This is a genomic window from Cyclobacterium jeungdonense, from assembly GCF_010994275.1.
GTDB classification, from domain to species: Bacteria; Bacteroidota; Bacteroidia; order Cytophagales; family Cyclobacteriaceae; genus Cyclobacterium; species Cyclobacterium jeungdonense.
This window is the reverse complement of record NZ_WMCD01000001.1, coordinates 57672-288357: the sequence shown is the minus strand read 5'-3', so window position 1 is coordinate 288357 and position 230686 is coordinate 57672. Positions and strand designations below refer to the sequence as shown.

At 44.0% G+C, this 230686-nt stretch carries 182 protein-coding genes and 1 pseudogene (2 of these 183 only partly in view); 65 read left to right on the top strand and 118 right to left on the bottom strand.

The genetic code is table 11. The annotated features are described in order from the left end of the window. The 10 genes and pseudogenes from GKS34_RS01135 to GKS34_RS01095 all read right to left on the bottom strand — a co-directional run. Nucleotides 1–616 carry the 5' end (the start) of an MptA/MptB family glycosyltransferase gene (locus GKS34_RS01135; RefSeq protein WP_163382978.1) on the bottom strand. It extends 749 nt beyond the left edge of the window, so only the first 616 of its 1365 coding nucleotides appear in the window; its start codon is at nt 614–616; the stop codon falls past the left edge of the window. A 12-nt stretch (nt 617–628) separates the two neighbouring features. Further along, a complete protein-coding gene (locus GKS34_RS01130) occupies nt 629–1516 on the bottom strand; it encodes a hypothetical protein (protein WP_163382977.1) in 888 nt (295 codons plus the stop codon). A 77-nt stretch (nt 1517–1593) separates the two neighbouring features. Beyond that, nucleotides 1594–2298 (bottom strand): glycosyltransferase family 2 protein, encoded by a 705-nt coding sequence (locus GKS34_RS01125; RefSeq protein ID WP_163382976.1) that lies wholly within the window; start codon nt 2296–2298, stop codon nt 1594–1596. A 98-nt stretch (nt 2299–2396) separates the two neighbouring features. After that, on the bottom strand, nt 2397–2504 hold the full coding sequence (locus GKS34_RS23835; protein ID WP_494337708.1) for a hypothetical protein: 108 nt from the start codon (nt 2502–2504) through the stop codon (nt 2397–2399). A 332-nt stretch (nt 2505–2836) separates the two neighbouring features. Next, nucleotides 2837–3856, bottom strand: a pseudogene (locus GKS34_RS01120) (cellulose synthase family protein); the annotation flags it as partial. A 41-nt stretch (nt 3857–3897) separates the two neighbouring features. Then, a complete protein-coding gene (locus tag GKS34_RS01115) occupies nt 3898–5442 on the bottom strand; it encodes a 4Fe-4S binding protein (protein ID WP_163382974.1) in 1545 nt (514 codons plus the stop codon). Continuing rightward, complete coding sequence (locus GKS34_RS01110; protein ID WP_240459145.1) at nt 5439–6839, bottom strand: NAD(P)/FAD-dependent oxidoreductase; 1401 nt, start codon at nt 6837–6839, stop codon at nt 5439–5441. Before GKS34_RS01110 ends, GKS34_RS01115 begins: the two co-directional genes overlap by 4 nt. A 98-nt stretch (nt 6840–6937) precedes the next feature. Continuing rightward, nucleotides 6938–8038 carry a PAS domain-containing sensor histidine kinase gene (locus GKS34_RS01105; protein ID WP_163382973.1) on the bottom strand — a complete coding sequence of 367 codons (1101 nt, stop codon included), beginning with the start codon at nt 8036–8038 and terminating at the stop codon, nt 6938–6940. A gap of 228 nt (nt 8039–8266) precedes the next feature. Continuing rightward, the gene (locus tag GKS34_RS01100; protein ID WP_163382972.1) at nt 8267–9805 is read right to left on the bottom strand and encodes a sialidase family protein; all 1539 of its coding nucleotides are present in this window, start codon (nt 9803–9805) and stop codon (nt 8267–8269) included. A gap of 273 nt (nt 9806–10078) precedes the next feature. Then, nucleotides 10079–10522, bottom strand: coding sequence for a hypothetical protein (locus tag GKS34_RS01095; RefSeq protein ID WP_163382971.1), 444 nt, complete (start codon nt 10520–10522; stop codon nt 10079–10081). A gap of 279 nt (nt 10523–10801) precedes the next feature. Between GKS34_RS01095 and GKS34_RS01090 the strand changes: the two genes are divergently transcribed. Together GKS34_RS01090 and msrB are read left to right on the top strand one after the other, a co-directional pair. Beyond that, on the top strand, nt 10802–11002 hold the full coding sequence (locus tag GKS34_RS01090) for a PspC domain-containing protein (RefSeq protein ID WP_163382970.1): 201 nt from the start codon (nt 10802–10804) through the stop codon (nt 11000–11002). Between the two features lie 91 nt (nt 11003–11093). Further along, a complete protein-coding gene (gene msrB, locus GKS34_RS01085) occupies nt 11094–12188 on the top strand; it encodes a peptide-methionine (R)-S-oxide reductase MsrB (protein WP_163382969.1) in 1095 nt (364 codons plus the stop codon). Nucleotides 12189–12215: 27 nt separating this feature from the next. Here msrB and GKS34_RS01080 read toward each other — a convergent pair whose 3' ends face one another. Together GKS34_RS01080 and GKS34_RS01075 are read right to left on the bottom strand one after the other, a co-directional pair. Next, entirely contained in the window at nt 12216–12941 is a 726-nt protein-coding gene (locus GKS34_RS01080) for a LytR/AlgR family response regulator transcription factor (protein ID WP_163382968.1), read from the bottom strand. Beyond that, nucleotides 12938–14005, bottom strand: coding sequence for a sensor histidine kinase (locus GKS34_RS01075; RefSeq protein ID WP_163382967.1), 1068 nt, complete (start codon nt 14003–14005; stop codon nt 12938–12940). Before GKS34_RS01075 ends, GKS34_RS01080 begins: the two co-directional genes overlap by 4 nt. Nucleotides 14006–14297: 292 nt before the next feature. On the opposite strand from GKS34_RS01075, the gene GKS34_RS01070 reads away from it, so the two are divergent. Beyond that, nucleotides 14298–16823: a TonB-dependent receptor gene (locus GKS34_RS01070; RefSeq protein WP_163382966.1), complete on the top strand. Its 2526-nt coding sequence runs from the start codon at nt 14298–14300 to the stop codon at nt 16821–16823. A gap of 94 nt (nt 16824–16917) precedes the next feature. On the opposite strand, the gene GKS34_RS01065 is transcribed toward GKS34_RS01070, so the two are convergent. The 7 genes from GKS34_RS01065 to GKS34_RS01035 form a co-directional block, all read right to left on the bottom strand. After that, entirely contained in the window at nt 16918–18066 is a 1149-nt protein-coding gene (locus GKS34_RS01065; protein ID WP_163382965.1) for a glycoside hydrolase family 130 protein, read from the bottom strand. Between the two features lie 13 nt (nt 18067–18079). Continuing rightward, the gene (locus GKS34_RS01060; protein WP_163382964.1) at nt 18080–19453 is read right to left on the bottom strand and encodes an OmpA family protein; all 1374 of its coding nucleotides are present in this window, start codon (nt 19451–19453) and stop codon (nt 18080–18082) included. A gap of 11 nt (nt 19454–19464) precedes the next feature. Next, entirely contained in the window at nt 19465–20436 is a 972-nt protein-coding gene (locus GKS34_RS01055; RefSeq protein WP_163382963.1) for a deoxyhypusine synthase family protein, read from the bottom strand. A 148-nt stretch (nt 20437–20584) separates the two neighbouring features. Continuing rightward, on the bottom strand, nt 20585–21220 hold the full coding sequence (locus GKS34_RS01050; RefSeq protein WP_240459144.1) for an OmpH/Skp family outer membrane protein: 636 nt from the start codon (nt 21218–21220) through the stop codon (nt 20585–20587). A 99-nt stretch (nt 21221–21319) separates the two neighbouring features. Continuing rightward, nucleotides 21320–21559 (bottom strand): hypothetical protein, encoded by a 240-nt coding sequence (locus GKS34_RS01045; protein ID WP_163382962.1) that lies wholly within the window; start codon nt 21557–21559, stop codon nt 21320–21322. A 17-nt stretch (nt 21560–21576) separates the two neighbouring features. Then, nucleotides 21577–22479 carry a histone deacetylase family protein gene (locus tag GKS34_RS01040; RefSeq protein ID WP_163382961.1) on the bottom strand — a complete coding sequence of 301 codons (903 nt, stop codon included), beginning with the start codon at nt 22477–22479 and terminating at the stop codon, nt 21577–21579. A 60-nt stretch (nt 22480–22539) separates the two neighbouring features. After that, nucleotides 22540–23100, bottom strand: a complete 561-nt coding sequence (locus GKS34_RS01035; protein WP_163382960.1) for a hypothetical protein — start codon at nt 23098–23100, stop codon at nt 22540–22542. Between the two features lie 117 nt (nt 23101–23217). Here GKS34_RS01035 and GKS34_RS01030 point away from each other — a divergent pair, with 117 nt between their 5' ends. After that, entirely contained in the window at nt 23218–23664 is a 447-nt protein-coding gene (locus GKS34_RS01030) for an AlbA family DNA-binding domain-containing protein (protein ID WP_163382959.1), read from the top strand. A gap of 32 nt (nt 23665–23696) precedes the next feature. Here GKS34_RS01030 and GKS34_RS01025 read toward each other — a convergent pair whose 3' ends face one another. From GKS34_RS01025 to GKS34_RS00875, 31 genes are all read right to left on the bottom strand, one after another. Further along, on the bottom strand, nt 23697–24068 hold the full coding sequence (locus GKS34_RS01025; protein ID WP_163382958.1) for a phage holin family protein: 372 nt from the start codon (nt 24066–24068) through the stop codon (nt 23697–23699). A 90-nt stretch (nt 24069–24158) separates the two neighbouring features. Continuing rightward, complete coding sequence (locus GKS34_RS01020) at nt 24159–25625, bottom strand: mandelate racemase/muconate lactonizing enzyme family protein (RefSeq protein WP_163382957.1); 1467 nt, start codon at nt 25623–25625, stop codon at nt 24159–24161. 355 nt (nt 25626–25980) lie between these two features. Continuing rightward, nucleotides 25981–26973 carry a 6-phosphofructokinase gene (gene pfkA / locus GKS34_RS01015; RefSeq protein WP_163382956.1) on the bottom strand — a complete coding sequence of 331 codons (993 nt, stop codon included), beginning with the start codon at nt 26971–26973 and terminating at the stop codon, nt 25981–25983. Between the two features lie 27 nt (nt 26974–27000). After that, nucleotides 27001–27360: a methylglyoxal synthase gene (locus GKS34_RS01010; protein ID WP_163382955.1), complete on the bottom strand. Its 360-nt coding sequence runs from the start codon at nt 27358–27360 to the stop codon at nt 27001–27003. 114 nt (nt 27361–27474) lie between these two features. Then, the gene (locus GKS34_RS01005) at nt 27475–27765 is read right to left on the bottom strand and encodes a hypothetical protein (protein ID WP_163382954.1); all 291 of its coding nucleotides are present in this window, start codon (nt 27763–27765) and stop codon (nt 27475–27477) included. Nucleotides 27766–28030: 265 nt separating this feature from the next. Further along, on the bottom strand, nt 28031–29011 hold the full coding sequence (locus tag GKS34_RS01000) for a polysaccharide deacetylase family protein (protein ID WP_163382953.1): 981 nt from the start codon (nt 29009–29011) through the stop codon (nt 28031–28033). Then, on the bottom strand, nt 29008–30174 hold the full coding sequence (locus GKS34_RS00995; RefSeq protein ID WP_163382952.1) for a hypothetical protein: 1167 nt from the start codon (nt 30172–30174) through the stop codon (nt 29008–29010). The genes GKS34_RS01000 and GKS34_RS00995 overlap by 4 nt, the downstream gene beginning before the upstream one ends. A 6-nt stretch (nt 30175–30180) precedes the next feature. Then, entirely contained in the window at nt 30181–31365 is a 1185-nt protein-coding gene (locus GKS34_RS00990; protein WP_163382951.1) for a glycosyltransferase family protein, read from the bottom strand. 54 nt (nt 31366–31419) lie between these two features. Then, complete coding sequence (locus GKS34_RS00985; protein WP_163382950.1) at nt 31420–32499, bottom strand: glycosyltransferase; 1080 nt, start codon at nt 32497–32499, stop codon at nt 31420–31422. A 9-nt stretch (nt 32500–32508) separates the two neighbouring features. Then, on the bottom strand, nt 32509–33612 hold the full coding sequence (locus GKS34_RS00980; RefSeq protein WP_240459143.1) for a hypothetical protein: 1104 nt from the start codon (nt 33610–33612) through the stop codon (nt 32509–32511). 585 nt (nt 33613–34197) lie between these two features. Further along, on the bottom strand, nt 34198–35469 hold the full coding sequence (locus GKS34_RS00975; protein ID WP_240459142.1) for a glycosyltransferase family 4 protein: 1272 nt from the start codon (nt 35467–35469) through the stop codon (nt 34198–34200). Continuing rightward, complete coding sequence (locus GKS34_RS00970; protein WP_163382948.1) at nt 35357–36490, bottom strand: glycosyltransferase; 1134 nt, start codon at nt 36488–36490, stop codon at nt 35357–35359. The genes GKS34_RS00975 and GKS34_RS00970 overlap by 113 nt, the downstream gene beginning before the upstream one ends. 1 nt (nt 36491) lies before the next feature. Then, on the bottom strand, nt 36492–37418 hold the full coding sequence (locus GKS34_RS00965; RefSeq protein WP_163382947.1) for a glycosyltransferase family 2 protein: 927 nt from the start codon (nt 37416–37418) through the stop codon (nt 36492–36494). Between the two features lie 19 nt (nt 37419–37437). Beyond that, nucleotides 37438–38412: a glycosyltransferase family 2 protein gene (locus GKS34_RS00960; RefSeq protein ID WP_163382946.1), complete on the bottom strand. Its 975-nt coding sequence runs from the start codon at nt 38410–38412 to the stop codon at nt 37438–37440. Then, nucleotides 38413–39294: a glycosyltransferase family 2 protein gene (locus tag GKS34_RS00955; protein WP_163382945.1), complete on the bottom strand. Its 882-nt coding sequence runs from the start codon at nt 39292–39294 to the stop codon at nt 38413–38415. Between the two features lie 4 nt (nt 39295–39298). Further along, on the bottom strand, nt 39299–40525 hold the full coding sequence (locus GKS34_RS00950; RefSeq protein ID WP_163382944.1) for a glycosyltransferase family 4 protein: 1227 nt from the start codon (nt 40523–40525) through the stop codon (nt 39299–39301). Further along, nucleotides 40522–41421, bottom strand: a complete 900-nt coding sequence (locus GKS34_RS00945; RefSeq protein WP_163382943.1) for a glycosyltransferase — start codon at nt 41419–41421, stop codon at nt 40522–40524. The genes GKS34_RS00950 and GKS34_RS00945 overlap by 4 nt, the downstream gene beginning before the upstream one ends. 39 nt (nt 41422–41460) lie before the next feature. After that, nucleotides 41461–42279 carry a hypothetical protein gene (locus GKS34_RS00940; protein ID WP_163382942.1) on the bottom strand — a complete coding sequence of 273 codons (819 nt, stop codon included), beginning with the start codon at nt 42277–42279 and terminating at the stop codon, nt 41461–41463. A 145-nt stretch (nt 42280–42424) separates the two neighbouring features. After that, entirely contained in the window at nt 42425–43333 is a 909-nt protein-coding gene (locus GKS34_RS00935) for a glycosyltransferase family 2 protein (RefSeq protein ID WP_163382941.1), read from the bottom strand. A gap of 4 nt (nt 43334–43337) precedes the next feature. Further along, entirely contained in the window at nt 43338–44528 is a 1191-nt protein-coding gene (locus tag GKS34_RS00930) for a TDP-N-acetylfucosamine:lipid II N-acetylfucosaminyltransferase family protein (RefSeq protein WP_163382940.1), read from the bottom strand. After that, entirely contained in the window at nt 44512–45309 is a 798-nt protein-coding gene (locus tag GKS34_RS00925; protein ID WP_163382939.1) for a class I SAM-dependent methyltransferase, read from the bottom strand. Before GKS34_RS00925 ends, GKS34_RS00930 begins: the two co-directional genes overlap by 17 nt. 7 nt (nt 45310–45316) lie before the next feature. After that, entirely contained in the window at nt 45317–46555 is a 1239-nt protein-coding gene (locus GKS34_RS00920; RefSeq protein ID WP_163382938.1) for an ABC transporter ATP-binding protein, read from the bottom strand. Nucleotides 46556–46599: 44 nt separating this feature from the next. Further along, nucleotides 46600–47415, bottom strand: coding sequence for an ABC transporter permease (locus GKS34_RS00915; protein WP_163382937.1), 816 nt, complete (start codon nt 47413–47415; stop codon nt 46600–46602). Next, nucleotides 47408–48028, bottom strand: coding sequence for an acetyltransferase (locus GKS34_RS00910; protein WP_163382936.1), 621 nt, complete (start codon nt 48026–48028; stop codon nt 47408–47410). Before GKS34_RS00910 ends, GKS34_RS00915 begins: the two co-directional genes overlap by 8 nt. 3 nt (nt 48029–48031) lie before the next feature. Then, nucleotides 48032–49108, bottom strand: a complete 1077-nt coding sequence (locus tag GKS34_RS00905; RefSeq protein WP_163382935.1) for a DegT/DnrJ/EryC1/StrS family aminotransferase — start codon at nt 49106–49108, stop codon at nt 48032–48034. 136 nt (nt 49109–49244) lie between these two features. Beyond that, nucleotides 49245–50513, bottom strand: a complete 1269-nt coding sequence (locus GKS34_RS00900; RefSeq protein ID WP_163382934.1) for a hypothetical protein — start codon at nt 50511–50513, stop codon at nt 49245–49247. Between the two features lie 3 nt (nt 50514–50516). After that, complete coding sequence (locus GKS34_RS00895; protein WP_163382933.1) at nt 50517–51434, bottom strand: O-fucosyltransferase family protein; 918 nt, start codon at nt 51432–51434, stop codon at nt 50517–50519. Next, nucleotides 51427–52437: a GNAT family N-acetyltransferase gene (locus tag GKS34_RS00890; protein WP_163382932.1), complete on the bottom strand. Its 1011-nt coding sequence runs from the start codon at nt 52435–52437 to the stop codon at nt 51427–51429. Before GKS34_RS00890 ends, GKS34_RS00895 begins: the two co-directional genes overlap by 8 nt. A 14-nt stretch (nt 52438–52451) precedes the next feature. Further along, nucleotides 52452–53171 carry a GNAT family N-acetyltransferase gene (locus GKS34_RS00885; RefSeq protein WP_163382931.1) on the bottom strand — a complete coding sequence of 240 codons (720 nt, stop codon included), beginning with the start codon at nt 53169–53171 and terminating at the stop codon, nt 52452–52454. Nucleotide 53172: 1 nt separating this feature from the next. Further along, nucleotides 53173–54105: a glycosyltransferase family 2 protein gene (locus GKS34_RS00880; protein ID WP_163382930.1), complete on the bottom strand. Its 933-nt coding sequence runs from the start codon at nt 54103–54105 to the stop codon at nt 53173–53175. Then, nucleotides 54102–54713, bottom strand: coding sequence for an ArsR family transcriptional regulator (locus GKS34_RS00875; RefSeq protein WP_317167950.1), 612 nt, complete (start codon nt 54711–54713; stop codon nt 54102–54104). Before GKS34_RS00875 ends, GKS34_RS00880 begins: the two co-directional genes overlap by 4 nt. An 852-nt stretch (nt 54714–55565) precedes the next feature. Between GKS34_RS00875 and GKS34_RS00870 the strand changes: the two genes are divergently transcribed. The 4 genes from GKS34_RS00870 (at nt 55566) to hmpA (ending at nt 61415) form a co-directional block, all read left to right on the top strand. Continuing rightward, complete coding sequence (locus tag GKS34_RS00870) at nt 55566–56711, top strand: Gfo/Idh/MocA family protein (protein ID WP_163382929.1); 1146 nt, start codon at nt 55566–55568, stop codon at nt 56709–56711. A gap of 71 nt (nt 56712–56782) precedes the next feature. Then, nucleotides 56783–57292: a DUF2911 domain-containing protein gene (locus GKS34_RS00865; protein WP_163382928.1), complete on the top strand. Its 510-nt coding sequence runs from the start codon at nt 56783–56785 to the stop codon at nt 57290–57292. A 78-nt stretch (nt 57293–57370) separates the two neighbouring features. Then, nucleotides 57371–59845: an ATP-dependent helicase HrpB gene (gene hrpB / locus GKS34_RS00860; RefSeq protein WP_163382927.1), complete on the top strand. Its 2475-nt coding sequence runs from the start codon at nt 57371–57373 to the stop codon at nt 59843–59845. Nucleotides 59846–60209: 364 nt separating this feature from the next. Further along, nucleotides 60210–61415, top strand: a complete 1206-nt coding sequence (hmpA, locus tag GKS34_RS00855; RefSeq protein WP_163382926.1) for an NO-inducible flavohemoprotein — start codon at nt 60210–60212, stop codon at nt 61413–61415. 43 nt (nt 61416–61458) lie between these two features. Here the strand turns inward: hmpA and GKS34_RS00850 are convergent, their stop codons facing one another. Continuing rightward, nucleotides 61459–62787 carry a Gfo/Idh/MocA family protein gene (locus GKS34_RS00850; RefSeq protein WP_163382925.1) on the bottom strand — a complete coding sequence of 443 codons (1329 nt, stop codon included), beginning with the start codon at nt 62785–62787 and terminating at the stop codon, nt 61459–61461. 88 nt (nt 62788–62875) lie between these two features. Continuing rightward, on the bottom strand, nt 62876–64930 hold the full coding sequence (locus GKS34_RS00845; RefSeq protein WP_163382924.1) for a right-handed parallel beta-helix repeat-containing protein: 2055 nt from the start codon (nt 64928–64930) through the stop codon (nt 62876–62878). Nucleotides 64931–65366: 436 nt separating this feature from the next. On the opposite strand from GKS34_RS00845, the gene GKS34_RS00840 reads away from it, so the two are divergent. Continuing rightward, the gene (locus GKS34_RS00840; RefSeq protein ID WP_163382923.1) at nt 65367–65612 is read left to right on the top strand and encodes a hypothetical protein; all 246 of its coding nucleotides are present in this window, start codon (nt 65367–65369) and stop codon (nt 65610–65612) included. Between the two features lie 54 nt (nt 65613–65666). On the opposite strand, the gene GKS34_RS00835 is transcribed toward GKS34_RS00840, so the two are convergent. Together GKS34_RS00835 and GKS34_RS00830 are read right to left on the bottom strand one after the other, a co-directional pair. Further along, complete coding sequence (locus GKS34_RS00835; RefSeq protein WP_163382922.1) at nt 65667–66806, bottom strand: BamA/TamA family outer membrane protein; 1140 nt, start codon at nt 66804–66806, stop codon at nt 65667–65669. 42 nt (nt 66807–66848) lie between these two features. Next, nucleotides 66849–67709: an arylamine N-acetyltransferase family protein gene (locus GKS34_RS00830; protein ID WP_163382921.1), complete on the bottom strand. Its 861-nt coding sequence runs from the start codon at nt 67707–67709 to the stop codon at nt 66849–66851. Nucleotides 67710–67945: 236 nt separating this feature from the next. On the opposite strand from GKS34_RS00830, the gene GKS34_RS00825 reads away from it, so the two are divergent. Both GKS34_RS00825 and GKS34_RS00820 read left to right on the top strand, forming a co-directional pair. After that, nucleotides 67946–69544, top strand: a complete 1599-nt coding sequence (locus tag GKS34_RS00825) for a hypothetical protein (RefSeq protein WP_163382920.1) — start codon at nt 67946–67948, stop codon at nt 69542–69544. Between the two features lie 60 nt (nt 69545–69604). Next, complete coding sequence (locus GKS34_RS00820) at nt 69605–72592, top strand: PVC-type heme-binding CxxCH protein (protein ID WP_163382919.1); 2988 nt, start codon at nt 69605–69607, stop codon at nt 72590–72592. On the opposite strand, the gene GKS34_RS00815 is transcribed toward GKS34_RS00820, so the two are convergent. Continuing rightward, nucleotides 72593–73597: a S41 family peptidase gene (locus GKS34_RS00815; protein WP_163382918.1), complete on the bottom strand. Its 1005-nt coding sequence runs from the start codon at nt 73595–73597 to the stop codon at nt 72593–72595. After that, on the bottom strand, nt 73591–74379 hold the full coding sequence (locus GKS34_RS00810) for a hypothetical protein (protein ID WP_163382917.1): 789 nt from the start codon (nt 74377–74379) through the stop codon (nt 73591–73593). Before GKS34_RS00810 ends, GKS34_RS00815 begins: the two co-directional genes overlap by 7 nt. 132 nt (nt 74380–74511) lie before the next feature. Here GKS34_RS00810 and GKS34_RS00805 point away from each other — a divergent pair, with 132 nt between their 5' ends. After that, on the top strand, nt 74512–75846 hold the full coding sequence (locus GKS34_RS00805) for a DUF5723 family protein (protein WP_163382916.1): 1335 nt from the start codon (nt 74512–74514) through the stop codon (nt 75844–75846). On the opposite strand, the gene GKS34_RS00800 is transcribed toward GKS34_RS00805, so the two are convergent. Then, a complete protein-coding gene (locus GKS34_RS00800) occupies nt 75829–75969 on the bottom strand; it encodes a DUF2256 domain-containing protein (protein WP_163382915.1) in 141 nt (46 codons plus the stop codon). The genes GKS34_RS00805 and GKS34_RS00800 overlap by 18 nt on opposite strands. Before the next feature lie 298 nt (nt 75970–76267). Between GKS34_RS00800 and GKS34_RS00795 the strand changes: the two genes are divergently transcribed. From GKS34_RS00795 to GKS34_RS00765, 6 genes are all read left to right on the top strand, one after another. After that, nucleotides 76268–77785, top strand: coding sequence for a DUF4301 family protein (locus GKS34_RS00795; RefSeq protein WP_163382914.1), 1518 nt, complete (start codon nt 76268–76270; stop codon nt 77783–77785). A 31-nt stretch (nt 77786–77816) separates the two neighbouring features. Next, the gene (locus tag GKS34_RS00790) at nt 77817–78614 is read left to right on the top strand and encodes a 3-keto-disaccharide hydrolase (protein WP_163382913.1); all 798 of its coding nucleotides are present in this window, start codon (nt 77817–77819) and stop codon (nt 78612–78614) included. A gap of 406 nt (nt 78615–79020) precedes the next feature. After that, nucleotides 79021–82107: a PVC-type heme-binding CxxCH protein gene (locus GKS34_RS00780; protein WP_163382911.1), complete on the top strand. Its 3087-nt coding sequence runs from the start codon at nt 79021–79023 to the stop codon at nt 82105–82107. Nucleotide 82108: 1 nt separating this feature from the next. Next, nucleotides 82109–83305 carry an FG-GAP repeat domain-containing protein gene (locus GKS34_RS00775; RefSeq protein ID WP_163382910.1) on the top strand — a complete coding sequence of 399 codons (1197 nt, stop codon included), beginning with the start codon at nt 82109–82111 and terminating at the stop codon, nt 83303–83305. 226 nt (nt 83306–83531) lie between these two features. Further along, nucleotides 83532–83741: a hypothetical protein gene (locus tag GKS34_RS00770; RefSeq protein WP_163382909.1), complete on the top strand. Its 210-nt coding sequence runs from the start codon at nt 83532–83534 to the stop codon at nt 83739–83741. Further along, on the top strand, nt 83731–84063 hold the full coding sequence (locus GKS34_RS00765) for a type II toxin-antitoxin system RelE family toxin (protein WP_163382908.1): 333 nt from the start codon (nt 83731–83733) through the stop codon (nt 84061–84063). The genes GKS34_RS00770 and GKS34_RS00765 overlap by 11 nt, the downstream gene beginning before the upstream one ends. A 761-nt stretch (nt 84064–84824) precedes the next feature. On the opposite strand, the gene GKS34_RS00760 is transcribed toward GKS34_RS00765, so the two are convergent. From GKS34_RS00760 to GKS34_RS00745, 4 genes are all read right to left on the bottom strand, one after another. Then, complete coding sequence (locus tag GKS34_RS00760; RefSeq protein ID WP_163382907.1) at nt 84825–85154, bottom strand: hypothetical protein; 330 nt, start codon at nt 85152–85154, stop codon at nt 84825–84827. A gap of 411 nt (nt 85155–85565) precedes the next feature. Continuing rightward, a complete protein-coding gene (locus tag GKS34_RS00755; RefSeq protein WP_163382906.1) occupies nt 85566–87113 on the bottom strand; it encodes a sulfatase family protein in 1548 nt (515 codons plus the stop codon). Between the two features lie 6 nt (nt 87114–87119). Further along, complete coding sequence (locus tag GKS34_RS00750) at nt 87120–88172, bottom strand: glycoside hydrolase family protein (RefSeq protein WP_240459140.1); 1053 nt, start codon at nt 88170–88172, stop codon at nt 87120–87122. An 11-nt stretch (nt 88173–88183) separates the two neighbouring features. Further along, complete coding sequence (locus GKS34_RS00745) at nt 88184–89596, bottom strand: Gfo/Idh/MocA family protein (RefSeq protein ID WP_163382905.1); 1413 nt, start codon at nt 89594–89596, stop codon at nt 88184–88186. Nucleotides 89597–89753: 157 nt separating this feature from the next. On the opposite strand from GKS34_RS00745, the gene GKS34_RS00740 reads away from it, so the two are divergent. Both GKS34_RS00740 and GKS34_RS00735 read left to right on the top strand, forming a co-directional pair. After that, nucleotides 89754–90866, top strand: a complete 1113-nt coding sequence (locus GKS34_RS00740; protein ID WP_163382904.1) for a hypothetical protein — start codon at nt 89754–89756, stop codon at nt 90864–90866. A gap of 78 nt (nt 90867–90944) precedes the next feature. Further along, nucleotides 90945–91757 (top strand): 3-keto-disaccharide hydrolase, encoded by an 813-nt coding sequence (locus tag GKS34_RS00735; RefSeq protein WP_240459139.1) that lies wholly within the window; start codon nt 90945–90947, stop codon nt 91755–91757. Between the two features lie 36 nt (nt 91758–91793). Here the strand turns inward: GKS34_RS00735 and GKS34_RS00730 are convergent, their stop codons facing one another. From GKS34_RS00730 to GKS34_RS00695, 8 genes are all read right to left on the bottom strand, one after another. Then, entirely contained in the window at nt 91794–93161 is a 1368-nt protein-coding gene (locus tag GKS34_RS00730) for a D-arabinono-1,4-lactone oxidase (protein WP_163382902.1), read from the bottom strand. 13 nt (nt 93162–93174) lie between these two features. Then, nucleotides 93175–94593, bottom strand: a complete 1419-nt coding sequence (locus tag GKS34_RS00725; protein WP_163382901.1) for a Glu/Leu/Phe/Val family dehydrogenase — start codon at nt 94591–94593, stop codon at nt 93175–93177. A gap of 94 nt (nt 94594–94687) precedes the next feature. Then, nucleotides 94688–96157 carry a sulfatase family protein gene (locus GKS34_RS00720; RefSeq protein ID WP_163382900.1) on the bottom strand — a complete coding sequence of 490 codons (1470 nt, stop codon included), beginning with the start codon at nt 96155–96157 and terminating at the stop codon, nt 94688–94690. A gap of 90 nt (nt 96158–96247) precedes the next feature. Then, nucleotides 96248–96676 (bottom strand): response regulator, encoded by a 429-nt coding sequence (locus GKS34_RS00715; protein WP_163382899.1) that lies wholly within the window; start codon nt 96674–96676, stop codon nt 96248–96250. Between the two features lie 191 nt (nt 96677–96867). After that, nucleotides 96868–97827: an aldo/keto reductase gene (locus tag GKS34_RS00710; protein ID WP_163382898.1), complete on the bottom strand. Its 960-nt coding sequence runs from the start codon at nt 97825–97827 to the stop codon at nt 96868–96870. 27 nt (nt 97828–97854) lie between these two features. After that, a complete protein-coding gene (locus GKS34_RS00705; protein ID WP_163382897.1) occupies nt 97855–98814 on the bottom strand; it encodes an aldo/keto reductase in 960 nt (319 codons plus the stop codon). A 156-nt stretch (nt 98815–98970) separates the two neighbouring features. Continuing rightward, on the bottom strand, nt 98971–100428 hold the full coding sequence (locus GKS34_RS00700; protein WP_163382896.1) for a DUF1501 domain-containing protein: 1458 nt from the start codon (nt 100426–100428) through the stop codon (nt 98971–98973). A 3-nt stretch (nt 100429–100431) separates the two neighbouring features. Then, nucleotides 100432–102807 carry a PSD1 and planctomycete cytochrome C domain-containing protein gene (locus tag GKS34_RS00695; RefSeq protein ID WP_163382895.1) on the bottom strand — a complete coding sequence of 792 codons (2376 nt, stop codon included), beginning with the start codon at nt 102805–102807 and terminating at the stop codon, nt 100432–100434. 620 nt (nt 102808–103427) lie between these two features. Here GKS34_RS00695 and GKS34_RS00690 point away from each other — a divergent pair. Together GKS34_RS00690 and GKS34_RS00685 are read left to right on the top strand one after the other, a co-directional pair. Further along, nucleotides 103428–104003 (top strand): DUF3244 domain-containing protein, encoded by a 576-nt coding sequence (locus GKS34_RS00690; protein ID WP_163382894.1) that lies wholly within the window; start codon nt 103428–103430, stop codon nt 104001–104003. Between the two features lie 203 nt (nt 104004–104206). Then, nucleotides 104207–104404 (top strand): hypothetical protein, encoded by a 198-nt coding sequence (locus tag GKS34_RS00685; protein ID WP_163382893.1) that lies wholly within the window; start codon nt 104207–104209, stop codon nt 104402–104404. A gap of 74 nt (nt 104405–104478) precedes the next feature. Here GKS34_RS00685 and GKS34_RS00680 read toward each other — a convergent pair whose 3' ends face one another. Further along, nucleotides 104479–105438, bottom strand: a complete 960-nt coding sequence (locus GKS34_RS00680; protein ID WP_163382892.1) for a calcium/sodium antiporter — start codon at nt 105436–105438, stop codon at nt 104479–104481. A 145-nt stretch (nt 105439–105583) separates the two neighbouring features. Here GKS34_RS00680 and GKS34_RS00675 point away from each other — a divergent pair, with 145 nt between their 5' ends. The 6 genes from GKS34_RS00675 to GKS34_RS00650 all read left to right on the top strand — a co-directional run bounded on the left by GKS34_RS00675 (nt 105584) and on the right by GKS34_RS00650 (nt 111560). Next, nucleotides 105584–105937 carry a hypothetical protein gene (locus GKS34_RS00675; RefSeq protein ID WP_163382891.1) on the top strand — a complete coding sequence of 118 codons (354 nt, stop codon included), beginning with the start codon at nt 105584–105586 and terminating at the stop codon, nt 105935–105937. 120 nt (nt 105938–106057) lie between these two features. Further along, nucleotides 106058–106564, top strand: a complete 507-nt coding sequence (locus GKS34_RS00670; protein WP_163382890.1) for a hypothetical protein — start codon at nt 106058–106060, stop codon at nt 106562–106564. A 286-nt stretch (nt 106565–106850) separates the two neighbouring features. Continuing rightward, nucleotides 106851–107375: a hypothetical protein gene (locus tag GKS34_RS00665; RefSeq protein ID WP_163382889.1), complete on the top strand. Its 525-nt coding sequence runs from the start codon at nt 106851–106853 to the stop codon at nt 107373–107375. A 116-nt stretch (nt 107376–107491) separates the two neighbouring features. Then, nucleotides 107492–109159, top strand: a complete 1668-nt coding sequence (locus GKS34_RS00660) for a ribulokinase (RefSeq protein WP_163382888.1) — start codon at nt 107492–107494, stop codon at nt 109157–109159. Nucleotides 109160–109485: 326 nt separating this feature from the next. Continuing rightward, nucleotides 109486–110067: a DUF4136 domain-containing protein gene (locus GKS34_RS00655; protein WP_163382887.1), complete on the top strand. Its 582-nt coding sequence runs from the start codon at nt 109486–109488 to the stop codon at nt 110065–110067. A gap of 167 nt (nt 110068–110234) precedes the next feature. Next, nucleotides 110235–111560, top strand: a complete 1326-nt coding sequence (locus tag GKS34_RS00650) for a DEAD/DEAH box helicase (RefSeq protein WP_163382886.1) — start codon at nt 110235–110237, stop codon at nt 111558–111560. On the opposite strand, the gene GKS34_RS00645 is transcribed toward GKS34_RS00650, so the two are convergent. Next, nucleotides 111557–111778, bottom strand: a complete 222-nt coding sequence (locus GKS34_RS00645) for a hypothetical protein (RefSeq protein WP_163382885.1) — start codon at nt 111776–111778, stop codon at nt 111557–111559. The two genes, GKS34_RS00650 and GKS34_RS00645, sit on opposite strands and share 4 nt — an antisense overlap. 47 nt (nt 111779–111825) lie before the next feature. Continuing rightward, nucleotides 111826–112686: a phytanoyl-CoA dioxygenase family protein gene (locus tag GKS34_RS00640; RefSeq protein WP_163382884.1), complete on the bottom strand. Its 861-nt coding sequence runs from the start codon at nt 112684–112686 to the stop codon at nt 111826–111828. Between the two features lie 302 nt (nt 112687–112988). On the opposite strand from GKS34_RS00640, the gene GKS34_RS00635 reads away from it, so the two are divergent. Together GKS34_RS00635 and GKS34_RS00630 are read left to right on the top strand one after the other, a co-directional pair. Then, the gene (locus tag GKS34_RS00635; protein ID WP_163382883.1) at nt 112989–114992 is read left to right on the top strand and encodes an alpha/beta hydrolase; all 2004 of its coding nucleotides are present in this window, start codon (nt 112989–112991) and stop codon (nt 114990–114992) included. Between the two features lie 73 nt (nt 114993–115065). Then, nucleotides 115066–115320, top strand: a complete 255-nt coding sequence (locus tag GKS34_RS00630; protein ID WP_163382882.1) for a hypothetical protein — start codon at nt 115066–115068, stop codon at nt 115318–115320. Nucleotides 115321–115343: 23 nt separating this feature from the next. On the opposite strand, the gene GKS34_RS00625 is transcribed toward GKS34_RS00630, so the two are convergent. Then, nucleotides 115344–115850: an acyl-CoA thioesterase gene (locus GKS34_RS00625; RefSeq protein WP_163382881.1), complete on the bottom strand. Its 507-nt coding sequence runs from the start codon at nt 115848–115850 to the stop codon at nt 115344–115346. Between the two features lie 96 nt (nt 115851–115946). On the opposite strand from GKS34_RS00625, the gene GKS34_RS00620 reads away from it, so the two are divergent. The 7 genes from GKS34_RS00620 to GKS34_RS00590 all read left to right on the top strand — a co-directional run bounded on the left by GKS34_RS00620 (nt 115947) and on the right by GKS34_RS00590 (nt 124104). Further along, on the top strand, nt 115947–116747 hold the full coding sequence (locus tag GKS34_RS00620) for a universal stress protein (RefSeq protein WP_163382880.1): 801 nt from the start codon (nt 115947–115949) through the stop codon (nt 116745–116747). Nucleotides 116748–116981: 234 nt separating this feature from the next. After that, nucleotides 116982–117983, top strand: coding sequence for an NAD(P)H-quinone oxidoreductase (locus GKS34_RS00615; protein ID WP_163382879.1), 1002 nt, complete (start codon nt 116982–116984; stop codon nt 117981–117983). A gap of 22 nt (nt 117984–118005) precedes the next feature. Then, nucleotides 118006–119391, top strand: a complete 1386-nt coding sequence (locus GKS34_RS00610; RefSeq protein WP_163382878.1) for an amidohydrolase family protein — start codon at nt 118006–118008, stop codon at nt 119389–119391. A gap of 183 nt (nt 119392–119574) precedes the next feature. Continuing rightward, nucleotides 119575–120336 carry a creatininase family protein gene (locus GKS34_RS00605; RefSeq protein ID WP_163382877.1) on the top strand — a complete coding sequence of 254 codons (762 nt, stop codon included), beginning with the start codon at nt 119575–119577 and terminating at the stop codon, nt 120334–120336. Between the two features lie 15 nt (nt 120337–120351). After that, the gene (locus tag GKS34_RS00600) at nt 120352–122031 is read left to right on the top strand and encodes a M1 family metallopeptidase (RefSeq protein WP_163382876.1); all 1680 of its coding nucleotides are present in this window, start codon (nt 120352–120354) and stop codon (nt 122029–122031) included. Between the two features lie 66 nt (nt 122032–122097). Next, nucleotides 122098–122898 carry a pyrroline-5-carboxylate reductase gene (gene proC, locus GKS34_RS00595; RefSeq protein WP_163382875.1) on the top strand — a complete coding sequence of 267 codons (801 nt, stop codon included), beginning with the start codon at nt 122098–122100 and terminating at the stop codon, nt 122896–122898. Nucleotides 122899–123084: 186 nt separating this feature from the next. Next, nucleotides 123085–124104: an alpha/beta hydrolase gene (locus GKS34_RS00590; RefSeq protein WP_163382874.1), complete on the top strand. Its 1020-nt coding sequence runs from the start codon at nt 123085–123087 to the stop codon at nt 124102–124104. 70 nt (nt 124105–124174) lie between these two features. Here GKS34_RS00590 and GKS34_RS00585 read toward each other — a convergent pair whose 3' ends face one another. From GKS34_RS00585 to GKS34_RS00550, 8 genes are all read right to left on the bottom strand, one after another. Then, on the bottom strand, nt 124175–124339 hold the full coding sequence (locus GKS34_RS00585; RefSeq protein ID WP_163382873.1) for a DUF1328 domain-containing protein: 165 nt from the start codon (nt 124337–124339) through the stop codon (nt 124175–124177). Between the two features lie 124 nt (nt 124340–124463). Next, nucleotides 124464–126536 (bottom strand): alpha-L-fucosidase, encoded by a 2073-nt coding sequence (locus tag GKS34_RS00580; protein WP_163382872.1) that lies wholly within the window; start codon nt 126534–126536, stop codon nt 124464–124466. Then, on the bottom strand, nt 126529–130665 hold the full coding sequence (locus GKS34_RS00575) for a two-component regulator propeller domain-containing protein (protein ID WP_163382871.1): 4137 nt from the start codon (nt 130663–130665) through the stop codon (nt 126529–126531). Before GKS34_RS00575 ends, GKS34_RS00580 begins: the two co-directional genes overlap by 8 nt. A 112-nt stretch (nt 130666–130777) precedes the next feature. After that, entirely contained in the window at nt 130778–131434 is a 657-nt protein-coding gene (locus GKS34_RS00570; RefSeq protein WP_163383695.1) for a Crp/Fnr family transcriptional regulator, read from the bottom strand. Between the two features lie 9 nt (nt 131435–131443). Beyond that, complete coding sequence (locus GKS34_RS00565) at nt 131444–131842, bottom strand: DoxX family membrane protein (RefSeq protein WP_163382870.1); 399 nt, start codon at nt 131840–131842, stop codon at nt 131444–131446. A gap of 73 nt (nt 131843–131915) precedes the next feature. Beyond that, nucleotides 131916–134279, bottom strand: coding sequence for a phosphoenolpyruvate synthase (ppsA, locus tag GKS34_RS00560; protein ID WP_163382869.1), 2364 nt, complete (start codon nt 134277–134279; stop codon nt 131916–131918). A 175-nt stretch (nt 134280–134454) separates the two neighbouring features. Further along, nucleotides 134455–135774 carry an adenosylhomocysteinase gene (gene ahcY, locus GKS34_RS00555; protein ID WP_163382868.1) on the bottom strand — a complete coding sequence of 440 codons (1320 nt, stop codon included), beginning with the start codon at nt 135772–135774 and terminating at the stop codon, nt 134455–134457. A 76-nt stretch (nt 135775–135850) separates the two neighbouring features. Further along, a complete protein-coding gene (locus GKS34_RS00550; protein WP_163382867.1) occupies nt 135851–136606 on the bottom strand; it encodes a biotin--[acetyl-CoA-carboxylase] ligase in 756 nt (251 codons plus the stop codon). A gap of 98 nt (nt 136607–136704) precedes the next feature. Here GKS34_RS00550 and rsfS point away from each other — a divergent pair, with 98 nt between their 5' ends. The 5 genes from rsfS to GKS34_RS00525 all read left to right on the top strand — a co-directional run bounded on the left by rsfS (nt 136705) and on the right by GKS34_RS00525 (nt 141664). Further along, complete coding sequence (rsfS, locus tag GKS34_RS00545; protein WP_163382866.1) at nt 136705–137058, top strand: ribosome silencing factor; 354 nt, start codon at nt 136705–136707, stop codon at nt 137056–137058. Between the two features lie 70 nt (nt 137059–137128). Further along, complete coding sequence (gene ftsH, locus GKS34_RS00540) at nt 137129–139177, top strand: ATP-dependent zinc metalloprotease FtsH (RefSeq protein WP_163382865.1); 2049 nt, start codon at nt 137129–137131, stop codon at nt 139175–139177. A 293-nt stretch (nt 139178–139470) separates the two neighbouring features. After that, nucleotides 139471–140256 (top strand): UDP-2,3-diacylglucosamine diphosphatase, encoded by a 786-nt coding sequence (locus GKS34_RS00535; protein ID WP_163383694.1) that lies wholly within the window; start codon nt 139471–139473, stop codon nt 140254–140256. Continuing rightward, nucleotides 140237–141070, top strand: coding sequence for a hypothetical protein (locus GKS34_RS00530; protein WP_163382864.1), 834 nt, complete (start codon nt 140237–140239; stop codon nt 141068–141070). Before GKS34_RS00535 ends, GKS34_RS00530 begins: the two co-directional genes overlap by 20 nt. A 159-nt stretch (nt 141071–141229) precedes the next feature. After that, entirely contained in the window at nt 141230–141664 is a 435-nt protein-coding gene (locus GKS34_RS00525) for a T9SS type A sorting domain-containing protein (RefSeq protein ID WP_163382863.1), read from the top strand. 52 nt (nt 141665–141716) lie between these two features. Here GKS34_RS00525 and GKS34_RS00520 read toward each other — a convergent pair whose 3' ends face one another. Continuing rightward, on the bottom strand, nt 141717–142145 hold the full coding sequence (locus GKS34_RS00520) for an FKBP-type peptidyl-prolyl cis-trans isomerase (protein WP_162418674.1): 429 nt from the start codon (nt 142143–142145) through the stop codon (nt 141717–141719). A gap of 200 nt (nt 142146–142345) precedes the next feature. Between GKS34_RS00520 and GKS34_RS00515 the strand changes: the two genes are divergently transcribed. The 7 genes from GKS34_RS00515 (at nt 142346) to GKS34_RS00485 (ending at nt 151865) form a co-directional block, all read left to right on the top strand. After that, a complete protein-coding gene (locus tag GKS34_RS00515; protein ID WP_163382862.1) occupies nt 142346–143725 on the top strand; it encodes a sigma-54-dependent transcriptional regulator in 1380 nt (459 codons plus the stop codon). Beyond that, a complete protein-coding gene (locus GKS34_RS00510; protein WP_163382861.1) occupies nt 143715–145058 on the top strand; it encodes a sensor histidine kinase in 1344 nt (447 codons plus the stop codon). The genes GKS34_RS00515 and GKS34_RS00510 overlap by 11 nt, the downstream gene beginning before the upstream one ends. Nucleotides 145059–145200: 142 nt before the next feature. Further along, entirely contained in the window at nt 145201–146019 is an 819-nt protein-coding gene (locus GKS34_RS00505) for a UDP-2,3-diacylglucosamine diphosphatase (protein ID WP_163382860.1), read from the top strand. A gap of 6 nt (nt 146020–146025) precedes the next feature. Further along, the gene (locus GKS34_RS00500; RefSeq protein WP_163382859.1) at nt 146026–147144 is read left to right on the top strand and encodes a glycosyltransferase family protein; all 1119 of its coding nucleotides are present in this window, start codon (nt 146026–146028) and stop codon (nt 147142–147144) included. 225 nt (nt 147145–147369) lie between these two features. After that, complete coding sequence (locus GKS34_RS00495) at nt 147370–150042, top strand: MGH1-like glycoside hydrolase domain-containing protein (RefSeq protein ID WP_163382858.1); 2673 nt, start codon at nt 147370–147372, stop codon at nt 150040–150042. Next, nucleotides 150017–150616 (top strand): ribonuclease HII, encoded by a 600-nt coding sequence (gene rnhB / locus GKS34_RS00490; RefSeq protein ID WP_163382857.1) that lies wholly within the window; start codon nt 150017–150019, stop codon nt 150614–150616. Before GKS34_RS00495 ends, rnhB begins: the two co-directional genes overlap by 26 nt. Nucleotides 150617–150689: 73 nt before the next feature. Further along, entirely contained in the window at nt 150690–151865 is a 1176-nt protein-coding gene (locus GKS34_RS00485; RefSeq protein ID WP_163382856.1) for a PQQ-dependent sugar dehydrogenase, read from the top strand. A 3-nt stretch (nt 151866–151868) separates the two neighbouring features. Here GKS34_RS00485 and GKS34_RS00480 read toward each other — a convergent pair whose 3' ends face one another. From GKS34_RS00480 to GKS34_RS00460, 5 genes are all read right to left on the bottom strand, one after another. Then, the gene (locus GKS34_RS00480) at nt 151869–153353 is read right to left on the bottom strand and encodes an NAD(P)H-hydrate dehydratase (RefSeq protein ID WP_163382855.1); all 1485 of its coding nucleotides are present in this window, start codon (nt 153351–153353) and stop codon (nt 151869–151871) included. Nucleotides 153354–153661: 308 nt separating this feature from the next. Continuing rightward, on the bottom strand, nt 153662–155056 hold the full coding sequence (locus tag GKS34_RS00475) for an aminopeptidase P family protein (RefSeq protein WP_163382854.1): 1395 nt from the start codon (nt 155054–155056) through the stop codon (nt 153662–153664). A gap of 90 nt (nt 155057–155146) precedes the next feature. Continuing rightward, nucleotides 155147–156064 carry a dihydrodipicolinate synthase family protein gene (locus GKS34_RS00470; protein WP_163382853.1) on the bottom strand — a complete coding sequence of 306 codons (918 nt, stop codon included), beginning with the start codon at nt 156062–156064 and terminating at the stop codon, nt 155147–155149. Between the two features lie 201 nt (nt 156065–156265). Next, nucleotides 156266–158494 (bottom strand): S9 family peptidase, encoded by a 2229-nt coding sequence (locus tag GKS34_RS00465; protein WP_163382852.1) that lies wholly within the window; start codon nt 158492–158494, stop codon nt 156266–156268. A gap of 245 nt (nt 158495–158739) precedes the next feature. Next, a complete protein-coding gene (locus GKS34_RS00460; RefSeq protein ID WP_163382851.1) occupies nt 158740–159615 on the bottom strand; it encodes an AraC family transcriptional regulator in 876 nt (291 codons plus the stop codon). 177 nt (nt 159616–159792) lie between these two features. On the opposite strand from GKS34_RS00460, the gene GKS34_RS00455 reads away from it, so the two are divergent. Then, nucleotides 159793–161361 carry an L-serine ammonia-lyase, iron-sulfur-dependent, subunit alpha gene (locus GKS34_RS00455; protein ID WP_163382850.1) on the top strand — a complete coding sequence of 523 codons (1569 nt, stop codon included), beginning with the start codon at nt 159793–159795 and terminating at the stop codon, nt 161359–161361. A 158-nt stretch (nt 161362–161519) separates the two neighbouring features. Further along, the gene (locus GKS34_RS00450; protein WP_205601993.1) at nt 161520–161762 is read left to right on the top strand and encodes a hypothetical protein; all 243 of its coding nucleotides are present in this window, start codon (nt 161520–161522) and stop codon (nt 161760–161762) included. A gap of 8 nt (nt 161763–161770) precedes the next feature. Here GKS34_RS00450 and GKS34_RS00445 read toward each other — a convergent pair whose 3' ends face one another. Continuing rightward, nucleotides 161771–162025: a DUF7218 family protein gene (locus GKS34_RS00445; RefSeq protein ID WP_163382849.1), complete on the bottom strand. Its 255-nt coding sequence runs from the start codon at nt 162023–162025 to the stop codon at nt 161771–161773. Between the two features lie 12 nt (nt 162026–162037). After that, on the bottom strand, nt 162038–162259 hold the full coding sequence (locus GKS34_RS00440; RefSeq protein WP_163382848.1) for a hypothetical protein: 222 nt from the start codon (nt 162257–162259) through the stop codon (nt 162038–162040). 170 nt (nt 162260–162429) lie between these two features. Between GKS34_RS00440 and GKS34_RS00435 the strand changes: the two genes are divergently transcribed. The 6 genes from GKS34_RS00435 to GKS34_RS00410 all read left to right on the top strand — a co-directional run bounded on the left by GKS34_RS00435 (nt 162430) and on the right by GKS34_RS00410 (nt 172053). After that, nucleotides 162430–163695 carry a Gfo/Idh/MocA family oxidoreductase gene (locus GKS34_RS00435; protein WP_163382847.1) on the top strand — a complete coding sequence of 422 codons (1266 nt, stop codon included), beginning with the start codon at nt 162430–162432 and terminating at the stop codon, nt 163693–163695. A gap of 29 nt (nt 163696–163724) precedes the next feature. Beyond that, nucleotides 163725–167138 carry a 3-keto-alpha-glucoside-1,2-lyase-like domain-containing protein gene (locus GKS34_RS00430; protein WP_240459138.1) on the top strand — a complete coding sequence of 1138 codons (3414 nt, stop codon included), beginning with the start codon at nt 163725–163727 and terminating at the stop codon, nt 167136–167138. A gap of 467 nt (nt 167139–167605) precedes the next feature. Further along, a complete protein-coding gene (locus GKS34_RS00425) occupies nt 167606–168763 on the top strand; it encodes a hypothetical protein (protein WP_163382846.1) in 1158 nt (385 codons plus the stop codon). Between the two features lie 6 nt (nt 168764–168769). Next, a complete protein-coding gene (locus tag GKS34_RS00420) occupies nt 168770–170656 on the top strand; it encodes an OmpA family protein (protein WP_163382845.1) in 1887 nt (628 codons plus the stop codon). 19 nt (nt 170657–170675) lie between these two features. Then, nucleotides 170676–171389 (top strand): SIR2 family NAD-dependent protein deacylase, encoded by a 714-nt coding sequence (locus GKS34_RS00415; protein ID WP_163383691.1) that lies wholly within the window; start codon nt 170676–170678, stop codon nt 171387–171389. A 37-nt stretch (nt 171390–171426) separates the two neighbouring features. Next, complete coding sequence (locus GKS34_RS00410; RefSeq protein ID WP_163382844.1) at nt 171427–172053, top strand: hypothetical protein; 627 nt, start codon at nt 171427–171429, stop codon at nt 172051–172053. A gap of 3 nt (nt 172054–172056) precedes the next feature. Here GKS34_RS00410 and GKS34_RS00405 read toward each other — a convergent pair whose 3' ends face one another. From GKS34_RS00405 to GKS34_RS00395, 3 genes are all read right to left on the bottom strand, one after another. Further along, nucleotides 172057–172854 (bottom strand): hypothetical protein, encoded by a 798-nt coding sequence (locus tag GKS34_RS00405; protein ID WP_163382843.1) that lies wholly within the window; start codon nt 172852–172854, stop codon nt 172057–172059. 202 nt (nt 172855–173056) lie between these two features. Further along, nucleotides 173057–174076, bottom strand: coding sequence for an L-glyceraldehyde 3-phosphate reductase (gene mgrA, locus GKS34_RS00400; protein ID WP_290229087.1), 1020 nt, complete (start codon nt 174074–174076; stop codon nt 173057–173059). A 45-nt stretch (nt 174077–174121) separates the two neighbouring features. Continuing rightward, nucleotides 174122–175495: an exonuclease domain-containing protein gene (locus GKS34_RS00395; RefSeq protein ID WP_163382842.1), complete on the bottom strand. Its 1374-nt coding sequence runs from the start codon at nt 175493–175495 to the stop codon at nt 174122–174124. A gap of 172 nt (nt 175496–175667) precedes the next feature. On the opposite strand from GKS34_RS00395, the gene GKS34_RS00390 reads away from it, so the two are divergent. Both GKS34_RS00390 and GKS34_RS00385 read left to right on the top strand, forming a co-directional pair. After that, nucleotides 175668–176207, top strand: a complete 540-nt coding sequence (locus GKS34_RS00390) for a DinB family protein (RefSeq protein ID WP_163382841.1) — start codon at nt 175668–175670, stop codon at nt 176205–176207. Next, complete coding sequence (locus GKS34_RS00385; protein ID WP_163382840.1) at nt 176208–176783, top strand: sugar O-acetyltransferase; 576 nt, start codon at nt 176208–176210, stop codon at nt 176781–176783. It abuts the gene before it with no gap. Here GKS34_RS00385 and GKS34_RS00380 read toward each other — a convergent pair. After that, complete coding sequence (locus tag GKS34_RS00380; protein ID WP_163382839.1) at nt 176780–178462, bottom strand: AMP-binding protein; 1683 nt, start codon at nt 178460–178462, stop codon at nt 176780–176782. The genes GKS34_RS00385 and GKS34_RS00380 overlap by 4 nt on opposite strands. Before the next feature lie 205 nt (nt 178463–178667). On the opposite strand from GKS34_RS00380, the gene GKS34_RS00375 reads away from it, so the two are divergent. Then, nucleotides 178668–179282 (top strand): DUF4230 domain-containing protein, encoded by a 615-nt coding sequence (locus tag GKS34_RS00375; RefSeq protein ID WP_163382838.1) that lies wholly within the window; start codon nt 178668–178670, stop codon nt 179280–179282. Between the two features lie 384 nt (nt 179283–179666). Here GKS34_RS00375 and GKS34_RS00370 read toward each other — a convergent pair whose 3' ends face one another. From GKS34_RS00370 to GKS34_RS00325, 10 genes are all read right to left on the bottom strand, one after another. Further along, complete coding sequence (locus tag GKS34_RS00370; protein ID WP_163382837.1) at nt 179667–180584, bottom strand: DUF4249 domain-containing protein; 918 nt, start codon at nt 180582–180584, stop codon at nt 179667–179669. Between the two features lie 6 nt (nt 180585–180590). Continuing rightward, complete coding sequence (locus GKS34_RS00365; RefSeq protein ID WP_163382836.1) at nt 180591–182939, bottom strand: TonB-dependent receptor; 2349 nt, start codon at nt 182937–182939, stop codon at nt 180591–180593. Between the two features lie 335 nt (nt 182940–183274). Beyond that, nucleotides 183275–185053, bottom strand: coding sequence for a sodium:solute symporter family protein (locus tag GKS34_RS00360; RefSeq protein ID WP_163382835.1), 1779 nt, complete (start codon nt 185051–185053; stop codon nt 183275–183277). Nucleotides 185054–185278: 225 nt separating this feature from the next. Next, nucleotides 185279–186379, bottom strand: coding sequence for a PAS domain-containing sensor histidine kinase (locus tag GKS34_RS00355; RefSeq protein ID WP_240459137.1), 1101 nt, complete (start codon nt 186377–186379; stop codon nt 185279–185281). Between the two features lie 313 nt (nt 186380–186692). Next, on the bottom strand, nt 186693–188609 hold the full coding sequence (locus tag GKS34_RS00350) for a sulfatase family protein (protein WP_240459136.1): 1917 nt from the start codon (nt 188607–188609) through the stop codon (nt 186693–186695). A gap of 132 nt (nt 188610–188741) precedes the next feature. Beyond that, nucleotides 188742–190148 carry a putative collagen-binding domain-containing protein gene (locus GKS34_RS00345; protein ID WP_163382834.1) on the bottom strand — a complete coding sequence of 469 codons (1407 nt, stop codon included), beginning with the start codon at nt 190146–190148 and terminating at the stop codon, nt 188742–188744. Continuing rightward, nucleotides 190145–191494 carry a DUF1593 domain-containing protein gene (locus GKS34_RS00340; protein ID WP_163382833.1) on the bottom strand — a complete coding sequence of 450 codons (1350 nt, stop codon included), beginning with the start codon at nt 191492–191494 and terminating at the stop codon, nt 190145–190147. Before GKS34_RS00340 ends, GKS34_RS00345 begins: the two co-directional genes overlap by 4 nt. 84 nt (nt 191495–191578) lie before the next feature. Then, the gene (locus tag GKS34_RS00335) at nt 191579–193135 is read right to left on the bottom strand and encodes a sulfatase family protein (RefSeq protein WP_163382832.1); all 1557 of its coding nucleotides are present in this window, start codon (nt 193133–193135) and stop codon (nt 191579–191581) included. 457 nt (nt 193136–193592) lie between these two features. Beyond that, nucleotides 193593–195173 carry a SusD/RagB family nutrient-binding outer membrane lipoprotein gene (locus GKS34_RS00330; protein ID WP_163382831.1) on the bottom strand — a complete coding sequence of 527 codons (1581 nt, stop codon included), beginning with the start codon at nt 195171–195173 and terminating at the stop codon, nt 193593–193595. A 116-nt stretch (nt 195174–195289) separates the two neighbouring features. Continuing rightward, the gene (locus GKS34_RS00325) at nt 195290–198676 is read right to left on the bottom strand and encodes a SusC/RagA family TonB-linked outer membrane protein (protein WP_240459135.1); all 3387 of its coding nucleotides are present in this window, start codon (nt 198674–198676) and stop codon (nt 195290–195292) included. Nucleotides 198677–199149: 473 nt separating this feature from the next. Between GKS34_RS00325 and GKS34_RS00320 the strand changes: the two genes are divergently transcribed. Further along, nucleotides 199150–200562, top strand: coding sequence for a sulfatase (locus GKS34_RS00320; RefSeq protein ID WP_163382830.1), 1413 nt, complete (start codon nt 199150–199152; stop codon nt 200560–200562). An 85-nt stretch (nt 200563–200647) separates the two neighbouring features. On the opposite strand, the gene GKS34_RS00315 is transcribed toward GKS34_RS00320, so the two are convergent. After that, entirely contained in the window at nt 200648–202492 is a 1845-nt protein-coding gene (locus GKS34_RS00315) for a DUF885 domain-containing protein (protein ID WP_163382829.1), read from the bottom strand. Between the two features lie 217 nt (nt 202493–202709). Between GKS34_RS00315 and GKS34_RS00310 the strand changes: the two genes are divergently transcribed. The 3 genes from GKS34_RS00310 (at nt 202710) to GKS34_RS23355 (ending at nt 203772) form a co-directional block, all read left to right on the top strand. Beyond that, nucleotides 202710–203141, top strand: a complete 432-nt coding sequence (locus GKS34_RS00310; RefSeq protein ID WP_163382828.1) for a VOC family protein — start codon at nt 202710–202712, stop codon at nt 203139–203141. A 77-nt stretch (nt 203142–203218) separates the two neighbouring features. Continuing rightward, nucleotides 203219–203494: a DUF4287 domain-containing protein gene (locus GKS34_RS23360; RefSeq protein ID WP_240459134.1), complete on the top strand. Its 276-nt coding sequence runs from the start codon at nt 203219–203221 to the stop codon at nt 203492–203494. Further along, nucleotides 203479–203772: a DUF5655 domain-containing protein gene (locus tag GKS34_RS23355; protein ID WP_317167956.1), complete on the top strand. Its 294-nt coding sequence runs from the start codon at nt 203479–203481 to the stop codon at nt 203770–203772. Before GKS34_RS23360 ends, GKS34_RS23355 begins: the two co-directional genes overlap by 16 nt. 39 nt (nt 203773–203811) lie before the next feature. Here the strand turns inward: GKS34_RS23355 and GKS34_RS00300 are convergent, their stop codons facing one another. The 14 genes from GKS34_RS00300 to GKS34_RS00235 form a co-directional block, all read right to left on the bottom strand. Continuing rightward, on the bottom strand, nt 203812–205350 hold the full coding sequence (locus GKS34_RS00300) for a glycoside hydrolase (protein WP_163382827.1): 1539 nt from the start codon (nt 205348–205350) through the stop codon (nt 203812–203814). 392 nt (nt 205351–205742) lie between these two features. After that, a complete protein-coding gene (locus tag GKS34_RS00295) occupies nt 205743–207767 on the bottom strand; it encodes an FAD-dependent oxidoreductase (RefSeq protein WP_163382826.1) in 2025 nt (674 codons plus the stop codon). Between the two features lie 12 nt (nt 207768–207779). Then, complete coding sequence (locus GKS34_RS00290; RefSeq protein ID WP_163382825.1) at nt 207780–209555, bottom strand: arylsulfatase; 1776 nt, start codon at nt 209553–209555, stop codon at nt 207780–207782. A gap of 12 nt (nt 209556–209567) precedes the next feature. Next, complete coding sequence (locus GKS34_RS00285) at nt 209568–211250, bottom strand: FAD-dependent oxidoreductase (protein WP_163382824.1); 1683 nt, start codon at nt 211248–211250, stop codon at nt 209568–209570. Nucleotides 211251–211289: 39 nt separating this feature from the next. Beyond that, nucleotides 211290–212693 (bottom strand): Gfo/Idh/MocA family protein, encoded by a 1404-nt coding sequence (locus tag GKS34_RS00280; RefSeq protein ID WP_163382823.1) that lies wholly within the window; start codon nt 212691–212693, stop codon nt 211290–211292. A gap of 80 nt (nt 212694–212773) precedes the next feature. Continuing rightward, nucleotides 212774–214483, bottom strand: a complete 1710-nt coding sequence (locus GKS34_RS00275) for an FAD-dependent oxidoreductase (protein WP_163382822.1) — start codon at nt 214481–214483, stop codon at nt 212774–212776. 38 nt (nt 214484–214521) lie between these two features. Further along, complete coding sequence (locus tag GKS34_RS00270) at nt 214522–216189, bottom strand: FAD-dependent oxidoreductase (protein ID WP_163383686.1); 1668 nt, start codon at nt 216187–216189, stop codon at nt 214522–214524. 125 nt (nt 216190–216314) lie between these two features. After that, nucleotides 216315–217994: a RagB/SusD family nutrient uptake outer membrane protein gene (locus GKS34_RS00265; protein ID WP_163382821.1), complete on the bottom strand. Its 1680-nt coding sequence runs from the start codon at nt 217992–217994 to the stop codon at nt 216315–216317. A gap of 13 nt (nt 217995–218007) precedes the next feature. Beyond that, nucleotides 218008–221331: a SusC/RagA family TonB-linked outer membrane protein gene (locus tag GKS34_RS00260; RefSeq protein ID WP_163382820.1), complete on the bottom strand. Its 3324-nt coding sequence runs from the start codon at nt 221329–221331 to the stop codon at nt 218008–218010. 91 nt (nt 221332–221422) lie between these two features. Next, on the bottom strand, nt 221423–222418 hold the full coding sequence (locus GKS34_RS00255) for a FecR family protein (protein ID WP_163382819.1): 996 nt from the start codon (nt 222416–222418) through the stop codon (nt 221423–221425). 137 nt (nt 222419–222555) lie between these two features. Then, nucleotides 222556–223152: an RNA polymerase sigma factor gene (locus GKS34_RS00250; protein ID WP_163382818.1), complete on the bottom strand. Its 597-nt coding sequence runs from the start codon at nt 223150–223152 to the stop codon at nt 222556–222558. Nucleotides 223153–223295: 143 nt separating this feature from the next. Next, entirely contained in the window at nt 223296–224072 is a 777-nt protein-coding gene (locus GKS34_RS00245) for a cupin domain-containing protein (RefSeq protein ID WP_163382817.1), read from the bottom strand. A gap of 112 nt (nt 224073–224184) precedes the next feature. Next, entirely contained in the window at nt 224185–226635 is a 2451-nt protein-coding gene (locus GKS34_RS00240) for a hypothetical protein (protein ID WP_163382816.1), read from the bottom strand. Nucleotides 226636–226807: 172 nt separating this feature from the next. Then, a complete protein-coding gene (locus GKS34_RS00235; protein WP_205601992.1) occupies nt 226808–227977 on the bottom strand; it encodes a glycosyltransferase family 2 protein in 1170 nt (389 codons plus the stop codon). Nucleotides 227978–228185: 208 nt separating this feature from the next. Between GKS34_RS00235 and GKS34_RS00230 the strand changes: the two genes are divergently transcribed. Next, a protein-coding gene (locus tag GKS34_RS00230) for a response regulator (protein WP_205601991.1) crosses the window boundary here: on the top strand, nt 228186–230686 show its 5' portion. Its footprint extends 1630 nt past the window's final position; only the first 2501 of its 4131 coding nucleotides appear in the window; its start codon is at nt 228186–228188; its stop codon lies beyond the right edge, outside the window.

The following is a 230686-nucleotide window of genomic DNA, read 5'->3' as shown; positions in this document are numbered from 1 at the left end:
TAAGCTCCATGATTACCAAAGGATTGAAGGCATACCAGGAAAGGTGGTAAGCGGGTTTGCGCCAAAGAAAAAGTATTTTTTGAATCAACCATAAATTGACTCCTTCTATAAGTAAAATACTTATTCTTAGTACCAGCATGTTGAGAAATAGATTTTCTCCCGCGAGCGCGGCGATCCAGAAAAAAAACTGATGTAATGGCGGATAAAGGGAATAGTATTCAGAAGAATTCATCCTTTCCAACAATGTTTGCCAATACCTGTTATCTGGTAAAATACCCGAATCAAACAGGTCTGCAGGCATCTGCAAGTAGGGATTGACCCCTTTTACAAGTAGCTGCCCATCAAAAAGGTATCGGTAAAAATCGTCCGACAGTTCCGGCCAGGCTCCCAACAAAAGCAAGCGCAATACCATGGCCATGATGATCACTACCAAGGATGAAAATGCCTTATTCTTATGAACGGATACCAGGGTGAGATAACTTATAAACGCGATTCCATAAAGGCCCATCAACTCCGGAAAGGCTGTTCTGGGAAACCAATACCCCATTCCCAGCAACCCAATTGCTACTCCCAGCAACCCAATTGCTACTCCCACATAACCTAAAAATGCTTTCAATAGGAGTCGGGTTTAGTGGTTAAGATTCAATTCATCACGTAGGTATTCATCTTCCAGCGAATTCCTGGTCCAGTAATCAACAACCTTCATTCCCTTTCGGGTAGCCTTGGTAATTTCCGTTTCGCCGTTTTCTTTAGTATGCAATTCTTCCCATCCCAGAATGGTATAAGGAAACTCTTTTTCAAAATCTATTCTCAATTCCCTCTGCCCCGTACTATAGGTCACCTCTACCTGTCTTCGCGAATCGCTGATATCCTTTATCCGGATAAACGCTTCTTCGGCCGCAAAATCCCGATGGGTTAGCCTTTGGTAGATGAGGGAGGGCCACATTTGTACGCTTCCTGTAGGGATCTGATTGGGGTGTATCCGGATCAGGTTCCATAAATCATCTTCTGCCATTCCGGTGATGGAAAAGCTCTTATCCCCTTCTTCTTCAAAATAGGAAAACAGTTCTCCGGAATACGATTCCCCGCTATTTAAATTTATCTGGGCAAACGCCTGTCCACACCATTCCTGAGAAGAAACTGCAAACTTAACTCCCCGGGAGTCCTCCTTGGTGGGTGTAAAAGCAGAAAGCATCATGTGGTAGGGGTAAATTCCAGTAATAAAGTCCCTGGTTTGGTTCATTTTGATCACCGAAATCTTATCCCTTCCGGCAGAAGCTGGGTCATCCAGTTTCACCTGTTTGCTCCTTGAAAAATCTTCCGTCACGAAAATCAACACGGCCTCCCCTTCCCGGGGTTCTCCATAGCGGTATTGGGTCAGGTCAAAACTACTGATCTCGGCAGTTCCCTGGAACCAATATTCTCCCCAGGCCTCAAAATCTACTGACTCCCTCTCGGGTCGCGAACAGGATAAGCTAAACAAGATTCCTGCAAATAAGAGTAATTGATTCTTCATGATAGGTTTTATTTAGTGGTAATTTAACGAAAAATACGTACTTCCACAGCTAGAAGCCTGAAAGGTATGACCTAAATTTATCGGTATTTCCAAAGCGTCCATAGGATTTTGTATCCTGCTCCAATGACTCCCTTCAGGGTTCCGCTGACCTTGGACTTTCCTATACGCCGCCGGTAATTTACCGGCACTTCCGTATACGCCAAGCCACCTTTAACCGCCTTTACCTGCATTTCTATGGTCCAACCGTAGTTTTCATCCTCCATTTGCAACGTCTGCAACTTATCCCAGCGAATGGCCCGGAAAGGCCCAAGATCGGAAAAATTGGCTGAAAATAGCTGCCGCATCAATCGGGTGGCCAGCCAATTACCAAAGACTTGCGGTAACGTCATAGATCCCCTTTCCCGTTTGCCCAAGGATCGGGACCCTATTACCAGGTCAAATCCATCCATGATTATCGGAGCAATGAGTGTTTTCATTTCTTCCGGATAGTCACTGTAATCTGCATCCAGAAAGACCACCACATCGGGAGAAATCTCCTGCTGAGACAAAAATGCCATGCCCTTCAAACAGGCCTTTCCGTATCCCTTGACCGGCTCATCCAATACCACTGCACCGGCCCTAGCCGCTACTTTTCGGGTATTGTCATTGGAGTTGTTGTTGACTACCACTACATGTCTGATAATGGAAGGAATATCCTGAATCACCTTACCTACAGCATTCTCTTCGTTAAAGGCAGGTATGATTACATCGATAAGGACAGGTGTTCCGTTTTTAGCGTTCATTCATGGATTTTTCAGTGATAAAGCTTGCTTTTGGTAGTGACCTACTTGGGATATTTCAGGCATGTCCTCAGGCTTGAGACAAATGCAAGGAAAAGGGTTTAATTCGGATTCAAACTCTGGTGGTTAAGCTGGAAGCAGTCTTGCCAGGACCTCTGAACGAGGCCAGGCTTACTGTTCCAAAACCCATCGCAAGCATCGCATGGAATAGGATCATTTCGTAAGTAGCCGTATACACAGACAAAACAACGACCAACAGAAAGATCAGGGCCAGCCCTCCCTCTACATAAACCGTAGCAGGAACATTTTTGAGATGGTAAACATTACCGGACCAGCCTTCATTTTTATTTTCCAGGTTGTATTTCGGTGTGCGTATAAAGGGAGATTTAATTCCAGTGAGTCCCTCCCATACTGCTTGTCCATTATGGACCGAAAGCCCCATGGATACCGAAAGAAAAACCGGCAATTCCCACAAATAACGTAACAGTCCCTTCCGGGAATAGCCGGCTAAACTCAAATTGGCAACAAAATATACGGCTGCTATCAGCACAAACCCTACCAAAAACAAAGCTGCTGCCTTGAAGAAATGCGGCGAAATCAATCCCTGATAAAAGCCCCACCAAACCGGCAGGCTACTGAGACTGACCACCAATATGGCAATAAACAGCAGGGAATTTAACAAATGGGCTGCCGCATGGATTTTAACGCTGAAAGGAAATGGTCCCCGCAGCACCTGTTTTAAATGTTTGACCGCACACTCTGCCCCACCTTTTGTCCAGCGGAATTGCTGGGATTTGATTGCAGACATTACCGGCGGAAGTTCGGCAGGAGATACCACGTCCGGCCGGTATAGAAATTTCCATCCTTTTTGCTGGGCACGGTAACTCAGATCCAGATCTTCTGTGAGGGTATCGTCTGCCCAGTTTCCCGCATCCAGGATACAGGTTTTTCTCCAAATTCCACCAGTACCATTAAAGTTAATAAAGGCATGTTGGGCATTTCTACCCATTTGCTCCACCATAAAATGCGCATCCAGGGCAAAAGCCTGTAGACGCGTAAACAAGGAATAATTTTCATTCAGATGTCCCCACCTGGACTGGACCATGCCTATTTCCTGGGTTTTGAAATGGGGAACGGTTTTCAGCAAGAATTGGGAATCCGGAACAAAATCAGCATCGAATATGGCGATGAGTTCGCCGGAAGCCTCAGCTAATCCCTCCTTCAGGGCACCTGCCTTAAAACCGGTTCGCACTTTTCGCTGAATGTGTTTTATATTCGTTTCGGTGTGTTTTTTTATCGATTCGCGGACCAGCGAGACCGTTTCATCGGTGCTGTCGTCCAGTACCTGAATTTCAAGTTTATCCGAGGGGTACTCCAGGTTACAGACCGCTTCAATTAGTCTTTGTACCACGTATTTTTCGTTAAAAACAGGTAATTGGATGGTTACCTTGGGTAGATCAGGATCATCCAAAGTAGCCATAGGTTCTCTATTTCTTTTGAATCGGAAAAAGTGCCATAGGAGATTTGCCTGTGCAAAACTGTACAGCAAAATAAATGTCATGGCCAAACCATACATTCCCAAAAACAAATAAATCCACATGTTTATGATTTCAAATTGATGGAATTATTGCCGATAATGATCGGCATGTCATTAATCCTCCCGGATTCTTCCCCATTTTCAAGTTTCAGTACGCCCCTTGGGCAGACTGCCGAGCAGACGCCGCAGCCCACACAAGAAGACCGGACGATATTTTGCCCGCGCTGAGCATACCAGCGCACATCGATACCCATTTCGCAATAGGTGGAGCAGTTTCCGCAGGAGATGCATTGCCCTCCATTGGTAGTGATCCGGAACCGGGACTTGAATCGCTGTACGATACCCAGATAGGCTGCTAATGGACAACCAAACCGACACCACACCCGGTTCCCCATAAAGGGATAAAATCCGGTTCCTATTACTCCCGCAAATGCCGAACCAATTGCGAAGCCATAAATGGAGTGGAGCTGATTCGTTGCCTCACCCAGCAGGCCAAACTCCATAAAATAATTGGCCAGGGTAACTCCCGTCATTACCACTGCAAAAACCAACACTCCATGTACCAGGTAGCGTTCAATTTTCCAGGATTTTAAGGACTTATCTGAAAGCTGCCGGTAAGGATCGCCCAGCGTTTCTGCCAGTCCTCCACAACCACATACCCAGCTGCAATACCAGCGTTTGCCGTAAAAATAAGTAAAAATCGGCACCCCAATGATAATTAACAAAATACCCCATACGAGCATAAACATGCCCAACGCTCCTGAATTCAACATTCCTTCCAGGCGGTATTCATAGAAAAACGAATAGTCAAGGGGCCAGATATTTTTGAAGTCATGCCAGGGCATGTTAAATAAAACCAGTATTTCCGGAATCAGAAAGGCAAAAGATAACTGGAAAAACATAACTGAAACAGTCCGAATGGTTTGGTAACTGTTCCCCCGGTATTTTCGAAACATACGAATGCCCATTACCAGAATAGCCAGGGTGTATACCAATCCGTATAGAAACCACTGGCTTGCCGGCCCGCCTGAGAGGAATTGACTCAAGGGATCTACCATAATGACCAGATTTGTCAGGTATTCGGGATACCAGTAGAGGATGATGTAAAAGCCAATCAAATAAGTACCGGTCACTATCCCCAGCCATCCTCTGGCTTTCATGGAAGAAAAATAAATCCCGTCGTTTTTAATACCTGCTGTTTCGTTTCTATACAGAGGCAGTATATAGAGCAATCCACCCAAAACCGCCAATCCAATGGAAAGAAACAAGAATAGCAACGGAGAAGAGGGCACGGGACCCACGGAGGCTCTTTTAGTGAGGGGAAATGCGTAATCATCCCAAATCACCTGATCCCATTTTTCTTCTGCTTTCAAGGAATCATTATAGGCATTAAAATGGCTGTAAAAATCACTGATAAAAGCAAAATGGGAATGATAGGTTTTGTCATACATAGGGTCCAGTATTTCTACCATTACTTCCCGGTGCATCTCTTTCGTGTTCTCGGCTACCATGGAAGATTCTAATTTCCAGGTTCCCAATAAGGGAATCACCGTGAAGATGACTAATCCTATCACAAAAAGTGTCAGACCTGTGTTTTGTAGAAATTTCATGCCCTTGAACCGATTAGTTTTTGAATGAATGACCTTTTGGGAACCCTGATGGACTTTCCCTTTTCCTTGTTGTAAGCCACAATAAGGAGCTTGTGCAAATCCTTGTAAAATTCCGGGTTGAAGCTTGCCTGATGTAGTCGACTGACCACCTTATCCGCCTCCCAACCCTCTGTGATAGCCCGGTCAAAAAAGGCATGACGCATTCGCCACCCAAATGCATTGATGCCCAGCAGCTGATCCTGTTGATTAAAAAGTAACCGCAAAGCTATTTTACCGGAACTGTCTTCCCAATAAAAAGTCCAATCGCCTTCCCTTAATTTAGGGGGAACGTGACCATATGTTTGGTACTCAATATCAAAAAATTTAGCTGAATTAAACCAGATACCAGGTTGGTAGCTGACCTGATTTTTGTTCATCAAATTAAAGGCCAGGGTTTCTCCATGCATTCTGCCAGTGTACCAGACTTGTTCGATGTTTTTTCGGTCCGGTCCCGGGGGGATTTTGAATTCAGCGCAATCACCAATAGCATACACATCCGGAATGTTTGTCTGAAACGTTTCATCCACCAGAATGCCACGGCTGGTTTCCAGTTCCGTCCCCTTGAAAACCGAAATATTGGGGCTAACCCCAACTGTCAATCCGACAAAACCGCAATCGATGATCTCTCCATTTGCTAGTTGGACTCCCTTTACCCTACCCTTGCCATCATCGAGGATGGCAGCCAGTTCGGTTTCCATTCGCAGGTCCACGTGATGTTCCCGAATATGTCTGCTAACCAAATTTGCTTCTTCATCCGGAAGCACGTTATCCCAAAACCCCTTTTCCCTGACTATAAATGTAACCGGAATATTCCTGGAACAAAGCATCTCCACCATTTCTATGCCGATCAATCCTCCACCCACTACTACGGCCCGGCTGATAGATTGGGTGTGTTTTTCCATGGATAGCAGATCGGGGTAACTGTAAAGGCCCTGAACCCCTTCCAGATTTTCTCCCGGCCAGCCAAATTTATTAGGAATGGAACCGGTGGCCAAAATCAATTGCCCATAACCCATCTCTTCCCCATTTTGAAAAACCAATCTTTTATTGGCAAAATCCACAGAGCTAACCCAGGCTTGGTGCAATCGAAGGCCATTCTTTTTCCAAAAATCGTCTGCGTACGGCTTGGTATGCTCGTACTTCATGTGGCCCATGTAAATATACATCAGGGCGGTTCTGGAAAAGAAATGGGCTGTTTCTCCAGAGATAATGGTAATTGGAACCTTTTGGTCCCGCTTTCGGATATTCCGTGCACAGGTTACTCCTGAGATGCCATTACCAATAATTACGATGTTCTTGCTTATTTCATTCATTGGGAAAATCCTGCCTGATTCAATTTTTTCAATCAAAAATAGCATACTGGATAAGACGATTAACTGTCCAATTCCTGACAAGTTGATGAAAAAAAATTAGTATTTAAAAAAAGAAACAAACGGATAGTAAAAAATCAAATTCTTCAATCCAGATTCGGAAATGAAATGATAAATTCCGTTCCCTGTCTGGGTTTGCTTTTTACATCTATCTTTCCTCCCAGAGCTGTGACATGGGCATGTACCAGGTATAACCCGATCCCCTGACTTTCTTTATGGCTGTGAAACTTTTGATCGAAGCCAAATAACTTCATTTTAACCTGTTCCATATCGAAACCTAAACCGTTATCGGTAAAGGAAACTTTTACCGTGCCATTTTTTACAAAAGACTTAATTTCAATCAGAGGTTTGACATTGGGTTTGCTGTATTTGATGGAATTGGTAATCAAGTTCAGAAATATACTTTCCAGATACATTCGGTTGAATTCAATATCCGGAACTTCGGTAAAATTAGGCAACAGCACCGCACCCGAATTTTCTATAAGAGATTGAATGGTGATTGTGGTTTGGTAGTAAATATCTTTAAGCGAAAGCGTTTCCACTTTCAATTGCTCGCTGCTCTCCTGCTTCAGGGTAGTTAAAAAATTGTCCAGCTTCTGTTTCAAGCCCTCCGTAGATTGTTGCAGCAACTCAACCAATTCAAACGTCTCCTTATCTTCAATCTTTTGGATGTCTATAAGCTGAAAAACCGCCAAGAGGTTGTTTACCGGAGCCCTGAGGTCATGAGATGTTGTGAATGTCAGTTGCTTTAATTTATCATTGGTTTGGGTCAGATACCGAATCCATTCGTTCTTTTTACCCTCGATTTCCTTTCGTGGGGTAACATTTCTGGCGATAGCATATACCAACTTCTCCTCAGGAACTGGAAAGGAAGTCCATGAAAGCCATACTACCTCTCCATTTTTTGTCTGGTACCGATTCTCAAAATTCTTCAACACAGTCCCTCCAATTATATTTTCTCGGATTTCTGCAGTGGAAGCGATATCTTCTCCATACAAAAAAGAATTGATAGGGGTACCATACAATTCATCTGAAGTATAGCCTAATAATTTTTGAAAAGAGGGACTGATTTTTTTAAAATACCCATCGTAACCTGCGATGCAAAACAAATCTGGTGAAAATTTAAAAAACAAATCCAAATCATAATCGGTATTGCTTAACAAATTTAAACTTTCTGAATCTCCCATAACGTAAACTCATGTCAAATTGAAAAAATGCGAAAGGGCCTGCCACGGACTCTAGATTTTCAAATTGAGGACCGGTGGTGTATTTTCAATTTTTTATTTTTATATGCTTATTAAACAATTTCCAAGCCAAAAACATCGCTTTTCTTTGCGATGCCATTTTCAATTTTTTCAGACCCTAAAAAATGATTTATACAAACATAAATAACTTTTTTAAGAATAGTAATTTAATTATTTTTTTTGTGAGAATAACAGGTCCTGTATGGGAATAAGCTGGAATGTCATGTGTGCCTGACTACTTTCATACAAAATACCTACATTCTCTTCATCTACTTTGCTGAGACAGGAATATCCCCAGCTTTTTTCCTCGTCTAATAAAATGTGTCTGTCCTCTGGCCAGGATTGACCATCATCCAAACTGGCTTTAAGGGTAAGGTTATACCGATCATCAGGAACAGCAGGATTGGAAAATAATAGCAATTCATCCGAAAAACGGTACAGGCTAGCCATGCACACTGGTTCTATCAGGCTCTTCCTGCTGGTCGGGTGGGTTTCCCATGTTTCCCCTAAGTCCCTAGTGACCGCCACAGATCGTGCTCCCCCCCTATTATCCCGCATATTAAGCATCAGGCTTCCATCGTTTAATTCAATTACCTGGGCTTCGGTAGTATTGGGTTTGGCCCCGTTACTAACTTGCCACGAAAGGCCCTTATCTTGGCTGTATATCAGCGCGCTATGAGGAATTTTATTCTCATCTTTAAACTGTCCGGCAAAAACCAGGGTACCGTCTTTCATGGAAATCCCTTTTCCCGGCCCATTGAAAAATAGTTGCCAGGAAGGGTCTTTCATTGGCCGGGTGATGTTGACTGGTTCGGACCAGGAAATTCCGTCATCTTCTGATTTGGTAAGCATTACCTGGCCGGTTTGCTCTGGTGAGAGACCAGGTTCCGAACTATGCCATGCTGCCGTTCCCGGTTTACCGTGCAACCAGAGTGCTATTACCCAAATCGTTCCCGTTTCCTGATCTACCAAAATGGCAGGGTCACCAATACCATTCTCCGCCTCAGGCAAGTCTCCCCAGGTTCCCATATCCATAATGATTTTCATGGGTTCCCAATGCTGTCCTCCATCTACACTTCTGCTCAACCCCACATCAATATCACCTTGAAGATCGGATGAATCATCGTGACGAACGTCGTACACGGCCAGCAATGTGCCTTTGGTGCTTGTAGCTAATCCCGGAATCCGAAAAGCTGCCACGCCGTCGTCCCCTGCATTACGTAAGGCCTTACCTACCCTGTAAGGAATAAACGGATTGGATAAGGGCAGAAAACGCTCTCCGGAAAGAGCGACAAAGGGAACACCCAGGGAAAACCTGCTTTTCAGATCGGCATCTGCAGGTAATTTCAATTTAATATCCAGTTGTTGGAAACCGGCCTTTAACGTTTCGCTCCCATTAAATTCCCATTTTTTGCTTTCACTTGAATACCTACCGGTTACTATTTTCCCTCCGAATTCATTCTGTTTCAGGGATACCTCAAGGTCCTCCGCGTTCAAATCTCCATCCAAGGTGATTTTTAGCCCGGTAAGCTGCTCTTCGTTAGAAAGGTCTAGATTGATGCGCGCTACCGTCGTAAGCTGGCCTTGAATGACAGGTACATACACTTGCTCTAGCCGGACATGTTCCGCTTCGGGGTAGCTGCTTTTAGAGGCGCATGAAAAAAAGATAACAGATCCCAGAATCAGGAGATAGTTTAATTTTTTAACCATGAAAATAGAAAGGTGTAGTGAAAGGTTAGTATGGTTGAACGTTTGGGTAAAGGATTACTTGCTATTCATTTTTTTATTGACTAGGCCCATAACAGTACTTTTTAGGCATTCGGAATAAACGAAAGCTAAAATACGCTAAAAACAGGTTAGATACCAACCTTGTACACATGGCCTGTAAACTTAAGTTAATTGGTGACTGGAGTCTTCACACAAAAAAGCATTTTCTGATCTCTCAGAAAATGCCTCAGGTATAGTGGTAGCTTAAATCGGTATTTAGCCCTCCTGCAATTCGTTTTTTAGCCTTTCCAGACTTGTTTCCACTTCTACTACCAGTTTATCAAACTCTGTTTTTATTTGTTCTTTTCTTTTTTCAGCGGCATTTTCGAATTCTCTTACCTTTGTTTCCAAATTCTGTATACCTTCATCCAGGCGGGTCACATACTGATTAATGACAGAGTCTGCCGGCTGCAGTTGGTTTTCTTCCAATTCCTCTTTCAAATTTTTGGCCTCTTCTTTGAGTTCGGCCGTTTCTTCTGATATTTCCTTCCTGGTTTCTGTAAAGGCCTCATTAACCTCTCGTTTGGCTTCGGAAGTCATTTCCTTAAGCTCGTTTTCAGCTTCATTTAAGTTCTTCCTGTTTGAATCGTTACCCTCACAAGCGGCAAACAACGTAGTGCAGGCAATTCCTAGGCTTAAATAAATTACATTCAATTTCATGGTGTAAGTTGGTTTCGTTATAAATTCAATAACTAAGAGCCAATGAAGAAGTCTTTTCAATCACCGGCCTTTGTTATCAAAAGAGCTCAAAAAAAATGCCAATTTTAAATAAAAAGCATTGTAACACCGATCATTTACCCTACCCGTTTTTTTCCAGACGATATGCATTAATTGACAAATTCTTGAAATTGGCCACCTAATTGCTTACTTTAGATAGGCCGATCTATTACAGGCTTTTAGTAACAAAAGCACCTTTTAAAAAAATTAAAACACTGATTCATGACTAAAAAATTTTATCGATCAACGCAGGATAAATTGATTGCAGGCGTATGCGGTGGGCTTGCCAATTACCTCGGTTGGAAAGCGGATACTGTCAGAATAGTTTATGTAGTTGCTTCTTTGCTAAGTGCTGCCTTTCCAGGATTACTGGTTTATTTGATTCTATGGTTTATTATTCCTGAGGATAGTGTCCCATCTTAATACTTATTGCATAAATCCACGCTTTCTTAAAAATTCTAAACATAAGCGCTTATTTTGTCGTTCTTAATAAGAAATAAATGCAAGAATTTTCATGAGCTATTCCACTAAGAGCCTGTTTGGGCTTACCGTTATTTTCTCCATTATCTTCTTTTCCTGCAATGCATCCAATAAATCCGGAGATGATTCACAAGAGAAGGAGTTAGTCAGTTATCAAGGGAGGACCGAAAAAGCTACGTTTGCGGGAGGTTGCTTTTGGTGTGTTGAAGCTCCCTACGAAGGTATTGATGGTGTTTTGTCAGTAGTTTCAGGATATGCTGGTGGCAAGGAAAAAAACCCAACCTATTCTCAGGTTTCTTCCGGTCAAACCAGTCACAAAGAGGCCGTTCAGGTGACTTTTGATCCGGACGTTATAAGTTTCAGTGAAATTATCGATATTTATTGGAAGCTTTTTGATCCTACCGATGCAGGTGGAAGTTTTTATGATAGGGGAAGCCAATACGAATCTGTTTTGTATTATCACGATCAAAGTCAGAAAAAAGTGGCTGAATCCAGCAAGAAAATGTTGGAGGAATCGAATGTTTTTGAAAAGCCCATTGTCACTCCAATTGTTAAGTTCACCAATTTTTACCCTGCTGAAGAATACCATCAGGATTATTATAAAAAACAACCTAAAGAGTATAAAGCATATCGCACAGGTTCCGGAAGGGATCGGTTTATCCAACAACATTGGGAAGTACCTTCTTCTGAAAACTACAAGAAACCGTCTAATAATGAATTAAAAGCCAGCTTAACCAACTTACAATATCAGGTAACGATGGAAGAAGCTACGGAGCGGGCTTTTGACAATACTTACAACGACAATAAAGAAAAAGGTTTGTATGTATGTATCGTTTCCGGAGCGCCCTTATTTAGTTCCCGTGATAAATACGAGTCCGGTTCCGGTTGGCCGAGTTTTACCAAACCTATTGATGCCCGATATCTGGAGAAGCCGATTGACAGAAGTATGGGAATGGTGCGTGTGGAGGTTCGAAGCAAGTTTGGGGATTCGCATGTGGGTCATGTTTTTAACGATGGGCCGGAACCTACGGGCTTGAGGTATTGTATGAATTCCGCTGCGATGAAGTTTATTCCCCTTTCAGACATGGAAGCCGAAGGCTACGGAAGTTTCCTTTATGCAGTAGAATGATTCCAGGGAAGTAAAACGTTTCTCACCTCATTGTATCCATTTATTGATAAACTGCAGAAAATTTTCCTTATATCCTTCACTGACGGTAATGGTGATAATGCCCATATTTACCGTGCTTTTACTGATTGATTGAATATGATCCAACGATATAATATAGGATCGGTGTACTCGCATAAATTGGTTTTTTGGAAGCATTTCTTCCATGCTTTTGAGCGTAGTAAGAGATAATAGTGGGGAGCTCTTTCCTTCGAGATGCACTTTTACGTAATCCTTATACCCTTCCACCAAAATAATTTCCTTGAGTTTCACTTTTACCAATTGGTATTCTACTTTTAAAAAAATATAATCCTGAGCAGGTTCAGCTTCAGCGGACTGCGAATTCTCAAAATGGCGCAGGGCCTTTTGGCTGGCTGTTAAAAAATCTTCGTAACTAAAGGGTTTCAGCAGGTAATCCAGTGCGTCTACCTTGTATCCTTCTATAGCAAATTGGTTGTACGCAGTAGTGAAAATGATTTTAGGAGATGCGTTGCCTTTCCTCCCTTCAAGCACCCGGGCCAGTTCCATGCCGGTCAAATCAGGCATCTGAATATCCAGGAACATTAGGTCTACCTGGTGGGAATTGATATAGGCCAGGGCTTCCAGGGCGCTATCAAATTTCGCCTCCAAATGGAGGAAGCCTGTTTTCTCCACAAACTTACTGACCATCTCCAGGGCAAGGGGTTCATCATCCACTACGATACACCTGATTTTCATGCCAAATCCAAGGTTAAATCTACTCGATATATTTCATTCGTTTGATCAATGGTAAGTTGGTGTTTTTTCCCGTATATCAATGCCAATCTTCTTTTGGTGTTGTTCAGACCAATACCACTTCCTTCTTTTTCTTTACTATTGGGATTTGCCGGAAAGATCGCATTTCGGGTCTGTAGTTTCACAATTTTCCCCTTTTGAGAAATAGAAATGTCGATTTTGCTTTCATTCTTGGCACTAATACCGTGTTTAAAACAGTTTTCAAGAAAAGGAAGTAATAACATGGGGGCAATCGGCAAATCCTCTACTTTCTCCTGTATGTCAATGTTCAGAATCACCTTATCTGAGAGTCTCAGACGCATCAGTTCGATGTAGTCTATTATAAAATCCAGTTCTTTACTAAAATGCGTCAAGTCCTTATCTGTTTCATAAAGGACATAACGCATCATTCGGGACAGCTTCAGCAGGGCTTGCTGGGCCCTTTCCACGTCAATGGTGGTCAGCGCATAAATATTATTTAGGGTATTAAAGAAAAAGTGGGGATTTATTTGGGCTTTCAGGTAGGACAATTCGGAGGACACTTTTTCCTGCTCCATCTCTTTCCTTAATGCCAAATCAGCCTGCCACTTTTGTACGGCCACAACACTGGTGCTTATTCCAAATCCAAATAGCAACAACAATATGGTAAACATGTCGTAGCTGAAATTTCTGGGCCTGGGTTCGTAGGGAACATTGGGTCGGAAGGCATAATGCATCAATTCAGGAAGGTTGACCAAATTCTCATATTGAATAATCAAAAATAAACTTACTAAGGTGGACCCTATGGCTACCAGCAGAAAGGTCCAGTTTTTTCCCCTGAATAGTAATTTGGGAACAAACACCTTCATATTGAGATAAAATAGCAAGATAAGAAAGAGTAAAACGAAACCCTGCTTGAACCAATATTCAACTGGTAAATCTACTTTCCATGAAAGGGGACTGACTACAAATATCACCGTAGCGATGAATATCCACGCCAAAATGTGAATAAGCAAAGTGATCCTTTGAGATTGATTGGAATACGTCATAAGCTTAGATTGGGAGACAGATCTTCCGAAGAAATACCTTTTCTCAACATAAACATAAAATAAAGAAAACGAAAGAACCAAAATAATCTACCAAAACACCGGATTAACCGTCTAACCAGGTAATCTTATCCACCAAAACCAAAACTCAGAGACACCGAATCGTTGGTCTGATATTTTCCGGCTTTTGTCGATAGTTGACGGCTACCTATCTATTGTGCTTTTTTTACTCCATAGAATAGATTTCTTTTGTTGAAGGTATTGAAACAAACATTATATAAAACAATCTACTCCAATGAAAAGGCTATTCGAATTATTAGTTGTATCCACCCTCTTCTTGTTTGCAGGAACCCTTCCTAGCTATGCACAGGGAACTGCAGACAAGAAAGAATTTAAAATTTCCGGCAAGGTGGTGGACAAAGAGACCGGTGAACCGGTTCCTTATGCGACCGCCATGTTGAAAGAGGTTGGTTCTGACGAGGGAGTTGCTGGAGGTGTCGCGGATGACAGCGGAGAGTTCTTTTTTAACGTAAAAACAGCCGGAAGGTACAAGGTAGAGCTTAGTTATGTTGGCTATGACCCTCTAATCCGGGAAGATATCGAAGTAGGGCCCAATACCCCCAATGTTTTTCTGGGAAACCTTACCATGGCCGAATCTGCTGTATCATTGGAAGAAATAACCGTACAAGGACAGCGAAGCCTGATCGAAGAAAAAGTAGACCGAACGATATACAATGCCGAAAATGATAAAACCACTATCGGAGGAGATGCTTCCGATGTATTGCGTAGGGTACCTATGCTTACTGTAGATTTGGATGGAAACGTATCCATGAGGGGTAGCAGCAATATTCTGGTTTTGATAGACAACAAGCAATCAGCGATCGTGGCTAACAATATTGCCGATGCACTGAAGCAAATTCCCGCGGAAGAAATCAAGTCGGTAGAGGTAATCACCTCCCCATCAGCGAAATACGATGCTGAGGGTACTGGAGGAGTAATCAATATTGTAACAAAGAAAAACAAGCTCCAGGGTGCTTCTTTAAATATTAATACCAGCGCAGGAATCAGAGGGTCCAATGTAGGGTTAAACGCGGCCCTAAAAAGGGGTAAAATGGGATTTAGTTTGGGCGGATTTGGTCGTGCAGGATACAACATCCTGGGCGGTTTTGAAAATGAACAAACCCTGCTATCTCCCGATGGTCCTGACAGACGGATTTTACAGTCCGCCGATACCCGTAACAACATGATGTTCGGAAGGTATAATTTTGGATGGGATTACGAGATCAACCAATTTAACTTCATGACTACATCTGTAAGTTTTGGCTTGAGAAACATGAAAATGAATCAGGACGACCTGACTACCGAAACCTATGTAGAAGATGTATTGGTAAGCGAATTACTAAGAAATGTACGTACGGAGAATCTCTCCAACAGCGTGGATGTAAGCTATAACTACACGAAAAGTTTTGAGAAAAAAGGGAAGGAATTTAGTGTATCTGGTTTGTATAGCCGAAACGACCGAACCAATGATTTTATCAACAGTTTGTACAACGAGTCCTTTGATCAGGTAGTAAGTCGCTTGAAGAATGACAATGATAATCTTAATGAAGAATTTACGGTTCAATTAGACTATGTCAGTCCGCTGGGTTCCGGTGAAAACCAGATTCTGGAATACGGTGCGAAAAACATCCTTCGGAAAGCGGTAAGTGATTTCGCGTATTACCGGGCTGAAGGAGCCGAAGGGGAATTTGAAGAAATCGAGGACATTAGCCTTTCGAATAAGTTTAACTACGATCAAAATGTAACGGCAGGATACCTATCGTATACGCTGGGTTTCCTTGAAAACTATACCGTAAAAGCAGGAATGCGCTATGAATACACCAATATCGAAGCTGATTTTCTCGCTTCTGATTTGCCTGCAGACATACCTTCTTATGGGACCTTTGTTCCAAACATGAATTTCGGGAGAAAGTTGGAAAATGGAAATATGGTAAAAGCAGCGTATAACCGAAGGATACAAAGACCTTCACTGAACTACCTGAATCCGAACATTGAAGCGGCTAATCCCCAACAAATCACGCAAGGAAATCCGCTGCTTGACCCAGAATTCACAGATAATTACGAATTGTCATACAGTACCTTTATTAAAGGAACCTCGCTTAATTTCACTACCTATCTGAGAAATACCACCGGATCCATCCAGCCGGTAAGAACTATACAGGATGACGATGTGATCTTTACCACCTACGAAAATATAGGAAATGAAAGAGCGTATGGTCTGAGTGTGTTCTCCAACATCAACATTTCAGGCAAGTTTTCTCTAAATGGATCTATAGACAGTTATTTCGCTCAATTGGATAATGGCTTAGATGACCCCGCTTTTGCTGCACAAAACGAAGGCTTGGTTTTAAGTGGAAGGCTTTTTGGAAATTACAGCCTGCCCAATGACTGGCAAATCCAGGCCTTTAGCTTCTACCGAGGCCGACGGGTTCAATTGCAGGGTTCATCCGGAGGATTTGGTATCTACAGCTTAAGCATTAATAAGCAATTTGCCGAAAAACGTGGAAGTATCGGATTCGGAGCTGAAAACTTCTTTACCAGTGAATTTAAAATCAGAAATGAGTTGGTGACTCCTACGATCATGCAGGAAAGTGTCAACAGCATGCGAAACATGAATTTCAAAATAAACTTCTCTTACCGAATCGGAAAACTAAGTGTGGATGGTGGAAGAAGGAAGAAAAGAGGCGTGACCAATGAAGATTTAAAAGAGGGCGATGGTGGTGCCGGTGGTGCCATCATGGGAGGCGGTGCTCCCAATTGATCCTGCCCTCTTAAAGACTGTTAATTCTCTCAATTAACAGAACCCCGGTAAACACCTGAAAAGGTAACTGCCGGGGTTCCTTTTTTTTGTCCCATTAGCGCATGTCTGCTTCCTCATAAACAGCTACGGCAATCTTTGAGTCTGCAGTCCCATAATAGAGAAACCAGTTGCCCTTATAAGGCACCATCCCTTCAATAAAACAAACCAAATTAACCTGTCCTTCGATTTCATAAGGTTCTTCTGGTGTCATGAAATAGGTTTCAGAGCGGTCTATTAATTTGGAAGGATTCTCCCTATCAAACAGGGCTTGGCCAGCAGAATAAGCTCCTGGCGGCAAGGAAGGATCCAGTTCCTGTCCCTCTTCCAGGTTCATCCCATTATAAAGAAGTACAATGCCTTCTTTTCGGAGTAGTGCATAAGGACCCGATTCTACCAGACGGCTGTCAAAATAGCCTGGTCTGGGTTTCATCACCGGTTTCAGTAAACCATTCATTTCCAAAGGGACCCAATTTATAAGGTCCTCAGAATGGGCCAAAAATAGGTCTGTATCCCCAAAATACATCCAATAGCGCCCATCGATTTTCTTTGCAAGGATACGCTCTCCTTCACGAATTGCCACGATTGCCCCTGCTTTGCTCCAGGTATCCTGAAACTCCCCCTTCAGCACCCTTCCATGTTTTGTCCATTCCTTCAGGTCAGGTGAAGTGGCCAGCATCAGCCGGGCTACTTCGCCGTCATAACTGGTATAAGTCATGATATACTTTCCTTCTTCACTTTCCACAATGCGGGGATCCTCCACTCCCCCATCCCATTCCAGATGCTTCAAGCTATCGTTTTCCGGGTAAAACACGGGTTCGGGAAGCTTATCGAAATTCAACCCATCTTCACTTAAGGCCAAGCCAATACGGGAGGTACCATTGTTACTCCCCAGAAAATCTTCCGCCCGGTATAATAAGTTGATTTTGCCCTCCCTTACCAAAGCTGCCGGATTAAATACATCTTTTTCCTCCCATTTGACGGATTGTTCCAAAATGGGGCAGACAAATTCCAAGTCTCCGGGCAAAAGTACTGGATTGGCTGCATTCTGTTTGACAAAAGGCCCCATTTCCCAGGACTTATGAGCGGGCCAGGTAGAGGACGCTTCCTGGTTTACTACTTCCTTCTGACCGCAGGCAGCTGTCAGCGCAAAAAAGAATGAGATTATAAACCAAAAGTTATGCGAGCCTTTTTTTACCGTATTCATGATGTAATTGAGGTTAATTCAAAAGAATAATTTCCACACGTCTGTTTTTTTGCCTTCCCTCGGCCGTTGAATTGGTAGCAATGGGCTTTTTCCCTCCCCAGCCATTCACCCTGACTTGCTTAAAGGCAACACCATTTTCTAACAGAATATCTCTCACTTTCCGGGCGCGGTTCAGGGATAGCCTTTCATTCAAGCGGGAACTGCCATAATTATCCGTATGGCCCTCCACTGAAATAACATGCTCCGGGTTCTCCTTCAAATAGTTGGCCAACTTATTCAACTCCACCAAGGATTCTTCGTTTGCCAGGTCTACTGAAGCTCTCTGAAACAGCAGTTTTTCCAGAACCAGTGTTTCTCCAGGTTGTAGATTTTTCAATTGACCGGTAAGATCCAGTTCAGGTTCTGAGGGCGCCGGTAAGGTTTCTTCTGCCGGGCTGGAAGTGGACGTATCCGGAACTGAAATAGCTACTTCTGGGACGATACTTTCCTTTGGAGCTACCACCTCGGATGATTCTACCAAGGCTTCACCCACCCAAATGATATTTCCATATCCATCGCTGGTCCGTGTATTGGTGAAAAAATACCGATCCCGGTAAGGATCCTGGTAAAAATAAAGGTCCCACCCCTCCATCTCCGGCAAGCCCAATGGGCGCGGCTCAGACCATTCTGTCCACCCCTCACCCATTCGCCTACTGGTATAGACACCGATGGATTTTTCACCTTCGTAGGCATTAGTCGAAAAATAGAGAGTTTTCTCATCGGGACTCAGGTAGGGACTTAATTCCTGCCGGTAGGTATTAATCGTGCCTCCAAGGTTTTGAGGCCTGGACCAGGTGGTATCCTTTCGGAAGGACAGGTAAATGTCTTCATTCCCATACGAACCGAAGGATTCCATGGACAGGATCATCAGGCTGCCTTCGGCATCAAGTCTGGCACTAAAGTGGTTTCCAGTAGACCTAAATCCAGGAATCAGATGTTCAGCTCCCCTTTCCCAACGATCTCCGGATCGATAATACCCCTGCATTACCTGCCGGTTATTTAGATTTTGATGGTACACTAGTACCGTATCCGGGTGAAGAAAACCGACCAACAAATCATACTGAGGGGTATTCAAAGAAGCCAATGGCGCAGATACGCCAAAACCTTCCTCCTCCTGCGGTGCAATCCAGATGTCTCCCGGATCCTGGCTCCCACCGTTATTTTGGGGGTGAAAGGCCACGGAAAAATACAAATTCCCATCCACTCCGACCAGGGGTAATTGTTCGTCATAGGCCATGGAAACAGCATACCGAACCGAATCCTCCTGGGCCTTGACGGACAGGGTGATCAAAACAGCAAGCACCGACAAGGCAATCGCCTTAGAAATTATGATGGATAATCCATACACCAGTTATTGGATTAATAGCCTAAAACAATGGCAAATACCAAAGGAGCGACTATGGTAGCGTCCGATTCGATGATAAACTTCGGCGTGTCCAATCCCAATTTTCCCCAGGTAATTTTTTCATTGGGCACGGCCCCGGAATAGGACCCAAAAGAGGTGGTACTGTCCGAAATCTGGCAAAAATACCCCCATAACGGCACTCCGTCTCGTTGCAAGTCCTGATGCAACATGGGCACTACGCAAATAGGGAAATCACCGGCTATGCCTCCACCGATCTGGAAAAAACCAACTTTGCTTTCTTCCTTGGCATTTTCGGTGTACCAATCTGCCAAATACATCATGTATTGAATGCCTCCTTTGACAGTGTGCACATCCTGAATATCCCCCGCAATGCAATGTCCGGCAAACATATTGCCGAGAGTAGAATCTTCCCATCCAGGTACGATTATGGGAAGGTTCTTCTTCGCTGCTTCCAATAACCAACTGTTTTTCGGGTCTATCTGATATTCCTTTTCCAACTTCCCGGAAAGCAATACCTTGTAGAAAAATTCATGGGGAAAATATTGTTCACCGGCCTGGTCTGCCTTTTGCCACTCTTGCAATATCACCTTTTCGATTCTTCTCATGGCTTCCATTTCCGGAATACAGGTGTCCGTAACTCGGTTTAGGTGCCGATCCAATAGTTCCTGTTCCTGTTCAGGAGAGAGATCCCGGTAATGGGGAATTCTTTCGTAATAATCGTGTGCCACCAGGTTAAAAATATCCTCTTCCAGATTGGCTCCGGTACAGGTTATGATCTGCACCTTGTCCTGTCGAATCATTTCTGCTAGCGAAATACCCAATTCCGCCGTTGACATGGCCCCGGCAAGTGTGATCATCATCTTGCCATTTTCATCCAAATGAGTTTTATAGGCATCTGCGGCATCAATCAAGGCTGCAGCATTGAAATGTCTGTAATGGTGTTTCAGAAAATTGGTTATTTCCATGATCCAAATTTTAAATTTACTCGTTGATTAGAAACTAATAATAAAAAGCATACGGAAGATAGTAAACTAGGCTATGATTACCAACCTTAGTTGGTGGAAACAAAAAAGCCCGGAAAAACCGGGCCATTTTTACCTTAAATTATTCCCTCTACTCTTCCTCCGATTCAGTCGATTCAGCAGCAGTAGGTTCGGCAGCAGCCGGTTCTTCACTATTTCGGTAATCTTCGTTGATTCCTTTGACCACCGAATCGGTGATGTCCAGGGATTTATTGGCATACCATACCCCACCACCTCTGGTATAGGAAAGGATCATTTCCAGGTCGTTTTCTGCAGCATAGGAGTCGAGGTATTCCTGAATCATGTCGTATACATCATTGTACAGTTTGGTCTCATCTGCAGACAGCTCTTGCATGATATTTTCACGGAAGGCTACCAAATTTCTTTCCTTGGTTACCAACTCTTCTTCTTTCGCCCTCGCCTGATTGATGGTCATAGAGGAGGCAGAGCTTTGAAAATTCTGAACTTCCTGCTCAAATCCCCTGGCCCTATTGGTCAATTCACCTTCATATTTTTTCCCTTTTTCAGCGATTTCGGCGGATTTTTCTTTGAAATAAACAAAGTTATTGATAACGCTATCCGTGACGATATACGCCACTTTCAAATCAGAAATGTCCACCTCATCTGCTACATTACTCACTTCATCTCCAGGGGTGGTAGAATTGCAGGCTACTGCAAACATTCCAACAATCGCTATTGCACTGATAATCGTTGTTATTTTTCTCACTTCTTACGGATTTTTATAGTATTCGGGGCAAATATAAGGATTCTAAACCTTTTACAAATTCTGCCCACTTAATTAATGTTAAATATCCGAGAATGATAATTAATTCCTATCAGGCGGATTATCCATTTTCACTCTGAACATTACTGCCTGACCAACCAGGGAAATACCTGTATTGAAAACCAACAGGGCCAGGGTGCCCCATAACGCCCAGTCCCAAAAGTCCGCGTTTTCCCACTTCCTTATCAGTGCTTCTCCAAAAAGGCTGAGCCCAAATCCAGTTAGCAATAATCCTCCCACAGCATGCATCAACCAGTATTTTCTCAATTTTTCTTTGCACATCGCATTTATTTATTTGATTAAAAAAACAGTTCTTGTGCCAATCGGTAGGTATTGGCATGAGCCTCTATGATGTCGTTGATTCTTTCTGAATAGCCTCCTCCCATGCAGCACATGATTGGAACCCGATTTTTTTTGGCAGTTTCCAGTACCATCCTGTCACGTTCCCTACAGCCTCCAAGTGTCAGGCCCAACCTCCCCAGCTTATCCGAAGCTAAAACATCCACCCCAGACTGGTAAATTAAAAACTGAGGAGCTACCTGATTCATTAATACTGGTAGCTGCCTTCCCAAAATATCCAAATAGGTCTTATCATCGGTATGATCTTTTAAGGGAATGTCCAGGTCTGATTTTTCCTTGTGCATGGGATAGTTATGCTCCCCGTGCATACTAAAGGTAAATACCTCCGGGATATCGGCAAACAAGGAGGCAGTGCCGTTTCCCTGGTGTACGTCTAAATCGACCACCAGCACCCTTTTTAATCCTCTGTCCTCCATGAGGTAGTGAGCCGCAATAGCGATATCGTTTAGTAAACAAAAACCTTCTCCTCTATCCGCAAAGGCATGGTGGGTTCCTCCTGCGCTATTCATAGCGATGCCATATTCCAACGCAAAATCGGCAGCCATCACCGAACCCTGCATGATATGCAGTTCGCGTTCCACCAGGGCTTTACTAAGCGGAAATCCTGTACGCCTGATCTCTGAAGGACTCAACCGCTGATTTTTTAATTTTTCCAGGTAATGATGGTCATGAACGGCCTTAACCCAGCGTTCATCCGCTTTATGAGGTTTAAAAAAATTAGCTTCGGAAAGTGTTCCTTCGTAACGTAACTGTTCGGGAAGTAACTCGTATTTTTCCATTGGAAATCGGTGCCCTTCAGGTAAAGGATGGGCATAAAGCGAAGACCAGGCAACTTTTAACATACATCCAAAACTTATCGCGACAAAAATTGTTGGCTCAAATCAAAAAAACAAGGCCTGCACTCAGCTATCTTCCTCTTCTTCCGACTCAAACGTGTAAAAAGTTTCGTCCAGAGTCAGGGAATCGTTGTTGAATTCGGTAATAAACTTCTTGATTACCTGTTCGTCTATCGTTTCAATGTTTAAGGAAGCATCCAGGCCAATTCCATAGTCGTGATGGGTATCTATATCTACAAACTCCTGAACTTTCACCTTGCCTTCCTCCTCCATGTCCATTATAAGTTCAGTAATGAACCAGCCCACCTCTTCCTCTTCTGTTTTCAATGGTTTGAGGTTTCCGTTTTCATCTTCCTCATAGCTTATACCATGGTAATCAGGAAATTTCTTTGCTGCCTCGTGCTCTGCCAATTCGTAAATCTCACTCTGGTAATGCAGCTTAAGCGTAAACAATACGGCATCATAGATGACATCCTTACCTTCGAATTTTCCGATAAAATAAAAATTCACATATTCATCGGTATTATCCTCCCCAGCCACGATTTTAAAATTCTTTCCAGTGGCTTTAAGTTCTTCGCGTAATTTTGCTACGGTTTCAGGCAAAAACCCTTCATTTGGATAGTTCATTGGAGTATAAGCTGGATTTGTGAAATGATTATTGCTGGTTTTGGTTACATTAAATAATAAATTAATATTGCTCATATTAACTCTTCAATAATTTACAATCTTTTACCTTTTAAAAAAATGTTTTCTCCTAAAAAGAATAATGAATGGATAAAAAGTTTACTCGCTAAACCGGAAGGTTTGCACCTGGATTATAAGCAGAGTCTAAGCAGCCAGCGAAAAATTGCTAAAACACTTTTGTCTTTTGCCAACACCGAAGGAGGAACGGTGGTGGTAGGAGTCTCCGACCGAAAACAGATTTTAGGAATAGACCCTGAGGAGGAAATGTTTATGGCCAATGAGGCCATAACTAAGTATTGCGCTCCTTCTTTTCCCGTGACATTTGAGGTATATGAGGTACAGTTACATACTGAACCTGTATCCACAGAGGAGAAATACCTGCTCCTTATCCATGTTCCAAAAAGCGATCGTGGTCCGCATGCCCTAGCCGAAGAAAACCAGGAGCCGGTTTATTACCGGCGAAAACATGACCGATCCGTACCGTTTCAGCTCTCAGATTTGCATTGACCCATCCAACTATTCACCAGAAGTTAGGTTGTTTACCTCCTGAGCCCATTCCCCAGAGAAATACCCAAGATCGAATTGACCAGAGACAATACAAGGCTAAAAAGAAGCGCCCACCAAAAATTGTCCACTGTAAATCCCTGAATCAACGCCGCTGCCAACATCACCAGAAGGGCATTGATTACCAATAAAAACAGGCCCAGGGTTAGAATAGTAATGGGAATGGTGAGAAATATCAAAATAGGCTTTATGGTAAGGTTTAACAACGCCAACAACGCCGCTATAATGACTCCGGTGATCCAGTCATCGACTACAATTCCCGGAAGCAGGTATCCGGTAAAAATAATTACCAATCCCGCAACGGCCAGTTGAATAAGAATGGAAAAGATGTCTTTTGATCTGCTCATAATGTTTTAAAGATGGTGAAACAAGATTAAATTTTGGCTCGCAAGGTAAAAGAAAACCCCGGATAAATCTCCCGGGGCTTTCTTTAAAAATCAACTCCAGGTTCGGTCCCAGGATCGAATTTCATTCCAGTCATCGGTAGGAGCGAAAAACTGCTCACCTTCCCGAAGTCGTTTCTTCACTTCCTCTTCATTTAATTCAAGTCCTATTCCCGGAGATTCGGGTACCTGTACGTATCCATCTTTCACAAAGGGTTTATCAATGCCAGTTACAAGATCTTCCCACCAGGGATTATCTACCGAATGGTGTTCCAGCCCGATAAAATTATAGGTAGCTGCTGCTGCATGGACGGTACCCATAAAGGTGATGGGAGAGGCGGCATGATGCAACGCCATACCAATACCGTATTCCTCGGCATAATCCCCTATTTTTTTGGTTTGCAGATATCCCCCAGCACTTCCGGGATCCGGGTGTACCAGGTCAACTGCCCTTGTTTCAATCAGGTCTTTAAAATTCTTTTTGTGGTAGGCATCTTCTCCGGTAAGGGTAGGCGTGGTAATGGCTTCGGTAATTCGCTTCCATTGTTCGGTATTTTGCCAGGGAATCAAATCTTCCAACCAGGCAATGTTGTACGGTTCGAAAGCATTGGCCAATTTGATCATTTCGTTGTAGCCCATGTGTCCAAAATGGTCGATCGCCAGCGGAATCTCATAGCCCACCTTTTCCCTTGCCCTTGCCGCATATTCCACCATTTTTTCAAGACCCTTTTGCGTGATCTGCACGTGGGTAAACTGATGTGGCGTTTGGGTATAGCTCATTACATCCTGATCGGACCACCCCCGCAATTGTCCCCAGGGAGATTTATTGGTAAGTGTGTCCTCCTGGTCTTTGATTAGTCCAATCCCTATATCCATTTTCAACATGGTAAACCCCATATCCACCCGCTCTTTCATCTTGTTGGCAAATTCTTCTGGGTCCTGAACGGTCGGGGTATCCACATAGATGCGAACCTTATCCCTAAATTTACCCCCCATCAACTGGTACAAAGGCACTCCATAAGCTTTGCCTGCCAGGTCCCACAGTGCCATTTCCACTCCTGATACGCCACCACCTTGCCGTCCGTGCCATCCAAATTGTTCTATTCGCTTAAAAATCCGCTCCACGTTACAGGGGTTTTCACCCAATATCCTGCTTTTTAGCAGGAGTGCATACCGCTTGTCCGCTCCATCCCGGACATCACCCAGCCCATGAATGCCTTGATTGGTGTAAATTTTCAATATCGGAACGTTACCATATTGCGCGATGCGCATATCGGTAATTTTCAAATCAGAGGGGTTGGAAAGGCGATTGACTTTGGAAGTGGTATGGGCTATCGTGTCTTCTGTGGATAGCATCATCATACCCCCCAGACTCAGTCCTCCCAATGCTGCTTTCTTAAAAAAAGACCTTCGTCCATTTTCTGAATCCTGTGCCAAAGAGAGCGGAGACTCGGTTTTGATACTGTTTTCCCGGGCTTGGTCTAAATAATTTTGTTGCAGGCGTTCAATGTTTTTTTTCATGTGTTTCTAATGGTTTTTTAATGGGCACATGGAATCTCGCATGATTGATAATCATCCCACTGTGTGACGTTTTCGTCATGCTCGATTTCATGTTATTAAATAGGTTTGTTTTAGGTATTGGAAAAAAGATAATTGACAATCAAACTACAATATGTCCAAAAATAGTAGTAAATGGAAATTTTTTATAGCCAAAAGACAATGAAAATACCCGCTATTTGAATATACGCAAAATATTAATGAGAAATTAACGAGAATCTCACATAAAAAAATCCAAATCCAATTTGAGCGGGAAGGAAGATATCCGACCCGGGGTTTTGGGGCTTGCTATGCTATCAAAATAGTCACTAGTATGCGATCAAGTAGATAGAATCCCGGCAATCCGTAAATCCTCCTCATCCACAGTCTTGTCATCGATAATGGCCCTTTTAATGGGAGTAAACACAATTTTGTTATTGATAATACCCACCATCACATCGTATTTACCATGGAGCAGGCCTTCCACAGCGGATACCCCTAATTTACTGGCAAGGATACGATCAAAGGAAGAGGGCGCTCCGCCCCGTTGCAAATGGCCTAAAATGGTCACCTTGATATCGTAACTGGGAAGGATTTTTTTTACTTTTAAGGAAATTTCCTGGGCGCCCCCACTTTTACCCCCTTCAGCAACGATAACTATGTTGCTTTCTTTTTTTGCTTTTTCCCTGAATTTAAGACGGTCGATCAATTTCTCTACCGGAAATTTTTTCTCAGGGATTAGAATGGCGGCAGCAGCGCTTCCAATACCCGCATTAATCGCAATAAACCCGGCATCCCGACCCATCACTTCCACAAAAAAGAGTCGATCATGAGAAGTGGCCGTATCCCGAATTTTATCAATGGCTTCAATAGCCGTATTGCAGGCCGTATCGAATCCAATGGTGAGATCCGTGCCAAAGAGGTCGTTATCAATGGTTCCAGGTAAGCCAACCGCCGGTATGCCAAATTCTTTGTAAAAAAGGTGTGCACCAGTCAGAGATCCGTCCCCACCGATCACCACCAGGGCATCAATTCCGTGACTTTTCAGGTTTTCGTAGGCCTTTTTTCTTCCTTCTGCTGTCTTAAACTCTTCACTCCGGGCCGATTTCAGGAAAGTACCTCCCCTTTCCAGCACATGGGCAATCGAATGGCTGTCCAGTTTTCGGATATCGTTATAAATCATTCCCTCGTATCCCCGATAAATACCGAAAACCTCCAACTTGTAATAAAAACCAGCACGTACCACGGCCCGGATGGCTGCGTTCATTCCCGGTGCATCGCCTCCGGAAGTAAGTACGCCGATTTTCTTAATAGATATAGGTTGGTCTAGCATGTAGTTGGTAGTCTGTGTGGTAATTTCTTATTTCAAATGTTGGAACATTAATTCGGCTGCAGCCAAATTGGTCGCCAGAGGAACGTTATGCACATCGCAGATCCGCATAAGCATTTGCACATCCGGTTCATGGGGATGTTTGCCCAGCGGATCTCTGAAAAAGATAACCATATCCAATTCCTTTTGCGCCACCATCGCCCCAATTTGAGCATCTCCACCCAATGGCCCGGATAACAATTTCTCCACCTCAAACCCCGCTTTTTCTATATGAGTTCCGGTGGTACCCGTAGCCACCAGAATAATGCCTTCAAGTTCCTTCCTGGATCCGCTAAGAAAGTGAACCATGTCTGCTTTTTTCCCATCGTGGGCTATCAATGCTACCTTCATGTCTCTTTAACGTTGAAACGAATAATGTATATAGTTAATCAAAAACTCCCGGGGATTGGTCTCCTTACGGGAAACAACTATTTCAGTTGGAAAGATGAAATAGGGATTCCCTTATTATTTCTTTAAAAAATAAGTGACCAATTGTTCCCACTCTTCCTCAAGGCTGTTGGAAGCCGGGTTTTTGCCCGCCCGACGATACCAATAACCGGCATTGGAAAGGTCACCTTCCTTGCGATGCAGATAGGCATGCAGTGAAGCCGCATCTTCGCCCCCCAGGGAATCGATCAATCCGTGGGCACGGTCCCAATCTCCTTTCTTATCTAACCACAGAGATTGCAAATATACAGATAAACCCGATGGAGGGGTATCCATTTGAATGCTATTTTTAAAATCGGACAGGTTCATTGGTGAAGTTAATTTAAGCAAAGGCAAAATAAACACATAAACACCAAGCCGGCAACTATTCAGGTTTATTTATCCTTCTAAAGTTTTTCCATTTACCCGCCAATACTTAATATAAAAAACGCGTCAAAAAACACTCCTGCGTTTTCTATAGGCTGGAGTAATAATAGGTCCACCAGCTTTTGGTAACAACGCTAACTATGAATGGAATTTTATCCCCGGGAAGGAATAGGGGAAAGAAAGAAGCGCGGATCGCGGAAGGAAAGGGTTAGGGATAAACCGGACCCGGAGGAAGCTGTTTTTCAGCAAAGCTGCCAATGGAATAGCTTTTCATACCATACAAATCCCTGCATTTTAAAAAATGATCCAGAATAATTTTTACTTCATGCAGGCTTTGGTCGGGATACTGCCCGTGGTTGTGCGGATGCCACCAAAGATGGTACACTTTTCCTTTTTGCGCAGCTTCCTCCATTTCCTGCCTGATCCGGTCAAGCTTTAAGCGATTCATCCAGCCCAACCTTTCCTGATAGGGTCTGAAAAACCGGGAAGCAGGAAGGAGACAGGGGAAATCTTTCCTGGCAGCTTCAGGAAAATAGGAGGTTTTATTTCCCAGCGACCAATAGGAATCCGCTGCCCGGAAACCCTTTTTTACCCAGCCCTCTTTTTCTGGAGACCTCCAAAACCAATCGGAAGGGTTGGTACGGACGGCCAGGAAATCCAATTCCCGGGCAGTTTGGAGGACTTGGGCGTTGTATTGGTTACGGGGAAGCACCAGGGAACGCATGTCCATACCAAATTTCTCTTGGGCAATGCGCCTGGCAGCCAGCAGGTCCTCCCTGAATCCTCCGACCGGCTGTCCCATTACCCGGGTATAGTAGTGGGCAAAAGTATGGCTTCCCAGCTCCTGCCCGGGGGTTTGGAGAAGCTCCCTAATAAGGTCCGGGGCAAAAAGGCAAGCCTGATCCGGCCGGTTGGCCTTAAACCACTGATAGGCAGAATACCGCTGATTTTGAAAGGTGGGTTTCACAGGCGGACTAAAATGTTCCCATTCTTCCGCATCCTGGGCCATCAGCATCCCCACGGTAGCCCAGGTTACTTCCATTTTATAGGCAGCAAAAAGAGCAAGTAACTTTGGGATTACCTCCCTCGTCTTGTGGTAATAAGCCTCGTTACCTTTTAAAGGTGATTTATCAAACCGACCCCAGTGGAGTTCGAAATCAAGCGAAATGATTAAGCCTCCCTTATTCACAGAAGCCTGGAATTATAACGAACCATGCACTCGTAAAAATAACAACTAATAAAAACAGTGTATACACTTTTCATGCGCATGATTACCCCCAGGTTATTCAGCGCAAATGCAAATAAGAGGGAAAGTAAAATTCCGTACACAAAGGCTATGCGATAAAAAAATGGTACCGATCGCTTCACTTTACCTAGAAGCAATGCCAACCCACCTATTGCAACAATCAGAAAAAAAAGGCTGTTTTCCAGGGAAGCTGCTAAGGACCAAAATCCCTTAACTTCCCAGGGATAGGGTCTGAAAAAAACCGCAGCTAATTTTTCGACCATTGAATAGTCAGCCATCGGAAGGCTGCTGTTTCCCCCAAAGGAATTGAGGTACCGATGTTGCCAATCCAGCAAGTCCCCAATCCATCTGAAATGAAAGCCATATTCCAGCGAACCCTGAATCCAGCGATAGGCCAGAATCCCAACTATTAAGGATCCTGCCAGGGGAATGAGCAATCTTCGATAATTTCGCAGCTTAGGATGAAACGGTAGTATTCCAGCAACGGATAAAGTAAGTATAAGTCCTTGAATCGGTCGAACCATTAATGATAAAAATAAACCTAAAAGCAAGTAGCCCCATTTTTCGGGGAAATTTTGCGTCCCCGTCATGACAAGTACCAGGCCCAGCCATAAAAAAGCCTCCTTGCCAACACCGGCAGTCCAGAAATGGACATTTGGCAGAAAAACCAGTAAGAAGCCTCCCATAATGACCAGGGAAGAATCAAGCGGCTGAAGCCGCCTCCCCATCCACTCCATCAGGGGCACAAATCCAAAAAAGGAAAGCGTTGCATAGCCCATCGTTCCCGACAGGAAATGGAACCCTAACCAATGGGAAAAAGGGAAATTAACCCATTGAATAAAAGCCGTCCCTACCCCCCAGTGGGCCATCCAACTCTCGGATTCCCCAATAGGGATACTTTGCAAGTTCCAGTACCGCAGGCTATCCCCGCCATGGTGGAGCAAGTAGCGGTAAAACAGGTATCCCATTCCCAGGTGATACACCCACAGGGCATAGAGAAAATTACGTTGCCGTTGCGAATATCCTTTATTTTTTGAACGCTTGCCGATCCAGAGGAAAACCAGGCTTATCAGAAGCAATATAAAGATGAAATCCTTTAGGGTCATGAAGTTTTAGAGATTTTGCAGTGCCTGGATATAACCTACCACGCTTTGCTCCAGACCAAAATGCCTTTCTCCCAATTTCCGAATAGCAGTTTTTGGCAGGTGTTTACTGCTTTCCAGCCAATCCATCAATTCCCCGGGATTTTCCCTGTAAATAAAACAGGCTGACTCGGCTGCCAACTTATCCGAAAGATCGCCTATCTCAGGCGAAAGTACTACCGGCAAACCGGAGAGCAGGTATTCCCCGATCTTGATCGGAGCCAGGCCTGCCAGGCTGGGAGCCGGTTTTCGCAGGCTGAGGCCCAAATCTGCAGCAGCATAATAATCGGGAATTCGATCAAAAGGAACGGTTTCTATGAAAACCAGTTTTTGTAGGTACTCCGGGATTTGCTCCTGCAAGGACTGCTTGTTACGGACCAGAAACAAAAACCGGCTATCGGGATTTTTTTGGTAACCGGACCAAAAGAGCTGAAGCATTTCGGGGACCAGGTACTGCGGCCCCAGACTTCCCGAGTACAACCAGAGGCAGGTACTTTCCGAAATCCCCAACTTTTTCCGAATGGTGGTTCTCCCTGCAGTATCCGGCCTAAATATTCCAGGATCTCTCCCATTAATTACCGGATAAAATTTTTCCCGCTGTTGAATGCCCGTATTATCTAAATGGATATCGATTGCTCTTTCAGAGCGTGTCAGGACCCGGTCGGCTTTTTGTACCATTCGCCTTTCCACCTGACGGAGCCAGCGATAATGAAAACTTCCGGGGTTTAATCCGGCAAAATCTACCCGCTCCTGAATGGGAAAGCCATCCGCATCAAATACGACGGGAATGGATCTGGATTTTAGCCAGCTTCCCAGCCTTAGCACCATCCATCCTGGCAGGGTGGATCGGGGCATCAGGCAAGTAATTTCGTTGTTTCTAAGGTGGTTTTTGATTTTCCTGCTGCCTCGTATCAGGGACCAAAGGGAGCCCAGGGCAGCGTTTGGCTTGTGTGAAACCGGAATATGCAAGTAGCCTATTCCAGCTTTTTCAGCCAGCAGGCAGATGCGGGCTACCTCTTGCGGTCGTGCCCAGGAAAACTGCATGATTTGAAAACGGTGACTTGTTTTTTTTTGTATTCCTTCGAAAATGGGGATAAACAGGTTTTCCAGGTAGTTGGTCTGATCGGAATCCCAGGAGATAAAAAGGATATTCATAGGAAGGAGCAGCTAGACTCCGACTGGTATTCTGAAGTATAGGAATTCAAAGTATCAGCCATTTTTTGAGGTTTCGTTTCCAAGGGTATTCACCAGGGTCTGCATTTTTTCAAAATTCTGGTGCAGGGTATAATTCTCCATGACCAGTTGGTGCCCCTTTTCCCCAAAGGCCTTTCGAAGGGTCCAGTCTCGAATTAGCTGGCTAAGTGCGGCGATCCATTCGGCATCGGTTTGGGCCAGAAAGCCATTCACCCCATGACTCACCACTTCCTTATTCATGCCGACTGGGGAGGCAACTACTGGCAGTCCACAGGCCATGTATTGGATCAGCTTATAGGCACATTTACCCTTTTCCCAGGGGTTGTCCGGCAGCGGCATCATACCAATGTCCATTTGAAGCAGGGCCTCGGCTTCTCCTTCCTCGGTCCAGGGAATGATTTGTACCTTTCCCAAATAGGCAGGTTTTTTTTTTCCATTAATAAGGAGCAAGGTAATATCCAATTCCTGGCTTAATCGTTCCAATACCGGGAGCAGGGCATCCAGGTATTTAAGCGTACTGGGAGAACCAATCCAGCCGATGGTCACCGGGTCTGATGCCTGGTGAATTTTCTTTTTATACCGTCCCGGATCAATTACGGTAGGGAGACGGATTACCTTTTGTGCCCCGGCTAGACGGGCCCGTTCCATCAGGTAGTCGTTACCTACGGAAACGGCTTTAGCCCATTGCATCACCCGGTCAATTTTCTTAGGTATCAAGCGGGAGGCCAGCCCGTATTTCCCCAGGTCGTAATTATGAAAGACCGCATCGTCATAATCCACCCAATAGCCTTTAAACCTAGAAAGCATCCATTCCGGAAAAGCCGGAAGGTAGGGAAACAATTCCTTTTCAATACAGATTAAATCGTAACGCCCCACCGTCATCAAGACACTACATCGTCGCCAATAGCAGGCCAGCACATGCAGGTATTGAGGTCTTTTATCAGCATAGATGGAATCAAGATAAGCCCCGGTAAAAAAAGGGGATACGGTAACATCCATACCGGCCGCCTTCCAGAAAGGCAAAAACTGATAGGTTCTTAAGCGGCTACTGGCTCCTTTCCTTGGATATTTGGGAAGGAAAAGGATTTTTTTCATAGAACTAGCTCAGTCATTTTGGGACAGTGCCTTTTTCTGCTCAATAATGGCCTGCCTTTTTTGATAGTAGCGTTTCCGATCCATGGCTCGCACATACCGTTGCTTTTTATTGTGAACGATCAAGAAAAGACAAAACAACAAAAAATAGATCATGGTCATGTTTTTCATGCGCATGACAATTCCTAAGTTACTGAGTGAATTCATAAATGCAACAGTAACAGGTATAAAGGTAATCATCCCTGCCTTGATAAATAGCGGCATATCCCGGATAGCCTCAGGAGTCCAATTCCGGTAAATAAAGAAACTTAACCAGAGGTACAGGGCATTCTCAAAGGATGAAAAGAAAGCTACAAAATTATGTGCATCGAAAAACAGGGGTCTGAACATATAAGTAAAAAGCTTCATAGGTAATGAATAAGAACTCAAATTAACTCCAGAACCTACATTATTTGTATTTAGATCATTGACTTTGGTACCTGTAAATTCCTCTAACGTTTCGAATGAAAAATCATCTAGCTTCAAAGATTCCAATGTACTTGAACTCAGATAAACAGCAGCAACAAGCGCTATTGAACCTAAAACTGTCTTTACTGCTGGCTTGATTTCCGAACCCATTAGAATTGCTATCCCCGAACCAGACAATAGGGCTAGCCCCATATGAGGTCTTGTCATATACACAAAAAACAAGGCTATCAATCCCTGCCACCATCTTGACCTATAATGTTGAATGGCAAATAAAAACCATGCTATTCCCCAAAAACTGATTGCATCCTTTCCAACCCCTGCGGACCAAAAATGTAGGTTCAAAAAATAGAAAACCGATGGAAACAACGGGACATTTAAAACAGAATGGTTGGTAGGAAAAAGATCAGCCACCATTACGAAAATATACCTGATGCCAATAAAACCTAAAAAGCCAAAAAGGATATTTCCGGTAAGATAACTTAAGCCCAAAACCCGGCTTGGAAAGTAACATAGCCACAGGATAAATTTGGTGCTTTCTCCCCAATATTTCATCCAACTTGGATCTCTTATAATTACTTGCTCCATCCCAAACCTCCAGTAACCATAAGAATCTCCACCAAAATTGAGAATATACCAAGTGAAGAACATACTGAAAAAAACATGGTAAAATAGCAGATAATGCAGATGCATCTCATACTTGAAAGGAATCCTGAATTTCCTAGCCATCGATGAATTGGAGTTCACTAAGGCAATAATTCCTAAAACAATGAAAATAATATCTAACAATTGATCTCTATTTTATTTATCGCCCATCGTTTTAATCAGTCCAAAAAAATCTCCTTGAACTATTGGTTCACCATTTTTCCAGAATCAAATTTAATCCCCTTGGATGTCAAGAGGCTAAGGTATAAGTTTTCGATTTCCAAAAAACAGCTTTCACATGTGTAATTTTCTCTGTTCCATTTTTACCTTGCTTCCTCCATTTTCCACTTTGCGTGTTTTACGGTATTTAGTATTTCTATCTTCACTGAGGTAGACAATGGACATGAAGCAAAAAAGTCAAATCTCTCATTTAACACCACAATGGGGACTACCATTAATTTGGAGTAATCATTTGAATTTTAAGAGAGATTAGTTTTAAACGATTATATTATGAAATTTCATTTCGATTTGACTTGTTTTTTAATAGGGATTATTATTGAAAATTACTCAGGGAAAATAATAGTTTCAATTTCATTTTTTTTTGGTTTTTAAAAAGGTTAAAGTATTTAGCTTCAATAAAAGACTTTGATACATATGCTCTACTTCTCGCACATACCTTTCTGAAGAATATTTCTTGAAAGCCCTTTGATACCCCATATTACCCATCTCTTTTCTCAATTTTGGAGAGAAGTAGAGTACTTGGATTTTTTCAGAAATCTCCCTCGGTGAATTGGATGAAATTATAAATCCCGTTTCATCATTTACCACTACTTTCTGCAATCCCCCAACTTTGGTAGCGATTATTGGTAACCTATGAAGCATTCCTTCTACAGCAACCAATCCAAATCCTTCGCGAGAAGATGGAACACAAAGTATATCCATTAAATCATAAAAAAGATGAGGATCTGGCTGATAGCCAACAAAAATAACTTTGTCGCTTATTCCAAATTCAGTTATTATATCCAAAAGAAGGGCTTTATCCTTTCCTTCTCCTACTATGAGAAGTCTTAAATTAGGGATTTCCAACATTGAAACTGCTTCAACTAAATCAGAAACTCTTTTCTGGTCATTAAACAACCTCCCCACAAACCCAACCACAAAATCTTTCTTTTTAATTCCGTATTGCTTCTTCGCTTCTAATATTAGTCTATGATCTGATAATTTGGGTAAAGGAACTCCATTTGCGATAACTTCAATCTTTTCTTGACTGATTTTTGTGATTTCTGCTAAATATTGTCCCACTTCAGGCGATATTGCCTGAACCTTATCAGCAAATATTGAATAGATTTTCAACAAAAAATTAGCTTTTCGAGACCTGTTCTGAGGATCTGAGGTTTCTTCAAGAATAACAATTGGAACCCTTCCAAAAATTCCCCCAATTGTGGCCATGGTCATGCCTTCAAACACCCCCCCATGGATGATATGAGGCCTGAATTTCCTGATTACTTGAAGTAAGGTAAAATGTTTATCCATTTCAAATGGATGCTGGAATGATCCTACTTGAGTAATTTCAACGCCCTCATTTTCGATGGCTATAGCCATTGGACCACCTGCCCAAGTACAAACCACCCTATTCTCATACTTCTCCTTGTCTAATCCTCTGAAAAGGGTGAGACGAGTCTGTTCCACCCCTCCCGAAGATATGGTTTCTATACAATGTAATACCCGAATTTTATCCCCTGATGCCAATTTACCCTTTATAGACTTCCAATAAATCTTCGATATATGTTTCAATTGAAAACCTTTGGGAAGCTTTTTTGGCCATTTTTCCCATCTCTTTTCTTTCTTCCTCAGATAATTCAAACATGTTTAGCATAGCCGATAAAATAGAATCCGTACTGAAAGGATCAACAAGAAAACCAGAATGGCTTTCTCCCAATACTTCTCTTGCACCACCAATTTGCGTGACTATAGAAGGCAAACCATTAGACATGGCTTCAGCAAGTGCCACAGAAGAACCTTCCCTCAAGGATGGTAATACAAACACATCCGCATGTGCCAAAAATTGAAAAACATTTTCCTGAAAACCGGAAAATTTAACGCTATCCTGAATCCCAAACTGTTTGACTAGCTGCATCAATGATTCTTTCGATGGCCCATCCCCCACAATCCATAACTCCATATTCTTATTATTATGAACTTTTAGCAATATTGAAAATGCCTTAATCAATCTCTCCAAATTCTTGATCGGCACCAACCTACAAGTAGTTACATAAACAAAAGAGTTATTATTTTTTTGCTTGCCAGACATATCAACTGTGCAATTTCCTTTGTCTTTTCGAAAGTAAGGAATACGAGAGAAATCTACTCTCTTCTCATCAATAGAAACGGGATTATACAATACACTCACCTTATCCCCTTTTACTTCCCGCAATTCAACAATACAATTTTTAACTGCCTCCGAAATACCTATTACCCGATTAGCTTTTCGGTATATCCATTTAAATACCCATTTCCAATACGAGTGATGATCGGGCAATCCGATCTCCTCTCCGATTTTGATTTTTACATCGGCCATAGTTGCTGCCCACAGTCCATGAAAATTGGCCTCTGAACCCTGACAGTGTACCACATCTGGTTTCTCATTTCTAATGAGATTTTTTAATTGGAAAACAAGCTTGATATTCGGGATTTTTGTTGCTTGGTTCAAAACAATGACCGAAAAACCATTCTGAATCATTCTTTCTGAAACCCTACCTCCCTTGCCCAGTACAACTATCAGTACTTCAATCCTTTTGGAATGGACCAAATATGGAACTGATATGGCCAGTACCTGCTCTACACCTCCAAAATCTAACTCAGAAACTACCCTTAAAATTTTCATATTACTTGTAGATGTACCTAAAACAAAATTTAAGATAGTTTAGGACTAGTTTCTTTAATCGGCGATTGCGGAGAATATATCTAGAAAATGAAAAAGGCAATAAATAGGGAAGCTGACTTAACGTATAGGGATTATTCCTTTGTCGAAGCAATTTTTTTGCAATAGGATAATTTACTTTTCTGTCAAAATATTGAAAAAGATTAAGCATCAAATATTTATCTCGAAAAGTCTGCCAAGAGGGGAAGTAATCCGAAATGATAAAATCCTCATTGTAAATTTCACAAAATATAGTCTGATGAAGATTTGGGTTACATTTCAAGCTTTCAGAAGCCTTCAAATCATAAAACACCAAAGGGGCACGGACATAATAGGCTTTCTTGAACCAATCAAAAGCCCGTAACCAGACATCTATGTCCTCCCCCTTTGTCAAATGAGTTTTAAAACCTTCTCTATATTGGAAAAAACCTTGATGGATGACCGTCGAAGATGAAGTAAACAAAGTATTGTAATCAGCCTGTGCAAAATAATCCTCAATCTCAGAAATTATGGGATTTTCAAATTTTTCGGGCAAAGCCACATTGGAATAAGAACTTCCAAGCATTTTCACCTCAGGAAATTTTTCCATTACATGGTGCATCCAATACAAAAAATACGGGTGCCACATATCGTCGGCATCCAAAAAAGCTATATACTCAAATTCCGCATTTTGTATTCCTTTATTTCTGGCAACCGAAACACCTTGATTGTCTTGATAAATCAACTTGACTTTTGATCCATATTGAGCAGCTACAAATTCCCCACCTCCATCCGTAGACCCATCATCTACCACAATGATCTCAAAATCAGAAAAATATTGGTTCAAAACCGAATCAATTGACCTAGAGATAAATTGCCTTTTATTGTATAAGGGGATAATAACTGAGAACAAAATAGTTAATCCTTTTAGGTTATTGTAAAATCCGTTTCAGACGGAGGGCATTTTCAAATCCAATAAACCTGGAAAGTTTTTGAAATTTGGGACCGGCGATAAATACTTTTTCATTTATATCCAATTTCCACATCAAATCCTTGGCTTTTTTGATCAAATTCGGATACATCGGATAGACATCGTAAATGAATTTCATATATACACGCTTCAATGCCAGCCTGACTCTTTTGGAATCTTCTACATTCAAAATCTCATTTTGATACTTTCTGAAAGAATCCAATAAAGACTGTGCGGCCAAATAAGATTGTTGCTTACTTACGCTGGTTTCATTCAATGTCCTATAATAGGCTTTTGATTTGGGGTCAAAGATCACTTTTTCACTCTTCAATAATACCCGCATAAAAAATTCACCATCCTGATTGATTGATAAGGATTCATCCCATTGCCCGGCTAAATTTAATAAAGCCTTTGAAGTAAGCCAGGAAGAATCTGCCATCATTTCCTGCTTATTCCAAGAATACAACAACCAATCCAAGCCTGTCTCATAATTCTGAAATACTCCATAGGGTAATCTAATAAATTGCGAGATATCATTCTTAAAATTTACCCATTCGCAGGAGGCCAGTGCAAAAGGGGAATTACCTTCCAATATCCTGACCTGATTTTCAATCTTGTCTGGAGACAACAAATCATCCGCATCCAAAAATTGTATAAACGCTCCCTTACTTGCCCGAATTCCTACATTAGTAGCCTTGGAAACTCCTCCGTTTTCCTGATCGATCAACATAATCTTTTCTGGAAATTTCGATCGGTATTCTTCTAAAATAGCCAATGAAGAATCCGTTGAACCATCATTGACCAAGACCAATTCAATATTCGGATAAGTCTGTGCCAATGCCGATTCCAAGGATTCCCTAACAAAATCAGCTTTATTATAAACTGGTATAATGATAGATACCAAAGGTTCTCTTCTCTCATTTCTCGCTTCTCGCATTTACCTTTTGGTTTTCCCTCCTTTGATCAAGTTAAAATATTCTTGAATCGAACCTAAATTAATGGCATGACAAACCCTTAAGATCGGAAGAGACTCTTTCGGAGAAAGTGTAAATAAACGCTTGATCGCAAACCGATACCTCGCCCACAAAAACTTGAATAGATGAATTCGAAATGCAGCATGATTTTCTTGAAACTTTCGAGTATAAGCCCCTCCCAAAAGTCGCTTATATTTGTTTACCAATTCATTCGTATGATACCTGGCCGGATGCCGGACAATCAGGTTGGGGGAATAGACAATCCTGTATTTTTTGGAAATCCTGCCTGACAATTCGGAATCTCCGTTAGATTTAAGTTTGGCATTGAATCCCCCGAATTCCTTAATGATCGAAGCTGGACTAAACCAATTTGCAGTGATGGCATGACCTTCCTTGGCATAAGATTCAGTAGTAAATCCAGTGTATTTTTCATACAGCTCCGCATCGGATAGACAGTTTGGGTTTTGATAAAACAAAGGAACCGGCCCAGTTAGTATTCCTATCGCCTGATTTTTATCTTTTGAAAATTGATTGAAAGCCACAGCTAGCCAATCATCGGTTGGAAGACAATCTGAATCAGTAAATCCGAAAATCTTCCCTTCAGATTCCTGAATACCTTTATTTCTTGCGGCATATGATCCAGGAATAGGTTCATAAATTTCTTTCAGAGAATAAGGGTATTGGTTTGGATCCAAATCGAGAACCGGATTTCCAGGATCATTGTTAACCACAATGACTTCAAATTCAAAACCGGTATCGGAAAATTTTCCAATCTTATCCAAGCATAATTTTAACCTTGATTTATCACGGTAAACAGGAATGATAATAGAAAAATATGGACTCACAGATTCAGTTTTTAGGAAGGATTTCCGTGTAAACTGACATCAATTGATCGCCTATTACTTTTGAATCAAAGTGCTTTTTGACAAAATCTCTACCCGATTTTCCCATCTTCAGCCTTAACTCAGGTTGGTCAATCAACAACTGTATTTTACCAACAAATCCATCGACATCCCCTTCTTCCACCAAAAACCCGGTTTCACCATTTACCATCCCATACTTAATCCCTCCAATATCAGAACAAACCACAGGCAATTCCATCGCCTGGGCTTCCTGCACGACAAGGCCTTGGGTATCTCCTGCTTTGAAAAAAGAATCAAAAAGTCCCGGATAAACATAAATTGAGGATGACTTAAATTCACTTATTACTTGGTCATGTGAAAGTTCGCCTTTCAAAAAAACTGAATCCCCTAAACCATATTCTATTATTTTATCTTCTATCTCTTTTCTTTTTTTACCTTCCCCTATCATGACCAATTCCAATTCCGGATTTTTTTGTGAAAGTCGATGGAAAACCTCAATCATTAAAAGTCCTCCTTTAAGATGGACCAACCTCCCCAAAAACACCAGCCTCACTTTTGGGGTAAGATAGCCTTCAGGTTTGAAATATTCCAAGCTCAACCCAACAGAAATAATCCTTACCTGAGAAAATGGGAAAATGTCCTGAAGAAGTGATTTGCTGTAAGAAGAATTAACCAACAAAGCGTCAGCAAAATCTTTAAAAATCTTGTATTCCTCTTTGTAAATATCTCTTTTGTAAGGGAAGATATCATGGCCGTGAAAGGAAACTACCAAGTTGGTTTTTGGTAATAACCCACAAGCCTTCATTTTGGCTGCAATAACTCCTATTTCTCCAAAATGGGCATGAAGAACATCCAAATTAGATAAAGCAGGCATAGTTAAATAATTGTATAAAAACAGTCGTTCTATAGACTTGTTTCTTAAGGGTTTAATCAATCTTTTTAGCGTTTGAAAATTGAGTTTATTCAAGTGCCTTAAAAAATGCAAAAAAGTTTGAATTATTTTTTTCCAAACAGTTCCTTTTGGATAGTAAAAATAATTGGTCAATTCTAATAAATTCCATTCCAACACTTTTTCATGAATTATCGAATCAGTATTTGGATAAATTGAAAAAATTCTGACATCTATTCCTTTTTCAAGTAAATCAATTATTTGATTACTCAACCAGGCCTCGGAGATTTTAGGGAATGATTCAACTAAAATTCCGACTCTCATAAGTTAAATTTATTTTTAAAATAATAAGAGATAAAGTATTTATTTGTCAATAAATCAAGAATCAAAATAAATCTCATTTTGAAAGTTTGGTTTTTACCAAAATTTTTGAAAAATTTGTACTTTAATCTCATTCTGGAAATATTAATCTGCTTTAAAATCTGATCATTTTCAAAAAATTTAACTTCTCCTTTTAATTCAGTTATCCTATTATTAAGATATTTCTCTGATGAAAAGTGAAAACTAATGCCTCCTAGGTGTTTTCTGTAAACCGCCATTACCTCATTCAAATAATAGGCTTTACCCAATTCTAAAAGTTTGCAAAAAAGCAAAAAATCACCATGGGAATTTTTAATTTTTTTAAATGACCTAAGATTAGTCTTTCTGAAAAAAACCGAACAGGTAGGGATTGAATCTAATAAAAAAAAATCATTTACATTCAAACGTTCTTTGAAAAAAAATGTAGGGTAGGTAACCTGCTCAAATTGTCCGTTTTTAAGAACTTTGGCCTTATGAAAGCAAAAACTACAATCGGCATTTTTCTCTAAAATCTCAATTTGCTTTATCAGTTTTGTACTATCTATCCAATAATCATCTCCCTCACAAATTGCAATGTATTCACCACTTGCTCTATTTAACGTTTTGAAGAAATTTCTGGTTGCTCCTTGATTTTTATGATGTGAAATTACTTCAACTTTAATGTTTGGTTTGGTTTCCTCTTTTAAAAATATATTAATCGTACTTAGAGTATTATCAGTAGAACAATCATCAGAGATAATTAACTCGGTATTAAAATTACCCTTTTGATCAAAAATTCCTTTTAGTGTATCAAGTATGTAAGCTTCCTGATTATAAGTGATCACACAAATTGAAACATCTATTTTAGAACTTTCTTCCATATTCATGGATTTTAAGATTCTTGTAAGAAGGTTTGTTTTTTATTTATGAATCAAATAGGCTTCAGACACACCTTTTTTTTCATATTTCCCGACAACACTTACAAAAGGAAAACCAGCATATATCAAATTATTAGTGCAAATGCTTTCTTCCGAAGATACCACATCATATTTGTGTGCTTTATATCCCTTTTCAAGCTTCCGGGAAATTCTATAAACTACATAATAATACCAATTTGCTAACCAAAAAGGAATAATACCATCCCAAATAGACCTTTGTGGATAATAGTACTCTTTCATAAGGTAATTGAATACCTGCATATCGTAATTTCCGTCATCTCCAAGCTCGGAAAAAAGAGATGTCATTTGTTGATATATTTTTTGCATCAATTCTTTATTTCCTCCAATAGTACCGGGGGTAAATACGGGGTAATTAAAAAAACTAACTGGTAATTTCTTATTGAATTTTCTGCTAAAAGATCTTAAAGCATATAGCACCCATATCCCATCTTTCCAGGTCTTTCTAATTCCTCTTCCAATTAACAATTTTTCAGGATTAGATTCAAATAATTTTAAAGGGTTCTTGTTTATGATCACATCATTGATATCAGTAGAGACAACATAGGCTTCTGACTTCAAACTTTGTACAAATTCATTAAAAATAAAAAATCGCTCATCATTCAACGAATGAGGTCCCAATTCACACCTGACAAATAAAATTTTATCCGTTTGATATTTCAACTTAAACTCTTCTGAAATCGAATCACAAAAAATTATACCCCATAAGCCTAATTCATCAACGCTTTCATACCAATTCTTAAAATAGTCGAAGTTATCTTCAGCTTGCTGAAGTGCTCTCATAGGGTCCCTCTTGGAAGTGAAATAATTCGATAATAAAATCAATTTATCATTTGAGGAATTAAAAGCAGAAATTATATGCTCATAATTTGATTTTATCCTAATCATTTCTATAAATCAATTCTGTTGTTAAATTAATAAAAAAAAATCACTTATTGTAAAAAACACCACGAAAAACCCACTTAATCTTTGAAAGCACGAAAAACAAGTGAGGGAAATAAAATAAAATATATTCCTGAAATAAAAATGTATACCCTTCCTTGTTCAAAATCTTTTTAAAGTAGGCTGCTATGTAATATTGGGAAGATTCTCTGATCGATGAAGACGTAATTCTAACAATATATTTATATCTTATCGCTTTGTTGGCACTCTTCTCCCAATGCTTTTCATAAAAAGGTATACAATTATAATAATTAATTTTTTTTAAATCAGCTCTAGTCCAATTGACTCGAACATCATAATTTTCAAAATATTTCCAAGGACTAACCATATGAGCTCTTATAAAAAAATCATAATCTTGATGTCTCATCAAATTCTCATCAAACATAACCTTTTTAGCTAGCTCACTTTTCATTACTAGGGAGGGAGTTGGACAAAACACACCATCACTTAAAATAAAGTCAAAGACTGATTCGCCATCTCTAATATCCCTTGATGGTAATTTTTCAATCAAATTGGGTCTCACAACAATGGCTCCGCTATATATTGATTTAAAATTATGGGATCTTAAAAAACTAATAGCTAGTTCAAGTCTTTTTGGTTGCCATATATCATCTGAATCCAGAAAGGCTACAAATTCTCCTTTTGCCCATTCAATTGAACAATTTCTTGCCGCATTTCCTCCCTGTATCCTATTCTTCGGTCTTCTAAAAATTCTAAACCTAGAGTCATTTGAAACATACTCCTCTAAAATCTCCCAGGAATTATCCGTACTATGGTCATCTACAATGATACATTCCCATTTGGCATAAGTCTGGGCAAGTACCGAATCTAAAGTTTTCTTGAGATAGGGTGACTTGTTGTAGTTAGGGATAAGAATGGAGACTAATGGAGTCATTAACTTAGCCTATCAATTCTATTAATTGTTTGGTTTTGGATCTGATTGCATCCTTTCCCCATATTCTTATCAAATTGAATCTCGTCTTGTCGAGGTCGATATTCTCATGTCTTTCAGACTTTGCCTCTTGAACACTGAAAACACGAATTTCATTCTTTATAAAAAAGTTGAAAACAGGATTAGATTCATCCAAAATCACTTTTGATCCCAAATAAAGCAATAATAGTAGATTACCAAGTCCTAGCTGTCTAAGACTATTTATAAAAACATATGAACAGGAAAGCAATTGTTTGACATAATCTGGGTACGCCAAAAAATTATTCATGGCTACAAATTTTTCGCCGAAAATAAATTCTCCTTCCAGTTGTATTAGTTTTCGATAATTTTGATCACCATAACTCAAAGGACAGATCACTCTATCAAAATCAATTTGGAATTCCTTAAGATCATCAAAAGCATCCAAATGATTGTTCCAGAAATTACCACTGTTTCCGAGCAACAAATTATTTCCAAATACGACCTTGTCTTCAAATCCCTTGATCACATCCTGTTCCATAGTAAAATAATTCCACGGAATCCATTTTGGAGTTATTGGAAATTGTTCTAAATCAATGATTTTCTTTTCCTCTTCTATGACAGTAGTGATGAAATTAATCCTACACACCATAGAAGTGATGTTGGGCAAATTTTTGAACGCTTGAAAATAGGGAGAGACTATATTTTTTTTTGAAAAATTAATTTTTTTTGCCGGTAAAATTTTTTTTGTCTTTGGCTTTAAATAGTTATTGATATCTCCAAAAACATCAATCAAATCAAAGCCCCAACTTATCCAAAAAATGGGGATTCCACTAGGTATTCTAAGTACAATATTTTTATAAAATTTGCTTGGTAGACTATGGAAAAAAATACTTTTCACATGTCCTTTAGCAAAAGGAACTAAATACCAAAATAACCTAGGATGAAGTATAAGTACCTTAGATGATTTAATAAATTGTAGTTTTTGATCTGCACCTACAATTAAAAATAAATGGCTTTCCTCATCTGCTTCGTTAAATTCCCTAATAGCAAAATCAATAAATTTTTCATCTTCTACCAAATGGATATTTTTTCTTCCATTTAAAAATAACTCGTTGGCAAGACGAAAAAAGGAAATAATTATGAAAAAAATTGATCTCAAATTATTTTTTTGTCGCAATGTATAAAACACTAGATTTAGAAATTGCAGAAATCCTAAATCTCTTTTCACCAAAAAAGTCAATACCTAACTGATTTACACTAAATCCAGCTTGTTGAATATTTTTTAAAAAGTCAACTTTTCCAAATAACCTCAAGTGATCATTTTGGAAATAATACTTCCACCTTTCTTCATCAGTATTATACGAAGGATCCTCTTGGGTTTTATTCAAACCTATAACCATTGGAACCATGATAATACCCCACCCACCCTTCGATGTAATCCTATATAATTCATCGAGAGCTTTTTTAGGATCAATAACATGTTCCAGAATATGAGAACAGATAAATATATCGAATTGACCCTCTCGATACAATTTCATGTCAGAAATATCCACTTTATCATCTACATCTTCCTTAAATAAATCTGCTGATCTATAGTCAATATTTTTTTGGTCTTTTAACCATTTTGAAAATCCCATTGAAGGGCCGAAATCCACAAGTTTAAATACTCTATTTCCAAACGATTTAAAAAAACGCTTTAAATAAAGTGTATACATTCTATCTCTATCATTACAATAACATATAGGACATCTGTATTTAGAATGATTGAGTGTTTCTAGTTGATCCAACTTATACCTGAAATTGTATTTAACTTCTTTTTCGTAGTATTCTTTAGGTAAAGGAATAAAATATCTAATATAATTTTCACAAACTGGGCATTGATAATTATAAAAAAGCTTTTTTGAAAACCTTAAGAGCTTATAATTTAATATTGATTTTATTTTATTTTTGATTCTCATGTTACTTTTAGTTAAATATTTTCCACTCAAGATTGGGTCTAATTATACCTAACCATTCTCCAAACCAGTCTATATTTCTCTGCCCATCTACAATTTCAAAATTCATAACCTCTGAAATATCTAATAGAGGTGTACGAAGATCTTTAACAACTAAAAGTCTTAAAGTATAGATTTGATTGTTAAGAAGGTTGCTGGGTACCTGACATTTGAATTTTGCTTTACCTTCACTTAACAAAACTGAGTTAGAAATTGAATTAAAAACAACAATATCATCTTGAGTAGAAATCACTAAACTTAAATTTATCATAGAGTCAGAACAGATATTTACGAATTCAAAACAGATATTGAATGGATCGTTAACCGTTATTATATCTTCTTCACTTTCTAAAAATAATTTCAGTGGCTGAATAAAGTCATTCATGTAAGCATCTGAAAAAATTATTTCCCGAGTAGTTTTCCTATATTCGTTTAAATACTTTTTAACAACATGATTAGTTATCCCATTTTCATTTAATAATCCATTTTTAAGAATTAATGCATTAGTACATAATTTTTTTACCGCACTCATATTATGGCTAACAAATAAAACCGTCCTACCGTCCTTCTGACTCACATCCTCCATTTTACCTAAACATTTCTGCTGGAATTCATAATCACCTACCGCCAACACTTCGTCAATAATCAATATCTCCGGTTCTAAATGGGCGGCAACTGAAAACCCCAACCTCACTCTCATCCCAGAAGAATAGAATTTGACGGGCGTATCCACATACTTCTCCACCCCAGAGAAGTCTATAATTTCATCCAATTTGCGGTCAATCTCCTTTTTGGTCATCCCGAGAATGGTACCGTTCATATAGATGTTTTCGCGGCCAGTTAATTCAGGATGAAACCCAGTACCCACTTCCAAAAGTGCCGCTACTCTGCCATTCAGTTCTATTCGACCAGAAGTAGGTTCGGTGATTTTTGATAGGATTTTAAGCAAAGTAGATTTACCCGCCCCATTCTTACCAATAATCCCCAATACTTCTCCCTGCTTGACCTCAAAACTAACATCTTTTAATGCCCAATGGATAGATTCACTTTCATCTTCAAATTTACCCAAACTCTTAATGCGCTTAAAGTTCTCTATTGGTGCTTTGAAATTATTCCAGAGCTGCTGGGCAAAGGTATCCGCCTTTTTTTCTTGCAGGCCAATTCGATAGCGCTTGGAGAGATTTTCTACTTTGATAATCGTATTTGACATTAATTAAAAAGATGAAGTTAGAAGGCTGAATAATAAATTGTGTTTTATGCGACGTCGGCAAAGACTTTCTCCATTCGGCGGAAGTAAAAAAGACCAAAAACAAACACTGTCACAGCCACAATCGCCCCAGGCCAAATCCACTCCCAAGGCATGGGCCGGTCAAGGAACATCGCACGAATGCCTTCTATCACCCCCACCATGGGATTGAGTGAATAGACAAACTGCCAGTGTTCGGGAACCGCGGTGGTACTGTACACCACAGGTGCCAGATAAAGTAACAACTGCACCAAAAACGTCAGGGCATATTTCACATCCCTGTATTGAACCGCCATTGCCGAAAGTATCATTCCAATTCCTAAGGAAGCCATCAGCAGTTGCACCAAGAGTAAGGGCAAAAAAGCCAGGTTCCATCCCGGCATGACTTTAAAATAGATCAATAGTCCCAGAAGCACAATAAAGGATATGATGAAATCCAAGAGCTTGGAAAAGATGGCAGCCAAAGGCAAAATCAATCGGGGAAAATAGACTTTGGTAATCATCCCCGCATTAGCGACAAGGCTATTAGCAGATTCCGACAGGGTACCCGAAAAATAATTCCAAGGCCATAAGGCCAAATAGGAAAATAAAATATAAGGCATACCATCAGAATCCACTTTGGCCAAACCGCCAAAAACCACTGTAAATACTAAAGTGGTAAATAAAGGTTGAATAATGGCCCAACCCACCCCCAATACAGATTGCGCATACCTTGCTTTAATTCCTCTAACAGTCAGAAAATATAACAGATCTTTGTATCTCCATAATTCACCAACATCAACCACCTTCCAGCCTTTTGAAGGTTCAATTATTATCTTATTCACTGAATTTAATTATTTTTCCGGGAACCCCTGCAATAGTAACGTTATCAGGAACATCTTTATGGATAACTGCTCCGGCTCCAATAAATACATGATTGCCTATTTTTACATTTGGAAGAATAGTCGCATTCGAACCGACCATAACAAAATCGCCCAGCTTCACTTTGCCAAGCAATACTGCCCTAGGAGCGATCTCACAAAACTCACCAACACTCACTTCATGATGGACCAGAGCCCCGCAATTGATCAATGTGCCTCTCCCTATTTGGACTTTGGGACCAACGAAACATAAATTCATAATGTCTGCTGTTTCAATGCTCGCTGTATCACTACATAAATTTCCATTACCTCTTAAAACAATGGTATTTCCTCCTAAATCACTAAACCTTTCATAAAACTTTTTCCTTGTTTTTGGATTTCCAGTGCCAAGAATAAATCTTGGATCCTGTAAAAAGTGGTGCTTCAATTCTTTTTCCGTTTTTAAAATTGGATACTTGCCTTCAAAATACCTTTGGTTTCTGAATTCATCAAAAAACACAATTTCACCCGCCTGATTTTTGGAAATTAAAATATCCAAAACCTCCATTGCATGTCCACCCGCGCCTGCTATTACCACCTTTTAATTATTTTGTACCCTTAGCAAAATTCTCGCAATCATTCTTTGTTCCTCTATGGTCAGCGTATGGTATAAAGGCAAACAAAGGATCCTTTCGGAAATACCATCAGAAACCGGGCAGTTGCCTTGGGTATAATCCAAATTGTTCAGCCCAGGATAAAAATACCTCCTTGAACCTATGCTATTATCCACAAGCATCTGCATGGATTTTTTGAGCTGTACTTCATTCGGGAAGACAATCGGAAAGTACGCGTAATTGTATTGTTCAATTTGATCCACTTTTGGAAAGTCTACCTTGAGCCCTGTAAGAATCTCATAATAAAAATGAAACTGTTTCTTTTTCTTTTCCTGAATAGCCTCCAGATGTGGAAAAAGGGCTAAACCCATAGCTGCATGAAATTCTGAATTCTTGCCGTTCACTCCGATGCCATTGAAATTGTCAAAACCGTCATGACCAAAGTTTCTTAAAAATGCCATTTTTTTCAAAAGTTCAGAATTTTTAGTGAATACAGCTCCTCCTTCAATAGTATGGAAGAGCTTGGTCGCGTGAAAACTACAGGTGGAAATATCCCCGTATTCAAAAACGGATTTTCCTTTGACTTGTACACCAAACGCATGTGCCCCATCGTAGATTACTTTCAGTCCATGCGCATCTGCTATTTGCTGTATCCGTTCAACCTCGCACGGAATCCCGTATACATGAGTCGCCAAAATCGCCGATGTGTTGGGAGTAATCGCCGCTTCGATCAAATCGGGATCAATGGTCAATCTGTCAGCCAGAATATCAACAAATACCGGAGTGCACCCCTCCCAGATAATTGAGGTGGTTGTGGCCACATAGGAAAAAGGAGTGGTAATAATTTCACCTCTAAGGCCAAGGGCTTTAATTGCCAACTGAAGGGCAATGGTACCATTCGAAACAAAAAGCAAATGATCAAGACCAAGATGTTCTTTAAGCTGGAGTTCCAGTTCGTTTACAAGAGGCCCATTATTGGTTAGCCAGTTCCTTTCCCAGATGCCATCCAAGAAGCGATTGTATTCCTCCCGGGGAGGTAAAAAAGGTTTGGTTACTGGGATCATTTTTTATGATTGAGTTTCTTTGAATTAAAAATAGGTACTATTCATCATCCACAAGTTATTCAGCCAAAATCGCTATCTGAAAGTGGTAATTCTAATTACCCGTCAGTACGGCCAAAAATACCGCTTTCTAAAATATTCAACTTTCAACTCCTAAAATTTTTTCACTCTTAGGAATTTCTTCATCAAGCCCCTTATAAACCCGTCCAAAGCCCTTCACCATACTGACCACATGCCTTGCAACTAAATCGGGGGAGGAAAATTCGTCTACAAAGCGCCCCAGGAAATGTCCCATCCTCCCCCTATGGTGCCGGCCAATGTCCTCAGTAAGATGAGGTACCTTGTGCCGGGGCAGGATTTCTACAAATCCCGCCGACAGGGCCGTGGGAATCAGCATGTGGGAGCCGTGTACGCCCAGCACCAGCTGACTATGCCGGTAAATCTCATTCCATGTTCGTTCTACGGCTTCGTCAATCGCCTCCACTCGCTCGTCCTGACATCTCCAATGAAGCCTTCCCTCCTTTCCCAGTCCAGTCACCACCAAACGCGCTTCCGGCAGGGATTTCCGAAGCTTTCGAGCCAACTGGCCCAGTAAACTGGCCTGCCGGTAGCAGAATAGCCTCCGCACCGGGTCCTGAAACCCGAATTTAATGGATGCCTTGTGCAGGAAATCCAGCAGGCGGCTGTTCAGCCAAAACCGATCGGAACGCCAGATAAAAGTTACTTGCAGCGGTTGATGGTCAAAATCCTCCAGGGCAAAAGGACGGGCACGCAATATTTCTTCAAAATCCAGTCCCTCCAGTGGGGGATGTACCGGCACTTCACTCAGTGCCACGGAAGCAAACCTTCTAAACTGTTCCTTCACCCAGGCATCCAAGCCTAGCATGCACTTGCCCATCTCCTCCAAAGGCAGGTCCACCGACCAGATCTCTACCTCCCCATCGGTGATCAACCAACGGCAGCGAGCCGGTACCAGTACCGCCAGGGTTTTGGATGGAAACTGTTTTTTCAGCAAATACACATTCCATAGCTTGGTAAAAACATGCCCGAAACAACTGTCCAGGCAATTGACCAGGATCAGGTCACCTCCGGGATTTGGCTGCAAAAGCTTTATTTCTGCCTGCGCGTCAGATTCATTCTGAAAAGACTCTATCAGGGGCCGCACCATCCAGGATCCTTCCTCTCGGTTGTACCGGAAATGGTTTCCGTTCCGGCTAAAGGCAACCGGAAAAAGGGCAGCATGCCCAATTGGCAGCGTCGCGTAAAAATCAAGCCCGCAATCCCTACAGTTCTGTTCGGATAAAACATGCGTTCCCTGGAAAAACAGTTCGCCGATATCCTTACTTTCCGCACCACATCGGGGGCAGTTGGCAGGAATGGATTCGTTATAGGGATAGATTTCAATCACAAATTACCATTTTCGGATTCCCCATTGGTTTAACCGGTATGCTAGCAAGGTTTTTCTTCGGGACCAGGCGGCCCCGCTGCTTTCGGCCAGGGTGTAAGGAGTTTCCGGTTGAAACACCAGAGCGGCATAGGATAAGTTAGATGGCGATAGGATCAATTCCTGGCAAAAGGAAAGCGACAGGCAATCTAACAAGGCTTGTTCCCCAAGTAGTATTCCATTTTCCCTGCCTCCATGATCGTGAATGGCTCTATCGGTTTCAGAGCGAATAAAATCATGAGCAAGGACTTTTTGCGGAAACCTGGTTCTCAGCGTTTCTAAAAAGGCTGTATCATCCGTTGCCACAAATAACCGGTCAAAAGCTGTTATTCTTTTTTCAATTTTATTTATTAATACCCAATCGCTAACGGGCGGCACTTCCGTAGGATGGTCGGTACGCCTCGCATGCAAACCTAGTATTTTAAAAGCCTTGAACCTTTCCTTTATGGCATTTGCTTTGTTAAGCAACTTATCCTGAAGTCGGATTTCCGATTGAAGCGTTTGATGTAGGGAGCGTATAAAATGGCGGCTCCATATTCTCAACGGATGCGTTTCATACCGGAGATTTACTATAGGAATATATCCTGGAGAAGGACTACTCTGTACCATTAACGCTTCCCAAAAACTGATCTGGTCGCTGCCTTGATTCCCGCTATAGGCATACTTCACATTAGTAAAATCTACCTTGTAAGGCAAGTCGTATTTTTTTGCAAAAGCCATTCCATACACTACTTGCAGAAAAAGGGAGAAAAAACCCCGCTCACAACGACCATTAGGATGGTCCTTGCATAGAAATTCGTCTTTATAACACGTAATGACATAGCATGCATTTTTGAGCTGCAATTCCTGCCTTCTCTCCGGGCTGATGGCTGACCTTTTAGGCATTCTTTAGCCGACTTTTCCAGTCATACACTTGATCCAGCTGTCGCCAGGCTTCTGGGGCCAGGCTATAGTGGGCATGTACAAAGGTTTGGGCACCAAAACTTTCCTTCCAGCGAAAAAGCTCCCGGTTGATTTTTTTTCCCGCACATTCATTGGAATGACCAAAATCCAGGTACTTCCTTCCCTTCGCCTGCGTGGTGCACAGGTAATGGATCAGCCAATCCAGGGCATGTGCCTTCCTGCCTTCCTCATTGGTAGCCAGGTATTGGGTATGCAAACAATTGGGTGTAAAATAAACCGTGGCACCTGCCAGCGGAACCCCCTCCTTGAAGACCGTAAATTGCCTGATATTTTCAGGATGCCTGGCTTTTAAATAACGCATTTGATCCTTGCTGTGAGTGGGCTTTTTTTGATAGCGGTTTTGCAAATTAGGTTCCAGCAGTTTGTCCCAAAATAAACCCACATCAGCCTCCTCCCGAATTTCCAATCCTGATTTTGACGCCTGGCGAATCGTTGCCTTCCGACCTTTGTGTCTGACCTTAAGGGGCAAGGGTATGGCTAGAGACAATTCCAATTGGCTGGTTTCCGCCTGAACCAAATGCATGATATAGGAGAGGGATTCCTGATACCCGGATCCATAAAAAGAAGGAGTTGCCTTGATCCTGAGCCGGCTGACTCCCTGCTCCTCGTAGTACCGAAGTAGTTGAAGATACAATTGCAATTCCTGGTCTAATGAACATGGTTTATGAATCAAACCGGCATAACTCAGTCCCTGATGGGAATACACCTCGTTTCCTTCCTTATGCGCCGCAAAAACCGCTACCGGCCGGTTTTTGGAATAAATAAGCACCGAAGCGTCCTGAAATCGATTACCATGGTAGGCCAAAAAAGACCTTTGATGCATAAGCGTAGCATTCGGTGCCCCTTGCAAAACTTCCTGCCAGTTGGCCAGAAATTCCGGAGTAAAGGCTTTCACCTCAAACGTAGCGTCCTTATTTGGTATCAAAAATAATGGTTATCTCAATGAGAATTTCCGGGGCGCCAATGAGCAATCAACGTTTCTTTCATAGGCTGAAAGCCTGCTCGCCCGTAAAAGTCCATGGCACGTTCATTGGCCTTTTGGGTGGAGAGTCCCACCTGTACCAGGCCCTTTGCGTACACTTCTTGAAAAACCCGGCTCATCAAATTTCGACCAATTCCTTTTCCCTGGGATTTTCCTTCAACGGCAAAAAGATCTACATATGCCCTTCCGCGAAGCAATCGAAACGTAATGAATCCAAGCAAACGCTTGCCTCTTCTGGCCACCATCACCCGGTGATTTTGGCTGGTGATGGTTTCCCACCAGGTGGTGTAAAGTTTTTCGTATTCCTGATTAGCCATAAGGGGGTCTTGCCGGAATCGGGACCACTGCCCGCTGGTAAGTACCAGTTCACGCAATTGACGCTGATCGGAGGCAGAAAGGGATACGGACAGATCCTGTTCACTAATGAAAACTTCATCCATTTCATTGGATTCTGGATCCAGATCCGTTTTTCGAATGGCCTTTACAAGGTCTACACGGGTGCTTATGGGCGGCCAGCCTCCCATTTTAACCAGTCCCGGTTTTCCCATCACATAAATCAATTCAAAGCCCTGGGCCTGAGTTTGAACCCCTTCCAAATCAGGAAGAGACCTTCCAAGTACTAATTTACCTACTCGGTAGCCGAAAAGAGCGGAGTCAAAGGGTAGAAATTGTATCATATCAGGTTCTTTGGTCTACGACATATAAAGGCCGGTTTTTAACACCTTCAAAGATTTTCCCCACATACAAACCTACCATGCCCATGGTCATCAGGATAAGACCTGCCAATAACCAAAGAGATACGATCAGGCTGGCATATCCCGGCACCACAATACTTCCGGAGAGATACCGAATCAAGGTGATAATAGCAAATATAAACCCAATAGAAGCAATAAAAAAACCTAATTTCACAGTAAGTCGAAGGGGTTTATCAGAAAAAGCCAATAAGGTATTCAATCCCAAATGAAATTTTGACCGGAAGACATAATTTGAATGCCTGTTGGCAGACTTGCCATGTGCTACGTCAAAGGTACTCTGACTAAAACCCAGCCAATGTACCATGGCAGGAAAATACCGGAAGGACTCCCTCATCTGTATAAGTTCACGAATCACTTTCTTATGGTAAATACCGAAGTTTCCTACGGCCGGATCGTGCGATAAGCCACTCATATAGCGAAAAATCCAGTAGAATAATTTCGATCCCCATTTTTTTTCCCAAGAATCCTTTCTCCTGACTCTTCTTGCCAAAACCACGTCGTAACCATGCAGGGCTTTGCTCAACAGGTGGGGAATTTCCTCGGGCAAGTCCTGCAGGTCTGCATCCATAACCACGGTCCATTCACCAGTTGCCACATCCAAACCGGCAGCAATGGCCTGGTGTTGGCCGAAATTTCTGCTTAGCCGAATGCCTTTGATAAACCCTTCATTGGCAGCAGCTTCCTGAATTACCTCCCAACTGCTGTCCATACTGCGATCATCCACCAGAATCAATTCTACATGAGGACTAATTCCAAACATTACCCCGCGAAGTCTCTGAATCAATTCGTCCAAACTGGAAGCAGATTGAAATACCGGAACGACTACCGAGAGGAAAACTCCTGAATCTTCTTTCACTGGCTTTCTTTTTCAAAAACCACCAAACCAGATAGACCTTCGGCAGGAATTGTATCCCTTACCTCTACCTTTAATTTTCTCTGAATCTTTTCCTCGGTCTTTTGAATTAAAAACGCCAGGTATTCCGAATTAATAGCTTCTCCTACAAGAAGCAATTCAATCGTTCCACTGTCTTTTCCTTCGGCATAATCGCCCAGAATGATGGCTTTTTTTACGTTACCTAAATTATTAACCACCTGCTCAATCAAGTCGTCGAAACCCAGGTACTTGCTGACAATGCTGCGTATTTCCTGATACAGCGGGTGGGATACGTTGGCCTGGTAACTTTTCGTTTTACCGTTGTTTTGCCAGTGCAAAAGACCCGCCTCTGAAAGCCGGTTCAGTTCCACCCTAACCGAATTGGTAGATTCTTTAAATTCATCGGCCAGGCCTCTGAGATATCCCCGGTTGCCAGTATTCGAAAAGAATTTAACCAGTAATTTAATCCTGGTCTTAGATGTAATTAATGAATCCAGCAAAGGAAGAAGCAGTAAGTAAGATGGTGATAATTGAGTAAAAAACAAATAACTGGACACCAAATCCAATAAAGTAGCAACGGATCGAAACAAGCCCTAAGCGCTTTTACAGCTTCGCCAGGTGAGCCACAGGGATAGAGTAACAAATTTACTCGTTCGAAATAAAATAACAACTTTTCTTCTTTTTTTATTTAACAACTGGGATCAGTCCTCGCCCCTTTTTAGCCTTCAAGACTCGGGTAGGCTACCGATGTAATGAGCCGGGCAGAGAAAGCCAAAGACGCGCTGCTTCTGGACGAAACCGGAAATTCGTAGAATGGTAGTAAAAAAACGCAATGCGGAGACATCTTCCGACAGACTGCCACGGGTGCTGGGGCGGAAATCGAAATCCGAATGGGGCTAGGTCAGCACCCTACCATTGACATATTACTTAAAGTCTAATCATTTATTGGTTAAGTGCTATTTTTTAAAATAATTCTTAGTTTATCATTTTACCGATTTAGAATGTCATTACCTTTCTGTAAATGCCAATTTTTAATACTCGCAGTGACGATCCTTTTCCTGGTAACGAAGGAATTCGTCATTGCGAGCCCAGCGAAGCAATCTGATCCGGAGCGGAAACGCAAGTGCTCTGTAGAAAGGAAATAGAAAACGGGCGTTAGAAACGTATTCCGACAGACTGCCACGGGTGCTGGGGCGGAAATCGAAATCCGAATGGGGCTAGGTCAGCAGTGACGCATTGACGGTACCATCATCACATCATCAATAACCGTCATGGGGCTTTGAGCCTGTCGAAGGGAGCACCAGGTCCTGAAAAAGAATCCCGAATCCAACAGGTTCTCCTTTCTCCTTGCAGGCACAGCAGGCAGAAAAGGAAATTACCATTGAAAAATACAAAAGTACCTTCTATCTTTAAGGCTAATCTTTTAAAATAAACCTAACATCATGGAAAAAATTAAAGTAGCGGTGGTCGGCACCGGATTCATTGGCCCTGCCCATATTGAAGCCTTGAGAAGAAACCCTAACATTGAAGTTGCTGCCCTTTGCGAAGTCAACGAGGAGCTGGCCAAGGCCAAGGCGGCCCAATTGGGTATTGAGAAAGCCATGGTATTTGAGGACATGCTCAAAGATTCCTCGATTAAGGCGGTCCATATTTGTACACCAAATTTCCTCCACTATGCCCAATCCAAAGCAGTGCTGGAGGCGGGCAAACATGTAGTCTGCGAAAAACCCCTCGCTACCAAAATAGACGAGGCGGAGGAACTCGTTGCGCTTGCAAAAAAGACAGGCTTGGTAAATGCCGTTCATTTTAACCTGCGCTATTATCCCATGGTCCGTCAGATGAAAACCATGAGGGAAAGTGGAGAACTGGGAGACATTTACACCATCATGGGATCCTATTTACAAGATTGGCTATTTTTACAAACCGATTACAATTGGAGGCTGGAACCAGACAAGTCCGGTGATTCCCGTGCCATCGCAGACATCGGATCCCACCTGTTGGACCTGACCGAATACGTAACCGGATTGAAGGTAACAGAGGTCATGGCAGATTTTTCTACCGTGCATAAAACTCGTCTTAAGCCACTAAAGGCCATTGAAACCTACAGCGGTAAAATGCTGAAAGAATCGGATTACGAAGAGGTACCCATCAATACCGAAGACCATGCTACCGTAATGCTGCGTTTTGATAATGGTAACAAGGGCTCTGTAACGGTCAGTCAGGTAAATGCAGGAAGAAAAAACAGACTAAACATCGAAATTGCCGGATCCAAGTCTAATTTCGAATGGTGCAGTGAAAAGCCCAATGAACTCTGGATCGGTAAAAGAGAAACCGCTAATCAGCACTTGATGAAAGATCCTTCCCTATTCACTCCAGAAGCAGCTAAATTGATTGGATTCCCGGGAGGTCATAACGAAGGATTTCCGGATACGTCCAAGCAAATGTTTAAAGAGGTATATGCAGCCATCGGGGAAGGCAAGCAACCCGATAACCCAAGTTACCCCACTTTTGAAGATGGATACCGGGAATTGCTAATTTGCGAACGGATCATCGAAAGTCATAAAAAACAGGCCTGGGTGAAAATTTAAAGGTAGAATTCTAACCATTGCTACCCCTAAACCGTTATTTTTAACGAATCGTAACCAAAACCAAAACCAAAATGAAAACATCAACTATGAAAATGCTCGGACTGTCAGGAATGCTGATGATGGCTGTCGTCTTTTTATCCCATAGCCAGGAACGGGCCAGCCCCCCTAAAACCGCAGAAGGAACCATTAACGGAGCCAAAATTACCGTTAATTACAGCAGCCCAGGAGTAAAAGGACGTGAAATTTTTGGCGGCCTGGTAGAATTAGGTAAAGTCTGGAGAGCAGGCGCAAACGAAGCCACTATCTTTGAAACCAGCAAAGATATTAAGGTGGAAGGCGAAACACTACCTGCCGGAAAATACAGTTTCTTTATCATCCCGGGAGAAGACAACAGCACGTTTATCTTCAATAAGCAAACCGGTCAGTGGGGAACACAATATGACGAAAGTCAGGACGCCCTTCGGGTAAGCGTCCCCTCTGGTGAAACGCAATCCCTGGTAGAAAACCTGACTTACGAAATCCAGGATGACGGAATGGTTGTCATGTGGGAGTACGGACAGGCCAAAGCTTACATAGAATAATTTCCCTATCATACAGTCGGCCGTTAAAAGTCGACTGTATGATTATTTTTTAACCTATACTATCTTTCTCTGATTACTTTGAAGTCTTTTCCCCAATTACCCATACTGGAAGTCATTCCGCGGCTGAAGCAATTGCTGAAACAGAATGAATTCCTGATGCTGCATGCTCCTCCCGGAGCAGGAAAAAGCACCCTCCTACCTTTAACTTTACTCGATGAAGCCTGGCTTGGAAACAGTAAGCTATTGCTGCTGGAACCCCGCAAACTGGCCGCAAAAAGCATTGCCCAACGCATGGCTCAATTGCTTGGTGAACCTCTCGGAGAAAGGGTAGGTTATCGAGTCCGCTTTGATACCTGCGTAGGACCAAATACCCGCATAGAAGTCATTACCGAAGGTATCCTAACCCGCATGATGCAACAGGACAATGCCTTGACGGGGGTTGGTCTGATCATTTTTGACGAATTTCACGAAAGGAGCATTCATGCCGATCTCGGCCTGGCTTTGGGAATGGAGGTTCGGAAGTTTCTCCGGCAAGACCTCAGGCTGTTGATCATGTCAGCTACGTTGGACAGCCGCCTTTTAGCTGACCAATTGCACATCCCACTGCTGGAAAGCCAGGGAAAGCAATACCCGGTGGACCTTCGTTACGGTCCCGGCACCGACCTGTATTCTTTACCTGAAATCATCAGTTCCGTTATTGGAGAGGCCCTTATTGCGCATTCAGGAGATGTGCTAGCCTTTCTTCCCGGTCAGGGAGAAATTAGAAAAACGGAAAAAATACTCCAGGACCGACACCCGGAAATGGCTGTTTACAGCCTCTATGGGCAAATGCCCTTTGGCAAGCAACAGGCTGTCTTGCTGCCGCATCCGAAGGGTAAAAGAAAAATTGTATTGGCAACGGCCATTGCAGAGACAAGCCTCACCATCGAAGGCATTCGCATCGTGGTGGATGGTGGTTTCATGCGTAGTTCCCTATATAATCCCAATACCGGACTCAATCGGCTCGTAACCCTTCCTGTTACCCTGGACACGGCCACCCAAAGGGCTGGAAGAGCAGGTAGACTGAGTCCGGGTGTTTGCTACCGGCTCTGGACGAAAGCCAGCCAGGACAAACTGCTTCCCTTTCGGGAACCTGAAATACTGCAGACCGACCTGGCCTCGCTGGCCCTGGAACTGCATAAATGGGGCATTTCCGATCCCAGGGATTTAACCTGGGTTACCCCACCGCCCCAGGGTCATTGGGAAGAAGCAGTTACTACCCTGGAACATTTGGGCGCTCTGGACTCAGGTAAAATCACGACTCATGGCCTTGCCGTGCATACCTTTCCCTGCCACCCCAGAATCGCGCACCTGTTGGTTTACAGTAAAGAACTGAAATTGGAATCCCTCGCTACCGACCTGGCAGCAGTGCTGGAAGAGAAAGATCCCCTACCCGCTTCCATGGGATTGGATATCAACCTGCGAATTGAGGAATTGCGGAGATACCGACTAGCGAGTAAGGGACAAAAAGAATTTAAGAAGATTGAAAAAGCAGCCCAATCGTTCCGCCAACTGGTAGCCATCCAGCCCGCAAATGGTCCCGTGGATCCGTACCAGACAGGATTGTTGCTCGCACAGGCTTTTCCCGAAAGAATCGCCTCCGCCAGACCTGGAAACCAGGCGCTTTTTCAATTAGCCAATGGGCGTCTCGCCACCATGGACAGAAGAGATGATTTGGCACGTGAACCCTGGATCGCCATTGCGCATGTGAATGAAGGAGAAAAAACAGGTAGAATATTTTTAGCGGCTCCTCTTTCTCCTGCAGATCTACGGCCCATGGTCCGGATTAAGCCGAGAATATACTGGGATGCACAAGAAGAATCGGTGCTGGCAGTCGAAGAATGGAAAATTGGTCAGATACTATTACAAAAAAAGGCGCTCCAATCTCCCGATTCCGAAGAGGTTTTGAAAGTGCTATTAGAAACTATTGCCGCCAATGGAGAAAGGTGGTTGCCATTTGATAAGACGATTAGCCAATGGCAAAACAGGATTCTAAGTCTAAGAAACTGGAACCCGGATGCGGGCTGGCCAGATGTCCGAACCGAACAGCTTCTTTCCAAACCCGAACCCTGGCTTGCTCCTTACCTGAAGGGAGTCAAATCGGGGGACGACCTGAAAAAGCTACCCCTGCTGGAAATCCTCCAACACAGCCTGAGTTTTGAGCAACAGCGGGAACTGAATCAACTGGCACCCGAACGCCTCCAGCTCCCTAGCGGATCCCAGGTCAAAATCGAATATGCTTCTTCAGGAGAACCACCAGTATTGGCAGCCAGATTACAAGAGTTGTTTGGCTGGAGTCAAACTCCCTACATCAACCAAGGAAAAATACCGGTGTTAATCCACCTGCTATCTCCGGGCTATAAGCCGGTTCAGGTGACCCAGGACCTGGAAAATTTCTGGAATAAGACGTACCATGAAGTAAAAAAGGAACTTAAACGCCGCTACCCCAAACACCACTGGCCGGACGACCCCTGGAATGCCCTAGCTATTAGAGGGGTCCCTCGGAAAAAGTAAATCCAAGAAAAAGAAGAACAAGAAGGATTCCTTGCACCGGCGCGAACGGTAGATAAACACTATTTTTGCTAAATACCGCTGCCCACCTGACTTACCTATCCATTTTTCTTACCCGGATCTTTTCGTAAATCAATAGCCCATGGATAGAAGTGATTCTTAAGGAATATTTCTGGTCACCCTAATTAAGTGCAGATACGCTTGCTTTCCTCCTATATAATCCCTAAAAAAACAAGTATTTATTAAAGAATAAACAAATAAAGATATTTTTACCTTTTATTCTTTTTTACTACCTTTGCGCACTTATAAATAAGTTACAGAATTTCAGCCTGCTCTATATTTATTGGCTGATCAATAACCCTACAAAATGAACGAAAACCAACGTAACATCATTTCATCCACGGTCCCTGTATTGAGAGAGGGTGGCCTTGCGCTAACCAGCCACTTTTACAAGCGCCTTTTTCTACACCATCCAGAGTTAAAAAATAGCTTTAACATGGGTAATCAAAAATCCGGCAAACAACAGCAAGCCCTGGCAATGGCTGTATTGGCATATGCCGAACACATAGCCAACCCAGGCGTTTTGCTTCCCGAGTTGGAAAGAATCGGGCATAAGCACGTCAGCCTGGACATTCGCCCCGAACACTATCCCATTGTGGGTAACCACCTCCTGGCCTCCATTAAAGAAGTCCTAGGGGATGCGGCGACACCGGAAATTTTGGAAGCCTGGGAATTGGCTTACCAAGAGCTGGCGGACCTGATGATAAAGCTGGAGGCAAAGATGTACCAGGATCAAAGTTCCCTACCCGGTGGATGGACCGGCTGGCGTCCCTTCGTGGTATCGAAAAAGGTGGATGAGTCGGAAGAAATTACCTCTTTTTACCTAAAACCTTCCGATGGCGGCAAGGTTGTTCGTCACATTCCCGGCCAATTTATCAGTTTAAAGGTTTTTCTGCCGGACCTGGGATTAAATCAGGCCAGGCAGTACAGCCTTTCCAACGTTCCCAACGATAATGAATATCGGATATCTGTAAAAAGAGAAAATGATTCCCGTCTAAATATCAACGGGATGATAAGCAACCACCTGCACGACCGCATCGAAGAAGGAGGTATCGTTAACCTCAGTGCACCAGCAGGTAGCTTTACCTTGGTTGAACCACTTAATCGCCCCCTGACTCTTATCAGCGGCGGTGTAGGGGTCACCCCTTTATTGAGCATGCTGGAGACCATGGCGGCATCTACTTTAACCCATCCCCTTACCTGGGTACATGCTTGCAGAAACAAATCTGTCCACGCTTTCAGGAAGCCGGTACAACAACTTGCATCCAGCCATACCCTAATCGAACAACACGTTTTTTACGATGCTGTTGACGCGCAAGACAAAAAGGAGGGCATAAAAGAAGGTCCAATGGACCTGGAAAAATTACCTCCGCTTCGGGAAGACAGCAGGTTCTATATTTGCGGCCCAGCTGGGTTCATAAAGGCACAGCATGCTGCCCTACTTGAGATGGGCTTTCCTCAGGAATCCATCTTTTTTGAAGAGTTTGGCCCCCAGACAATCCATTTGAACTAGCGTATAAAAAAAGTGGCATCTGAATGATGCCGCTTTTTTTTTATTACAACCTGTAACCGGCTCTGTAGGGCCGGTGCAGGTGTTTTTCCGCTTCAGGATCATTGACAAACTGTTCCTTTTCTGGATCCCAGTTTAAGGGCCTTCCCAAATCATAGGCAATATTTCCCAAGGTGCAGGTGACACAGGTGCTGTGCCCTATTTCTACCGGGGCGATGGGGTCTTTCCTTCGCCGTACGGATTCAATGAAATCAATATGATGAGCTCTTCCACCACCACCCTGAAGGCTTTCACCTTCCTCCAAGACAGGGTACAAGGAAGGGTCGGAAGCTTCATAATGGGATCGCGATACCTCTACCCAGCCATCCCTGCCAAAAAACTTGCAGCCCCTGGTTTCTTTTTCATCAAAAGGCTGTTCCGTTACCGTTACGCCATTGGCATATTTAAAGGTAAGGTATTGGGTGTCTTGATACCCTGCAGGTATAATCTCCAGGGGTCCCTTCCGGTCCATTCCTATGGCCCACTGGGCGATGTCAAACATATGTGCTCCCCAGTCAGTTGTCAGTCCTCCACCGGTTTCTTTGTACCAGCGCCAGCCTCCCCACATTTTCTCATTTTCAGGGGGATTTAGGGATATGGGAGGGTTCAACTCGTTATTAAAATGGATGGGAGCATCCAACGGGCCTAACCAAAGATCCCAGTTCAAGTCCGCAGGTACATTTTCTTCGGGCAGATCAAAGGGCTTTGGGGGTCCTCCAACGCAGGCAAAAACCTTACTGACCGGTCCAATGCGTCCTTTTTGAACCATGGTTACAGCATGTTGGAAGTTAGCGTAGGATCGCTGCATGCTGCCCGTTGCCAGGACAGTATTATTGGAGCGGACAGCTTCGACGAGTTCCTGTCCCTCCTTAATCGTAAAGGTAAGCGGCTTTTCAAGGTATATATCCTTCCCAGCTTTGCAGGCATCGATGGCAATCAGCGCATGCCAATGATCCGGTGTAGCGATGACTACCGCATCCACGTCTTTTCGGGCTAGCAGATCGTGGTAGTTTTCGTACACTTTCACGTCCACCTGCTGATTATGCTCTTGGTAATAAGCTGCGGTACGGTTTAAAAATCGTTGTCTCTTTGCCCCATAGACATCACATCCTGCGATTACTTCTATATCTGGCATGGAAATGAAGCTGTTTAACAAGCCATTGGCCTGTCTGCCCAGCCCGATAAACCCCAGACGAAGGGTCCCTGCCGCCGGTTTTCTGATTTGAGGCGCCTTCCCAAATCCACTTTGGGGCAATACCCCAATTCCGGCAGCTCCCAATAGGCCCGTCCCCATAAACTTCCGTCTGGACAGTAAGTTCTTTTTTTTCTTGTTCATTTTTTTGAGTTTCCGAATTCACCTTTCTTTGAAGCAGGTACAAATAACAAAAAAAAACCGAAACTCCCAGCTTCCAGACAAAACATTATCAATCCCTTGATTGGCTTTTCGAAAGTTCCTCTACCAGGTTATCAAATTTCTTCTCCAACTCAGGATCAAAGGCAGCCAGATTTACCCAGTCTTTTTCTCCATAAACCCCTGCCCTTGATGGATCAAAGGGCTCAAAGCCTATCAATTCCACTGCCGAAAGATCGGTAAAGGTAAAATCAAAATTCCGGGCATCCCTGAAACCAGGATTTTGGACTACTCCATACTGATCGTTCCCTTTTTGTTGCCATTCCTTCCAGTCCATATCCCCGAATTTCGGCTCTCTACTCCGCTCATCCCAATACAAATTATAGTCGGAAATCAGGTTGATTTTGTCCCAATTACTGGAAAGCAAAGTGCCCTGGTCGTACAATACGATGTTGTTTGTGAAGGTAAACGAGGTATGGGGTTCCACCCGGGTGGCTTGAAGCTGTGAAAGCCGGTTGTAAGCAAAAATATTGTTATGAATCCGGTTTTCCCTTCCATAATGTTGATGAAAACCGGCGTTTTTACAAGCGTAAACCAGATTGTTTTCCATAAGTATTCCGGTAGAACCTTCGTCTGTATACAAGCCCCATCCCCCATAGGTCATTGAGTAAACATGGTGAATGTGATTGTGGCTTACTTCCGTTCCTTCGGACTTACCTAGCGTGTAGATCCCGCCCATATCACTCAAATCCCCCCAACCCAAATGGTGGATGTGGTTAAATTTGACGCTGTTCCTTTTGGAAAAACTTTGCCCATATCCCCATACCCAACCCACCGAAACGCCAGAATACCTGAAATTGGCAATTTCATTGTGGGTCAGTTCGTTGTCATGCGCATGAAACAGCATTGCTCCCACCGCACAGGGAAAAACCCAGCCACCATCGCGAATAATGTTGTTGTCCACCCGGTTAAACCCAGCTAATCTTTCCTCCAGTTCCTCCGAATCGCCGGCAGCCAGAGGACCGATCTTTACTCCTCCTGCGCCCAGATCGTGCAGGTAGTTTTGCTGTAGCGTACTATTAGTTACCCCATTTCTTAACCAGATCGCCCCTATTCCGGTATGGGCAATTTCGCATTTTCGAAAGCTCACCCGATCTGCCCAGTCTACCATGACTACAGCGGGTATTGGAGCGGCTGCCTGAGCCGGTTCATTGCCGGAAATCGGAGTACGGTATCCCGTATATAAAAAACGCAATCCCTCAAAATGCACGTTACGGACCTTTTCATTCTGAGAATTACCCGAAATTACCAGTAATTGTTCCGTCACGGGAGCAAAAACCAGGGCAGTCTCCATCGTTTCTCCTTTTTCAGGAATATAATATAAGGACCCGTCGGGATCCAAAAACCACTCCCCGGGAGCATCCAACGCTGATTTCATATTTTCCACATAGTATCTCGCTGCCTCATTAATAGGATTCCAGGGCTTCATTCCTCCACCGCTTATCCAGAAACGGTGGGTATCCGAACTGTAATGCTGTATGTATTTCCGGGTATTGTCCCATTTGTGATAAAAAACAGCCAGCGCATTTGGCAAACCCTCCCTAAGCTTCAGTTGGGTGGCATCAAGGGAATCAATTTCGATTTCCTGAATGGCAAAAGCCGGAACCCGCTCCTCTTCTCCGTCTAAGAGTGTTTCTTTTACGGATCTAACTTCAAAAAACGCTCCCTTGTTTGGAGTTCTTGCCCGGATCGCCCGCTTCCCGTTGACATACAGCTGCTCAAAATCCCGTCCGCTCACATCGGCCCGGTAAACACTCATTCCCATAGACTCAAAATTGGTGACCTGCCTGGACCCAATGAAATTCACTTCTGCTCCTTCCGCGGCCCGGTAGGTAATGGAATGTTCCTCCGTGCCGCTATCCGCTATCTCGAAATGTACCGGCGCGGAAACAAAATAATCGCCCTCGTGAAAAATTACTTCTATGTTTTGGGAGAATCTCCCCTCCGATTTCAGTTTTCGAACAAATAGCTTAGCTCCCTCCATGGATTTCAACGGTTGTGTCAGACTACCTGGGCCGGTGTCCTCTCCACTGGGAGAAACATGAATTTCCTGCGCAAAACAGTTCATAGATTGCGTCAGGAGGAAAATAAAAAAAATAGTACATGAAAACCGATTCAAACCAAACATAAAATTGGAATTAGTAAAATATATAAATAATCCTATTGATTAAAAGTAATCAGAAAACATCCCCAGCCCAAGAGAATCACAGATAAAAATAAGCGTATAATACAAAAAAAGTCCCTTTATCCATCCATTTATAGGATTTAACAGCTACCAATTTTAGTACAATCATAGCACAAGACACGAAATACAAAAATAATACAACAAAATACTATTTTATATTTACAAAAATTTGCTCATAAAAACAAGTATTTTTTATTAAAATTTGTAATTAAATTTTATTAATTTTGAAATGTTAATTAATAATTCGGAACCTAAAAAATTAAAAAGAGGCTAAAACCTAGTGTTCTTTTGAAAAATGCTTTTTTAATGATCGGAAACTATGGAAACGTACATTCTAATATCTGTGGCAGTAGGAATCAGTTTGGGACTTTTATTTATCATCAAGGCCGTTAGGTCAGCGGAAGATGATCCCGAAACATTTGAGGAATTTAAAAATCAAGGGAAATTCCAAAAACCGGCAAACTGGAAAGTGGGAAAATTACCGGAAACGGATGAAAAAAAAAACGCTCCGAGAATTCATCGGATCGACTTCAGGCCTGATTACAATCTACAGAACCAAAATTAATTGTATTGACTGTATAAGCTATACTCGTTAGTTAAGGAGAATTGGTAATGGGATTTAGAAAGACTCCCCGATAAAAAGATAAAAACCGTTCCCTTCCTCGGTAAATGCAAAATCGAGGCGGGTATAAATATCTTTTTTAGGAAAAAGAAGAAACCGCAATCCACCACCTGCTGACCATACGGTATTATCCCATTTTAGGGCCTTGACTTCTGGAAAAACCTGACTCGCTCCTGCAAATACCGCCGCACCGATTCTTTTGCTAAATCCTAACGGAAGGGGTAAGAATCGCATTTCAACCTGTCCCGCCAATTGATTGCGATCTCGGTACCTTCCGGTATAATAGCCTCTCATCAGGCTTTCGCCACCCATCAAAGACAGTTGATTGAAAGGAACTTCGCCGGTTTGGAACTGCCCAAACACCTGAGCGGCGAATACATTGCTTTTACCCACAGGATGGTAAAAACGGGTATCTGACAAAAAACTGGTGAAATTAAACTCGCTTTTCCAAAAGGGGTTGTACCTCATAACGGCCAATTCGGAAAAAAAACCATCTCTTACATTCAGCACATTGTGCCGGTCATCGTAGACCAGTCCCAAACCTAATCCCAGATTAGAACTTCCCCGAAAACCTGCAGGAAGCTCCAATGATTCCACTGATTCGGAAGGCACAAAGCGAACCTGGCTTAATCGCTGCCAATCCATTTCGATACCGAAAAACAAATTTTTCCGAACTTTTTTCAAGACCCGTTCCTTGATCCAAATTTGATTGGCATCTACCCTCGCCATAAAATCCGAAGGACTATCGCTCCCTATTCCATAGTAAAGAAGCGGAAAACTTTGAAGCCGTATACGGCCCAAAAAAAACCATTTGTCGCCCTGGGCATAATTGGCATGATCTAGCCACAAACCATACTGATTTTCAAGGGTAAAAAAGGTAAACCCGTTTATTTCACTTAATCGATGGGTGGTGTCTCTTTTTGCATAATAAACATACAGGGCACTGAACCCAATCTCCCAGCTAGTTTCAGGTGAATAAGCCAGGGTAGGGTACATTAGAAACTGAGGCCGGGAAATATCGCTTGTGTCGTTCAGAATGGAATTCAGGTACCGCTTGACAAAGCCCTGTGCATTTAATTCCGTAGATAAAAGAAAGCCTCCCAAAAGGAAAGCCGTAATCCAGCATTTATTGATCATGATAGTGCATCTTCGTAAAAATACCAAACCAGTAAGGTATCCTCAATCTTCCGAGACCAATTGCTTTAGCTTTTCCATCATGTTTTCATGTAATGGTAACTGAATCAAAAATAGTTCTTCCAATAGTTCTTTTAACTCCTTCGGATTGGTTAAGGTTCGTTTCTGGCTCTCTTCATTTTTACGATGAATCGTAAAGCGGTTATTGTGCAAGGCATACCTTCCCCAAGGCATGCAGCGTGCCGCCATCAACTCCTGCACAAATAAGGATTGGGGGTGGGTGCACAAGTACCAGCTTACTACCTCGTAATCCGGAAGCAGTTGGGATTCCATACCAAATCGGTAAAGCAATCGCCACTGTTCTTTGACCCAGATTTCCAGGTAATGAAAATCACCCTTTTTTTGAAGGCGGTAGCGTTCCAGCGGCGTCTCCTGCTCTTCCTCCTGATCCAGGGATAAGGGCGCAGTGAACGATGCTCCCCCGAAGCCAACATCCGCTATGTACTTCCTTCCATCCACCTGCACCAAAAGTAACATGTGATCCCTGGGCTTGATCTCGCCATCCGGTACCTCCCAAAATACCCGTGCGGAAAGCCCCTTTACCAGGAAGCCCATGGAATGCAAAACGTGCCCAAACAACAGGTTTTGTTCAAAACAATACCCGCCCCTTCCTTCCAAAACTAACTTTTGAAGTAAATCCGGTAGTTTCATAGCCAGGGGAATCCCCAAAAACGGATTGATGTTTTCGAATGGAATGGCTTGAGGATGCAGGTAATGCAATTCCTTTAGTGCCTCCAGAGTGGGCTCGCCCTCTCCTCTATACCCGACCCGGCTCCAATAGGCCTGCAACGATCGCTCGTCCAGCCGGTCATTAAAAAGTTGTAAATCATTTAGATTATCGGACATCCTTTGCTGATTTTTTCAAATAAAAATACGCTTTCCGATCCAATTCAAATAATTTCATCCAATAAAATTATCCCCAAACTGACGATAGAAAGCTCGCTTGATGTAAAATTTAAATCTAGAAAATGGGATTACCAATCATTTAATGTATCTTAAAAACATAAAATACAGGTGAAAAGCGAGTGCAACCATCCAGAATCCACAAGAAATATTTTCCAAATCCCAAGCCTTTGTAATACATGGAAAAGAAACCTGATCATTCCCGGAGGAAATTTTTAATAAATACAACGCTGGCGGCCACGTCGATGGGGCTGACCAGCACCCTAAGTACGCCGCTATGGGCAAGCGGACAACCCAAGCCTATGAACCATCCGGCAGATTTCGATGAAGGGCCCGTAAAAGCTGCCTTTGCGGAAGGAGACATTTCTCCGGAAATCGGCATGGAGCAACCCGGCAACTACGGCAAGCAGTACCACCAGTCCTTTCACGATCCCTGCAAGGTTCGCATTGCCGCCTTTCAATCCGGCGCCGGTAAAGCCTTGATTATTTCCATGGATGCCCTGGCCGTATACCAGCCTTGGGTAGATGAAATCAAAAACCACATCCAGAAAAGGGCAAACATTGGGGTCGATGAAATCCTGATCGCTGCTTCTCACTCCCATTCATCAGGCCCCACCGCCATGGTCCAACCGGGACAATACGATCATGCCCCTGCCTTTATACAGGAGTTGGCCTATGAGAAATCTTCTTGTGCCGATCCGGTCTATCTGGAAGTCGTAAAGAAAGTGACTCTTAACACTGCCCTCCGCGCCTTGGAAAACCTTACGGAAGTCAAGGTAGGAATTGGAAGTGGAGTAGAAGAAAAAGTAGCCTTTAATAGGAGGTTTGTGATGAAAAATGGCAGGACCTTTACCCATCCCGGGCAATTGAATCCAGACATCTTACGGGTAGCCGGCCCCATAGATCCGGATGTTGGGGTTATCGGAACCTGGGATTCCGAGGGTAAACTACTCGGCTGCCTGGTAAGTTACGCCTGCCATACCACCACCAATCCCGGTGGGATTTCGGCTAATTGGGTGTATTATATGGAGCAAACTATTCGCGGAGCCTTTGGGCAGGATTGCGTCGTCGTATTTTTGCAGGGGGCCAGTGGAGACGTGACGCAAGTAAATAACCGGAACCCGGACATTAATCCTTCCGGCGAAGATTGGGCCCGGCTGGTGGGAGCCAGCGTGGGGGCAGAAGCTGTTAAAACCCTGCTGCAAATTCCCAAATCGGAACGTATGAAAATCCGTTCCCATTCTACCGTATTGCCATTAAAAAGAAGGATGCCCACCGAGGCAAAGGTTCGCGAATCCATGAAAATGGTGAGAAATACCCCGGAACAAGTTGGCAGGACTGACTGGATTTTTGCCAAGGAAACCGTTTTGCTCGACAGTTGGGGAAAACAAAACCCCGTACATGCTGTCCCCTTACAGGTAATTCAAATCGGGCCAGCTGTTCTTACGGCCAATCCTGCAGAATTTTTCTGCGAATCCGGTCTCGAGATAAAGTCAAAAAGTACCTTTCCATTCACTTTTCCGGTGACCATGGCAAACGATTGCGTGGGATACGTACCAACCGCTGAAGCCTTTGCGCCGGATGGCGGAGGATATGAAACCCGCCTGACTTCCTATAGTAACCTGGAAGTGGATGCCGGAACCAAAATAGTTGCTTCCAGCCTGGAATTAATCCGTAAATTGGATCCCGACCCGCTTCCTCAGCATCCAAAAGCGCCACCTTTTAGAGGAGATCCTTGGAACTATGGCAATGTGCCCCCGGAAACCGGAAGGCAATAATAATACTCTCTTCTACTTATTTCGATGATTTTACGCTGCTTTTATTCCCTTCTTTTTGGTATGATTATACCAATACTCTTTTCTTCCTGCCAAAAGCACAGCGATGAAAAGGAAAGTCAGCCTGCTTTCGAACGGCAGGAAAACCCCGTTAATTCGTTTCTTTACACTTACCCCGATTCTGCCGAACTCAAAGCTGCCCTGGCGGCCTTCCAATTGGAACCTGGCTTACAAATTGACCTGATAGCGGCAGAACCGTTGGTTGCAGACCCGGCTGCATTCGCCTTTGACGAGAAGGGCGTCATGTATGTTGCCGAGAACACAGGTTACCCGGATCCTATGAATGGATCCGCAGCCGAAAACCTGGGAAAAATCGCCCGGCTGGAAGATAGGGACGGGGACGGAAAATACGATTACCGGACCGTATTTGCCGATGACCTCGGTTATCCCAACGGTATCCTGCCCTGGAAAGGCGGGGTGTTTGTTACCTGCGCCCCGCACCTGTATTACCTAAAAGACACCAATGGAAACGGCAAGGCGGATATTCGTGAAATCGTCCTGACAGGTTTTGATACCAGCAGAACAGCGCAGATTCGCGTTAGCCACCCCATTTTGGGATTGGACGGATGGATTTACCTTACCTCAGGTCTGACGGGAGGGGAGGTTTATGCGCCCTCCCGACCTGATAAGGACCCACTGATCTTCACTTCCTCAGACAGCCGCTTTCATCCTGAAACAATGGACTTTGAACTTACCGGGGGAAAGAGCCAGTTTGGGTTGGCTTTTGATGCGTTTGGCCGAAGATTTGGAACCAGCAACCGCCATCCCCTGCAGCACATTGTGCTGGAAACCGAACAACTGGATCAGAATCCCCATCTTTTACGTACTTCCACTATTCAGAACGTTTCTCCGGTAGAGTCGGAGGCACTGGTTTTCCCCATTAGTTCTTCGGTGACCACGGCAGCCTATATTCCAAAGCTTATGGGCCGTTCTCATGAAGGCACCTTTACCTCTGCCTGCGGTACCTTGATTTACCAAAGCCTTGGCCTTTCAAAACTGCATCTAGGAGATGCCTTTATCTGTGAACCGGCCCAAAACCTGGTTCAGCGACAAAAGCTGGAAAAAAAAGGAGCCAGTTTTACTTCCACAAGAGTTCATGACGGTTGGGAATTTTTATCCTCTACGGACACCTGGTTTAATCCTGTTTTTCTTGCGCATGGGCCGGGCGGTGCTTTGTATCTTGCCGATATGTACCGGAAAATCATAGACCATCCCTCCTATGTGCCGGAGGAGGCCAGGGCGAAATTGGATTTTTCCAGCGGCAAAAACAAAGGGAGGATTTACCGGATTAGCAACAATCAATTCAACTTCCAGGAAATCGATTTCGTTTTTCCCAAAAAGGATCCCGTAAGCCTATCTGAAACGCTACACGCGTTAAACGCCACGGATGCCTGGGCCAGGGAAACCGCTTTCAGACTACTACTGGAATCCAGACCTTTTGAAATTGCCCCTGAGTTAAAATCGCTGGTTACTGACGCTTCTTTGCCAGAAACCCGTGTCAGGGCAATGTGGCTGTTGCAACATTTGAATACCTTGGAGGAAGAGACGCTGATAGCGGCGTTACAAGATCCTTATCCAGGCGTACGGGAGCAGGCTCTTTGGATAACCCAACTCCAGAAAACCCAAGGGTCACCCCTTCAAAATCAAATATTAAAGCTGGCTGAAGATTCGGACGCAAGAGTCCGCTTTGTTGCTGCCTTGGTAATCGGTCGCCAAAACGGCGCCTCAAAATTACTTCCGCTAGCCAAGGTTGCCGTCCAGGATGCCGCCGACCCTTGGTTACGAACCGCCGTGCTTTCAGGCCTGGGGGAACATTCGCTGGAATTCTTACCTATTCTGGACAGTCTGGCAGAAAATCCCTCCACTAACGGTTTAAACAGGCTTTTTGGTGACCTTGGAGAGCTCCTGGGCGCTTCCCTTAACTTAACCGATTCAAAAAAGCTGGTTTCCTTGTATTTGGAAAGAAAAAACACCGCAGGTGGTTTATTCTTTTTGGCAGGAATGTTTCAAGGTCTGGATGAAAATCCGAAATCTCCGGAGGTCTATTTAAATTCGCTGCAATTAGATGAACAGGAACAGGAGGAATGGATTTCAGAACTTTCCGAAACGGCGATGCAGGTAACGCTACCTATCGATGAGCGGGTTCAGGCTACCAGTTTGCTGGGGTATTTTACACAAGGTAAATCCGAAACGATATCGGCTGATCTGCTCGTACCCCATCAGCCAGTTGAAATCCAACTGGCAGCCGTAAAGGCCCTTTCGCGACGAAACCCAGCTCAGGCGGGTAAGGTACTTACTCAGGCTGAAAGATGGAAAACTTACACCCCACAGGTAAAGGCTGCGGTTTTGAATCGGCTGCTTCAGCATCCTGTATTATTAGAGGAACTCATTGTAGCATTGGAAGCAGGGCAAATAGCCCCCACAGCCATCCCTTCTACCGCCCGGCAAAACCTGATGAACTCCAAGAATGAGCGGGTAAAAATAGCGGCTAACAAACTATTCGATACCATGGAAGAAGGAGGCAGGATGGAAGTCTATGAACAATACAGCGAGGTATTGGATATGAAAGGAAACGGCCTGAACGGGAAATCGGTATTTGTGACCCATTGCTCAGTTTGCCACAGCCATTCGGGTGAAGGAGGCCAGGTAGGACCGGATTTAACAGGAATCAACAATCAACCCGCTTCTGCCTTGTTATTACACACACTGGTTCCCAATTATGAAATACTACCCGACTACCAAACAGTACGGGTGGAAACGGGAGACGGCAAGCAGCTTACCGGCAGGATCACAGCCGAATCCGCCCATTCTTTGAGCATAAAAACAACTTTTGGAACCGATGAAACCCTGCCTCGGACCCGGATTGCCAAAATAGAAACACCCGGGACTTCCCTGATGCCAGACGGACTGGAACAAAGCATGAGTAAACAGGATCTTGCTGATTTAATCGCCTTCCTTAAGCAGAACCAAGCGAAACCAACAACTCCTTAATCACTGCCGAAGCAGGGAAATGGCAGCTTCTATCAGGTTATCTTCTCCTCTTTGAACAGCCGCCGGATCCAGGTCCAGCCGCACATCCGTCAAAACGCCATCTTCCAATTGACGACCCTCAAGGTCCACGGTTTGGGTTGCCGAAAACCGGTAAGTCCAGCCATTTGGCAGTTCTCCAAAAACCGGTGTTCCCCCTCCCCCACCTGTTTGATCACCCAAAAGGAGGACATTGGGTAAGGTCTTCATCATCTGAGCAAAAAAACTGGTGGCACTGTAGGACCTTCGATTGGTTAGGACAATTACCAAACCTGTAAAGGTCCCTTCATCCCAGGGGCTGACGACCATCGGCTCCCAGGGGCCAAACTCCTCCCTTCCTGGGCCTGATTTAATACGTTGGCGGGCATATTCCAGTTCTTCTTCCGCAAAGGCAGATGCCAATAACTCCGCATTACTCAGATTACCTCCTCCATTGTTTCTAACATCAATAATCACTCCCCGGCTTCTCCTGGCTCTTTCTACCACTACCTGAAGGTTGGCTTCGGAAATCCGCTGACCAAAGGAACGGTAATTAACATAAAGCACCTCATCCACCATCTGATGAAGCAGGGGACCGCTAATCCAGTAGTCCCTACCTAAATATTCCTGTTGGATCAGGTTTTCATCGTAATTGACCGGAAACTCCTGATACCACTCCCAGTTTCGGCTTCGGTTAAAACCGGTACTTAAATTGACATGTCCATCCCTGAGCTCGAATAGCATGTCAGCCAATAGCTCGTACAAATCGAGTTGGCCCATGTTTTCCGTTACCTTAGCCCGATAAGTCTCCCTTACACGGTCCCAATCGATGTCCTTGTGGGAAAAGAAAGAATACCTATCGTTTACATCCTCCCAGAGACTATCAAACACCTCCATAGCCCCTGGAGAAGGGTCCGTGGGAAGCACCCATTGTTCGCATGAAAGCAGAAAAAAGAACAAAATCCAGAAATAGCGTCCTTGCTTTACCATAAACGTACATTTACCATCACCAAAATCGCTTGTCCTATCCGGTGGACGGGCTGACCTCTTCCAAGGGTAGAAATTTCAGGCCGGTACCTTATTCCGAGGCTATTCCCAGTGGGCAACGTCCAAAGCAAGCTGGATTCCAGTCCCATACTCCAGTCTCGACCTGCAAAAAACGGATCTACAGCACGTAGAAAATTTCTAAATCCCGAATCACCTTCAGAAATGCCTTCGGGGTCAGCACCTATATAGCCGGATTTAATTTGAAACCCTACCAGCTGCCAATGAGCCACTGTTTGCCATTTGAAAGATTGACCTTTCCACTCAAATGGATATACATAGCGCAATGCAGGTCCAACTGTAGTAAAATAATCGTACCGCAGGCTATAGTTAGAAAAGCCATTGTGCCTTCTGATATTAAAAACATTTTGATTGGACCATCCCCAATGAAGTCCCCTTTCTGCCCGTGACTCTTTATGATAAAATGTATAATTCAATAAACCCAGAGATAGTGAATTCAAGGAGTTTCCAAAGCGGTTAGTCAAAGGGCCATAGCCAAATTCGAATTGGAAAACCTCTGACTTATTAGTGGATTCAAGATCAAAGGTAGCCAAGCTGAAAGTTCGGTTGCCACTGTATATCATAGGCGAAAAACCCCGATCCCTACTGGAATGCAGCTGTAAACCGGTGGCTAACCAAAGGTTTCCTTTCGATTGAGAATAGGCATCTGTTTCGGCCAAAAAGGCCATTAAAAATATGAGAATAAGATTGGTGGAGAAAAATCGCATTATTCTTTTTTTCCTTCGTTTGCTATAGCAATTTCTAAAAGTACAAAAATCTGTAAATATTCCTGTTTGAGCGATGGATTTCAATGGATATTTTTCTAACTTTATTCCCGTAAATTTTTAAATCATTAAGTTATGAGGTACGTTTTATTGTTTTGGTTAGTTCTTTTTTTTACCTGCAACCTAAGCCTTGGGCAGGAAAGTTTTTTAGGCATACAAAACAGCCAACGCAAAGGCATGATCAATGCATTGATGAATCCCGCGGAGTTAAACAACCTTAATAAAAAAGTGGAGGTATCCTTTTTTGCAGTTGGAGAAGCTCTGGATAACAACATATTGTCTTTTCAGGATATCATCTCAGACCCTGGTCAATGGGAAACCCTGTTTCAATCCGTTTCGGAACCGGTAAATCTACGTACTGATTTCGCTGTTTTAGGTCCTTCCGTAGGTATTCGATTTGATAAGTGGTCATTGGGTTTTACTTCCCAGCTCAAGGGTAAGGTAGATGTTATTGATTTTAATCCCGATTTGGGTGACGCCATTGTAAGTGAAAGTACCTCTGGTTCATCCGATCAGATCCAGCTGGATATTCCCTATAATCAACGCATTAATGCGGTGGGATGGATGGAATTGGGGGTAATGGCTGGCACATCGATCTGGAAAACCGAAAGCCAGTCGTTGTCCTTGGGAAGCCATTTTAAACTACTCTTCCCAGGCACTTATGCCAATTTAGGCATGGATGAAATTCAAGCTACCTTGCTGACTGGATCGGACCAAATTCGCCTGACAGACGCACGGGGAAACTTAAACCTTTCTTACGATGATCGCTGGGATTCTGGAAACGGACTAGGCTTCGATACGGATTTATGGAGGGGCTTTACTCCAAAAGGATTTGCATTGGATCTAGGGGTAAATTACCTGTTGAAGCGTGGAGATAAACCGTTTGTTAACCTTGGTTTGTCGATGAAAAATATGGGAGGAATGACCACTACCGAAAATCAAACCACCCGGAATTATACCATGAATATTCCACAAAACGAATCTTTTCGGATCGATAACCTGGAGGGTTCGGCCGAGGAAATCGAACAGCAATTGGTAGACAGTGGCTATTTTACCATCGCAAGGGATATTTCGCAAAACCGAATCCATCTGCCGCAACTATTAGCTGCATACGTGGAGTTTAGTCCGGTTCGGCAATTCCAGGTTTCCCTTTACGCTCAAAAGCGAATACAAGATGAAAACAGAAATAGTCAGCTAAGCACTTCTGATTTGCTGGTACTTACGCCCCGGTTCATCGCAGGCAAACTGGAGCTATATTCACCCTGGATGCAGCACCAGGTGTCCGGATTGACAGGTGGGTTAGGCATACAGTATGGAGGGTTTTTTCTCGGCAGCCAGTCCATCCTTACCGGTTTGCTGACAGACAGTAACCGACTAGATGTCCATATGGGATTATCCTGGGGATTTTAAGCGGTTGCTGCTACAGCGCTCGGAACAATACCGAACTTCTTTCCAGTTTTTTTCCCATTTTTTTCTCCACGTAAACGGCCGTCCACAAACCGGGCAAATTTTTTGTGAAAGCGGTCTTTTCATAAGATTATAACTTGCTTTTAAATGGCTATATGGAATCTTGCCTGCTTTTTAACCATCCCACTGTGTGACGTTCTCGTCATGCTCGATTTCATCGGTTCAGGACTAAGTTGAATTCATTTAATTAATTCCCGGTTATTTTGTTTAAATAAATCGGTGATAGGAATGATTTTAACCTTTAAAGGAAAAAAGTGTCGGTAGTAAACGCCCGGAGCCACATTTCCGGAAATAATTGAGCCTTTCACGATTGGATTTACTATATTGGATTGTCAAAAAAAACCGTTTAACCCAACCCATATTCATGTTATCCAACGAGCAAAAGAATCAAATCAAAACTCAGGGAATGCCGCTTGATACCGTAGAAGAACAGCTAAAAAACTTTGAACAAGGCTTCCCATTTTTAGAAATCCAGAATGCCGCAAAAATCGGGGAAGGAATTCGGGTATTGGATAAGCAGAAGTTGCAAAAAGCAATTGAAGACTACGAAGCCGCTGCTCCTTCCAAGGTACTGGTGAAGTTTGTTCCGGCTAGTGGTGCTGCTAGTCGCATGTTTAAAAACCTTTTTGGATTTTTGGAGGAAGATAACCCATCGCTGGAAAAAGATTCCTTTGTCCGGCAATTTTTTGATTCCATCAAATCTTTTGCGTTTTACGAGGATTTGGATAAGGAATTGAAAAAAACAGGCAGTAGCCTGGATGACGCATTAAAAGCGAAAAATTATACGGGCATCCTGCGCGTTCTTCTCGAAGATGAAGGACTCGGATACGGTAATTTACCGAAAGGGCTCCTGAAATTTCATGCCTATGGCGATGAAAACAGAACGCCTGTGGAGGAGCATTTTGTAGAGGGTGCCCAATATGGAACCGGAAAAGACAATACCGTTCGGCTGCATTTTACTGTTTCTCCCGAGCACCAAAAGAAATTTGAGGAGAAGGTGGCGGAAGTAAAACCTGCCATGGAAAAGAAGTTTGGCGTGAAATTTAAAATCGATTTTTCCCAGCAACAAAAGGCTACAGACACCATTGCCGTAGACATGGAAAACCAGCCTTTTACAGAAGAAGGTGGGGAAATTCTTTTTCGTCCTGCTGGTCACGGAGCCTTGCTGGCAAACCTGAATGAAATTGAAGCCGATTTGGTCTTCATTAAAAATATTGATAACGTGGTCCCCGACCGGTTAAAAGATACCACCACCCGGTATAAAAAAGCCATTGGTGGGGTCTTGCTCCAAGCTCAATCCAGCACATTTAAGGCATTGGAAGAACTGGACGAGGGCATCAGCGAATCATCTGTAGAAAATGCACGAAAAGTATTTACAGAAACGATCGGAGGCAAACTACCCCAATCTTTTTCATCAATGGGCTTGGAAGAAAAAGCAAGCTTTCTTCGTGAAAAACTGAATCGCCCTATCCGTGTATGCGGAATGGTCGAAAACACCGGCGAGCCAGGTGGAGGACCTTTTTGGGTTAAAGAAGCGGATGGGTCGCTTTCCTTGCAAATTGGGGAAACCGCCCAGCTAAATCTGGACGATCCGGATCAGCAAGCGAAATTCAATTCAGCTACTCATTTTAATCCAACCGACCTGGTCTGTGGCATTCGGGACTACAAGGGAAAGGCATTTGACCTGATGGCTTTCAGAGATCCAAAAACCGGGTTTATAACCCAGAAATCCAAAAGCGGAAGGGACCTAAAAGCACAAGAGCTTCCCGGCCTCTGGAACGGCTCCATGGCTCACTGGAATTCGATATTCGTAGAAGTACCGCTGATTACCTTCAATCCGGTCAAAACTATTAATGATTTATTACGTGATGTACATCAATAACCCGATAACCTATCCAACCAACTATTAACTCATGATCCACTTACATTTTATTTTCAGGCCATTCCTTGCTAGTGTTTTCGTTAGCTTTTTATCGGTAGTATTGATTCAGTTGCCAGCAGAGGCGCAGACAGGTGTGGGCGCAGAAGCACCTAAAGAGGCCGAATTGCTTTTTAATGGTAAGAAACGTTCGCTGCATAAAAACTGGACTTATTGGGAGGGGCCCAGGCTTGCGGCCGAATTACCTATAAAATGGGAAATTGTACCGGATCCTGTAGATAAAGGCAACGCGGTTAGTGCCAATGACCCAGCAGGAGCAGGTGGGAAATACGGTGCTGCCGATATCGTCACTAAACAAAAATTTACGGATTTTCGATTGCATGTGGAATTTCTCATAAAAGAAGAAGGCGGAAACAGCGGTGTCTACCTGCAAAACCGGTACGAAATACAGATTCTGGATGGGGATAGTACCGACCATGGCATGGCCGCGGTTATCAACGAAAAGGCAGCACCCTATGATGTATACCGAGGGGTGGGCAAATGGAACGCTTATGATATCCAATTCCGCGCGGCCAGGTTTGATGAAAACGGAAAACTCTCGGAAAAGCCGATGACCACTATTTATTTTAATGGTGAAAAGATCCACGAAAACGTATCCATTCAACAGGTATGGGGAGGAGCAAATTCAGGTCTGGATGGCGGCAGAGATGGAGGAAAAGGCATCACTGACCGACCCGGAGGAATTAAACTTCAGGCCGAGGGTCACGAGGTATTGTTCCGGAATATATGGATTCAAAGGCTAAGACTGGATGAACCAGACACGGACTTTTAATTCAGTATGCAATACCTGGAGCCACCGGTATCTGTTTTTTTTTAGGAGGGTGTATTTCATTCTGGCAAAATTTTTGATTGTTCCCTTTTTAAAATACTATGAACTTTAAACGCATATTTGGCCCCTTGCTTACATTGATAGGATTGGGAGCGCTCATTTATGGGGCTTATCTTTTTCTGGTTCCTGAAGGTGGGGATTGGAAAACGATACTCGTCCTTTTGGTTTTGGGCTTAATTTTTTTTAGTTCTGGATTAGGCTTATTAAAAACCACCAAAGACAGGAGCTAGCGACTGCAATTCCTAAAATATCGACTCCATTCGTAAAATGGAAACAGGGCAAGGTTGTAAGTTTCGGGAATAAAGATTATGTTAAGGGGTGGATTGTCACCATTATCCTAACTAAATTAATGAGAACCCAAAACATTACCGCAGGATTGGCACTGCTGATTCTCAATTCCTGTCAGCAACCTAAGCAGGTTACCACCGCTGTTGATCTTCCCAATCCCCGGGCCTCTACCTATGTGGAAGAGGATCCTGATCCCATTTATGCTGCTCACGTCCGAACGACACCCTTTCAAACTCCAGAAGAAGAAATGGCAGATTTCGTTCTTCCCCCCGGCTTTGAGGTGACCCTGTTTGCTTCCGAACCGGACATTACCAAACCCATCAACATGGCCTTTGACGAAAAAGGAAGGCTATGGGTAAGCCAGTCTTCGGAGTATCCTATCAAGGCCGGTGAAGGGCAGGGAAGGGATCGAATTAGCATTCTGACAGATACTGATAAGGATGGGAAAGCTGATAAAATCACGCATTTTGCAGAGGATCTGAATATTCCCATAGGAATTCAACCCGTAAAGGGTGGCGCTGTGGGCTTTAGCATTCCCAACCTTTACCGTTTTTACGATACGGACGGAGATGACAAGGCAGATAAGCGAGAGGTTTTGCTGGGACCCTTTGAAACAAGGGACACTCACGGAATGGTCAACAACCTTTTCCGGGGTTTTGATGGATGGATTCACGCATCCCATGGGTTTAGTAACATTTCGACGGTGGCAGGAAATGATGGGGATTCCATCAAAATGGTCTCGGGCAATACTTTTCGCTTCAAATTGGATGGAAGCCGTGCAGAAAAAACCAGTGATGGCAGAATCAATCCCTTTGGATCAGACCTGGATGAATTGGGATACCATTACTCCGCCGATTGCCACACTCTCCCCATTTACCAGCTAATTCGTAATGGAAATTACACCCAATGGGGAAAAAAAGAACCCAACAGGGGATTTGCGCCCACCATGATGGATTACGGCCTCAATTCTACGGCACTCTCAGGCCTGGTTTATTACACAGACACCCAATTTCCCGAATCGTATCAAAATAGTTTTTATTCTGGCGATGTGGTTACCTGCCGCATCAGTAGAAGCACCATGACCTTTACCGGTTCCACGCCACAGGCAACCCGGCAGGCAGATTTTCTGGTTAGCAAAGACCCCTGGTTCCGCCCTGTAGACATCAAAGTAGGCCCAGATGGTGCGCTGTACGTGGCTGATTTCTACAACCCCATTATTGGACACTATGAGGTGCCGTTGGATCATCCGGAAAGGGACCGTACCAGCGGCCGCATTTGGAAAATCACGTATAAGGGTCGGGAGAGACCCGTAACGGACTGGTCCAGAGCAAGCATGGCACGCTTGATAGAGGCCCTTGAAGATCCGGTACTACAGACCCGTTTGCTGGCAACCGATGAATTAGTGGACCGGTATCAGACGGAGGCCGTTCCTTCACTGGAGAAAGTCGTAAACCATAAACGCAGCCCCTCCCGGCAACTGGTTCACGCAATGTGGGCACTTTATCGCATGGACGCCTTATCTGATACGACACTGGAAAAAATGTTGATTCATCCGGATCCTTTGGTAAGGGTACATGCTCACCGGGTTTTAGGGGAACAAGTGGCATTCAATGAAACGCAATTTCAGTGGACGCTGGAAGGATTGAAGGACAGCAGCCCCCATATCCGCCGTGTAGCGGCAGAAAACCTCATCTTACACCAAGATGTGGAATTGATTCGCCCTCTGATGGAAACCTATATGGAAACGCCAGAAGCAGACAGCCACCTTCGGTATGCGCTGGAACATGCGTTTTTCAACCATGCCAAAAAACCAGAAATAGCGATGGCCATTGCCAATGGAAACTGGAATGAACAAGAGGCCGAACAAGTAGCCTTGGTCTTTTCAGACGTCGATTCTCGCGTAGCCGGAGAATATTTACTTGCCTATCTACAAAACAACTCAACTCCGGAAAACCGATTTTTACCCTATTTGACATCCGTTGCAAGAACCCTTCCGGCATCCAGGATGAATGTCCTGATGCAAGTAGCTAATCAAAAAGGAATCGGACTACCCATGCATCGAAAAGCCATGGCCATCAATGAGGGCATGGCACAGCAGGGCATGGAATGGCCCCAGGAAATTAAAAACTGGAACCTATCACTTAGCAAACAAATTCTGGATCAACTCTCAGCCAAATCCCCCCTTAGTGAGGAAGAGATCGGGCGCTTGCAGTTTGCTGCCGAAATTTCGGGAATTCTGAAAGTCCGCGAGCACGTCCCCCAGCTAAGACAGATGGTAGGCAATCCATACCTAAAGGAAGATCTTCGGGTAATCGCGGCAAATGCCCTGGTGGAAACAGACCCTGTTGCACAAGTGAATTATTTGCAGGAATGGTTGATTAATCCAGACCACACACTAAGTTTTCGACGCAAAATAGCCGGGGCTATGGCCAGATTTAACGCGAGTCAGACTTTAAACTTACTGGCAGCCGGCATGCGCAATGCTCCCCTAGAACTACAGGAAACCATCGCCGCCTTACTGGCTTCTGAAAAAGCAGGAAAAGACCGGCTGATAGCGTTGATCCGGGAAGGGCAGGCACCAGCAAGATTATTAAAAAACCGAACTGTGGAAGAAAACTTCCTGGCAGGAGCTCAAGAAAACCAAAAAGAGGCATTTACCTCCCTGACTGAAAACCTCCTACCCATCAGCGAAGAACGTGAAAAATTAATTGCAGAACGTGTAGACAATTTTGAACAGAGCGAAGCACAAGTGCTTGCCGGCAGGACCTTGTACGAGCAACATTGCAGCATGTGCCACCGAATTGAAGAAGGGGGAGGCATGATTGGTCCACAACTGGACGGTATTGGCAATTGGGGGCTCGATGCGCTGGCAACCAAAGTATTGGATCCCAACCGAAACATTTCCGAGAATTTCCGGACCTATACCCTCAAACTCAAAAATGGGCAAACCCGCTCCGGGCTTTTTCGAAGGGAAGAAGGGAAGGTAGTCGTGATGGCAGACCAGAACGGACAGGAATTTTCCGTTCCCAAAAACGACATCGCAGAGCAAACCGCCTCTACCATTACCCTGATGCCCGATTATTTCAGCACCACAATGAATCAGGAACAGTTCAATGATTTAATGAATTACCTACTTAGCCTTCGATAAAATGTTATCCCGAATCGCAATCGACACCAGATTTCCGGCCGCCTTTATCGTACTGATGGGGAGCCTTTGTTCAGAACCCTGCTTTGCCCGCCAAAACACCCCAGGTGCTCCTGCTACTACCATTTCTTTTAAGAAACACACCCTTAGCCGTACCTTTCTGGCAGAAGGAGCCGCCATCGGTGATGTCAATCAGGATGGATTGATGGACGTAATGTCCGGAGCCTATTGGTTCGAAGCACCGGATTGGACCACCCACGAACTGGAGGAACCGCAGGAATTTTACTACGACAAAGGGTACAGCAATGCGTTTATTAGCCACGGCATGGATGTCAATCAGGACGGCTGGGTTGATTTTGTAAGGATTGGTTTTCCGGGAAAAGAGGTCCAATGGTTTGAAAATCCTAAAAACCAAGCCGGCCATTGGCCGGTACACCTGATTTCTGAATCCCTGGGCAACGAGTCGGCCGGCTTTTTCGATGTGGACAAGGATGGCATCAAAGACCTTGTTGGCAGCATTCCGGAGACGGGAGAAATGGTCTGGTTTAAGGCCCCGACCCGCCCGGATGATCTGGAATGGAAAAAATATCCGATTAGTGAAAAGGAAAGTCCGGGAACTGCCCAATTTTCCCATGGTATGGGATTGGGAGATATCAACGGGGATGGAAGAAAGGACCTAATCATCATCGAAGGATGGTGGGAAGGCCCTGAAGACCCTACCGAGGGGCCATGGAAATTTCAAACCGCCAACCTGGGCGAGCCGGCGGCTCAGATGTACGTGTACGATTTTAATGAAGACGGCCTTCCGGACGTGGTTTCCTCATCCGCCCATAAATTGGGTATCTGGTGGCATGAACAGAAAAAATCCGGGCAATGGGAAACCCACCTGATCGACGATTCTTTTACCCAAACCCATGGACTGGAACTGGTGGATATCAATGGCGACGGGCATCCGGACCTGGTAACTGGCAAACGGTACTTTGCCCATATGGGCAACGACCCCGGCGAATACGATACGCCTTATCTGTCCTGGTACGAATTTGTTCCGGGAACAGCACCCCAATGGATCCCGCATGTAATCGATACAGATTCCGGTGTGGGAGTCCATGTGATTACAGAAGATTTTAATGGCAACGGGTTGGTGGATATCGTGGTAGCCAACAAGAAAGGGGTATTTGTATTTGAACAAATCAGGGAGTAAACGGAAGGAGCGCATAAGAGCTGGCAGGCTTCAAATTAATCTTTCAGAGGTTGCTTCTGAAGGGCAGCACATCAAACTGGAACACGATTTCTTTAAAGAGTCCTTGAAAGGCTGACAATTTTTTATTTATTTTTACTTATTGGTGATTATAGTCAATTTTGTAACTTTGGTCGATTTTTCAATGTTTCTAAAAGTATGGATATCGAAATGCAAAAAAATAAGGAATATGAAAGTAATAGTCGAAATCCCCGATGACCAGGCAGCTTTTGGCATAAAGGTCCTAAAAAGCCTTGACTTCATAAAAAAGGCAAAACCCATGTCGATTGCCGCCGCCGAGCTTTGGGAAGACCTCAGGGAGTCTGCCGAACAGGTGCGCCTACATAAGCAGGGAAAACTTGAACTGAAATCAGCCCAGGACCTTTTGGATGAGTTATAATATTATCCCCACCCATCGATTTGAGAAAGAACTGAAGAGGCTGTCCAAAAAATTCCCGTCGCTGAAAAGTGAATTTGCTGGAATGATAGCTGACATTTCCCAAAATCCCGAAAGGGGTACTTTTATCGGAAATGGTTGCTATAAAATTCGCCTGGCTATTTCTTCCAAAGGTAAAGGTAAAAGAGGCGGCGCAAGAGTGGTTACTCATTTGTACATAGCTACCGAAACGGTTTACCTCCTTACCATTTACGACAAAGGCGAAAAAACTGACCTAAAACCCAATGAACTAAAAGAGATGATTGAAAGTTTGGAACTAGATTAGTAAAATGCCAGAGCTTGTCGGACTTTTCTTTTAAATAATTGCTCAAACTTTTAGAATGTCAACCATACAAACAGCTCCCTCATTACCGTTATAAACCCTACTAAAAATAGAGCATAAATAAACAGGTTTCTACCAATCTTATGACCCGCATTAAATTTATGGACACCTACTTTATCTCTCCGGATAATCCGAAAGAAGAGATATACGCTCCACCTCACTAAAAAATCATGCCCCCTATTATATTTCGTAATTCCATAATTTTTTATATTGAAGATCCACTATAGGGTTTATACTTTCTAAATTCTTTCTCGATTTCTATCATTAAATTACTATTCCAAAAACCTACAGAAAATTGCTTAAGGACAATCTGATCCCCTTTTTTAAATATTATTCTCGGGCTGGAAATAGAGGTAAACCCTATACCATTTCCTATATACTCAATATTTATCTCAGAAACCCTATATTCAAAAGTTGATAAATGACTATCCTTGTATGAGTAACACACCTTGACAATATCTGACTCTATTTCAATAACTTCTATATAGTTGATAGACTCTTTAAAGGAAATAATTATATTTAAGCAAATAATAGATACCGAAAAAAGAATAAAAAACAAGATATAAGTACTAAAGAATACGTATATTGATAAAAAAATAAAGAACAAAAGCCAATTAAACATTCTCCTTGTAAACCTCCTTCTGAAACCCATTGTTTTAATCTTTTTTCTCATCTTCATTTACTTTATCAATAAAATTTATCGCTTAAATGGAAATATCTTTACCTACGATTACGGTGTTTAATTTTTGAAAATTAGTCGCATCAATAACTCTAAACGAGGTAAAACCTTCTACTACACTCAAACCTACTTCAACATATTCAGAAACTTCGATGTCGTTTACTACACTTGAAAAAGTAATTCCAACTGGTGCATTCAAAATTCCTTCTGGAATTCTATTAGCTATTTCTTTATTGTCAGTTAAACTAATCTTAAAATCTGCTATTCCTTTAGCAATTGAATAGAATCCAGCTGCAATACCGAAGCCTGCTCCTAATGCTCCGAGTAATGAAGCTTCGCTGGGTGTATTTTGCAACTACACCCTTCTATCAGTACCAATTTGTAATGGCAGATCGGACGGAATCACCAACAATCTACAGCTATCAAACCTACCAATCCAGCATCATTCTTTGCACTTGAACACCTACAAGCTTCTGATTTCTCTACGACTCCTGCTCTTACCCGATTCTCATGAATGTAAACCATTCTACTTTCGATCATTTCAGTTCGATTAAGTTCAATGGCATGGTTTTCATGTGTACATTTTCAAACCCCAGCCAGACACTGTTCAAAATTTTGGACATCTGTTTACGAAGACGTTCTTTAGTGAGCCATTGCAAATGGCTTATAATGGAATACGATTTTAAAGGAGGTTAGGAATAATAGGGGCTAAAGGTTCTACACCCAGTCGGGGGCCGAAATCCTAATGTTTTAATAAAAAAACAAGTTACCGATTAATTATCCCTTCCATCTGTGATTTAAGCTGTTCTACCACCTGTGGATAATCGGCATACCGGTTCTCTCTTTCATAGGGGTCTTCCCGGATTCGGTACAACTGCCCTTGGGGGCCCCCTTTCTCGGGATCCAGTCTACCCGGATAGCTAAAGCCTCCCGAACCCAGCCCATCGATGTATTTCCATTCCTGCGTCCGAATGGCAAACATGCCGGAAGAGGAGTGGTGTACCATTTCGGTACGGGATACGAAACCCGTATCTCCCTGCAATACCGGTAAAAAACTGTAGCTATCCATCGCCGCACCTTCAGGTATTTCTTGATTCAACAGACCGCCAAAAGTGGCGAAAAGATCGGTCAGACTGACCAGGCCCGGGTAAGTTGCCTTTTCCTTTATGCCTTGCGGCCAGGATATCAGCAGCGGAACCCGGTGGCCTCCATCCCAGACATCGCCTTTCTGGCCGCGCACTCCCCTATTAGAATCGTGCCCATACAATAAAATCTCTTCTTCAGGCCAATAGGCCCCATTGTCACTGGAAAAAATCAACAGGGTGTTTTCCAGCAATCCCTGACGCTCGAGCTGCTTCTTCACTTTGGCTACCACCTGATCGATATCCATGACAAAATCTCCGTACAGCCCCGCTCCCGATTTACCCTTATGTTCCTCCGAGGGAAGCCAAGGGGTATGGGGGCCGGTCAGCGGAAGGTATAGAAAAAACGGGGAATCTGCCGATTGGCGTTCGATAAAGGCAAGGCCCTTTCCGGTGATTTCATCCAGGCAATCCTCCACCCGAAAGGAAGGGGACATCTCTCCCTGTCTCCACCACACGCCTTTTTCCCAATACACGGCCTGGTCGTTGCTGTGTTTCTTATCCCAGGAAAATTCCGTGTTTTCCTTTCGGGTGGGGTACACCTCCGTAGTCAGGATCACCCCGGGATCCAACACCCGGTGATTTTCCAGAAAAACATAGGGTGGAATATCCAGCGATGCCGGGTGGATAAAGGAATAATCAAAGCCAAAATCATTCGGTCCCGCACCAACCGGCTGGCTATAATCCACATTGGAATGGCCACTTTCCGCATCCAATACGGCGGGTTTGCCATCCTTCGTGACCCAATCCAGACCCAGGTGCCACTTTCCTACGATACCGGTGCGATAACCCGCGTTTTTAAGGAATTTGGCCATTGTATGGCGGTTTTCCTGCATCACCAAAGGAGCAAATCCACTGATGCCCCGCGCCGCTTCTGGCGTCCGGAAAGCGTATTCTCCCGTAAGTAAGCCAAACCTGGAAGGCGTACACACCGAAGCACTGGCGTGGGCATTGGAAAAGGTAATGCCTTCCGCAACCAGTGCATCCAGGGCCGAGGTTTCAATTTTGGACAAGGGATTCAGGGCCTTGATATCCCCGTATCCCATATCGTCGGCAAAGATGATGACAATATTGGGGGGATTCGCTTTCGCATCCAGACCCTGGGCAAGGACATCTGTTCCACGGAAAAGGATCAGGTACAGGAAAAAGCTAAAATTCAACCAACTTTTCATGGATTCTCAATTTAAAGGAACGGAGGTGGCCAGCGCAATCACCCGGCCCTGGTCTCCGACTGCATTGTAAAAATGATAGGTAACTCCCTCCCAACGAATCACCCAGGGCTTATGGGCATACACGGCGTCGTAAGGTTCGGAGGGAGCCACCAGGTCCTCCCCTTGCCAATCGGTCCAATGGACAAGATCGTAGGAGCAGGCAAAGCGCTCAAAAGCCCCGGGTTTCCAGAAAGCGCCAAAATAAAACATGACATACACGTCGTCTATCTTGACTATCTGCGCATCTCCGCAAATACCCTCTCCACGGGTGATAACGGGTTCTTCGCCTATCCGGGTCCAGTTTATCATGTCCTCCGACCCCGCCATGCCGATACTTTCATAGGTGGCGGTGTCTCCTTTGGCATTGTAATACATGACAAAAGGATAACCGGTGAGTTGATCCCTATCGCGTATGATGTGGGACTTATAGATTTTATCCGTTTCAAACCATCGGGCAGCCGAATCTCCGGGCAACAAAACCGGGGCATCTATCCGCTCCCATTCTTCGGCAAGGGCCAGGTGCTGTGATTTTGCCATTCCAACACCCAGGGTACCTGCTTCGTACCCTTCCGTAGCCCCTCCCAGATATGACATCCAGTACCTGCCTTCGTGGGTTGCTACCTCGTTTCCGGCACCCCAATCGGTGTCAACGAGCGCCAGGTAACCTGCCTTCTGATTCGCATCCCAGGTACCAGGGGTAAACGAGAGCAACCTGCCCTGCTCTTCCCAATCCAACAGATTGCTGCTTTTGGCCAGCCAGGTTTCGTACCCCTTTCCATCAAAGACGATGTAGGTCATGTACCAAAAACCTTCGTGTCGGAAAATAGTGGGACTATCCACCAGTTTGGTAGTATCGCTGTGCTGAAATACCACGCCATGCTTATAGGGGGTTTTGATCTGCTCGTAAACTTCCTGCATGCGTTCCACCGAAACCTCCACGGGAAGCTGGGGGGAAGGCTTGCAGCAAACCCCTCCCCAGCAGCATAGCGTAACCAGCAGGAATTGCTGAAAACGATTCATCAACAAGCCATTTAAAGCTTGTAATATTCTTCCCAGCCTTTTCGTGGCGGAACGCCTGCCAGCAATTGATTGGCAAGTGCGTGATTGGTAATTTGCTTGGACTCCCGGTCAAACTTCAAATGGGCCTTGAGTCGCTGGGAAAGGACTCCAAGGGTGAATACCTGGCTCAGTGGGCCGGCGATATCAAAGGAAGACCTGCACTTTTCCTCGCCTTTACAGGCTTTCAGGAAATTGGCAAAGTGATTGGAAGGGCTTTCCATGACTTCGGGGAGCTGAGAAGCCATGTCTTTGGCCTTTTCTTCCGGTATGATGGATAGCGTGCTGCCATGCGATCCGCCCTTAAAGGTTAGGTCTTTCCCATAAATGATTTTTCCAGGATTGAGCTTTGCCGGCTGCAATTGCCCGTCGCTTGGAGGTGGAATGTTCGGGTCCAATTCGGAGACTCCGTATCCTGCCGGAACGGGTGGAATATTGTTTTGCCCATCATACCAGGTAATGGTCATGGCAGGCATGTCAGCTCTTTTGGGGAATTTAAATTCAAGGGTGGTTTCCATGGGGAAGAAGAAGGTATTGTGCCCATCCAATCGGGTAGGAATCACTTCTTCCGGAAGCCCTAAATCGAGAAATTCATGGGCCGTATCCATGATATGCGCTCCCCAGTCGCCCAGAGCCCCCATTCCAAAATCATACCAGCATCTCCATTGTCCGTTTACAAAATCTTCATTGTAATCGTGCCAATGCGCCGTGGTGTGCCAGGTATTCCAGTCCAGCGTGTCAGGTATTGGTTGCTTATCAGGGTAAGAAATAATATTCGTGTCCCAGCCATGCCACCTTCTGCGACCGTTCATATGGGCAGTCATATTGGTGACATCTTTTATTATTCCTGCCTCTTTCCAGGCTTTAAATTGAAAATAATTGGCTTCCGAATGCCCTTGATTTCCCATTTGGGTGGCAACCTTGTATTTTTTTGCCCCATCCATCATCAACTGCACCTCCTGAAAGGTTCGGGCCATGGGCTTTTCTACATAAACATGCTTGCCCAAAGACATGGCCAGCATGGTTATGGGAAAATGAGAAAAATCAGGGGTACCTACACTGACCGCTTCTATATCCTTCCCCATCTTGTCAAACATTTCCCGAAAATCTTTGAATCTGGGTACGTCTGGAAACATTTTCATGACTTCTTCAGTATGTGGTGCTCCCATGTCCACATCGCAAAGGGCCACGATATTGGCCAACCCGGTCTCATGCAGCGATTTGGTGATGCTGCCGCCCCGGTGGCCAATCCCACAACAAGCAAGATTGACTTTCTCACTTGGCGGCACGTGCCCCAATGGTTTGCCGAATACAAAAGAGGGCAAAATCGAAATACCGGCTGCACCAACCAGGCCGGATTTGATAAATTGTCTACGTTTATCGTTCATTTTATTTTATGGTTATTTTGTTCGTTTCTATCATTTTGCGTACCGGTTCAGAAAAAACCAGAAAACCGGAAGGAAGCCATGAAGATATATGAAATGTGGAGAATTTCATTAATAAAGCAGAAATTACTTTCTCTAAAATGTTTGAAAAGGCTAAAAAATGCCCTTAACTTTCGACATGAATTCTACCTATTATTCCTTCCTGGCTTTGATTGCTACCCTCTTGATCAGCTCCTGTGGCTCGGGGAATACCAATCAGCATGACGGATACGAGATAGTCGTATTGGATACCTTATCCATTCCTTTTGAGGGGGAAGTGCATGCGGCAGATTTTTCAGGAAACCGCGGTTTAATCTATAATTACCGGTCCGGGAAATACCTTGCTTTCGATAGTACCGGCTCCATTTTGGTCAGCAATTCCCTCCCGGCTGAGGGTGAAAATGGGTTATTCTATGTCAATGGATTGAAAATATTGCCCGACGGCGAGGTTTTGGCGCATTCCATTAAGGGAGAAATAGGCCTGCTGAACCAAAACCTTCAGCTCAAGGAGAAAATGTTCATGCCCTTTCCCAATGGCGCCATGGACCTGAAACGCAATGTACAGATCATGGCCAGGTGGCAGGATGACCTGTTACTTTTCTACCCGGGAAGGGACAACAAAAGCCCTTACGACAAGGGCTACTTCCGTGATAATCACCTGTTGGAAAAAGTGAACATGAAAACCGGTGAAACTGCCCCTTTTTTGCAGCTCTCTCCCGAAAGTAAATACCAACAGGACCTTCATTTTGAACAACCGACACCATTGATTAGCGTGAGGGATAATCAGTTGTACCTTGCCTTTAACAAGGAGCCCCTTGTTCATCGCTATGACTTATCCAAAGAAGGAAATTGGGAAGAAAGTATCTCTCTGGAAACCCCAGATTTCGTACAAATAAAAGGGCAGTCCATCCCTCTTGGAAACGATGGTTCAGTACTGGCTGAAGGAGAAATCACTGGTCTGTATGCCTTGGATAACGGATTTGCTGTCAGCTATTTTGAAGGCCTGCTACAGGAACCCAATCGTACCCCTACTTCTCTTCCGGGACAGCAACTTAAATGGTTTATCCCTGAGCAAGGCTGGTCTGATCCACTATCTCTGCCGTTTGAACTCTTATTTCTTCTTAACTTTGAGGGCATTGAAAATCCTTTTTATGCCATACTTAACCCTTTGTACTTGAAGGGAGGGTCAAATGAAGTAAAAATTCTTAAATTGCAGGTAAAATCCAGCTTATAAAAAGCCTTATTTAAGACAACAACTATGAAGAAATTCAATCCTAGCCAAGTATTCACGCTTCTATTGGCCTGCCTAACCATGCTAGCGTGTTCCCAGGGTAACGAAAACGAAACAATAGATGTAAAATCCGAATGGCGTTCGCTTTTTAATGGGGAAGACCTTGAAAATTGGCGGATTAAGATTTCCAAGCACGAACTGGACGAAAACTATGAAAATACTTTTCGGGTAGAGGATGGTTTACTAAAGGTTCGCTATGACGGATACGAAGCTTTTGACCGGCAATACGGACACATTTTTTACGACGAATCCTTTTCACATTACCTGTATCGGGTGGAATACCGCTTTGTAGGCGAACAAGCTCCTGAAGGGGAAGGATGGGCATTGCGGAATTCAGGTGTGATGCTTCATGGACAGGATCCCGAAACGATGACCAAAGACCAGGATTTCCCCATTTCCATCGAAGGCCAATTATTGGGCGGAGATGGCGAAAACCCGCGAACTACCAGCAACTTGTGTACCCCCGGAACCAATGTGGTAATGGATGGAAAACTATTTACACCCCATTGCACCAGTTCCTCATCCGAAACCTATCACGGTGAGCAATGGGTTACGGCTGATTTTCTGGTTCTGGGTGACTCCATTATTCACCACATCGTAGAAGGAGATACCGTGCTCACGTATCACCAACCGCAGATGGGAGGAGGAAATGTAAGTAACCACAACCCCGATATTAAAAAGGACGGCCAATTAATTTCCGAAGGATTTATTTCCCTTCAAAGCGAAAGTCACCCCATTGACTTCAGAAAAGTAGCCATTTTTGATTTATCCCCCTACAAAGATGATCCTGCTAAACTGGAAGAAGTATTAGGACTCCTTAAGACTTCTGAATAGCAAAAAAAGGGCTTTCCATAATCAGAAAGCCCTTTTTTATGCTTTATTCAGTAGATTTCTTTTCAGAAAATCATTAACAAATTTCTCTTGGGGATCCATTTTTTTCATCAGACTGGTAAAATCCTCCATGCGCTCGTACTGATCACGAAGGTAGGTAGGTTCAAGGGCAAAAAGTTTACCCCAATGAGGCCTGACTCCAAAAGGCATTAGCTCCTTTTCAATTTCCGGCAGCAATTTCTGCACGTTTTCCCAATCCTGCTTCCAGGTAAAGTGGATAGCAATACTTTCTCGCTCATAGGCCGTACTTAGCCATAAGGAGTCCTTCCGGATGGATCGAATTTCTGAAATCAACAAATAGGGGAAAATGGCTTCTCCCAAAGAAAAAATAGCGGCAAGGGCCTCAACTGCATGTTCCCTTGGAACGAAGTATTCTGATTGGAGTTCTTCGCCGCTGCTAGGCGTGAAGTCCATCTTAAAGTGGGGAAGTCGCTCGTGCCAGGGACCTGGGATGCCCATTTGCTCCGTACAATTAACTGCAGAAATTTCCTTAATTGGATGCAAATGCGTTTTCGCAGCGCTTGCTCCAAAAATTTCCTCGGGCATCTCTTCTACATCCCCTCCGTCATCTTGCTGTTTTATCCACAATTGATTAAAGCGCTTTTCCTGCCAATCGGTAAACAGGCTTACACTATAACCCGAAGAAAAGACCGGATCGAAATTCGCACCTAATTGCTTTAGCGACAGGTTTTCATATACATACTGCCTGACGTTAAAAGTGGGCTGAATTTTCAGGCTAATCCGGGTTACAATTCCCAAGGCTCCCAGATGTACTACCGCAGCCTTAAATTCCTCCGGATTTTGAACTTCGTTAAGAACAAGGAGTTCCCCGTCTGCCATCACCATTTCCATAGCGGTAACGGTGGTGGACAGATTTCCGTTTTTGTCACCTGATCCATGGGTAGCCGTTGCGCAGGCACCTGCTACCGAAATATGGGGAAGAGAAGCAAGATTGTGCAGGGCAAATCCCTGCTCGTGAAGTTTCCTTGCTAACACCCCATATTGCACACCACCACTAACGGTAACCGTGCGCCCCGCTGTATCCAGCTGGATATCTGGATCCAAATCTTCCAGGGAGACTTGCTGATGCTCACTGTCTGCGATCGTATTAAAGGAATGCATGGTTCCTAAAACCTTTACATTATCCGTTTTTTTGATTACTTGCCGAAGTGAATTTCTATCCGCAGGTATATCCAGATTAGGGGTACTGTATCGAAGATTTCCCGCCCAGTTAACCCTTGCTGGTCCCGATTGTACTTGTTTTCCTGATTCACAGCCCACCATAGGTAAAATAAGGTTGGTTCCGATTACTATTGAAGTTTTTTTTAAAAACTGTCTTTTCTTCATGGCAGAAGGTATTTTATGGGAAAATACCTAAATCCATATACGAAATGGCAATTCTTTCCAGCGCCACAATAAAGCCGGCTGTTCGCAGGTCCTTAATATTCTTTTCTTTACGCACCCCGTTCATGTGGTGGTAAGCGGTGACCATTGTTTCTTCCAGGCCAGAATTGACCAGGTCTCGCTCACTCGCCCCCCGGACGATTATGTCTTTTTGTTCTTCGCTAAAGGTGTCTCCCGTAGCCTTTTCGATACTTTCCAAAAGCAGGTCGTATTTTTTCATATCGTATCTTTTTTCCAGTTTTCCGAAAGATACCCTGGACAGGTTTTTCAACCACTCAAAATAAGAAACGGTTACACCACCTGCATTCAGGTACATGTCCGGAATGATCATGATTCCCTTCTCCAAAAGAATTTTGTCAGCATCCTGAGTAACTGGCCCATTGGCTGCCTCTCCGATAATTTTAGCCTGAACCTTAGCTGCATTTTTAAGGGTTATCTGGTTTTCCAGGGCTGCAGGAATCAATATATCACAAGGGTATAGCAGTAAGGACATACTATCTTCTATAAACGTACCCTTACCATATCCTTTGAATCCTTTATTGGCTACCTGATGCCTTTTTATATCATCGACATCGATTCCATCCTCGTTCCAGATGCCTCCGTTGTATTCTGCAATTCCAATGATTTTGGCTCCTGCCTCCTGTAAAAATTTTGCCGAATAGTAACCAACATTTCCCAGACCCTGTACGATAATTTTCTTTCCAGCCAATCCAACATTTAAACCCAGGGCATCCATGTCCTCTTTGACACTTACCGCTTCCCGTATTCCAATAAATACCCCCATACCCGTCGCCTCGGTTCGTCCTTCAATTCCGTGTTGTGATAGCGGTTTGCCCGTGACGCAACCTTTGGCGTTAATTACCTCGGGATTGAAGGCTTCAAAAGTATCCACTATCCATGCCATTTCCCTACTTCCTGTGCCATAATCAGGAGCCGGAACATCGATGGCCGGACCGATAAATTTCTTTTTTATCAATTCTGAGGTATATCTACGTGTAATCCTTTCCAGTTGATCGGTATTGTATTTGGTAGGATCAATGGTGACGCCACCTTTTGCCCCTCCGTAGGGAATGTTTACTAGTGCGCATTTGTAGGTCATCAATGCAGCAAGGCCTTTTACTTCCTCTTCATTCACAAAACTACTAAAACGGATCCCTCCTTTTACAGGTAACTTATGGTGGGAATGCTGCACCCGGAAACCTTCAATTACCTGGTACGTGCCGTCCCCGTTTCTAAGAGGAAAATTAAATTTGTAAACGCTATTGCACTGTTTGATCTGATCTAAAAGTCCGGGATGGATGTCCATGTGACTAGCGGCATGATCTACCACCTTGGATACATCATCAAACAAACTGTATTCCTCCAAATTTTTCATAAATTGTCTTATTGTTTATGTTTTTAAAAATTTCTTCTTATTCCAAGTAGCAATGGGTATGCCTAAAATGCTGAAATGAATTCTTCGAATTAGATTAGTTATCTGTTTCGGAAAGTTTTCCCGGGGCCCGAAGATTTCTACCAGGTATATTTTGTAGGGCATCTCCCATGTCTTCCCTGGCAAGATCCCCCAAGGCCATCATTTCCTTCACCACTTCAGGATATTGCTCCCGAACATTATTACTTTCTTCCCTGTCCACAGAAAGATCATATAGTGCCGGCTCCTCCAAAATAAGCATCTCATAGGCGATCGGATTTCCATCGGTAGGAAGCTTACTCCCCTCAGGAAGGGATCGGTAACGATGCGGGAAAACAAGTTTCCATTTACCCATGATCATAGCCTGGAGCTCATTTTGGTTGTAGTAGATATAATAAGCTTCCTGGGGCGAGACGGCCCCTTCTTCTTGAGTAATAAGGGGCCAAATATTTTTTCCGTCAATCTGTTTTTCAGGAAGGGAAGCTCCGGTAATATGTGTCAGGGTGGGTAACAAATCGATGGTCATGGCTGCCTGATCCTGGGTTTTGCCAGCCGGAATTTTTCCCGGCCATTTCATAATCGTTGGTACCCGAACCCCGCCTTCCCAAGAAGTCCCTTTTCCTTCTTTCAAAGCCCCTGAACTGCCCGCATGGGAACCATAGGAAAGCCAGGGACCATTATCCGAAGTGAAAATCACCAGGGTATTATCCTCCAATCCATTTTGACGGAGTGCCTTCATTACCTCACCCACCGACCAGTCTATTTCCATTATTACGTCTCCGTACAATCCATTTTCGGATTTACCCTTAAATTTATCGGACACGAACAAGGGCACGTGAGGCATGCTGTGCGCCAGGTAAAGAAAAAATGGCTGCTCTTTCCTCCGCTGGATAAAATCGACCGCTTTTTCTGTATACCAGGTGGTCAACATACTTTGATTCTCCAGGGTATCAATGACCGTTTCGTTTTCGTACAAAGGAAGGGGTGGATAAAACCCGGGCCTTTCCGGATGGTAAGGCCACATATCATTAGAATAGGGCAAGCCAAAAAACTCATCAAAGCCTTGCTTGGTGGGCAAAAAGGGATCTTTATGTCCAAGATGCCACTTTCCAACAATGGCAGTGGCATATCCCAGCGGTTTGAGGACTTCCGCTATCGTCTCTTCCTCTGGGTTCAGTCCATGTTCGCTCTGATGGGATAAGGCTCCAAAAATCCCCAATCGATTGGAATAACAACCGGTCAATAAAGAAGCCCTGGAAGCAGAGCAAACGGCATTTGAGACATGAAAATTGGTGAATTGAGTTCCCTCCCGGGCCATTCGATCCAGGTGGGGTGTTTGATACCCTCGGGCGCCAAATACCCCCAAGTCCCCGTACCCCTGGTCATCTGTGAAAATTAGTACTATATTGGGTAATTCATTCTTAGAATTACGACCTTCTTTCTCCGAGTTGCCTGCACATGCAACCGACAAAACAGCTAAAAATATCAGGAAGGAACGGATTGCATTTTTGGTTAGGAAATGGGTCATGACTTGTTTGGGACAATTTGATAGCAAAATTTAGCAATCTCCACCGACTTAACAAAACCAAATTCCTCCCTTTCCAGGACTACAGCCAAATTATACGTAGGGCAAGCTGGCGGTGTTCATCCAAAATTGCTCAATGGTCGACATCGCTTCCAAAAAACCGGTAACTTCTACAGGCTTGGTTATATAGCAGTTGGCATGATTTTCATAAGACAAATCAATATCCCTACTGGAAGATGATGTCGTCAACATGATCACTGGTATTCGCTTATAAATCGCATGCGCTTTGAGTTCAGCAAGTACTTCATGACCACTTTTTTTCGGAAGGTTAACATCTAATAGTATCAAATCAGGAGTATTTTTATCCTCAAACCCATTGGTTTTAAATACATAATCCAAGGCCTCCTGTCCATCCCGGGCGATACTGATCTCTTCCACAAATTTACTATCCTCCAAGGCCTCCGTCGTTAGGAAAACATCTCCTTCGTTATCTTCTACCAATAAAACGTGTACTGACTTCATGATCGGATCTCGCTGCAATGAATAATTTTTACAATCAAAACTTTCCCAATTTACATTGAAAAAGAAATTTTTTACATTTTTCCATTACAAATGTATCACAATAAAAAAATAAATTCACTTGATAGACTGAAAAACAATCCAGAAGTAAAATAAACCAGCCAGGTTTTAAAAACAGGGCTGGTCTATTCAACTCAAACAGAATCCCAAAGGTCAGATTGGCTATACGGGCTTCCGGGTACTTCTGTGAAAAAGGTACCATCAATGTACCGATGTTGCTGCGAAATTCCCTGGATTGCCTGCATATCTGCAGCATCCAGGCTAACATCAGCCGCCTCCAGATTTTGTTTGATCCTTTCTTTATTTACCGATTTTGGAATCACAGCAATATCCCGGTGCAGGGACCAGGCAATTAACACCTGCGCCACTGATACGCCATGCTTGTCGGCAATCTCCTGGAACAGGGGATGTTTCAGCAAAACGGGATCATCATCCTTTTTTCTTGCCTTGGGCCGGTCAGCTGATCCCAGCGGGGAATAAGCGGTCACATTGATTCCATTTTTTTTGCAATAATTTACCAAATCCGGCTGAGGAAGGTACGGGTGCAATTCGATCTGATTCATCTCAGGTTTTACCTGACAAGATTCCAGCAGTTCCTTTATTTTTTTTTGATTAAAATTAGAAACACCAATGTGCTTTACTTTACCTGCCGCCTTTAGCGCCTCCATTCCTGACCAGGTTTCTGATAGTGGAACCTTAGAATAATCCAGGAAATCATCTCCATTTTCTGGAAACATGACATGCGACTTCAAAGCCACGGGCCAATGGATAAGGTATAAATCCAGGTAATCCAACTGCAAGTCTTGCAGGGTTTTATTCAATCCTACTTTTACCTGGTCTTTCTCGTGGGCATTGTTCCATAATTTAGAGGTCACAAACACCTCTTCCCTTTTGACCTTTCCATCGTCAAAGGCCTTTTTCAATGCATCCCCTACTTCCTTTTCATTTTGATAAACAGCTGCGCAGTCAATGTGCCGGTACCCGGCTTCCAAAGCCCATAATATGGCCTGATATACTTCACCGGGAGCGGACTTCCAGGTTCCTAGCCCCAACATGGGAAGCTGATCGTTATTGTCAAAGGTAATGAACTTCATTTTGTACAATTTTAAGGTAGTTAAAAATTAATTTATAAATTCTTGCCAAAGGTCGGCATAGGTATACGGACTGCCATTTCCCACCCAGGCGGGTCCGGGGGTATAGCGGTAAGGTCCCTCCAACTTATTTAGAAGCGACATGTCTTCCTCATCTAAATGCAATTTGGCGGCATCAAGATTTTCAGCAATTCGTTGTGGATTGACCGATTTTGGTACTACTGAAGTGTTTCGCTCCAGGGCCCAGGCCAAAGCAACCTGTGCTGCCGTGGCTTCATGCTTGCTGCCAATTTGATTTAAGATTTTATCTTCCAGCAATAGAGGAAAATCGACTTCGTTATTCGCTACTCGGTAAGCGGCACCCAAGGGACCATACCCTGTCATCAAAATGGATTGTTCTTCGCAATACCTTTTCAACTCATTTTGGGGGAGGTATGGATGCAATTCCACTTGATTTAATTCCGGCTGCTTACTCGCTCCTTCCCGGATTTCTTTCAATTTGCTGGTATTGAAATTAGATACGCCAATATGCCGGGTTAGTCCCTTTTGGTGCAATCCTTCCATTTCCTTCCAGGTACTGGAGAGGGGAGCTTCCTCGTAACTTAGAAAATCCTCCTTGCCAGATGGAAAATCCACCCCTTTTTTGATGGCTACCGGCCAATGCACCAGATATAAATCCAGGTATTCCAGTTGCAAGTCGGCCAATGTGGCCTTCATGGCAGGAAGCACATCTTCCGGAAGGTGACTATCGTTCCAAAGTTTGGAAGTAATCCAAACCTCCTCTCTGCTGACCCAGCCCGCTGCAAAAGCCTTGGAAAGGGCATTACCTATTTCTTGCTCATTTTTATAAATGGGGGCACAATCAATATGTCTGTATCCAATTTTTAATGCATGAAGTACGGCCTCATAAACTTCATTTGGTTTGGATTGCCAGGTGCCCAAACCCAAAGCAGGCATGGTGTCACCATTGGCGAAATGTAATTTTTTCATCTATTGGTTTGGTTATCTAAAAATCAAAAATTGACTTATTTTGAACGCATTTAAAAATGCATCTTTTTACTTTGAATCCCAAATTTTGAATCTTCCATTTCTTTTCGGGCCAGGACCTACCCTAACAGTCAAAGCGTCTAATCCCTACCGGCTCGATCAAGTCAAAATAGCGGGTATTACTTTTCCCGATACGTCCGTTAGTCGAAATTTCCTGCCCAGGTGTCTGTAGATCAGTCTTTCGTGATCAAGCCCTAGTAGGTGCAAAACGGTTGCCTGAAAATCATGTACATGGACCGGGTTTTCGGTAATGTTGTATCCAAATTCATCTGTGGCTCCGTAAACCATTCCAGGCTTAACGCCTCCACCTGCCATCCAGATACTGAAACACCGGGGGTGATGGTCTCGCCCGTAATTTTCTTTGGTTAACTTCCCCTGGGAATAGTTGGTCCTCCCAAATTCTCCTCCCCAGATTACCAGGGTCTCGTCCAGCAATCCCCGCTGCTTTAGATCCTTTATCAGCGCTGCTGACGGCTGATCCACATCTTTGGCTTGCACTGCCATTTCGGAAGGCAGGTTTCCATGCTGGTCCCAGCCCTGATGGTAAAGTTGCACAAAACGTACGCCACTTTCAGATAATTTTCTTGCCAAAAGACAGTTGGAGGCAAAAGTTCCTGGTTTACGACTATCCTCGCCATACATTTCAAAAACATGCTTCGGTTCCCTGGAGAGGTCAGTAGCCTCAGGTACTGCAGACTGCATGCGGTACGCCATCTCGTACTGAGCTATTTTGGCCTGTATCTCCTGATCTCCCGATTTTTCAAAGGACAATTGATTCAACGCCGCCAAATGATCTAACATTTTTCTTCTCTCAGAGGAGCGCATTCCATTTGGGTTGTTGAGATATAAGACGGGATCCTCCCCATTGCTAAATTGTACCCCCTGATGAGTCGCTGGTAAAAATCCATTGTTCCATAATTTGGAATAAACCCCCTGTCCGTTGCCTTTTCCTTTGGAGAGCAAAACCGTAAACGCTGGCAGGTTGCTATTTTCGCTGCCCAGCCCGTAACTCAGCCAGGAACCCATACTGGGTCGATTGCCCTGTTGCGCCCCGGTCTGAAAGAAAGTGAGCGCCGGGTCGTGATTGATGGCTTCGGTGTGCATGGATTTGATTATGCAGATATCATCTACGATCCCAGCAGTATGGGGAAAGAGGTCACTTATCCATGCCCTGGCCTCTCCGTATTGCTGAAAATCACTGAAGCTACCGACCAAAGGGAAGGAATTCTGGCTGGAAGTCATGCCCGTCAATCGCTGCCCCATTCGAATGGATTCCGGTAATTCTTCTCCCCACATTTCTCGGAGTTTTGGTTTGTAGTCGAAGGATTCCAACTGGGAAGGTGCACCGTTCTGAAAAAGGTAAATGACACGCTTCGCCTTGGGAGCAAAATGCGGAATCCCCAGTTGTCCGATTCCATCCCCCGAAAGATCATTGCCACGAAATAAATCTGGAATAAGCAGGGACCCAAGTGCTGCACTTCCCAGGCCCAGGCTCAACTTCGATAGAAAATGCCTGCGATTGATGTGAAGACGATGGTCTAAAATTTCTTTTTCCATAACTCAGGATTTTGTAATGGTTTCTTCCAGATTATACAGCAACGAAATTACCTGCATCAATGCGGCCCTTTCCACTACCGGCAAGGAGTCCTTAAGTGGATACTCCCCTACTGCAAGCGTAGCTTTTGCTCTCTTCGGTTCCTCACTGTATCCTGAATAAAAAGAACCGTAATTGTCCAGAAGAATCTGGAATTCTTCCTTTTCGGCCTTTCTGCCCACTATCCGGTAGAAGGCAGCCCGAATAAGATGGGGGGTGGGCTCTCCGCTTTCCAGTAGTTTTTCTGCCAACACCCTGGAAGCTTCCAGAACAACCGGGTCATTCATCATCACTAAGGCTTGCAGGGGGGTATTGGTCTGAAGCCGTTCCACCTCACAGGCATCCCTATTACTGGCATCAAATATCATCATGGATGGTGGGGGCACCGTTCGTTTTATAAATGTATACAATCCCCTACGGTACAAGTACTTTCCACTATCCTGAAGATACCTGGAGAGATTCCCTCTACCCGAAGTAGCCGCTTCCCATAATCCCTCCGGCTGGTAAGGCTTCACACTGGGTCCGCCAATTTCACGGTGTAATAGCCCGCTGCTAGCCAGTACCAGATCCCGGATTGCCTCGGCAGGGAGACGCTGCCGCGGAAACCGAGACAAAAGCCGATTTTCAGGATCCTGTTCGAATTTTTCAGGATCAACTACCGAAGACTGCTGGTAGGTCGCAGACTGCATTATTTTCCGGATTAGCCCTTGAATATCCCAACCACTCTCCATAAAGTCGACTGCCAGCCAGTCCAGCAATGGTTGGTTTACAGGCAAATTGCCCTGCATACCAAAATCGCCGGGAGTGGCTACAAGGCCTTTTCCGAATATTTCTTGCCAGATTCGGTTCACAAAAACCCTGGCTGTCAGGGGATTTCCCGAATCAAAAAGCCATTTTGATAAACCCAGGCGGTTTTTGGGCAAATGATCCGGAAAAGGGAGGATAGCCTTCGGAATTCCGGGTTCTACCGCTTCCTTTGGCGCATCGTACATTCCCCGATCCAACAAGTAGGTGCGTCGTGTATTGTCTGGCTCGCCCATAACCGAGACCTTTAGCACATCTGCCTCTGCCAACAAGGAATTATAATTAGTTCCTTTTCCCATATTTGCCAGCAAGGTCTGTACCCTGCGGGTACTGTCTGGCATATTGACAAAATGAAGAATATCTTCCACATCCTCTTCCCGTATTTCCATTAAAGGCACTTTTGCAGGACTTTTTTTAGAAAACCCCGGACTCGCTTCTTCGATGCCCCACTCGGCCACGGTATTAAAAAAAGCAAAGGTCTGATAATATTCTTTTTGGGAGATGGGATCGTATTTATGATCGTGGCATTGGGCACACTCCAGAGTCATTCCTAATAGCGCTTTACCCAGGGTATTGGTACGGTCCACGGCATACATCACCCTGTATTCTTCATCAATGGCACCGGATTCTTCCGTGATTTTGTGGTTGCGGTTAAAGGCCGTGGCTAGTAGTTGCTCTTTTCCTGCACCTGGCAAAAGGTCACCCGCCAGTTGCCAGGTGATAAATCGGTCATAGGGCAGATTCTGATTAAAGGCATGAATAACCCAATCCCTCCAGGGCCATTGGGTACGATAGTAATCGTCCTGATATCCATGAGAATCTGCATATCGGGACAAATCCATCCAATGTACAGCCATCTTTTCCCCATATGCAGGATTTGCAAATAAGCTGTCCAGCAACCCATCCAGATTCAACTCGTCTTTTGCCATTCGATCCAAGGATTCCGGATTGGGAGGCAAGCCAATAACGTCAAAATATGCTCTACGAATCAAACTCAACTTATCGGCAGGTTCGTTAGGAGATAAACCTGCTTCCTCCATAGCTTCCAAAACAAAATAATCAAGTTCGTTTTGTGCCCAATCTTTGGTTTTTACTTCCGGCAACATTGCCTTTTTCGGAGGGACAAATGCCCAATGAGGTTCATATTCCGCACCTTGACCTATCCATTTTTCTATCAACTGTATTTGATTATCCGATAGGCTCAGGTTCGAAGATGGCGGGGGCATGCGTTCATTCTGGTCAGAACTTAGTATCCGCAGATAAGCTTCCGAAGCATCCGGATTACCCGGTACCAGGGCATGCCGATCCGGTTGTTCTTTCAACGTAGAAAAAGCATCTTCTTCCCGATCTAGCCGCAACCCTGATTCCCGCTTATTAGCATCCGGACCGTGGCAGGCAAAGCAGTTTTCAGACAAAATAGGCCTGATATGCAGGTTATAACTGATCGTTTCCGGCATAGGTTGTTCGCGGTTGCTTTCCCCACCACAACCAATTAATAACAAACACATCCCCGCAAGTATCCCTTCTAGTCTTTTCATGTGTTTATAATTGTTTCTTAATGGTCACAACTTGTCCCGTACCGAAGGTCGGGATAGCTGGTCCCAAATTTATTCGGAAGAATCTCGCATGCTTTATAATCATCCCACTGTGTGACGTTCTTGTCATGCTCGATTTCATCTACATAAGCATGCAAATCATGTTCTTAAATTAGCCAAATCCCGGTGAATTTCAAATACGGTATTAGGCGGATGGCACCATGCAGGTATTTTTGGGAATATAAACGCTTCCCTGAATCCAGTTAAGACTCCTAATTTGATACCTATTCGTGCACCTTATTGTTCAAAATCGAACATTATATTTGATATTGAAAAGCAAAATAAATTTTTCAGTATTATTTTTAAAAAAATGATTACGTGTTGATTTTTTCTGATCAGTCAGTCAGGAAGCCATTTTTAGGTCTGCTCCGTACACCTTTCCCATAACATGTCTCAAAACCGGACTAAACTACGATCTTGCAGCCTGTGCCACTTATTTGAAAGTGCCACTGCAGGCATTCTTTATATGATAACTTTATTTTCTGGCCTGCAATTGGCAATTATATTTTCGAACACGCAGACAAAATGAAATAAAAATAGTGAATGAATTAACAATCAAAATCATGAAAACCTTATTTTCCTTATTCTTTTTACTTGTTTTTTCTATTGGTTCCATGGCAAATCCTGGTCTGAAAGAATTGAAAGAAAACACCCGAATTAAAGCGAAAAACCAATTGGTCCGGGTACATTTTAAAACTGCCATTGACAAGGTGGCGTTGCGGCTTACGGACAAGGCCGGAAAAACCCTATTCAATGGAACCTACCAAACAAAGGAACCGGTCATCATTCCAATAAACTTATCCCAGCTTGCTGAAGGCATTTACGTGTTGCACGTTATCGGGGAAGAGGGAAGCAACCGGTATGAAATAGAAAGCAGAAAAAAAGTGGTGCTTCCTCTTATGGCCTACGGGAAAAAGGTTGGTCCTAATAAAGTATCGCTTTTGGTTGTAGGTCTTGAAAAGCCGGGAACATTGGTAAAGTTTTTTGACCAGACCAATCGGGTTCTGCTTAACGAAACCATTGACGAACCCGGGGGGTTTCGAAAAGATTACGTATTTGACCAAATACAAGTTAAAGATTTAACACTAAAGGTGACCGATGCTTCTGGAAGGGAAAAGTATATCCGATTTGATAACTAAAAATCACTTCGTACTTAATCAAACAGGCAGGACCTGGCAAAGAGTCCCCTTTTTTCTTCCCTTCCCTATGACCTCATACGAGAGAAAATGGGAAGTAATTCTTTCAAAAAAATATACTTTCGACCAATGGCCAATAATGAAAAATTTGGCACGCAAATTAGATAGATTGTTTTGTCCAAGCGACACTAAAAAAAGCAAAACAAATGAAAACAATCATCCTAGCTTTGATGGTCTGCACAGCAGGCCTTCAGCTTTCCTGCGGAAAAAAAGCCACAGAAGAATCCCTAGTTGTACCTACTGAACAGATTGAGGATGTTCCCGAACCTGAAAATGTGGAAGAAATACCTCTGACTGAGGATTCCGTACAGTCGGAAAACGTTTCACCGGCTGTTACCCAATAAGCTGCCAATTAACCTAAGCTGCCACCTCAAATGGCAGCTTTTTTTTATCTTACTTACACTATAAAGCGAAAGCGTTACAAAAAGAGCAAATAATACAAATACCCCGCATAGATTAACAGGAAAGTGATTCCCTCCCACCTTTCTAGCATTCTCCCTTTTCCGGAGAAAATAAATAAAAACAGTAGCAAACCCGCCACACAATTCATCACAATGTCTAAAAATGTCCCATCATGAATCACAACCGGAAAAATGGTCGATGACAGACCTAATATTAGGAATATGTTGAAGATATTTGACCCTACCACATTGCCTATCGCAATATCCACTTTTTTCTTTCTTACCGCTGCCAGGGAAGTGGCGAGCTCAGGCAAGGAAGTTCCTATGGAGACGATGGTTAATCCGATGACTCTCTCAGATAATCCGAAGGTTTGGGCAATAAAAATGGCATTGCTGACGATTAAATGTCCTCCATATACCAAACCTGCCAAGCCCAGGAACAACCAAAAAATGGCACTGCTCACTTTCATTTCCGTTACGGGCACTTCTTCAGCTTGGGCTTCGGGATTTTTTGAAACCATCACATTATAAACTATAAATACCAAGAAAAACGATATCAGAACCAGCCCTTCACTTCTGCTTACCAGATTCGATTCACCCCCATCCAACCAGCGATCACCGGCCAGGATCCAAACCAGCAATGCAGCCAGCAAACTCAGCGGTATTTCTATCCAGGTAGTATTCGACTTTACAGTCAGTGGATAAACAAATGCGCAAACCCCTAAAATTACCAGTACGTTGAATATATTACTACCTAGTACATTGGCCATAACCATTTCTCCGGAACCCTCCATTGCCGCCATCACGTTTACCGACAATTCGGGTGCGGAGGTACCAAAGGCCACAACGGTTAGTCCAATCACCATATTAGGAATGGATAGCCGCAAAGCAATACTAGAGGCAGACTCCACCAACTTATCTGCTCCGTAAACCAACAGAACAAAACCAATTACAAGTAATACCGACGAAAGAACCATTTGGGCTGACAAATTTAAAGGTCGAATATAAAGGCTTATTTATTACAAAGAAACAGGTTCAACCTTAATTTTTTTTCTATAAACTAAGCAATTATTTTATAACTATCGTTAAAATCATAAGATTCGATAGAATATTCGATAGAATATGAGCCTTAAAACAAGTACAAAAACCTTTCTATTGCTTTTTCTAACGGGATTGGCTATCTCAGTCCATTCTATAAGGGTCTTTTCTGACAACGAAAAGAGTACAGAAGTTTCTTCCTTTCGATCCTTTATTGACAATGATACCACATCGGATTTTCCTGTTCTATTTGAAAGTCTGGAATCAGACTCCAGCAAAAAAACAGAACGTACCCATCGGCCAGCGGTTTCCGATAGAGGTCATTCTGCCCAGGTTGAGTTTTTACCCGATAGGTTAAGGAGTTTAGCAACTTTGTCAGCAATCGTTGCCATTCACCGGCTTCGTTTGATTCTCTTTCCCTTCCACATTTTCGACTAATCGGGATAGCTTCCCCTTATGTATTTCCGCATTGCCCTATATTATTGGCTTCCTAAGCTATAAGGGTATAAAGGGGTATTTGCATGCAATAATATTTATTCCTACTTCTTAAAATCAACGATGACACCAATAGAACCGGTCAGTCTTGGAATTTCCCTGATGGCCATAATAGCATTTATTACCCCATTCGTTTATCATTCAAAGAAACGAAAGCGACTGGAATTGATTCTGCGACAGCAATTTTTCCGTGAAGCCCAGGAGTACGGTCTTCAACTCCACCAATACGATTTTTGGCGAGGTCAATATGCAATCGGATTGGACGAAACCAACCGAACACTTTTATATGCAAACTCCTCTTCGCCACTGGGATTGGTTCAACTTCAGATCGGCGATATAAAAGACGTATACCTTCTTAAATCCAGTCGATTTAAAGGAAGGGGAAGGGAAAGAGAGGAAATAATTGACCGTTTGGAAATTCAGGTGGTGCTTTGGAATCCGGAAACTGTCGGTCCTCGATTGCTCTTTTTCGATGGAGAAAGACACTCGGACTTACTCGGAGAGGGACCACTAGCCAAAAAATGGGTTCAAATTATCAATGCTCAACTCGCCTGTCCAATTAAAAATTAATTACTAGTCGAAAGCCGGGAAAATCGAATCACTTTCCCGGCCTTTTTTTACATTTTTTTCGAAGAAACTACTAGTCGGAATTAGGGTAACTCTTAGCCTATTTTGGTCGGGGGCGGGTGTTTCAAAAATCCCGATTGTAAGATATTAACACAAAAAAGGAAATAAAAAACACCTAAATTTGAATTTTTAATACTTTTTTTTGTATTTTGTCGATGAAATCACCTTGATTCGAATCTCTAACCCGCATTCGAGCAAGAAATCTATTTTTATGAGATAATTAACAGATATGACCAATATCCAAAATTCATTAGCACTTGCTTTTTTACCTGGATACTTGTTTTCCAGCCAATACGAAAAGCAGCCAATCCATATTAAAGGGGGCACACCCCCTCCGGTTACCGCCAACCCCCAGGAAAAATCGGATCAAAAGTTAATTCGACGCTATCTGGAAGGCTTACAACTGGAAAGTTATGATTATATAAAGGAATTAATTCATCCGGAATTTAGGTGCATTAATACGAATACGGATTCCATACGGGACAGCATGCAGGAACTGGCCCATTGGAAGTCCCAACATAAAAAAATGAGCCACCTGTCTTTCAGTGACCCTATTCTTAAAAGCATTCGGGTAAACCGCGGGATTTTGAAAGGGGACTGGACGCTGGTTTGGACTACTTTCTCCGCGTTGGATGGAGAGACCTTAAAATCAATCAAGTACGAATACCACATGGCTATAAAAACCGAAAACGACTCCATATTGGAAGTCCAAACCTGGCATCAGGAAGATCCTTCTGAATCGGATCTTTACTAAGTTGTTCTGGTATTTTTAAGATAATAATGGGTCATTTTTCAATATTTGGGTATATTTTTACAAATAGGAAGCTATTATAAAAGATGGCTTTTCTATCAACCCAAAATAAATAACACATGGACAAATACGTATTGGGAGTTGATTTTGGAACCGACTCCGTCAGGTCCGTCTTGGTGAATGCAGCAGATGGTAAAACCGTATGGGGGGAAGTATTTGCTTATCCCCGCTGGAAAGCGGGCAAGTATTGCAACCCTGGAAAAAACCAATTCCGCCAACATCCTCTGGATCATTTGGAAGGCTTGGAGCATACCATTCGCGTGGTTATGGAAAAGAGTGGAATTTCTAAAGAATTGGTAAAAGGAATCTGTGTAGATACTACGGGTTCTTCACCCCTTCCGGTAGATAAACATGGGCAAGCCCTTGCACTGTCGCAAAAATTCACGGACAACCCTAATGCCCAAATGATTTTATGGAAGGACCATACAGCGGTGGCTGAAGCGGATGAAATCAATGAGCTAGCCAGATCCTGGGGTGGAGAAGACTTTACCAAATACGAAGGAGGTATTTATTCATCGGAATGGTTTTGGGCAAAAATTCTTCACACTATCCGGGAAGACCGGGAAGTAGCTGCGGCCGCTCATTCCTGGATGGAGCATTGCGACTACCTTACTTATGAACTCATCGGTGGAAAAGACCTTCCTGGATTTAAAAGAAGCCGCTGTGCTGCAGGTCACAAAGCACTCTGGCATGAAAGCTGGGGCGGACTTCCAGATACTCGGTTTTTAGAACAGTTGGATCCCCGATTGGCAGCCTTGAAAAATAACCTTTATAAAGACACTTACACATCCGATACGATAGCAGGGTACCTTTCGGAATCCTGGGCGGAAAGAATGGGACTGGAACCCGGAACAACCGTGGCTGTAGGGACCTTTGACGCACATGCAGGGGCAGTGGGAGGAGAAGTAGCTGACGGGACACTTGTAAAAGTGATGGGTACGTCCACCTGCGACATCATGGTCACCTCTCCGGCTTCTTTGGAAAACAAAACCGTAAAAGGTATCTGCGGGCAGGTAGATGGGTCGGTCATTCCTGGAAAAATTGGTCTGGAAGCCGGACAGTCAGGATTTGGAGATGTTTTGGCTTGGTTTGTCCAATTAATTCAAAAACCAGTACTGGATACCCTTACTGAATCCGGGCTGGATGAAGCAACTTTTGCTAAAATAAGCAGCCATTTGGAGGACAAGTTAATACAAACCCTATCCAATCAGGCAGCCTTACTTTCTCCGGATGCAAGCCAGGTTATAGCATTGGACTGGATCAATGGCAGGCGGACACCGGATGCGAACCAAAACCTGAAAGGAGCCATTTCCGGACTGGATATGGGGACCGATGCTTCCGGCGTTTTTATGGCTTTGGTAGAATCCATTTGTTTTGGCTCCAAAAGGATCATTGAGCGGTTCAGAGAAGAGGGCATTCCCATACAGCAGGTGATAGGATTGGGAGGCGTTGCAAAAAAATCGACTCTGGTCATGCAAACCATGGCGGATGTATTGGATATGCCCATTAAAGTAGCGAAATCAGAACAAGCCCCTGCACTTGGTGCAGCCATCTATGCCGCCACGGCAGCAGGACTTTATGATAGCGTTACAGATGCGGTTTCCAAAATGGGTAATGGTTTTGATAAGGTATATCAACCCAGGGCGGAATATCGTAACGTTTATCAAAAAAAATATCAACGATACCTGGAATTGGGAAATTTTATCGAAAACGGCCAAAAGCGGTAGCAACCATTCGTTTACAGAATTATACCACAGGCAATCATTTTTGATTGCCTTTTTTTATGTATTGGAAGGGATTTCCTGGTTTATTTCTTAACTAAAGCTATCTCTCTTATTATCAGTAAGATAAGTTTTTTCATTTCCCCGGTAAATTTTTGGAATTTCTTTTGAAAATCGCTAACATTAACTTGAATTTTATTATTAGCTCCACAAACAAAAATTCTATTACGAAGTTTAATGGTTATTGACAAAATAGTATTCTGAAACGGAAAAAAGGTTGTCTATTAATTTTACTTCAAGCCATAACTCCAACACGTTCAAAACAAAATTGTATGAAAAATTTTAACTACTTCATCTTTGTTTTGCTGATCCTTAATTCAGCTTGCCTATCCCAAAAAGATTTTATTGCCGAATACGACTACAATTACAGAGGAGCCTTTAAAAAATACCAGACCTTTGGTTTTGTTGAAGAGGAAGGAAAAAACGATGCCGATTTTACCGGCATTATTGAAAAATCCATTAGTTCCCGATTGGGTTCACAAGGCTTCCGGCAAAAAGAAAATAATCCCGATTTGTTGATCATTCACAAGCTATACATGAGTGAGGTTCGTTACAGAGGATACAATCAGCCCAACTTTGACTACTGGTTAAAAAAGCAGGGGATAGAGTTGGTGGAAGAATCCGTTCTGGACAGTATTGAGCGCCAAAAACGAGGGGAAAACTACAATGCGGTAAAATACACTCAAAATGACGGCATGTTGGTAGTCCTGGTTATCGATCATAAAAAGGGTAATACCATCTGGCAGGGATACACCTCCGCCTATTTTGATTATGCCTCTCCAAATATTCACATTGACCTTACCCGTGCTACCTATAAGGTGATGGATCAATTCAAAATTCTTACTAGAAATTAATTTAATTCTCTTAACGGTATATTTTGGGCATCTCGTCATTGCTGATGGGATGCCTTTTTGTTATTTCACGGTAAAGGCTTAGCTCAAAGCAGGTTTTTTAAACTGGATTCTTGTTGAATTTTGCTCCGGAGGGCGGTTTCCGAAACCACAATCCGTACCTTTGCCAAATGACTGCAGCAAACAATCCCGACTACCAACCCTTTCTTGATAATCTTCCATTCGACGCGTTTAACGAAATGCAACTTGCCTTTTTCCAAAAGGCAGCTTCATCCAACGAAGTGATCTTACTGGCCCCAACGGGTTCCGGCAAAACACTGGCTTACCTCATTCCCCTCGTTCAACAACTGCAGGAAGAAGGTCCTTCCAAAAAGGCATTGATAGTAGTACCCTCACGGGAACTTGCCTTGCAAATCGAACAAGTATTCAAATCACTGAAGACAGGGATTTCCTCCTGCACCTGCTACGGCGGCCACGAGATGAAGGTGGAAACCAATCGCCTTAAAGACAATCCCGGTCTGGTGTTGGGTACACCCGGAAGACTCTCCGACCATGTCCTCAGCGGAAACATCGAGCCGGATAATTTTTCCCTTATTGTCCTGGACGAATTTGACAAGTCCCTTCAACTTGGCTTCCACGAACAATTGAATATGCTGTTCGAAAAAATAAAGGGAAATCCCCAATTTTATTTGACCTCCGCCACGCTTCTGGATCCCCTACCCGATATGCTTCCAAACAGAGATTGGGAGACCCTGGATTTTCTGAAAAATAAATCCTCCACCAATCTGGAACTGAAATTGGTGAGAACCTCCAGTGTCGAAAAAGCGGATACACTCCTGCGGCTACTGGCGGATTTGGGTGGGGAAAGTACCCTGGTTTTTTGCAATCACCGGGAGGCTGTGAACCGAATCAGCCAGTTGCTTACCGAAAACAACTTCGCTCATGCCCTGCTGCACGGTGGCATGGAACAGATAGACCGGGAGAAAAACCTCATACGTTTCCGGAATGGTAGCCAGAACATACTAATTGCAACCGATTTGGCTTCCAGAGGTCTGGATATTCCCGAAATAAAGCAGGTGGTGCACTACCAACTTCCCACGTCGGAGCAGGCATATATTCACCGCAATGGCAGAACCGCACGCATGCATGCTTCTGGAACCGGCTACCTGGTATTGGCCCATGACGAGCACCTTCCGGAATATTTGACCAAAGAATTGCCGGAATACCATGTCCCAGCGGATTTCACCATTCCCGAACCTCCTACTATGGAATGCCTGTATATCAGCGGAGGGAAAAAAGACAAGATCAGCAAAGGGGATGTGCTGGGCTTTTTAACCAAAACAGGTGGACTGAAAGGCAATGAAATTGGATTGATCAGTATCCTGGAAACGGCAACCTATGTAGCCATTCCCCGTCATAAGGTTTCCGATCTGCTTAAAAATACATCTGGCCAGAAATTAAAAAAAGTGAAGGTAAAACTGGAAATCGCTAATTAAGTTCGATAATGTTCAATGGCATGGTTTTCATGTGTCCAAAATTGCATTTCTCCAGATCTATTATTAAACTTAGCATGATAAGCAAAAATCATCTTCAACCATTCCTTTCTGCTTTCCTGTGGATTTTCCAATATCATTTTGAGCAATTTCTTGCTTGTAAACTTTTTGAAATCCCGAACCCAGTCTGATAATTTTCCATCTTTTTGTTGAGCAATCAAGTGAAGGTGATTGGTCGTGATGACTTAACCAAACAAAAAAAGCAACTTCAGCTATCTTTCTGAATCTCCACATCCGATTCCCATCCAGTGTTTTTTAGGGCCGGATCATTTTCTTTTTTTAGAAAATCGGCCTCCGAAAGGGAAGCTGCTTCCCATTCCAAAATGGCTTCGTCCGGTACCTGATCTATGGGTTCCTTCCATGCAGTGGAAGGTTCATTGTACGCGATATTTGACAGGGAATTAAAACAAGAGATAATGCTCCACCTGGGTTCATCCGACAGGTTGGCTGCCGAACGGTGAAGCAGGTTACTATGAAAAAACAAGGCATCACCGGGCTGCAACTCACAATATACCAATTCCATGGTTTTTAAGGCATTGTCGACCATAACCTTATCCGCACCCACTTGCTCACCGGCAAAGCCATGGTTAACCCTCCCCAACTTATGCGAGCCTTTGATTACCTGCAAACATCCGTTTGCTTTAGAGGCTGGGGTAAGCGCAACCATTACACTTAGCAACTGATCCGGAAACATAAACTGATTTTTGTACCAGTACCCGTAGTCCTGATGCCATTCCCAGGCTCCACCCACCTTGGGTTCTTTTTGCATCAATTTGGAATGAAAATGGCAAACAGGAGCATCTCCTTCCAACAATTCCGACACAGACTGAACCATTTTCCGGCTACGGGTCAGGTAGCCAAAAACATCATTTCCCGGCTTAAACCAGAGGGACAAGCGGGTCTTTTTTCCCGATTGATCGTTGAGGTCCATGGCATTTTTACGCATGGCCTCATCGTCCAGGGCAACCCGGTATAATCTATCCGTCTCTTCCCGGGAGCAAAATCCAGGTACCACCAGGTATCCATCGCGGGCATAATCTTGGGTTTGTTGCTTGGTAAATGGCTTCATGGAGTTAAGCTAAACAGAATTTCTGAAAAATAAAAGTAATCCCCATCAAACAAAAACAAGGCTTCAGGGGTCCAAAATTGCATTCTCGGAGTTCTCTGAGGCTACTAGTTGTTCTTTTCCTTCTACACTGTAGTCCTGAAAACAACCGTTTGGTTTTAAGTCTGCATGGCTGAATATATCTCCAATTGCGCGTATTTTGATGGTATTTAAGGGTTTTTTGACTAGCTTACCAGGCAGTTTCCCGGACGGACAGGCTATGCCATTGTTGCTTTTCGGATCAGATTAATATTAATGAAATACCCATGACAAGCCCTTCAAAGCTACTTTCATTCTATCTGGCAGTATTCCTTACTTGCCCACTGTTTACTTCCATGGCTCAAGACGGTCCGGTTCGGAATTCGATCCTGCCCTATTTACATCAGGAAGCTACTGCCCTGAGTGCTGGTTTTCCACCGCAAAACCTCTCTCCTTCCGACTGGGAAAACCGCAGGCCGGAGCTATACCAGCAGTTTATCGAAATGATGGGCTTTTCCATGGAGGGGCCGCGTACCGCACCTCCTGTCCGCCATACGGGGACCATTCAGGAAGATGGATTTACGATTGAAAAATTTTATTTTGAGTCCTTGCCGGGATTGTTTGTACCGGCCAATTTGTATTTACCAGACGATACCAGCTCCCCACGACCACTGGTCTTATACCTTTGTGGCCATGCACCTGGGCAAAAAGCGCATTACCAGGCCCATCCACGTAAACTCGCCCAACTGGGCTTTGCCTCCCTGATATTTGATACCGTGCAATTTGGGGAAGTGGATGGCCATCACTGGGGACCCTATAACAAAGGTTGGTTTCACTGGTATTCCCGCGGTTACAATCCCGCTGCTGTAGAGCTGTGGAACGCCATCCGGGCCTTGGACTACCTGGCCGAAAGAGAAGAAGTGGATATGAACAATGTTGGCGTCACCGGTATTTCCGGCGGGGGATCTCAAAGCTGGTACCTGGCCGCAGCAGATCCCCGGATCAAAGCAGCCGCCCCTGTATGTGGGGCTGGCACCCTGGATTCCCAGATAGGCGATCGAAGGATTGACGGACACTGCGATTGCATGATGCCGAACAACACGTTTCAAATGGACTTCACTGACATTGGAGCCCTGATCGCTCCAAAGCCGCTACTAATTGCCCAGTCGGACCGGGACGAACTTTATGGCGTCGAATCCACCCGGGAATTTTACCAGATGTTATCCTCCTTTTACAAAAACCTGGAAGCGGAAGATCATGTTTCCCTGGTAATAACACCCGGAGGGCATTCTTACCACGAAAAATCGCGCAAAGCCATTTTTTCATTCTTCTTAAAACACCTGATGGGGAAAAACGTCTCTCCCGGGCAAATTGCAGACATCGAAACGGATCCCGCTGCCTTGCTTCCCGCCGAAAGCCTGGCGGTGTATGGGGATTCCCCACCTGAGGGGGATCTTACTCCTGTCATTCAGGATCACTTTCTAAAGATCCCTTCCCCGCCGGAAATCAATAGTGAAAAAGAGTTAGAAGAGCAGCGCAAAAAGGTTAAAGAATATTTATCCACCCATACCTTTGGAGCATTTCCTAAAGCGGCGGCATCCTTTGAAGGCAAAGAAATATACCGAACGGCTGACCTGGCTCCATTTGGAAATAAGACGTTTGCGTTTAACAGCGAAAAAGGCTGGCGCTTAAAGCTGAACGTGTTTTATCGTCAGAATCCGGACGAAAACCATCCCCTGGTAATCATTTTAAGTAGCCCCGGTGAAGAACGCTGGGATTCGGAAAGTTTTGCTCAAAAAATCGCCCGCGGACAAAACGTTGCCTATCTGGAAGTACGGGGAACCGGGGAGGCTGGCTGGGCACCTGAATTAAACTGGCACGTGCGCAGGGCAGCAGCCTGGACGGGAAGAACATTGCCTTCCATGCAGGTATACGATGCCTTGCGGGCCCTGGACTATGCCCGAACCTTGCCTGGAGTAGATCCGGAAAAAATCAGCATCGCTGCCAGAGACGGCATGGGGCTGGTTGCCATGTATGCGGCTTTTTTGGACGAGGAATGCGAAAAGCTAATCTTGTCCCATCCTCCGGAGACCCATGACCAACCCAGCCCTGTTAACGGCAGAGATACCGCTCTGGAATTGCTAAACGTACTAAAAATAACAGACATGTACCAAATTCCCGCCCTGATAGCACCTACCCAAACCAGCTTTTTGGGAGATGTACCCGAGGCTTACCTTTGGTCGGAACAAAGCCTGAAAAAGGCCGGCAAAAGCGGCTTTATACGACAGTAAGTTTACCAGGATCAAACGGTTACCTTGTAAAAATTCTTTTGATTTAAAGAAAAAACAATTATTTTTTAAAAGATTGATCTTTTGGCCGGAATTTCTATTGCCCGTTTTTTCGGAAGAGACCTTACCTTGCCAGCAGGTAGCCGTCAGAATCAAACCTCAGGAAAATGCAGACGAGGTTCGTTCCGAGTTTGCATTTCTGCAGGCAGCAGCAAAGGGGCAATGGCTAAAGGTTACGCTTTTAGACAAGGATTTCAAACCTTTGGGAAGTGGATGGATTCGCTGGGAAAAAGAAAACCAGATCCTGGTTACCTTCAGCTTATTTAGCTAGTTTATCCAATGGATTTGGTGCGCCTATAATTTGGATTTAATTTCTTTGATTCTGTCTTTTACAGTCATCTTCTGAATGTCGATTGATTCTGATACGGCCATTAGGAAATCCTTTACAGCCCCAGTATGTTCGGTAGACTTCCCTTCCTTCATGTCCACATAGCGCATGGTTGTCCACAGTAAGGTTTTCAACTCCTCCTTGTTGTCATCGGTCATGTAATATTCAATAAGCACGGTTTGGTGATCATGCCAGATGACGCGGCTCATGATACGGACCCATTCCCCTACCCGGGCCGGTCGGACATAGGAAATAGTATGGTTGTACACCACCCAGGCAGCTTTGTATTTGCGGATAAAATCAATCATTTCCACACCGTATAACTTGGGAACCTGGTCTTCACGGGCATTGAAGAAGTAATCGAAATACTTGGCATTGTTCAGGTGTTGCAATGGGTCACAATCCTGAAAGCGAACGACCACCCGGCTCTCCGTTTCCTTTGGATAATGTTTTTCTTTATCAAATTCAAACATTGCTTGATTAGGTATGAATAACAAAGATATATGATTTAAATCATTGTGCCGAATAGATTAAATTTCATTATCTTAAGGATCATAAAAAAACCTACTATGAAGATCCTAGTTCCAACCGATTTGTCCGAGAATGCGGCCAATGCTTTTTCTTTTGCCAGGTCTTATGCGCAACAGCAAGATGCCAGCATTACCTTAATGTATTCGTATTACGCGGTCTATGATTTTGCGGCTCAGGCAGCAGAGATTATTCAGGCCATTGAATCCGATGCCAAAGCAGCATTAAAAAAAGTGATTAGCGACACCGATGGTTCGGTAAAGGTGGATTATAAAATCATTCAGGGTACGGTTTCCACGGCCATATTCGCCACGGTAGCGAATGGGGATTATGACCTGATCATCATGGGAACGCAAGGAGCGAGTGGAATCAAAAAAAACCTGATTGGATCCAACACGGCCACTGTGGTTAAGGAAAGTGAGGTCCCCGTCATCGCCGTGCCCTTTAATGCCACTTTCGAATCAATCAAAAAAATAAGGGTAGCGCTGGAACTGGAAAATGAAAACGAAACCATGTTCCGAAAACTAATCGAACTTACGGAAACCTGGAACCTACCCTACGAGGTGGTTCATGTGGAGTCCGGCTCTGATTTTAACAAAGAAATCAGCTTTAAAGGCATCGCTGCCCATTTGACTGAGAATTTTCCAGATTGTGACTTTACGTTTGAAAAACTGGAGGGTGAAGACAGCGACAAGGGTTTAAACGAATACCTGCAGGGCAAATCGGACAGTTTGCTGGTCATGTTTTCGAAGGAGAAAAGTTTTTTTAATTCCCTGTTTTCCACAAGTCACAGTGTTGAGATGGCCTATCACACTCATATTCCTCTATTGGTTATAAAATAAATAAATGAAATCGAGTATGACGAATACGTCACACGGTGGGATGATTAACAACCATGGGAAATTCTCCCAAATAAATTCGGGACCTGCTATCCCGACCTTCGATACGGGACAAGTTGTGACCATTAAGAAACAATTATAAACACATGAAATCGAGCATGACGAGATCGACACACAGAGGGATGATTATCAAGCATGCGAGATTCCACCTGACCGCTGAAAAAAAAATATAAACAGATGAAAGCAATCGTAATCACCAAACCAGGTCCCCCTGAAGTTTTGCAGCTGGAAGAAAGGCCGCTTCCGGTGCCCAAGGATAACGAAGTGCTTATCCGCGTTCGGGCGGCAGGAGTAAACCGACCCGATCTTGCCCAACGCCTGGGAAAATACCCTGCTCCGGATGGTGTACCGGAGGATATTCCGGGATTGGAGGTTTCAGGGTGGGTGGAGAAGTTGGGCAAAACGGTTAAAACCTGGGAAATAGGTGACGAGGTATGCGCACTTATCGCCGGTGGTGGTTATGCAGAATACGTGGTTGCCCCAGCAGATCAATGCCTCACCATCCCGGAAGGAGTCAGCCTGGAAGAAGCAGCATCCCTGCCGGAAACCTTTTTTACCGTATGGAACAATGTTTTCAAGATCGGCAGGTTTCAATCGGGCGAAAAAGTATTGGTACATGGCGGCAGCAGCGGAATTGGCGTCACAGCCATTCAGATGATTAAAGCACTCGGCGGAGAGGTGTACACAACGGCAGGTACCGATGAGAAATGCAAAATCTGCGAGAAACTGGGATCGCGAATGGCCATCAATTACCGCAATGAGGACTTTGAAGAAAAGTTGAAAACCAGGTTACAAGGGGCAGAAATAAACCTGATTCTGGATATGGTAGGGGGATCCTATGCCTTAAAAAATATTCGCTTGCTTGCTCAGAAGGGCCGACTGATCATGATCAACGCCATGGATGGAAGCATCGGAGAAGTCGATTTGATTCGGATAATGAAAAAACAACTGGTGCTTACTGGTTCCACCCTGCGCCCTCAATCTGTGGAGTACAAAGGCAACATTGCAACTGAACTAATGGCTCAGGTATGGCCCCTTTTCCCGGATATGATCCACCCGGTAGTACATACCGCATTTCCATTGAAAGAGGCATTCAAAGCGCATCAATTGATGGAAAGTTCAAAGCATGTGGGTAAGATCCTTCTACTGGTACAAGAGCAGATCAAAACATCAAGCTAAATTTCCTACCAAATCCAACGCTATGAATTACCTCCCTATTTCACTAATTCTGAGTCTCCTTTTCTTTTCCTGTGGACCGCAAACCGAAAAATTTTCCCTGACTCCAGAATATACTGTATTGGAAAATGTCCGGGTCATTGATATAATGTCTGGAAAAGTAGATACCAGCCATGTCATCATTAAAGGTCGGCTAATTGACCGGATCGTTCCTGCTAGCTCTCCTGTTGATTGGGGAGAGGGTAAGGTCATTGCAGGTGAGGCTAACTACCTCCTGCCGGGCCTGGCAGAAATGCATGCGCATATCCCTACCCTGGAATGGAACGACCCCTTGGTGGAAGAGACCCTTTTCCTCTACCTTTCCAATGGCATTACCACTATCCGGGGAATGCTGGGCAATCCGGTACACCTACCCTTGCGGGAGAAAGCGGAAGAGGGAGAAATCCTATCTCCGAGAATTTTTACCTCCAGTCCCTCACTGAACGGAAACACCGTTCGCAATCCGGAGGAGGCCCGGGAAAAGGTGATCGCTTATGCTGAAGATGGTTACGATTTTCTGAAGCTGCATCCCGGTATTCGGTTACATGTTTTTGACACCCTGGTAAAGACCGCCAACGAAGTCGGAATCCCCTATGCAGGCCATGTTTCGAATCTGGTCCGTATTCGTCACGCCCTTTCCAGTGGATACCAGACAGTGGATCATTTAGATGGTTTTCTGGAAGGCCTGGTTCCAGAGGAGGCAGGGGTTAATCCCATAGAAAATGGTTTTTTTGGCTATAATTTCACGGACCTGGCTGATAAAGAACTTATTCCGGAATTGGTGGCACTTAGCAAAGCAAATGAGGTTTGGGTGGTGCCCACGCAGGCGCTTTTTGATCGCTGGTTTTCGCCCACTCCTGCAGAAGAGCTGGCCAGGCAGCCGGAAATGAAGTACATGAATCCGGAAACGATAAAAAACTGGATAGCTAGTAAAAATAATCAGACAACAGGGGATGATTATGATGCAGATCAGTGGCGAAGGTTTAATGACATCAGGCACGACCTTATCAAAGCGCTCCACATGAATGGGCACGGGTTATTATTGGGATCCGATGCCCCTCAGGTATTCAATGTACCAGGATTTTCAATCCATCACGAATTGCAGGGTATGCTCGATGCAGGACTGAGCCCTTTAGAGGCGTTGCAAATTGGCACCGTTAATCCTGCTACTTTTTTTGAAGGGAATTTTGGCCAAATAAAAGAAGGAATGGAAGCAGACCTGATACTGGTAGAAAATAATCCGCTGGAAGATCTGAGAAATCTTCGGAATCCTACTGGGGTTATGGTCAGGGGACGTTGGCTGGACAGCGAATTCATTGAAGAAAAATTGGCATCCATTGCCGAAAAATACCATAGCACGGGGCAGGAATGATCCCGGGCTTTAAAATCGTATCCAATAGTGTCAACAACGTATCTGTAATAGCACACCATTCCGGCTATTGCTGCCCGGGGAGCATTCAGCCTTTTTGATATACCAGATTTGAGATGGAATTTCTAAAAAAATATGGTTTATTTACGTTTTAGAGAACCGATTTAAATCATTAATTTATTGACAATGAGACCCTATATTTTGGCAGAGACCAACTGGAAAGCCTTAAAAGATGAAAAAATTGAGTTGGCAGTATTGCCGTGGGCTGCCACTGAAGCGCATAATTATCACTTGCCATACGGTACCGATATTTTTGAAGCCGATGCCATCGCTGCTGCTGCTGGAGAAATTGCCTGGAAATCCGGAGCCAAAATTACCATCCTCCCCACCATTCCATTTGGGGTCAATACCGGCCAATCGGACATTTACCTGGACATGAATCTCAATCCCAGCACCCAATTGGCCATTATCAGGGACCTGACCAATGTCTTGCATAGGCAAGGTATCCCTAAACTGTTGATATTAAACAGTCATGGAGGAAATGACTTTAAAACTATTTTGCGCGAAATCGGACTGGAATTTCCCGACATGTTTTTTAGCACTTGCAATTGGTTTCAATCCATGGATAAAACCATCTACTTTGAGCACATGGGTGATCATGCGGATGAAATGGAAACCAGCCTGATCATGCACCTGCATCCACATCTGGTCGGCCCTCTGTCCGAAGCCGGTGATGGTGCTGAAAAAAAATCAAAAGTGAAAGCACTAAGAGAGGGCTGGGCCTGGGCGGAAAGAAAGTGGTCCATGGTCACAAAAGATACAGGAATCGGAAATCCTAAAGCTTCCAGCCCTGAAAAGGGTGAACGATTTTTTAAAGATGTTGCCCAGAAACTGGCTCAATTAATGATCGACCTGGAAAAGCTGGACCTGGCAAACCGCTACGAATAAATGAAGATTCAAAACATGAAAAAACTTTTGCTTCTCACTCCCCGCTTCATCTTGATTTTTTGCTTGGGATTTTTGATTGTCTTCTCTGGAGGAGTACAGGCCCAACAATCGAACATCCCCTATAGTCGGCAAGACAGTCTACGGGGAAGCATCACCCCGGAAAGAGCCTGGTGGGATCTGGTCTATTATCACCTGGATATCGAAGTGGATCCCAAAAAAAAATCCATCCAAGGGAAAAATTCCGTCCATTACAAAGTCCTAAAGCAAGGACAAACGCTACAAATCGACTTGCAGGAACCTATGGAAATCCATGGATTTTATCAGGGGGAAAAGGAACTGAAGTACCGACAGGAAGGAAATGCCTATTTCGTGGATTTGGAATCGCCACAGGAGTTGGGTACAGTCAGGAAGCTAGAGGTTTGGTATGGAGGCAAACCCAGAATCAGTCCCAATCCGCCCTGGAGTGGTGGGCTAACCTGGGAAAAAGATCAAAAAGGCAATCCATTTATAGCCAATTCCAACCAGGGAGACGGGGCAAGCCTCTGGTGGCCCTGCAAGGACCATATGTACGACGAACCAGACAGCATGCTGATCAGTGTTACGGTTCCCGATCCTTTGATAAACGTCTCTAACGGTAGATTGCGTGCAAAAGAAAAACTAGCTGAGGGCAAAACGACCTTCCATTGGTTTGTAAATAATCCCATTAGCAATTACGGTGTAAACATCAGCATAGCCGACTACGCGCATTTTTCGGAAGAATATCTGGGTGAAAAAGGAACGCTATCCTTGGACTATTTTGTCTTAAAGGAAAACCTGGAAAAAGCCAAGGTGCAATTCAGGGATGTACCGCGCCTCATGCGTGCCTTTGAACACTGGTTTGGTCCCTACCCGTTTTATGAAGATGGTTTCAAGCTTATAGAAGTGCCCTATTTGGGTATGGAACACCAATCTGCTGTGACCTATGGAAATGGTTACCAGCAGGGTTACAAGGGAAAAGATTTTAGTGAAACCGGCTGGGGCCTTACGTTTGATTATATCATCATACACGAAGCAGGTCATGAATGGTTTGCCAATAACATTACCTACCGTGACATAGCCGATATGTGGATCCACGAAAGTTTTACTACCTATTCAGAAAGTCTTTTTTTGGATTATCATTACGGGGTACTGGCAGGGAATGCCTACCTTCAAGGAGCCCGGCAAGTCATCAAAAACGACATCCCCATTGTTGGTGATTATGAGGTTAACCAGAGGGGATCTGGAGACATGTATTTTAAGGGGGCCAATATCCTTCATACCCTGAGGCAGTGGATAGACCAGGACGAAAAATGGCGGGCTATTCTACGAAAAATGAACACTCAATTTTACCACCAAACGGTGTCCACACAGGATATTGAAGGTTTTTTGGCCTTGGAAACCGGCCTTCCCTTAAAATCATTCTTTGACCAATATCTCCGTACGGCGAAGGTTCCACTTTTTCAGTATTATTGGAAAGATGGAAGCCTATACTACCGTTGGCAGGAGGTGGTGGGGGACTTTTTCATGCCAATCAAGCTCCATCAACATGAGCAAACCCATTGGCTCGAACCAAATGCTACCTGGCAGTCCACCGATCGCTTGGAGGCAGGAATTATGTTTGAAACAGATCCAAATTTTTATATCTACACACAACAAATTCAGCCCCCGTTGGAATAAATTATTAAATTAACTTTCCACGAATAATTGATTAATTTAGGGCTTCATTTTATAAAAAAACCAGTAATGGAAACCAACAAAAAAATCGCCATCATAGGTTGTGGAAACCTGGGACTTTCTATCGTAAACGGATTATTGGGGAGCAAGGGATTTGATGGTAAAAACCTGACGGTTACCAAAAGACACCCTGAAAGCCTTTTTTACCTGCAATCCCAGGGCGTTCGTGTATTGTCAGACAACAAAGAAGCTGTCCGCGAGGCGGACTTTGTGATTTTGGGGGTTAAACCCTACAATATCGTTCCCGTACTTCAGGAGATCAAGCCTTTCCTGGCGAAGGAAAAGCAGGTAATCGCTTCTTTAGCTTCAGGAATTACCCTGGCAACCATAAAAAAGGAACTGGAACCTGGCACTACTGTTTTCCGGGTAATGCCAAATATTGCGGCGGATATCAAAGAATCCGTTACCTGCATTTGCGGGGAGGATTTTACCTACGATTCGGAAGATATGGTGAAATCCATCTTCAACAGTGTCGGTATTTCCATTACCATAGAGGAACACTTAATGGAAGCTGCCACCGTGCTGGGAGCTTGCGGAACCGCCTTCGTACTGCGTTTTATGCGCGCCATGACCCAGGGAGGGATTCAAATAGGATTTGATGCCAAAACCGCCAATAAGATAGTGAATCAAACGGTAAAAGGGGCAGCAGAACTGATCATTCAAAAGGGAATTCATCCGGAAGCTGCCATTGACAAAGTGACAACGCCAAAAGGTTCCACAATCAAGGGACTAAACGAAATGGAGCATCACGGATTCAGTTCTGCCATGGTAAGAGGGGTGGTGGCCTCCTATGAAGACATTAAGAAATAAGGATATGAAATCGAGCCTGGGACGAAAACATCACACATTGGGATGATTACCAAGCATGCGAGATTCCATATGGCCGCTAAAAAACAATTATAATCATATGAAATCGAGCATGTCGGAGGCGACACACAGAGGAACGATTATCATTGCGAGATTCCATCTGACAGCTAAAAAACAAATTATAAACAGATGAAAAGAATCATCCCCTGGCTGATGGGATCTGCCATTTTGCTGGTTTTCCTTTACATGCTGGGTCCCAAAGAAAGCACCCAGGACCTCAGTGGTACGTATCCGGAAGTCCCCGAAGATTTGGTGAGCCTCGAAGCCTATATCAAGCAAAAAGAAGATACCGTATCCGGACTGAAACCCAACAACCGGGCAAGGATCGTTTGGGCCGATAGCCTAACCAAAAAAAAGACACCTTACAGTATCCTTTATGTTCATGGATTTGGCGCCAGCCACATGGAAGGCGACCCGGTGCACCGCAAAATTGCCGAACATTTTGGGGCAAATCTTTATTTGAGCCGACTGCCGGAACATGGGATCAGCCGACCGAATGCATTCGAGTACCTGAATGCCGCCGATTTGGTTCAGGGAGCCAGGGAAGCTTACATGATCAGCAAGCAATTGGGGGAGAAAGTTATTGTTATTGGCACTTCCATGGGGGGGGCTTTGTCGCTAGTTCTGGCTGAAGAAAGACCTGAAATCCACGCTATACTATTGTATTCCCCATGCATTGGTATTTATGGGGACCGGTTGGATCCACTTTTTCAACCCTGGATGAAAGTACTGATGAAATTGACCATGACAGAAAATGGCATTATGGAAGTACCCAGAGAAACCGAGGAAGGAAAATACTGGTCCGATCGCCTTCATATCAATGCGTACACCAGCCTGGCCATACTCCTGAAAAGTGAAATGAACGCCGAAACGTTTAAAAAAGTAGACCAGCCTTTGTTTATGGGCTATTTTTACAAAAATGAAGAAATCCAGGATAAGGTAGTATCGGTGCCTGCCATGCTGGACATGTACACGCAGATCGAAACACCAGAATCCCTTAAAAGAAAAATAGCATTTCCTGATGCCGGGGATCACGTCATTGCTTCTCGTATCAAAACCGAACACTGGGACGAGGTGCTAGAGGCATCCATTGATTTCTTAGAAGAAGTGGTTCAAGTTACCCGTCAAGAAGAAGTTCTGTCTTACTAAGCGAGCAATCCACCCTACCAATTATAGAACAAGGCCATCCTTTTTTTACAGATGGCCTTGTTTTCTTTAATTAAAATCCATTCACCCCCCCTGCTATAAGGCTGATCACCAGAAGAATTACGAATATGTAAAATATAATTTTAGCGATGGATGCCAGTCCGGAAGCGAGTCCGGAAAATCCTAATACTGCAGCAATCAAGGCTACTACCAGAAATACAATTACCCAGGTTAACATAGTTTATTGGTTTGGATGGTTATATAAAATAATTTCTAATTAAAATACAAAAATCAAACCAATCCTCCAAATTTCTTGTGATTTTAGAATTAACTTCCAATTAATGACTTTTTTTCCAGATAATTTATTGGTTATCTATGATTACACCAATTTCCGCAAAGCTTGCAGGGTTTTCATCCATTTTATCCAGGGCCCGTAATTGGATATACCGGGCCTCGATTGGGGAGAAATTTACCCGTTGCTCGATGGGGCTGTTAACAATATTCCCGAACTCCCCCTCACTGACCTTTTCCCACTGTACCCCATTTCCACTAACATAAAAAGCATAATTGGTAATCAAGCCGGATAAATTCCTGTTTTGCATGGGATAGTAAGTAAACCCGTTGAGCAAGTAGGATTCCCCCAAATCTATGGAAACTTCGTTTGTTTCAGCGTAATAGTTTGTTGCCGGGTTCTCATCTATTAAATGGTCGGTATTCTGTCCCTCGTCCATTACCTTCCAATTTTTCCTTGCAATTTGAAGTTCTTTTTTAGCTACTTCACTCGTCGCCCCTGTACTATTGTCCCTTGAAAGTACATGGATTTCGGTTGGTTGCATAACAGTGAAGGGAGCCGTATATACCTGCCCATTCTGTTCCGGATTCGACCCATCCAGACTAAATAACAATTCCAGTCCCTCCTCCGGAGCCTCCAGAGTCACCAAACCTGACTTGTCTCTGGTAATTGAGGGTGGAAGCAACACCTTTGGCGCCAGAAAAAAGGCCATGTGCTGAATAGTCGGACTGGCTTTTGCATCTGTTATCACAAACCGGATAGCGGTGGTTTCTGCTTCTGGCAAGCGCAGTATCCGTTTATAACCGACCGTGGTTCCCGAAGCCAGGTTTTGCCAGGTCCCGTCAGCAGCCTTAATATTCAGTTCAAAGGATTTAATCCGTTGCCCCAGGGCAATGTATTCCTGGACCAAAAAGCGATTGAATCGAACGGGTTCATCAAAATCAACCTGAATAGTGGCATTTGTTGTTCCTTCTTCAGCCGCCCAGTAGAGGTTGTTTTCTTCACTCATCGTATTCTCTACGTTAAAACCCTGACCATGCGTGGAACTTGCCGAAAGCCTTGCGTTCTCCAAAGGCAGGGGTGATGAAAAATCCTCTCGAATTTTATCGACCAACTTCATAAGTTGAGCCTCATCATTTTCATGAATTTTACCGCGTTTGTCGACGGGAAAGTTCAAGAGCAAGGAACTATTTCTGCCTATACTGCGGTAATAGATATCCAATAATTGAGGAAGGGACTTAACTTTGTGATCTTCATAAGGATGGTAATACCAACCCGGACGGATGGATACATCGGCCTCCGCCGGAACCCAATGGGTTCCATTTTCCTGACCGGAGGAATATTTTTCGGCATATTCGGGCATACCTCCATAAATAGAGTCCCGCATCAGGTTTGACCAGGTGGTTTCATAGGCATAGCCGTGTTCATTGCCTACCCAACGTACATCCGGTCCTGCATCGCCAAAAATAACGGCATTGGGTTGAAGCTCACGGATTAGCTCATAGGTAGTATCCCAATCGTAATAATTCCTTTTATCCACCCTTCTTTCCTCGTTGGCGCCTCCATAATAGCCGGTACCTCCATTCGCACCATCAAACCAGACTTCAAAGATTTCTCCGTAATTGGTTAATAATTCTCTGAGTTGTTCCCGAAAGACGGTTATGTATTCCGGTTTACCATAATCTGGATGGTTTCTATCCCAGGGAGAAAGGTACACGCCAAATTTAAGGCCTTCGGCACGGAAAGCATCTGACACCTCTCGAATAATATCTCCCTTTCCCTCTTTCCAGGCAGCATTTTTTACTGAATGATCGGTAGTAGCTGTAGGCCAGAGACAAAAACCATCGTGATGCTTGGCAGTAAGTATAATACCTTTCATTCCAGCAGCTTTACAGATTCTGGCCCATTGAGAGGGGTCAAAATCAGTAGGGTTAAACAAGGCAGGATCTTCATCTCCCATCCCCCATTCCATATTAGTAAAGGTGTTCATGTTAAAATGGGCAAAGGCATAGAATTCCATGTCTTGCCAAACAAGCTGCCGCTCGTGAGGCACCGGCAAAACAGGTTCCGGAGGATCGGATTGTGGAGCGGAACAAGCTGCTATAAATAAAAAAACGGGTGTCAGAAAGATACGATTAATCATTCTCAATATCCTTTTGGTATTGGGATGGAATTTTTCCATAATTGGCTTTAAAATGTTTGGAGAAGTATTTGGCATTGTTGTATCCTACTTTATATGCAACTTCGGCTACCGTATACTGATTCATTCCCAGTAATTGGGCGGCTCTTTGCAAACGAATGGTCCTTATAAATTCCAAGGGGCTTTGGCCGGTAAGAGAGTTAATTTTCTTGTACAGGTGTACCCTGCTCATTCCCATAGATTTGCTCAAAATTTCCACCGAAAATTCAGGATTTTCGATTTCCTTTTCCACCAAAGCTACTGCTTTTTGTATTAATTTATCATCAAGAGATTCGAGTTCAGCTTCGCTTGTCTGCACGGATATGAATTTTCGATAGTGTTTTTGCAGCCTTTCTTTATCCTTCAGGAGATTAGTAAGCGACGAACGTAGAATTTCCAGATTGAAAGGTTTATCCAGATAGAGATTACAGCCAGACTTCAATCCAATCAACTGATCCTCATCTGCCGTCCTGGCTGTTAGCAGAACGACAGGAACATGAGAAGTCTTAATATTCGTTTTAACCGCTTGGCAAAAAGCTACACCATCCATTTCAGGCATGAGCACATCCGAAAGAATGATATCCGGAATGTACCGCAGCGCTAATTGCAGAGCTTCCCTACCATTAGAGGCCTGTAAAATAGTATAGGTATCCTTTAATACTTCCGCAAGATAAAGCCTGAGATCGGAATTATCTTCTACCAGCAACATAGTGGGAAGGTCTTCCATGGCAACTCCGGATCCCCTTCCGGAGGCGATTAACTCTTCCTTGCCGGCGTCCATGAAAAATTCTTCCCATATCAAATAGCCTTCTCTCAATTTCAAAGGAAGGGAAACAGTAAAAGTAGCGCCCTGACCCGGAACGCTGTAAACACGAGCTGTCCCTCCGTGAACTTTTGCATATTCCCTAACCAAAGCAAGTCCGATTCCCGTACCCTGATTTTCGTGTGAACTCAGGGTTACGTATCGTTCAAATATCCGATCCAATTGATCCTTCGCAATTCCTATCCCTGAATCCCTTACCCTTATTTCCAGGAATCCTTCTTCCAGGCTGTACTGTTGAAAATCCAAACTTACATTTATTTCCCCATTAACAGGGGTAAACTTAAAAGCATTGGACAGCAGGTTGGTAATCATTTTCCCCATCATATCTGTATCAAAGGCAGTGGGGATATTCCGAACGTTGGAACTAAAAGTCAAGCCAATTTGCTTCTGTATCGCCAGGCTTTGAAAGGAACGTACTTGTTCCTCTATAAAAGTCACCATGTCCCCCTGAGACAAAACCAACTGCAAGCTGTCGTTTTCCAATTTCCTAACTTCCAGTAATTGATTAACCATCAGCAATAGCTTTTGAGCATTTTTCTGAATGGTTTGGAGTTGAAAACCCTCAGGACCCTCTTCCTTTTTGTCTTTAAGTAATTTCTCTATGGGTGCCAGAATCAAGGTCAGCGGCGTCCGAAACTCATGACTGACGTTAGTAAAAAACCGGTTCTTCATTTGATCCAGTTCGGCAAGTCTTTTATTTTCTTTTATCTCCTCTACACGCATGAGCCTTTGGCGTTCCCGGGAAACAAACCACTTCCAGGAAAAAAAGAAAGCTACTAAAAATACCAACCCATAAACAAGGTAAGCCAAGGGGGTCAACCAAAAAGGGGTTAAAATTTCTATGGTTAGGGAAGCCACTTCATCTCCCCACACCCCGTCACTTGAAGCAGCCCTTACCTGCAAGGTATAGGTGCCAGGATCGAGATTCGTGAATGTGACCCCAAAAGGAGCGGCTTCCTTACTTACCCAATTCTTACTAAATCCGTCCAGACGATACAAAAAACTGCTTTTTTCAGGGTTGAGGTAATTCAGGGAGGAAAAAGCCACAGTGAATAAATTCTCATGATGCTTCAACCTAATGGATCGAATTTTATCCAGGGGTTTTTCAAGCAAGACCCTTCCATTAACCGATTCGTTTATACCAACCGGCTGGTTGAATAGCTGGATACCTGTGAATACTACTTTTGGTTCCTTGTCGAAGAAAGGAAACGTTTCCGGCTCCAGGTAATTGATGCCGTCCGCTCCGCCAAAATATACCCTGCCGTCTACCGATAGAAATGCGGCGTTTTTATTGAAATAATCCCCCTGCAAACCATCTCCGGTAGTAAAATACCTAAAACCAAGGGACAATTTTCCGGAGCGGCGATTCACTTTTGCATGAATCAGCCCATTCTGGGAACTCAGCCATAAATCACCATTCTTATCTGGAACCAAGCTGACCAGGAAATCATTTTTCAAGCCGCTGGATTGGTCAAAAACTTTAAAGGATTTGGTAGGTTCGTCGAAATAAAACAAGCCTTTTCCGGTACTTACCCATATGGTTCCAAAAGAATCCCGGATTATTTCAGAAACATTTGCATTGCTAAGACCGGATCGGTCTGTTGGGCCCCCTGAAAAATACTGCTGATACCCTTTTTCGGGGTGAAAGACATCGATGCCCCGGCCCCCTCCTACCCAGATATTTCCTTCCTTATCCTCCGTAATCCCTGTTATGTATTGGTTGTTCAGGGGGATACCCTGTCCCTCCAGTGTGTATTGGGTAAACGTGTCGCTTTTTCTGTCCATCAAAAAGAGCCCTTCCCTCAAGGTTCCTACCCATAATCTTCCGGCACTATCCTCAAATATTTTCCAAACATTATTGTCCTGCAAGGCAGCTGGATTACCCGGAGCCGCCTCAAATTGGGTAAAATTCTTCCCATCGTATTTGTAAAGACCACTTTGGTAGGTGCCTATCCAAAGCGTACCCGATTGATCGGTAAGCAAGTCCACCACCACCACATCCGATCCGGGTGCTTTTCCGCTCTGGTTTTCCCACTGGTCTCCATCCAAGTAGAATTTTGATTTAGGATCATACCGCCACAGACCGCCACCATTCGAACCTACAATGATATTGCCTTGGGCATCCTCTTCTATGGCGTTCACATCATTTTTTGGGATGGGGTTTTCCGGGTCTATTTCCCTTTTTATCAGACCAAAGCGGTTCAATCTGGGATGATAAAGATCTACCCCTCTTTTATGTGTTCCTACCCAGACTATCCCATCCGCATCCAGATACAAGGCATAGACTGCATTATGCGATAGCGATAAGGGATTTTCAGGTTGGTTGAGCTCGTAGTGTACTTCCAGTTTTTGGGTATCAATTATATTGATTCCTCCATGATCCGTTGCAATCCAAATCTGGCCAGGAGCATATTCCAGCACGGATTTCACCAGCGAGTTATTCAGTTTGATTTGTTCGGAGGATTCATTAATTGCTTGAACAAGCTGGGATTTTCCCGAAACCCAAAACACACCCAATGCGTAATCCGGACAAAAAACCCAGGCATCTCCGGCCTGGTCTATCACCATTTCGAAAGAGCATTGGGGAAGCGGTCTTTTGGAATCCGGTAGTTGAATCCGCTTAAAAACCTTGAAAGTCCTACCGGATAAAATGTCTATCGACCCATTGGCATGAACCAGCCAAAAATCACCATTTGGATCTTCCTGTATGTCTGTAACCAGGTTACTGCTAATGGTACCTTCCTCTGAATCTTTAGAAAAAAAATACTGGCACTCCTGTAGCCCGCTGTCTAATAGACTAATACCTTCATAGGGATGTAAAAACCAGTATCTTTTTTTTGAATCTTCAAAAACCCGGGTGATGTCTGAACTCCTCAACTTATACTGCATGGAAATCTTGTCCATATCCCGCTCAAAAATGCCTTTATCTTTCAGGTAGACATTGACAATTTTGTCGAAATCTTTAAACCACACATTACCTTCGGGACCTTGGAAAATTTTATATATCGAATGGCTGCTAATGGTACTGGAATCTCGCTCATCTGCAAAAAAATTCTTTATCCTGGATCCGTCAAATCGATTCAGCCCATTATTTGTCCCCAACCACATGTATCCATCTTTGTCCTGAAAAATAGCCTGTACGTTTCCACTAGAAAGGTTTTTATCCGTTTCCAGTTTTTTGAACTTAAAGGAATACCTGTCCTGAGCATTGAGTTCTGAAATCAGCAAAAACCCAAAGCAAATACGAAGTAAAAGGAACCCCTTATTCATTACCTATTCATGTCATGAAAACCTCTTGGAAGTGGGAGTAGCCTGCTAGAAGACTTTCAGTTAGCAATTCCACGTTATGGTTATGGCAGAAATGCCCTGCTTTATGGGAATCTCATTTGCTGATTAACTCCTCAAAATCATCTCTGATGTAAATCACATTTCTACCCAGCTCAATCCATTTTTTCTTTTCCAATTGTTTTAGCAACCTGGAAATCACTTCCCGTGAAGTTCCCAATTCGGAAGCAATTTCCTGGTGGGTGGTGTGCAGTTCATTGGATTTTGCCTGCTTCATCTTCGTAACAATGTACCGCATCAGGCGCTCATCCATGCGCTTGAAGGCTACCGCATCCAGAGTCTCGAGCATTTCTTGAAAACGGGATTGGTAGGTACTGGACACATAGTCCTTCCATTGTTTGAACTCATCTGACCATTGCTCATGTACGTGAACCGGAATGGCCAATAAAACGGAATCCTCTTCTGCAACGGCTTTAATTTCACTAGGCTTGGAAGATGAGCAACAAGTTAGGGAAAGCGCGCAGGTCTGCCCTGGTTCCAGGTAATACAGAAATAATTCCCTGCCTTCTTCATCCATTCTAAGTACCTTTATGCTACCTTCTAAAATGATGGGCACCATCTTTATAAATTGCCCGGGCTCCATGATGGCTTTTCCCTTTTCAACCTTCATAAGCCTTCCTTCTTTCAGCAGTGCATCCCTCAGCCTGGAATCTGTAATAAAGGGTAAATGGGATTTGAGATCTTCTTTATCGATCATATACATTTAATTAGATGGAGAATTCATTCGGTCTAAAGCAAAGGTATTTACCTGATGAAATTCGTATACCAGAACGAAAAATAATAAATGAATCATTTGAGAGGGCAGGGATCCCCAATTTTCTATCATGGAGGTCCCGAACATCAGGCATAGCATCAAAATGGCACCTGAAATCCCTGCAAGCCGTGTTTTCAAACCTAGGATTAGCAGGAGACCCACTATTAACTCCAGAAAGGGTAAGGCCAGACTAAACGGCTTCACTATTTGGCCAGGTAAATAGGACTCACTAAAATTACCTACCATCCCGGTACTGAAGGCATTGAGTTTGGGAATCCTTACCAGCCCGTGACCGAACATGCTAATTCCAATGCCCAGCCGGATAAATACAAACGAAAGTGATTTCATGAAATTGGATTATTGCCTAAAAGTAATCGTTACAGGCTTTCGCACCAAGTCTTTCCCTGCCATTATGTCTTTATTATACTAAATTTTCCGCCTTTTGGATATTTCCAATGCCAGTAATCAAGGCATCCGCATTGAATGAAATGCTATCTATCCCCATACTAACCAGAAATCCAGCAAATTCAGGGTAATCACTTGGAGCCTGTCCGCACAAGCCGATTTTTTTTCCTTTTCCTTTTACATCCCGAATGACACTTTCAAGCATTTCTTTAACCGCTGGATTATTCTCGTCAAAAAGCCCGCTGACCAGAGCAGAATCCCGATCCACACCTAAAATTAACTGAGTTAGGTCATTGGTACCAATAGAAAATCCATCAAACAGATCGGCGAAGGATTTCGCTAAAATTATGTTGCTGGGGATCTCCACCATCATGTAAACCTCCAGATGGTTTTTTCCCCTTTCCAGACCGAAAGATTGCATGCATGCCAGTACTTTTTTTCCTTCTTCTGGCGTTCTGCAAAATGGAATCATCAATTTCACATTATCCAGACCCATTTCTTCGCGGACCCGTTTCATGGCCCTGCATTCCAGGCCAAAACCTTCTCTGTACATCTCGTGGTAATATCTGGACGCTCCCCTGAAACCCAACATGGGATTTTCCTCTTCCGGCTCAAAGTATTTCCCTCCTATCAAATCTTTGTATTCATTAGATTTAAAATCGCTCATGCGTACGATTACTTCTTTCGGATAGAAAGCAGCTGCGACCAATCCTACTGAGGAAGCCAATTTTTCGACAAAATAAAGCTCCTTATCTTCATAATCGGAAGTAATTGCCTGGATGGCTTTTTTCTCGTTGCTTTCCATCAATTCTTCAAAGTTCACCAAAGCCATGGGGTGAACCCGAATGCTCGTGGAAATAATGAATTCCATGCGCAACAGACCTACTCCCTGTTGCGGATACATGGCCAGCTGAAAGGCACTTCCAGGATCTGCAAGGATAAGCATCGCATTGGTTTTCGTATCCTTGAGGTTTTCCAGTGCAATTTCTTCAACTTCAAAGGGCAATTTCCCATCATAAACCTTTCCCTCGTCACCATCAGCACAAGAAACCGTTACGATTTGTCCGTCCTTCAATTTTTCGGTAGCGTTACCACAGCCTACTACTGCATGGATCCCAAGCTCCCTGGCCACAATCGAGGCATGACTCGTCCTGCCCCCCTTATTAGTGACAATGCAAACCGCTTTCCTTAACAGCGCATTCCAGTCGGGGTTCGTACTATCTGCGACGATTATGTCTCCCATTTTTACTTTAGAAGCGTCTGCCAATGAATTCACGATCGCTACCTTCCCCGTGGCAATCGCTTTACCGACTGCTTTACCTATACATAAAGGACTTTCCTTACTTTTCAGGCGATAACTCTTCAAGGTAGGTGCTTTCTTGGTGTGGACGGTTTCGGGTCGGGCCTGAACGATATTCAATTCACCCGTTTTTCCATCTTTCGCCCACTCAATATCCATGGGCGTTTGGTAAAGCTTTTCTATTTCCAGACACCATTTACCCAGTTGAATGACATCAGCTTCATCCAGGGAAAATTGCTGCTTTTCCCTGGCAGTGGTGGATATCCTTTTCACTGGATTTTTTGTATCCTTTGAAAAGATCATTTTATGTTCTTTGGCCCCCAACTTCTTTTGCAACAAAGGATAAGGTAAGCCCTTTATCAGGGAAGGTTTAAACAGGTAAAACTCGTCAGGATTTACCGCACCTTGAACTACCAATTCACCAAGTCCCCAGGCGGAGGTGAGGTATACGACCTTATCCAATCCCGATTCAGGGTCCATGGTAAAGGCCACTCCTGCACTTCCTTTATCAGACCTAACCATATTTTGAACACTCACAGAGAGTCCTACTTCCATATGATCAAATCCATTATCCAGGCGGTACTTAATAGCCCTGTCGTTAAATAGAGAGGCGTAGCAGTTCCTTACCGCCTCCAGCAAAGCCTTGGCCCCCTTGATATTCAGAAAACTATCGTGTTGGCCAGCAAAACTGGCGGTGGGAAGATCCTCTGCGGTGGCACTGCTTCTCGCTGCAACTGACTTTTTTTTACCTAAACCCTGATAAGATTCTAAAACCTCTTGACGGATTTGATCGGGAATTTCTGCAGAGAGAATCAGTTTGCGGCATTGCCTGCCCACCTCCGACAAATTCCGTAACTTTTTCGTGTCCAGAGAATCCAAACAATCTTTAAGCGGAATCTCTAATTCAGCAGCTTTTAGGAATGCCCTGTAAGCAGCCACTGTCAAAGCAAAACCCATGGGAACGCGAATTCCTAATGGGGTCATTTTCCGGATCATTTCTCCCAGCGAAGCATTTTTACCTCCAACGCTTGCCAGATCCGTATGCCGGATGTCTTTAAAGGAAATACAATATTTTGTCATAACAAGAATTATTTGGTAGAAAAATAGCAAATTAGCGTAATTCATGAAATAATCACATGATGAAAATCATATCCCCTAAAAAAAATAATTGGCGAATGAACACAGGAAAGGAAATAAAAAAAAACCCGGAATTAATCCGGGTTTTGAATGGTGATTTTTATTTAAGGAAAGACTATTAATACCTGTAATAATCGGGCTTGTACGGACCTTTTTGGTTTACCCCAATATAAGTTGCCTGATCGTCGGTCAACTCGTCTAGCTCTACTCCCAATTTTTTCAGATGCAAGGCAGCCACTTTTTCATCCAGATGCTTGGGTAGCATGTAAACACCCGCCTCGTATTGATCGGTATTCTTCCAAAGTTCCATTTGAGCCAGGGTTTGATTAGTAAAGGAATTAGACATTACAAATGACGGATGCCCGGTGGCACAGCCCAAATTCACTAGTCTGCCTTCTGCTAACAGGATAATATCCTTGCCGTCCAGATGGTACAAATCTACCTGAGGCTTGATTTCGTCCTTGGTATGCCCATAGTTTCCATTCAACCAGGCCATATCGATTTCGTTATCGAAATGCCCGATATTACAAACAATCGCTTTATCTTTCAGAGCTTTGAAATGAGCCTCTCCAATAATGTCTTTATTTCCGGTTGCAGTTACTACAATATCTGCTTCTTTTACCGCATCTATCATTTTTTTAACTTCAAAACCATCCATGGCTGCCTGCAGGGCGCAAATCGGATCAATTTCCGATACAATCACCCGGGCACCGGCACCTCTCAATGAAGCAGCAGAACCTTTTCCTACATCACCATAACCGGCTACTGCAGCTACTTTACCTGCCATCATGATATCTGTAGCTCTTCTGATCGCATCTACCAGCGATTCTTTACAGCCATATTTGTTATCAAATTTCGATTTTGTAACCGAATCGTTCACATTAATAGCTGGGATGGTAAGAGTGCCGTTTTTCATCCGTTCGTACAGTCTATGAACCCCGGTAGTTGTTTCTTCCGACAGGCCTTTGATTCCTGAAACCAACTCCGGATAGTTATCCAGGACCATATTGGTAAGATCTCCCCCGTCATCCAAAATCATATTCAGGGGTTTGCGCTCTTCTCCAAAAAACAAGGTCTGTTCAATACACCAATCAAAATCCTCAGCAGATAGTCCTTTCCAAGCATAAACACTTATACCCGCTTCTGCAATGGCAGCCGCAGCGTGATCTTGTGTGGAAAAAATGTTACAGGAGGACCAGGTCACTTCAGCCCCAAGTGCAACTAATGTTTCTATCAAGACAGCTGTCTGTATGGTCATGTGAAGGCAACCCGCTATTCTAGCACCTTTCAATGGTTGTGAGGCGCCGAATTCCTCCCTCAGAGCCATCAGTCCGGGCATTTCACTTTCTGCCAGTCTGATTTCTTTTCTTCCGTATGCAGCAAGTGAGATATCCTTGACTTTGTACTGGGTATATTTTTGAGATTTGGTTGTAGACATGTTTAATTTTTTACTGTAGTTTAAATTAATTTGGTCAAATTTAAGTATTCAGAGACACAAAAGAAAATTAGGTTAATTAAATGAAACGAATTTGTTTCAAATCATAACTTGCTATTGTTCCGTTTTGTTTCGTGATTATTAAGCGTCCATGAATACCAACATCGACTATTTTCCCGGTAAAAACCTCATCATCTTCGTAACTTGCCCAGGTGCCGAATCGGTACAATTGACTAAGGTATTCTTTTTGGATGATTTCCTGTTCCCCAGATTTCAACTTCAGATAATAATCTTCCACCGAAACCAGTAAGATTTCCAGTAGCTGGTCCAACGAATAGGCCTTGCCTGACAGGTTTGCGAGGGAAGTCGCTTCTGGAACCGAAAACTCATGTTGATTTACATTCACACCTATTCCCACCACTGAAGCAACAATCCGATTACCTGAAAGTGTATTTTCAACCAGCATGCCGCCGATTTTCTTTCCTTCCGCAGAAAGAAAATCATTGGGCCACTTAATGTTGATGCCGGAAACCAAACGGCACAGCGCCTTTTGTACTCCGAGTGCAATGGCCATATTGAGTAGAAATTGCCGATCTACTGAGAGAAAATCGGGTTTGAAAACCATTGAAAATGTAAGGTTCATTCCAGGTTTGGAATGCCAGCGATTACCTCTTTGCCCTCTTCCTTGGGTTTGATTATGGGTAAGGATGACGGTCCCTTCTTTCGCTTTTCCAGACCGGAGCCGGGAGACAGCTGATTCATTCGTAGAGTGACAGTCTGTCAGTATTTGCAAATCTTTTCCCAGAAAACCCGTATTGGCAAGGATTTTATGCATTTATAATTAGTTATTTTATCCCATAATCAGGATATTTAAAATTACATTGAAATTAGCCATAAAATGGAAATTACTAAAAAAAATACCAAAAAGAATATATGACGGCAGAGGAGTTGAGCAAAGTAATAGTGAAAGGTATGGAAGATAAAAAGGCTTCCGAGATCGTGGTAATGGATTTACGAGACATCAATAGCACAATGACTGATTTTTTTGTGATTTGTTCCGGCAGCTCTGATACTCAAATTGAAGGTATTTCCAATTCAGTGGAGGAAGAAGTTTACAAAACCAACCAGGAAAAACCCTGGAAAAGTGAGGGTAAAAATAACCGCCAATGGGTATTGATGGATTATGTTAATGTGGTCGTTCACATATTCTTGAAAGAAAAGAGAGAATTTTATCAATTGGAAGAGCTTTGGGGAGATGCCAAGGTGACCAAAATAAACAGTCACTAAATCCGGTGGATTTAAACTTTCATTTTTTTATTTCGTTGTACAAAAAGTTTATAGTAATAATAAAATCAACATGAGTGATAAAAATAAATCTAAAAAGTTTGTTCCAAAGCCACCCCAAAAGCCCAATTTTCAACTCTGGTTGATAATTACAGCGGTTATCGTTTTGATAGGTGTGACTTGGTTCAATCAGAATTCAGCCACCCTGGAGATTACGATGAAGCGCTTTGAAGACATGGTTTTAAGTAACGATGTTCAGAAAGTAACCGTAATCTACAACCAGAACTACGTTGAGGTTACCCTGAGGGAGGCCGCTTTAGAAAATCAACGCTACAAAGACGAATTAGAGGCTCAAAATAGGTTTTATAATCCTACCGGACCTCATTATCGAATTAATATAGCCTCTGTTGATAACTTCATTGAAAGCTATACTCGATTAGAAGAGCAATTGCCAGAGGATGAACGAATCGGGTATTCAGCCAAGGAAGAGGAGAGCTGGGGAAATTGGATTTCCAGCTTTGGTTTCTTAATACTGATCTTTTTTCTTTTCTGGATGATGATGCGTAGAATGTCGGGTCCGAGTGGTCCCGGAGGTCAGATTTTCAATGTAGGAAAATCGAAGGCCCAGTTGTTTGATGCAGAAAATAAGGTCAAGATTACTTTTGACAACGTGGCAGGTTTGGACGAGGCAAAAGAGGAAGTCGAAGAAATTGTAGAGTTTCTTAAAACCCCTGGTAAATTCACCAAGTTGGGTGGCAAAATTCCAAAAGGCGCCCTACTAATTGGCCCTCCTGGTACTGGAAAAACATTATTGGCTAAGGCCGTCGCAGGTGAAGCGGGTGTTCCTTTTTTCACCTTGTCGGGGTCTGATTTTGTAGAAATGTTTGTGGGGGTAGGTGCCGCAAGAGTGCGCGACCTTTTCAAGCAGGCGAAAGAAAAAGCTCCTTGTATTATATTTATTGATGAAATTGATGCGATTGGCCGGTCCAGAGGCAAAGGACAGATGCCAGGATCCAATGATGAACGGGAAAACACCCTTAATTCCTTATTGGTGGAAATGGATGGCTTCGGCACGGATTCAGGAGTTATCGTTTTAGCAGCTACCAACCGACCGGATGTACTGGACAGTGCGCTGCTTAGGGCAGGTAGGTTTGATCGTCAAATAAGTATAGATAAGCCGGATATGGTTGGAAGAGAAGCCATTTTCAAAGTGCATTTGGAGCCAATTAAAACAGCAGATGATGTGGAGCCGAAAAAACTGGCTGCGCAAACGCCGGGATTTGCAGGTGCTGAAATAGCCAACGTTTGTAATGAAGCTGCTTTGATCGCTGCGAGAAGAAATAAGGAGGCCGTAGACATGCAGGACTTTCAGGATGCCGTAGATCGGGTTATTGGAGGTCTGGAGAAGAAAAATAAAATCATTTCCCCGGAAGAAAAGAAAATTGTTGCCTACCATGAGGCGGGTCATGCCGTGGCCGGATGGTTCTTAGAACATGCAGATCCATTGGTAAAGGTTAGTATTGTACCAAGGGGTATCGCTGCCCTGGGTTATGCGCAATACCTCCCTAAAGAACAATTCCTTTACCAAACCGAACAATTAATTGACGAGATGTGCATGGCACTTGGAGGTCGGGCGGCAGAAGAAATCATTTTCGGAAAAATATCCACCGGAGCGTTGAGCGATCTCGAAAGGATTACAAAAATGGCCTATTCCATTGTATCCATTTATGGAATGAACGAAAAAATAGGAAATGTTTCCTTCTACGACAGTAAAGCAAGTGAGTATAAATTCGACAAGCCCTATTCTGAAAATACTGCTCAAACCATAGATGAGGAAGTTCGTAAGTTAATTGAGTTTTCTTACGTAAAAACTATCACGTTACTTAGGGAGCGACAAAAAGAACTTGAAATAATTGCTCAAAAGTTGCTGGAAAAAGAAATATTGTTTCAATCCGACCTGGAAAACCTTATTGGAAAGAGACCTTTTGACAAGGAAACCACTTATGAAAAATTCACTAAAGTGGTGGATGGCAAAAACATCGAATCGATAGAGCCTAAAAAGGAAGAAGTGTCCGATGAAGAGGAAGAGAAGAAAGAAGATGTGATAGAAAATAGAGATTGATTTCCTGTAAATTGTAAATGAAAATTCCGGTAAAAGAGAGGCTCGGCCGCTTTTTTATCGGAATTCCTTGTTTAATCATCTCTCAGGAAAAGGCGGTAAAAAACTAAGCCGATGGATAAAAGTTAGCTTATGTTTCATTCTAGTGATTCACCTTTTATTCTCCTATATTTATATTGTTAAATTCCTTTAGTATGTCGTCGGAGTTTGTGATTTTCCGGCTACGATTCTTTTTTTAGAAAAATGTGAGTCAATATATGTCCTTTTCCGGAACCAATACCCTTCCCCCTGGCAAAATGAAGATCCGGTTAAAAGATCAGCAAAAAGTATATTTTGTATCCGATTTTCACCTGGGAACTCCGGATTTGGAGTCAAGCAGGGAACGAGAACAAAAAATCATCAAATGGCTAGGAGAGATAGAAAAAGATGCCGCTGCGGTGTTTTTTTTGGGAGATCTATTCGATTTCTGGTTTGAATATGAAAAAGTCATTCCAAAGGGATTTGTTCGTTTCATTTCCAAAATAACCTCCATGCGGGCCGATGGCATTCCACTTTTTTTCTTCACGGGAAACCATGACCTGTGGATGCGCGATTATTTTACGGAGGAACTCGAAATCCCGGTATTTCACCACCCCTTGGAAATGGAAATTAATCAAAAAAAGTTTCTGGTGGGTCATGGTGACGGATTGGGTCCTGGGGACAAAAAGTACAAGATTTTGAAACGAATTTTCACAAGTAAATACTGCCAATGGCTCTTCAAGTGGATTCATCCGGATATTGGCATGGCCATCGCACATTCCTGGTCAAAAAATAGCAGGCTGACCAATGATCAAAAAAAAGAGGGGGAATTCAAGGGGAAAGAAAATGAGTGGTTATACCAATATTGCCTGGAAATCGAAAAAAAGATGCATTTTGATTATTACATATTTGGACACCGCCACTTGCCTCTGAACTTACCTCTTCATGAAAATTCCACCTATTTTAATTTAGGGGAATGGGTGAATCAGTGCCATTATGGCGAATTTGACGGATCGTTTTTTCAACTCAAATCGTACAATGGATATGCCATCAAATCTGAATAAGGTCGCTATTCTGATTTTTATTTTAATCGTTGGGGTATCCATCCGAGGCCACCTACAAGGCATTCCCAAAAAAGCCTGGCAATTGGAGTTGCATCGACCCGACAAGCTATCAGTTGACAGACGAGGAAATATTTTCGTTAGTGATCAAAACGGCTACTTGAGACAGTTTAGCGAGCAGGGCGATTCGCTAAATATTTATGCCCCGGCGTTCAGCTCGGTGCTCACCCAATTGGACGCTTTTTGGACGGTGACCATTTTTTTGTATTCGGCAAGTCTGCAGCAATTTGAAATCCTTGACCGATTTCTAAATCCAATCAGCAGAAATTCAATACCTGACCTTGGAATTACCGGGTATATCAGTCAGGCTAGCCAGGGAAATAATCATGGCTTATGGCTTTATGATGAAGCTGATCTGAGTCTTAAAAAGATCGATCGGTCATCTGGCAACACGATACAGCGACAACCATTAATGGCATTACTACCTCAAAGTAGTTTGCAAGTCATACAAATTCTGGAGAGAAAGAACCTGTTGTTTCTACAAATAGCAAGCGAGGGGATGCACCTATTTGATAATCAGGCAAATTACATTAAAAAAATTGACATACCCGGGAATCTTCCGGCTTTTATAGATAATGAAAACATCTATTCCCTGGAAAACAATTACTTGATTAAAACGAATTTTTTGTCAGAAGTTAGTTCCAAACTTCTTTTACCAGATTTACCGGAGATCAGGGCATTGGCATTGACAAATAATAAGGTAGTTTTAATGGATGCCAACACCTTAATGGTATTCAACCGCCCGGAGTCATTTTGAATCCATACTTACCCGAGCAGTACCACTTACATAAAACCTCCAACATTGCATATCTTTCAGGATAAAAAATTAATTAATAAATTATAATTTTGTTAATTAATATTAATTATTGATGAAAAATTAAAATTTTTCGGTTCAATTTTTGCAATTTGTGCGTTAATGGATGGAGATAAAATTACCAAAAAATACATACCCCTTGTTTTTCTTTTGTTAGCCTTTTATTATGCAAGTACATTTATTGTAGGAGCACAGAATGTCAGGAAACTTATTGAAACTGAAATATCATTTCCAACGGATTTGGGTTCTGCCCCGGTAAACTTTAATCTTCAATCCCTGGGAAATAAAAAGTTTAAATTGGTTTTGGAAAAACCAAGCAAACAACTGACGGATGTAAAAATATACGATATTCTAGGGAATTTGATTTTGCACGACCAACTGAATCCAACTGATGGTATGCAAAAAAGCTATGATTTTACTCATTTGAACAGTAAACTATTTGTAGTCGAAGTGGGCAATGCAAAATACAATAAGACCAAAAGTGTGTATGCTAATCCACCAGGAAGCATGGAAAGAAATGTAAACCTGGACGAATAAAAAAAGGGAGACAAACGACCCGTTTACCTCCCTTTTAATCTTTTAACACCTATTACTTTACTTCTACCAACTTGATATCAAAAACCAAATCTTCTCCAGCAAGAGGATGGTTAGCATCAAGGGTAATTTTAGCTTCGTCTACATGGACTACCTTAACCGGAGTAGGCTGTCCTTGTTGATTCTGAATGGAAAGATCCATTCCTACCTCAGGCTTAATCTCGGCAGGAACCTGCTCCAAAGGAACATCCAGCATCATGTCTTCTCTTTTCTGACCGTAAGCTTCCTCAGACGGAATGGTTACACTTTTGTCATCTCCTACTTGCATGCCCTCAACAGCTACGTCAAATCCTTTGATCATTTTTCCATCGCCCAGGATGAATTCCAACGGTTCACGATCTTGAGAAGAATCAAATATAGTTCCGTCTTTTAGTTTTCCTGTGTAGTGTACCTTTACGGTATTTCCTTTAGTTGCTACAGACATAAGTTTGTATTTATTTGTTTAAACAACAAAGGTAACATTTTTATCAGGCTAATGAAACTCATCGGGTAAGGAATCTAGACTTGTCCAAAAGCGCACTAAAATTGTCCATTTACGTACAAATAAATTCAAGAATTGGCTTTTTCTGGTTAAATTAGCGGGTGAAAATATGGCATTATTTCAGCATTGATAAATCATAAAATATGGAAGAGACGAATTTGGGAAAGATTTTGATAGTGGATGACAATGAGGACCTGCTATTTGCAGCTAAAATGCTGCTAAAAAAACATGCGAAAGAAGTGTTCATTGAAAAAGATCCGAGAAGAATTCCATTTTTAGTCAATAACAATAGTTTTGATGTAATCCTTCTGGATATGAATTTCACCGAGGACACCACTTCCGGCAAAGAAGGGTTTCATTGGTTGAAACAGATCAAAGAAATTGACCCCAAGGCAGTCGTAATCCTGATCACTGCTTTTGGAGACGTGGAAATGGCGGTGCAGGCATTAAAAGAAGGAGCGACAGATTTTATTTTGAAACCCTGGCAAAACGAGAAACTGCTGGCAACACTTTCAGCGGCAGTCAAGCTCAAAGAAAGCTACAATCAGGTGGATAAGCTTTCCAACAGGCAAAAACAATTGCAGGCGGATTTAAAAAAACCATTTTCGGAAATCATAGGCCAAAGTGCCTCGATGAAGAATGTATTTTCCATTATCGAAAAGGTCGCTAAAACCGATGCTAATATTCTTATTCTTGGCGAAAATGGGACTGGAAAAGAACTGATAGCTCGTGCCATCCATGATCGATCGGAGAGAAAGGATGAAATTTTCGTGGGCGTCGATATGGGTGCCATTACGGAAAGTTTATTTGAGAGTGAGTTATTTGGTCACAAAAGAGGAGCGTATACGGATGCCAAGGAAGACCGCGCCGGAAGGTTTGAAATAGCGGATAAGGGGACCTTGTTCCTGGATGAAATCGGAAACCTGAGCATGCCCTTACAATCTAAACTGCTGACGGTGTTGCAAAAAAGAGAAGTGACGCGTATTGGAACTAATAAATCCATCCCGGTCGATATTCGGCTCATCTGCGCCACTAACATGCCGGTGCATGACATGATCCTGGAAAATTCATTTCGGCAAGATCTCTTATACCGAATCAATACGGTAGAAATTTTTCTTCCACCTCTTCGTGACAGACAGGATGACATTCCCATACTGGCATCTCATTTCTTAACTGTATACTCCGCAAAATACCGCAAGCAATTTAAAGGACTAAAGCAAAATGCCATGCAATTATTGCAGCGCTATAGTTGGCCCGGTAATATTCGGGAATTGCAGCATGCCATAGAGCGGGCTATCATCATGGCAGAAGGAAATGAGCTGGATAGCAGGGATTTTTTCTTCCTGTCCGCCAAACCTTCCAATGAAAAAGTCAGCAGCAATACCTACAACCTGGACGAGGTGGAAAAAAATCTCATCCAAAAAGCCATAGACAAGAACGGGGGCAACATATCCAAAGCAGCGAAAGCGTTGGGTTTGACAAGAGCCTCTCTGTACAGAAGGTTGGAGAAATATGGATTATAAAATCGGCTTACTGGGAAGGGTTTTTGTTCTGACACTTACTCTTTTTTTACTGGCTTACATCATTGTTAATGATTCCGGAGTATTTGCGATTTCACTGTTCATCATACTCACTTTTGTACAGCTAATCCTCCTGATCCGTTATGCGGAAAGTAGTTTTAAAAAAGTGCGCCAGTTTTTAGACAGCATCAAGCAAAACAACTACGCAACGGTATATCCAGTGAAATTCGATGGAACAGAAACCGATGACCTGCACATTGAATTCAATGCCATTCTGGCGAAACTCAAGGAAGACCAGATAGAAAAAGAGGCTAATTTTCATTATTTCCGAACAGTGTTCCAACATCTAAGTATTGGATTGATTACGTTTGAGGCGGATGGCAGTGTGCAGATTCTCAACACGGCTGCCAAGCGCATGCTGAACATAGATAAACTATCCCATATTCAGGAAATCGCTTCAATTAATAAAGAACTACATCATGCCATTGAAAACTTGCGAACCGGGGGAAGTGAGTTGATAAAGATCGCCCATCCGGATGGGATCATGCAGCTTTCAGTTTATGCTATAGAGCTGGTGCTTAGGGACGTAAAATTTAAATTAGTTTCCTTGCAAAATATTCAGAGTGAATTGGAGGAAAAAGAAATGGAAGCATGGCAAAACCTCATTCGGGTACTGACCCATGAAATAATGAATTCCATTGCACCGATTTCCTCCCTGGCAGCGACTATCAGTTCGGATATAAAATCCAAGATGCACCTAGGAGAAACCGTAGAAATGGACGAGTTGAAGGATTATCAAATGGGACTGTCTACGATAGAGAAGCGAAGTGAGGGATTGATCAACTTTGTAAGTGATTTCAGAAGCCTCGCACATATTCCATTCCCTAAATTTTCTGCCATAAAAATACGGGAACTGTTTGATCAGATGGATATCTTGCTTCAGAGCCAACTGGAATCCCAGGATGTGAAACTAGAAAAGCAAATTACTCCCGAAGAACTGCTGCTGTTTGCCGACTGTTCGCAAATCGAACAAGTAATGATCAACCTCACTCAGAATGCAATCCATGCCGTAGAAAATGTTCCCAATAAGAAAATTTTCCTTAGAGCCTTTATAGATGACAATGGAAAGATTATTATCGAAGTGGAAGACACTGGTAAAGGCATAGAAGAGGAAGCGTTAAACAAGATTTTTATCCCCTTTTTTACTACCAAAAAGAAAGGCTCGGGGATAGGACTGAGCCTCTCCAAACAAATCATGCGCAGGCATAAGGGCAACATTCAGGTAAAATCCACCCTGGCCCAGGGAACGGTCTTTAAATTGATCTTTAATGCCTGATATCCCTCCAACCGGAATAACAGCCGGGTAACAATTCATTCACAACTATAGGTAATTCAAGTACTTTATTAGCATTTTGATAAACAGTACTTCACCAACGGTTTATCTTAGCGGCTTATATTGCTTCCAAAACAAAACAGCTTTGGAAACAAATTTTAAAACCATCGTTCTTTCCGACATTCATTTGGGAACAAAAGGGTCCAAGGCCAAAGAAGTGGTCAGGTTTCTCAAACAATACCAATGCGAAAATCTGATTCTCAACGGCGACATTATAGATGGATGGCAGCTTAAAAAATCAGGTAGTTGGAAGAGAAAACACACCCGGGTTTTCAACAGGATATTGAAAATGATCGACTGCGATCGTACCAAAGTGATCTACCTCCGGGGAAATCACGATGATTTTTTGGACCAGGTACTGCCCTTGGAAATCGGGAATCTTTCCATCCGTAAGGATCTGATTTACGAAAGTAATGGAAAGAAATATTTTATTACCCATGGAGATGTATTTGACAACATCACCACCCACCTACGCTGGATAGCTTACCTGGGCGACATGGGTTACACTTTTTTGCTTTGGCTCAATACCCGTGTGAACCATTATCGGAGAAGAAAAGGGTTGCCCTATTTTTCCTTGTCCCAATATGTGAAGTCCAAAGTTAAATCAGCTGTTTCCTACATCGACGGGTTTGAAACGGAATTGTGTAAAATAGCCCGTTCCAAAGGCTGTGATGGAATTATCTGTGGTCACATACATAAAGCAGAAATCAGGACTATTGAGGGCATCGAATACTACAATTCGGGTGATTGGGTGGAATCCTTAAGTGCTCTGGCTGAAGATCAGGAAGGAAACTGGCAACTCATTTATTACAATGAGCTGGATTTCGGGAAAGTCAAACCATCCGAAAGTAAGGTAATTCCCCTAAAAGAGCCTATTACCAGACCTTTGGATAAATTTAGCTAAGCGGCAATGAAATTCCTGTTTATTGTACAAGGAGAAGGAAGAGGCCACATGACCCAGGCCATGGTGATTGGAGAATTACTACTGAAGCAAGGCCATGAAATCGGGGCGGTAGTGCTTGGTTCCAGCACCAGAAGAAGAGTGCCGGATTACTTTCTAGACGCTTTTCCCTGCCCCATCCACCGGATTCAGAGTCCCAATTTTGTGACCGACAAAGCCAATAAAGCCATAAAAATGGGAGCTACTTTGTGGGACAACCTAAAAAAACTCCCCAGATATACGGCGAGTATTCGAAAATTAGATCAGGTCGTTGTCGCCGAGAAACCAGATTGTGTCCTAAATTTTTACGATATGCTGGGAGGAATTTATGCAATGATCTATCCCTACAGGTCTTCCTTCGTTGTGATCGGACACCAATACCTTATTTACCATACAGATTTTACTTTTGCTCAACCGGGAGGTATTCAAAAACAGTTGTTTAAACTAAATACCAAAATCACCTGTTGGAATGCTTCCAAAATCATTGCACTTTCTCTATGGAAGCCAGAAAGAATGTCTGCGGTGAAAAATTTCAGTGTTTGGCCTCCTATGGTGAGAAAATCGGTTCGCACAGCCCTTCCCTATTCCGGAGATTTCTTCCTGGTTTATATTGTCAATTCAGGCTATGCCCGGGAAATTTTTGAATTGGCAAAAAATTTTCCGGATATAACCATTGTGGCATTTTGGGATGCTGGTGAAATGCCTCAAAAATACCAGCCATTGGCCAACCTGACGTTTCATCAAATTGACGATCGCTTGTTTATTGAAAAATTAAGCCAGTGCAAGGCTTACCTATCCACTGCCGGATTTGAGTCCATCGCTGAGGCCATGTACTTGCGAAAAAAAACATTAATGGTGCCGGTTGAAGGGCAATATGAACAACAATGTAATGCATTGGATGCACAAAAATCGGGTGCTGGCCTGGGAGCTAAAAACTTTGATCCTCAATTACTAGCTCAATTAACAGATTCCTATTCATCGTCAGCCGATTCTTTTGAGCAGTTTACAGAATGGCAGCACTCTCTGGAGTCCTGCTTTGCCGAATGGATGCAAGAAATGCAAGACTCGAAAACTCCGGTAGCCAAATAATTTATTCGGCATATTTTTAATGGTAAAATCCATTTTTAGTAATCAAAAACCAAATTTCCAGGCTAAAAAAAAACGAGCTCAAATAAGTCTGGTAGCCACGACAAAGATTTGCCTTGGATGATTCAACCCTGAAGCAAAAAAAACCAAATACAACCGGGATAATTTGGCAATTTGAACCGTAAATGACTTAAATTCGCTCTTTGATTAAGTTGGATGGAAATACCCATGAATATAGAGTTAGAGCGATTAAAAGAAAACAGAGAGAAAATCCGTCATTGGAAAAAATGGGGACCTTATCTTACCGAAAGACAATGGGGAACTGTGAGGGAGGATTATAGTCCGGACGGATCTGCCTGGGAAAATGTCACTCATGACGATGCCAGGAGTAAAGCATATCGATGGGGAGAGGAAGGAATCGGAGGAATCAGCGACCACAAGCAAAAACTTTGCCTGGCCTGGGCTTTCTGGAATGGAAAAGATCCCCTGATAAAAGAACGTTTATATGGACTTACCGGAAACGAGGGCAATCATGGCGAAGATGTAAAAGAGCTATATTATTACCTGGACTCTTCCCCTACCCATAGCTATATGAAAATGCTTTATAAATACCCACAAGAAGCATTTCCGTACCAGCAATTATTGGAAGAAAATCAGTTGCGGGGAAAAAATGAAAAAGAATTTGAACTGTTAGATACAGGTGTATTTGATAAGGATGCCTATTTCGATATTTTTTTAGAATACGCTAAAGCGGATGTAGAAGATATCCTTGCCAAGGCTACCATTTACAATAGAGGGGCAGAAGAGGCCACCCTTTGGATAATGCCCACCATCTGGTTCAGAAAAACCTGGTTTACTGGGGATGAGCCTTTTATACCAAGCTTTAAAAAATCCGGGCCAAACAAAATCAAGGCTTTTTCCCCAAAATCCGGAAATTACAGTTTTACATTTTCAGGTGAACCCGATTTGCAATTTTGTGACAACGAAACAAATCGGGAACGATTGTATCACATTGGTAATCAAAAAAAATACCTCAAGGACGCCATCAACGATTACCTGGTTCATGGGGACAAAAAGCACCTCAATCCAAAATTTGTAGGCACCAAAGCAGCTGCAATCTATAAATTAACCATCCCTGCAGGCGAAAAAGCAGAAGTAATATTACGCATGCAACATGTCGAAACCGAGTCTCCCCTTGAATCAGCAAATGACATCTTACAGGCGCGAATAAACGATACGGAGGAATTTTACGAGGGTTTGCAGGAACGGGTTAAAGACAAGGAAATGAAGCTGATCCAACGCCAGGCTTACGCAGGGATGTTATGGACCAAACAATTTTATTATTTCAATGTCGAGCGCTGGCTGGAAGGAGATCCGGGCAGGTATCAACCACCTCAGGAAAGAAAATCAGGTAGAAACAGTAATTGGCGCCACTTGCAAAATTACGATATCATTTCCATGCCGGACAAATGGGAATACCCCTGGTATGCCGCCTGGGATCTGGCCTTTCATTGCATCCCCCTGGCCAGATTAGATCCGGATTTTGCCAAAGACCAACTCCTCTTGCTTTTGAATGATTGGTACATGCATCCAAACGGTCAGATGCCGGCCTATGAGTGGAATTTTAACGACGTTAATCCGCCGGTACACGCTTATGCGGTTCAACGGGTTTATCAAATTGATAAGAAATACAATGGAAAAGGAAAAGGCGATCAGGAATTTTTAGAGCGGGCCTTTCATAAGCTATTGCTAAATTTCACCTGGTGGGTGAATCAAAAAGACGAGGAAGGAAGAAACATATTTGAAGGCGGCTTCCTGGGACTTGATAATATAAGCGTTTTTGACCGGAGCCATGTGGATAAATTGTTTGGCAAGCTGGAGCAGGCAGATGCCACCTCCTGGATGGCCATGTTTTGTCTCAACATGCTGCGAATATCCCTGGACCTCTGCGAATTCAATAAGGTTTATCAGCATACTGCAACCAAGTTCCTGGAGCACTTTCTGTACATTGCCGGTGCCATGAGTAATATTTCCAAAGAAAATATTAGCTTATGGGATGATGAAGATAATTTCTTTTTTGATGTGCTGCACCTTACCGGCGAAGAGCCCAAAATTATGAAGGTCAAATCTATTGTGGGCATCATCCCCTTATTTGCCGTAGAGCCCATTCGGGAGGAGCTCTTTGACGATCTTCCGGAATTTAAAAACCGACTGGATTTCTTTTTCAAGGAAAAACCCAAGCTAGCTGCTCTGGTATCCAATTGGATACATCCTGGACACGAAAAAAGAAGGCTTTTTTCATTGTTAAGGGGACATCGGATGAAAAGTATCCTTCATAAAATGCTGGACGAAAGTGAGTTTTTATCAGATTATGGTATCCGATCCTTGTCTAAGGACCACTTAAAAAAACCTTATTCAGTTCAAATAAATGGAAGCCGATTTTCTGTGAAGTATGCCCCTGGAGAGTCCGAAACCACGATGTTTGGAGGGAACAGCAACTGGAGGGGACCTATTTGGTTTCCCATAAACTTCCTGATCATCGAATCCCTGAAAAAATTTGATTTCTATTATGGGGGCACTTTTTCCATAGAATATCCGACCGGATCCGGAAAATTTATCACCCTGGACTTGATTGCCAATGAACTATCATTGCGCCTGATCAACCTGTTTCGAAAGGATAAACACGGAAACCGTCCCATTTACGCAGATAATGAGAAATTACAGCAGGACCCTCATTTTCAGGACCTCATTTTATTTCACGAATATTTCCATGGTGAAAATGGCCGTGGATTAGGAGCGTCTCACCAAACCGGATGGACGGGTTTGGTGGCCGAACTTATTCACAAGTATCACAAGGAAAAGGAATTTTATCCCAATGCTGCTACCTTTTTTAAAAGCTGATCGAACGGAGGCAGGTTGCGATGAAGTTGGCCGGGGCTGTCTCTGTGGACCGGTGGTGGCAGCAGCCGTGATCCTTCCTCCCGATTACGCCAACGAATGGATCAATGACTCCAAAAAACTAGCTAAATCCCGAAGAATCGTGTTAACTGAAGAAATTAAATCGGAGGCTTTATGCTGGGCTATTGGCAGTGCAGATGTAGAGGAAATTGATCGGTTGAACATTTTGAATGCTTCCTACCTGGCCATGAATCGGGCAGTTGAGTCCTTAAAAATAAAGCCAGATCATTTACTGATTGATGGAAATAGGTTCAAGCCAGCAAGTACCATTTCCTACGACTGCGTAGTGAAGGGGGATGGAAAATTTGCCAGCATTGCTGCAGCCTCCATTCTGGCTAAAACCTACCGGGATGACTGGATGATTAATCTCTCCCGGAAATATCCGGGGTATGAATGGGAAAAAAATGTAGGATATCCTACTAAGGCGCATCGGGAAGGAATCCGTAAATTAGGTCCGAGCCCATTGCATCGAAAGTCTTTCCGCCTGCTCCCGGAACAGTTGAAAATGAATTTATGAAATCAGTACGTGCCGTTTCAGGAACGAATGATTCATACTGTCAGTTAAATAATTGAAATAAACCAAAAAGCTTATGAAACCAAGACATGTTTTTTTGCTACTCTTTTGTCTGGGAATTTCATTCTCCCTCCAAGCACAGGAAGTCGTTCAAAAAGCCCAACCCATCCTGGGAGAATTACCCCAGAAAACCGAAGACGTTTTTTTACCAGAGGTGCCAGGAGTAAAGGTAGAAGTATGGGTGGACAGCCTGACTATTCCCTGGTCCTTGCGCTTTCTTCCCAATGGAGACGCCCTGGTAGCACAAAGACCCGGGTCTATTTTACGAATTCCTTCAGGTGAAAATAATCCGACTCCCTATTTGGAAGTTCCGGGCAGCGTGCACGAGGTGGATGCGGGCTTGATGGGATTAGCTGTTCACCCCAATTTTGAAACCAATCACTGGATCTATATCATGCATGCGTACCGAAATGATGAAAATCAGCTACTTAGCAAAGTAGTCCGGTTAAATGATCTAGGCTCCAGAGCCGTGGTGGATAAAGTAATTTTAGATAACATACCAGCTTATGCCATCCACCTGGGTGGTCGAATTGCTTTTGGTCCGGACGGCATGCTCTACATTGGTACGGGGGATATGTCTCAGCCCTTTGTGGCTCAGGATGTAGAGAACCTGGCATCAAAAATCCTTCGCATAACGGAAGAAGGTGAAATACCTTCCGACAATCCTTTTCCCGGATCACCGGTCTATTCGTATGGACACCGAGTAGTGCAAGGTTTTGCCTGGGATCCCGATACCGGGGCTTTTTTCAATTCCGAACACGGTCCATCCGGAGCTGAAGTGGAAGGAAGTGTTCGATATAGGGATGAGATAAATATGGTGAAAAAAGGTGGCAACCACGGCTGGCCGATAGTAGTAGGTGCTCCTGGAATGGGAACCTACGTGGACCCAAAGGTCTCCTGGAATAAAGCCGCCGTACCTCCTGCAGGAATGACCTTTTATAAGGGTGACTTGTTTGTAGCCTCACTTGGAGGACAGGCCTTAATCCGCATTGTATTTGATAAAGAAAACGATTATGAAGTCGAAAAAGTAGAACGTTGGTTTTCCTATGCCCCGTCCAAAGGAATCTATGGACGGATGCGCGACGTGACAGTTGGACCAGACGGTAACCTTTATGTCACCACCAGCAATACCGACGGCAGGGCAGCGCTGCGCATTCACGATGACAAGATCTTAAAATTAACGTTTGAATAAAAATCATTCAATACCACTGTGCAGGAGGCTATCCGGGATTTTTTCCAGTATATCGGAAGCCAGCGTCCCCCTACCTCGGCAAGAACCTGCCAATTCTCCTGCATGTCCATGATGAAAAACGCCGCACAGCACGGCGTTTTTCATCGAATAACCTTGACCCAGAAAAGAGGTGAGGATTCCGGTCAGCACGTCTCCTGAGCCCCCTGTGGCCATGTGAAGAGAACCCGAATTGTTAAACACCTGCTGCCCATCCGGAAAACTGATCAATGTGAAGGCCCCTTTTAACACCAGTGTGCAGCTGTATTTCCTGGCAAAGTCCCTTGCCAGATCCATACGGTGAAAATGGTTTTTCCCGGCAATCCCTGTAAGACGCTCAAACTCTTTTAAGTGCGGAGTAAGTACCGCATTAGCATGCAGGGAATTCAACCAGGCAGGATTATCTCCCAGTATGTTAATGGCATCTGCATCCAATACCGTTGGGCCGGCATAGTGGCTCAGAACCTGGTACACCAATTTAGCAGCATTTTCACCTTTCCCCAGACCAGGTCCAATTCCTATGGCATCTATGCCTTCGGTATCCATTCTGTCGCCCACTTCATGTTCGCCACCAGGGGGCAATACCATGGCCTCTGGAATACTGCCTTGAATAATTTCCACGCCGCAGGCAGGAATGTGGCAAAAAACCAGTCCGCTTCCGGTTCGCAAGGCTGCTCGCGTACTCAAACCAATGGATCCCATTTTACCATAACTGCCGCCTGCCAGGACAACTCTTCCAAAATCACCCTTATGGCTGGATGGTAGGAATTTCTTATGGTACCTGATCAAATTTTCACCCGAAAAAAAGAAACGATTCGATTCAAAGGAATCAAAGTAGCTCCTACCTATCCCGATGCTTCGTACAATTAATTTTCCTGCATACGCTGCATGTTCCGGAGCCAGCAAAGAGAGTTTTGGAAACTGGAAACTCACTGTATAGTCAGCTCGAAAAACCTCCCCTTCCAAGGGACCGTCGGAAGGCAGGCCTGATGGCATGTCCACGCTAATTTTCAACGCTGGTTTTTCATTTAAATATTGAATCAATTTCAGGTAGTCACCTTCCAGGGGTCGGTTGATTCCGACACCAAAAACCGCGTCAATGAGAACGTCTGATTCAGTTACGTTTTTCCAGGTGCTGACCGGTAATTTTTCCGGCAACACCCGTAGATTGTGTTGGAAGTCAGTAGAACCCTTTTCCGGATCTCCTATATGACCTACTGCCACGGAATAGCCTCTTTGACTCAGAATCCTGGCTATGGCAAGTCCATCGCCGCCATTATTTCCGGTACCGCAATAAACCGACACCGATCGCTCTTCTGGCACCATAGTCACAAACCAGTCACAAAAGGCCATTGCGGCCCTTTCCATAAGTTGGTAGGAATGAATCCCCTCTCCTTCAATGTATTTTTGATCAAGGGATTTCACCTGATTTCCAGAAAGTATCTTTTGCATGGTGCGTCTATATTAATATGAAAATAAGAACGGAAATAACTCCGGTAATTGAATCGACATCACTAATCGAGGACGCTACCTTTGGAACGGTAATGTGCCATTGATGTAAAGGGACCTATTTCCTCCATGCCAGCTTTAAACCATTATTTAACCCTCGCTCGCGTCCCCTACGAAATAGAAAAGAATTTCGCGATTTTTAAAAAAATAACCTAACGAATTGCTCCTGAATAGGAAAAAGAAAAGAACCCTTTTGAAAGGGCCCCACCACTCCTGATCCAATAGAAAGCAAAAATTGCTGTTAAATTACTTCAATCCAAGTTCCTGCGAAGCGATTCTACTTCTTGAGGGGAGGTTTCCAGCGGTTCACCAAGTATCGTTGATCCATTGGCTGTGATCAAAAAATCATCCTCGATTCGAATACCGCCGAAGGCGCGGTATTTTTCCAACTTCTCGTAATTAATAAAGTCATTGTGCCATTTTTGGGCCTTCCAGGAATCTATAAGCTGGGGTATAAAATAAATCCCCGGTTCTACGGTGAGTACCTGTCCCTTTACCAATTCTTTTCCCAATCGCAGGGATTTAAGGCCAAATTGAGTACTTTTCTTAAGTTCATCGGTATATCCCACGAAAGCTTCGCCCAGATCTTCCATGTCGTGAACATCCAGTCCCATCAGGTGTCCAAGTCCACAAGGGAAAAACAAAGCATGGGCTCCCTCGCGAACAGCTTCCTCCACGTCACCCTTCATCAAACCAAGGGATTTAAGGCCCTCCACTAGCTTTTTACAGGCCAGTAGGTGAATATCCAAAAACCGAACCTCAGGCTTCAATGCGTCGATTGCCACCTTATGGGCATTCCAAACAACCTCATAAACTTCCCTTTGGGTTTCCGAAAATTCCTTCCCAACAGGAATGGTACGGGTTATATCTCCTGCATAGTGCATAGCCGATTCGGTACCAAAGTCAGCTAGTAACAAACTCCCCTCTTCCAATCTGTTCCCATAATGGTGGTTATGAAGGGTTTGTCCATTGATGGTAATAATGGGAGGAAATGAAAGACCTCCTCCTCCGGATAGTGCTTCTCCGTTCACCAAACCAAGTAATTCGTATTCGTACATTCCCGGCCGTGCCAACTGCATCACTTTTCGGTGTAGCTCCGCAGTACGATTCACCGCTTTGTTTATTTCCCCAAGTTCCTCCTGAGACTTTATGGATCGTAATGCCACGATAGCTTTGATAAATTCTTCAGAAACATGGAGGGGAAGTTGATCAAAATGAAGGTGAAACCATTGCATCAATTTCAGGCAATTTTCCGGTCGGTATGGAGGCAGGTAATGAATCTTTCTGTGAGAAGCCCTGGTCAGGTAGGTTTCAGTTTCCATCCAGGGACGCGTTTGAGACACTCCGACAGCCCCGGCTAAATCAGCCAATTTGGGCTTATCCCCATGCCAGACCAGTTGTTCCGTGGATAATTCGTCTCCAAATATGATTTCCCTATCCGCATCAATATCTATAACCGCTGCTAATCCTGGAAGATCCAGCCCAAAAAAATACAAGAAAGAGCTGTCCTGCCTAAATGGATACCAGTTATCTTTAAAGTTGCTGCTACTTTCCTCGTTTCCTAAAAACAACAATACTCCCTCCTTAAGAAATTTCTTAAGGTTTTTTCTTCTTTCAATGTACGTTTCCGTCGAAAATAAATTCATCCCAGTTAAAATCTTTTGGTGTCCCATACAGCTACAATAGGCATCTGTAACCTTTAAAATTCAGTGAAATAGTAAATTTTGGCCAATTATTTAATGTGGAATTTTTTCCCAGGTAGGTAACGTTGGTCTTACAGCCAGGGAGTCCTCTATGATTTTTAAAACTCGCTCACGCTCTTTCCCCGCAAGCATCAGACGCGGAGCACGTACGAATTCCGTTCCTAGTCCAGTGGCTACTTCAGCCAGTTTAATATACTGTACCAATTTGGGGTGAATATCAAGCTCCAATAGGGGAAAAAACCAACGATAAATCTCCAGGGCTTCCTTTATTCTCCCTTCTTTTACCAAACGATATATGGCCACAGTTTCGTAAGGAAAGGCACAAACCAACCCGGCTACCCAACCCTGTGCACCAAGTGCCAGGCTTTCCAAAGCCAGAGGGTCCACGCCGCCCAGAATTTTAAACCGGTCTCCAAACCGGTTTATCATTTTGGTTATCAGAGTTAGGTCTCTGGATGATTCTTTAATGGCTTGAATGTTTTTGCAGGATTCCAGTTCCTCAAACATGTCTGGAGTCACCAGAATTTTATAATCAACTGGGTTGTTGTAAATCATGATCGGAAGATCGGTCGCGCCTGCAATTTCCTTAAAAAAGGTTACAGTCTCCCGGTCGTCAGCATAATACCGCATTGGAGGTAGGACCATCAAACCTTCTATACCACTGTTATTAGCAGCCTGAACGGCCTCTATAGCCTTTTTGGTGGATTGTTCGGCGATGGTTAACACCACGGGAATTTTTCCCGCTATCATTTCTACAGTCGATTTGACAAGAGTTTCTTTTTCCCGGTTAGTTAACGTACTGGCCTCTCCCAGACTTCCCCCTAAAATAACGCCATCTACGCCTGCTTTTTGCTGCACCTTGATATTCGCAAGGAATGCGTCTAGGTCAAGTTGGTCATCGGATGTAAATTTGGTGGTAATTGCCGGAAATACTCCTTTCCATTTTATCATAGCTTTGTTATTAAGTGTTTCAATATAGTACTGGGCATTTTCATCTGTTTATAATTTTCTTTTATTGGTCAGATAGCCTGTCCCGATCCTGAATCGGGAGAATCTCGCATGTTCGATAATCATTCCTCTGTGTGACGTTCTCCTCATGCTCCATTTCTGATTATTAAAAAAAACAGGGTTTACCATTTCTTAGGCTACTTCTTATCTTCCACCAGGAGCTAAATTTTCCAACCAGAAATTTTTCATTGTCCTTCGCAGATGGAGTGATGTATTCTCCCTTTCATTGATCCCATGAGCACGCATGGGATATACCATCATGGAAAACAGTTTGTTATACTTAATTAACCGGTCTGCGAGCATCTCAAAACTTTGGTAATGCACGTTATCATCGGCTGTTCCATGCATGATCAGCAAGTTCCCTTCCAGGTTTTCAGCATGGTTGATGGGCGAGCCCTCGAAATATCCGGTCGGGTTGTCTTCCAGCAATCCCATGTACCTTTCCTGATAGGTGGCATCGTAAAGTCGCTGGTCCGAAACAAAAGAAACGGCAATACCGGTTTTATAAAAACCAGGGTACCGGAAGAGACAATTTAAAGTCATTTGACCTCCCCCACTCCAGCCCCATATGCCAATGCGGGATGCATCGATAAAATCATAGGTTGAAAGAATTTTCTGGGCAGCTGCATATTGGTCCCTGGAGGCCAGAATACCTATTTGTCCATAGATGGATTTCCGCCAGTCCCTGCCTCGGGGAGTTTTAGTTCCCCGGTTGTCGATACTCATGACGATGTATCCCATTTGCGCCAGGTATTGGTGCCACAGATCCCCGTTCATCCAGCCATCCTGCACCGTAGATCCTGCTGGCTCGCCGTAAACATAGATGATTAGTGGGTATTTTTTGGTTGAGTCAAAGTCACTGGGCTTAATCATAAATGCATCGAATGCAACTTCCCCAATATCGACTTTTATAAATTCTTTAGGTCTGAGCCCCAATTCATCGTACTTATCTTTTAACTCCCCGTTATCTTCCAACACACGCAGTTTCTTGTGCCCGGGGAGTTCAACCAGGGAAATAGTCGGAGGCGTAACGGCATTGTGGTAGGTATGGATGGCAAACTGAGAATTCCCTGATAATTGGTAAGCATGTTGGCCTGGAATATCAACTGGAGTAATCCTTTCTGCCTTTCCTGTTTTGTTAATCGGACTTCTGTACAAATACCGTTGGGTAAAATTTTCAGGGGAGGCGATGTAATAGACATACCCTCCCTCCGGATCTATATGGCTCACCCTGTCCACATCGAAATCTCCCTGGGTAAGCAGCGTCATGGAATCTCCATTCCGGGAAACTTTATAGAGGTGACGCCAACCATCTCTTTCGCTGGTCCAGGTGAAAAATTGTTGCTCGTCCAGCCAGATCAAATTATCATGAATATCCAGAAAGGTCTCCTCATTTTCCTCCAGGATTTTAGTCAGAGCCATTGTGTTGGCATCACCAATCCAGACGGTATTTCTGTTTTGGGGCCGGTTTAGTTGTTGAATCAATACCTCCTGGGAGTTCGGGATAAAATCCATCCTGGCCAGGTAATTATTTTGCGGATCTCCAGGAATAGCAAACCATTTGGTAGTCCCGCCCTCAGCAGAAACAACACCAATTTTTACTGAAGAAAGCTTCTCTCCAACCTTTGGATAAGGCAAGGGAATCGGCTCAGAATAAACAGAATCGATGTTATTTATCAGGTAAAATGTACCTATATCCCGAGTGTCGGAACGCCAATAGGCAATTTTTTCACCATCAGGACTCCATCGAAAACCATCTCTACAACCCAGTTCCTCTTCGTATACCCAATCAAAGGTCCCATTAATGATATCTTCGCCTCCATCTTCCGTAATCTGAGTGATCTCTCCACTGACCAGAGACTCAACAAATATATTATGTTCGCTTACATAGGCAATTTTAGCGGCATCCGGCGAAAATTTAGCAAACATCAGACTAGCTGTAGGGAGCCCCTTTCCGAGTTGCTTCAATTCTTTATTTTCCCTGTCCAGTACCCAGTAATCTCCCCTGGTATGATACCTCCAAACTTTTCGGGTATTGGTGAATAGCAATAATTTACTGTTATCCTCCGACCACTGGTAATCAACGACCTCTAGGGGTTTCCTGACACCAGCTGGCATTAACTCCTCTGCCGAAATAATTACGGATCGATCCCCCGAGACTGCCTCATATCGGACAATATCATGACCGTCCAACGTTAGGTTTTTTTCGATACTCGAATAACTTTTCGAGTCCTTCATCCAGCGGATGGGCCCAAATCGCTTCTGATTAAAAGCATTTTTCTTGTAAATTTCCTCCAGACTAAGTGGGGTTTGGGAGAAAACCGAACCGGCAACCGTGAAAAAATAAAAAACAACTAAATAAATCTTTTTCATTAAATAATCCGTCTAATATTTATGCCAAAACCATTATACCCGACCTGCTAAACCAGGTTTAAGGATTTACATTAACTACAGGCATAAAGATAGAGCCTTCGGACACATTTACCATTCCATCATTTTATCCAAAGGTTATGGTATTTTAACGAAAATTAAAATTCGGCACCGAATGCTACTAAATAATTGAGTCTAGATTCAATTTACCCAGTAACTGGCATATTTTACTTGAAAAAAAATTTCGGCTAGTTTGCCTTTTTCAAGACATTATTACGATACTCGAGGGGGGTCATACCCATGACACTTTTAAAATGCTTATGAAAATTGGACAAATTATTGTACCCGGAACTGTAACAACATTCTGAGGTATTGAAATCATCCTGATAAAGCATCCGGCAAGCATTAGCTATTCTTACTTCAATCAAAAACCTGGAAAAAGTTTTTTGGCTTTTATATTTGAAATACCTGCAAAAAGCAGTAGGAGACATGTTTACCATTTCCGCCACCTGCTTCAGACTGATTTTTTCACTGAAATTATTACGGACATAATCAAACACCAGGTTAATTTTAGGTAGATTCTCCTGAACGGAGTGAATAGGAATACCCAAAGAGGAAATGAAATTTAAATTATTATCCTTAGAGATGGATTCCAGTATATCTAGCAATCCTAAAAACCTTTCGAAGGAATTTTTTTCCGGCAGCAGGGTTAATTTCGTACTGATTCGCGTCTGTACAATGGTAGATATCTTAATCCCATACACGGAAAAATCGATCAACCGCTGAATAGCATACGCCTCTGGTATATCGCATAGGGCATTTTTGAGTACATCCTGATTAAAAAACACCGAAATGGCTTTCGCCTTATGATGCTTGTTACCTGCGAAGGAAAAATCTTTGTTTCGGAAAACATGAGGCAAATTTTTACCAAATAGGTATATCTCCCCCTTTTTAAAGGGAATGACACTTTCTGCAACGAACAATGATCCCTCTCCCTCCAAAATCAAGGTTATTTGAAATTCTTCGTGGTAATGAATGGGTTCAAAGAAATTATCCAAATCCCAACATTCCACCCGTATGGTTTCTTCTTTTAATCGAGGTACTTTAAAATGTAGCGGTTGCATGAAATAGGATACAAGTAGTTACCGAATGCATTAATTTAGATCAATTGCAGATAAAAAGCAAAAAAGCATACAAAGAAAGATGAAATTGCTAAGATAGTACACACATAAGCTAATATTTGAAAATAGTACCCGCTTAAAATCCATTACATTTAACTAATAACCAACAGGATTTAGACGATGAATTTCCCAAGTATTTTTAATGATGTAGTAGGCCCTGTCATGAGAGGCCCTTCGAGTTCTCATTGTGCCGCTTCGCTTCGAATTGGCCGGATATGCCATGACCTGATGAAAGGAAGTATTTCATCCATTGAAATCGATTTTGATCCAGCGGGTTCTCTGGCAACTACGCATAAAGAACAGGGATCGGATATGGGGTTGTTCGGTGGATTTTTGGGTTGGGAAGCCTTCGACGAACGCCTGGTTCGAGCTGAACAACACCTGGGAGCAGCCGGCATCCAGGTTAAGATTAACATCCGAGACATTCAGGCTGACCACCCAAATACCTACAAAATCACCTTAACCAACCCCTGGGAGACACATCAACTCACGGCCATTTCCACTGGGGGAGGAATGATAGAAGTGATCGAAATCGACCAGGCAGTCATATCCTTTGCGGGTGATTGCTTTCTGACTTTAATTTATACAAATGAGCCTGGAAGCGTTTTAGACTACCTGCAACATGAACTGAACTACGATAGCCTCGAATTGCGGTCTGGAGACCAGCCCTATATCGAAATTAAAGCACAACAGTTTCCAGATGCGGCACTCATTCAGGAACTGGAACAGATGGAGGTAGTTTCAACTATTAAACAGATCCGTCCCGTATTGCCCGTGCTGACCGCTAAAAATCAAAAAGTCCCTTTTATAACTTGCGAGGAAATGCTGGCTTATAATAAAGACAAAGGGCTATCACTATGGGAATTGGCTGTTCGGTATGAAAGTATCCGGGGAAACATTTCGGAAGCCGAGGTATTGGCCAAAATGGATACCATTCGTAAAATTCTCAAAGATGCTGTCAGCACTGGCATCAAAGGAACCAGCTACCAGGACCGGATTCTTGGTCCCCAATCTGTAAAGTTCAAATCGTTGATGGAAAGCAAAAAACTAGTGGACGGGGACGTGCTCAACCGTATCATTATGTATGTGTCCGCCATCATGGAGGTAAAGAGCTCCATGGGAGTAATCGTGGCTGCGCCAACAGCCGGATCCTGCGGAGCCATGCCGGGAGCTGTGTTAGGTCTTTCAGATGCCTTGGGTTTATCGGAAGAGGAAACCGTGAAAGCCTTGCTGATCGCTGGCCTGATCGGCGTTTTTATTGCTGCCCATTCCACTTTTGCAGCCGAGGTAGGTGGCTGTCAGGCCGAATGCGGTTCAGGCTCATCCATGGGAGCGGCAGCATTGGTTTATTTGGCAGGAGGCTCCCTTACCCAAAGCATTTCTGCTGCCTCCATGGCTTTGCAAAGTTCACTGGGCATGATTTGTGACCCGATAGGCAACAGAGTAGAAGCTCCTTGTCTTAACAAAAACGTAATGGCTGCCTCAAACGCACTTTCTTGCGCCAATATGGCCCTTGCTGATTACGATCACCTTATCCCTCTGGACGAGGTGATCGAAACCATGTATGAAGTAGGCAAAAGCATCCCGAATACCCTGAGATGCACCAATCTTGGTGGACTGTCCATCACCAAAACGGCAAAAGAAATCGAACGTAAATTGGGAAAAGGGCAATTTTATAAAAGTTGTTAGTCGGATTCCTTACCCTACCACTTGGCTTTAAAAGATCGATCGTAGCAAGCAGTTTTAGGAAAAAAAGAAATCGAAAGAATTACCCGGCTGGCCTCTCAAGAAGCTAAATTGCTTTCCCTTTTACTGGCTTTGGCTTGTTATTTGTACCTTCCAAACCTATGAAACGTTCACCAAAATTTCTAAAATTCAGCTTTTTTGCAACTCTACTTTCATTTATAGCTGGTCTGCAGTCGTATGCTCAGATGCAACCGGGCATTCCCAAACCCCGGGGTCCGGTAGACCTTAGCGATACCAGTAATCTGGTTATCTTTATTATTCTTCCGATTCTGGTCATTATTGGCTATTTTTTTTGGAGAAAAGCCATGAAGAAAAGGAAAGAGGAAGAAGATAATCAGCAGTAACGTTATGATTAGTGATTCCTCAACCTTTCTATTAACTCCTTTTTGCGGAGTTTACTAATGCCAGACAGTCCTATTTCGCGGGCTTTTTCATACAATTCCTTAACTGTCCATTCTTCATAGGCAGGAGCCTTCCCGCCTTTCTTGGACGCTACCTGATCCGGCGTATTAGCAATCCTTGCGGACTTTTCTTTGCTATAACCTTGATCTCGTAATGCTTCGTACTGGTCTTCGTTTTTTATTCGAGGGCGTTTTTCTTTAGGCATCACTTTTTTATTTTAGGCATTATCTCTTCGGAACCGGTCGCTTTCACTGCTCCACTCCTTGTCAGCTTCTTTAGCTCGCATCAACTCATCTTTGGCTTTTTTTTCTGACTTTTTAGTTTTGGTTGAATCGGCGGATTTGGGACCTTTTCCATCGCTCGCTTCTTCCTGTGCTTCGTCAAAGCTGTTGTCTTCAAAATTTTCGGACTGTGAATCCTGGTTTTTTTTCGTCTTCATGGTTTGATTATTTTGGTTTCTCTTATATATATCCGAACCAAAATCATTCCAAAAAGCCTGAAATTGTTTTATTCACAGCAAAATTTTACCTGAAGTCCCATTTTATTTGTTTATCCTTTCGCAAGGAAATATATTCACGTACCAATAGTTTAGAAAAATTTTGTAGAAATATGAGCAATAATTCAAAAAAATCCAGAAGAGGTTTTCTGAAGGGAAGCCTTCTGGCCTTGGGAGGCATCAGCATTGTTCCCCGACACGTATTAGGAAAAGGTTACCTTGCACCTAGTGATCACCTTACCAAAGGAGTTATCGGTGTTGGCGGCATGGGAAGAGGGCATTTCAAATATGCCGGAACCAAGACCGTGGCCATTTGCGATGTGGATACGCGCCATATCGGCATTGCCCAGGAAACCCTTGGTCAGGGAGTCAAGACCTTTTCTGATTACAGGGAACTGATTCAGCTACCGGAAGTAGACATCGTTCACATCGCCACACCCCCACATTGGCACGGAATCATGTCCGTGGATGCCGCCCGGGAGGGAAAGGATATCTGGTGTGAAAAACCAATGACCCGGACTATAGGCGAAGGGAAAAAAGTGGTGGAAGCTGTAAAACAACACGGTAATATCTTCCGATTGAATACCTGGTTTCGTTTCGATGCAAATTTTTATGGCATGAATACGGAGGTGAAGAACATAAAAAAACTGGTTGATTCCGGCATGCTAGGCTGGCCGCTGAAGGTTACTGTTGGAAAACTGACCGGATTTGATTGGAAATTTTACTGGGTAGGCCGAACCGGTCTGGACACCATGCCTGTCCCCCAGGAACTGGACTACGAGCGCTGGTTGGGACCCGCACCCTTCAAACCCTATCACGAACACCGCACCCACGGCACCTTTAGAGGCTACTGGGATTATGACGGAGGTGGATTGGGAGACATGGGGCAGCATTACATGGACCCTATTCAGTATTTTCTGGGAAAAGACCAAACCAATCCAGTGAAGGTTGAGATTGATGCGCCACAGCAGCACCCGGATGCGGTCGGCACCTGGCGAAAAATAACCTATACGTATGACGATGGGTGTCAAATAATTCTGGACGGGGAAGGCACCACAGAAGCCCCCTACATAGAGGGGCCGGAAGGAAAGCTCTATCGGGGATTCAAGTCAGACATTCCCAATATGGAGCGTAAACTGGCCCAATTCCCCGATCCGGCACCACAGGTAACGGACTTTGTAGATGCCGTAAAAAACCGAAAGAAATTTGCCCTCAACGAACAAAACGGACATCGTTCCTGCACGCTGGTCAACATGGGACTGGTAGCCCTTCGTCTGGGTAGAGACCTGGAATTTGACCCTGTAAAACAAGAGTTTATCAACGATGAAGGTGCCAATCGGCTCGTTGACCAACCCATGCGGGCCCCATATACCATTTAGATCCAACTAATTTTAAAGGAATAATTAGAATGATGCAAAGATATTCATTACTTAAAGTAGCATTGGTGCTGTGCCTGGCAATTGGACAGGTGTTTTACAGCCAGGCACAAAACCAACTCGATGAGGGGCGGACGACCGCTACCAAGATTGCCGACCTGCTCAACCGCTTTCCTGCGGCTGATGCTCAGGCTTTGCAAAACGCCATGAACCAGATGGAGGACCTGGGACAAACTGGTATTACCCAAATGGCATTAATGCTAAAACCGGGAGCCGCAAATGAACAACTGGAATATGCACTGGCAGGTTTTGCTTTTTATGCCAGCCACCCTTCTCGCGAAAACCTGGCGCGCATGGCTGTTCAGGCCTATGGAAAAGCACTTGATCAGGTGGAAAACCCGGAAGCAAAGAATTTCTTGTTAACCCAATTAAAATGGATTGGGAAGGAAGATGCCGTACCCTATGTAGAAGCTTATTTGCAAGACGATCGGCTTTCAGGGACAGCCGCTCGAGTTATGGCCAACATCGGATCGGAATCTGCCGAAAGAGCCTTAATCCTGGCTTTGGGTGCTACCGAAGCGGATGACAAAAAAGCCAGCTTCATCGAGGCCCTGGGAAATTTCAACAGCCCTGAATCGGTAGAAGAAATCACACCTTATGCAGCTTCAGCTAACACCGAATTGAAAAAAGTGGCGCTCTTTGCCCTCTCGAACCAGGCAGATCCGGCAAGTGCCAAAACATTGTATGCCGCTGCAGAAATGGCCGATTTTACCTATGATCCTAGCAATGCATCCGGTTTATACTTGCGTTACATTGCTAACCTGGAGGCTAATGGTGAAGGCAAGAAAGCCTTTAAACTGGCTAAAAAAGTCTACAAAAAAACGGCGACAGACAATCAATACCATACCAAAGCTGCTGCTCTGGGACTGATGGTCCAAATTCAACCCGTGAAAAGCCAGGACTTATTAATGAAAGCATCTTTGGATGACCATCCAAAATTTAGGGGATCTGCCTTGAAATTGGTTGCAGATGATGCTCTTATTTCTAATTTGGATGATTGGAAAAAAACGCTGGATAGGGGATCGGCCGAAGCAAAAGCAGCCATTATCCGAAGGATGGGAAATGTAAAAAATCCGGCCATAGCACAAGTCCTGTTGCCCTACCTGGACAGCAGTGATCCTGAAGTGCGTACGGCAACCATCGCTGCGGTAGTGAGTGCCGGCGATGACCTGGCCCTGGATGCGCTGTTGGATCGGCTGGAAACTACCAACACTGATAGCGAATTAGAGGCATTAACAACTGCATTAGAAACCATGAAAGGGTCGCAAGTACCGGCAGCTATCGCCGGAAGAATTCCGGAAGCGTCTCCAGAAAAGAAAACGCTGCTGATAAACCTTTTGGCGTCACGGGCTGCCGAAGATCAGATCGAAGCGGTGTTTGACGCTGCTGCTGAAAATGAACCGGCTGTTAAAGAAGCGGCCCTAACAGCCCTTTCGGAAATGGCCACTCCTCAGGACCTGGACAGGCTGGTAGCCCTATTAAAAGAGGAATCATCTCCAGATAACCTGGACAAAATTCAAGAAGCCATTATCGTGGCCAATGCCCAAAAAGGCAACCAGGCAACCGAAACCCGCTGGGCCATGGATTTATTGCCGCAGCTTCCTGATAACAAGCAAGCCTACCTTTACAAGGTATTGGCCAAAACAGGCGGTAAGGTAGCTTTGGATAAGCTAAAAGACATTTACGAAAAAGGAAATGCAGGGCGACAACAAGCCGTGGTAACCGCCCTAAACCAGGCAGAAGACCCCTCAGCAACGGGAGCCTTGCTGGACATAGCCAGGCAAGCAAGTAGCGATGCCTTAAGAGAGAATGCCTTGATGGGATACATTCGATTGGTACCAAGTATGGACGAAACAGATACCCAAAAGGTATTGATGCTCCGGAATGCCCTGGAACTTGCTGAATCGGATGAAACGGTGTTGGCAGCCCTGGGGCAATTAGGGAATTACCCTACTTTCCAAGCTTTGCTGGTAGCTGGCGAATACCAGGAAAAAGCCGCCTATCAACAAGCAGCGGCTAGAGCCGTCATGAACATCGTTCTAAACAACGATGACATCTACGGAGAAAAGGCGCGGAATATTGTAGGAAAAACCATCGAAGTCATCAGTGGCCAGGACAGCCAATATTACAAGACCTCTTTACAGAAATACCTGGATGAAATGCCTGAAGGCAACGGGTTCTATTCCTTGTTCAACGGCGAAAACCTGGACGGCTGGAAAGGGGTTTTTAGCAACCCCATCAAGCGTTCGGAGATGAATGAGCGAATCCTTTCCAGAGAGCAGGCCAAAGCGGACGAAATCATGGAAAACGGCTGGAAGGCCGAAGATGGCTTATTGATATTTACCGGAGAGGGACAAAACATTGCCACCACAAAAGACTTTGGTGATTTCGAACTATTTGTTGACTGGAAAATTACCGAAGACGGGGATGCCGGCCTTTACCTGAGAGGCACCCCGCAGGTTCAAATCTGGGATACAGCCCGTACCGATGTGGGAGCAGAAGTTGGTTCTGGAGGCTTGTACAACAACCAAACTTATCCTAGCAAACCGCTGAAAGTGGCGGACAACCCGGTTGGGGAATGGAATACCTTCCACATCCGCATGCAGGGAGAAAAAGTTACGGTATACCTCAACGGGGAATTGGTAGTGGACGAGGTTCCATTGGAAAATTATTGGGACCGGGAGCAATCCATCTTTTCTGAAGGACAAATTGAATTGCAGGCACACGGTACGTATGTGGCGTACCGGGATATATATATCCGTGAATTGACAGGAGCACCCAAGTTCGAGCTGAGTGAGGAAGAAAAAGACGCCGGGTTTGAGGTACTATTTGACGGTACCGATCTTGACAAATGGACTGGCAACAAAACGGATTATGTGGTGGACAATGGGGTACTGGCCATTTACCCGGACAGGGGTGGTCAGGGTAACCTGATGACAGAAAAGGAATACAGCGATTTTGTATTCCGCTTTGAATTCAAACTTACCCCAGGTGCCAATAACGGGCTGGGAATACGTGCTCCTTTGGAAGGAGATGCGGCTTATGCAGGGATGGAATTGCAGATTTTGGATGATACCGCTGAGATTTACAGTCAATTAAAAGAATACCAGTACCACGGTTCTTTGTACGGGATAGCTGCTGCTACCAAGGGCCATCAAAACCCAGTGGGAGAATGGAACTATCAGGAGGTGATTGTTAATGGGGACCGGATACAGGTAATCCTGAATGGAACGGAGATATTAGATGTGGACATTGCTGAAGCAAAGGAAAATGGAACCCTGGATGGAAGGGAGCATCCAGGACTTTCCAGGGAAAAAGGACATATTGGTTTTCTGGGACATGGAGATGTTGTATTCTTCAAAAATATCCGAGTGAAAGAATTATAGATTCTCCACTTTAAAACGATATAAAGGTTGCCTCCACGGGGGCAACCTTTTTTTGTACCTGTGGGTTATTTTTTGGAACATTTTTACTACCATTTGTTACCTCCACCACATTTTACTATACTGCCAGTCTTTTCCTAGGTCTGAAAATTAAGGATACCTGCGTGTTTTTGTCTTCCCTCAAATTAAATAAGAATGGAAAAAAGGTTAAGGGACTTCTACATTTATACCCCATTTATCAGAGCCTGTCTGCAATTTTTAACCAGATAATCTCATTCAGAAAAAAACAAGCAGCAACATTTCCAAAAAAATGGCTCTGCTAAATAATATAGGAGCTCAAATAAAAGTTGAACCACCCTTCATTCGGCTTAGTTTTTGCATATTTTTTAAAAATATTAGATGCTTATTCGATTTTTTTACCCGAGTAAGTTTTTTTTCAACATCTTAAAACCGCTATTCTAACCATGCATATGAAAGAAATTATATGGATACTTTCGTTACTTGTTTCACCACTGATGCTGCAGGCACAACATCAATCGATCGCATTTTCGACAGAAAAAAATCAACTGAACGGGGGGTTACCTCTTCATTCAGAAACTCCTTTTTATATAGAGGGCACACTACCCCCAGGTATCAAACGAGTAGAACTCAAGATTTTCAAGAGTAATAAGAATGAAAATCAGGCAGATTTTTATTTCTGGAAAGCCCCTTACCAAAGTAGCCCCAAAAATTACGAAATCTTTGTAGCCTATCCCTTGCGCAGCAGCGACAATTATACCCTAAAATTTTACTTTTATAGCGAATCTGACACCGAGGAAACTGCTTCTCTCAGGGATGCCTTGCATGAAAATCTGGAGAGTTACGTTCAGGCCACTATTCTAGCCGGGAAGCGAGGCACACAAATCCTGAGTCGTCCTAATGCCATGTTGGACCACTTAAATGAGATTGTCAGACAAGGATTAAAAAACTACCTGCACCCTCTGGACCAGGAATTTGATGGGTTTTCAGATGTCGTTAAGCAAAAAATAGATCAGATAGATGGTGTTAAGTTAAATAAGGCACGATTTAATTTACTATCGAAAAAAAAGGATCCGGATATCCAGGATCAGGCACTCTTTACGGATCAGTTAAAGCAAGAGTTAATTAACCTTCTTAAGTCAGAGACGAGTCAATATCTGCGTAATCAGATGTTGATGTTAGTCGATGTTCGGGTTATTGAAAACTATCCCACTGAAAACAAACCCTACTATCTACCTTTGAGCATCGGGTATGCCGGAACCTATTTTAGCGGCAATTTCAATAATCTGGATTATGGTACTTCCGCCTTTGGAGGTGTTTCCATTCCACTAGGAAACAAAAAATTCACCAAAGTATTGGGTAATGCTTCCGTTTCAACTGGTGTGTTTTTCAGCAATATGAGGGATAGTAATGAAAGGGAAATCAGTGGCCCTCTGATCGGAAGGCCTATTTATGTCGGTCTGGGATACAGTTTATTCCGGGTATTGAGATTCAATGCCGGGGCCGTACTTACCGCCACGGATGTAGACGCCAACATCCAAGACGTCACACTATACCCTTTTGTGGGCTTTAGTGCAGAATTTAGCCTTTGGTTGGGATTACGAAAATAAAAACAGATGATAACCAGAAGCAGCACCTTGCTTTTCCTTATTTATTTCCTTTTTCTGACAGAAGGTTTTTCGCAACAATACCAGTGGCGTTTAGGGATATCTACCGGATACACCAATCACTATGGTCAACTGAGTACCTATCGGTTAAATAAATTAGCTGATATACCGGAAGCATTCCGTCCATCTTTTCCCCTTGTGCCGGAATCAAATTGGAATCTGAGCCTTGAAAAACGTCTGACTGCTGGTTTGGAGCTTTCCATTCATGGCGGCAGGCAGGCATTGGCGGGCAATGGCATGCTGTACTCAGACCAAGTCTCGAGCAGGCAACATTCCATTCATTACCAGTCAAGTCTTTGGAATATCGGTTCGGCTCTTATTTTTCGGATGGATAACGGGAAGATACTTCAGGAAACGTCTCTCCTGGCGCCCTATGCACTTGTAGGAGTGGGATGGCATACCTGGGAAAGCCAAACCCTTATACCCATTTCCGATAACCCCTTGCAGGGTTCTTCAGGAATAGAAGAAAGATTCGTAACCGGGCAAGATCATTCCGGGGAGCGATATTACCTGGACATGGGTCTGGGACTGAGGCTAAGATTAAGCCAACAGCTTGAACTGTTTATCCAATCCAATGCGCAAACAAATGGGGCACACCTTTTTGGTAGTTCCGGAGGGTTCCTTTCCCCGACAGGAATCAGCAATCAACCGATTCAAGCAGGACCTGATAGGGAGTGGTTATTCCAGCATCAGCTGGGAATAAAATTCAGTTTTGCACCAAAACGATCTCGTTTTAAAGCCAATGTTATCAGTCCTTCCGCAGGGACACTTCGAGAAGAGGTTAGCTCCGAGGGTAAGGGTCTAAATCCGTCCAAACCCGCCACCATGCAGGACAGTACGGCCCAAGAGACCTTTTTTGCTACTTCCTCAAGCATTGAAAACTTGGATTCTATGGTCTCATCGGAATCGCCGACACCCTACCTTTATTCTCGAGGCGATCCCGAATCAGGTACGGTTACTCCTTCGTCGGAATACCCAGAAAGCAGGTATCTACCTTTAACTTCCGAAGCCTATAAACCGGAACTGGAATATTCGGATGGCCCAATAAAACGTACGACCTCTTTTCAATCCGTCTATCCAGTTTACCCGATCTACCCCGAAAGTTATTCGGATTACCGGGTCTACCCTGAAGGTTATTCCGATTTTAGAAGGGAAGAAAACCAGCAAGAACAACGAATAAGGTCATTTCCTTCCGGCAGGTATTCCAATAGCAGGCAAAAACAATCTTCCAACAGGGTATTTGTTCCAATAATAGCCCCATTGAGTCGTAGGTCTGCAGATACAGGTTCAGCAGAGGTCGCTGAAAGGGCCACCGACCTACCGATGGCGCTTCCGGTAGTTGCCGATAGCCTATCAGCGAAAACAGGGCTTCGGTTAAATCCACAAGCTCCCGCCTGGTCGAAAACACTTCCCATACCGAAAAGAAGCATGCCGGAAATCGTAATCCAGAACGAAACAGGATACAGTATCCCTGCTGAATTAAGTTTGCCTGCCATTTATACGGACATTTATTTTGAAATTAATCAAAGTGAGCTTTCCGAGGGTGCTTTAACGAAATTAGGGGAAATAGTCAGTACCCTACAGCGTTTTCAGGATGCCATGGTATCTCTGAAGGGATATGCAGATCATACGGGAAGCGTCGCATTTAACCTTAACCTGGTAGAAAAAAGGACCCATTCGGTAGCTCAGGCACTGGTGGAAAAATTTGGGATAGCTAACGATCGAATCCAGATCCAGCCGGGTGCCCAGTTGGTCAGAACCCGCGCTCCTTCTGCGCTACCTGAAGACAGAAAGGTAGAAGTTCAGATTTTATTTTTAAATTCAGGAATTGATTAAGAATAAACTGGCTTTTACAATGGACAGGCAGGAGAAAAAACACCTGGTGGTTTTGACCGGGGCAGGGGTTTCTGCGGAAAGTGGTATCCGTACGTTCAGAGATGATAATGGCCTGTGGGAAGGGCACGATGTCATGGATGTGGCTACTCCCCAGGGATGGCAAAAAAATAAGGAACTGGTTTTGGACTTTTACAACCAACGGCGAAAGGCCTGCAAGAATGCACAGCCAAACCCGGCTCATTTGAAGCTTGCGGAAATGGAGAAAACCTTTGCCGTGACCATCATCACCCAAAATGTAGATGACCTCCATGAGCGGGCCGGTTCCTCTCGAGTAATTCACCTACACGGTGAACTCTTCAAAGCGCAGAGTAGCCTGGATCCAAGTCTTGTTTATCCTGTGGAAGGGTTTGAAATCAATCTGGGTGACACCTGTGAAAAAGGCTCCCAATTACGTCCCTTTGTTGTCTGGTTTGGCGAACCCGTGCCCATGATGGATGCAGCCATTTCTGCAGTAAAAAGTGCCGATGCATTTGCTGTTATCGGTACCTCCCTGATGGTCTATCCTGCCGCAGGCCTGTTGGATGAAGCTGCTTCGGAAATACCAAAGTTTATTATAGATCCTAAAATGCCTTCCTATTATCCTGCTAAACATTTAATACCCATTGAGGAAAGGGCAGGAAAGGGAGTGTTGATAATGGAGGAGCATTTGAAAAAATGGTTTTTTCCAGGCTAAATCTTTTTTACTATTTTTGATTGCAAAACGGCTACTATTGAAAACAGCTATTAAAATTTCGTCCAAAACGGAAACTGGAAAAATCCTGGCCAAAAGCCTTCTGAAACTTATCCTTGCCGGTTTTTTTATAGGTAGTTTTCATTCTTTCGATGCCTGGGTTGGATTGGTTTTGGCTTTATACTTACTATACACCCTGGTAAAAAAGTGGAGGCTTGATGAGAAAGATAAATACGTATACCTCACCGGGGCCCTTTTAGGCGGTGTTTTAGGCGTCTGCTGTGAATGGTGGGGAATCTATTATAATCACTGGGAATACCATGACCTGGGAACACGGTCCTTTCCCTATTGGCTTCCTTTTGCCTGGGCATTGGCCTTTACATTTGTCTATCAATTAGAAAAAGACCTTTTCCGCTCTTTAGACCTACAGGGAACCAAAGAAAAGATTCTATTAACCCTTTTGGTGGCCATGATTTTCCCCACGATTGGTGAAATTATCACCATACAGTTAGGGGTATGGACATACGCATGGCCCTATCAGGTTTTTGGGGTCCCTGTATTGGCCATTTTTCTATTAGTTGTTTTTCACAGCGGTGTCAACTACCTGATGATTCTAATTTGCAAACACCTGGGTTGGGAAAATGATGTTTTTAACCCCCCAAACTGATGTTTATCGCACCATTGTTTCAAGTGTCGCCAGGTAAACCCATTTCTGATCCCTTGAATTTAGGCCTTCTTCGACGGCCATTTGCTGTTCTTCCGTGATTTCCATATCCTCGTATTCCATAGAATTAAAGAACTGCAAATAGTCGGAATACACGTTCATGGTCAAGTGGGTGGATTTGGCTTCACTGCCTGTAGGAAGGGCTGTTCTCAGGAATCGCCAGTTTTCCATCAGGTCTGCCTGTATCTTTTTTTCATGGATGGGTAGGAATACTTCCCTTTCGGCCTTTTCGTAGTCCTGAAATTTTCCTTCAACCGCTTTCATCAAATCAAAGGAAGCTAAAATTCCCGGCTTGAACTCAAAGTCATCCGAAGTACGTGCCACCTCTACCATATAACTTCGTATGGCCAGGTCACGCATTTCAAGTGCATCGCTAATCTTTTTCCGGACTGCCTCCTCGCTCATGTCGGGAAATGCTTTGAGTGCATTGCTCACCAACAGATCCACATTGTTTCCATTCATCATTTTTACCGGATCCTCGTAGTAGGTAACTGTCACGTACTGAAAATTTTCTCCCTCCAGATCAGATCCGGATTGCAAGGACCATAAATCCCACCCGCTGATATGTCCCTCTTCCTTGGCAGTTTTATGAACCTCTGCCAAAAAATCCTTGTATTCCAGGTAGTCCAACACCCGGTCAGGTTCTACTTTGATAAATTCAAATACCAGATACTGCTGTTCCTGCGCCGATAGGCTGACGCTCGTAAATAGGGCCAAAATTGCCACAAATAGCTGCTTTTTCATAACTTGGTTAATTGGGTTCTGAGTCAATATACAAATATTAAAACAAAAAATATACCGAATATCCGTATTTTTCACCATAAAACAGATTTATGAAATAAAAAAATCCTGCGTGAAAGAACCTCACGCAGGACATATGTATACCAGAATAGACGACAGCTTTTTGACTAGGTGCTAAAACTCCTTTAAAAGAAATCGCTTCAATTCAGGACTTAATTAGTTGCTCTATTTTCCCCAGTTCCTCGCTGGAAAAATCAAGAACCTTCAAGCTATTCACATTGTCAATGATTTGGGACGGCTTGCTCACTCCTACCAAAACGGAAGTGATGCGCTTGTCTTTCAGCAGCCAGGCGATGGCCATCTGAGCCAGACTCTGCCCTCTTTTTTTCGCCAGCTCGTTAAGTTGCTCTACTTTTCTAAGTAGCTCGGGAGTTAATTTTTCTGTTTGAAGATACCGGCCATCCTTAACAGCCCTGGAATCCTCTGGAAAACCTTTCAGGTACTTATTGGTCAAAACACCCTGTTCCAGTGGAGAAAACGCAATGGCACCAATCCCTTCTGATTCCAAGACATCGAGCAGACCATCCTCTACCCATCGGTCCATCATGCTGTAACGTGGTTGGTGAATCAGGCAGGGAGTACCCATCTCTTTTAATAATTGGGATGCCTTTGCCGTATCTTCCGCGCTGTATTGGGAGATTCCGACATACAAGGCTTTCCCTTGCCGTACGATCAGGTCCAGAGCGGCCATGGTTTCCTCCAGGGGTGTTTCCGGATCGGGGCGGTGGTGGTAGAAAATATCCACATAGTCCAATCCCATCCGTTTCAAACTTTGGTCCAGGCTGGCCACCAGGTATTTTTTAGAACCAAAATTACCATAGGGCCCGGGCCACATGTCCCAGCCGGCCTTGGATGAAATAATTAGCTCATCCCGAAGGGCTTTGAAGTCTTTTTGGAAGATTCTCCCGAAATTTTCTTCCGCGGCTCCATAGGGTGGACCATAATTATTAGCCAGGTCAAAATGGGTGATTCCCAGGTCAAAGGCTGTCCTGAGGATACTTCTACCGTTTTTGAAATCATCACCATGCCCGAAATTATGCCAAAGCCCCAGAGAAATCAAGGGAAGGTCCAGACCACTCCGTCCACACCTTCGGTACTTCATGGATTCATACCTTTTCGAATCAGGTTGATAGGGCAAAAGGGGATCTTGATCGTTAATTTTCATAATCTTATATTTGGTTATTTTCTTAAAGGTAAGTTTCTGCTTACTTTATTGCATCCCGTTCAGCGGAATAATCCGATCCGCCGGGAGTTTTGTCAAGTAGGACTGCAGCAAAGCCTGGGTCTCTACGACCCTTTTTACTGGCTTGAGAAAATCCAGTACCTCTCCAATTTCCTGACATTGAGCAGAATGGTCAATGTATCCGAAAGCTGCCAAAAACCCGTCTTCCACGAGTAATACAGCTTCTTCCTCGCGGTTCCTTCCCCGGTCCTTTATCAGAAATCGTACTCCTTGCTGGCTTGACGTTCCGTTCCATAAGTTGGCTGCTTTCTGATTATAGGCTTCAGGCGATTCCTCCCCACAGCAGGCCCCTGCACATCTTCCCAACCGGTAGTCGTAACAGGCACCGGACGTTTTCTGAATACCCGATAATTTGGGGCAGAGTTCCAGTTCCTCCGTTTTGTCCGACACTAATTTCCAGGCTTCCGTGTGGCTGGTAAATGTCATCAGCGGTTTTATTCCCGGAAAAATTTTACTCACCTGAAAGCGCTGATATCCTTGCTGGTCCAGGTAGGCAAATACCCCCCAGGAAATGGATTTTACTTTCAGAGAGCGGTTGTATTTGGGCCAAAGTCGTTTTATTTCCATTGCTTCCAGCAGCAATGCCAGAAGCTCACTACCCGTAAGCTCGTAACTGATATCGCAAATTTCGGACTTTAGGCTGATTTTTGATTTTCCGGAAAAATGGCTGTCAAACCTGCTTTTTATATTTACTGCCTTCCCTACGTATATTACCTTCCCGTTTTTGTCATGAAAATAATACACACCTGTAGCGCGGGGTAATTGGTTGTATTGTTCGTGACTGATATTCGGGGGAAGCGTGAGTGCTTTTTCTTTCCCTTTGAGTGACCTGGCAATTTCCCCATTCCGATCTTCCTTTAGCAGCTGCCCAAATAGCAAGGCAGTAGCCCAGGCATCTCCCAAAGCACGGTGCCTGTCATTCACCGTAATTCCCCTGGATTCGCACAAGCGACCTAAACTATAACTTCTCAAGCCCGGAAAAATTTTTCTGCTAAGCCTTACCGTACATAAACGCCTGGGCTTATACGACTTCTTTTCCTGTTCAAATGCCTGCCTGATAAAATTATAATCAAAACTGACGTTATGCGCCACGAAAATTTTCCCCTCCAGCAATGTCCACAACTCTTCCGCTACCTGTGCAAAATCAGGTGCTTCTGACAGCATCCCTGCATCAATACCGGTAAGACCTGTAATAAAGGACGGAACGCTTCTATGGGGATTGAGTAAACGCTCGTAATGTCCGGTGATTTTTTCTCCGTCATGGAACACTACCGCAATCTCAATGATCCGGTGCTGAGCCGAAAATCCTCCGGTAGTTTCAATATCTACGATGGCATACATAAGCGAAGTATAAAATAAAACCAATTGGATGGAGAATCAAAAGGAATTGTTTTTATTTCTTTCTTGAATTCCAATCTCCAAATAGTTAATATTAGGTTTTGGTGCCGGGAATCTGCTTATAGACCACGCCCTGGCATCAGGAAACACAACCCAGCTTTAGATATAAAACCCTATGAACGAACAAGCCGATACCTGGCAGATGGAACTGACTCAGCTTACCTGGGAGTTCGACAAACTAGCAAACGAATACGACCTAACCACCCTAAACCAAAGACCCAATCCCGAAAACTGGAGTCCCATGGAAATCCTCCATCACTTGGTGCGCGTAAATGAATCGTATTTTCCCATTTTTGATCAAATCATTCAGGGAAAGTACAAAAGCCCATTATTGGGGAACTTACCATTCTATGGGAAAAAAATGGGCGAAATGATCCTTTCTGCCAACAAAAAACCAGTCAAAATAAAAACCTTTGCTCGCTGGGAACCAACAGCCGGTATGCATAACCAAGACCTGCTCAACACGTTTTTTGAAACCCAGCACCTACTTTCAGTTTACATTCAGAAACTTGACCCCTATTTTAACCAAAAACAAATGATAGCATCACCTGCAAACAAATGGATTGTGTATCCACTGGATACCACCATAGAAATCATGCTCACCCATGAAAAACGGCACTGCGATCAAATAAAATCCATATTAGTATCCGAATAGATGAAGACGGAAAAAGAAAAAATGTTGGCCGGCGAATTGTACCTGGCTTCGGACGAGGAACTTTCCCAAGAAAGATTGAATGCCCGTATTCTTTTAAAAAAATTGAACGACAGTGCACCGGATGAGACCCAGCTACGACAACAAGTCATGGGGCAATTACTACGGGCAATAGGCAAGGATTTCGGCATCGAACCGCCATTTTACTGTGATTACGGCTATAATATAAAGGTAGGGGATCAGGTTTTTTTCAATTTCAATTGTACCCTATTGGATGTCTGTACAATAACCATAGGTAACCGCTGCTTATTCGGTCCCAATGTGCAAGTCTATACAGCCACTCATCCCATTGAAGCTTCCGCCAGAGGATCACTACTGGAATTTGGCCGGCCGATCCATATCGAGGATGACGTGTGGGTTGGCGGAGGAGCCATCATTTGTCCTGGTGTGCGTATCGGATCCCGCAGCATCATTGCCGCAGGTTCGGTGGTGACCAAAGATGTACCTGCTGATGTATTGGTGGGCGGAAATCCGGCCAGAATTATTAAAAACCTGGATCAAGCAACCCGGCAGGCTTAGGCTTGCTGCTTTTTCTCGTGATTTTCCCGGATCACTCGACGGAGAATTTTGCCGACATTGGATTTAGGGAGTTCCTTCACAAAATAAATCTCCTTGGGAACCTTGTAACTGGTAAGATTTTCACGGGAAAAAGCGATCAGTTCTTCGTCAGTTAGGGAAGGATTAGTGCTTACCACGTAGGCGATCACCCTTTCGGTAGACTTTTCATCCGGAATGCCAATAACACCCACTTCATCTACCTGCTCGTGTTCGGCAAGCGCATCTTCTACTTCATTGGGGTACACGTTAAAGCCGGATACCAAAATCATTTCTTTTTTACGATCTACAATCTTAAAAAACCCATCTTCATCCTGAACAGCTATGTCACCGGTTTTAAACCAGTCTTCGTAAAAAGCAGTTTTAGTTTCTTCAGGTCTCTGCCAATACCCTGGCATTACCTGTGGTCCTTTGACACATAACTCTCCCCGCTCCCCGATGGGAAGCTCTTTGCCTTCGTCGTCCACGATTTTCACCTCAGTATTGGGTAGGGGCACACCTATGGTTCCCAGTCTTTCAGTACCATCAATGGGATTACAAGAAACTACAGGCGAGGTTTCGGTAAGTCCGTAACCCTCTGCCAATGGCGTTCCAGTGACTTTTTGCCAGCGTCTGGCCACTGCCTGCTGCACAGCCATGCCGCCTCCTACAGCAATTTTTAACGAACTAAAGTCCAGGGAACGAAAAGCTTCCTGGTTTAATAACCCATTAAAAAGGGTATTAACCCCGGTAAAAACGCTAAAAGGATGTTTTTTCAATTCCTTACAAAAGGCCGGCATGTCCCTGGGATTGGTGATGAGTACGTTATGTGCTCCAATCTTCATCATGGCCAGGCAATTTACTGTCAGCGCAAAAATATGATACAAGGGCAGGGCTGTTATGACCGTTTCTTCCCGCTCTTTAAGCTTTGGTTTCATCCAGGCGGAAATCTGTTGCATATTGGCTACAATGTTTCGGTGGGTCAGCATTGCTCCTTTAGATACACCAGTCGTCCCGCCCGTATATTGCAAATAAGCCAAATCGGCTCCCTGCAAGGTTGGTTTTTCAAAAGTGGCCGGATTTCCTGCGGACATCGCCTTTTTGAAAGTCCAGGCCCCGGGCAGATAATAAGCCGGAACCATCTTCTTGATATATTTTACCACCAGATTAACGATCATTCCCTTCAATCCGCCCAATAGGTCCCCAATCTCGGTCACGACCACATGCTGTATACCCGATTCTTCCTTAATCTTTTCCAGATTGTAGGCAAAATTTGCCAAGATCACGACCACCTTGACACCCGCATCGGTATATTGATGCTTCATTTCGGAGGCCGTATAAAGTGGGTTGGTATTTACCACAACCAATCCTGCCCGCAAAGCTCCAAACATGACCACGGGGTACTGCAGCAGGTTGGGCATTTGAATGCCAATGCGGTCACCCTTCTTTAATGCCAATTTTTGCTGTAAAAAAGCGGAAAATTGATTGGACAATTGGTCCAATTCATTAAAGGAAATGGTTTTTCCCATGCACTCGTAGGCCACAGCATCGCCAAATTTTCGAATGCTCTCTTCAAATAAATCTACTACACTGCCGAATTCTTCGGGATCGATGACGGTAGGTACTGCTTTCGGGTAGAACTTAAACCAGGGAGATTCCTGCATAGTCGATTATTATTTTGGTTAGTCTATTGGGCGTTTTTACTAAGATATTCAATGTACCCCTTTTTTAAAATGTTTTACCCAATTTAATTCTCAAAAGGACATTAGAAAATAAATGCGACCTTTCAGGCTGTCTCTTGTTGGAACCTCCCCTTATTCTCCCTTCTTTTACAGTATCATTTAAGTGATTAGAAAAAAACACCGAGAGATGTACCGATTTTTGGCTGGAATAGTTACCGCATTGTTGCTTTACGGGGCGATTCAATTCTTGATCCGTCAAAATAATGAACAGCAGGAAATCCAACAAAATACGGCCTTGCTCGAGCAACAAATCCAACAGGTGGGCAAGTTGTTGGTAACTGAGGGGCATTTTTCTCAGGTATTGAGTTATAAAAATACCCGAAAAAATTATTTTGATATTTTTTCCGCCGATAAAAAAGCATTGGTTATTATCAATGCAAAAGTTACGGTTGCCTATGATTTGAGGCAACTTATATCCGAAATAGACCCGGAGGCAAAGCAGGTACGGATCATTAGTATTCCGGAACCAGAAATAAATATTTATCCCGATTTACAATATTACGATGTCAGTCAAGATTACTTCAATAAATTCGACGCAGCAGATTACAATAAAATAAAAGGCAGTGTTTACAAGATTCTGGACGAAAAGATCCAACAGTCCGACCTAAAAGCAGATGCCAGAGAACGCTTGCTCACCGAATTGTCAAAAATCTACCTGCTTACGGGTACGATGGGCTGGAGTTTGCATTTTGAGGAAACCACCATCAATTCTCCCGAAGAGCTGAAGGGTTTGGAGTTTTGACCTTGTACCGGAATACGCTATAATTCCAATTTGTTTACGAAACCAGGATTGCAAATCCTGGTTATTTGAAGTTCGACATTACAAATGTCGAACAGCTCCGCTCCTCGGAATTTGTAATTCCGTGGTTCAGATACAGGGGATTTGCAATCCCCAAAACTGTCCGGCACCTGTATACCATGGACCAGTCGTACAAAAAACGTACTTTAAAAACGTACCCGTTTTTGCCATTATAAACAGCATTTATATAGGGTCTAATCTGTTTATGAGTCCGAAAATAGCTGGGCGAAGCGACATACTTTACCCAGTACTGATCTTATTATCTGTGTTAATCTGTGTCATCTGTGGTGGTCATTTTTAACACCAAAATAAATCAACCTTAGCTAATTACGGATCAATTCTCTTTACGGAAATACTCTCCCCCATAACGATACCTATGCCATTCGAGATATTGGTATATACCTGCACAGGTTGGGCAAACGGATCCCCTTCATTCCACCATTGCAACCCGTAGGTGGAATGAAACAGGTAGTAGTTTCGGGTAACCGTTTTCAGGGTAAACTTAATTTCACCCTCCATATCATCCGAAAAATAACTACCGTTAAGAAAGAGATCAATAGTGGCTTCTCTTCCCTCAAAAAGTTTATCGTCAATTAGTAATTCCCCATCGGTATTATAGTCTTTTTCGTAGGTTGGGTTTTTGGGTTCCAGGTAAAGCGGATAGTTGTCTTCGTAATACACCGTATTTCCATCCTGATCGATATAGGTATACTGCCGGTAAAATTCGGCGGAAATTTCATAATAATTTTCCCCTTCCGGATCATCAAAGATTATCCGTACATCATCATTGGAGGACCAGGCGTCTACCTTTACCTTCCCCTGATAGATCAAATCCTTTATTGGAACAGAAATAGGAATAATCTCTGTAGCAGTCACCGTTTCGTATCCCTCAACCTCAACTTCAACCCGGTATTCATTTCCTTCAACCAGGAGGCGATTCAAATTCGTGTATTCGCCTGTTTCTTCAACGAAAGCCAGCGGAAGGGCCTCCCCTTCATGAATCAGCCTCACGGCTGCATCTTTGATGGGCACAAACTCCCAGTTATTATCCAGAATATGCTTGCTGTAGGTCAGCCGTACGCTGGGAAACAAATTGTGCCTGAGATTTGAATTCAGGGTAATCTGTGGCTTTTCGAAGGGGATCTCGATATCTACTGCGGTCTCGCAGGCAAAAAACAAAAACACGACCCCAACCAGCTTAAGTGGGGCAAGAAAAATCCAGGTCAACTGTTTATTCATTTTCATCGAAAATTAGAATTTAAATCCATAAGAAAAAGATGGGATAATTGGGAAAAGGCTGTATTGCATCACCTTCCTGTTTCCTTGTTGATCATTACCTAAATCCATAAAGAAAGGATTCATACGATTGTAAACATTGTAAATTCCCAGGGTCCATTTCCGTTCGCCCCATTTTTTGGTTTTCCACCAGCTAAAGCTCAAATCCAGGCGATGATAGTCTCTGTTTCTGAAATTGTTTCTGCTTTCGTAATAGTTTATGTTCGGCCTGGAAAAACCTCCGAAACGATTAACTTCCAATCCCTCGTAACGTTGTGTGGGAAGGGATACTGCGTTTCCTGTGCCGTAAACCCAGGCAAGGGAAAAATCCTTGTTGTCTTTCCACTCATGGGTGAGTGCCAAACTAATGTCATGTCTGCGGTCGTATTTGTAGGGAAACCACTCACCGAAATTAACCTCGTCAAATCTTCGTTCAGTATTGGATAAGGTATATCCCAACCAGCCGGAAATTTTCCCTACTTTTCGCTGCACCAGGAATTCGGTGCCATAACTCCTTCCCTCCCCTACGGCCACTTTATCCTGCCAGTCCTCATCCAGGTTAAGGTAGGTAGCGCCATCCTTGTACTCAATCAACCCATCCATGGTTTTATAATAGGCTTCCAGGCTGACTTCGAAACCACCAATGGTTTTTGCAGCTCCCAAAGCTGCCTGCATGGATTCTTGCGGACCAATTCTGGGTGTGGCCGGAACCCAAAGATCCGTCGGCAAGCCCAGTCCTGCATTGGTAAGTAAGTGGATAAATTGGGTCATCGTCACAAAAGAGGCTTTTATTGAAGTAGCAGGATTTACCATATACCGAGCGGCAACTCGTGGTTGGAGGGAATGGTAATGCTGGTTTTCTGTAACAAAACCTGAGCGGTGCAGTCCCAGATTTGCCTTCAGCCGGGGCGTAAAATTGATATCGTCTTCCACATAAAAAGCATACTCCATCGAATTCAATTCATCGGCCCCTAACCTCAAATCGTCTTCTGATTCACTGCTTTTGCTGGCATATACCCCAGGTGAAAATTTATGAAAAATCACCTGCGCACCAAACCGAATGTAGTGATCGGGATTAGGAATAAAATCAAAATCGGATTTAAAGGCCCAATCTCTGATTCCAGAAAAATACCGCTCCGAATAGACATTGGTTTCGTCAACACCCGGTCCCGTTATTTTTTCTTCGTAATTGCTAAAAAGATCAAATTTATACCTGCTGTGGGTGAAGGTATGGTTGCTAAACAAACGGTTATTAATCACATTGTTCCAACGAAGGGCAGTGATAAAGTTACCCCATCTAAGGCCAAATTCTTCATCATAATCCGTCCGTTCGTTTTCAAAAACGTAAAAATCTTTGTACTTGGAATAGGCTTTATCGTCTCCAGAATAAACGCTCAGGTAGAGCCTGTTATTATTATTGACTTTATGGTTGATTTTTCCATTCAGATCGTAAAAATAGTACCCTATATTTTCGCTGCCCTCTGTTGATGCCTTAATAATGGGTCTGGCCAATAGATCCAGGTAGGTTCTTCTGGCGGAAAAAATAAATGAAGTCTGATCCTTTTTTATTGGACCTTCCACCGTCACTTTAGATGCGATTAATCCGATCGAACCTTCCCCTTTTATCTCCTGCAGGTTGCCCTCTTTCATGCTAATATCAATCACAGAAGACAATCGCCCACCGTACCGGGATGGAAATCCCCCTTTGATCAGTTCTACGTTATTGATAGCATCCGCATTGAAAATGGAAAAAAAACCGAAAAGATGCGAGGCGTTGTATACCGGCACCCCGTCCAGCAAAATCAGGTTTTGGTCAGGTCCTCCTCCCCTAACATACAGCCCGCTTCCTCCTTCCGTGCCCGATTGCACACCGGGCAGCAACTGCAACACCTTAAACACGTCCACTTCTCCCATCAATGCGGGTAATTCTTTGATTTGTTTGAGGGGAATGTTTATTGAACTCATCCTGCTGACCTCCTGTATCTTGTCCATATCCGCAGCCGATACCACCACTTCCTCCAGGTTACCATCAGGTACCAGTGCCAGGTTAATGACCGTATCCCGTACCGCCTTCAATTGAAGGTGTTGGGTCTGAAAGCCTACAAAACTGAAAAAAAGATCCAGGCTATCACGTGTTGTCGTGTAGCTATAAAACCCAAACTGGTTTGCAACGGCACCTTTTTCAGCATATTTGTCAAAAATATTGGCTCCAATCAGATGCTCGCCGGTGCCTGCCTCCGTAATCGTCCCGCTTACAACAACATTTTGGGCGTATCCGGCGATACTAAACAATAGAAAAAAACAGGTAAAAATTTGATTTTTCATTTCGCAAACTCAGTGGATGGAAAACAGTCTATTTATAGAAAATTTGGCAAATATATTGGTATTTAATAATCAAATGAAAACAATAGTTAGAATTAACAAAAATTTAATTCCACTTTACCAAACACGTGCGTTCGAACAGTAGAGCCCTATCTGAATTCTAATAAGTTACCTAAAATAGAAGTCTTTAACCTTGCCATCACTGCCTCTTACTCACCTATTTTTACGACGCTTAAACTCTGCTAAATGCTACAAGGTGAAACCCCTTTTTATCGAAAAAAATAACCCTGAGCAAACGTCCCGTACCTCTGAGCAACTACTTTTTTGAGGTAACAAACTTATCTCAGCCTTTTTCTCAACAAAAATACGGCTCCGAAACCAAGACATGCCAGGAGCATCAACAAAACGCCACTTAGCGGATTCCCCAATAGAATGTGGCCTGTTCCAAACAAAAAAGCATAAACGCCAGTAACCCCCGCTGCAAAAGCAAGCAAGGCTGCCTGGAAATCAAATACCTGGGAAGGTTCTACCGGCTTTCCTTTTTCACCCATCAGTTGATGTATGCTTCTCCATCCTGGACCCGGAGCCTTTGTTTTTTGAACGAAAGCCATTAATTTCTTTTTATCCGTTTCAGGTGTCAAATAGGCAGCAGCTATCCAGCTCCCGGTGGTTACAAAAATACCTATAAGTAATTCAGCTGAGGTTGTCAAAGGTTCAAAAAGTGCTGGGTGTAGAAAAGCAAAATACAAGGCCATCAAAAAGGAAACAGCCATGGCAACCATTTCACTGAGGGCATTGATGCGCCACCAATACCATCTCAATATGTAAATAAGTCCCGTTCCGGCCCCAATCTGCAGCAAAATCGCAAAAGTCTGCAAGGCATTTTCTAATTGCAGCGCTACATAACCCCCAATAACCATGATGAGCACAGTTGTAAGACGGCCGATTCCAATGAGATGCTTTTGGGAGGCATCAGGCCGGATAAAACGCCGGTAAAAATCATTCACCACGTAAGAAGAACCAAGGTTCAGCATGGTAGACAAGGTAGACATATAGGCTGCCACGAGGGAAGTGACCACCAGCCCCATGATGCCGACCGGCATAAAGGAAAGCATGGCCGGATAGGCCATATCGTCCTGAACTATAGAAGCATCGGCTTCTGGAAAGGCCCGCCGCAATGCATCCAGATCCGGAAAAACTATAATGCTGCACAGAGCCACAATGATCCAGGGCCAGGGCCTTATGGCATAGTGTACAATCGTAAATAATAACACCGAAGAAAGGGCATGATTTTCATCTTTGGCAGCTAGCATGCGCTGCACAATAAACCCTCCGCCACCCGGCTCCGATCCCGGGTACCAAACCGACCACCACTGTATGAAAACAGGAATAAGAAATACCATTAAAAACACCTCCCAGTTATTAATGTCGGGAATAAAATCAAGTTTCACGCTTACCTCAGGGTGCTGAAGTAGCTCATCCAGCCCGCCAATGGCCGGATGGTTGACCGACACCCATGCCGCAGCGATGGCTCCGGCCAGGGACAGCCCAAATTGCATAAAATCGGTAAATACCACCCCTCGCAATCCTCCCAGGCTACTGTAAAGCACGGTCACCAGTCCGGAAAATAACAACACCGGCAAGGGACTAAGTCCCAATAACACCCCGCCAATTTTAATGGCTGCCAGAGATACACCAGAAATAATAACTACATTAAAGAAAATCCCCAGGTAAATGGCCCGAAATCCCCGAAGGAAAGAGGCCGGCTTGCCGCTATACCGGAGTTCATAGAATTCAATATCGGTCAGCACACCAGACCGCTTCCACAACCGGGCAAAGAAAAAAACCGTGAGCATCCCGGTCAACAAAAAACTCCACCATACCCAGTTTCCGGAAATGCCATTTTTCCTGACAATATCCGTTACCAGGTTGGGCGTATCCGTGGAAAAAGTGGTGGCAACCATTGAGATACCCAACACCCACCAGGGAAGGTTACCCCCCGCCTTGAAAAATTCCTGAATGTTTTGTGATGATTTTTTGGAGCTGTAGATGCCTATCCCCAGGGATAAAGCGAAAAACAGAATGAGGATCAGCCAGTCTATGCCCTGTAATAACATGTTGGGAAGGTAAGACTTAAACGTTAAAAAAGTAGCAACAAAACCCTAAAAACAAAAGCATTTAATTGGATGCCAAACGAAACCAAATACCGCTTAGCAACGATGTAAAATCCCTCCCGACTTTGGTCGGGACAGGCTCTTCGCATCTTAAAAAGGAGAAATCGTTCAGTTTGCCGCTGAAGATGCGATTTGGATGGATGCTTCGGTGGTTGTCCTGTCAGGCAATTACTCCTTAAAAGTAATGGTGAATCTGGCCCCCTGTCCCGGTTTGCTGTCGATTTCTATTTTACCACCCAATGCGGTGATATGGTTATGTACCAGGTACAATCCGATACCTTTGCTATCTCTGTTGGTATGGAAGGTTTCTCTGAAACCAAACACTTTGTCTCCTATTTTATCCATATCAAACCCAATTCCATTATCCTCAAAAACCAATTGAGTCTGACCAATGGTCATGTTGGAATGGATGGAAATCACAGGACTCACTCCCGGCTTTGCATACTTGATGGAATTAGTCAGCATATTTAAACATATACTCTCCAGATAAGCTTCATTGAAGCTCACCTCCTTGCAGGCTGAAAAATCAAATTGAACCACCGTATTAGATGCTTCTATTAGCGATTTTATGGAATTAACTACCTTTTTCAATACCCGCTCCAGATTCAAGGGTTCAACTGTCACTGCCAATACATCTCTCCGGCTTAAATCATCCACATACCCATCCAGCGTATTTTTCAAACCCTCTGTTGAAAGTTGCATCAGTTCAATAAATTCCAGTATTTCCGATTTTTCCATAGTAGAAGCATTGAAGATACTGAATAAAGAAAGTAAATTGTTTACAGGAGACCGCAAATCATGCGATGTAGTAAAGGTTAATTCTTTTAATTTTTTATTGGACTGTGTCAGTTTGGTAATCAGGGAATTTCTATCCTCTTCCAGTTTTTTCTTATGGGTTATGTTTTTGGCTACTGCGTAGATAAACCCCTCTTCCTTCGCAGGCACAGAGGTCCAGGACAGCCAAATAATGTCACCGGAATAGGTGAGATACCTGTTTTCAAAATTAAGCAGGGGAATACCATCTGAAATGATATAATTCCGGGTCTCCACCGTCGCATCGAGGTCTTCCTTGTGAATGAAGGAATTAATGGGTCTTCCATATAAAATTTCATCCGGGTAACCCAGTACCTTTTTTAAAGCGGGATTGACCCGCTTAAAATAACCATCAAACCCGGCCACGCTAAACAAGTCCAGTGACAATTCAAAAAACAACTCCATTTTAAACGAAGTCATTTCATAGGTAGGCTCATTTTTTGTGCGAAAATCCATAATTGATTCAAAATTGAAGCGGTAAAAATTTCATTAGAAATAACTGTTAAAAGGAATTTTGTTTCAAAGGTATGCTGTTAACGGCAATAAAAATATCAAATAATTTAAGCAAATTATTAAAATACCAATTAAATTTACTAAAAGTCCATGATAAAAAATCAACTTTTTTAAAATAAAAAATACTTTCCTTCTTTTTTTTGTGGTATAATTCAATTTATTTGGTTTAAAATAATTTTTTTTACTTATAAATTTATCGGGATGTTTTTCTTCTCCTTCCAGAAAAAAATGAGTGGTTATAGTTTTCTTCAGGCCGTTACTTATGGGTATCAATGGCTATTCCACAGTTGATCTGCGTTTGATCCAGAGCCATTCCAATAAACATGGGGTAGCTCCAGCTTTTGTAGCGACCCCAGATTTCTCCGGAATACTTAGGGAAAATTTCTTCCTGAATCACTTCCAGCAAAGGTTGCGCTTTATCTCCCAATTGCCGCACGCTGATCGCCGCCTGCAACACCTGCACTTCATCATCTAGTCTGAGCATCCTTTCCAATACCTCAAAGGCCCGTGGATCATTAATTCTCTTTGCCGCAATTTCTGCTGCTTTGATGGCTACCGACGGTACTTTATCCAGCATCAACTGGCTCAAATGAGGCAAAACTGCCTCTATTTCTCCGGAGTACGCATCCAGTGCTACCAATGCCCAAAATCGAGAGGCAGCCTCCTGCGCCTCGAAAAAAGGAATCAATGCTTCCGGTTCCTTGACCTTTCCCGTCAATCGGGCCACCACCAGAATTTCCCGGAAAGCCTCTGGAGAATACGCCTGCGCTATTTCGTATACGCTTTTGCCAGAAGCTTTCGCCTGCTCCATCATAATTCCCTCCGTAATCAAGCCAGTATCCCGATGGCGGATCATCCATTCGTCTAGCTCTTGACTCAACCTACCAATCCTTCCGGCCAATTCGGGTTGGTCGATCAGATTGATTTGCTCCAATGGATCGTTTTCCAAATCGTACACTACTTCTACCGGCTTGGGAGCAAGCAATTGCAGGACAGGCTCCGACAATTGTCCCAGATCCCGCAGGCGATTGATTTCCTCGTAACTCCCTCCTTTGTTAAAAATCAGGGCATTCTGATAGTAAGGCAACTGGGGCATAAAATGCCGCACGTACAAATACCTGCCGTCAAATACGGATCGGGATACTTCGTAACAATCATCTGCACGGTCACGGTAACCGAACACAAACTCCTTCTCTTCAGCCTCTGCACCCAAAAAATTCTTTCCCTCCATCCTATCCGGAACCGCGGCACCCGCCAACCGAATCACGGTGGGGGCAAAATCTACAAATCCTACCTTTCTGTCTGTTACGGGCTCTTGAATGTTGCTTACCAAATCCTTGTATTTGTCTGGGACGTGTAGAACAAAAGGAATTTGCAATCCGGCATTGTCCAGCCAGCGCTTATGCCCCGGTAACCCGTGGCCATGATCCGAAAAAACGAATACAATGGTTTCATCCAGCAGGTCATCAGCTTCCAGCTGTGCGAGCAGCTTTCCCACTTCCTGATCAAAAACCGCCAACAGGTCGTACATATGCGCCCAAATCTCTCTCATTTTGGGACTGTCCGGAAGGTGTGGTGGCAATATTGCCAGATCGGGATCACTATACACCTCCAGCGACTCGGTATCGCTATCACGTAAGGCATTGGTTGGGCCCTCATGCGTCATCATGAAATTGAACACACTGAAAAAAGGCTGTCCATCGGCCCGGTTTCGCCAATGTGCCTCCCTGCTGCTCTCATCCCAACGCCCCTGGTGGTCAAAGTTGTAATCGGTCTTAACATTGTTAGTCGTGTAATAACCCACTTCTTGTAAGACCTCCGGCAAAATTTTCAGGTTTTCCGGAACGGGTATTTCCGAGCGGAGGTGCTGAGTACCCAGGGAACTGGCATACATTCCCGTGATCAACGTGGAGCGGGCCGGAGCACAAATGGGGGCATTGGAATAAGCACGTGTAAAGCGAATGCTTTTTTTAGCCAGGCTGTCGATATGGGGCGTTCGGGCATAGGTATCTCCGTAACATCCGTAGATGGGACTCAGGTCTTCGTGGGAAATCCATAAGATATTAGGGCGATCCGGCAAGCTCTCATTAGTCCCACATGCCATTAATCCCAGCAGTACCAGTAGCAGCAGGGAATTTAAGTTGCGTCCTTCACAAACCGACATTTCTATCATTACCTTTTTATTTTCATGATCATTCCAGCGTTTCCCGGATTCAATTTCTGCTCAGGACTAACCGGTTTAGCTTAGCTACTTTTACCACTATTATAGCCTTCCTTATCGTACCCAAAACACGGTTTCTGTTGCCTATTCTTTCACGATCACTGCCATGCTGCCGTTGTTTACCGGCGTTTTTAGATTGATTTTTTCCCCTCCTGTAACCTCAGTTGACGAAAGCCATTTTCCATCGGATAGGGACAGCCAGTGAAGTGTAGCCGCTCCTGCTAAGTTACTAAGATCCACCACCACTTCTCCTTCCCCCGGCAGATAAATAAGGTACTTCTCGCCTTCCCTTGCGGCACAGTACGCTTCGTTTTCCGCTCTTTCCGATAGCAAATCCATTCGGGCATCCACCTCCCAAAGCTTAACCCTTTCCTCCACTTTTCTCAAAGATGAAATGGCCAGAATCGAAGGAGCACTCAAGCCCAGTCCTGCGGGAGGTCTGTGAAAGCGGCTGGAAGCAAATCCACCGATAATATTGCGATAAAATGTTTCCACGGCATGCTGCTCATTGATCCCACGGTTGGTCCAGGGACTGGTCCGGCTGCCGTAAATTTTGGTACTATTGACAGGCCTCGGATTGGCTTGCAGGTAATCAAAAATAAAGCGGGCATTGTCCCAGTTTTGCTGGCCGGTATTGTGGCTGTTTTGGGACATGTCGATATAGGAATAAATTTCTGGTCGGTCCAGGGTTCTCCGGTGCATGTCGGAGGTAATATCCCAGTCATCCCACATCTGGGTAATCATGATTTCCTTATCACCAGCCTCTTTTTTTACGAATTCGGCCCAATAAAGTGCCCATTCGTCCTCCCCTTTCGTCTCGTTGTCAATGCAATACAAAACGTGGTCGTAAGCAAGGGTGTGACTCAGGAGTTTCCGAACAAAAGATTCCTGATAATTTAGTAACTTCGGATTGTCATCTAAGGCCGGAACCGTATAGAAAAAGGGTTGCTCGTTGGCCCCTGGATGATTGGGGTACAGGCTGTCCAGTTTTACCTCTTCATAGGTATAATTGCTGTTGTTGGCAGGATGGTAGGGATCGGATAACCACTGCTGCCTGGAATGGTCAAACCGATCCCAAATTTCAATTTGCACGATGATATCCCGTTGTGCCGTCCAAAACAACATACTGTCCATTCGACCCCAGTAGGCATCGTTCCATGTTTTTAAATCGTATTTTCCCTGCTTATCCCGGGCAAATGCACGCAAATTACCCGGATCCCGATCACTCATGGTATTACGAATGTAATTCCCTCCCACGGCATGCAGACTGTCCAGATGGGATTTCAAGTTACCCAGCTGAAACAAATTATCATCGTCGGTAGCCCCCAACAACAGAACCGGTTCTCCCTTGAATTCCCAGTAGGCCGGGTTTTCCGACCAAGGCCGAATACTGCCCGTACTTTCTAGTTCATGATCGGAAACTGTTTCCGACTGACAAGCAGCCAGAACATAAAAAAAACAAATAAACAAAAGAGGTTTTGGCGTTTTCATGGGGCTGGGTTTAGTAATATGCGTTTGTAACCGATCATAGACGGCAGCCCTCGATCCCTTACCTCCAGGATCAAATGGACGGATTCTCCCGCTGCAACCACCGGCATCTCGAAGGTAATAGCACTATTGTTTTCTCCATAATGAAATCGGATCGGTTGGGTCGGACGGTAAATCTCTTCATATATCCACCAATTGAAATCCAGTTGCTGTCCATCCGGATCACTGCTTTTTCCTGCGTCCAGGCGAACCTGCTCCCCGGGTTTTGCAGAAATAACCAGTGGCATCACCCCTTCATGATCATTTAATACTACTTTTGGATTGTGATTCGCATCTTCATATGGAAGATGTGCCCATTGTACCCGAGCCATAAAATCGGATTGAAAAGCGGTCCGCCACCGGGCTACGGAGTGCCTTTCATTGAGCGTCCCACCGAAAAAATCCGGAGCATCTATATACAGGTTGCTGCTTAACAATCGGTATCTACCTCCCCAGCCTCCCCAATCCGGCCGATCCGGAATATTTAGCCCATTACCTATCAAGCCTAAAAAGGAAGGGCTGTCCCCCTCCTTCATACCATTGGTACCATGCCCGTGGAGTTGATAGCGATCACTGAGGGGACCATTACCGTGGATATTCGCCCGAATCCAGTCCCCATCCTGCATGTGCTGATCACCGGTCATATACATGCCTCGGAAGGCCGACAATTCACGTACGCCGGTAAATCCATACCAGGCGTAACCATTGGCAATGAAGTTTAATTCTTTAAATTCCTCGAGCAGATACTCCCGGTGCCCGTCCTGATCTCCAATGGCATGCACCTGGATTTTTCGGCAAAATGACTTCACTTCCTCCGGTGCTCGGTTTTGTTTTACTTTCCATAGTGCCTGTGCCAGTTCCCGCAAGCCGCCCCAAACCGGAATGTGAACCAAGGCTTGTGCTTCATCTACCACTTTGATAATGGCCTCTGAAGCTTCGGTATCAAAACTCTCACCAATGTCTTTCGAATTCCCCTGCCCTTCCCGGACCAAAGAAACAAGGACGTCCGGATGGGGAAAATCTTTCGAATGAAGGATCAGATTGGGGTACACTTCCCGGTACGCCTGCAAATGCCCCTTAATTAACTCCGGTCGAATATCCTGACCATGCCCTAACCTGCTGGTAGCACACAAGGCCTTGATATCGAAATGATCCGCATAGTATAGAAAGCGCGTCAGACTTTGCTCGTCATCCGTATCCCCTCCAATATCGGTCAACAAAATTACCTGCGGTTTTTGACGGGAAATCCCATTGCCGAGTAAAAGGCAGTTGATGAGCAACCCAAAAAACAGGTATACGATAACTTTCATTGGCTTTTTCATTTTTAACTGGTAAACAACATGTTTACTTTTAAATAGGACGCACCAAGTGAATCTGATCTTTTGTGCCCGGATTTACTTCAGCTCCAGGGCTTCTGTGTTGACAAATTCTTCACCACGGATGGCGACGAAATCTTCCAGCATGGCTTTTACCTTTTCGGGATGTTGGTCCGCCAGGTTTTGTTGTTGTCCTTTATCCTTACTCAAATCATACAGTTGGAAATCCGAATCGTTGCCCAATTCAATATTTACCTGAGTGTTAACCGCAGGCCCCTTGTAGGGTGGAATGAGCACCCAATCTCCTTGCCGGAAGGCTGTCCGGCTGGTGGCCTCTAAAACCAGTGATTCCCTACCCTGATCAGCTTGACCCAAAAAGGTATCTATGAAATTTTGTCCATCGGCACTTCGTTCACTGCTACCTGTCAATGCAGCCAGGGAATTCAGAATATCTATCTGGCTGATCATCGCATCGGACTGCCCGGGTTCGATAGTACCTTTCCAATAAGTGACGAAAGGCAAGCGGGTACCTGCTTCAAATAAACTGTATTTCCCCCCTCTGAATGGTCCCCAGGGGGTATGATCCCCGAGTTTTTCTACCGCATCGTCGTAATAGCCGTCGTTTAGCACGGGACCGTTGTCACTGCTGAAAATTACCAGGGTATTTTCAAGCAATCCCTCCGCCTCCAGGGTTTCCATAAACTGCCCGATGCACCAATCGGCTTCCAATATCACATCTCCCCGGGGTCCCATGCCTGATTTTCCAGCAAACCGAGGGTGGGGAGTACGGGGTACGTGCGGTTGTTGAAAGGCGTAATAGAGGAAAAAAGGAGCCTCCCTTTCTTCCTTAACATATTCCTTTGCTTTTTCCAGGAAATGATCTGCCATATCTTCATCCACCCACCGGGCCTTTTCCCCACCTTTCATGAATCCGATTCGTGGAATCCCGTTGACAATACTGTTATTATGGCCGTGGTGCCAGTTCATGGTCAGCAGTTCGGGGTTATCCTTGCCGGTCGGTTCTCCCTCAAAGTTTTCACTATAACTGATTTCAATGGGATCGTCGGGTTCCAACCCTTGCACCAGCCCATTCTCCAGATACACAGTGGGAACCCTGTCCTGAGTGGCGGCCATAATGTAGGAATAGTCAAAACCCACTTCGTTGGGTCCGGGACTTACCTGATCGTTCCAGTTCACATTTCCACTCCCCAGGCCCAGGTGCCATTTGCCCACAACGGCAGTGGTATATCCTTGCTGCTTTAACATCTTCGGGATGGTAAGCTCCTCGGTACCGATAAGCAGCGGCGCCGTACCGGGCAATATTTTGGCATCTTTATTTCTCCAGGGATAGGTGCCGGTAAGCAAGGCATAGCGGCTGGGAGTGCAGGTGGCTGAGGCCGCATAGGCCTTTGTAAATTTCATTCCCTGATTTGCCAGGAAATCCATATTGGGCGTTTCCAGGGTACCTGCTTCGTAGGCACTCATGTCTCCATAGCCCAAATCATCCATATAAATTATGACAATGTTGGGTTTTTTGGTAAGGGTGGTTTCATCACTTTTTTCAGACTTGCAGCCAAAAAAAGCCACTATCAGAAAACTAACAAGCAGGGTGGAAACGAGATAATAGCGGGTCATAAATGGGTTTTAAGTAACACGGGACTAAGTTGGAAGTCAAGATAAATAAAAAATATTAATTACCGGGCGATTGCATTTTCCTTTTCCATTTTTAAATAGAGTCGTTGGTTAAATCCTACCTGGTGATTTCGAAAATTCTGGTGCCTACCTTAATTATTAAAGGTTTCACGGATTGGAGAGACGGAGAACACAGCTGATACAGTCCATAGGACTGGCCAAATCTATTTTTCATTTTAGGAGGAGATTGAAACAGGAAATCGTGAAAGTCCTCTTCCCCCCGCACGCCCATTGCGAATCCTTTGCGCTCGCTGCCAGAAAAAGAGCGTCACGCCAGGATAAATTTGAGAGGCCTGAAAAAATCCCCCATAGACTGCTTTATTATCGAAATTAGGTTTTTCCCAAACAAAAAAAGGGTACCCATAGGCACCCTCTTTTATTGTTCAACCGGTTATTTTGTTTAATTATCCCAGAATATGGTTCTGGTGAGATTATCGTTAGGCTGTACCTGCTGGTAATTTTCGGTGTTGTACGTTTGCTCAGAACCGGGGTAAATCCACCTGTTCGGAGGAAGACTTTGCTGATTAGACTGATCTTCCCAGAACTCCAAATCAAGCATTTCGATTCTTCTCAATTCAGCCCAGTTTTCGTTGGGTTGAACCACGTTGAAATGAAGCCATTTTTGTTCGGCGATCAGCTTCATTTTTTCAGAAGCACCTGCAGCCGCGTCCCAGCTTACATCTTCGTCTGCCAAATACGATTCGATAGCAGCTTCGGTGACAGGCACGGGTTCTGGAGAAATCAAATTATTACTCATGTTTCGTAGCATCTCGTAATAGTGAATGGATTCCTCAATACCCATTTCGTAGTGTTGTTGTGCCTGGGCATCCTGGCCCGCTTCCAGGTAATATTCGGCGGCCATAAAATGCACCTGACTGGCGTTGATCAACATACCGGGAAAGTATTGATTACGGCTCAACGTGGTCCGGTTGTAGATGGCCATTGTGTTGGTTCCGATCAATTCGGTCTGAACTGATGAACTTAAAAGCGGATCCAGCGTGAGAAACTCTCCTTCGGCTTCTTCACCCGGTTCAAATACATACGTAAGCCGTGGGTCATCGTTATTTAACATGTGATCCAACAGTGCTTTACCAGCCACATTACCATCCCAATCTTCCAGGCCACTTTGAAAACTGGTGGCTCCGATGAGGGTACCAGGTTCATGGATACGAAAGCTGATGTTTTCATCGTTGGTAGTTACGATTGGATAATTGGCAGGATTGGACAAAATCGTGTTGATTTCAGACACAGCCCGGTCAGAGAACGCAGGAACATCACTTACGCGGGTAAGCATTCTGATACGAAGCGAGTTGATGTATTTCAACCACATATCAATATCACCACGATTAATCAAATCCTGAGATTCAAAACCAGTTAATATACCTGGGTTGATTTCCATGGTCCGCAACTCATCGGCAAATCCAGCCAGATCATCCAACATTTTTGTATAGATGGCTTCTGGTTCATCATACACAGGATACGATTCACTATAATCTCCTCCGTTGGTACTTAGCATGCCTGCGTCAGAAAAAGGAATGGCGCCGTGAAGGTCCACCACTTTCTGCGTGTGATCATACAAATAAGTAGCTGCCGTAATCATAAAGACACGATAGTCTTGCTTATTTTGATCACTTAGATCAGCATACACCTTCTCCAATTCACGATACTGCGCCAGAAATTGGTAATAATTATTCCATCGATCATTGATGGCGGCAGATCCGGGAACATACTGGTTTTCTTCATTCACCCATCCTATAGCCTGGGTGTACCGGTTTAAGGTAATCCTTAAAACCACAAAATAATTCCAGTAACTTGGAAGCACGTATTCCCTGTTGGCGATCATAAACCCGGTAAATTGCTTTTCAACCGAGGTTTCTGAAACCTTCGAAGGATCGGTATAGTTTTCCTCAAATTCGGAGTACTCACAACCTGCCAGGCCGATAAGAACAACCAAGGTCAGTAATACTATTTTATTTTTCATCTGTTTATAATTTATTTTCAGCGGTCAGATGGAATCTCGCATGGAAGATAATCATTCCACAGTGTGATCGTCCTGCTCGATTTCATGATACTTTGATTTAATATAAGAAACACCATTTAGAAGCTAGCCCTAAGCATTAAACCTACGGTTCGGGTAGCAGGGTTGGTACCTGCATTGGTAAGGGTCTGCGACCATCTGGAACCACCTGTCAACACTTCCGGATCCAGATCCTTGATGTTTCGGTAGAAGAAGAATAAATTTCTTCCAAAGGCAGAAACATTGATGCTGTTTGCTCCCAATCGTTGTGCAAAGGCCGATGGCACAGAATAGCCCACAGAAAGTTCTCGTAACTTCAGGTAGGTATTTTCCTTTATATATAGCTCGTAACGGGCCTGGCTGTATTGCGGTCCTCCCCAGTTATAGGTTCGCTGGTAGTACAGGGCCTGAGAAATTACATTGGTATTCGGATTTCCATCCGCAGTAACGCCATCCATCAGCATACCGTCGTTATACACCGGTTCTCCATTAGGGCCTTGCGGACTGGTAGTTTGAACTCCTTGTCCATCAGCATTTACGTAATAGGACAATCCTCCTCTTTCGGTGTTCATGTTGTTCAAACTTTCCTCTGTCAATCCCCTACTAATCATCCAGTTGACACCGGTAGGCATCACACTACCACCGATCTGAAAATCTGCTAAAACGTTTAGCGAGAAATTCTTGTAGTTCAGGTTATTAAAAATACCTCCTACAGCATCTGGCATGGCATTACCCGCAAGAATCCATTCGTTGGGATTGATTTTGTACAAGCCGTTTGGCTGAACGATTTTTTCACCATTGGCATTGGTCTCCACCGGACGGGCAAAGAAATCGCCCATAGGACGACCTACCACGGATCGCAGTTGAGCAGCGTTTCCATCGTAATCGGCATGAAGTAGTTCTGTCGCATTATTCGCCAACTTCTCTACCACATTCCTGTTACGGGCAAAATTAATTCCTGCCATCCAATTCAAGTTATTTCCTTGATACACGGTACCGCTTAAAGCAATCTCAATACCTTTATTCCTCAGGGTACCAATATTGGCAAGTACAGAAGTGGCACCAGAGGTGGCCGGGAGTGTCAAAGGTAAAATCTGATCCCTGATTTGTGCATTGTAGTAAGAGAAATCCAAGGATATTCTGCCATTGAAAAATGTGGAATTTGTTCCAAGCTCAAATTCATGCTTCTGCTCGGGTCGAATACCGTCGTTACCGAAGCTGCTGGAAATATTGGTAAACAGGACTGGCGCTCCACCTGGCTGCTGAACTCCCAACGTGTTTTGATTGTAGGCAATATTCGCCCGGTATACGTCAGGATAATTACCCACAATACCCCAGGATCCTCTTAATTGGGAGGAACTAATAAAACTAGGTAGTTCAACAGCATCCGATAAGATAAAACTGGTATTGGCCGAAGGATACACAAAAGAATTATTATCCGGATTCATGGTAGAGGTACGGTCTCTTCGAATAGTACCTTCTACATAAAGAAAACCTTTATAATTCAGGTTCAAAGTACCAAGAGCGGCATCAATTACTTTTGAGCTTCTACTAGAGCCGTTATTTGGCAAGTTGACCGAAGCTACAACGTCAAACAGGTTTTCAGTACTTAAGCCACCATTTGTACCTCTGGATATAGAGGAGAAACTCTCTTTATCTGCTGTATAACCCGCAGTAGCGCTCAGTGTTACGTCGTCAGTGATTTTCTTATCGTAGTATAGGAATACATCCCCATATAAGATGCTAAATATCTCGTTGGACATACTAAAGCCTCCCGACGGACCAAATGCCAACGGTCGGGTGGTAGAACTCTCATTTTCATTTTCCCTATACGTGAAATCTGTCGAAACTCTGGTTCTTAGACTCAATTCATTGGTAAAGGCAAAGGTATTGGTAATGCTACCAATCACCCGGTTGCTAAGCTCGGATGCCCTTTGTTCGTTTACACTCCATACATAACCGCCAATGGCATCCTGAAAACCGTTTCGGGTGATGTTTTCTTCCGGAGTCAGGCTTTGTCCGTTCCCAGTAACATAGCGGTATCCCCTGCTGGTTTTGTATTTGTCCAGGTACCAGGCTCCGTTGTCGAAACGTGTCATCATACCTCCAAAATTATTGATCATCCGATCTACAGAGTACGGGCGATTAGCGGTGTATTGATTAACGTAATTAACAAATACGTCGGTTTTTATCTTGTCAGTGATTCGGAAGGTCGCATTTATATTCGCGATGTTTTTGCTGTTTTTGGAATTCAAACTCAGCGCCTCATTGTCCTGTCTGGTTAAGGAAACACGAAAATCTGCCACATCGGTAGAATTGGAAATGGCCACGTTTACCTGCGAACTGATCGGGTCATTAAATAGTGCAGCGTAGTTATCTTCCTGTGCCACATAAGGTCTTATCTGATCATCCCATGCCATAACGGGCCTCCCATCAAAAGGAGCTCCGAAATTGATATTGGTAGCTGGCAAGCCAGTGGATCCGTCGGGGTAGGTAATAAAACCCTCTTCATTCTGACCAAAGTCAAAAACATGAGATGGGGCACCCGGACCTCTTACATTCTGATATCGAGGTAGGTATGCAATTCTATCCATCGCATAATTGGCATTAAAATCCACTTTAAATCCTTTAGTGGATCCTTTTTTGGTAGTGATCAGGAGTACACCGTTAACCGCCTCTGAACCATACAAAGCAGCCGCCGAGGCACCTTTCAATACAGAAATATCGGCAATGTCTTCCGGGTTAATATCCAATAATCCATTCCCTCTCAAGCGCTGGTCTCCCCAAAAGTTGTTATTGTTTACCTCCTCATTTCGGATAGGAACCCCATCCAAAATAATCAGAGGCTGGTTCCTACCGGTGATGGAATTGATACCCCGAATGGTAATGTTTACCGCAGAGGTCGCTCCACCTGCTCCGGCCTGAATCCGAACGCCAGGCGCTTTTCCATAAAGCGCTGTAGCCAAATTGGGCGTACCCACTTTAACCAATTCATCTGCCTTTACCGTAGTGGTAGCATACCCAATAGATCGCTTGTCCCTCTCTACTCCAAAAGAAGTAACTACAAACTCATCCAGGCTTCCAATGTCTTCCTGCATGGTCACATTGATGCTACTTTGGTTGCCTACCGTAATTTCCTGGGTTTTGAACCCAATAAAAGAAAATACCAGCGTGGCATTTTCGGGGGCGTCCAGGCTAAACTCCCCGTTGATATCCGTAACGGTACCCCTTGACTGTCCTTTTATCGTAATGGTTACCCCAGGCATGGGTTCGCCGTTCGCGTCGGTTACCGTACCGGTCACCTGTGCTTCGAATGCATTGAATTCTGCTGCCAAAGCAGCACCCGGACTCGTGGTTGCCTGGGCATGGCTTGCTAACATACATGTCAGCACAATACCTTGAAACAAAAAGAAGAGGTTCCTTTTTATCCCAATGGCTTTTTCTAGTAGTTTTTTCTCATTCTTCATTTTTTGATTGGTCAGGTTCAGGTAAGCAAATGCGATACATGAACGTTTTTGTAAAATGGTTACTTAAATTTTTGACAATCTGTCGTTTTTAGATGATTATCGGTTTCCTTGTTCCATAGGCGAAAGCAAATTTATGTCGGTGAAAATTAGATTAATTTATTTAGGCTTTCAATTTTATAATTTTTTTTATCTTAATCCAGGAGTTATCTAAATTTTTTATTTTATTAACCTACTTTTTTTTAAAATCAAAAGTAAAATCTGTGAATGGTAGCATTTGGTTTATTTAATTTCCCAGAAACTCAGTAACAATCGGCCACCTACCCCGCTCTCGAATCAGGGCGAACGGTATCTCTGAAATTTCAAAAAAGCGTCGGTAACAAAATGAGCCTGAATGAAGAAGGCGATTGCTTCCAAACCTTAGTAAATAGCCCGATAGGTTATCACGCAGGTATACTAATAAAACGCATTCAGAAATGAAGGTAAAAACGACACTATGCCTGATGGGCCTGGTTTTCCTGCTAGCGCAAAGCTACGCCCAAAATCAACTTCCAGAAGGCTCCCCGCCCAATATCATTGTTATTCTGGCAGATGATCTGGGCTATGGGGATGTGGGAGGATTCTATGGAGGCAAAGCGCATACCCCAAACCTAAACCGCCTGGCGGATGAGGGAATGCTGTTCACTGACTTTCATAGCAATGGTGCCATGTGCTCACCAACGCGCGCTGCCCTATTGACCGGAAGGTATCAGCAACGGCTCGGTATTGAGGATCCTCTTCCCGGAGATTGGCAGCAAAAAGGGGTAGGAGCTATTAAAGGTATTGCCAGGGAAAATCTACATTCAACACCGACGATGGCTGATTACCTCAAAAAAGCCGGTTATACCACTGCTTTTTTTGGCAAATGGCACTTGGGAAACCATCCAGAAGCAAGCCCCTTGAACTTTGGCTTTGACGAATTCAAGGGCCTAACCTCTGGCGATGGAGATTATTTCACCAAACTGGATCGATATGGCTTTCCGGATTGGTGGCATAACGAAAAACTTGCTTTTCAGGAAGGGTATGCCACAGATGTGATCACCGACAATGGGATCCAGTTTATAAAACAGAACAAAAAGCAACCTTTTTTTCTTTACCTGGCCCATTTGGGTGTTCATTTTCCCTGGCAATCGCCCGCAGACGCCCACCTGGAAACGCGTAAAGAAGGAGTCGATTACACTTCCAGCCATCCCGGACCTGCCAGTAAACTGGGTCCACATTCACCTGAAGAAGTCCCCGAAACACTGGTAAGCATGATCGAAGCACTGGACCGGAACGTCGGCAAACTACTGGCCTATCTAAAAGCGGAAGGGCTGGATCAAAACACCCTGTTGTTTTTCACCTCCGATAATGGACAATACCTGGATTACCAGGGCGATACCTGGCCTGTCGTGGGATCCAACGGCATTCTGAGAGGTGAAAAGTCGGATCTCTACGAGGGTGGACACCGGGTTCCAGCCATCGCCTGGTGGCCCGGCAGGATTCCAGCTGGAAGCCGTTCTAGTGAAACACTGGCTTCCTTCGACCTGTTGCCTACTTTTCTGGAGTTGACCGAGCAGTCCTTGCCTAATCCGAAGGGGCAGGATCGCCTGGATGGGCAAAGCCTCCTACCGATCCTGACAGCGGGGTCAAAAATGCCCGACAGAAGCCTCTTCTGGAGAACGCCAGAGGCTATAGCCGTGAGAAAGGGGCCCTGGAAACTTCTGGAAGACCGGGTCAACGATTCCCTGGCCTTGTACCACCTCGGGCAGGACCTGGCCGAAAGCCGGGATCTTAAATCCGACTACCCGGAAATCGTCCGGGAGCTGAACTTTGAAAAGGATCGATGGGAGCAGGAAATGGATAAATAACAGGTAACGGATTTTTTTTGAAGGAAGGGCTCTCCCGAAACGTTCACGATTGAAACCTTCGAGGTCTCAAAGACCTCAAAGGTTATCAACCGTTGTAAAACAAGGTTTTTCCCTCTTTTACCCCAGCTATCCACCGCTTTACTTCTTCTTCCAATATATCCAATGGCAGGGCTCCTCCACCCAGGACGGTGTCGTGAAAGCTGCGTAGGTCAAATTGATCGCCAAGTTCATCTTCTGCCATGGCCCGGAGTTCCTGAATTTTTAGCATTCCGATCTTGTAGCCGGTGGCCTGCCCTGGCATTACCATATACCGTCTTACCTCTGCTTTGATGGCCCCCTGGGAAATGGAGGAATTGTTTGAAAAGTATTGGATAGCCTCTTCCTCTGTCCATCCCTTGGCATGCAGTCCAGTATCTACTACCAACCGTATGGCCCGCCAGATTTCATTAACCAGCCTGCCAAAATCATAATATGGATTTTCATAGCCCCCCATTTCTTTGGCTAGAATTTCTGAATAAAGCGCCCAACCCTCCACATAGGCATTGAATCCCAATTGGGTACGGAATTTTGGTAGGTCTTCCAGTTCCTGGGCAATGGAAATCTGCATGTGGTGGCCCGGATTCCCTTCATGGTAGGCCACTCCTTCCATAGTAGATTTGGGCATGGCGTTCATATCAGAGAGGTGCACATAGTAGGTTCCCTTCCTGGAACCATCGGGAGTGCCTTTAGAATAATGCTGGGGTGCGCCATCCTGTTCCCGGAAAGCTTCCACCCTTCTGACCTGCAAATCCGCTTTGGGTAGCAATCCAAAATAATTGGGTAGTTTGACCGTGATGGCATCAAGAAAAGCCTTTGAATCATCCAGATAAGCCTGTCTGCCCTCATCCGTGTTGGGGTAGAAAAATTGTTCGTCGGTATTGATAAACTCAAAAAATGCTTCCAAGCTACCCTCAAAACCGACTTTTTCCTTGATGTCCAGCATTTCCTGTTTGATGCGCTCCACTTCAGCAAGACCGATCTGGTGGATTTCTTCAGCAGTCAGGTCCGTGGTCGTAGATGCTTTCAGGCGGTGTTGGTAAAAAGCATCCCCTTCCGGATGCCGGCTGACACCCGTAGGTTTTTCCTCCAACCCTGGCAATTCTGCTTCCAGCCAGGCAATCAGCTCCTCATAAGCCGGTTTAAATCGATCCTTCAAAACCCGTGCTGTTGATTCCCGGAAAGCCGCTGCCTGATTTTCATCGATTTTCCCTGTTGCTTTCAAACTATCTATTTTGGCAATGGCATCGTTCCAGAGTGGGGAACCTTCCTCTCCTTTATCGAAAGGTTGACCCGCAATGAGTGCCTCTGCCTGGGGGATTACCATTTCATAGGCAAAGCGTGGGGGTTTGATACCAGCCTCTGACTGTTTTTTCGCCCGGTCCAGCAATTGCCGGATGGCTCTTCCAGTCTCTCCGATCCTGCTGATCAAAGCCTCCATGTCTGAGGATTCATCCACTTTATGGTAATTGATCAGTGTATTGGGCAACCCTGTATGCACACCCATCATCTGGTTGAATATATAGGGATATTGTCTGAATTCAGCTTCCTCCCTGTCCCTCTCGTATTGGTATTGCCACAAGTCAAATGAAACCCTGGCCTCTGGATTAAGGCGGGCTTTGTCAAACTTTTCCTGCATTTCTTTTACGCTGTTTTGTCTCCATGCGAGCTTTTCGTCAGCACCCTCCTCACTAAAGTCATCCAGCTGATCGTATAGATCCTTGCGGCCCTGTGCGGTCAGTTGTAGCGGATTTTGTTGAAGCCATTCCTCATATTGCTCATCCAGCCATTTATTGAATTCGATACTTTGGTCTTCTTTTTCACCTGGCCCGGAGGTACATTGAAAAAATAAAATCGCAATGGAGATTAGCAGAAGGTTATGGCTTTTGTACATGGATTTAGATGGTTAAGGTGATTGGTGGACAAATACGAAACTAAAATACTATTTTTTTCTTCAGCATTCATCCAATAGTTAAGCCATTTGCCCAAACCTGATAAATTTCTGAAGGTAACAGGCTGCTCAATTTCTTGCCCTAAGACAAGTTTACTTTCCGCCTGAAAAGCTTAAATTTATACTTGTACCGTTTATATAAGCATAAAACCCAAGCGCCATGACAACAATCAACACCTACCTTACCTTCAACGGCAATTGCAGAAAGGCCTTTGAATTTTACCGCTCCATATTTGGAGGCGAATTTTCCTCTATCAGTACATTCGGAGAAATGCCAACCCAGGAAGGCTACAAAATGTCAAAAAATGACACTAACAAAATCATGCATGTGGCACTTCCTATCAGCAAGGAAACGGCCCTGATGGGTTCTGATACCAGTGAAAACTATGAAAAAGCTACCTTTGGTGATAATTTTTCCATTTCGATCCAAACAGATACTAAGGAAGAAGCCGACAGGTTATTTGATGCCCTTTCAGAAAACGGAAAAAAGACCATGCCCATGGACCACACTTTCTGGGGTTCTTATTTTGGCATGCTGAAGGACCAATTCGGCATCAATTGGATGGTCAGTTTTGACACAGGGACACAATAAATTAAATTGAAAAGACTCAAATTTTTGATCAAAAAACGATCGATTTATAAATTTATTCAGACTACAACAAACCTATTATGGACCAGGCATCACACACCATGATAGAAAACCTGCACAAAAACACAGGTAAAACTCTGGAGCAATGGATAGCAATAGTAGGCGAGGAACCACTTGCAAAGCACGGAGAAATGGTCCGTTTTCTAAAGGATAAACATGGACTCACCCACGGATTTGCGAATATGGTTGTGCTCAAGGCCAGAGGTTCGGATGCAGGATCAGCAGGTAATAAAGAAGAACTTGTTTCAATCAATACAGAGGAAAAGAACATCTTAAGCCGATTTATGAAAAGCTGATCGAGGAAATCAAACTGTTTGGAAAAGATGTGGAAATTGCGCCTAAAAAAGCCAATGTAAGTATTAGAAAAAAAAAGCAATTTGCACTACTTCAACCTGCCACAAAATCCCGATTTGAAATCGGCATAAACCTTAAAGGGCAGGAACCTGAAGGGAAATTGGAAGCAGTCAATACCCCAAATGCCATGTGTTCCTATAAAATCAACCTAAGTCACTTGGATGACCTTGACCAGGAAGTGATTTCCTGGCTTAAAATGGCTTATGAAAATGCAGGTTAACGCCGGATCGTTTGCTTCACCAAACGTCACTTTCTCAGTTTAGGGAACACCAGTAGTCAGTGTAAGTATTGAACTGGCTGGAACAAGTACTTCCTCCGGAGAAAGGATTGACCTGAAAGCCAAATCATGGTCCTTGTCGGTGAGGTAGCCAGCCCATTCTTCTGGAATGCCATCCCTCTCCACCTGTAGCGATACTTTTGCCTCGGAATTGTTGGCGTTCACCAGGACAATTACCAAATTACCCGACTCGGGATCCCGGTAAGCAGATGCCAGCAAATCCTTGTTTTGCATTTGCTGATCGGTCAGAGTTGCGGAAACCCTTCGGTAGCCCGGACGAATAAACCGGCTGTAATTTCCCATCGCCCACAACATTTTACTTTCTTCCATATCTCCGTCTGTCTCTGATTTGGAAATATATACCAAGCCGTCTTTGTAATCGTAAGGGGAAATGGCGAGCCACCAATGCCAGGCAGAGGCCTGTGCCACTACCAAATCATGGTAGATCACCCTGGCCATATACAGGGCCGGGGTCATTCCCAAATCTTTGCCACTACCGGAAATTTCACCCTCATTTCCTCCAAGGATGCAGTATTCGGACATCCAGTATTTTAAGCGGGGAACTTGCTGAACAGCATTGGCTACTAATTCTCTTTTTCTAACCGCCTGATGAACAGGCGAAGTGGTAAAATAACTGTGGCCAGAGATGGCAGTACTCAAATGTGCTAAATCTCCAATATAATTCTCACTATCCTTTTCAAAGAATTCTCTTATCTGATTGGCCCTTCCCGGTCGGTTGTGCTCTCCATACAGGTACTCAATTTGTCCTGCTTCCGCAATATCAATTTTGGTTGACAAACCACTTTCTTGCAATTTTGCATCCAGCGACCTCACGATACTTGCGATCTCCCGGTTCCAAAAGGGTGTACCTTCCTGTCCGCCATCTTCCCAGTCCCATTGGGGTTCATTGACCGGACTGATATAATCGACTGCCAGCCCTTCTTCTTTTAAGCCCATGAGTGTAGCCACCATAAAATTCGCAAAAGCGGCCTGATTTTCTGATGCCAGGTTGGATTGTTTTCCACTGTCCACAAATGCTTTTCCATTTCGGGTCAACCAGACTGGGGGGCTATTCAAAAAGGCCAGCAGGTATTCCACCTTTTTTTCCTTTGCGGTATGCGCCAGCCAGAATTGGCCCTTTTGGCCTTCCCTGTCAAAATGGCCATCTTCATTTAGAAAGGAGGGTGCCCTTCTCCAGGGATCCCTGATCCCACTTCCATCCCCTTGCCCAGCACTGGCAGCACCCAGGTTCATTCGCCATAAGGACAATCCAATGCCGATAGGGTTTCCCTGCTCATCCATGTCTTTGCTGAATAGCAAATCAGTAATAGTTTGCTTTTTATCTTCCGGCCAATTACCCACAAACTGTCCGGACCAGGCATCGGAAGCACCAAAATGATCGATTTCCTGAAATAGGTTTTGCGGATCTATTTTCAGGTTAAAGACTTCAGTTGGGGGATGGGTGACTACCTGACAATGCGTGCTACCTGTTGAAAGGCAGAGAATAAGGAAAATAGCCATTTTTGGCATGGTATTGAAAATTAAATGGGATCGCTTTTTTCAAAGATAGAGAATAGATCATCATTTTATCAACCGATTACCTCAGGCGAAAAAATATGGGTCATGTCATTATATCCTATTTTCACCCTTTTTTTCATTGATTTACGAAAAGAGGATTTTATGATGCCGGATTTTCCTGAAGGTATATAAATGAATTTGCGGTTGTGAATTAAAGTTACGTTCGGCCATTGCAAATGGCCTTTTCGCAAGTTTTTACTGTTTGAAAATTGGTAATACGAGGGTGAAGTTGCAAACTCAGCACTATATTTCTCCTGGCATAAACTGAACTAAATTTCATCAAATAATCAGCCTATTAACAAATCAGACCATCAAACCATCAGATAATCAGACCATCACCTCGCAGGAACCCACAGCACCGCATCGGCTACCACCGCCCCATCTGCATCTTTATTGGAAATTTCCACAAAAGGGGAAGTATTGGGTTTTAAATCAAATTCGCCCAAATGCACCCATTCCCCGGAAGTCTGCCCTTCAATACGGATATCCTCCTCTTTGACAGTAATTTCATGCTCTTCAAAGCCATCTGAGAGCAGAATGTAGGTTTGCGAACTCCCCCCCTGAGACCTTGGAAAATAAACGTACACATCGTAAGGGCCCTCTTCCTGTATCGCAGGTCGAAAACGGACTGATGTTTCCCCGGCATCCCTAGCAACAGATCTCAAATAACTGGGACCGTAACCTCCACGGCTTTGCGTTTCCCAATTACCGGTAACCTCCACTTGCTCGCTGTCTTCGTTGTCCACCAAAATTTCCGCCGTACTGCCATCAGCTAAGGGATTTTCCTTTAACTCCTCCTGCAAAGCAGCTACATTGACTTCCTGCACGGCCTGTTCCTTATCAATGGCCATACTTGCAGCTACAGCGGAGGACTGTCCCAATACCATAAACACCGGCTCCATGCGAATGGACCCGTAAGCAATATGACTGGCTGAAAGTGCTACCGGCACCAGGAGGTTTTTAGCATCTTCACTTTTGGGAATAAGGGAACGGTAAGCTATGGGATAGGGGCCAAAACCTCCAATTTCCACATTACCTTCATTTTTTACCATTTTTTCACCATCCTTTTCTATAACCAGGCGTTGTATGTTGTGGGAATCCATGGTGTATGCGGCCATGCCTACCCCGTCTTCCACCACTTCGTCACCCACGCAATTGGCTTGGGTCATCACGTATTCCCCCACCATGCGCCGGACTTCCCGCACGTAGAGTTGAGGTGTCCAGTTCCCGTTGTCCACGTATTCGTCTTTGGGATATCCCCATTCCTGAATTTGTTCCTGGAGTTCCCTGGGAACACGCGGGTCAGTCTTATAAAAATAAAGCAAGGATTTGGTATATTGCGTGTGGGCATCAATGATTTCCTGCCGCCTCTCGTAATCCGCTTCGGGATAGTCGTGGTTCATTCCTATCATATCGGTAGAAAAACCACCTCGGTTATTGATATCCGTTTTGCTATTTGGCATGCGACTCCAGATAAAATAGTTACCGAGGCTCCTTCGATCAGGTTGTGCTTCAAACAAGCGGACCAACAAATCGAACATGGAGGGGTCATAACCCTCGGGTTCGGTAATTTCTATCCGATTTGCCGGATCGTTGGTCAGGCAAATGCGGTAATTATAAGCCTGGATTTTATCATCTCCGGTGCCATCTGGCTCCAGTTCGGCATCACTAATTCCCCAAAGCAATCCGCTGGAAGGATCTCCTGGCGTTTGGTAGGGATCTACTCCGTCTGGAAACTGGTGACCATTCATTAATTGCACGCCATTGTAGGTTTCCCCATACTGCTCATTTGACTCTCGTCCAATGGTATAAGAAACACCGGCCTTAGCCATCAGGTCTCCTTCATATGTGGCGTCGATAAACATTTTTCCGGAGACTTCCCGTTCCGACTGAGATGGATCCTGTGCATTTTCCAGCGTAATCCGGGTAATCCAACCATCCTCTTTGGTAGCCGCGCTCATTCTCCATCCAAACTGTACCTCGATTCCCGCCCTGTCCAGGTAATCCTGAAAGGTATTTTTGGCAACACTGGGTTCGAATATCCATTGTTCGAATTTTCCGTAATGATCTCCCAATCTCCGGTAAAAATCGCGGGAAAGACCGGTGACCGCATATTTGTTGCCGATATCGGTATAGCCAAGCCCTCCGCTTGTCAAGCCGCCCAGGTGTTGGCTGGGCTCTACCAGCAAAACCGATTTGCCCATGGTTTTGGCAGTATAGGCCGCTATCACCCCCGCAGAGGTAGCTCCGTAAACGACCAGATCGTAGTTTTCACTTTCCGATTTTGTCTCTGCTGTTTCCTTACAAGAAGAAAAAAGCAAACCCAACACACAGGTCCAGAGTAGAATGTTTCGTTGCATCTGTTTACTATTTTAATGATTCAATTCTTTATTTGTGAATAGAAGCTTCTGCACTTCCATCACTTGGTCTCCAGGAATGTTCAGTGCTTTCAGACTGATTCGCTGTAATCCTTTTGCCAATACGATGCTGCCCACTGGCATGGATTTGAAATCCTTCACATAGGATTCCATGCGTTCGATGCGGTCATTTTCCATGCCCTTCAGGGGAGGATTGTGTGCCTTCTTTACGCGGGCATCTACATGATTTTCTCCAACTTGCAGCCGGATTTCGGCACCCAGATCCTCTTCCGGACAGGTGTAATATAACTCTACCAGGTATTCTCCCCCTTCCAATACCTCCACATCCCAGGTAATGCTATCTTTCAAACTAACCCAGTTGGTAAAAAAGGAGTCGTTGGGAAAACGATTGGAACGCTTCACTTTTCCATGCGCAAGTCCATCCCTTGCGGGCAATTGGGTAAGAGGTGCTTCCGGGGCTCCCAGGGTAAATGGACGGCTTTCCGGGTCCTTTGCCAATGCTGCTTCCATTTCTGCTTCCCAGTTAGTCACAGCTAATCTAAGATCCTGGATTATTTCCGGGTGCTGATCCTGAACCGGATCCTGCTGTGAAGGATCCGAGTCCATGTCGTACAGGTTTCCGTCTTTGTCGAGTCGGTATTTTTGAGTTCGCAGGCTGGTGCTTCCATTCCAGTGACTGAAAATCATTCGGTCCTTCCAGGAAGGATTTTCTTCCAGGATAAGAGGCTTCAGACTTATACCATCCAGCGGCTTTTTCCCGGCATAATCCAGCCCTGCCATATCCAGAAGCGTAGGGAAAAGATCAATGGCTCCGGCAATTTCAGGAACTGTTTTGCCGGCCGGAACCCGGCCCTCCCATTGTAAAAAGAAAGGGCTTCGTACCCCTCCCTCATCAGTGGATCCTTTTCTACCTTTCATGCCTCCGTTCCAGCGAAAGCTGTTGGGACCATTATCACTTAAAAACACGACAATGGTGTTTTCAGTCAGTCCTAGCTCCTCCAGCTTACCCATTAACCTTCCTACATTCCAATCGATGTTTTCACACATGGCCAATGCGGCCCGGGTGAAGTCTGGATCTTCTCCGGACACCAGGCTGTCTAAGGTCTTGTTTTCAAACTTCTCCCACCAAATGTCCGGAACCTGCATGGGGGAATGGGGTGTATTAAACGGCAAATAAACCAGGAAGGGGCCGTCCTTTTGAACTTCAATAAAATCCATGGCTTTTTCGGTCAAATCATCTGGAAGATACCCCTCTCCCTTGACCAGATGGCCATTTTGCTCCAAATCCGGGCTGAAATAATTTCCCCAATGTCCCGAGCAAAAACCGTAAAAGGTATCAAAACCCCTGGAATTGGGATGGTAGGGATGCTGCATGCCACTATGCCATTTACCAAAAGCTCCGGTTGAATAACCCGCTTGCTGGAAAAGCGCTGCAAAGGTGGTTTCGTCCAGATCAAGCCTTTCTTCTCCTGCAGAGGTCCCCTTCACCCCTCCCCTCAGGTGGTACCTGCCCGTAAGCATTTCCGCCCGGGTAGGCGAGCAAACCGGAGATACAAAAAATCGATCAAAACTCACCCCCTGAATTGCCAGCGCATCTATATTCGGTGTGAAAAGGTTGGGGTTCCCCGAATGGCTTAAATCGCCCCAGCCTTGATCATCCGTCAGAATCAGCACCACATTCGGAGACCGCTGCTGGCTTTGCGTCTCACAACCCAGCATGAATAGGATTCCCAATAAGAAAATAGAAAGGTGCCTTCTGAGCAGGATCATACGCTATTCGGATTATTGTATCCTATCCTCAAGGGTCAATACCTGACCATCGGCAAGCAATTGGGTTCTTAGCTCCCCATAAGGCAAGTCCTGAACGGGAATATCCTGCTCCATGGCCATCACGGCAGCGGTGGCTGCGGATTGACCCAAAATCATAAAAACAGGCTCCATGCGTATGGATCCAAACGCAATGTGACTAGCGGAAACCGCTACCGGAACCACCAGGTTTTGAATTTCTTCTTTTTTGGGAACCAGAGATCCATAAGCTATTTCGTATGGTTGGGGTAAAGGAACGCCTATGTCGCCTTCATTGTGAACGTGCCCGTTTTCATCCACGTATCGTTGGATATTGTGGGAATCAATGGTATAGGAACCCATACCTACCGATTCAGGAGTAGGCCTTTTCTGTAGCAGTTCGTTTTCGGTCATCACATACTTACCTATCATGCGACGGGCTTCCCTGACATAAATTTGGTGAGGCCAGTTGCCGTTGTCAGTAAATTCGTCCTTGGCCAGGCCCCATTTTTGGAATTCCTCCTGCGTTTCTTTTGGTACTCTGGGATCGTTTGCCACAAAATAGAGAAGGCCTTTTTGGTAATCCTCGTGTTCCTGGATAATTTCCTTTCTTCGCTCGTAACTAGCTTCCGGGTAATCGTAATTCATTCCTATATTATCAGAGCTGAAAGGGCCATGGTTATTTGTATCGGTTTTTCGATTCGGGATCATGTCAAATTTTCCGAACCATTCCCTCCAGCCGGCATCAAATATCCGGACCAGTAATTCATATTGGGTCGAATCATAGTTTGCAGGCCTGGGAAAAGGTACCCGGTTATCCGGATGATTCGACATGCAGGTACGGAAGCAATAGGCCTGAACTTTGTTATCACCCTCACCCTTGACCCCCGGATCTTCTGCACTAATCCGCGGCAACAGGCCGGAAGAAGGGTCTCCCTTAGTCCAATACGGATCTATGGGTTGATCCAACACCTTGAAATGATGCCTGTGATGGTAAACACCGGTTTGTACCCCGTTCCATTCTTCGCCGTATACACTGTTTGCCTCACGCCCTACGTGGTAACTAACACCTGCAGCTGCCATCAGATCTCCCTCGTAAGTAGCATCGATAAACATCTTCCCTTTGAATTCCTTACCACTTAACGTGCGGATAGCCGTTATTTTACCTTCCTCAACGGTAACCCCATTTTCTCTGTCCAGCCACTCGTCCCGCAATACTTCGATTCCAAGCTCTTCTACCCATTCGTCGTAAACCTCTTCCGCCACATGGGGTTCAAATATCCACATGGTTCGAAACTCCCCGTCTATTGCCGGTGTACCTTGACCTTGGTTACCAAAATCGTCTCTATCCTCCCATTTCCAGGCATCCTCCTCCTGGTATTTGTTGTAGACTCGTTGGTAAAACTCCCTGGACAAGCCACCGATGACTTCTTTTTTACCCGTATCGGTCCAGCCCAGCCCCCCCGCAGTCAGGCCTCCCAGATGCCTATCCGGGGAAACCACGATCACGGATTTCCCCATTTTTTTAGCCTGGATGGCCGCAGTAATCGCTCCGGATGTACCTCCGTATACGATTACATCCGTAATTTCTTCCTGCTCCTCGGCCGGGCCGCAGGCTATAAAAACGAATAGCAGGGAAAGTGCCAGCAGGGCGCTTTTAATTGTGTGTAAATGTATCATACTTCTATAAAATTTAAAGAGCTTGTAATGTTTCAATTACTATACATTCGAGTGTAATTCCATTTTATCGGGATCCCAGCCCATTATTTTCTTTTCAAAATAACTGATATTTCCAGCTTCAGTGGGCCCCGAGGCCCGAAGGCCGAATACTGCATCTTCTACGACTGCTTTGCCCGTACGAATTGAGTCGAAGAAGTTGACAAAGTGTTCGTAGCGATCTCCTTTGTAATCTGCAGGAACTTTGAATTCAAATACCGAAGGGCCAACCAGCGAAGCCTTTGATGGGTATTTTTTGTAATGATCGGCCTTAATTGCTTGTTGCATGGCTTCGGGAAAACTATTGAGAGACATTCCCGGATCATCGGGAAAAGGCGTTTTTCGCAGGGTTAGACCGGAAAACCCGATGGAAATATCCCCCTCAGACCCGACGATCCGAAAGAGAAAATTATCCCCTCCTCCACTGACCAGATTGGTTCGTAATGCCAGATTGAAGGCAGGATGTTCTGGAGACTCTGGGTAATCAAATAAACCCAAATGAAGGTCAGGAACGTCCCTGCCGTCTTTCCAATACCGAAGACCGCCGGTAGCCAGCACTCGGTTCGGCCCTTTGGACCCGGTAACAAAGTGTAGCATGGACAGCATGTGAACGTACAGGTCTCCGGCTACACCTGTACCATAATCCCGGTAATTTCTCCATCGGAAAAATCGAAGCGGATCCCAAGGTCGATCCGGGGCCTGCCCCAGATAGGTGTCCCAGTCTACCGTTTCAGGAGAGGCATCCAGCGGAAGGGTGTATTGCCAGGCTCCTCTCGCACTATGCCTGTCAATTTGTGCCTCTGCAAAATTGATTTCTCCGATTTCGCCTGCTTCAATCAATTCCTTTGCCTTGGCATGAATAATGGAACTTACGTATTGGCTTCCCACCTGAAAAACCTTGCCGGTCCTTTTTTGCATGGCGATGATGGCATGACCGTCTTCAGATTTTTGTACCATGGGTTTTTCACAATAGACGTGCTTGCCTTTTTCCATGGCATCCAGACATATTTTCTGGTGCCAATGGTCAGTTGTGGCATTGATCACGGCGTCCACATCAGATCGTTCCAGGATTTCGCGGTAATCCTTGGTGGTAAAAAGGTCCTTTCCCCACAATTCCTTTGCTCTAACCAGCCTTCCATCGTAAAGATCACAGGCAGCTACTACTTCTACGCCATCTACCATGAGGGCGGTATTCACATCCCCTATGCCCATGCCACCGGTGCCAATAACAGCAATACGTATGTTGTCATTGGCAGTCGCCTTTTTTCCTTTTTGGGTGGAGTGTAGGTATTGCACAGAAGCCGGCCTGCGCATGCCGGCAGCCATGGCTGTAGGTACACCTGCCGCAAGGGCAGCAGAAGTACTGAGGTTTTTAAGAAATGCTCTTCTAGACTTTTTAGGCTTCATCTGTTTATTATTTTTTCAGGATAAAAAGGACGCATTTTGGGCTGAATCGTCTTTTAATCGAAAACGATTTCCCAGCCGGGCTATTTGTGTTCCAAAATTTGCTGATCTTCTTTGAGTTTGGCTGCCAGTAATTCGTAATCCAAATCTTGCACGGCGACATTTTGGTCGATGGCCAGCGAGGCTGCTGTAGCAGCTGACTGGCCCAATACCATAAATACCGGCTCCATACGGATTGATCCGAAGGCCACGTGGGTAGCACTTACACATACCGGAACCAATAAATTCTCGGTTTCCCCTTTTTTGGGTACTATGGCACGATATGGAATGGGATAAGGTTCCGGCACATGGGCTTCAAAGTTTCCTTCATTCTGGACGTAGCCATTGTGGTCCACGTAGCGCTGAACCATATGAGAATCCATGCCATAAGCCGCCAAACCCACCACGTCTTCTACCGGCGGCTCCAGACCTTCACAGTCCCGTTGGGTGACCACGTAGTCGCTGCGCATCCTCCTCGCTTCGCGAATATAGAGTTGCGGTGTCCAGCCGTTTCTTTGTTCAAATTCATCCTTAGCCATGCCCCATTTGGAGACGACATCGCGGACTTTTTTGGGAATTCGTGGATGGTAAGCCAGCGTCCACATCAAGCCTTGCTGGTATTCCTGGTGCCTTCGGTCAAGTGCTTCGCGCTCCTCATAACTGGCTTCCGGATAGCTGAAGTTTTGTCCAATAAAGTCCGTAGAAAAACCTTTTTGATTGTTGGTGTCGGTTTTTCGGTTGGGCATGGGCGTATTGATCCAGGGTACCAGCGGATCTCCATAGTGGTACATTTCTTCCAATGGGCCAGTAGCTGCCTCGTAATTCCGAAACAATAATTCGTATTCCAGCTCCTTGTAGTTTTCTGGTTTTTTAAAAGGAATCCGGTTATCCGGATGATCAGTCAAGGTCATTCTATAGCAATATGCCTGGAGTTTATCATCTGCCGTTCCGTCAATTCCAGGTCCGCCCTCGATGATGAAGGGCAGCAAACCGCTGGACGGATCTCCTTCTTCCACGTAGGGATCTACACCTGGAATGAAGTTATGATGGATGGCATTGCGGGAAACATTGTTTTTCAGGGTTCTGTTGTAATAATTGGCCTGAACGCCATTCAGGGTTTCCCCAAATTCGCTATTGGCTTCTCTTCCTACCATGTAGCTTACCCCAGCTGCTGCCAGCAAATCTCCCTCATAAGTAGCATCCATAAACATTTTGCCCTGGTAGGTTTCCCCGCTTTCCATGGTAATGGCGGTAATTCGGTTGTTCCTTGATTCCACTCCATTGGCCCGGTCCAGGCGTTTTTCTGTAACCAGAGAAATGTTTTCGGCAGCCATCATCTGTTCGTAAACAGCTTTAGCAGCAGATGGCTCAAAAGTCCACATGGCGTCTTCCCCTTCTTTGGATCTCCCCTGATCCGGACGGGTAAAGTAATCTGATCGGTCCTGCCATTTCCAGTTGGCTGGATTATCATAGTACTCCTTGATACCCTGGTAAAACTCTCTAGAAATACCCCCTATGGCCTGCTTGTTGCCAATATCGGTAGCTCCCAGACCTCCTGTGGTCAGGCCGCCAACATGGCTGGAGGGTTCAATCAGAATCACCGATTTGCCCATACGCGAACTTTGGATGGCGGCGGCGACTCCTGCGGAAGTACCCCCGTAAATGACCAGGTCATAAGAAGAGGTTTGTCCCTGAGTAGGGTTCGCAAGCAAAGTGGTAAAAAGAAGTAGAAAGGCTGAAAACAAATGCTTCATAATGTTATAATTTTTAGTAATGCAACCAATTTAAGATGCTATTCCAGTCGTTGATTATAAGTTAGTAATTCTTTTTTCAATTTTTCATAGGATACCTCTTGCAGGCTGCTGTTTGCCTCCATGGCAAGGACCGCAGCAATAGTCGCTGACTGCCCCAAAACCATAAATACGGGCTCCATCCGAATAGACCCAAAGCCGATGTGTGTAGCACTCAAACAAACAGGTACTAATAGATTTTCTACTTCGCTTTCTTTGGGAATAATCGATTTGTAACTAATCGGATAAGGCCCCTGTACGGATGCCTGAACATTTCCCTCATTTTGAACGTATCCGTTGTGGTCTACGTAGCGTTGGATATTGTGCGAATCCATGCCGTACGCGGCAAGACCCACCACATCCTCTGCCACTTCCAGCCCCTCACAATGGTGCTGGGTCATCACATAATCGCTAACCATCCTTCTGGCTTCCCGGATATAGAGTTGATTTTGCCAGCCATCTTCCCTTTCAAACTCATCCTTACAGGTACCCCATAAGGAAACCACATTTCGAATTTTTTCTGGAATTCTGGGATGGTAGGCCAAACTCCACATCAGACCCTTTTGATAATTTCGATGTGCGGCTACAATTCGTTCTCTTTCTTCGTAGGAAGCTTCCGGATAATCGTGATTCTGACCTGTAAAATCTGTAGAAAAACCGTGGTTGTTATTGGTATCCGTCTTTCGGTTGGGCATGGCAGAATTGATCCAGGGAACCCTGGTTTCCCCGGCTTCATAATTGCGGAAAAGTAGTTCGTAATTGATTTCGTCGTACCCGGCGGGTTTTTCAAAAGGTATCCGGTTATCCGGATGGTCCGTCAAACACATGCGAAAGCCATAGGCCTGAACTTTTTTATCCCCTGTCCCGTCGATACCCGGACCGCCTTCGATAATGTAGGGTAGCAAACCACTGGAGGGATTCCCTTCTTCCACATAGGGGTCCACACCAGGGACAAAATTATGGTTGGCCGCATTTTTGGAAAGCGTTCCCTTCAGGGTAATGCTCCAGTGATTGGCCTGAACACCATTAACGGTTTCACCATATTCTGCGTTACTTTCTCTGCCGACCGTATAACTGACACCGGCGGTGGCCATCAGATCCCCCTCATAGGTGGCATCCATAAACATTTTACCTGAAAAGGTCTTGCCGCTTTCCATGGTGATGGTTTTAATTTTCTGGCCTGATTTGGACACACCCCGGGCGGACCTGTCCAGTCGCTCATTGTAAACAATGTCAATCTCTTCCGCATCAATCATCTGCTGATAAACCTGCAGGGCAGCAGAGGGTTCGAACGTCCACATGGCATCTTCTCCTTCCGCCGTGCGGGTTTGGCCTCCATCCTGGTACTCCTGCCTGGATTGCCATTTCCAATTGACGGGATTTTCGTAGTGCTTTCTGATGTTTTGGTAAAATTCCCTGGCAATCCCTCCTATGGCTTGTTTGTTGCCAATATCTGTCTGGCCAAGTCCTCCGGTAGTCAGGCCTCCCAATCGATGAGAGGGTTCGATCAGAACGACTGATTTATTCATTCTTGAGGCCTGAATGGCTGCTGCAACTCCTGCTGAAGTTCCGCCGTAAATGACCAAATCATAAGATTCGCTTTGGGCCATTGTTGGAGGGGCAAAACCCGTCATCAACAGGAAAAATAGAGATAAAATCAAATAGTGCATGTTAGTTTGGGTTTTTGAAAGGCTACTCTCTGGAATAGAAATAAGCTCTAAAGGAAGGGATTCCCACTCCAAAACTTTGGGGCAGGAATCCCTGAAATATTCCTTTTTCAGCATCATCTCCAGTATCAATACCCAGGGTTTTGGGTCAATGCTGTATTTGTTTCCAATTCTATTCTAGGTATTGGCCATAAGTAATCCCGATTGGGATTAAAATCACGGGTTTCTACGACTACCATTTCGTCCGCATTGCTGATGTGGTCATAGCTTGGCGTACCTATGGGATCAATCATAGGGGCTTCGTTTAACCAACCGCCTTCACCATATCGATTTACCCTGCCGCGGTAAGGTCCGGGAAGTACGTCTTCGGCAATGCCCCACCTGCGGATATCAAAATAACGAAATCCTTCGATGCCTAATTCGTGTCTTCGTTCCTTCCGGACCAGGTTTCTCATTTCCTGCTGGGTTTTACCGGGTTCGATAACCGGCATTTGCACGGATTCTCTTTGGCGGATCGCATTGATGGCGTCGTACACGCTTTCATCGATTTGATTTAGTTCAACCTTTGCTTCGGCATAGTTAAGCAACACTTCTCCAAGTCGAAAAATAGTCAGGTTCTGGTCCGTGGATCCAACATCGGTAGGATAGTTGGCCACATCCACATGTTTTCGGTACAGGTAACCAGTAAAGGAAGCATAAGCATGCTGGGCCTCAATGTTTGGAACCCGCACGCTATCCTCTCCCTGAAATTCCCAGGTCATGGTACTGTCGCTGTGTGTTTCATAGATCCAATTGACCAACCGGGAGCCAGGAACCACCAACGTATAATCCAGGCGGGGATCTCTGTTTTCGAACGGATTTTGCGGATCGTAAAGCGGTGATTCATCAATGGGAAGTCCATCAATGGCATCATAGGTATCCACCATATCCTGTGGTGGCTTTTTGTTGGAGTGTCCAAGCGCCATCCTGGACCAGAAATTTCTAGGCAAATTATGGGTTTGCACCCCGCGTAAATACTGAATTCGGGTAATCACTTCCGGAGAATTATCCCCAGCGAAGGTAAACATGCCTTCATAATCGGGGTCTATCGCATAGGTTTCGGAATCCATAAGTTCTTTGGCTGCTGCTGCTGCATCTTCCCACCTTTCGTTCCACAAGGCTACTCGAGACATCAGTGCCAAAACGGTACCCTGGGTAATTCTTCCTTTTTCGGTGGCATCCATGGGCAGGTATCCTTTTATCTCATTGAGTTCCGACATCACGAAATCGATTACTTCTGATTTTGGTGTCCTTGGGGTTTGGGATTCCTCCAGAGTCAGTGTAGTAGTTACTAAGGGAACATCGCCGTACAATTCAGCAAGGTAGGCATAGAAATAGGCCCGGATAAAGCGGGCTTCGCCCACCAATCGATCGTATTTTGCCGGATCCATTTCATCCCGCAAGTGACTTCCACGGGTAGTGATAAAATTGGTCCTGTTAATGGCCCGGTAGAAATGAGACCAGAAGCCATTTGTGAACCCATTGTCTGCATTTTGCTCTCCCCTACCCAATGCTTGCAAAGGACTGCCGTTTCGGTCCCAGCCATCGTCTGAGGCAAAGTCGAAGGACAAAAACCAGGCAATACCTGCCGGCCAATACCAAAGGCGGTTATACACCCCGTTTACGGCCATTTCCAATTCCGTTTCGTTTTCGAAATACGTCTCACTGGATGGAGAATCCAGTGGCATCCGTTCGAGGAATTCATCGTCACAAGAATAGGACATGAATAGAACGGGTATCAATAGAATATATTTAATCAAATTTTTCATTGGTTCCTGCTGTTTAGAAGTTAACATTCAAGCCCATGGTATACGTGGTCATCTGAGGGTACCAACCCCCATTGCTGACCGGTGCCTCCGGGTCATAGCCCTCGTAAAAATCCGTAATGGTAAACAAGTTTCTACCACTCAGGTACACCCGTACTCTTTGAATATTCAATGGGTCTAACACACTGGGCGGAAGAGAATACCCCAACTGCACATTCTGACCTCGCAGATAGGCTGCATTTCTCATCCAAAAGCTGGAATTTTGTTCGTTATTGGTTTGGTTCCATGCCAATCGCGGATAAGACCCATCAGTATTGGTCGGTGTCCACCGGTCTTTATGTTGTTCCTGAACAGTGCCTCCCAGATAAAAAGGCATGATCCCCTGCCCATAAATGTAGCCATCTGCTTTGCCTACTCCCTGCAGAAACAAAGAGAAGTCAAACCCTTTGTAATCGGCGTTAAACCGAAGACCAAAAGTATGCCTTGGAATCGGACTGCCAATCACAGCTAGATCACGGTCATTGATCATACCGTCTCCATCCACATCCCGGTACTTGATATCTCCCGGTGCAATATTTCCAAACTGATCGGCATGATTATTCACTTCTTCCTGACTTTGAAACAAACCTTCCGAGATGTAACCGAAAAAGGAACCTATGGGATGTCCCTCTCTATTTACTGTTAGTCCGGTATTTTCTATACCCCGCATGTCGATTATTTCGTTGCGGACGTCTGAATAATTAAGCATAACGCTGTAATTCAAATCGCCTACCTTGTTGCGGTAATTGACCATCAGTTCATATCCGTTGTTTTTTACCTCACCGGCATTTTGAAAAGGAGCGCTTAATCCGATGGTCTGCGGAATATTCAAGGCCAGCAATATATCTTTAGTTCTTCTCACGTAATAGTCAGCAGCAACGTCCAGTTTGCCCCAGAGGTTAAAATCCAAGCCGATATCGGTCGTTTCCGTGATCTCCCATTGTATGGAAGAATTGGCCATGCTATTCAAAGCGGCGCCCGGTGCATTGGCCCCGTCAAACACATAATCCTGGGCACCCCCACCGAGAGACATAAAAGCGGCAAAGGGATAAAGACCTATGTTTTGGTTACCCAATTGGCCCCAACTGGCTCTTAATTTTAACTGATCAATGATACCAGAATTTCCCTGCATGAAATTTTCTTCTGAAATTCGCCATCCGGCAGAGAATGAGGGAAAAACCCCCACCCGATTGCCTTCGGCAAAACGCGAGGAAGCATCTCTTCGCACATTACCCTCCAGCAAGTACCTTTCGTCGTAATTATAGGTAACCCTACCGAAAACAGATTGCAAAGCCCAATGCGAAGCGGCACCTCCGGTTTGTTCATTGGCGCGGTTACCTGCATTGATTTGCTGGTATTGTGGTAGGGGGAATACCTCCCTGTAAGCAGAAATCCATTTATTGGTCTGGTCCTCCTGCTGGTAACCTAATGTAATACCGAGTGTGTGTATGTCATTGAAGGTTTTGTCCATTCTAATGATTCCCCGAATATTGTTATACCATTCCCGGTCATACCTTTCCGATAGGGAATTCCGCTGCGGCACAAAATGGGTAGGCGTCACCCCATCCCTGGCATAGGTTTGGGTAATGTTTGCAAAGCTTTTGGTATGCGGATTCCAGAATTTGGGTGCATACATCAGCTCAGCGGATAGCCAATCGGTAATCTTATAATCCAAGCGGAAGTTAAGAATGGCATCCAGGCTTTCCTCCGTTCGTAAGCCACCATCTTTAGCCCGGGCCAGCGGATGATCCCCATTCCAACCTTCTCCGTAGCGCCCATTGGAAAGTACCCCTACTTCATTGGCTGGAATTCGACGCATCCAGTGGAAAACATATCCGGTACCGAAAGAAGGTTCTCGTTGATAGGCCCTGCGTAAAAACAAGTCCATCGATAAGGTCAATTTATCCGATACGTTGACATCCGAGTTTAGACGGAGGTTGAACCGGTTAAAATCGGTATTGGGAATAATTCCATCCTGATCCAGGTAACTGATGGATCCAAAAACCTTGGCCTTTTCACTTCCCGCATTGATGCTTACGTTGTGGTTTTGCATGAAGGCCGTATTCTTTAAAGTCAACGCTTGCCAGTCTGTATTCGGATACTGGTCTGACGGCATTCCTGCCCGGTAATCAGCGAGGAATTCTTCAGTATATTGCGGATCGTTACCCACGTTGGTAAAAGCCTCATTGGCCAATTCCATATGATCCAACGCTCCGACAATATCTGGCATTCGGGTAGGAACCTGAAAACCTGCATACATGTTGTAATTCACCTGCACGCCTTCTACTCCTCTTTTTGTGGTAATTAGTACCACCCCATTCGCTGCTCTTGCCCCGTATATGGCTGCCGAAGAAGCGTCTTTCAAAATGGAGATACTTTCAATCTCGTTGGGATCCACGTTATTCAGGCTGGTTTCGACTCCATCTACCATAATAAGGGGATTGGAATCGCCCAGGGTACCTACTCCCCGAATCCGGATTGCTCCTCCATCTGATCCCGGTTGCCCGCTCCGTTGCGTAATGGTCACTCCCGGCGCAATACCCTGCAATGCCATCGATGTCTGGCCTACGGGTTGGTTTACAATGTCCTCAGAGGTGACCGTACTCACCGCACCGGTCAGGTTTACTTTTTTCTGGGTTCCATAGCCTACCACCACGATTTCGTCAAGCGAGGACAAATCCTCCTCCATGGTGACATTTATTTCGTTTTGATTGCCCACTTCAATTCGCTGAGACTCATAGCCGATGAATGAAATCACCAGCACGGCATCATCGGGAATTTCCAAACTGAAGTTGCCATCAATATCCGTGGCGGTTCCGATGGTTGTGCCTTCTATTAATACGGTGGCCCCTGGAATTCCCTGCCCGTTCGTATCCACCACTTTCCCGGTGATGGGGCGTTCTTCAATTAATATTTCGATGGGCTCTATTTGGGATTGGTTTCCCCAGGCTACATAAATAGAATTATCTACCTGTTTGAATTTCAGGTTTGCGCCAAGGGCTATATCCAGGAGCAGCTCGTTTACTGTTTGCCGTTTACTTTTTAAATTAAGTTGTACGGAATTCGTCAAAATTTCTTCCGGAAATACGAACTGATAATCTGTCTTCTCTTCCACAGCCTGGAAGATTTCCGCGAGATCCCATTCCGACTTACTCAGTCGGATAAAGGACTCATCAATAGGCTTGATCTGCGCGTGAATCTCATGCGCCATCAATGTTGTCATAAACAAACATTGAAGCACCAACCCGTACAATAGGTTTTTCGATACCATTTTGATTAGGTACAGTAGTTTTCTTTTCATAATTTTAAAGGATTTTAATTAGTACAAATTAGGATCTGCAGGGTAAAGCATTTCATTTGGCGATGGGAGTTTTGCCCTGCTTTTTTTTAGTTCATAGGCTTTCTTTTTTAATGAATACCACTTTTCCATTTATTTCAAAATCAAATCCCATGGAAAACCCAAGGCCCGTCAATACATCAGTCAGGTTCTTGTTCCGAAAGGTGCCGATCACCCTGCGGGTCAGGTTTAACTGCGGATCTATTTTCATTTCCACACCATACCAGGAACTCAAGTCCTCTAAAAGAACCTTTAAGGGTTTCCGGTCAATTACCAGTTGTCCTTCTTTCCATCCTATGGTTTTGTCAAAATCAAATGGGTCTACTTTAACACTTTTGGGATACAACCTTTCATTCACAGTTGCCCTTTGACCGGGGATTAATTCCAATCTCTGATTGGCTGCATCAATAGCCACCCTTCCTTCGGTGAGTGCCACTGCATACTGATCCAATCGTGCATAGGCGTTGAATTCCGTACCCAGCGCCGTCGTGACCATCTCGTCTGTAATTAACCGAAATGGACGCAGGGAATCTTTGGCGATAATAAAATAAGCTTCTCCGGAAAGCCGTACAACTCGTTCGTACTGTCCAAAGCTGGATGAAAAGGATAGCGATGAATTCGAATTTAAGGTGATTTTCGTTCCGTCTGGCAATACCAGCGTCAGCTTTTCGCCATTTTGCGTCGCTTTGGTGATTGTTTTTTCAACCACTTCAGCTACCGGGTTTTGGTACTCCAGTCCTTTCTTTAGAAAATAGGCACATGCTATAAGCAGAAGCAGGGAAGCAGCTATTCGAAAAAATTTTATCCAGGGAATCATTCGTTTGACTTTTCCACTCCCTGATCCAGGCTGCACTTTCTTGTGGATCCGCTGTAAAAGGGATTCGTAATCCGTCATATCCGCATCGCTAGGACTGGAGTCCTTCCATATTTCCTTTAAATGCCGATCAAAAATTTCCCTGCCATCCTCCTGGTCAAACCATTTTAATACCTGCCTTTTTTCATCTGGGCTGGCTGTTCCATTCAAAAATCGGGTTAAATTTTCTTTTTTCACTGGGCTTATTGTGCTTTGCTATAGAAACCATCAGCCAGTCCATTTACTTAATAGAAAATAAAAAAACACTTAAAAAATTTTATGAAACTATCTTTTTGTAATATTATAAAATATTATTTTGTAATAAAACGGATCTTTTAACAAATGCCAAAACTTATACTGAGAAATAGAAGCCCCGAAAAGGAGGGATGCTGAAGCAGGTTTTTTTTCAGTGACTTTGAAGCAAGGTAAATGTGGTGTTCGATGGTCCTCTTTGATAAATTCATCTGTAATGCTATCTGATCACTACTCATGCCATTGAGTTTATTCAAGCGAAATACTTCTTGTTGGACCTTAGGTAAACGGCAAATTAATTCCATCGCCCATTCCTCCAATTCATGATAAGCCATTTCATTCTCCTGACTTTGATCAACAAATTCCGGATTGCCTGCAGCAGCTTCCAGGCAACATTCCTTTTTTCGATTACGAATGTGGTTATACACATAATATTTGACCGATTGAAAAAGGTAGCTCTTGAAGGATTTGGACACGTCTAGTTTCTTTCGTCGTTGCCAAATCCTGACAAAGATTTCCTGAACCGCCTCTTCGGCCAGGTGCTGATCTGTAAAAAGAGTACGGGAAAACGCCATTAGTTTTTTAGCGTACCTGAAATACAATTCATCAAAGGCAGCTACGTCTCCCTGCCGGAGACATGCCAGTAATTCAGTATCTGTATGTTTTTGCAAAACTCCCATGAACTCGCAATTTGGGATAGGGTTTATTACATTGGACAATAAGCAGGATACTTCAGTTGGTTTGGCAGTTTAGGGAATACAATATACCTTATTTCAATTTAAATAAAAAAATACCTTTTTTTAAGATGTCTTTTATGAAATAGTTACTTTCCCGTTTTTGCTGTAATCCAGCGAATAGCGTAATATTCACATTCCCCCTCACCCACATTGCGAATACCGTGAGGGTCATAGGCGGATAAAAACACCAAAGAGCCAGGTCCCAGTTGGTATTCGGTACCATTAATATGTTCGGCTACATGACCCTGCAGTACAAGGATAATTTCTTCATCAGCGTGCACGTGAGGGTCATGACTTTTTTCACCTTCCTTCAAGGTGGTAATATGCATTTCGAGTTCTTGTAATGTTTCCGTTTCTTCTCTCATGACAGCGCGCCTACCTCCCTTGGCAGTCTCCTGAAAGTCCATGGCGTCGTAATGGAAAATTTTCGCTTCGGGACGATCAACTGCTACCTTATTAGCATCACCGTCAACATCCCATCGAATCAGATAAACCGAAGCACTCGAATTTTGCGGAGCCATTTTGAAATTTTTATTCCGGGGCAACCAGGCGATACTCCGTTCTTCCATGACCTCGGTGGAATTGTCTGTTTCCAGTTGTAGCGCACCGTTTAATACCAACACCAGCATTTCCTTATCATCGTCCAATTCAATGGATTCTGTAGCTTTCAGATCCAGCTGTTCAACATGAAAATTTTCAAGTGTCTTGGTTGGCCAATTCATCAGGTGCCTTACCTCTGCCATTTCCCTGGTAGTCACGGGCAACATTCGGTATTCAAAAACTGCGGAGGGATGGGGTTGATTTTGTTGGGCATGTACCTGAGTGAAGGCCATGGCCAGCAGGATTAAGGAAAGCGTTTTCATATTGGTACTTGGGTTTATTTACCGGTGAAAGTAAAACTATTTCTTTTCCAAAACAATGCTTCGTAGAAAGTCAGTACAAGTCCTGGATAGGTAGTCGCCTATACTACCACCATTACCTGTCCATTGCGCTTACGGTTTCATCAGGTCCCTGGGATTTTATTTCTACCTTTAATGCAGCTCCGGGAGCAGCCTCAAAATCTGCAGTTACCGAGAGTTCATTTTCCCCATTTTCCAATTCAGGAATCACCTCCAAACCGGATATTACTTCAAGTTTCTGCCAATACTTATCATACAAAACAAGATCCCCATTTTCCATAAGCTTTACTTGCTGGTTTGCTTTCAGGCTGACCGGAATTTCCAGAGCATAAAACTGATTGACCGTTAGGGTTATTTTCGAGGCTTTCACTACGCTCTCACCGGATGCCGGCACCAGACTAATGAGGAATTGCAACGGTTGACTGGCGTAGGGGTTTTCCCAATGGATGGAAGTCTGCAGGGGTTCCCCTGGCTGCTTTAAAATATGGGGATGCTCCATGCGTCCGATTTGGTAGGGAATCAGCTTCCATTTCTCAGAGCCCTCAGGTACCAGGCTAAATTCATTTTGAATATCCTGCATCCTGCTTTTCTGACCTGCAGTAAAAGCACCAGTCATTCGCGCCCTCTCCCAGTTTCTTATGGCCTCAAAAATAGCTGCGGACTGTCCGTTTCTTTCTACCGCATCAAAACTCAGATTAAAGGCAAACCCAGCATCAAAACCTGCCGCTCTGGCCAGAAGCCATTCGGTATCTTCCAGGCTGGTTTCCGGGCGCATACTAAACCAGCCCAACATTGCGGGCAACAGATTCCTCTGGTAAAAATCCTGGTTCATAAGCCGGTAATTGGTTTGGCTTTCCCGGAATCCGGCATACCAAGGTTCTCCCCAATTATACCGCGTGCTGATATGCCAGTTAAAATGAGATGGATTGCTGGCATCGTTGATTACTTTTCCCTGTAAATCGGCATTTAGGTGATCAAACCAGGTTTTGGTAAAAAGGCTTCGTGCATATTGGCCCATTCCGGTGGACCAGGTGCCTTCCAATCCATCAAAAGAAACTTGCTTCAGCCCGGTTTCATTAAAAAGTCTGGCAAGAGTGATGGCCATTTCCTCTGACAGGTCTGCGTCTCCCAGAAAAACCTGGTAGGCATGATCCATTAGCTTTCCAATTGACGTACCTTCTGAATAGGCCTGGGGTTCTGTCCCATAAGCTCCCCGCAAACAGCCCTCTAACCGCCAGGGCGCCTCAGGGGAAACAGAACGGTATCGGATTATTTCATCTCCGATCTGAACGGCCTGGAGAGAATTATTTTCCATCTGATTGAAGAAATCAGGAGACTCAATATGGATCACATTTTCCTCTCGGGTAAGGGGCTTTGCTAAGCTCGAAAACCCCACCTTGGCAAGTCCTGGATGCGGTTTCGGAGTAACGTAGGGGTCATCGGTGCTAATAAAATTGGAAAGGGTATGCACCCCTAGCTGCACTCCTTTTTGGCGAGCACGATCGACACATGCCTTAAGGCTTTTCCAGTTGTCCGGAAAGGATTCCTTCTTCAAATCAAAATGGCCCCAGTTTTGGAAGGGACCGCCATGATACAAGTACTCCAAACCGGCCTTTTGGGTAAATTCTATAGCCCTGTCTAAATTTTCTACCGTAAAGTCCAAAATCAGGTAAGAGGAAGTCGCTTTCCTGGATTTCTTAGCCCATTCCCCATCTATCAACGGATGGGGTAGCCCTTCCTGGATTTCAATTTTACCAATCAAATCCAGGACAAGCTTAGAGGGACTGCCAAAAAGTGCAATTTTGGAACCCAAGGGACCTCCATCCTCAAAGGCTGGAGCAAGATACCTGTTGTGCCCAACGTTGGCAATGATCCGGTCTTTGTTTCTATTCCTGCTGTAAGCCTGAAGCAGACTTCCGTTTTCGCTTACTTTTGCCGTCTGCCCCCTATAAAATTTTTTGTTTCGCCAGCCGGCATCCACATCCACCAAATCTCCCGTTTCAAAAATATCATATGCCGGCTCTATATCACTTTCAGCATCCGGATAGCCTCCCAGTGTTTTCACATTCAAGGCTTGTATCCCGATGGCGAAGTCGTCATTACGGACCACCCCCACAGCCTCTCCAATAATCTCCCGGATGGTGGTAGGAAAAGGACCCCAGACCACCCAGTCAACCTTATGCATGTTTGAAATGGAAACAATTTCAAAGCTTAGGTAATTTGAATACGCTTTCGGCTGAATTTCTATTCGGATATCCTCCTGGGGAAAGGTCAGGATTAACCGGTCACTCTGCACTTCCATTTTTTCCGGAAAAAGCACCTTGCCCGAAACCCGAATGCGAAGAAAAGGACTTGGCTGATCCCCAGAATGGTATTCGACTTTATTGTCTTTATCGAAAAGGCTGTTTACATGTCCTTGTTGATCTAGTAGGAGTCGAAAATTGGACGTTTCGAAGGTAGTTTCTTGGGCGAAGCTTGCTGCCATTACCAGACAAAGCAAGAAAGTAATCAAACATCGTTTTTTCATTAGCAGCCTATGATGTACAAATTGGTTTCGGAAGAAAAAAGGAATTGAAGGAAATGTAGTAAAAAATTAACAAAAATAGTTCAACAGGAGCAGTGAATCCGTCATTGGGTTCTAATATCCCAACCCAAAATCAATTCTTACCCTTCCTAAGTCATTTTGTCTTTCTGGATTACTAGTGTTGCTTCCGTTTGGCCTTTTCCCAGGTGCTTTTCTGAGTCCCCTTTAAGAAGCGGACCAAACCCGCCAATACGGCATAATTCATGAGGCAAAAGTAAAAGGGGATGAAAAGTACTTTCACCCGTAATTTTCTGTTTTCGAGAAAATAACCCAGACCGGCAGCCAGGTAAAACAGCGCCTGCCCAACCATAAGGAACTGATAAACAAAACCTTCAGGCCATAAAAACAGGTTTGCGATAAAGATAAAAATAAGCAAAAAGGGTGTAATAGTCCACCTTAGGACCCGGTGGGAAAGGTACTGGAAAAATAACAGGGGTTGTCTAAAGGGTGTAATTAAGAAAAACAACCTTTTCATGGACTGCCAGCCGCCGGCACTGATCCTTATTTTTCTTTTTAACTCCTCCGGAATGGAATCTGACCCGGTCTCCATGGCGTAAGCGTCTGGTTCGTAGACGATTTTGTATCCCTTTGACGCGATAAGCATCGACTGCATAAAATCATCCAAAATGGTATCTTCAGGAAGTGTTTGATAGAGGGACGAGCGAAAAGCTACCAATTCACCTGCTGCACCTACAGCGGAATAAAGGCGGCTATCGAGTTTTTTCAGAAAGGATTCGTATTTCCAGTACATACCTTCACCGGCAGCACTGGCAGAATCGGCCGCTTCCATAAGCACGCGTTTTTCTCCGGAAACACAGCCTACTTTTTCGTAAAAAAAATGCCTGACAATGTTCTTTAACGCCATTTTATTGAGAAGGGTATTGGCATCGGTAAAAACCACAAAGGGGCTTTTGATTTCGGTCATTGCCCTGTTTTCTGCGGCTGTTTTGCCCGCCCGACGGTCCTCATGCAGGATTTCTACCTGCGGGTAATCCGTCAACACTTCCCGAAAATTATCAGTAGAGCCATCCGTAATAAAAATCACCTTAAATTTGGATTTGGGATAATCAAGGGCGAGAGAATTTTCAGCCTTTATACGGATTACATCTGCCTCATTGTAACAAGGGATTACCAGGCTTACCTCTGGCCAATCTTCCGGAGTAGACGTTGGAAGACTACTGGTGAAAAAACCTTTAAGCTGAACCAGAAAATACAAAATTATTCCATAACCTAAAAATGCATAGCAGACGATGGCGATCGACATCCAAAAGAGAAAGTGCAACATGCGATATAAATTTGCGACTGGATTTGATTTTTAAATTTTAATATCGAATTTGTAAAAGTAAGTGGAATGATTGGAAAGGATTATTGAAACAAATAATAATTTTCGTTTTTTTACCCCTTAAAACGCATGATTAACTTCTTTGCGTTTGTGATTATTTTAGTAGTAACTTTAGAAATTGATCTTACCGCCAACTTGCACCATTCACACCATGAGTAAAGGTAGTACTTTCACGGGAAATAATATGTCCACCAAGGTTTCCGGATTATACCTGGGAAAGGGTATTCCCAATAAAAATTTTGACCGGATAGTGGTTTTAGCGCAGAAGCTAACGGGCTGTAAGCATGCCTTTCTAGGCTTTCCACACTCGGAGGGAATTTGGTTTAAATCCAGTTCAGAAAGCATTCAATCCACTGAAATACCAACAAATGATCCGTTTTGTCAATTCTTGGTGAATACCTGCCAATTTCAGGATATGAATGAAGTTTCCAAGCCCTTAAAACAAAGTGATTTTTTAAATTCGTTGAATGGTCTGGGTTACCTGGCAGTTCAGCCTGTTATAGAAAAGGGGGATGAAGTTTTAGGTTATTTGGTGGTAGCTGACTCAGTTATTCCTGAAAATATAACTACGATATCAGAAAGTCTGGCGATCTTATCAGAGGCAATTTGCGAACATATCCGTTTAAAAACAGAAAATTTCCAAGATAGGCTTTTAAGCAAAGCCCTCTCCCTGTCACAAGACCTCATTACGGTAATCCGTTTTGATGGTAAATTCATCAAGGTAAACAAAGCTTTTGAAACTTTATTAGGGTACGGGGAAGCAGAACTCTCCGAAAAAGCCATGTCCGATTACATCCACCCGAGAGATGTAGATCAAACCATGGTGGAAATTAATAAATTGATCAAAGGAGAGGCAACAACTAATTTCAATCACCGGTTGAAGACGGAAAGTGGTGCCTACAAAACGTTTGCATGGACCGCTACAGGAGACCTAAAAAATAAATGGATCTTTGCTATTGGCAGGGATATTAGTCAGGAAAAGGAAAAGGAGGAAAGGCTGCTCTCCAGTGAGGAAAAATTTCGCTCGTTTTTCGAAAATAGCCAAGGGTTGATGCTGACTCACGATCTGGACGGAAAATTTTTAAGTTTTAATAATTACGGTGCCAGACTTTTGGGATACACGGTAGAAGAAATGCTGTCCAAAAAATTATGGGACATTATTCCTTCGAAATACCATCCGGAAATTGATACTTATTTCCAGGAATTAAATAGCGACGGAAAAGCTCAGGGGTTGATGACCACGCGCCAGACCAATGGTAAACTAAAGGTCTGGCTGTACAGCAACACCCTGGAGAAGGATTACCAGGGAAATTGCTACGTGATAGGCAACTCCATCGATATTACTGAAAGGCTTAGGTTGGAAAAAACCATCCAAAACGCCAAAGAGTTACTCAGCCAGACCCACATGATGGCAAAGATCGGTGGCTGGAAATACGATTTGGAAAAAAAATCTCTAAGCTGGACGGACATATCCAGGTCCATTTTTGAAGTTGAAGATGATTACCTTCCAAGCCTGGACAAGGCTTTTCAGTTTTACAAGGAGGGGTTTTACAGGGAACGGATGCAGGAACTTTTTTCGCTGGCAAGAGAATACGGAAAAGCCTGGGATGAAAAACTAAAAATTGTAACCGCAAAAGGCAAAGAAATTTGGATTCGTACCATCGGTGAAGCACATATTGAAGAGGGAAAGTGCCTTTACCTATTTGGAACCATACAGGACATCAATGAAGCCGTAAACAGGGAAAATCAATTGATCCAGAAAGAACAAATGCTTTCTGCCATTTCCAAAGCCACTGATGAGCTGTTATCAAATAGGAACCTAAATGGGGCCATTTCCAATAGTCTGGAGCTAATAGGGAAAGCAGCCGATGTGGATCGGGTTTATTATTGGGAAAACAGTAAATCCGATGATGGGTCTACCCTGACCTCTCAGCGATTTGAATGGAGTGCCGATGAGGTAGAGCCACAAATTAATAATCCGGATCTTCAGAACGTTCCCATCAATTTTTTTGGAGAATTTGTGGAGCCCATGGAAAAAAACGAGGTTTTTCAGGCTATTCTTTCGAATATGCCAAAAACATCTTCTACGAGGGGATTTTTGGAAGAACAAAACATCAAATCTATCCTGGCGATTCCTATTTTTACGGAAGAGGGTTTTTGGGGATTTATCGGATACGATGATTGCAAATTGGAGCGAGAGTGGTCACAAGCAGAACTTTCTCTTTTAAAGAGTTTTGCAAATAGTATCTCCAATGCCATCGACCGAAACTTTTTGGAAAGAAACCTGATCGAATCAAAAGAAGTTGCTGAAAAAGCCAGCCTGGCAAAATCAGAATTTCTGGCCAATATGAGCCATGAAATTCGCACACCCTTGAACGGCATCATCGGTTTCACCGACCTTCTACTAAAAACCGAACTCAATGACGTTCAAGACCAATATATTGGCATCGTCAACCAGTCTGCCACCACTTTATTAAATATAATCAACGACATACTTGATTTCTCGAAAATAGAAGCCGGGAAATTAGAATTAGACATTAGTAAAACGGATATTTTCGAATTGGCAGGCCAAGCCACCGACGTGGTCTCTTATCAGGCCCAGAAAAAAGGGATCGAAATGCTGCTTAATCTGGAAAAAGACCTAACTCGTTT

Excerpts from the sequence above, each read along its gene's own strand:
- GKS34_RS01130 (WP_163382977.1), bottom strand. The coding sequence starts at position 1,516 with ATGAAGAATCAATTACTCTTATTTGCAGGAATCTTGTTTAGCTTATCC.
- GKS34_RS01125 (WP_163382976.1), bottom strand. The coding sequence starts at position 2,298 with ATGAACGCTAAAAACGGAACACCTGTCCTTATCGATGTAATCATACCT.
- GKS34_RS01115 (WP_163382974.1), bottom strand. The coding sequence starts at position 5,442 with ATGAAATTTCTACAAAACACAGGTCTGACACTTTTTGTGATAGGATTA.
- GKS34_RS01110 (WP_240459145.1), bottom strand. The coding sequence starts at position 6,839 with ATGCTATTTTTGATTGAAAAAATTGAATCAGGCAGGATTTTCCCAATG.
- GKS34_RS01105 (WP_163382973.1), bottom strand. The coding sequence starts at position 8,038 with ATGGGAGATTCAGAAAGTTTAAATTTGTTAAGCAATACCGATTATGAT.
- GKS34_RS01100 (WP_163382972.1), bottom strand. The coding sequence starts at position 9,805 with ATGGTTAAAAAATTAAACTATCTCCTGATTCTGGGATCTGTTATCTTT.
- GKS34_RS01095 (WP_163382971.1), bottom strand. The coding sequence starts at position 10,522 with ATGAAATTGAATGTAATTTATTTAAGCCTAGGAATTGCCTGCACTACG.
- GKS34_RS01090 (WP_163382970.1), top strand. The coding sequence starts at position 10,802 with ATGACTAAAAAATTTTATCGATCAACGCAGGATAAATTGATTGCAGGC.
- msrB (WP_163382969.1), top strand. The coding sequence starts at position 11,094 with ATGAGCTATTCCACTAAGAGCCTGTTTGGGCTTACCGTTATTTTCTCC.
- GKS34_RS01080 (WP_163382968.1), bottom strand. The coding sequence starts at position 12,941 with ATGAAAATCAGGTGTATCGTAGTGGATGATGAACCCCTTGCCCTGGAG.
- GKS34_RS01075 (WP_163382967.1), bottom strand. The coding sequence starts at position 14,005 with ATGACGTATTCCAATCAATCTCAAAGGATCACTTTGCTTATTCACATT.
- GKS34_RS01070 (WP_163382966.1), top strand. The coding sequence starts at position 14,298 with ATGAAAAGGCTATTCGAATTATTAGTTGTATCCACCCTCTTCTTGTTT.
- GKS34_RS01065 (WP_163382965.1), bottom strand. The coding sequence starts at position 18,066 with ATGAATACGGTAAAAAAAGGCTCGCATAACTTTTGGTTTATAATCTCA.
- GKS34_RS01055 (WP_163382963.1), bottom strand. The coding sequence starts at position 20,436 with ATGGAAATAACCAATTTTCTGAAACACCATTACAGACATTTCAATGCT.
- GKS34_RS01045 (WP_163382962.1), bottom strand. The coding sequence starts at position 21,559 with ATGTGCAAAGAAAAATTGAGAAAATACTGGTTGATGCATGCTGTGGGA.
- GKS34_RS01040 (WP_163382961.1), bottom strand. The coding sequence starts at position 22,479 with ATGTTAAAAGTTGCCTGGTCTTCGCTTTATGCCCATCCTTTACCTGAA.
- GKS34_RS01035 (WP_163382960.1), bottom strand. The coding sequence starts at position 23,100 with ATGAACTATCCAAATGAAGGGTTTTTGCCTGAAACCGTAGCAAAATTA.
- GKS34_RS01030 (WP_163382959.1), top strand. The coding sequence starts at position 23,218 with ATGTTTTCTCCTAAAAAGAATAATGAATGGATAAAAAGTTTACTCGCT.
- GKS34_RS01025 (WP_163382958.1), bottom strand. The coding sequence starts at position 24,068 with ATGAGCAGATCAAAAGACATCTTTTCCATTCTTATTCAACTGGCCGTT.
- GKS34_RS01020 (WP_163382957.1), bottom strand. The coding sequence starts at position 25,625 with ATGAAAAAAAACATTGAACGCCTGCAACAAAATTATTTAGACCAAGCC.
- pfkA (WP_163382956.1), bottom strand. The coding sequence starts at position 26,973 with ATGCTAGACCAACCTATATCTATTAAGAAAATCGGCGTACTTACTTCC.
- GKS34_RS01010 (WP_163382955.1), bottom strand. The coding sequence starts at position 27,360 with ATGAAGGTAGCATTGATAGCCCACGATGGGAAAAAAGCAGACATGGTT.
- GKS34_RS01005 (WP_163382954.1), bottom strand. The coding sequence starts at position 27,765 with ATGAACCTGTCCGATTTTAAAAATAGCATTCAAATGGATACCCCTCCA.
- GKS34_RS00995 (WP_163382952.1), bottom strand. The coding sequence starts at position 30,174 with ATGACCCTAAAGGATTTCATCTTTATATTGCTTCTGATAAGCCTGGTT.
- GKS34_RS00990 (WP_163382951.1), bottom strand. The coding sequence starts at position 31,365 with ATGAATATCCTTTTTATCTCCTGGGATTCCGATCAGACCAACTACCTG.
- GKS34_RS00985 (WP_163382950.1), bottom strand. The coding sequence starts at position 32,499 with ATGAAAAAAATCCTTTTCCTTCCCAAATATCCAAGGAAAGGAGCCAGT.
- GKS34_RS00980 (WP_240459143.1), bottom strand. The coding sequence starts at position 33,612 with ATGTTCTTCACTTGGTATATTCTCAATTTTGGTGGAGATTCTTATGGT.
- GKS34_RS00970 (WP_163382948.1), bottom strand. The coding sequence starts at position 36,490 with ATGAAAATTTTAAGGGTAGTTTCTGAGTTAGATTTTGGAGGTGTAGAG.
- GKS34_RS00960 (WP_163382946.1), bottom strand. The coding sequence starts at position 38,412 with ATGCGAGAAGCGAGAAATGAGAGAAGAGAACCTTTGGTATCTATCATT.
- GKS34_RS00950 (WP_163382944.1), bottom strand. The coding sequence starts at position 40,525 with ATGAGAGTCGGAATTTTAGTTGAATCATTCCCTAAAATCTCCGAGGCC.
- GKS34_RS00945 (WP_163382943.1), bottom strand. The coding sequence starts at position 41,421 with ATGGAAGAAAGTTCTAAAATAGATGTTTCAATTTGTGTGATCACTTAT.
- GKS34_RS00940 (WP_163382942.1), bottom strand. The coding sequence starts at position 42,279 with ATGAGAGCACTTCAGCAAGCTGAAGATAACTTCGACTATTTTAAGAAT.
- GKS34_RS00935 (WP_163382941.1), bottom strand. The coding sequence starts at position 43,333 with ATGACTCCATTAGTCTCCATTCTTATCCCTAACTACAACAAGTCACCC.
- GKS34_RS00925 (WP_163382939.1), bottom strand. The coding sequence starts at position 45,309 with ATGAGAATCAAAAATAAAATAAAATCAATATTAAATTATAAGCTCTTA.
- GKS34_RS00920 (WP_163382938.1), bottom strand. The coding sequence starts at position 46,555 with ATGTCAAATACGATTATCAAAGTAGAAAATCTCTCCAAGCGCTATCGA.
- GKS34_RS00905 (WP_163382935.1), bottom strand. The coding sequence starts at position 49,108 with ATGATCCCAGTAACCAAACCTTTTTTACCTCCCCGGGAGGAATACAAT.
- GKS34_RS00895 (WP_163382933.1), bottom strand. The coding sequence starts at position 51,434 with ATGCCTAAAAGGTCAGCCATCAGCCCGGAGAGAAGGCAGGAATTGCAG.
- GKS34_RS00885 (WP_163382931.1), bottom strand. The coding sequence starts at position 53,171 with ATGATACAATTTCTACCCTTTGACTCCGCTCTTTTCGGCTACCGAGTA.
- GKS34_RS00870 (WP_163382929.1), top strand. The coding sequence starts at position 55,566 with ATGGAAAAAATTAAAGTAGCGGTGGTCGGCACCGGATTCATTGGCCCT.
- GKS34_RS00865 (WP_163382928.1), top strand. The coding sequence starts at position 56,783 with ATGAAAACATCAACTATGAAAATGCTCGGACTGTCAGGAATGCTGATG.
- hmpA (WP_163382926.1), top strand. The coding sequence starts at position 60,210 with ATGAACGAAAACCAACGTAACATCATTTCATCCACGGTCCCTGTATTG.
- GKS34_RS00850 (WP_163382925.1), bottom strand. The coding sequence starts at position 62,787 with ATGAACAAGAAAAAAAAGAACTTACTGTCCAGACGGAAGTTTATGGGG.
- GKS34_RS00845 (WP_163382924.1), bottom strand. The coding sequence starts at position 64,930 with ATGAACTGTTTTGCGCAGGAAATTCATGTTTCTCCCAGTGGAGAGGAC.
- GKS34_RS00840 (WP_163382923.1), top strand. The coding sequence starts at position 65,367 with ATGGAAACGTACATTCTAATATCTGTGGCAGTAGGAATCAGTTTGGGA.
- GKS34_RS00835 (WP_163382922.1), bottom strand. The coding sequence starts at position 66,806 with ATGATCAATAAATGCTGGATTACGGCTTTCCTTTTGGGAGGCTTTCTT.
- GKS34_RS00830 (WP_163382921.1), bottom strand. The coding sequence starts at position 67,709 with ATGTCCGATAATCTAAATGATTTACAACTTTTTAATGACCGGCTGGAC.
- GKS34_RS00825 (WP_163382920.1), top strand. The coding sequence starts at position 67,946 with ATGGAAAAGAAACCTGATCATTCCCGGAGGAAATTTTTAATAAATACA.
- GKS34_RS00820 (WP_163382919.1), top strand. The coding sequence starts at position 69,605 with ATGATTATACCAATACTCTTTTCTTCCTGCCAAAAGCACAGCGATGAA.
- GKS34_RS00815 (WP_163382918.1), bottom strand. The coding sequence starts at position 73,597 with ATGGTAAAGCAAGGACGCTATTTCTGGATTTTGTTCTTTTTTCTGCTT.
- GKS34_RS00810 (WP_163382917.1), bottom strand. The coding sequence starts at position 74,379 with ATGCGATTTTTCTCCACCAATCTTATTCTCATATTTTTAATGGCCTTT.
- GKS34_RS00805 (WP_163382916.1), top strand. The coding sequence starts at position 74,512 with ATGAGGTACGTTTTATTGTTTTGGTTAGTTCTTTTTTTTACCTGCAAC.
- GKS34_RS00800 (WP_163382915.1), bottom strand. The coding sequence starts at position 75,969 with ATGAAAAGACCGCTTTCACAAAAAATTTGCCCGGTTTGTGGACGGCCG.
- GKS34_RS00795 (WP_163382914.1), top strand. The coding sequence starts at position 76,268 with ATGTTATCCAACGAGCAAAAGAATCAAATCAAAACTCAGGGAATGCCG.
- GKS34_RS00790 (WP_163382913.1), top strand. The coding sequence starts at position 77,817 with ATGATCCACTTACATTTTATTTTCAGGCCATTCCTTGCTAGTGTTTTC.
- GKS34_RS00780 (WP_163382911.1), top strand. The coding sequence starts at position 79,021 with ATGAGAACCCAAAACATTACCGCAGGATTGGCACTGCTGATTCTCAAT.
- GKS34_RS00775 (WP_163382910.1), top strand. The coding sequence starts at position 82,109 with ATGTTATCCCGAATCGCAATCGACACCAGATTTCCGGCCGCCTTTATC.
- GKS34_RS00770 (WP_163382909.1), top strand. The coding sequence starts at position 83,532 with ATGAAAGTAATAGTCGAAATCCCCGATGACCAGGCAGCTTTTGGCATA.
- GKS34_RS00765 (WP_163382908.1), top strand. The coding sequence starts at position 83,731 with ATGAGTTATAATATTATCCCCACCCATCGATTTGAGAAAGAACTGAAG.
- GKS34_RS00755 (WP_163382906.1), bottom strand. The coding sequence starts at position 87,113 with ATGAAAAGTTGGTTGAATTTTAGCTTTTTCCTGTACCTGATCCTTTTC.
- GKS34_RS00750 (WP_240459140.1), bottom strand. The coding sequence starts at position 88,172 with ATGAATCGTTTTCAGCAATTCCTGCTGGTTACGCTATGCTGCTGGGGA.
- GKS34_RS00745 (WP_163382905.1), bottom strand. The coding sequence starts at position 89,596 with ATGAACGATAAACGTAGACAATTTATCAAATCCGGCCTGGTTGGTGCA.
- GKS34_RS00740 (WP_163382904.1), top strand. The coding sequence starts at position 89,754 with ATGCCCTTAACTTTCGACATGAATTCTACCTATTATTCCTTCCTGGCT.
- GKS34_RS00735 (WP_240459139.1), top strand. The coding sequence starts at position 90,945 with ATGCTAGCGTGTTCCCAGGGTAACGAAAACGAAACAATAGATGTAAAA.
- GKS34_RS00730 (WP_163382902.1), bottom strand. The coding sequence starts at position 93,161 with ATGAAGAAAAGACAGTTTTTAAAAAAAACTTCAATAGTAATCGGAACC.
- GKS34_RS00725 (WP_163382901.1), bottom strand. The coding sequence starts at position 94,593 with ATGAAAAATTTGGAGGAATACAGTTTGTTTGATGATGTATCCAAGGTG.
- GKS34_RS00720 (WP_163382900.1), bottom strand. The coding sequence starts at position 96,157 with ATGACCCATTTCCTAACCAAAAATGCAATCCGTTCCTTCCTGATATTT.
- GKS34_RS00715 (WP_163382899.1), bottom strand. The coding sequence starts at position 96,676 with ATGAAGTCAGTACACGTTTTATTGGTAGAAGATAACGAAGGAGATGTT.
- GKS34_RS00710 (WP_163382898.1), bottom strand. The coding sequence starts at position 97,827 with ATGAAGTTCATTACCTTTGACAATAACGATCAGCTTCCCATGTTGGGG.
- GKS34_RS00705 (WP_163382897.1), bottom strand. The coding sequence starts at position 98,814 with ATGAAAAAATTACATTTCGCCAATGGTGACACCATGCCTGCTTTGGGT.
- GKS34_RS00700 (WP_163382896.1), bottom strand. The coding sequence starts at position 100,428 with ATGGAAAAAGAAATTTTAGACCATCGTCTTCACATCAATCGCAGGCAT.
- GKS34_RS00695 (WP_163382895.1), bottom strand. The coding sequence starts at position 102,807 with ATGAAAAGACTAGAAGGGATACTTGCGGGGATGTGTTTGTTATTAATT.
- GKS34_RS00690 (WP_163382894.1), top strand. The coding sequence starts at position 103,428 with ATGAAAACCTTATTTTCCTTATTCTTTTTACTTGTTTTTTCTATTGGT.
- GKS34_RS00685 (WP_163382893.1), top strand. The coding sequence starts at position 104,207 with ATGAAAACAATCATCCTAGCTTTGATGGTCTGCACAGCAGGCCTTCAG.
- GKS34_RS00680 (WP_163382892.1), bottom strand. The coding sequence starts at position 105,438 with ATGGTTCTTTCGTCGGTATTACTTGTAATTGGTTTTGTTCTGTTGGTT.
- GKS34_RS00675 (WP_163382891.1), top strand. The coding sequence starts at position 105,584 with ATGAGCCTTAAAACAAGTACAAAAACCTTTCTATTGCTTTTTCTAACG.
- GKS34_RS00670 (WP_163382890.1), top strand. The coding sequence starts at position 106,058 with ATGACACCAATAGAACCGGTCAGTCTTGGAATTTCCCTGATGGCCATA.
- GKS34_RS00665 (WP_163382889.1), top strand. The coding sequence starts at position 106,851 with ATGACCAATATCCAAAATTCATTAGCACTTGCTTTTTTACCTGGATAC.
- GKS34_RS00660 (WP_163382888.1), top strand. The coding sequence starts at position 107,492 with ATGGACAAATACGTATTGGGAGTTGATTTTGGAACCGACTCCGTCAGG.
- GKS34_RS00655 (WP_163382887.1), top strand. The coding sequence starts at position 109,486 with ATGAAAAATTTTAACTACTTCATCTTTGTTTTGCTGATCCTTAATTCA.
- GKS34_RS00650 (WP_163382886.1), top strand. The coding sequence starts at position 110,235 with ATGACTGCAGCAAACAATCCCGACTACCAACCCTTTCTTGATAATCTT.
- GKS34_RS00640 (WP_163382884.1), bottom strand. The coding sequence starts at position 112,686 with ATGAAGCCATTTACCAAGCAACAAACCCAAGATTATGCCCGCGATGGA.
- GKS34_RS00635 (WP_163382883.1), top strand. The coding sequence starts at position 112,989 with ATGACAAGCCCTTCAAAGCTACTTTCATTCTATCTGGCAGTATTCCTT.
- GKS34_RS00625 (WP_163382881.1), bottom strand. The coding sequence starts at position 115,850 with ATGTTTGAATTTGATAAAGAAAAACATTATCCAAAGGAAACGGAGAGC.
- GKS34_RS00620 (WP_163382880.1), top strand. The coding sequence starts at position 115,947 with ATGAAGATCCTAGTTCCAACCGATTTGTCCGAGAATGCGGCCAATGCT.
- GKS34_RS00615 (WP_163382879.1), top strand. The coding sequence starts at position 116,982 with ATGAAAGCAATCGTAATCACCAAACCAGGTCCCCCTGAAGTTTTGCAG.
- GKS34_RS00610 (WP_163382878.1), top strand. The coding sequence starts at position 118,006 with ATGAATTACCTCCCTATTTCACTAATTCTGAGTCTCCTTTTCTTTTCC.
- GKS34_RS00605 (WP_163382877.1), top strand. The coding sequence starts at position 119,575 with ATGAGACCCTATATTTTGGCAGAGACCAACTGGAAAGCCTTAAAAGAT.
- GKS34_RS00600 (WP_163382876.1), top strand. The coding sequence starts at position 120,352 with ATGAAAAAACTTTTGCTTCTCACTCCCCGCTTCATCTTGATTTTTTGC.
- proC (WP_163382875.1), top strand. The coding sequence starts at position 122,098 with ATGGAAACCAACAAAAAAATCGCCATCATAGGTTGTGGAAACCTGGGA.
- GKS34_RS00590 (WP_163382874.1), top strand. The coding sequence starts at position 123,085 with ATGAAAAGAATCATCCCCTGGCTGATGGGATCTGCCATTTTGCTGGTT.
- GKS34_RS00585 (WP_163382873.1), bottom strand. The coding sequence starts at position 124,339 with ATGTTAACCTGGGTAATTGTATTTCTGGTAGTAGCCTTGATTGCTGCA.
- GKS34_RS00580 (WP_163382872.1), bottom strand. The coding sequence starts at position 126,536 with ATGATTAATCGTATCTTTCTGACACCCGTTTTTTTATTTATAGCAGCT.
- GKS34_RS00575 (WP_163382871.1), bottom strand. The coding sequence starts at position 130,665 with ATGAATAAGGGGTTCCTTTTACTTCGTATTTGCTTTGGGTTTTTGCTG.
- GKS34_RS00565 (WP_163382870.1), bottom strand. The coding sequence starts at position 131,842 with ATGAAATCACTTTCGTTTGTATTTATCCGGCTGGGCATTGGAATTAGC.
- ppsA (WP_163382869.1), bottom strand. The coding sequence starts at position 134,279 with ATGACAAAATATTGTATTTCCTTTAAAGACATCCGGCATACGGATCTG.
- ahcY (WP_163382868.1), bottom strand. The coding sequence starts at position 135,774 with ATGTCTACAACCAAATCTCAAAAATATACCCAGTACAAAGTCAAGGAT.
- GKS34_RS00550 (WP_163382867.1), bottom strand. The coding sequence starts at position 136,606 with ATGCATAAAATCCTTGCCAATACGGGTTTTCTGGGAAAAGATTTGCAA.
- rsfS (WP_163382866.1), top strand. The coding sequence starts at position 136,705 with ATGACGGCAGAGGAGTTGAGCAAAGTAATAGTGAAAGGTATGGAAGAT.
- ftsH (WP_163382865.1), top strand. The coding sequence starts at position 137,129 with ATGAGTGATAAAAATAAATCTAAAAAGTTTGTTCCAAAGCCACCCCAA.
- GKS34_RS00535 (WP_163383694.1), top strand. The coding sequence starts at position 139,471 with ATGAAGATCCGGTTAAAAGATCAGCAAAAAGTATATTTTGTATCCGAT.
- GKS34_RS00530 (WP_163382864.1), top strand. The coding sequence starts at position 140,237 with ATGCCATCAAATCTGAATAAGGTCGCTATTCTGATTTTTATTTTAATC.
- GKS34_RS00525 (WP_163382863.1), top strand. The coding sequence starts at position 141,230 with ATGGATGGAGATAAAATTACCAAAAAATACATACCCCTTGTTTTTCTT.
- GKS34_RS00520 (WP_162418674.1), bottom strand. The coding sequence starts at position 142,145 with ATGTCTGTAGCAACTAAAGGAAATACCGTAAAGGTACACTACACAGGA.
- GKS34_RS00515 (WP_163382862.1), top strand. The coding sequence starts at position 142,346 with ATGGAAGAGACGAATTTGGGAAAGATTTTGATAGTGGATGACAATGAG.
- GKS34_RS00510 (WP_163382861.1), top strand. The coding sequence starts at position 143,715 with ATGGATTATAAAATCGGCTTACTGGGAAGGGTTTTTGTTCTGACACTT.
- GKS34_RS00500 (WP_163382859.1), top strand. The coding sequence starts at position 146,026 with ATGAAATTCCTGTTTATTGTACAAGGAGAAGGAAGAGGCCACATGACC.
- GKS34_RS00495 (WP_163382858.1), top strand. The coding sequence starts at position 147,370 with ATGAATATAGAGTTAGAGCGATTAAAAGAAAACAGAGAGAAAATCCGT.
- rnhB (WP_163382857.1), top strand. The coding sequence starts at position 150,017 with ATGCTGCTACCTTTTTTAAAAGCTGATCGAACGGAGGCAGGTTGCGAT.
- GKS34_RS00485 (WP_163382856.1), top strand. The coding sequence starts at position 150,690 with ATGAAACCAAGACATGTTTTTTTGCTACTCTTTTGTCTGGGAATTTCA.
- GKS34_RS00480 (WP_163382855.1), bottom strand. The coding sequence starts at position 153,353 with ATGCAAAAGATACTTTCTGGAAATCAGGTGAAATCCCTTGATCAAAAA.
- GKS34_RS00475 (WP_163382854.1), bottom strand. The coding sequence starts at position 155,056 with ATGAATTTATTTTCGACGGAAACGTACATTGAAAGAAGAAAAAACCTT.
- GKS34_RS00470 (WP_163382853.1), bottom strand. The coding sequence starts at position 156,064 with ATGATAAAATGGAAAGGAGTATTTCCGGCAATTACCACCAAATTTACA.
- GKS34_RS00465 (WP_163382852.1), bottom strand. The coding sequence starts at position 158,494 with ATGAAAAAGATTTATTTAGTTGTTTTTTATTTTTTCACGGTTGCCGGT.
- GKS34_RS00460 (WP_163382851.1), bottom strand. The coding sequence starts at position 159,615 with ATGCAACCGCTACATTTTAAAGTACCTCGATTAAAAGAAGAAACCATA.
- GKS34_RS00455 (WP_163382850.1), top strand. The coding sequence starts at position 159,793 with ATGAATTTCCCAAGTATTTTTAATGATGTAGTAGGCCCTGTCATGAGA.
- GKS34_RS00450 (WP_205601993.1), top strand. The coding sequence starts at position 161,520 with ATGAAACGTTCACCAAAATTTCTAAAATTCAGCTTTTTTGCAACTCTA.
- GKS34_RS00445 (WP_163382849.1), bottom strand. The coding sequence starts at position 162,025 with ATGCCTAAAGAAAAACGCCCTCGAATAAAAAACGAAGACCAGTACGAA.
- GKS34_RS00440 (WP_163382848.1), bottom strand. The coding sequence starts at position 162,259 with ATGAAGACGAAAAAAAACCAGGATTCACAGTCCGAAAATTTTGAAGAC.
- GKS34_RS00435 (WP_163382847.1), top strand. The coding sequence starts at position 162,430 with ATGAGCAATAATTCAAAAAAATCCAGAAGAGGTTTTCTGAAGGGAAGC.
- GKS34_RS00430 (WP_240459138.1), top strand. The coding sequence starts at position 163,725 with ATGATGCAAAGATATTCATTACTTAAAGTAGCATTGGTGCTGTGCCTG.
- GKS34_RS00425 (WP_163382846.1), top strand. The coding sequence starts at position 167,606 with ATGAAAGAAATTATATGGATACTTTCGTTACTTGTTTCACCACTGATG.
- GKS34_RS00420 (WP_163382845.1), top strand. The coding sequence starts at position 168,770 with ATGATAACCAGAAGCAGCACCTTGCTTTTCCTTATTTATTTCCTTTTT.
- GKS34_RS00415 (WP_163383691.1), top strand. The coding sequence starts at position 170,676 with ATGGACAGGCAGGAGAAAAAACACCTGGTGGTTTTGACCGGGGCAGGG.
- GKS34_RS00405 (WP_163382843.1), bottom strand. The coding sequence starts at position 172,854 with ATGAAAAAGCAGCTATTTGTGGCAATTTTGGCCCTATTTACGAGCGTC.
- mgrA (WP_290229087.1), bottom strand. The coding sequence starts at position 174,076 with ATGAAAATTAACGATCAAGATCCCCTTTTGCCCTATCAACCTGATTCG.
- GKS34_RS00395 (WP_163382842.1), bottom strand. The coding sequence starts at position 175,495 with ATGTATGCCATCGTAGATATTGAAACTACCGGAGGATTTTCGGCTCAG.
- GKS34_RS00390 (WP_163382841.1), top strand. The coding sequence starts at position 175,668 with ATGAACGAACAAGCCGATACCTGGCAGATGGAACTGACTCAGCTTACC.
- GKS34_RS00385 (WP_163382840.1), top strand. The coding sequence starts at position 176,208 with ATGAAGACGGAAAAAGAAAAAATGTTGGCCGGCGAATTGTACCTGGCT.
- GKS34_RS00380 (WP_163382839.1), bottom strand. The coding sequence starts at position 178,462 with ATGCAGGAATCTCCCTGGTTTAAGTTCTACCCGAAAGCAGTACCTACC.
- GKS34_RS00375 (WP_163382838.1), top strand. The coding sequence starts at position 178,668 with ATGTACCGATTTTTGGCTGGAATAGTTACCGCATTGTTGCTTTACGGG.
- GKS34_RS00370 (WP_163382837.1), bottom strand. The coding sequence starts at position 180,584 with ATGAAAATGAATAAACAGTTGACCTGGATTTTTCTTGCCCCACTTAAG.
- GKS34_RS00365 (WP_163382836.1), bottom strand. The coding sequence starts at position 182,939 with ATGAAAAATCAAATTTTTACCTGTTTTTTTCTATTGTTTAGTATCGCC.
- GKS34_RS00360 (WP_163382835.1), bottom strand. The coding sequence starts at position 185,053 with ATGTTATTACAGGGCATAGACTGGCTGATCCTCATTCTGTTTTTCGCT.
- GKS34_RS00355 (WP_240459137.1), bottom strand. The coding sequence starts at position 186,379 with ATGGATTTTCGCACAAAAAATGAGCCTACCTATGAAATGACTTCGTTT.
- GKS34_RS00350 (WP_240459136.1), bottom strand. The coding sequence starts at position 188,609 with ATGATAGAAATGTCGGTTTGTGAAGGACGCAACTTAAATTCCCTGCTG.
- GKS34_RS00345 (WP_163382834.1), bottom strand. The coding sequence starts at position 190,148 with ATGAAAACGCCAAAACCTCTTTTGTTTATTTGTTTTTTTTATGTTCTG.
- GKS34_RS00340 (WP_163382833.1), bottom strand. The coding sequence starts at position 191,494 with ATGAAAGTTATCGTATACCTGTTTTTTGGGTTGCTCATCAACTGCCTT.
- GKS34_RS00335 (WP_163382832.1), bottom strand. The coding sequence starts at position 193,135 with ATGACCCGCTATTATCTCGTTTCCACCCTGCTTGTTAGTTTTCTGATA.
- GKS34_RS00330 (WP_163382831.1), bottom strand. The coding sequence starts at position 195,173 with ATGAAAAATAAAATAGTATTACTGACCTTGGTTGTTCTTATCGGCCTG.
- GKS34_RS00325 (WP_240459135.1), bottom strand. The coding sequence starts at position 198,676 with ATGAAGAATGAGAAAAAACTACTAGAAAAAGCCATTGGGATAAAAAGG.
- GKS34_RS00320 (WP_163382830.1), top strand. The coding sequence starts at position 199,150 with ATGAAGGTAAAAACGACACTATGCCTGATGGGCCTGGTTTTCCTGCTA.
- GKS34_RS00315 (WP_163382829.1), bottom strand. The coding sequence starts at position 202,492 with ATGTACAAAAGCCATAACCTTCTGCTAATCTCCATTGCGATTTTATTT.
- GKS34_RS00310 (WP_163382828.1), top strand. The coding sequence starts at position 202,710 with ATGACAACAATCAACACCTACCTTACCTTCAACGGCAATTGCAGAAAG.
- GKS34_RS23360 (WP_240459134.1), top strand. The coding sequence starts at position 203,219 with ATGGACCAGGCATCACACACCATGATAGAAAACCTGCACAAAAACACA.
- GKS34_RS00300 (WP_163382827.1), bottom strand. The coding sequence starts at position 205,350 with ATGGCTATTTTCCTTATTCTCTGCCTTTCAACAGGTAGCACGCATTGT.
- GKS34_RS00295 (WP_163382826.1), bottom strand. The coding sequence starts at position 207,767 with ATGCAACGAAACATTCTACTCTGGACCTGTGTGTTGGGTTTGCTTTTT.
- GKS34_RS00290 (WP_163382825.1), bottom strand. The coding sequence starts at position 209,555 with ATGATCCTGCTCAGAAGGCACCTTTCTATTTTCTTATTGGGAATCCTA.
- GKS34_RS00285 (WP_163382824.1), bottom strand. The coding sequence starts at position 211,250 with ATGATACATTTACACACAATTAAAAGCGCCCTGCTGGCACTTTCCCTG.
- GKS34_RS00280 (WP_163382823.1), bottom strand. The coding sequence starts at position 212,693 with ATGAAGCCTAAAAAGTCTAGAAGAGCATTTCTTAAAAACCTCAGTACT.
- GKS34_RS00275 (WP_163382822.1), bottom strand. The coding sequence starts at position 214,483 with ATGAAGCATTTGTTTTCAGCCTTTCTACTTCTTTTTACCACTTTGCTT.
- GKS34_RS00270 (WP_163383686.1), bottom strand. The coding sequence starts at position 216,189 with ATGCACTATTTGATTTTATCTCTATTTTTCCTGTTGATGACGGGTTTT.
- GKS34_RS00265 (WP_163382821.1), bottom strand. The coding sequence starts at position 217,994 with ATGAAAAATTTGATTAAATATATTCTATTGATACCCGTTCTATTCATG.
- GKS34_RS00260 (WP_163382820.1), bottom strand. The coding sequence starts at position 221,331 with ATGAAAAGAAAACTACTGTACCTAATCAAAATGGTATCGAAAAACCTA.
- GKS34_RS00250 (WP_163382818.1), bottom strand. The coding sequence starts at position 223,152 with ATGGGAGTTTTGCAAAAACATACAGATACTGAATTACTGGCATGTCTC.
- GKS34_RS00245 (WP_163382817.1), bottom strand. The coding sequence starts at position 224,072 with ATGAAAACGCTTTCCTTAATCCTGCTGGCCATGGCCTTCACTCAGGTA.
- GKS34_RS00240 (WP_163382816.1), bottom strand. The coding sequence starts at position 226,635 with ATGAAAAAACGATGTTTGATTACTTTCTTGCTTTGTCTGGTAATGGCA.
- GKS34_RS00235 (WP_205601992.1), bottom strand. The coding sequence starts at position 227,977 with ATGTTGCACTTTCTCTTTTGGATGTCGATCGCCATCGTCTGCTATGCA.